Source organism: Streptomyces incarnatus (assembly GCF_001027185.1).
Lineage (GTDB): Bacteria > Actinomycetota > Actinomycetes > Streptomycetales > Streptomycetaceae > Streptomyces > Streptomyces puniciscabiei.
This window is the reverse complement of record NZ_CP011497.1, coordinates 4613396-4837356: the sequence shown is the minus strand read 5'-3', so window position 1 is coordinate 4837356 and position 223961 is coordinate 4613396. Positions and strand designations below refer to the sequence as shown.

The 223961-nt window shown below is 71.9% G+C and carries 209 protein-coding genes, 1 tRNA gene, 6 pseudogenes and 1 riboswitch (1 of these 217 cut by a window edge); of the genes and pseudogenes, 88 read left to right on the top strand and 128 right to left on the bottom strand.

Features of this window, described 5'->3' with window-relative positions; translation table 11 throughout:
* Positions 1 to 1040, bottom strand: a 1040-nt coding sequence (locus ABB07_RS40935) for a serine/threonine-protein kinase (protein WP_425264748.1), incomplete at its 3' end; no start/stop codon positions are given.
* 179 nt (positions 1041 to 1219) lie between these two features.
* Positions 1220 to 2005, bottom strand: coding sequence for an AfsK-binding protein KbpA (gene kbpA, locus ABB07_RS21815; RefSeq protein ID WP_208900279.1), 786 nt, complete (start codon positions 2003 to 2005; stop codon positions 1220 to 1222).
* Positions 2006 to 2127: 122 nt separating this feature from the next.
* On the opposite strand from kbpA, the gene ABB07_RS21810 reads away from it, so the two are divergent.
* Positions 2128 to 2775: a TetR/AcrR family transcriptional regulator gene (locus ABB07_RS21810; RefSeq protein ID WP_208900278.1), complete on the top strand. Its 648-nt coding sequence runs from the start codon at positions 2128 to 2130 to the stop codon at positions 2773 to 2775.
* Between the two features lie 97 nt (positions 2776 to 2872).
* On the opposite strand, the gene ABB07_RS21805 is transcribed toward ABB07_RS21810, so the two are convergent.
* Entirely contained in the window at positions 2873 to 3325 is a 453-nt protein-coding gene (locus tag ABB07_RS21805; protein ID WP_055710012.1) for an Lrp/AsnC family transcriptional regulator, read from the bottom strand.
* An 82-nt stretch (positions 3326 to 3407) separates the two neighbouring features.
* Between ABB07_RS21805 and ABB07_RS21800 the strand changes: the two genes are divergently transcribed.
* Positions 3408 to 4025, top strand: coding sequence for a LysE family translocator (locus ABB07_RS21800; RefSeq protein WP_208900277.1), 618 nt, complete (start codon positions 3408 to 3410; stop codon positions 4023 to 4025).
* An 87-nt stretch (positions 4026 to 4112) separates the two neighbouring features.
* Here ABB07_RS21800 and ABB07_RS21795 read toward each other — a convergent pair whose 3' ends face one another.
* On the bottom strand, positions 4113 to 4583 hold the full coding sequence (locus ABB07_RS21795; protein ID WP_208900276.1) for a nitroreductase family deazaflavin-dependent oxidoreductase: 471 nt from the start codon (positions 4581 to 4583) through the stop codon (positions 4113 to 4115).
* Positions 4580 to 5869, bottom strand: coding sequence for an acyl-CoA dehydrogenase family protein (locus ABB07_RS21790; RefSeq protein ID WP_208900275.1), 1290 nt, complete (start codon positions 5867 to 5869; stop codon positions 4580 to 4582). The genes ABB07_RS21795 and ABB07_RS21790 overlap by 4 nt, the downstream gene beginning before the upstream one ends.
* A 75-nt stretch (positions 5870 to 5944) precedes the next feature.
* Here ABB07_RS21790 and ABB07_RS21785 point away from each other — a divergent pair, with 75 nt between their 5' ends.
* Complete coding sequence (locus ABB07_RS21785; protein WP_208900274.1) at positions 5945 to 7114, top strand: thiolase C-terminal domain-containing protein; 1170 nt, start codon at positions 5945 to 5947, stop codon at positions 7112 to 7114.
* A 10-nt stretch (positions 7115 to 7124) separates the two neighbouring features.
* On the opposite strand, the gene ABB07_RS21780 is transcribed toward ABB07_RS21785, so the two are convergent.
* Complete coding sequence (locus ABB07_RS21780; protein WP_208900273.1) at positions 7125 to 8114, bottom strand: CorA family divalent cation transporter; 990 nt, start codon at positions 8112 to 8114, stop codon at positions 7125 to 7127.
* Positions 8115 to 8250: 136 nt separating this feature from the next.
* On the opposite strand from ABB07_RS21780, the gene ABB07_RS21775 reads away from it, so the two are divergent.
* Entirely contained in the window at positions 8251 to 8916 is a 666-nt protein-coding gene (locus ABB07_RS21775; protein ID WP_208900272.1) for a pyridoxine/pyridoxamine 5'-phosphate oxidase, read from the top strand.
* A 348-nt stretch (positions 8917 to 9264) separates the two neighbouring features.
* Here ABB07_RS21775 and ABB07_RS21770 read toward each other — a convergent pair whose 3' ends face one another.
* The 4 genes from ABB07_RS21770 to ABB07_RS21755 form a co-directional block, all read right to left on the bottom strand.
* Entirely contained in the window at positions 9265 to 9744 is a 480-nt protein-coding gene (locus ABB07_RS21770; protein WP_244189462.1) for a hypothetical protein, read from the bottom strand.
* Between the two features lie 147 nt (positions 9745 to 9891).
* A complete protein-coding gene (locus ABB07_RS21765) occupies positions 9892 to 10761 on the bottom strand; it encodes a GNAT family N-acetyltransferase (protein WP_208900270.1) in 870 nt (289 codons plus the stop codon).
* A 115-nt stretch (positions 10762 to 10876) separates the two neighbouring features.
* Positions 10877 to 11275 carry a Zn-ribbon domain-containing OB-fold protein gene (locus tag ABB07_RS21760; protein WP_208900269.1) on the bottom strand — a complete coding sequence of 133 codons (399 nt, stop codon included), beginning with the start codon at positions 11273 to 11275 and terminating at the stop codon, positions 10877 to 10879.
* Entirely contained in the window at positions 11272 to 11724 is a 453-nt protein-coding gene (locus ABB07_RS21755) for a DoxX family membrane protein (protein WP_208900268.1), read from the bottom strand. Before ABB07_RS21755 ends, ABB07_RS21760 begins: the two co-directional genes overlap by 4 nt.
* 246 nt (positions 11725 to 11970) lie before the next feature.
* Here ABB07_RS21755 and ABB07_RS21750 point away from each other — a divergent pair, with 246 nt between their 5' ends.
* The 4 genes from ABB07_RS21750 (at position 11971) to ABB07_RS21735 (ending at position 17199) form a co-directional block, all read left to right on the top strand.
* Positions 11971 to 13158: a flavin-containing monooxygenase gene (locus tag ABB07_RS21750; RefSeq protein WP_208900267.1), complete on the top strand. Its 1188-nt coding sequence runs from the start codon at positions 11971 to 11973 to the stop codon at positions 13156 to 13158.
* Positions 13159 to 13253: 95 nt separating this feature from the next.
* On the top strand, positions 13254 to 15476 hold the full coding sequence (locus ABB07_RS21745; protein ID WP_208900266.1) for an acetate--CoA ligase family protein: 2223 nt from the start codon (positions 13254 to 13256) through the stop codon (positions 15474 to 15476).
* Positions 15473 to 16471 carry an enoyl-CoA hydratase/isomerase family protein gene (locus ABB07_RS21740; RefSeq protein WP_244189461.1) on the top strand — a complete coding sequence of 333 codons (999 nt, stop codon included), beginning with the start codon at positions 15473 to 15475 and terminating at the stop codon, positions 16469 to 16471. The genes ABB07_RS21745 and ABB07_RS21740 overlap by 4 nt, the downstream gene beginning before the upstream one ends.
* Positions 16472 to 16695: 224 nt before the next feature.
* Entirely contained in the window at positions 16696 to 17199 is a 504-nt protein-coding gene (locus ABB07_RS21735; protein ID WP_208900264.1) for a nucleoside deaminase, read from the top strand.
* Positions 17200 to 17299: 100 nt separating this feature from the next.
* Here the strand turns inward: ABB07_RS21735 and ABB07_RS21730 are convergent, their stop codons facing one another.
* Positions 17300 to 17842 (bottom strand): hypothetical protein, encoded by a 543-nt coding sequence (locus ABB07_RS21730; protein ID WP_208900263.1) that lies wholly within the window; start codon positions 17840 to 17842, stop codon positions 17300 to 17302.
* Between the two features lie 82 nt (positions 17843 to 17924).
* Between ABB07_RS21730 and ABB07_RS21725 the strand changes: the two genes are divergently transcribed.
* Complete coding sequence (locus tag ABB07_RS21725; RefSeq protein ID WP_208900262.1) at positions 17925 to 18518, top strand: flavin reductase family protein; 594 nt, start codon at positions 17925 to 17927, stop codon at positions 18516 to 18518.
* A gap of 35 nt (positions 18519 to 18553) precedes the next feature.
* Here ABB07_RS21725 and ABB07_RS21720 read toward each other — a convergent pair whose 3' ends face one another.
* On the bottom strand, positions 18554 to 19861 hold the full coding sequence (locus ABB07_RS21720) for an MFS transporter (RefSeq protein WP_208900261.1): 1308 nt from the start codon (positions 19859 to 19861) through the stop codon (positions 18554 to 18556).
* Between the two features lie 71 nt (positions 19862 to 19932).
* On the opposite strand from ABB07_RS21720, the gene ABB07_RS21715 reads away from it, so the two are divergent.
* The gene (locus ABB07_RS21715; RefSeq protein ID WP_208900260.1) at positions 19933 to 20931 is read left to right on the top strand and encodes a GlxA family transcriptional regulator; all 999 of its coding nucleotides are present in this window, start codon (positions 19933 to 19935) and stop codon (positions 20929 to 20931) included.
* Here the strand turns inward: ABB07_RS21715 and ABB07_RS21710 are convergent.
* From ABB07_RS21710 to ABB07_RS21700, 3 genes are all read right to left on the bottom strand, one after another.
* On the bottom strand, positions 20921 to 21970 hold the full coding sequence (locus ABB07_RS21710) for an alcohol dehydrogenase catalytic domain-containing protein (RefSeq protein ID WP_208900259.1): 1050 nt from the start codon (positions 21968 to 21970) through the stop codon (positions 20921 to 20923). The genes ABB07_RS21715 and ABB07_RS21710 overlap by 11 nt on opposite strands.
* Positions 21970 to 23115 carry an acyl-CoA dehydrogenase family protein gene (locus tag ABB07_RS21705; protein WP_208900258.1) on the bottom strand — a complete coding sequence of 382 codons (1146 nt, stop codon included), beginning with the start codon at positions 23113 to 23115 and terminating at the stop codon, positions 21970 to 21972. The genes ABB07_RS21710 and ABB07_RS21705 overlap by 1 nt, the downstream gene beginning before the upstream one ends.
* 97 nt (positions 23116 to 23212) lie before the next feature.
* Positions 23213 to 24127: an SDR family NAD(P)-dependent oxidoreductase gene (locus ABB07_RS21700; RefSeq protein WP_208900257.1), complete on the bottom strand. Its 915-nt coding sequence runs from the start codon at positions 24125 to 24127 to the stop codon at positions 23213 to 23215.
* Between the two features lie 86 nt (positions 24128 to 24213).
* Between ABB07_RS21700 and ABB07_RS21695 the strand changes: the two genes are divergently transcribed.
* The gene (locus tag ABB07_RS21695; RefSeq protein ID WP_208900256.1) at positions 24214 to 25140 is read left to right on the top strand and encodes a cyclase family protein; all 927 of its coding nucleotides are present in this window, start codon (positions 24214 to 24216) and stop codon (positions 25138 to 25140) included.
* Between the two features lie 253 nt (positions 25141 to 25393).
* On the opposite strand, the gene ABB07_RS21690 is transcribed toward ABB07_RS21695, so the two are convergent.
* The 4 genes from ABB07_RS21690 to ABB07_RS21675 all read right to left on the bottom strand — a co-directional run bounded on the left by ABB07_RS21690 (position 25394) and on the right by ABB07_RS21675 (position 29778).
* Entirely contained in the window at positions 25394 to 25987 is a 594-nt protein-coding gene (locus ABB07_RS21690) for an ATP-binding protein (protein ID WP_208900255.1), read from the bottom strand.
* A gap of 553 nt (positions 25988 to 26540) precedes the next feature.
* Positions 26541 to 27440, bottom strand: a complete 900-nt coding sequence (locus tag ABB07_RS21685; RefSeq protein ID WP_208903561.1) for an acyl-CoA dehydrogenase family protein — start codon at positions 27438 to 27440, stop codon at positions 26541 to 26543.
* A 2-nt stretch (positions 27441 to 27442) separates the two neighbouring features.
* Positions 27443 to 28576 carry an acyl-CoA dehydrogenase family protein gene (locus ABB07_RS21680; RefSeq protein WP_208900254.1) on the bottom strand — a complete coding sequence of 378 codons (1134 nt, stop codon included), beginning with the start codon at positions 28574 to 28576 and terminating at the stop codon, positions 27443 to 27445.
* Entirely contained in the window at positions 28576 to 29778 is a 1203-nt protein-coding gene (locus ABB07_RS21675; RefSeq protein WP_208900253.1) for an amidohydrolase family protein, read from the bottom strand. Before ABB07_RS21675 ends, ABB07_RS21680 begins: the two co-directional genes overlap by 1 nt.
* A 118-nt stretch (positions 29779 to 29896) precedes the next feature.
* On the opposite strand from ABB07_RS21675, the gene ABB07_RS21670 reads away from it, so the two are divergent.
* The 3 genes from ABB07_RS21670 (at position 29897) to ABB07_RS21660 (ending at position 32210) form a co-directional block, all read left to right on the top strand.
* Entirely contained in the window at positions 29897 to 31417 is a 1521-nt protein-coding gene (locus tag ABB07_RS21670) for a class I adenylate-forming enzyme family protein (RefSeq protein WP_208900252.1), read from the top strand.
* Between the two features lie 80 nt (positions 31418 to 31497).
* Positions 31498 to 31989, top strand: a complete 492-nt coding sequence (locus tag ABB07_RS21665; protein WP_208900251.1) for a DUF2975 domain-containing protein — start codon at positions 31498 to 31500, stop codon at positions 31987 to 31989.
* Positions 31989 to 32210 (top strand): helix-turn-helix domain-containing protein, encoded by a 222-nt coding sequence (locus ABB07_RS21660; RefSeq protein WP_208900250.1) that lies wholly within the window; start codon positions 31989 to 31991, stop codon positions 32208 to 32210. Before ABB07_RS21665 ends, ABB07_RS21660 begins: the two co-directional genes overlap by 1 nt.
* Before the next feature lie 125 nt (positions 32211 to 32335).
* On the opposite strand, the gene ABB07_RS21655 is transcribed toward ABB07_RS21660, so the two are convergent.
* The 3 genes from ABB07_RS21655 to ABB07_RS21645 all read right to left on the bottom strand — a co-directional run bounded on the left by ABB07_RS21655 (position 32336) and on the right by ABB07_RS21645 (position 34385).
* The gene (locus ABB07_RS21655) at positions 32336 to 33100 is read right to left on the bottom strand and encodes an alpha/beta hydrolase family protein (RefSeq protein ID WP_208900249.1); all 765 of its coding nucleotides are present in this window, start codon (positions 33098 to 33100) and stop codon (positions 32336 to 32338) included.
* Positions 33101 to 33302: 202 nt separating this feature from the next.
* The gene (locus ABB07_RS21650; RefSeq protein ID WP_208900248.1) at positions 33303 to 33815 is read right to left on the bottom strand and encodes an EF-hand domain-containing protein; all 513 of its coding nucleotides are present in this window, start codon (positions 33813 to 33815) and stop codon (positions 33303 to 33305) included.
* A 195-nt stretch (positions 33816 to 34010) separates the two neighbouring features.
* Positions 34011 to 34385 (bottom strand): STAS domain-containing protein, encoded by a 375-nt coding sequence (locus ABB07_RS21645; protein ID WP_208900247.1) that lies wholly within the window; start codon positions 34383 to 34385, stop codon positions 34011 to 34013.
* Between the two features lie 341 nt (positions 34386 to 34726).
* Here ABB07_RS21645 and ABB07_RS21640 point away from each other — a divergent pair, with 341 nt between their 5' ends.
* Positions 34727 to 35296, top strand: a complete 570-nt coding sequence (locus ABB07_RS21640; RefSeq protein ID WP_208900246.1) for a sigma-70 family RNA polymerase sigma factor — start codon at positions 34727 to 34729, stop codon at positions 35294 to 35296.
* 428 nt (positions 35297 to 35724) lie between these two features.
* On the top strand, positions 35725 to 36933 hold the full coding sequence (locus tag ABB07_RS21635; RefSeq protein ID WP_208903560.1) for a zf-HC2 domain-containing protein: 1209 nt from the start codon (positions 35725 to 35727) through the stop codon (positions 36931 to 36933).
* 189 nt (positions 36934 to 37122) lie between these two features.
* On the opposite strand, the gene purU is transcribed toward ABB07_RS21635, so the two are convergent.
* Both purU and ABB07_RS21625 read right to left on the bottom strand, forming a co-directional pair.
* Complete coding sequence (purU, locus tag ABB07_RS21630) at positions 37123 to 38004, bottom strand: formyltetrahydrofolate deformylase (RefSeq protein ID WP_208900245.1); 882 nt, start codon at positions 38002 to 38004, stop codon at positions 37123 to 37125.
* Positions 38005 to 38088: 84 nt separating this feature from the next.
* Complete coding sequence (locus ABB07_RS21625) at positions 38089 to 38589, bottom strand: SCO4402 family protein (RefSeq protein WP_208900244.1); 501 nt, start codon at positions 38587 to 38589, stop codon at positions 38089 to 38091.
* 117 nt (positions 38590 to 38706) lie between these two features.
* On the opposite strand from ABB07_RS21625, the gene ABB07_RS21620 reads away from it, so the two are divergent.
* Positions 38707 to 40032 carry an ABC transporter substrate-binding protein gene (locus tag ABB07_RS21620; protein ID WP_208903559.1) on the top strand — a complete coding sequence of 442 codons (1326 nt, stop codon included), beginning with the start codon at positions 38707 to 38709 and terminating at the stop codon, positions 40030 to 40032.
* Positions 40033 to 40094: 62 nt separating this feature from the next.
* On the opposite strand, the gene ABB07_RS21615 is transcribed toward ABB07_RS21620, so the two are convergent.
* A complete protein-coding gene (locus tag ABB07_RS21615; RefSeq protein WP_208900243.1) occupies positions 40095 to 41750 on the bottom strand; it encodes a chromosomal replication initiator protein DnaA in 1656 nt (551 codons plus the stop codon).
* Positions 41751 to 41972: 222 nt separating this feature from the next.
* Positions 41973 to 43358, bottom strand: a complete 1386-nt coding sequence (locus tag ABB07_RS21610; protein WP_208900242.1) for an NsdA family TPR-like regulatory protein — start codon at positions 43356 to 43358, stop codon at positions 41973 to 41975.
* A 262-nt stretch (positions 43359 to 43620) separates the two neighbouring features.
* Between ABB07_RS21610 and ABB07_RS21605 the strand changes: the two genes are divergently transcribed.
* The 3 genes from ABB07_RS21605 to ABB07_RS21595 all read left to right on the top strand — a co-directional run bounded on the left by ABB07_RS21605 (position 43621) and on the right by ABB07_RS21595 (position 46788).
* Positions 43621 to 44286 (top strand): bifunctional DNA primase/polymerase, encoded by a 666-nt coding sequence (locus ABB07_RS21605; protein WP_208900241.1) that lies wholly within the window; start codon positions 43621 to 43623, stop codon positions 44284 to 44286.
* 142 nt (positions 44287 to 44428) lie between these two features.
* Positions 44429 to 45205: an ABC transporter ATP-binding protein gene (locus tag ABB07_RS21600; protein WP_208900240.1), complete on the top strand. Its 777-nt coding sequence runs from the start codon at positions 44429 to 44431 to the stop codon at positions 45203 to 45205.
* Positions 45202 to 46788 (top strand): transporter, encoded by a 1587-nt coding sequence (locus ABB07_RS21595; RefSeq protein ID WP_208900239.1) that lies wholly within the window; start codon positions 45202 to 45204, stop codon positions 46786 to 46788. Before ABB07_RS21600 ends, ABB07_RS21595 begins: the two co-directional genes overlap by 4 nt.
* A gap of 117 nt (positions 46789 to 46905) precedes the next feature.
* Here ABB07_RS21595 and ABB07_RS21590 read toward each other — a convergent pair whose 3' ends face one another.
* Complete coding sequence (locus tag ABB07_RS21590) at positions 46906 to 47805, bottom strand: alpha/beta fold hydrolase (protein ID WP_208900238.1); 900 nt, start codon at positions 47803 to 47805, stop codon at positions 46906 to 46908.
* A 333-nt stretch (positions 47806 to 48138) separates the two neighbouring features.
* Positions 48139 to 48831 (bottom strand): iron-dependent transcriptional repressor DtxR, encoded by a 693-nt coding sequence (locus tag ABB07_RS21585; protein ID WP_069780244.1) that lies wholly within the window; start codon positions 48829 to 48831, stop codon positions 48139 to 48141.
* Between the two features lie 274 nt (positions 48832 to 49105).
* Here ABB07_RS21585 and ABB07_RS21580 point away from each other — a divergent pair, with 274 nt between their 5' ends.
* Positions 49106 to 50521 carry a PAS domain-containing protein gene (locus ABB07_RS21580; RefSeq protein WP_208900237.1) on the top strand — a complete coding sequence of 472 codons (1416 nt, stop codon included), beginning with the start codon at positions 49106 to 49108 and terminating at the stop codon, positions 50519 to 50521.
* A gap of 15 nt (positions 50522 to 50536) precedes the next feature.
* Here ABB07_RS21580 and ABB07_RS21575 read toward each other — a convergent pair whose 3' ends face one another.
* Entirely contained in the window at positions 50537 to 51292 is a 756-nt protein-coding gene (locus ABB07_RS21575; RefSeq protein WP_208900236.1) for an SIS domain-containing protein, read from the bottom strand.
* On the opposite strand from ABB07_RS21575, the pseudogene ABB07_RS42025 reads away from it, so the two are divergent.
* Positions 51291 to 52031, top strand: a pseudogene (locus ABB07_RS42025) (RRXRR domain-containing protein); the annotation flags it as partial. The gene ABB07_RS21575 and the pseudogene ABB07_RS42025 sit on opposite strands and share 2 nt — an antisense overlap.
* An 82-nt stretch (positions 52032 to 52113) precedes the next feature.
* Complete coding sequence (iscB, locus tag ABB07_RS21565) at positions 52114 to 52875, top strand: RNA-guided endonuclease IscB (RefSeq protein WP_208900235.1); 762 nt, start codon at positions 52114 to 52116, stop codon at positions 52873 to 52875.
* Between the two features lie 256 nt (positions 52876 to 53131).
* Here the strand turns inward: iscB and pdxH are convergent, their stop codons facing one another.
* Complete coding sequence (gene pdxH / locus ABB07_RS21560; protein WP_208900234.1) at positions 53132 to 53818, bottom strand: pyridoxamine 5'-phosphate oxidase; 687 nt, start codon at positions 53816 to 53818, stop codon at positions 53132 to 53134.
* Positions 53819 to 53984: 166 nt separating this feature from the next.
* Between pdxH and ABB07_RS21555 the strand changes: the two genes are divergently transcribed.
* Positions 53985 to 55085, top strand: coding sequence for a citrate synthase 2 (locus tag ABB07_RS21555; RefSeq protein ID WP_208900233.1), 1101 nt, complete (start codon positions 53985 to 53987; stop codon positions 55083 to 55085).
* Between the two features lie 121 nt (positions 55086 to 55206).
* Here ABB07_RS21555 and ABB07_RS21550 read toward each other — a convergent pair whose 3' ends face one another.
* The 14 genes and pseudogenes from ABB07_RS21550 to ABB07_RS21490 all read right to left on the bottom strand — a co-directional run bounded on the left by ABB07_RS21550 (position 55207) and on the right by ABB07_RS21490 (position 73075).
* A complete protein-coding gene (locus tag ABB07_RS21550) occupies positions 55207 to 56253 on the bottom strand; it encodes an isopenicillin N synthase family dioxygenase (RefSeq protein WP_208900232.1) in 1047 nt (348 codons plus the stop codon).
* 300 nt (positions 56254 to 56553) lie between these two features.
* A complete protein-coding gene (locus ABB07_RS21545) occupies positions 56554 to 57174 on the bottom strand; it encodes a TetR/AcrR family transcriptional regulator (protein ID WP_208900231.1) in 621 nt (206 codons plus the stop codon).
* A 4-nt stretch (positions 57175 to 57178) separates the two neighbouring features.
* A complete protein-coding gene (locus ABB07_RS21540) occupies positions 57179 to 57913 on the bottom strand; it encodes an enoyl-CoA hydratase family protein (protein ID WP_208900230.1) in 735 nt (244 codons plus the stop codon).
* Between the two features lie 31 nt (positions 57914 to 57944).
* A pseudogene (locus ABB07_RS21535) lies at positions 57945 to 58392 on the bottom strand (AMP-binding protein); the annotation flags it as partial.
* 23 nt (positions 58393 to 58415) lie between these two features.
* Positions 58416 to 59576, bottom strand: a complete 1161-nt coding sequence (locus ABB07_RS21530; RefSeq protein WP_208900229.1) for an acyl-CoA dehydrogenase family protein — start codon at positions 59574 to 59576, stop codon at positions 58416 to 58418.
* A gap of 7 nt (positions 59577 to 59583) precedes the next feature.
* Positions 59584 to 61437, bottom strand: a complete 1854-nt coding sequence (locus ABB07_RS21525; RefSeq protein WP_244189460.1) for an acetyl/propionyl/methylcrotonyl-CoA carboxylase subunit alpha — start codon at positions 61435 to 61437, stop codon at positions 59584 to 59586.
* A gap of 26 nt (positions 61438 to 61463) precedes the next feature.
* The gene (locus ABB07_RS21520; protein ID WP_208900227.1) at positions 61464 to 63062 is read right to left on the bottom strand and encodes an acyl-CoA carboxylase subunit beta; all 1599 of its coding nucleotides are present in this window, start codon (positions 63060 to 63062) and stop codon (positions 61464 to 61466) included.
* On the bottom strand, positions 63059 to 64735 hold the full coding sequence (locus tag ABB07_RS21515) for an acyclic terpene utilization AtuA family protein (protein WP_208900226.1): 1677 nt from the start codon (positions 64733 to 64735) through the stop codon (positions 63059 to 63061). Before ABB07_RS21515 ends, ABB07_RS21520 begins: the two co-directional genes overlap by 4 nt.
* Entirely contained in the window at positions 64732 to 65526 is a 795-nt protein-coding gene (locus ABB07_RS21510) for a TIGR03084 family metal-binding protein (RefSeq protein ID WP_208900225.1), read from the bottom strand. The genes ABB07_RS21515 and ABB07_RS21510 overlap by 4 nt, the downstream gene beginning before the upstream one ends.
* 86 nt (positions 65527 to 65612) lie before the next feature.
* On the bottom strand, positions 65613 to 65963 hold the full coding sequence (locus ABB07_RS21505) for a hypothetical protein (RefSeq protein WP_208900224.1): 351 nt from the start codon (positions 65961 to 65963) through the stop codon (positions 65613 to 65615).
* 162 nt (positions 65964 to 66125) lie between these two features.
* Entirely contained in the window at positions 66126 to 67058 is a 933-nt protein-coding gene (locus tag ABB07_RS21500; protein ID WP_208900223.1) for an EamA family transporter, read from the bottom strand.
* Between the two features lie 112 nt (positions 67059 to 67170).
* The gene (locus tag ABB07_RS21495; RefSeq protein WP_208900222.1) at positions 67171 to 69231 is read right to left on the bottom strand and encodes an ABC transporter ATP-binding protein; all 2061 of its coding nucleotides are present in this window, start codon (positions 69229 to 69231) and stop codon (positions 67171 to 67173) included.
* A 98-nt stretch (positions 69232 to 69329) separates the two neighbouring features.
* Positions 69330 to 69461 carry a hypothetical protein gene (locus ABB07_RS41565; protein WP_279617396.1) on the bottom strand — a complete coding sequence of 44 codons (132 nt, stop codon included), beginning with the start codon at positions 69459 to 69461 and terminating at the stop codon, positions 69330 to 69332.
* A 500-nt stretch (positions 69462 to 69961) separates the two neighbouring features.
* The gene (locus ABB07_RS21490; RefSeq protein ID WP_208900221.1) at positions 69962 to 73075 is read right to left on the bottom strand and encodes an FAD-binding and (Fe-S)-binding domain-containing protein; all 3114 of its coding nucleotides are present in this window, start codon (positions 73073 to 73075) and stop codon (positions 69962 to 69964) included.
* Between the two features lie 157 nt (positions 73076 to 73232).
* Between ABB07_RS21490 and serC the strand changes: the two genes are divergently transcribed.
* The gene (serC, locus tag ABB07_RS21485; RefSeq protein WP_208900220.1) at positions 73233 to 74351 is read left to right on the top strand and encodes a phosphoserine transaminase; all 1119 of its coding nucleotides are present in this window, start codon (positions 73233 to 73235) and stop codon (positions 74349 to 74351) included.
* Positions 74352 to 74451: 100 nt separating this feature from the next.
* Here the strand turns inward: serC and ABB07_RS21480 are convergent, their stop codons facing one another.
* A complete protein-coding gene (locus ABB07_RS21480) occupies positions 74452 to 75003 on the bottom strand; it encodes a DinB family protein (RefSeq protein WP_208900219.1) in 552 nt (183 codons plus the stop codon).
* Positions 75004 to 75261: 258 nt separating this feature from the next.
* Between ABB07_RS21480 and ABB07_RS21475 the strand changes: the two genes are divergently transcribed.
* Positions 75262 to 76455, top strand: a complete 1194-nt coding sequence (locus ABB07_RS21475) for an acyltransferase family protein (protein WP_244189459.1) — start codon at positions 75262 to 75264, stop codon at positions 76453 to 76455.
* Between the two features lie 64 nt (positions 76456 to 76519).
* On the opposite strand, the gene ABB07_RS21470 is transcribed toward ABB07_RS21475, so the two are convergent.
* Entirely contained in the window at positions 76520 to 77512 is a 993-nt protein-coding gene (locus ABB07_RS21470; RefSeq protein WP_208900218.1) for a TolB-like translocation protein, read from the bottom strand.
* Positions 77513 to 77626: 114 nt separating this feature from the next.
* Between ABB07_RS21470 and ABB07_RS21465 the strand changes: the two genes are divergently transcribed.
* The 3 genes from ABB07_RS21465 to ABB07_RS21455 all read left to right on the top strand — a co-directional run bounded on the left by ABB07_RS21465 (position 77627) and on the right by ABB07_RS21455 (position 80042).
* Entirely contained in the window at positions 77627 to 78310 is a 684-nt protein-coding gene (locus ABB07_RS21465; RefSeq protein ID WP_208900217.1) for an SGNH/GDSL hydrolase family protein, read from the top strand.
* Between the two features lie 88 nt (positions 78311 to 78398).
* Positions 78399 to 78986, top strand: a complete 588-nt coding sequence (locus ABB07_RS21460) for a Uma2 family endonuclease (protein WP_244189458.1) — start codon at positions 78399 to 78401, stop codon at positions 78984 to 78986.
* Positions 78987 to 79046: 60 nt separating this feature from the next.
* Entirely contained in the window at positions 79047 to 80042 is a 996-nt protein-coding gene (locus tag ABB07_RS21455) for an aldo/keto reductase (protein WP_208900216.1), read from the top strand.
* Positions 80043 to 80247: 205 nt separating this feature from the next.
* On the opposite strand, the gene thpR is transcribed toward ABB07_RS21455, so the two are convergent.
* Positions 80248 to 80820 carry an RNA 2',3'-cyclic phosphodiesterase gene (thpR, locus tag ABB07_RS21450; protein ID WP_208900215.1) on the bottom strand — a complete coding sequence of 191 codons (573 nt, stop codon included), beginning with the start codon at positions 80818 to 80820 and terminating at the stop codon, positions 80248 to 80250.
* 39 nt (positions 80821 to 80859) lie between these two features.
* Between thpR and ABB07_RS21445 the strand changes: the two genes are divergently transcribed.
* Entirely contained in the window at positions 80860 to 81387 is a 528-nt protein-coding gene (locus tag ABB07_RS21445) for a GNAT family N-acetyltransferase (RefSeq protein ID WP_208900214.1), read from the top strand.
* Positions 81388 to 81502: 115 nt separating this feature from the next.
* Here the strand turns inward: ABB07_RS21445 and ABB07_RS21440 are convergent, their stop codons facing one another.
* Both ABB07_RS21440 and ABB07_RS21435 read right to left on the bottom strand, forming a co-directional pair.
* Entirely contained in the window at positions 81503 to 82849 is a 1347-nt protein-coding gene (locus ABB07_RS21440) for an MFS transporter (RefSeq protein WP_425264747.1), read from the bottom strand.
* Positions 82850 to 82876: 27 nt separating this feature from the next.
* Entirely contained in the window at positions 82877 to 83314 is a 438-nt protein-coding gene (locus tag ABB07_RS21435; RefSeq protein WP_208900213.1) for a MarR family winged helix-turn-helix transcriptional regulator, read from the bottom strand.
* A 154-nt stretch (positions 83315 to 83468) separates the two neighbouring features.
* Here ABB07_RS21435 and ABB07_RS21430 point away from each other — a divergent pair, with 154 nt between their 5' ends.
* The gene (locus tag ABB07_RS21430) at positions 83469 to 83651 is read left to right on the top strand and encodes a ribbon-helix-helix protein, CopG family (protein ID WP_153543330.1); all 183 of its coding nucleotides are present in this window, start codon (positions 83469 to 83471) and stop codon (positions 83649 to 83651) included.
* A 19-nt stretch (positions 83652 to 83670) separates the two neighbouring features.
* Here the strand turns inward: ABB07_RS21430 and ABB07_RS21425 are convergent, their stop codons facing one another.
* Complete coding sequence (locus ABB07_RS21425) at positions 83671 to 85122, bottom strand: NCS2 family permease (RefSeq protein ID WP_208900212.1); 1452 nt, start codon at positions 85120 to 85122, stop codon at positions 83671 to 83673.
* A 171-nt stretch (positions 85123 to 85293) separates the two neighbouring features.
* Here ABB07_RS21425 and ABB07_RS21420 point away from each other — a divergent pair, with 171 nt between their 5' ends.
* Positions 85294 to 85560 (top strand): DUF2530 domain-containing protein, encoded by a 267-nt coding sequence (locus ABB07_RS21420; RefSeq protein ID WP_208900211.1) that lies wholly within the window; start codon positions 85294 to 85296, stop codon positions 85558 to 85560.
* A gap of 92 nt (positions 85561 to 85652) precedes the next feature.
* The gene (locus tag ABB07_RS21415) at positions 85653 to 88049 is read left to right on the top strand and encodes an HAD-IC family P-type ATPase (RefSeq protein ID WP_208900210.1); all 2397 of its coding nucleotides are present in this window, start codon (positions 85653 to 85655) and stop codon (positions 88047 to 88049) included.
* Positions 88050 to 88056: 7 nt separating this feature from the next.
* Here the strand turns inward: ABB07_RS21415 and ABB07_RS21410 are convergent, their stop codons facing one another.
* The 4 genes and pseudogenes from ABB07_RS21410 to ABB07_RS21395 form a co-directional block, all read right to left on the bottom strand.
* Positions 88057 to 88923 carry a hypothetical protein gene (locus ABB07_RS21410; protein WP_208900209.1) on the bottom strand — a complete coding sequence of 289 codons (867 nt, stop codon included), beginning with the start codon at positions 88921 to 88923 and terminating at the stop codon, positions 88057 to 88059.
* 145 nt (positions 88924 to 89068) lie between these two features.
* On the bottom strand, positions 89069 to 92200 hold the full coding sequence (locus tag ABB07_RS21405) for a sacsin N-terminal ATP-binding-like domain-containing protein (protein WP_208900208.1): 3132 nt from the start codon (positions 92198 to 92200) through the stop codon (positions 89069 to 89071).
* Between the two features lie 67 nt (positions 92201 to 92267).
* Positions 92268 to 92456, bottom strand: coding sequence for a DUF397 domain-containing protein (locus ABB07_RS21400; protein WP_244189457.1), 189 nt, complete (start codon positions 92454 to 92456; stop codon positions 92268 to 92270).
* Positions 92453 to 93183, bottom strand: a pseudogene (locus ABB07_RS21395) (helix-turn-helix domain-containing protein). The gene ABB07_RS21400 and the pseudogene ABB07_RS21395 overlap by 4 nt, the downstream one beginning before the upstream one ends.
* 203 nt (positions 93184 to 93386) lie before the next feature.
* On the opposite strand from ABB07_RS21395, the gene ABB07_RS21390 reads away from it, so the two are divergent.
* Positions 93387 to 93836, top strand: a complete 450-nt coding sequence (locus ABB07_RS21390; RefSeq protein WP_208900207.1) for an ATP-binding protein — start codon at positions 93387 to 93389, stop codon at positions 93834 to 93836.
* A gap of 118 nt (positions 93837 to 93954) precedes the next feature.
* On the opposite strand, the gene ABB07_RS21385 is transcribed toward ABB07_RS21390, so the two are convergent.
* Both ABB07_RS21385 and ABB07_RS21380 read right to left on the bottom strand, forming a co-directional pair.
* Positions 93955 to 94956, bottom strand: coding sequence for an esterase/lipase family protein (locus tag ABB07_RS21385; protein WP_208900206.1), 1002 nt, complete (start codon positions 94954 to 94956; stop codon positions 93955 to 93957).
* Between the two features lie 218 nt (positions 94957 to 95174).
* A complete protein-coding gene (locus tag ABB07_RS21380) occupies positions 95175 to 96101 on the bottom strand; it encodes a DUF3027 domain-containing protein (protein WP_208900205.1) in 927 nt (308 codons plus the stop codon).
* Between the two features lie 322 nt (positions 96102 to 96423).
* On the opposite strand from ABB07_RS21380, the gene ABB07_RS21375 reads away from it, so the two are divergent.
* The 4 genes from ABB07_RS21375 to ABB07_RS21360 all read left to right on the top strand — a co-directional run bounded on the left by ABB07_RS21375 (position 96424) and on the right by ABB07_RS21360 (position 100153).
* Entirely contained in the window at positions 96424 to 97830 is a 1407-nt protein-coding gene (locus tag ABB07_RS21375) for an MFS transporter (RefSeq protein ID WP_208900204.1), read from the top strand.
* 265 nt (positions 97831 to 98095) lie between these two features.
* Positions 98096 to 98596, top strand: coding sequence for a DUF2771 domain-containing protein (locus ABB07_RS21370; protein WP_208900203.1), 501 nt, complete (start codon positions 98096 to 98098; stop codon positions 98594 to 98596).
* A complete protein-coding gene (locus ABB07_RS21365) occupies positions 98566 to 99315 on the top strand; it encodes a futalosine hydrolase (RefSeq protein ID WP_425264746.1) in 750 nt (249 codons plus the stop codon). Before ABB07_RS21370 ends, ABB07_RS21365 begins: the two co-directional genes overlap by 31 nt.
* Entirely contained in the window at positions 99305 to 100153 is an 849-nt protein-coding gene (locus ABB07_RS21360) for a 1,4-dihydroxy-6-naphtoate synthase (protein ID WP_208900202.1), read from the top strand. The genes ABB07_RS21365 and ABB07_RS21360 overlap by 11 nt, the downstream gene beginning before the upstream one ends.
* Positions 100154 to 100221: 68 nt before the next feature.
* On the opposite strand, the gene ABB07_RS41560 is transcribed toward ABB07_RS21360, so the two are convergent.
* Positions 100222 to 100605 carry a cold-shock protein gene (locus ABB07_RS41560; protein WP_208900201.1) on the bottom strand — a complete coding sequence of 128 codons (384 nt, stop codon included), beginning with the start codon at positions 100603 to 100605 and terminating at the stop codon, positions 100222 to 100224.
* Positions 100606 to 100791: 186 nt separating this feature from the next.
* Here ABB07_RS41560 and ABB07_RS21350 point away from each other — a divergent pair, with 186 nt between their 5' ends.
* Positions 100792 to 101043, top strand: a complete 252-nt coding sequence (locus ABB07_RS21350; RefSeq protein ID WP_208900200.1) for a hypothetical protein — start codon at positions 100792 to 100794, stop codon at positions 101041 to 101043.
* Here ABB07_RS21350 and ABB07_RS21345 read toward each other — a convergent pair.
* Together ABB07_RS21345 and ABB07_RS21340 are read right to left on the bottom strand one after the other, a co-directional pair.
* The gene (locus ABB07_RS21345; protein WP_425264745.1) at positions 101019 to 101645 is read right to left on the bottom strand and encodes an HAD family hydrolase; all 627 of its coding nucleotides are present in this window, start codon (positions 101643 to 101645) and stop codon (positions 101019 to 101021) included. The genes ABB07_RS21350 and ABB07_RS21345 overlap by 25 nt on opposite strands.
* A 31-nt stretch (positions 101646 to 101676) precedes the next feature.
* On the bottom strand, positions 101677 to 102741 hold the full coding sequence (locus ABB07_RS21340) for a hypothetical protein (RefSeq protein WP_208900198.1): 1065 nt from the start codon (positions 102739 to 102741) through the stop codon (positions 101677 to 101679).
* Between the two features lie 147 nt (positions 102742 to 102888).
* Between ABB07_RS21340 and ABB07_RS21335 the strand changes: the two genes are divergently transcribed.
* Positions 102889 to 105459: a helicase C-terminal domain-containing protein gene (locus ABB07_RS21335; protein WP_208900197.1), complete on the top strand. Its 2571-nt coding sequence runs from the start codon at positions 102889 to 102891 to the stop codon at positions 105457 to 105459.
* 168 nt (positions 105460 to 105627) lie between these two features.
* Here ABB07_RS21335 and arsM read toward each other — a convergent pair whose 3' ends face one another.
* Positions 105628 to 106518 (bottom strand): arsenite methyltransferase, encoded by an 891-nt coding sequence (gene arsM / locus ABB07_RS21330; RefSeq protein WP_208900196.1) that lies wholly within the window; start codon positions 106516 to 106518, stop codon positions 105628 to 105630.
* A gap of 105 nt (positions 106519 to 106623) precedes the next feature.
* On the opposite strand from arsM, the gene ABB07_RS21325 reads away from it, so the two are divergent.
* Genes ABB07_RS21325 through ABB07_RS21315 form a run of 3 tightly spaced genes read left to right on the top strand, consistent with a single transcriptional unit; the run spans position 106624 to position 108179 of the window.
* The gene (locus tag ABB07_RS21325; RefSeq protein ID WP_208900195.1) at positions 106624 to 106995 is read left to right on the top strand and encodes an ArsR/SmtB family transcription factor; all 372 of its coding nucleotides are present in this window, start codon (positions 106624 to 106626) and stop codon (positions 106993 to 106995) included.
* A complete protein-coding gene (locus ABB07_RS21320; RefSeq protein ID WP_208900194.1) occupies positions 106992 to 107726 on the top strand; it encodes an aquaporin in 735 nt (244 codons plus the stop codon). Before ABB07_RS21325 ends, ABB07_RS21320 begins: the two co-directional genes overlap by 4 nt.
* 30 nt (positions 107727 to 107756) lie before the next feature.
* Positions 107757 to 108179: an arsenate reductase ArsC gene (locus tag ABB07_RS21315; RefSeq protein WP_208900193.1), complete on the top strand. Its 423-nt coding sequence runs from the start codon at positions 107757 to 107759 to the stop codon at positions 108177 to 108179.
* Between the two features lie 137 nt (positions 108180 to 108316).
* Here ABB07_RS21315 and ABB07_RS21310 read toward each other — a convergent pair.
* From ABB07_RS21310 to ABB07_RS21300, 3 genes and pseudogenes are all read right to left on the bottom strand, one after another.
* Positions 108317 to 108787, bottom strand: a pseudogene (locus ABB07_RS21310) (NUDIX domain-containing protein).
* A 2-nt stretch (positions 108788 to 108789) separates the two neighbouring features.
* A pseudogene (locus ABB07_RS21305) lies at positions 108790 to 109179 on the bottom strand (XRE family transcriptional regulator); the annotation flags it as partial.
* 673 nt (positions 109180 to 109852) lie between these two features.
* Positions 109853 to 111550, bottom strand: a complete 1698-nt coding sequence (locus ABB07_RS21300) for a recombinase family protein (protein WP_208900192.1) — start codon at positions 111548 to 111550, stop codon at positions 109853 to 109855.
* On the opposite strand from ABB07_RS21300, the gene ABB07_RS21295 reads away from it, so the two are divergent.
* Positions 111522 to 113162 carry a DNA repair helicase XPB gene (locus ABB07_RS21295; protein WP_208900191.1) on the top strand — a complete coding sequence of 547 codons (1641 nt, stop codon included), beginning with the start codon at positions 111522 to 111524 and terminating at the stop codon, positions 113160 to 113162. The genes ABB07_RS21300 and ABB07_RS21295 overlap by 29 nt on opposite strands.
* Positions 113163 to 113174: 12 nt before the next feature.
* Here the strand turns inward: ABB07_RS21295 and ABB07_RS21290 are convergent, their stop codons facing one another.
* Positions 113175 to 113357 carry a hypothetical protein gene (locus ABB07_RS21290; protein WP_208900190.1) on the bottom strand — a complete coding sequence of 61 codons (183 nt, stop codon included), beginning with the start codon at positions 113355 to 113357 and terminating at the stop codon, positions 113175 to 113177.
* 369 nt (positions 113358 to 113726) lie between these two features.
* Between ABB07_RS21290 and ABB07_RS21285 the strand changes: the two genes are divergently transcribed.
* Positions 113727 to 115706, top strand: coding sequence for a HelD family protein (locus tag ABB07_RS21285; RefSeq protein ID WP_244189782.1), 1980 nt, complete (start codon positions 113727 to 113729; stop codon positions 115704 to 115706).
* A gap of 42 nt (positions 115707 to 115748) precedes the next feature.
* Positions 115749 to 116489 carry a hypothetical protein gene (locus tag ABB07_RS21280; RefSeq protein ID WP_208900188.1) on the top strand — a complete coding sequence of 247 codons (741 nt, stop codon included), beginning with the start codon at positions 115749 to 115751 and terminating at the stop codon, positions 116487 to 116489.
* Between the two features lie 50 nt (positions 116490 to 116539).
* Here the strand turns inward: ABB07_RS21280 and ABB07_RS21275 are convergent, their stop codons facing one another.
* Positions 116540 to 117232, bottom strand: a complete 693-nt coding sequence (locus tag ABB07_RS21275; RefSeq protein WP_208900187.1) for a copper homeostasis protein CutC — start codon at positions 117230 to 117232, stop codon at positions 116540 to 116542.
* Positions 117233 to 117524: 292 nt separating this feature from the next.
* Between ABB07_RS21275 and ABB07_RS21270 the strand changes: the two genes are divergently transcribed.
* Both ABB07_RS21270 and ABB07_RS21265 read left to right on the top strand, forming a co-directional pair.
* Positions 117525 to 118169 carry an HD domain-containing protein gene (locus ABB07_RS21270; RefSeq protein ID WP_208900186.1) on the top strand — a complete coding sequence of 215 codons (645 nt, stop codon included), beginning with the start codon at positions 117525 to 117527 and terminating at the stop codon, positions 118167 to 118169.
* Positions 118170 to 118196: 27 nt separating this feature from the next.
* Entirely contained in the window at positions 118197 to 119300 is a 1104-nt protein-coding gene (locus tag ABB07_RS21265) for a GNAT family N-acetyltransferase (protein ID WP_208900185.1), read from the top strand.
* On the opposite strand, the gene ABB07_RS21260 is transcribed toward ABB07_RS21265, so the two are convergent.
* The gene (locus tag ABB07_RS21260) at positions 119282 to 119563 is read right to left on the bottom strand and encodes a DUF4031 domain-containing protein (RefSeq protein ID WP_208900184.1); all 282 of its coding nucleotides are present in this window, start codon (positions 119561 to 119563) and stop codon (positions 119282 to 119284) included. The two genes, ABB07_RS21265 and ABB07_RS21260, sit on opposite strands and share 19 nt — an antisense overlap.
* Positions 119560 to 119943 carry a hypothetical protein gene (locus ABB07_RS21255; RefSeq protein ID WP_208900183.1) on the bottom strand — a complete coding sequence of 128 codons (384 nt, stop codon included), beginning with the start codon at positions 119941 to 119943 and terminating at the stop codon, positions 119560 to 119562. The genes ABB07_RS21260 and ABB07_RS21255 overlap by 4 nt, the downstream gene beginning before the upstream one ends.
* A gap of 56 nt (positions 119944 to 119999) precedes the next feature.
* Here ABB07_RS21255 and ABB07_RS21250 point away from each other — a divergent pair, with 56 nt between their 5' ends.
* The 4 genes from ABB07_RS21250 to ABB07_RS21235 are packed head-to-tail and all read left to right on the top strand — an operon-like array spanning position 120000 to position 123551.
* Positions 120000 to 120905, top strand: a complete 906-nt coding sequence (locus ABB07_RS21250; RefSeq protein WP_208900182.1) for a MurR/RpiR family transcriptional regulator — start codon at positions 120000 to 120002, stop codon at positions 120903 to 120905.
* Positions 120906 to 120951: 46 nt separating this feature from the next.
* Entirely contained in the window at positions 120952 to 121875 is a 924-nt protein-coding gene (gene murQ / locus ABB07_RS21245) for an N-acetylmuramic acid 6-phosphate etherase (protein WP_208900181.1), read from the top strand.
* 16 nt (positions 121876 to 121891) lie between these two features.
* The gene (locus ABB07_RS21240) at positions 121892 to 123289 is read left to right on the top strand and encodes a PTS transporter subunit EIIC (RefSeq protein WP_208900180.1); all 1398 of its coding nucleotides are present in this window, start codon (positions 121892 to 121894) and stop codon (positions 123287 to 123289) included.
* 31 nt (positions 123290 to 123320) lie between these two features.
* Positions 123321 to 123551, top strand: a complete 231-nt coding sequence (locus ABB07_RS21235) for a hypothetical protein (protein WP_208900179.1) — start codon at positions 123321 to 123323, stop codon at positions 123549 to 123551.
* Positions 123552 to 123568: 17 nt separating this feature from the next.
* On the opposite strand, the gene ABB07_RS21230 is transcribed toward ABB07_RS21235, so the two are convergent.
* Positions 123569 to 124237 (bottom strand): class I SAM-dependent methyltransferase, encoded by a 669-nt coding sequence (locus ABB07_RS21230; RefSeq protein ID WP_208903553.1) that lies wholly within the window; start codon positions 124235 to 124237, stop codon positions 123569 to 123571.
* A 93-nt stretch (positions 124238 to 124330) separates the two neighbouring features.
* On the opposite strand from ABB07_RS21230, the gene ABB07_RS21225 reads away from it, so the two are divergent.
* Positions 124331 to 124903 (top strand): hypothetical protein, encoded by a 573-nt coding sequence (locus ABB07_RS21225; RefSeq protein ID WP_208900178.1) that lies wholly within the window; start codon positions 124331 to 124333, stop codon positions 124901 to 124903.
* Between the two features lie 3 nt (positions 124904 to 124906).
* Here the strand turns inward: ABB07_RS21225 and ABB07_RS21220 are convergent, their stop codons facing one another.
* Both ABB07_RS21220 and ABB07_RS21215 read right to left on the bottom strand, forming a co-directional pair.
* Entirely contained in the window at positions 124907 to 126436 is a 1530-nt protein-coding gene (locus tag ABB07_RS21220; protein WP_208900177.1) for a carboxylesterase/lipase family protein, read from the bottom strand.
* 94 nt (positions 126437 to 126530) lie between these two features.
* On the bottom strand, positions 126531 to 127655 hold the full coding sequence (locus ABB07_RS21215; protein WP_208900176.1) for an NADH:flavin oxidoreductase: 1125 nt from the start codon (positions 127653 to 127655) through the stop codon (positions 126531 to 126533).
* Between the two features lie 117 nt (positions 127656 to 127772).
* Between ABB07_RS21215 and ABB07_RS21210 the strand changes: the two genes are divergently transcribed.
* The 3 genes and pseudogenes from ABB07_RS21210 to ABB07_RS21205 all read left to right on the top strand — a co-directional run bounded on the left by ABB07_RS21210 (position 127773) and on the right by ABB07_RS21205 (position 129583).
* The gene (locus ABB07_RS21210) at positions 127773 to 128039 is read left to right on the top strand and encodes a hypothetical protein (protein WP_208900175.1); all 267 of its coding nucleotides are present in this window, start codon (positions 127773 to 127775) and stop codon (positions 128037 to 128039) included.
* 246 nt (positions 128040 to 128285) lie between these two features.
* Positions 128286 to 128728: pseudogene (locus ABB07_RS40920) on the top strand (hypothetical protein); the annotation flags it as partial.
* Between the two features lie 177 nt (positions 128729 to 128905).
* The gene (locus tag ABB07_RS21205) at positions 128906 to 129583 is read left to right on the top strand and encodes a Uma2 family endonuclease (protein ID WP_208900174.1); all 678 of its coding nucleotides are present in this window, start codon (positions 128906 to 128908) and stop codon (positions 129581 to 129583) included.
* Between the two features lie 95 nt (positions 129584 to 129678).
* Here the strand turns inward: ABB07_RS21205 and groL are convergent, their stop codons facing one another.
* From groL to thrC, 4 genes are all read right to left on the bottom strand, one after another.
* Entirely contained in the window at positions 129679 to 131301 is a 1623-nt protein-coding gene (gene groL, locus ABB07_RS21200; RefSeq protein WP_014673417.1) for a chaperonin GroEL, read from the bottom strand.
* Positions 131302 to 131587: 286 nt separating this feature from the next.
* A complete protein-coding gene (locus tag ABB07_RS21195; protein ID WP_004986573.1) occupies positions 131588 to 131791 on the bottom strand; it encodes a cold-shock protein in 204 nt (67 codons plus the stop codon).
* A 432-nt stretch (positions 131792 to 132223) separates the two neighbouring features.
* Entirely contained in the window at positions 132224 to 132499 is a 276-nt protein-coding gene (locus ABB07_RS21190) for a MoaD/ThiS family protein (protein ID WP_208900173.1), read from the bottom strand.
* The gene (thrC, locus tag ABB07_RS21185; protein ID WP_208900172.1) at positions 132496 to 133779 is read right to left on the bottom strand and encodes a threonine synthase; all 1284 of its coding nucleotides are present in this window, start codon (positions 133777 to 133779) and stop codon (positions 132496 to 132498) included. Before thrC ends, ABB07_RS21190 begins: the two co-directional genes overlap by 4 nt.
* 17 nt (positions 133780 to 133796) lie before the next feature.
* Positions 133797 to 133937: riboswitch (SAM riboswitch) on the bottom strand.
* 129 nt (positions 133938 to 134066) lie between these two features.
* Between thrC and ABB07_RS21180 the strand changes: the two genes are divergently transcribed.
* Positions 134067 to 135038, top strand: coding sequence for a glucosyl-3-phosphoglycerate synthase (locus tag ABB07_RS21180; protein WP_208900171.1), 972 nt, complete (start codon positions 134067 to 134069; stop codon positions 135036 to 135038).
* Positions 135039 to 135110: 72 nt separating this feature from the next.
* Positions 135111 to 136550, top strand: coding sequence for an alpha,alpha-trehalose-phosphate synthase (UDP-forming) (locus tag ABB07_RS21175; RefSeq protein WP_208900170.1), 1440 nt, complete (start codon positions 135111 to 135113; stop codon positions 136548 to 136550).
* Positions 136551 to 136626: 76 nt separating this feature from the next.
* On the opposite strand, the gene ABB07_RS21165 is transcribed toward ABB07_RS21175, so the two are convergent.
* From ABB07_RS21165 to ABB07_RS21150, 4 genes are all read right to left on the bottom strand, one after another.
* Positions 136627 to 139362, bottom strand: coding sequence for a KGGVGR-motif variant AAA ATPase (locus ABB07_RS21165; protein ID WP_244189455.1), 2736 nt, complete (start codon positions 139360 to 139362; stop codon positions 136627 to 136629).
* Positions 139363 to 139866: 504 nt separating this feature from the next.
* Positions 139867 to 140703 (bottom strand): trehalose-phosphatase, encoded by an 837-nt coding sequence (gene otsB, locus ABB07_RS21160; RefSeq protein ID WP_208900169.1) that lies wholly within the window; start codon positions 140701 to 140703, stop codon positions 139867 to 139869.
* A 323-nt stretch (positions 140704 to 141026) separates the two neighbouring features.
* The gene (locus tag ABB07_RS21155; RefSeq protein ID WP_208900168.1) at positions 141027 to 141251 is read right to left on the bottom strand and encodes a DUF3263 domain-containing protein; all 225 of its coding nucleotides are present in this window, start codon (positions 141249 to 141251) and stop codon (positions 141027 to 141029) included.
* Positions 141252 to 141287: 36 nt separating this feature from the next.
* The gene (locus ABB07_RS21150) at positions 141288 to 142583 is read right to left on the bottom strand and encodes an ABC transporter substrate-binding protein (RefSeq protein WP_482269305.1); all 1296 of its coding nucleotides are present in this window, start codon (positions 142581 to 142583) and stop codon (positions 141288 to 141290) included.
* 111 nt (positions 142584 to 142694) lie between these two features.
* Here ABB07_RS21150 and ABB07_RS21145 point away from each other — a divergent pair, with 111 nt between their 5' ends.
* The 3 genes from ABB07_RS21145 (at position 142695) to ABB07_RS21135 (ending at position 145920) form a co-directional block, all read left to right on the top strand.
* Positions 142695 to 143639, top strand: coding sequence for an ROK family protein (locus tag ABB07_RS21145; RefSeq protein ID WP_208903551.1), 945 nt, complete (start codon positions 142695 to 142697; stop codon positions 143637 to 143639).
* Entirely contained in the window at positions 143639 to 144784 is a 1146-nt protein-coding gene (nagA, locus tag ABB07_RS21140; protein ID WP_208900166.1) for an N-acetylglucosamine-6-phosphate deacetylase, read from the top strand. Before ABB07_RS21145 ends, nagA begins: the two co-directional genes overlap by 1 nt.
* A gap of 134 nt (positions 144785 to 144918) precedes the next feature.
* Positions 144919 to 145920: a 1-phosphofructokinase family hexose kinase gene (locus ABB07_RS21135; protein ID WP_208900165.1), complete on the top strand. Its 1002-nt coding sequence runs from the start codon at positions 144919 to 144921 to the stop codon at positions 145918 to 145920.
* Positions 145921 to 146592: 672 nt separating this feature from the next.
* Here ABB07_RS21135 and ABB07_RS21130 read toward each other — a convergent pair.
* Both ABB07_RS21130 and cdgB read right to left on the bottom strand, forming a co-directional pair.
* Entirely contained in the window at positions 146593 to 147525 is a 933-nt protein-coding gene (locus tag ABB07_RS21130; protein WP_208900164.1) for a CBM35 domain-containing protein, read from the bottom strand.
* A gap of 117 nt (positions 147526 to 147642) precedes the next feature.
* Positions 147643 to 149298: a diguanylate cyclase CdgB gene (gene cdgB, locus ABB07_RS21125; protein WP_208900163.1), complete on the bottom strand. Its 1656-nt coding sequence runs from the start codon at positions 149296 to 149298 to the stop codon at positions 147643 to 147645.
* Between the two features lie 416 nt (positions 149299 to 149714).
* Here cdgB and ABB07_RS21120 point away from each other — a divergent pair, with 416 nt between their 5' ends.
* Positions 149715 to 150206 carry a flavin reductase family protein gene (locus ABB07_RS21120; RefSeq protein ID WP_425264818.1) on the top strand — a complete coding sequence of 164 codons (492 nt, stop codon included), beginning with the start codon at positions 149715 to 149717 and terminating at the stop codon, positions 150204 to 150206.
* 43 nt (positions 150207 to 150249) lie between these two features.
* On the opposite strand, the gene ABB07_RS21115 is transcribed toward ABB07_RS21120, so the two are convergent.
* Positions 150250 to 151110, bottom strand: a complete 861-nt coding sequence (locus ABB07_RS21115) for a sigma-70 family RNA polymerase sigma factor (protein WP_208900161.1) — start codon at positions 151108 to 151110, stop codon at positions 150250 to 150252.
* 201 nt (positions 151111 to 151311) lie between these two features.
* Positions 151312 to 151749 carry an alternative ribosome rescue aminoacyl-tRNA hydrolase ArfB gene (gene arfB, locus ABB07_RS21110; RefSeq protein ID WP_208900160.1) on the bottom strand — a complete coding sequence of 146 codons (438 nt, stop codon included), beginning with the start codon at positions 151747 to 151749 and terminating at the stop codon, positions 151312 to 151314.
* Positions 151750 to 151902: 153 nt separating this feature from the next.
* Here arfB and ABB07_RS21105 point away from each other — a divergent pair, with 153 nt between their 5' ends.
* Positions 151903 to 152478: a TerD family protein gene (locus ABB07_RS21105; RefSeq protein WP_208900159.1), complete on the top strand. Its 576-nt coding sequence runs from the start codon at positions 151903 to 151905 to the stop codon at positions 152476 to 152478.
* A 101-nt stretch (positions 152479 to 152579) separates the two neighbouring features.
* The gene (locus tag ABB07_RS21100; RefSeq protein WP_208900158.1) at positions 152580 to 153098 is read left to right on the top strand and encodes a GNAT family N-acetyltransferase; all 519 of its coding nucleotides are present in this window, start codon (positions 152580 to 152582) and stop codon (positions 153096 to 153098) included.
* Positions 153099 to 153123: 25 nt separating this feature from the next.
* Here ABB07_RS21100 and ABB07_RS21095 read toward each other — a convergent pair whose 3' ends face one another.
* Positions 153124 to 154515 (bottom strand): M1 family metallopeptidase, encoded by a 1392-nt coding sequence (locus ABB07_RS21095; RefSeq protein WP_208900157.1) that lies wholly within the window; start codon positions 154513 to 154515, stop codon positions 153124 to 153126.
* Positions 154516 to 154593: 78 nt separating this feature from the next.
* On the opposite strand from ABB07_RS21095, the gene ABB07_RS21090 reads away from it, so the two are divergent.
* The gene (locus ABB07_RS21090) at positions 154594 to 155094 is read left to right on the top strand and encodes a hypothetical protein (RefSeq protein ID WP_208900156.1); all 501 of its coding nucleotides are present in this window, start codon (positions 154594 to 154596) and stop codon (positions 155092 to 155094) included.
* Positions 155095 to 155118: 24 nt separating this feature from the next.
* Here ABB07_RS21090 and ABB07_RS21085 read toward each other — a convergent pair whose 3' ends face one another.
* Complete coding sequence (locus tag ABB07_RS21085) at positions 155119 to 155808, bottom strand: pentapeptide repeat-containing protein (RefSeq protein ID WP_208900155.1); 690 nt, start codon at positions 155806 to 155808, stop codon at positions 155119 to 155121.
* A gap of 147 nt (positions 155809 to 155955) precedes the next feature.
* Here ABB07_RS21085 and ABB07_RS21080 point away from each other — a divergent pair, with 147 nt between their 5' ends.
* The 3 genes from ABB07_RS21080 (at position 155956) to ABB07_RS21070 (ending at position 159764) form a co-directional block, all read left to right on the top strand.
* Positions 155956 to 157140 carry an NAD(P)-binding protein gene (locus ABB07_RS21080; RefSeq protein WP_208900154.1) on the top strand — a complete coding sequence of 395 codons (1185 nt, stop codon included), beginning with the start codon at positions 155956 to 155958 and terminating at the stop codon, positions 157138 to 157140.
* 48 nt (positions 157141 to 157188) lie between these two features.
* The gene (locus tag ABB07_RS21075) at positions 157189 to 158160 is read left to right on the top strand and encodes a zinc-binding dehydrogenase (protein WP_208903550.1); all 972 of its coding nucleotides are present in this window, start codon (positions 157189 to 157191) and stop codon (positions 158158 to 158160) included.
* 89 nt (positions 158161 to 158249) lie between these two features.
* Entirely contained in the window at positions 158250 to 159764 is a 1515-nt protein-coding gene (locus ABB07_RS21070) for an MFS transporter (RefSeq protein WP_208900153.1), read from the top strand.
* On the opposite strand, the gene ABB07_RS21065 is transcribed toward ABB07_RS21070, so the two are convergent.
* The 3 genes from ABB07_RS21065 to ABB07_RS21055 all read right to left on the bottom strand — a co-directional run bounded on the left by ABB07_RS21065 (position 159753) and on the right by ABB07_RS21055 (position 162378).
* Entirely contained in the window at positions 159753 to 160232 is a 480-nt protein-coding gene (locus ABB07_RS21065) for a GNAT family N-acetyltransferase (RefSeq protein WP_208900152.1), read from the bottom strand. The two genes, ABB07_RS21070 and ABB07_RS21065, sit on opposite strands and share 12 nt — an antisense overlap.
* A 75-nt stretch (positions 160233 to 160307) precedes the next feature.
* Positions 160308 to 161714: an NAD(P)/FAD-dependent oxidoreductase gene (locus ABB07_RS21060; RefSeq protein ID WP_208900151.1), complete on the bottom strand. Its 1407-nt coding sequence runs from the start codon at positions 161712 to 161714 to the stop codon at positions 160308 to 160310.
* A gap of 10 nt (positions 161715 to 161724) precedes the next feature.
* Complete coding sequence (locus ABB07_RS21055) at positions 161725 to 162378, bottom strand: rhomboid-like protein (RefSeq protein ID WP_208900150.1); 654 nt, start codon at positions 162376 to 162378, stop codon at positions 161725 to 161727.
* A 407-nt stretch (positions 162379 to 162785) separates the two neighbouring features.
* Here ABB07_RS21055 and ABB07_RS40915 point away from each other — a divergent pair, with 407 nt between their 5' ends.
* From ABB07_RS40915 to ABB07_RS21040, 3 genes are all read left to right on the top strand, one after another.
* Positions 162786 to 164684, top strand: a complete 1899-nt coding sequence (locus ABB07_RS40915) for a hypothetical protein (RefSeq protein WP_244189453.1) — start codon at positions 162786 to 162788, stop codon at positions 164682 to 164684.
* A gap of 218 nt (positions 164685 to 164902) precedes the next feature.
* On the top strand, positions 164903 to 167407 hold the full coding sequence (locus tag ABB07_RS21045; protein WP_244189452.1) for an N-acetylmuramoyl-L-alanine amidase: 2505 nt from the start codon (positions 164903 to 164905) through the stop codon (positions 167405 to 167407).
* A 190-nt stretch (positions 167408 to 167597) separates the two neighbouring features.
* Positions 167598 to 168233 carry a hypothetical protein gene (locus tag ABB07_RS21040; RefSeq protein WP_208900149.1) on the top strand — a complete coding sequence of 212 codons (636 nt, stop codon included), beginning with the start codon at positions 167598 to 167600 and terminating at the stop codon, positions 168231 to 168233.
* Positions 168234 to 168326: 93 nt separating this feature from the next.
* On the opposite strand, the gene ABB07_RS21035 is transcribed toward ABB07_RS21040, so the two are convergent.
* A tRNA-Thr gene (locus ABB07_RS21035) sits at positions 168327 to 168403 on the bottom strand.
* 216 nt (positions 168404 to 168619) lie between these two features.
* Between ABB07_RS21035 and msiK the strand changes: the two genes are divergently transcribed.
* From msiK to ABB07_RS21020, 3 genes are all read left to right on the top strand, one after another.
* Positions 168620 to 169756: a diacetylchitobiose ABC transporter ATP-binding protein MsiK gene (msiK, locus tag ABB07_RS21030; protein ID WP_208900148.1), complete on the top strand. Its 1137-nt coding sequence runs from the start codon at positions 168620 to 168622 to the stop codon at positions 169754 to 169756.
* Between the two features lie 208 nt (positions 169757 to 169964).
* A complete protein-coding gene (locus ABB07_RS21025) occupies positions 169965 to 170429 on the top strand; it encodes a hypothetical protein (RefSeq protein ID WP_208900147.1) in 465 nt (154 codons plus the stop codon).
* Between the two features lie 190 nt (positions 170430 to 170619).
* A complete protein-coding gene (locus tag ABB07_RS21020) occupies positions 170620 to 171351 on the top strand; it encodes a nucleotidyltransferase family protein (RefSeq protein WP_208900146.1) in 732 nt (243 codons plus the stop codon).
* Positions 171352 to 171422: 71 nt separating this feature from the next.
* Here the strand turns inward: ABB07_RS21020 and ABB07_RS21015 are convergent, their stop codons facing one another.
* The 7 genes from ABB07_RS21015 to ABB07_RS20985 all read right to left on the bottom strand — a co-directional run bounded on the left by ABB07_RS21015 (position 171423) and on the right by ABB07_RS20985 (position 178576).
* Positions 171423 to 173111: a DoxX family membrane protein gene (locus ABB07_RS21015; RefSeq protein ID WP_208900145.1), complete on the bottom strand. Its 1689-nt coding sequence runs from the start codon at positions 173109 to 173111 to the stop codon at positions 171423 to 171425.
* A 346-nt stretch (positions 173112 to 173457) separates the two neighbouring features.
* On the bottom strand, positions 173458 to 174399 hold the full coding sequence (gene rlmB, locus ABB07_RS21010; RefSeq protein ID WP_208900144.1) for a 23S rRNA (guanosine(2251)-2'-O)-methyltransferase RlmB: 942 nt from the start codon (positions 174397 to 174399) through the stop codon (positions 173458 to 173460).
* Positions 174400 to 174511: 112 nt separating this feature from the next.
* Positions 174512 to 175912, bottom strand: a complete 1401-nt coding sequence (gene cysS / locus ABB07_RS21005) for a cysteine--tRNA ligase (protein ID WP_208900143.1) — start codon at positions 175910 to 175912, stop codon at positions 174512 to 174514.
* Between the two features lie 111 nt (positions 175913 to 176023).
* Positions 176024 to 176428: a PPOX class F420-dependent oxidoreductase gene (locus ABB07_RS21000; RefSeq protein WP_208900142.1), complete on the bottom strand. Its 405-nt coding sequence runs from the start codon at positions 176426 to 176428 to the stop codon at positions 176024 to 176026.
* A gap of 86 nt (positions 176429 to 176514) precedes the next feature.
* Complete coding sequence (ispF, locus tag ABB07_RS20995) at positions 176515 to 177009, bottom strand: 2-C-methyl-D-erythritol 2,4-cyclodiphosphate synthase (protein WP_208900141.1); 495 nt, start codon at positions 177007 to 177009, stop codon at positions 176515 to 176517.
* Entirely contained in the window at positions 176999 to 177763 is a 765-nt protein-coding gene (gene ispD, locus ABB07_RS20990) for a 2-C-methyl-D-erythritol 4-phosphate cytidylyltransferase (RefSeq protein ID WP_055706925.1), read from the bottom strand. The genes ispF and ispD overlap by 11 nt, the downstream gene beginning before the upstream one ends.
* A gap of 330 nt (positions 177764 to 178093) precedes the next feature.
* Positions 178094 to 178576, bottom strand: a complete 483-nt coding sequence (locus tag ABB07_RS20985; RefSeq protein WP_003953493.1) for a CarD family transcriptional regulator — start codon at positions 178574 to 178576, stop codon at positions 178094 to 178096.
* A gap of 604 nt (positions 178577 to 179180) precedes the next feature.
* Between ABB07_RS20985 and ABB07_RS20980 the strand changes: the two genes are divergently transcribed.
* Positions 179181 to 179876, top strand: a complete 696-nt coding sequence (locus tag ABB07_RS20980) for a copper chaperone PCu(A)C domain-containing protein (protein ID WP_208900140.1) — start codon at positions 179181 to 179183, stop codon at positions 179874 to 179876.
* Positions 179877 to 180021: 145 nt separating this feature from the next.
* Here the strand turns inward: ABB07_RS20980 and phoP are convergent, their stop codons facing one another.
* Together phoP and phoR are read right to left on the bottom strand one after the other, a co-directional pair.
* A complete protein-coding gene (phoP, locus tag ABB07_RS20975; protein WP_018568744.1) occupies positions 180022 to 180693 on the bottom strand; it encodes a two-component system response regulator PhoP in 672 nt (223 codons plus the stop codon).
* Between the two features lie 5 nt (positions 180694 to 180698).
* Positions 180699 to 181958: a two-component system sensor histidine kinase PhoR gene (gene phoR / locus ABB07_RS20970; protein ID WP_208900139.1), complete on the bottom strand. Its 1260-nt coding sequence runs from the start codon at positions 181956 to 181958 to the stop codon at positions 180699 to 180701.
* A 180-nt stretch (positions 181959 to 182138) separates the two neighbouring features.
* On the opposite strand from phoR, the gene phoU reads away from it, so the two are divergent.
* Together phoU and ABB07_RS20960 are read left to right on the top strand one after the other, a co-directional pair.
* Positions 182139 to 182828 carry a phosphate signaling complex protein PhoU gene (gene phoU / locus ABB07_RS20965; protein ID WP_071380802.1) on the top strand — a complete coding sequence of 230 codons (690 nt, stop codon included), beginning with the start codon at positions 182139 to 182141 and terminating at the stop codon, positions 182826 to 182828.
* Between the two features lie 166 nt (positions 182829 to 182994).
* Positions 182995 to 183150: a hypothetical protein gene (locus ABB07_RS20960; protein ID WP_208900138.1), complete on the top strand. Its 156-nt coding sequence runs from the start codon at positions 182995 to 182997 to the stop codon at positions 183148 to 183150.
* Between the two features lie 78 nt (positions 183151 to 183228).
* On the opposite strand, the gene ABB07_RS20955 is transcribed toward ABB07_RS20960, so the two are convergent.
* Positions 183229 to 184071, bottom strand: a complete 843-nt coding sequence (locus ABB07_RS20955) for a GAF and ANTAR domain-containing protein (RefSeq protein WP_208900137.1) — start codon at positions 184069 to 184071, stop codon at positions 183229 to 183231.
* A gap of 303 nt (positions 184072 to 184374) precedes the next feature.
* Between ABB07_RS20955 and ABB07_RS20950 the strand changes: the two genes are divergently transcribed.
* Together ABB07_RS20950 and ABB07_RS20945 are read left to right on the top strand one after the other, a co-directional pair.
* Complete coding sequence (locus ABB07_RS20950; RefSeq protein WP_208900136.1) at positions 184375 to 184986, top strand: response regulator transcription factor; 612 nt, start codon at positions 184375 to 184377, stop codon at positions 184984 to 184986.
* A gap of 100 nt (positions 184987 to 185086) precedes the next feature.
* The gene (locus tag ABB07_RS20945) at positions 185087 to 185800 is read left to right on the top strand and encodes a hypothetical protein (protein WP_208900135.1); all 714 of its coding nucleotides are present in this window, start codon (positions 185087 to 185089) and stop codon (positions 185798 to 185800) included.
* A 170-nt stretch (positions 185801 to 185970) separates the two neighbouring features.
* On the opposite strand, the gene ABB07_RS20940 is transcribed toward ABB07_RS20945, so the two are convergent.
* The gene (locus tag ABB07_RS20940) at positions 185971 to 186237 is read right to left on the bottom strand and encodes a hypothetical protein (RefSeq protein ID WP_208900134.1); all 267 of its coding nucleotides are present in this window, start codon (positions 186235 to 186237) and stop codon (positions 185971 to 185973) included.
* A gap of 375 nt (positions 186238 to 186612) precedes the next feature.
* Positions 186613 to 187374, bottom strand: coding sequence for a phosphoglyceromutase (locus ABB07_RS20935; RefSeq protein ID WP_208900133.1), 762 nt, complete (start codon positions 187372 to 187374; stop codon positions 186613 to 186615).
* A gap of 161 nt (positions 187375 to 187535) precedes the next feature.
* Between ABB07_RS20935 and ABB07_RS20930 the strand changes: the two genes are divergently transcribed.
* On the top strand, positions 187536 to 188789 hold the full coding sequence (locus ABB07_RS20930; RefSeq protein WP_208900132.1) for an MDR family MFS transporter: 1254 nt from the start codon (positions 187536 to 187538) through the stop codon (positions 188787 to 188789).
* Between the two features lie 540 nt (positions 188790 to 189329).
* Here ABB07_RS20930 and ABB07_RS20925 read toward each other — a convergent pair.
* Together ABB07_RS20925 and ABB07_RS20920 are read right to left on the bottom strand one after the other, a co-directional pair.
* Positions 189330 to 189581: a hypothetical protein gene (locus ABB07_RS20925; RefSeq protein ID WP_208900131.1), complete on the bottom strand. Its 252-nt coding sequence runs from the start codon at positions 189579 to 189581 to the stop codon at positions 189330 to 189332.
* Between the two features lie 182 nt (positions 189582 to 189763).
* The gene (locus tag ABB07_RS20920; RefSeq protein ID WP_208900130.1) at positions 189764 to 189973 is read right to left on the bottom strand and encodes a hypothetical protein; all 210 of its coding nucleotides are present in this window, start codon (positions 189971 to 189973) and stop codon (positions 189764 to 189766) included.
* Positions 189974 to 190459: 486 nt separating this feature from the next.
* Between ABB07_RS20920 and ABB07_RS20915 the strand changes: the two genes are divergently transcribed.
* Positions 190460 to 190933 carry a carboxymuconolactone decarboxylase family protein gene (locus tag ABB07_RS20915; RefSeq protein ID WP_208900129.1) on the top strand — a complete coding sequence of 158 codons (474 nt, stop codon included), beginning with the start codon at positions 190460 to 190462 and terminating at the stop codon, positions 190931 to 190933.
* A 55-nt stretch (positions 190934 to 190988) separates the two neighbouring features.
* Here ABB07_RS20915 and ABB07_RS20910 read toward each other — a convergent pair whose 3' ends face one another.
* Positions 190989 to 191414 (bottom strand): DUF2000 domain-containing protein, encoded by a 426-nt coding sequence (locus ABB07_RS20910; protein ID WP_208900128.1) that lies wholly within the window; start codon positions 191412 to 191414, stop codon positions 190989 to 190991.
* Positions 191415 to 191463: 49 nt separating this feature from the next.
* On the opposite strand from ABB07_RS20910, the gene ABB07_RS20905 reads away from it, so the two are divergent.
* Positions 191464 to 192264 (top strand): AraC family transcriptional regulator, encoded by an 801-nt coding sequence (locus ABB07_RS20905; RefSeq protein ID WP_244189451.1) that lies wholly within the window; start codon positions 191464 to 191466, stop codon positions 192262 to 192264.
* On the opposite strand, the gene ABB07_RS20900 is transcribed toward ABB07_RS20905, so the two are convergent.
* The 3 genes from ABB07_RS20900 to mshA form a co-directional block, all read right to left on the bottom strand.
* Positions 192243 to 193889: a glycosyl hydrolase family 28-related protein gene (locus ABB07_RS20900; RefSeq protein WP_244189450.1), complete on the bottom strand. Its 1647-nt coding sequence runs from the start codon at positions 193887 to 193889 to the stop codon at positions 192243 to 192245. The two genes, ABB07_RS20905 and ABB07_RS20900, sit on opposite strands and share 22 nt — an antisense overlap.
* A gap of 103 nt (positions 193890 to 193992) precedes the next feature.
* On the bottom strand, positions 193993 to 194496 hold the full coding sequence (locus tag ABB07_RS20895; RefSeq protein WP_208900125.1) for a type III secretion system chaperone family protein: 504 nt from the start codon (positions 194494 to 194496) through the stop codon (positions 193993 to 193995).
* Positions 194489 to 195826, bottom strand: a complete 1338-nt coding sequence (gene mshA / locus ABB07_RS20890) for a D-inositol-3-phosphate glycosyltransferase (protein WP_208900124.1) — start codon at positions 195824 to 195826, stop codon at positions 194489 to 194491. Before mshA ends, ABB07_RS20895 begins: the two co-directional genes overlap by 8 nt.
* Positions 195827 to 195974: 148 nt before the next feature.
* Here mshA and ABB07_RS20885 point away from each other — a divergent pair, with 148 nt between their 5' ends.
* The 3 genes from ABB07_RS20885 to ABB07_RS20875 all read left to right on the top strand — a co-directional run bounded on the left by ABB07_RS20885 (position 195975) and on the right by ABB07_RS20875 (position 199675).
* A complete protein-coding gene (locus tag ABB07_RS20885) occupies positions 195975 to 196787 on the top strand; it encodes a class I SAM-dependent methyltransferase (protein ID WP_208900123.1) in 813 nt (270 codons plus the stop codon).
* A gap of 199 nt (positions 196788 to 196986) precedes the next feature.
* Entirely contained in the window at positions 196987 to 198078 is a 1092-nt protein-coding gene (locus ABB07_RS20880) for a C40 family peptidase (protein ID WP_208903548.1), read from the top strand.
* Between the two features lie 295 nt (positions 198079 to 198373).
* Positions 198374 to 199675: a PP2C family protein-serine/threonine phosphatase gene (locus ABB07_RS20875; protein ID WP_208900122.1), complete on the top strand. Its 1302-nt coding sequence runs from the start codon at positions 198374 to 198376 to the stop codon at positions 199673 to 199675.
* A gap of 190 nt (positions 199676 to 199865) precedes the next feature.
* Here ABB07_RS20875 and ABB07_RS20870 read toward each other — a convergent pair whose 3' ends face one another.
* The 5 genes from ABB07_RS20870 to ABB07_RS20850 all read right to left on the bottom strand — a co-directional run bounded on the left by ABB07_RS20870 (position 199866) and on the right by ABB07_RS20850 (position 202988).
* On the bottom strand, positions 199866 to 200201 hold the full coding sequence (locus ABB07_RS20870) for a DUF2516 family protein (RefSeq protein ID WP_425264744.1): 336 nt from the start codon (positions 200199 to 200201) through the stop codon (positions 199866 to 199868).
* A gap of 120 nt (positions 200202 to 200321) precedes the next feature.
* The gene (locus ABB07_RS20865) at positions 200322 to 200912 is read right to left on the bottom strand and encodes a hypothetical protein (RefSeq protein WP_208900121.1); all 591 of its coding nucleotides are present in this window, start codon (positions 200910 to 200912) and stop codon (positions 200322 to 200324) included.
* A gap of 77 nt (positions 200913 to 200989) precedes the next feature.
* Positions 200990 to 201466 (bottom strand): helix-turn-helix domain-containing protein, encoded by a 477-nt coding sequence (locus ABB07_RS20860; protein ID WP_208900120.1) that lies wholly within the window; start codon positions 201464 to 201466, stop codon positions 200990 to 200992.
* A 92-nt stretch (positions 201467 to 201558) separates the two neighbouring features.
* Positions 201559 to 202425, bottom strand: a complete 867-nt coding sequence (locus ABB07_RS20855) for an RNA polymerase sigma-70 factor (RefSeq protein WP_208900119.1) — start codon at positions 202423 to 202425, stop codon at positions 201559 to 201561.
* The gene (locus ABB07_RS20850) at positions 202422 to 202988 is read right to left on the bottom strand and encodes a carboxymuconolactone decarboxylase family protein (protein WP_208900118.1); all 567 of its coding nucleotides are present in this window, start codon (positions 202986 to 202988) and stop codon (positions 202422 to 202424) included. Before ABB07_RS20850 ends, ABB07_RS20855 begins: the two co-directional genes overlap by 4 nt.
* A gap of 140 nt (positions 202989 to 203128) precedes the next feature.
* Between ABB07_RS20850 and ABB07_RS20845 the strand changes: the two genes are divergently transcribed.
* On the top strand, positions 203129 to 205498 hold the full coding sequence (locus tag ABB07_RS20845) for an ATP-binding cassette domain-containing protein (protein ID WP_208900117.1): 2370 nt from the start codon (positions 203129 to 203131) through the stop codon (positions 205496 to 205498).
* Between the two features lie 27 nt (positions 205499 to 205525).
* On the opposite strand, the gene ABB07_RS20840 is transcribed toward ABB07_RS20845, so the two are convergent.
* The 8 genes from ABB07_RS20840 to ABB07_RS20805 all read right to left on the bottom strand — a co-directional run bounded on the left by ABB07_RS20840 (position 205526) and on the right by ABB07_RS20805 (position 215336).
* Entirely contained in the window at positions 205526 to 206071 is a 546-nt protein-coding gene (locus tag ABB07_RS20840) for a DUF6817 domain-containing protein (protein WP_208900116.1), read from the bottom strand.
* Positions 206072 to 206236: 165 nt separating this feature from the next.
* On the bottom strand, positions 206237 to 208267 hold the full coding sequence (locus ABB07_RS20835) for a HelD family protein (RefSeq protein WP_208900115.1): 2031 nt from the start codon (positions 208265 to 208267) through the stop codon (positions 206237 to 206239).
* Between the two features lie 51 nt (positions 208268 to 208318).
* The gene (locus tag ABB07_RS20830) at positions 208319 to 208936 is read right to left on the bottom strand and encodes a TetR family transcriptional regulator (protein ID WP_208900114.1); all 618 of its coding nucleotides are present in this window, start codon (positions 208934 to 208936) and stop codon (positions 208319 to 208321) included.
* Positions 208937 to 209010: 74 nt separating this feature from the next.
* The gene (locus tag ABB07_RS20825) at positions 209011 to 209898 is read right to left on the bottom strand and encodes a hypothetical protein (protein ID WP_208900113.1); all 888 of its coding nucleotides are present in this window, start codon (positions 209896 to 209898) and stop codon (positions 209011 to 209013) included.
* 95 nt (positions 209899 to 209993) lie between these two features.
* Positions 209994 to 212099: a phosphotransferase family protein gene (locus ABB07_RS20820; protein ID WP_425264817.1), complete on the bottom strand. Its 2106-nt coding sequence runs from the start codon at positions 212097 to 212099 to the stop codon at positions 209994 to 209996.
* A gap of 351 nt (positions 212100 to 212450) precedes the next feature.
* On the bottom strand, positions 212451 to 213350 hold the full coding sequence (locus ABB07_RS20815; protein ID WP_244189448.1) for a GntR family transcriptional regulator: 900 nt from the start codon (positions 213348 to 213350) through the stop codon (positions 212451 to 212453).
* A 340-nt stretch (positions 213351 to 213690) separates the two neighbouring features.
* A complete protein-coding gene (locus ABB07_RS20810; protein WP_425264743.1) occupies positions 213691 to 214455 on the bottom strand; it encodes an HAD family hydrolase in 765 nt (254 codons plus the stop codon).
* On the bottom strand, positions 214455 to 215336 hold the full coding sequence (locus tag ABB07_RS20805) for a winged helix-turn-helix domain-containing protein (RefSeq protein ID WP_208900109.1): 882 nt from the start codon (positions 215334 to 215336) through the stop codon (positions 214455 to 214457). The genes ABB07_RS20810 and ABB07_RS20805 overlap by 1 nt, the downstream gene beginning before the upstream one ends.
* A gap of 143 nt (positions 215337 to 215479) precedes the next feature.
* Between ABB07_RS20805 and ABB07_RS20800 the strand changes: the two genes are divergently transcribed.
* On the top strand, positions 215480 to 215647 hold the full coding sequence (locus ABB07_RS20800; RefSeq protein ID WP_208900108.1) for a hypothetical protein: 168 nt from the start codon (positions 215480 to 215482) through the stop codon (positions 215645 to 215647).
* A 51-nt stretch (positions 215648 to 215698) separates the two neighbouring features.
* Here ABB07_RS20800 and ABB07_RS20795 read toward each other — a convergent pair whose 3' ends face one another.
* The 3 genes from ABB07_RS20795 to ABB07_RS20785 form a co-directional block, all read right to left on the bottom strand.
* Positions 215699 to 216613: a winged helix-turn-helix domain-containing protein gene (locus tag ABB07_RS20795; RefSeq protein ID WP_208900107.1), complete on the bottom strand. Its 915-nt coding sequence runs from the start codon at positions 216611 to 216613 to the stop codon at positions 215699 to 215701.
* Between the two features lie 304 nt (positions 216614 to 216917).
* A complete protein-coding gene (locus ABB07_RS20790) occupies positions 216918 to 218153 on the bottom strand; it encodes a GNAT family N-acetyltransferase (RefSeq protein WP_208900106.1) in 1236 nt (411 codons plus the stop codon).
* A gap of 58 nt (positions 218154 to 218211) precedes the next feature.
* Positions 218212 to 218832: an RsiG family protein gene (locus tag ABB07_RS20785; RefSeq protein WP_208900105.1), complete on the bottom strand. Its 621-nt coding sequence runs from the start codon at positions 218830 to 218832 to the stop codon at positions 218212 to 218214.
* 171 nt (positions 218833 to 219003) lie between these two features.
* Between ABB07_RS20785 and dtd the strand changes: the two genes are divergently transcribed.
* Entirely contained in the window at positions 219004 to 219429 is a 426-nt protein-coding gene (dtd, locus tag ABB07_RS20780; protein WP_208900104.1) for a D-aminoacyl-tRNA deacylase, read from the top strand.
* Positions 219430 to 219491: 62 nt separating this feature from the next.
* Here dtd and ygfZ read toward each other — a convergent pair whose 3' ends face one another.
* From ygfZ to ABB07_RS20750, 6 genes are all read right to left on the bottom strand, one after another.
* On the bottom strand, positions 219492 to 220457 hold the full coding sequence (gene ygfZ, locus ABB07_RS20775) for a CAF17-like 4Fe-4S cluster assembly/insertion protein YgfZ (protein ID WP_208900103.1): 966 nt from the start codon (positions 220455 to 220457) through the stop codon (positions 219492 to 219494).
* Between the two features lie 9 nt (positions 220458 to 220466).
* Entirely contained in the window at positions 220467 to 220904 is a 438-nt protein-coding gene (locus ABB07_RS20770) for a Fur family transcriptional regulator (protein WP_208900102.1), read from the bottom strand.
* 33 nt (positions 220905 to 220937) lie between these two features.
* On the bottom strand, positions 220938 to 221513 hold the full coding sequence (locus ABB07_RS20765; RefSeq protein WP_208900101.1) for a heme-binding beta-barrel domain-containing protein: 576 nt from the start codon (positions 221511 to 221513) through the stop codon (positions 220938 to 220940).
* A 235-nt stretch (positions 221514 to 221748) separates the two neighbouring features.
* Positions 221749 to 222750, bottom strand: a complete 1002-nt coding sequence (locus tag ABB07_RS20760) for a hypothetical protein (protein ID WP_244189447.1) — start codon at positions 222748 to 222750, stop codon at positions 221749 to 221751.
* Complete coding sequence (locus tag ABB07_RS20755) at positions 222747 to 223613, bottom strand: hypothetical protein (RefSeq protein ID WP_244189446.1); 867 nt, start codon at positions 223611 to 223613, stop codon at positions 222747 to 222749. The genes ABB07_RS20760 and ABB07_RS20755 overlap by 4 nt, the downstream gene beginning before the upstream one ends.
* Positions 223610 to 223961, bottom strand: the final stretch of a protein-coding gene (locus ABB07_RS20750; protein ID WP_244189445.1) for a hypothetical protein. It continues 362 nt past the right edge of the window; 352 of the gene's 714 nt are visible here — the last part of the coding sequence; its start codon lies beyond the right edge, outside the window — the gene reads right to left on this strand; its stop codon occupies positions 223610 to 223612. Before ABB07_RS20750 ends, ABB07_RS20755 begins: the two co-directional genes overlap by 4 nt.

Sequence of the window (223961 nt, the reverse complement as noted above, 5' to 3'; positions counted from 1 at the left end):
GTCGGGGGCGGCGGAGGGGGCGCCGACGGGGACGGGGCCGGAGCCGGGGCCGGCGGGTCGTACGGGGGCGGCGGGGGTACGGCCGCGCGGCCGCCGCTCCTCGGGCCGCCGGTCGGTGCCGGGGCGGCCTTGGCGGCGGGGCGGCTACCGCGGCTGCGGGCCTCGATGAGGGCGACCGCCTTCTCGGGCAGCCAGGCGGAGGCGGTGCCGCTGTCGTCGGAGCCGGAGCCGAAGAGGTGCGGGGCCAGCTGGGCCTGGAGGTCGGCCGGGGTGGGCCGGGCGGCGGCCTCCATCTGCATGCACGCCTCGATCAGCGGGCGCAGCTCGTCGGGCAGGCCGGTGAGGTCCGGGCCCTCGCGCAGCAGCATGAAGACGGTCTCGACCGGGTTGGCGCCGTGGAAGGGCGGGTGGCCGGTGGCCGCGAAGACCAGGGTGGAGCCGAGCGAGAAGACATCGCTGGCGCCGGTGACGCTGCGGGAGTCCTTGGCCTGCTCGGGGGACATGTAGGCGGGGGTGCCGACGGCGACGTTCGTCATGGTCAGGCGAGTGTTGGAGACGCCCGAGGCGATGCCGAAGTCGATCACCCGGGGGCCGTCCTCGACCACGAGCACGTTGGACGGCTTCAGGTCGCGGTGCACCAGCCCCGCGCCGTGGATGGACTGCAGGGCCTCCGCGACACCCGCGGCGAGCCAGCGCACGGCCTGGGCCGGGAGCGGCCCGGAGTCGTTCACTATCTCCTCGAGCGAGGGCGCCGGGACGTAGGCGGTCGCCAGCCACGGCACCGCGGCGCGCGGGTCGGCGTCGACCACGGCCGCCGTGTAGAAGCCGGAGACCGCGCGGGCCGCCTCGACCTCGCGGGTGAACCGGACCCGGAAGAGCTGGTCCTCGGCCAGCTCGGTGCGCACCGTCTTGATCGCCACGCGCCGGCCGGACGCCGAGCGCGCGAGATAGACCAGCCCCATGCCGCCGGCACCCAGCCGGCCCAGCACCTCGAACGGCCCGATCCGCCGCGGATCGTGCTGCGTCAGCTGATCCACCACTTGCCTGCCACCTCCCCGTACGAGCCGCGCCATCCACATATGTACGCGACCGAAGTGCAGCGTCTCACCACCGCACCGCCGTGGCGGCACGCACCCCAGATTCTTCCTGGCCGGGCGGCTGGTTGCGAACCCGGTGACATTAGGGGTGTCTCACACTTAATCCACCCAAAAGGTACGGATCACCGCTGCAGCAGTGCGAACGACGCCCCCTGATTGTCGGTGACGACGGCCACTCGTCCGTACGACGTCTCGAAGGGTGGCGCCTGCACCCGCCCGCCGAGCCGCTGTACGGCACCGAGCGCGTCGTCGAGGTCGACGACCCGGAAATGGGTGAGGAAGTGCGGGGGATACTCGGCCGGGAAGACCTCGGTGACCTCGGCCCGGCCGAAGTCGGGCCGCGCGCCCGCGCCGAACAGGGCGTCGTGGAAGAGGCCGCCGTAGAAGGCGTTCGCGGCGCCGGTGTCCCGGGTGTAGAGCTGGGCCCAGACGAAGGTGCCGGGCTCGTGCCGCCGGCCGAAGCCGCGGTGCCGGCCCGGCTGCCACAGCCCGAACACCGCGCCCTCGGGATCGGCGGCGAGGGCGGCGACGCCGAGGTCGCCCACCGGGAACGGGGCCATGACCACCTGCCCGCCGGCCGCGGTGATCCGCCGGCCGAGGGCCTCGACGTCCGGGGTGGCGAAGGAGACGGTCCAGACGGTGGGCATACGGCCGTCGGTCTTGGGCGCCAGCGAGGCGACGAGCTCCCCCCGCAGCCGCGCCCACACCGAGGAGCCGTAGGCGTCCTCGAAGGTCCACCCGAAGAGCTCACCGTAGAACCGCTTGCCCGCCTCGAGGTCGGAGAGCCGGGCGTCCACCCAGCAGGGCACACCTTCCCCGTAGGCCTCTTCGGCCTCCACCACCTCCGCGTCCACCACCTCTTCCGCCTCTTCCGCCCCTTCGTACTCGGATGCCCTGTTTTCGGCCATGCCGTCAAAGTAACCGGGCCGCGCGCACCGCGCAGACCAGGCACACCACCCTCAGAGCACCCGTGCACCCCATTTGCAGTCGGCCGAATCGCGCTCCGATCACCCCTCGGTAAGCTGACGGCATGACAGGACAAGTGCGTACCGTCGACGGCCGCGTGGCCGGCCGGCGTGGGCAGGCGACCCGGCAGAAGCTGCTCGACTGCCTCAGCGAGATGCTCAGCTCCTCCCCCTACCGGGACGTCAAGGTCATCGATGTCGCCCGGAAGGCGGGAACTTCACCCGCGACCTTCTACCAGTACTTCCCCGACGTCGAAGGCGCCGTCCTGGAGATCGCCGACCAAATGGCGGCCGAGGGCGCGGGATTGACCGAGCTGGTCCAGGGGCGCTCCTGGGCCGGCAAGTCGGGATGGCAGACCGCCCAGGAACTCGTGGACGGCTTCCTGGAGTTCTGGCGCAAGAACGACGCGATCCTGCGGGTCGTCGACCTCGGCGCGGCCGAGGGGGACAAACGGTTCTACAAGATCCGCATGAAGATCCTGAACTCGGTGAACAACTCCCTGGCGGACTCCATCACCGAGTTGCAGTCCAAGGGCAGGGTCGACAAGGACGTGAACCCGGCGGCGGTGGCCGGCTCGCTGGTCGCGATGCTCGCGGCGGTGGCGGCGCACCAGAAGGGCTTCTCGTCCTGGGGCGTGAAGCAGGCCGAACTCAAGCCGAACCTCGCCTTGTTGGTCCACCTGGGCGTGACCGGGAAGAAGCCGAGCAAGTAACCCACGGCCCCCGGCACCCCCTTTTTTCCACACCCAAGTCCTGTCTGGCAGGCGGTGGTTCACGCGTCGCACTCGCGGTGAGCCACCGCCTGCACTGCTATGCCGGCAGCGGACGGTCCCGTACGACGTGCTTCATCACCAGCGTCGAGGTCAGCCGCTGCACTCCCGGCAGGGTCGCCAGCCGCTCGTCGTAGAGCCGCTGGAAGGCCGCGAGGTCGGCGGTCGCCACCCGGAGCAGGTAGTCGGGCTCGCCGAACAGCCGCTGGGCGTCCAGCACGTGCTCCAGCTCGCCGACCGCCCGCTCGAACTCGGCGACCGTGTCCCGGTCCTCCTGCCGCATCGACACGAAGACCAGCGCCTCGAAGTTCAGCCCGAGCGCCGCCGCGTCCACCACCGCCCGGTAGCCCTGGATGGCACCGGAGCGCTCCAGCTCGCGCAGCCGGCGGTGGCAGGGCGAGACGCTCAGGCGCACCCGGGCGGCCAGCTCGGTCACGGTCAGCCGCCCGTCCTGCTGCAGCTCGGCAAGGATTTTCCGGTCCACGTCGTCCATGGAGGAGATCTTCCCCCAGAACCGCCGCCAGCGAGCAAACTTCGGGAACACTTTCGGGCCATTCACGCCTAATGTCCCCAGCATGGACTCGGGACTGCTCTTCTCCTTCCTCGCCGTGGACCTGCTGCTGGTGTGCGTGCCGGGCGCCGACTGGGCGTACGTGATCGCCACCGCCCTGCGCCGCGCCTCGGTGCCGCGCGCGGTGGCCGGCCTGGTCTGCGGCTACGCCCTGCACACCGCCCTGGCGACGGCGGGCCTCGCGGTCCTGGTGGCGGGCTCGCCGAAACTGCTGACGGTCCTGACGGTGGCGGGCGCGGGTTACCTGCTGTGGCTGGGCTGGGGGGTGCTGCGCCGGCCGGCGGTGCCGGGAGCGGGCGACACGGCGGCCGGCGAGGAGCGCCTCTTCCTGCGGGGTGCCACGATCAGCGGCCTCAACCCGAAGGGCCTGCTGCTCTACCTCTCCGTCCTCCCCCAGTTCCTCACCCTGCGCGGCACCCACCTGCCCGTCCCCGCCCAGACGGCGGCCCTCGGCCTGCTCCACATGGCCTGCTGCGCGGCGGTCTACCTCACCGTCGGCACGGTGTCGCGTGCGCTGCTTTCGGCGAGGCCGGCCGCGGCCCGGGCGGTGACGCGGACTTCGGGGGCGGCGATGCTGGGGATCGGCGCGGTGCTCCTCGCGGAGCGGCTGGCCGCGGTGTAGCGCAGTAGGGGGTGCCGCTGGATGCCGTCGGGCGTCTGCCGGTTCGTTGTGGTTGCTCGCGCAGTTCCCCGCGCCCCTTGCGGGGCGCTATCGGACTGTAAGCCGGAAAAGGCGGATCTGCCTCGTCACCCGGGCCTGATAGGTGGCGTACGGTGGCCAGAACTCCAGGAGTGCGGTCCATGCGGCTGCCCGCTCCTCCCCCGTGAGCAGCTGGGCCGTGACCGGGATGTCGCGGCCCTTCCAGCTGATCGAAGCCTCCGGATGGGCCAGCAGGTTGTGGCTCCATGCGGGATGCCCGGGCCGCCCGAAGTTGGAGCCCACCAGCAGCCAGGTCCTGTCGTGCTCCTCCGGCATGCAGGCCAGCGGGGTGCGGCGGGGCAGGCCGGTGCGGGCGCCGGTGGAGGTGAGGATCAGGCCGGGCAGCATCTGGGTGCTGAGCAGGCGGCGTCCCCGGGTGAGCCGGTGGACCGCCCGGTCGAGTGCCGGGATCACATGGGGCGCGACCTTCGCGAACCCGCGCGTCGAGGACACCTTCTGCACCATCCGGACGCCGATCACACCGCCACCGCCCCACCCGTGAAGAGACCGGCGACCTCGGCCGCCCGGTCCCGCAGCCGGTGCACCGGCCCGAACAGCAGCTCGTCCCCGGCGGCCCGCTTGAAGTACAGCTGGGCGTCGTGCTCCCAGGTGAACCCGATCCCCCCGTGCAACTGGATCCCCTCACCGGCGGCCCCCCGCAAGGCCTCCAGCGCCTGAGCGAGCGCAAGCCCACCGGAGCACAGGCCGCCAGCCGCCGACGGCGAGGACACTCCACAGGGGCCACCCGCACCCGACGACGATGGTTGTACGGGTGGTGCGGGTGGGAACGAGATCCCCGCCGAAGGCGAAGCCGAGGCGACCGCCCACGCGCTCCAGTACGCGGCGGACCGAGCCGCCTGCACCCCCACATACACGTCGGCCAGCCGGTGCTTCACCGCCTGGAAGGACCCCACCGGCCGCCCGAACTGCTCGCGCTGCCCGACGTACTCCACGGTCCGCTCCAGCACCCGTTCCGCCGCCCCGACGGCCTCGCAGGCGAGCACGGCGGCGGCCCGGTCCCCCACGGCGGCGAGGGCGGGCAGTACCTCCACGCCCTCCTCCCCGAGCAACTCGGCGCGCACGTCGCGCAGTTGGACGCGCCCCTGCGCCCGCGTGGCGTCGAGGGCGGTCTGCCGGGCCCGTACGACACCGGGCGCGTCCCCCGTCACCAGGAACAGCAGGGTCCGGGACCGCGCGAAGCCCCCGGTGTGCGCGGCGACGAGCAGCAGTCCCGCGCTGTGCCCGTCGAGCACCTGGTCGACCTGCCCGTACAGCCGCCAGTCGCCGTCCGTGCACCGCGCCTGGACGCCCCCGGCCCGGCCACCGCCGGCGGCGAAGGTGCCGTTGTCGCAGGTCAGGGCGAGGGCCTTGGTCAGCGCCGGGCCGGGGACGGCGAGGGTGGCGGTGAGCGTGCCGGCGGCCAGGCGGGGCAGCAGCTCGGCGCGCTGGGCGTCCGTGCCGAGGGCGAGGATCAGCGGGGCGGTGAGGACGGAGGTGGCGAGCAGTGGGGAGGGGGCCAGCGCCCGGCCGGTCTCCTCGCAGGCGAGGGCCAGTTCGGTGACCGAGCAGCCGACACCGCCGTACCGCTCGGGCAGGGCGAGTCCCGGCAGGCCGAGCTGGTCGGCGAGGGCCGACCACAGGAGGGGGTCGTGTCCGGCCGGGCTGTCGACGGCCGTCCGCAGCTCGGGCGAGCCGCACCTCTTGTGCAGCAGCTCGCGCAGGGTGCGGCGGATCTCGTCCTGCTCGGCGGTGAGGCGGGTGTCCATGGCCTTCCCTCCCTATCTGACGGGGCGTCATATTAGGGGGGCCGGAATGAGATGCACAGAGGCAGGAGTCCTCGCATGAGTCGTGGCACCCGGAAAGTCGCCGTGGTCGGCGTGGCCCTCTCCGACTGCGGGCGCGTGGCCGACGCCACCGCGTACACCCTGCACGCGCAGGCGGCCCGCCGCGCCCTGGCGGACGCGGGTCTCGGCCGTGCGGTGGTGGACGGATTCGCCTCCGCCGGGCTCGGCACCCTCGCGCCCGTCGAGGTCGCCGAGTACCTGGGCCTGCGCCCCACCTGGGTGGACTCCACCTCGGTCGGCGGCTCGACCTGGGAGGTCATGGCGGCACACGCGGCGGACGCGATAGCGGCGGGCCACGCGAACGCGGTCCTCCTCGTCTACGGCTCCACGGCACGCGCGGACATCAGGGCGGGCCGCAGGACCGGCGACCTGTCCTTCGGCGCCCGCGGACCCCTGCAGTTCGAAGTCCCCTACGGCCACACCCTGATCGCCAAGTACGCGATGGCCGCCCGCCGCCACATGATCGAACACGGCACGACGATCGAGCAGCTGGCCGAGGTGGCGGTCCAGGCCCGGGCCAACGCGGCGCTGAACCCGGAGGCGATGTTCCGCGACCCGGTCACGGTCGACGACGTCCTGGCGGGGCCGATGATCGCCGACCCCTTCACCAGGCTGCAGTGCTGCCTGCGCTCGGACGGCGGCGCGGCGGTCCTGCTGGCGGCCGAGGAGTACGTACAAGACAGCCGCTCGGCTCCCGTCTGGGTCCTCGGCACCGGTGAGCACGTCTCGCACGCGGCGATGTCCGAGTGGCCGGACTTCACGGTGTCCTCGGCGGCGGTGAGCGGACGGCTGGCCTTCGAGCGGGCCGGGGTGGGACCGGAGGAGATGGACTTCGCGGAGATCTACGACGCCTTCACCTACATGACCCTGGTGACCCTGGAGGACCTGGGCTTCTGCGGGAAGGGGGAGGGCGGGGCGTTCGTGGAGAAGGGGCGGCTGCTGGTGCGGGGCGGGGAGTTGCCGGTGAACACGGACGGGGGCGGCCTCTCGGCCCAGCACCCCGGGATGCGGGGGCTGTTCCTGCTGGTGGAAGCGGTGCGGCAACTGCGCGGGGAGGCCGGGGAGCGGCAGGTGCGCACGCGGGACGGACGGCTGCCGAGGCTGGGGGTGGCGTCCGGGACGGGCGGCTGGTTCTGCTCCTCGGGGACGGTGGTGCTGGGCCGGTGAGGGCTCCGGTTCAGTCCTCGTCCAGCAGCCGGCGCCAGACGCGGGTGCGGTGCAGGACGTAGAGGGAGCCGAGCAGGACGGCCACCTGCAGCCCCACGGCCAGCAGCCAGAACTCGTCCCTGGTCTCCAGCCTGTTCGTCAGGAACGTGAAGTTCATGCCGAAGAACCCGGTGATGAACGTCAGCGGCAGGAAGATCACCGACACGATGGCCAGCCGGTTGATCACGCCGTTCTGCTCACCCGCGACGAGCGAGGAGTAACTGGCGAAGGCCCGGCGGGTGGCGTCCTGCAGGGACTCGACGTCGGCGAGCACCAGCCTCCCGGCGGTCTGGAACCCCTGGGCACGCCGTTGCCGGTCCTCGGGGAAGGTGGGGCTCATCATCCGGCGGGTGAGGATCTCGTCGATCGCCTGGAGGTAGGGCCGCAGGGAGTGGTGCAGCAGCGCGGAGCGCCGCCGCAGCCGCGCCAGCCGGTAGACCTGCTCGAGGCGCCGGTTCTCGAACATGTCGTCCTCGAGCTCCTCGCACTCCAGCAGGGCCTGTACGGCCGCCCGGCGGAAGGTGTCCAGGGCCTCCTGGAGCAGGAGGAACAGCACGGCCACGGTGTCGTCGGGCCGCTCATGCCGCAGCGCCGCGGTGAGGCTCCGCGCCAGCCCGGCCTGCCCCCGGTGCACGGTGGCCAGGAACCGCTCGGTCACCACCACGTGGAGGTGGGCGATCGCGTCGCCGTGCACCACCGGCACGACGAAGGCGGCCCGGTCCCCCAGGAACTCCGCCCGCGCGGCCTCACCCTGCCTGCCGAACCAGTCCAGTTCCTCGTCGTGCAGGCCCAGCTGATCGGCGATCGGCGTCTCCGGCGCCGGCGCGTCCTCCGGCAGCTCGACGTCGACGAGCAGGAAGGTCTCGGCGGCCGGCGTCCCGGCGGCCAGCCGCTCACGCGCCGCCGGGACATCCGTACGGGTGATGGTCACACCGGGCATCGACACCACCGTTACGATCATCGCCCCTCACCGTCATCTCCCGAAGCCCGTGGCTCCGAGCGTCCCCGCCTTCCGGTGGTCCCGCACGCGGAGGCACTCGGGTGCGTCGCGGGACGGCTGCCGAACGGATGACGGGGCCGGTGGCGATACTCGGGGCATGGAAACGGATCTCCACGCACTGCTGAGGTCGCTGCGGGTATGGGACCCGGACGTCACGGACCTGCGCCCCTTCGCCCCGGACACCGCCCCGCCCACCCCGCTGCCCCTGTTCACCAGCTGGCTGGCGGAGGCGGCGGCGGCCGGGCAGCCGGAGCCGCACACGATGTCGCTGGCCACGGTGGACGCGGAGGGCAGGCCGGACGTACGGATCGTGATGCTGCACGGCGCCGACGTGGACGGCTGGTCCTTCGCCACGCACGCCACGAGCCGCAAGGGCCGCGCCCTGAGCGCACACCCCCACGCCGCCCTGGCCTTCTACTGGCCCGTGCTGGGCCGCCAGGTGCGGGTGCGCGGGACGGTGACCGCGGCGCCGTCCCGGGAGAGCCAGGCCGATCTGCACGCCCGCTCGACGGGGGCGCTGGCCGCGGCGCTCACCGGGCGGCAGAGCGAGGAGCTGTCCTCCCTGGACGAGCTGCGGCGGGCGTCCCAGGCCGCGTGGGAGCGGGCCCGGGACAACCCGACCGAGCCGTCGCCCACCTGGACCCTGTACCGGATCCGTCCCGAGACGGTGGAGTTCTTCCAGGGGGACGCGGACCGGCGGCACGTGCGGCTGGAGTACCGGAGCACGGAGTTCGGCTGGAGCAAGACGTTGCTCTGGCCTTAGCCGGGCGCCTACCCGCCGTGGGGTGTGGGCCGTTTGCGACTGCGGGTGCGTGGTGGGCCGGCCGCGCCCACGCGGCGGAGCCGCACATCGACACAGCCCCGCGCCCCTTGGGGAACTGCAGTGCCGTCGGCCTTCATGGCGCCGCCGCCGCTGCGGGCAGTCGTGCCGCTGGGGCGGCACGGGTGGGCGCGGCGGCACCCCGCACGCGCGGGCAAGCGCTCTTCCCGGCGGCACCCGGGTCAGGCCTCCGCCACCAGTCGCCGGGCCAGCCGGACGAGATCCGGAATCGCCGGGTGCGTGGGGGTTCCCCGCTGCCAGGCGAGGAGCACCGGCGGCGCATCAGAGCGGTCATTCGATCCCGAGGGGTCCGATGCCCAGGTCCTCGCGCATGAGGCGACGCATCTCCGCCATGGCCGTGCGGCGCTCTTGGATCAAGGTCCGGTCCTCGGTGGAGCCGACTGCCACGCCGCGGGCATAGGCGTCACGTATCCGGCGCAGGCTGTGGAACGCCTCGTTCCCGGCCGCGACGACGAGCGGCGGACCCATGAGCCAGAGCCGCTCGCTCGCCGTGTGCAGTCCGGTCCGGCGGAAGGCTTCGCGCACCGCCGCATCGCGCGCCGACTCGGACATGTGGTCGCCCAGAGCGACGGCCCGTATCTCTTCACCCGCGTCCTTGAGGGCGGCGGCGTACTCGGTGTACACGGCGCGCCGCAGTTCCAGGGCATGCCGTGCCTCCTCGCGCCGCCACCTGTTGCGATCGGCGATCAGGGTGGCGGCGATGCCGATGACAGCACCCGTCAGCGTGGAGAGCAGAGGCATCCAGTCCATGCGCCGCATACTGTCTGAACCAGTGCTGCGACTCCAGCGGCTCTCACCTTCCCATGTGCCGACGGCCTTTGACCGAGTGCCGGACCGACGGGCCGCACTGCCCCTCGGCGGAGCCCCCGCTCCCGGGCGCCCGGCTCCCCCGCCCCCTCAGCCCCCGAACCTCCACACCGCGAAGTCGGCCACCGCCCGGTACCCGATCCGCTGGTACAGCCCGTTGCTCGTCGGGTTGGCGAGGTCGGTGAAGAGGAGGATCTCCGTGGCCCCGGCGTCGCGCGCGGCACGGCTGACCTCGGCCGTGACCGCGCCCGCGTAGCCGCGTCCGCGCAGGCCGGCGGGGGTGTAGACGGGGGCGACGCGGACCTGGCCGGCCGTCTCGGGGGTCGCGCCGGCCATGGCGAGCGGGGTGCCGTCAGGGGATTCCCAGAGGGTGACGCCGCCGTAGGAGATGCGGGCGTCGGCCCAGTGGCCCGGCTCCTGGCCGACGCTGCCGGTGCTCTCCTTGAACTCCTCGAACCAGCGGACCAGCAGCTCCCGGTCGGCCGGCCCGGCGATCCGCGCCCGCCCCTGCGGCCGGGGCGCGGGTACGGTCAACTCGGCCAGCCGGTAGAGCCGTTGCCGCTTGTCGATGCCGACCGTCGTGCCGGTGTGCCGCTGCCAGGCCGCCGCGAAGGTCTCCGCCGTCTCCCGCGGCCCGGAGACCCCGGGGAGCGGGCGGCCCAGCTCGGCCCACCGGGCCACCAGGGCGCCGGCCGCCTGCGGGGTGAGCGCGGTGACGTGGAGGTGGAAGGGCGGGGTGTGGAGCAGGGCGGCCCGCACCGCCCGCACCGGGCCGGCGTCCGCTTCCAGCAGGCCGAAGAGGGGGGCCTGTTCGCCGTAGAGGTGCAGCCCGCGGCGGCGCAGCGCGTCCGTCACCGTCAGCGGGACCGTGTGCAGGGCGGGGCGGGAGCGCAGAAAGCCGCCGGCGCGGGAGAGGAACTCGTCCAGGTCTTCGGTGAGGTACCAGGTGTCGGGGCGCATACGGCCCATGATCGGCGCGAACTCCCGGAAAAGGCATCGGCTTTCCCTGCGCTCAGCCCTCCGGCGGCGTCACCCTCTGGGAATCCCCTGACGGCCCCCGGCCCCCCTCGCGCGCTCAGCCCTCCGGGCGGAACAGCGGCTTGCCCTCCTCGAACGTCACCCGCAGCGGCAGCCCGGCCCGCAGGTCCTCCCCCGCGCAGCCCACCACCTGCGTCATCATCCGCGGGCCCTCCGCCAGATCGACCACCGCGGCCACGTACGGCGTGCGCTCGCCGAAGGGCGGCAGGTCGTTGCGGTGGACGGTGGACCAGGTGTACAGCACGGCCCGGCCGCTCGCCTCCTCCCAGGTCACCTCCTCGCTCCAGCAGTGCGGGCAGAACTCGCGCGGGTAGTGGTGGGCCCGGCCGCAGGCCCCGCAGCGGCGGATCAGCAGCACGCCCCGCCGGGCCGCCTCCCAGTAGGGGCGGGTGAAGGCGTCGGGCTCGGGGAGGTCGTAACGCGCCGCCGTGGTCATCGGAACCACCCCAGCCACGCGTCGACCGACCAGCTCTGCCAGGCCATCGCGAAGAACCCGACGAGCGAGATCAGCGCCATCATCGAGTTCTGGCCCTGTTCCGCCCAGTCGTGGATCATCAGGACGAAGTAGATCGCGTTCAGCAGCAGGCCGCCGAGCAGCGCGACCGGGGTCAGGAAGCCGAGGATCAGGCCGAGGCCCAGGGCGAGTTCGGCGTAGGCGACGACGTACGCCATGGCCTTCGGACGTGGTTTGACGACCGTCTCGAAGCCGGCCCGCACCGGCGCCCAGCGATGCTTCTCGGCGATCTCCGCCGCCCACGCGATCCCGCTGCCCCGCTCGAACCAGGCCTTCTTGTCCTTGTGCCGCCAGCTCTCCAGCCACCACAGCCCGAGCCCGATCCGCAGCACCGCCAGCCACTGGGCGCCGTCCAGCCATATGGAGTCCATGTATCTGACGGTACGTCAGATAGCGGTCGAAGCCCACCTGCGAGCCGGCCCTGAATCACCCCAGAACCACGACGGGACACAGGGCCCGGAGGCAGGCATGCGGGGCGGGGACGATCGCCGTACCGCCACAACCAGGTGTCCTGCGTCACCGGCCCCACCCACTCCTCCTACACCCGTGATCAATCCGCAACCAATTCCGGTCTTGACCGAGACCCATCAACCGGGTGCGTGGTTACGCTCCCGAGCATGACCGCCTCCCGTTCCGCTTCCGTGCAGCTCTCCGCCACGCCCGCCGACCGCCCGGTCTACGTCATCGGCGCCGGTCCGGGCGGCCTGGCCGCCGCGTACGCGCTGCGGGCGCGGGGCATACGGGCCGTGGTGCTGGAGAAGGCCGACCACGTGGGCGCCTCCTGGCGCGGCCACTACGACCGGCTCCGGCTGCACACCACCCGGCGGCTGTCCGCGCTGCCGGGCCTGAAGATCCCCCGGAAGTTCGGGCGCTGGGTGTCCCGCGACGACGTGGTGCGCTACCTGGAGAAGTACGCCGAGCACCACGAGCTGGAGATCGTCACCGGCGTGGAGGTCTTCCGCGTCGAGCGGACCGGGGACGGCACCGGCTGGCTGCTGCACGCCTCCGGCGGGCGCGAGCTGACCGGCGGCGCGGTGGTCGTCGCCACCGGCTACAACCACACCCCGCGCGTCCCCGACTGGCCGGGCCTCGCGGAGTACGGCGGGGAGTTCCTGCACGCAGACGCCTACCGCAACGCCGGGCCGTACGCCGGCCGGGACGTGCTGGTCGTCGGCGTCGGCAACACCGGCGCCGAGATCGCCGTGGACCTGGTGGAGGGCGGGGCGGCCCGGGTGCGGCTGGCCGTGCGCACCGTGCCGCACCTCGTGCGCCGTACGACGCTCGGCTGGCCCGCGCAGTACTCGGGCGTGCTGGTACGGCGGCTGCCGGTACGGCTGGTGGACCGGCTCGCCAGGTCGGCCGCCCGGCTCGGCGTGCCGGACCTGTCGGCCCACGGGCTGCCGCGCCCGGACACCGGGATGTACAGCAGGGTGAAGGAGGGCGCCATCCCGGTCCAGGACGTCGGCCTGATCGACGCGGTGCGCGCGGGCAAGGTGGAGGTCGTGGCCGCCGTCGAGTCCTTCGAGGACGGGAAGGTGATCCTCACCGACGGCAGCCGGATCGAGCCGGACGCGGTGATCGCGGCGACCGGGTACACGCGGGCGCTGGAGGGCCTGGTCGGGCACCTCGGGGTGCTGGACGGGCGCGGGAGGCCGGTGGTGCACGGGGGCCTTACGCCCGCGCAGGCACCCGGCCTGTTCTTCACCGGTTACACCAACCCGATCAGTGGAATGTTCCGGGAAATGGCCCTCGACGCCGGGAAGATCGCGAAGGCGGTGGCCCGGCACCTGCGCACCGGCCGGTAACTTCTCCGTTCCGACCCGTTCCTGACACTACGTCAGTTCAGTAATCTGACAGAGCGTCAGTTTACTTGTGCTGTCTCACAGGAGCGGGCGGACCGATGCTTGGATCAACCCACGGCACCCTCACCACCGACTCCCGCCGGGCCCGGGTCATCGCGTGCGGCGAGCGGCGGCCCGGCCCCGTCGTCCACGACCGGGTCGACGACCTGGACGTCAGCGGGCGGCCGCTGTACGCGGACGTCCCCGACCTGACCCGCTTCTTCCGGCCCGAGTCGGTCGCCGTGATCGGCGCCTCGGACACGGAGGGACGCCCGAACACCGGGATCACCCGGCAGCTGCTGTCCTGGGCCGAGCGGGTGGGGGCGCGGGTGTATCCGGTGCATCCGGCCCGCCCCTCGGTGTTCGGCATCCCCTGCGTCGCCTCCGTCGCCGACCTGCCGCCCGGGCAGGTCGACCTGGCCGTGCTGCTGGTGGCCGACCCGCTGCCGGTGGTCGAGGAACTGGCCGACGCCAAGGTGAGGTTCGCGGTCGCCTTCGCCTCCGGGTTCGCCGAGACGGGCGAGGCGGGCGCCGAGGCGCAGGCGCGGCTCGCGGACGCCGTACGCCGCTCCGGTCTGCGCCTGCTGGGCCCGAACACCAACCTCAACGCCTTCGAGCACTTCCGGGAGGATCTGACCGGCCCGGCGATCGCCCTGATCACCCAGTCCGGCCATCAGGGCCGCCCGGTCTTCGCCCTCCAGGAGCTCGGCATCCGGCTCTCCCACTGGGCGCCCACCGGCAACGAGGCCGACCTGGAGACGGCCGACTTCCTCTCCTGGTTCGCCGAGCAGCCCGAGGTCGGCGCCGTCGCCTGCTACGTGGAGGGCCTGAAGGACGGCCGCGCCTTCCTGCTGGCCGCCGACCGCGCCGCCCGCCGCGGGGTGCCGGTGGTCGCGGTGAAGGTCGGCCGCACCGAGGCCGGCGCGCGTACGGCGGCCTCGCACACCGGCAAGCTCACCGGCGCCGACGACGTGGTGGACGCGGCGATGCGGCAGTTCGGGGTGGTACGGGTCGACGGGCTCGACGAACTCCAGGACACCGCGGCCCTGCTGGCGCGGGCGCGGGCGCCGCTGGCGGACGGGGTCGCGGTGTACTCGATCTCCGGCGGCACCGGCGCGCACGCGGCCGACCTCGCCACGGCGGCCGGGCTCCGCCTGCCCCGCCTGGCGGAGGCCAGGCAGGCCGAGCTGCACCAGTGGATACCGGAGTACCTGAGCGTGGCCAACCCGGTGGACAGCGGCGGGCATCCGGTGGGCGACGCGCGCGGCCGGAAGATCATCGACGCGATCCTCGCCGACCCGTCGGTCGGCGTCCTGGTCTGCCCGGTCACCGGCCCGTTCCCGCCGCTGAGCGACAAGCTGGTGGCGGACCTGGTCGCGGCGGCGGAGCGGACGGACAAGCTGGTGTGCGTGGTGTGGGGTTCGCCGGTGGGCACGGAGGCGGCGTACCGCGAGGTCCTGCTCGGCTCCTCGCGCGTGGCCACCTTCCGCACGCTGGGCAACTGCCTGCGGGCCGTCCGCGCCTGGCTGGACCACCATCGCTTCGTGAGCGACTACCGCTCCCCCTTCGACGAGGCCCCGCGCACGCCCTCGCCGTCGTACCGCAAGGCGGAGGCGCTGATGCGCCCGGGTCAGCAGCTGAGCGAGCACGCGGCCAAGCAGCTGCTGCGCGCCTACGGCATCCGGGTGCCGCGCGAGCAGCTGGTGACCAGCGCGGCGGCGGCCGTACGGGCGGCGGCCCAGGTCGGCTACCCGGTAGTGATGAAGGCCTCCGGCGCCGAGATCGCCCACAAGACCGAACTGGGCCTGGTGAAGATCGGTCTGACGTCGGCCAGCCAGGTCAGGGACGCCTACCGCGAGCTCACCGACATCGCCCGCTACGAGGGGGTCGCGCTGGACGGGATCCTGGTGTGCCAGATGGTCGAGCAGGGCGTGGAGATGGTCGTCGGGATGAGCCACGACGACCTGTTCGGGCCGACGGTGACGGTGGGGCTCGGCGGGGTGCTGGTGGAGGTCCTGCACGACGCGGCGGTCCGGGTGCCGCCGTTCGGCGAGGACCAGGCCCGCGCCATGCTCACCGAGCTGCGCGGCCGGGCCCTGCTGGACGGCGTCCGGGGCCGCCCGCCGGCCGACCGGGACGCGCTGGTGGAGGTGGTCCTGCGGGTTCAGCGCATGGCGCTCGAACTGGGCGGGTTCGTTGCGGAGCTGGACATCAACCCGCTGATGGTGCTGCCCCAGGGGCAGGGCGCGGTGGCGCTGGACGCGCTGGTGGTGTGCCGGTGAGCGAGCTGGAGACCGAGCGGAGCGGCCAGGTCGCCTACGTCACCCTGAACCGCCCCGAGTCCCTCAACGCGCTCACTCCGGCACTGCGGGACCGGCTGATCGACCTGCTCGCCCAGGCGTCGGCCGACCCGGCCGTCCGGGCGGTGGTACTGACCGGCCGGGGGCGGGGCTTCTGCGCGGGCGCGGACCTGCGGGGCGGGACGGGCACGGACGCGGGCGCGGGCTCCGGTGCGGGTTCAGGCTCGGTCTCGGGCGTCGGCTCCGGCGCGGGCGCGGGCCCCAGCTCCGGTGCTGGCTCCGGCTCCGGCGCGGGCGCGGGCGCGGGCGCGGGTTCCGATGCGGGCTCCGGCTCCGATACGGGCTCCGATGCGGGCTCCGATGCGGGCTCCGGTGCTGGCTCCGGCTCCCGGCACCCCGGCGATGTGGCCCGGCTCCCCGGCGATGTGTCCCGGATGCTGCGCCAGGGCGCCCAGCGTCTGATCGCGGCGGTTCTGGACTGCGAGAAGCCGGTGATCGCCGCCGTGAACGGCACGGCGGCGGGGCTCGGCGCGCACCTGGCGTTCGCCTGCGACCTGGTGCTGGCCGCCGAGTCGGCCCGTTTCGTGGAGGTGTTCGTACGGCGGGGTCTGGTGCCGGACGGCGGCGGCGCGTACCTGCTCCCCCGTCTGCTGGGACCGCACCGGGCGAAGGAGCTGATGTTCTTCGGTGACGCGGTGCCGGCGGCGGACGCGGCCCGCCTGGGCCTGATCAACCGGGCCGTCCCGGACGGCGAGCTGGAGAAGACGGCCCGCGAGTGGGCCACCCGTCTGGCCGCCGCCCCGACCCGCGCCCTGGCCCTGACCAAGCACCTGGTGAACACCTCGCTGGAGTCGGACCGGGCCACCGCCTTCGCCGCGGAGGCCTGGGCCCAGGAGCTCAACATGGCGACCGAGGACGCCCAGGAAGGCCTGCGGGCGTTCGCGGAGCGCCGGGGGGCGGAATTCCGGGGGCGCTGAGACCCCGGGCCCAGGAGTTCACCACCGCCGTCGGGCGGACCGGCTCTTGTAGCAATCCACAAAGAGCCGGTCCCGGCCGGCGGCGGCTTTCATGTCTTCCTTTCCTGGCCGATTCCACTCGGCCGGCTGTGTACTCATCGTGCAAGTTGCACCTGGTCAAGGCGAGTTTCACAGCCCCCTCCGGCCCTCCCGGGCCGCTCAATACCCTATGGAGTGACCCACTCATGACCCTGCACACCCAGGAGACGAGCGCCCAGGAGGCCGAGCGCGTCTGGATGGCGAAGGCGATCAGCCTGGCCACCGACAGCGTGACGAACGGCGGCGGCCCCTTCGGCGCGCTCATCGCCAAGGACGGCGAGGTCGTCGCGCTCGGGAACAACCAGGTCACCGCGACCCTGGACCCCTCGGCGCACGCCGAGGTGAGTGCGATACGCGCCGCCTGCAGGGCACTGGACACCTTCTCCCTGGAGGGCTGTGTCCTGATCACGTCGTGCGAGCCGTGCCCGATGTGCCTCGCCACCGCGCTGTGGGCGCGCGTCGACCGGCTCGTCTACTCCGCCGACCGGCACGACGCCGCGGTGGCCGGTTTCGACGACCGCAAGTTCTACGACCTGCTCGAGAAGAAGCCCGAGTCGATGTGGCCGATGTCCGTCGAGCACCTGGACCTGCCGAACCGCACGGCACCGTTCGACGCGTGGCTGGCCAAGTCCGACCGCATCGACTACTGACGGCGCGCTTCACGGAGAGGCGCGGGTCCCGCCCGGCCTTCCGGGTGCCGGACCCGGGCGAACTGGGCGCGGGTCGGCCGGGGCGGCTCGTACCGCGGGATCAGGCGGTCGCCGAGGCCGCGAGTCCGCCGCCGAGGGCCAGCGCGAACAGGGCGGCACAGGCGAGTGCCGAGCGCCACCACAGGCCCCACCGCGACCAGGGACGCGTGCGGACGTAGGCGATGCCGAGCGCGGGCAGCAGGCCGAGGAGGGTGAGGACCGACGCCGTGGTGACGAACGGCCACGGCGCGAGGGCCCTGGCCGGCGCGGCCCAGCCGACGCCCGTGGCCGCCGCCCCCAGCACGCGCCAGGACCACTCCGGGCCGCCGAACCGGCGCAGCGCCGGGCGGGTGAGCAGCGTCGCCGGCAGCGTCAGCAGGGCGGTGACGAGCAGGCCCAGGGGCGGCAGCAGCAGCGGCGCGAAGAGGAGCAGGCAGAAGATCCCGAAGGCGCCGCCGTGGCCGGTGCCGTACTGGTCCCGGCTCGCGGTCCAGATCCACCACAGCAACCCGGCCGCCGGCAGCTGTGCCGCGTTCACCGGGATCGCGGCCGCCAGGTCGCCCAGGATGTCCCGGACCCGCTCGCGCGCTTTGTCCCACCCCATGGCCGCAGCCTATGAAGTGCCTGTACGGGGCGCTCCGCCGGGCTTCCCATCTGACGTGCCGTCAGCTTCAATGGATGGCGTGATGGGACACGCAGGGGCGGCGGCCGCCGCCGTCCGGTATCTGGGGCGCGGGCCCGTGGAGCCGTTGCCACGGCCGGAGTTGCGGTGCGTGCGGGAGGACGAGCGGGCTCCGGTGGACCCGGCCGAGTTCCGGCGGGTGCTGGGAAGCTTCGCGAGCGGCGTGACGGTGATCACGGCACCGGCCGCCGACGGGGAGCGGGACCCCGCCGGTTTCGCCTGCCAGTCCTTCGCCTCCCTCTCCCTCGAACCACCCCTCGTCTGCTTCATGGTGGGCCGTACGTCGGCCACCTGGCCCCGGATCGCCCGCGCGGGCGTCTTCTGCGTCAACGTGCTCGGCGCCGGCCAGGACGAACTGTGCCGGGCCTTCGCGGTGAGCGGCGCGGACAAGTTCGCCGGGGTGGCGTACGACCCGGCACCCGCCTCCGGCTCCCCGCGCCTGACCGGCGCCGCCGCCTGGATCGACTGCACCGTCCACGCCGTGCACCCCGGGGGCGACCACCTGATCGTCGTGGGCCGCGTGGACGCCCTCGGCACGGAGGGGCGGGACGAACCGCTGCTGTTCCACCGGGGTCGGTTCGCCCGGATCGGCCCCTAGGGGTTCAGGACCGCGCGCACGGGCACGGGGCGGGTTCAGGACACGGCGGGCAGTGCCGCCGTCGGGGTCCGGCGGATCACCAGGGCCATCAGGGCCGCCGCCGCGCACAGCGTGCCGGAGGCGTACCAGACGAGGTCGTAGGAGCCGAAGACGTCACGGGCGAGGCCGCCGAGGTAGGCGACGAGGGCCGCGCCGACCTGGTGGGAGGCGAGCACCCAGCCGAAGACGATGGCGCTGTCCTCGCCGTAGTTCTCGCGGCACAGGGCGAGGGTCGGCGGCACGGTGGCCACCCAGTCCAGGCCGTAGAAGACGATGAAGAACAGCATCGGGGGGTGGACCGCGGGGCCCAGCAGCATCGGGAGGAAGACCAGGGAGATGCCGCGCAGGGCGTAGTACACCGCGAGCAGGCGGCGCGGTTCGAAGCGGTCGGTGAACCAGCCGGAGGCGATCGTGCCGGCCACGTCGAACACGCCGATGACCGCGAGCAGCGAGGCCGCCGTGGTGACCGGCATGCCGTGGTCGTGCTCGGCGGGCACGAAGTGGGTCTGGATCAGGCCGTTGGTGGAGGCACCGCAGATCGCGAAGGTGCCGGCGAGCAGCCAGAAGGTGCCGGTGCGGACGGAGGTCGAGAGCACCTTCAGCGTGCGGCGGGCGGCACCGGTCACCGGCGGCGGCTTGGGCACGAACTCCGTGGCTCCGTACGGCTTCTGGCCGACGTCGGCCGGGTGGTCGCGCAGCAGGATCCAGACGAAGGGGACGACGGCGAGCGCCGCCAGGGCGACCGTGACGGCGGCCGGGCGCCAGCCGTGGTGTTCGGTCAGCCAGGACAGCACCGGCAGGAAGATCAGCTGGCCGGAGGCGGACGCGGCGGTGAGGATGCCGCTGACCAGTCCGCGCCGCTCGGTGAACCACCGGTTGGTGACCGTCGCGGCGAAGGCCAGGGCCATCGATCCGGAGCCCAGGCCGACCAGCAGGCCCCAGCACAGCCACAGCTGCCAGGCCGCCGTCATCCACACGGTCAGGCCCGAGCCGGCCGCGATCACGGTCAGCGCGCCGGCGACCACCCGGCGGATGCCGAAGCGGTCCATCAGCGCGGCGGCGAAGGGGGCGGTGAGGCCGTACAGGGCGAGGTTGATGGAGACGGCCGCGCCGATCGTGCCGCGCGACCAGCCGAACTCCTGGTGCAGCGGGTCGATGAGCAGGCCGGGCAGGGAGCGGAAGGCGGCCGCGCCGATGATCGTGACGAAGGTGACGGCGGCGACGAACCACGCCCGGTGCACACGGCGGCGCCGGGCGGGCGGGGCGGCCTGGACGGGGGCTGCGGCTGGGCTTGTCTGAGTCACGTCGTCCAGCGTGCTGTTTCCATGAGCGCACATCGAGTGGCCCGAGGGCCAGCATTCGCTAGGATCAGGCCATGGCCGCTGTCACTGACGGATTCCGTCCGCACCGGGTCGTCGTGCTCGCCCTCGACGGGCTGCTCCCCTTCGAGCTGGGCATCCCGCACCGCATCTTCGGCCGCCCCAGGGACGAGCACGGACGTCACCTGTACGAGGTGGTGACCTGCTCGGTACGGCCGCCCGGCCCGGTGCAGACCGACGCCGACTTCGCCGTCCACGTCGCCCACGGCCCGGAGGCCCTCGCCGACGCGGACACGGTGATCGTCCCGGCGTCGTACGAACTCGGCCCGGTCTTCGAGGAGGGCCGGCTCACCGACGAGCTGTCGGCCGCCCTCGCCCGGATCCGCCCCGGCACCCGGCTCGCCTCCATCTGCACCGGCGTCTACGTCCTCGCCGCCGCCGGACATCTCGACGGCCGCCCGGCGACCACGCACTGGCGGGACGCCGAGCGCTTCCAGCGGATGTTCCCGAGGATCAGGGTGGACGCGGACGTGCTGTTCATCGACGACGGCGACGTGCTCACCTCGGCGGGGGTGGCCGCCGGGATCGACCTGTGCCTGCACATGGTGCGCCGCGACTTCGGCACGGCGGTCGCCAACGAGGTCGCCCGGCTCACGGTCGTACCGCCGCACCGGGACGGCGGCCAGGCCCAGTACATCCACCGCCCGGTCCCGGACCCCCAGCTGGCCACGACGAGAGCCGCCCGCGCCTGGGCGCTCGGCCGCCTCCACGAGCCGATCCAGCTGCGGGACATGGCCGAGCGGGAGGCCATGTCGGTGCGCACCTTCACCCGCCGCTTCCGCGAGGAGGTCGGGATCAGCCCCGGCCAGTGGCTCACCCAGCAGCGCGTCGAACGCGCCCGCCACCTGCTGGAGACCACCGACCTGTCCATCGACCAGGTGGCCCACGAGGCGGGCTTCGGCACCGCCCAGTCGATGCGCCAGCACCTCCAGCAGGCGCTCGGGGTGACGCCGACCGCCTACCGCCGCACCTTCCGGGCGGGCGTCAGAACGTGAGCACCGCCCGGGCCACCCGCCCCGCCTCCGCGTCCGCGCGGGCCTTGGCGAAGTCCTCCACCGGGTAGACCGCCGTCACCAACTCGTCGAGCAGCAGGCGGCCCTGGCGGTACAGGTCGGCGTACAGGGCGATGTCCCGCTGGGGGCGGGAGGAGCCGTAGCGGCAGCCCAGGACGGACTTGTCCAGGTAGAGGGAGGAGACCAGGAAGGAGGCCTCGGCGGTGGCGGGCGGCACGCCGAGGAGGACGGCCTGGCCGTGCCGGTCGAGCAGGTCGATCGCCTGCCGGATCAGCTCCACCCGGCCGACGCACTCGAAGGCGTGGTCGGCGCCCGTGGGCAGGATGTCCCGCACGCCGTCGGTGGAGGTCAGGAAGTCGGTCGCGCCGAACTGCCGGGCCACCTCCTCCTTGTCCGGGTTGGCGTCCACGGCGACGATCCTCAGCGCCCCCGCGAGCCGCGCGCCCTGCAGCACGTTCAGCCCGATCCCGCCGGTGCCGATGACGACGACGCTGTCCCCCCGGTCCACCCGGGCCCGGTTCAGCACGGCGCCGACCCCCGTGAGCACCCCGCATCCGATCAGCGCGGCGGACTCCAGCGGGATGTCCTCGGGGATCCGCACCGCCTGTACGGCCTTGACGACGGTGCGCTCGGCGAAGGCCGAGTTGGCGGCGAACTGGTGCACCGGCCCCGCCCCCCGTGTGAACGGCTTCCCCGGGCGCCCGATGGCCTGCCGGCACATCGTCGGCCGGCCCCGGTCGCACTCCGCGCACGTACCGCAATTGGGGAGCGTGGACAGCGCCACATGGTCGCCGGGGACCACATGGGTGACGCCCACACCGACCGCCTCCACCACCCCGGCCCCCTCATGGCCCAGTACCACCGGCACGGGGAAGGGAATGGTGCCGTCCACCACGGACAGATCGCTGTGGCACAGCCCGGCCGCCGCGATCGCCACCAGCACCTCCCCGGCCCCCGGCTCCCGCACCGCGAGGTCGTCGACCACCTGCACCTGTGTGCCGTCGAACACCACTCCACGCATCACACGGCCCCCTTGGGCTCTCTGGGCAGACCGAGCACGCGCTCGGCGATGATCGTGCGCTGGACCTGGTCCGAGCCGCCGTAGATGGTGTCGGCCCGGGAGAAGAGGAACAGGTGCTGATCGGCGCCGAGTTCGTACGGCGCCGTGGCCGACCAGTCCACCGGTCCGACGCCGGCCGCCACCCCCCTGACCTGCATCGCCAGCTCGCCGAGCCGCTGGTGCCAGCCGGCCCACAGCAGCTTGGCCACGCTGGGCGCGCCGGGGCCGGCCGAGCCGCCGAGGGTGCGCAGGGCGTGCCGGCGCATGGTCCGCAGCTCGGCCCACTGCCGCACGAGCCGCGCCCGTACGACGGGGTCAGCCGCCGCTCCCGTCTCCACGGCGGTCCGTACGACCTGCGCCAACTCCTCGGCGAAACCGATCTGTTGGGCAAGGGTGGACACCCCGCGCTCGAACCCGAGCAGGCTCATCGCCACGGCCCAGCCCCGCCCCTCCCCGCCCACGACGTGCTCCACGCGCGCGTGCGCCCCGTCGAAGAAGACCTCGTTGAACTCGCTGGTCCCGGTCATCTGCCGGATGGGGCGGACCTCGACGCCGGGCTGGTCCATGGGGACGAGCAGAAAGCTGAGCCCGTGGTGGCGCCTGGACTCCGGGTCGGTACGGGCCAGCACGAAGCACCAGTCGGCCTCATGGGCGAGCGAGGTCCAGATCTTCTGCCCGCTGATCCGGTAACGGTCCCCCTCCCGCACCGCCGCCGTCCGCACTCCGGCCAGGTCCGACCCCGCGCCGGGCTCGCTGTACCCCTGGCACCACAGCTCCTCACCGGCCGCGATCGGCGGCAGGAAGCGAGACTTCTGCTCCTCGCTGCCGTGGGCGAGGATCGTGGGCGCGAGCAGGTTCTCCCCGATGTGCCCGGAGCGCGGGGGCGCGGCCGACCGGGCGTACTCCTCGGCCCAGGCGACCTGCTGTGTGAGCGTGGCCGTACGGTTCCCGTAACCCGCCTCCGGCCACCCGAGCCCGATCCAGCCGGCGGCACCGAGGGTGCGTTCCCAGGTGCGGCGGTCTGTCGAGGGGGTGGCGTTGGCAGTCAGCCAAGCACGGGCCTCGGCGCGAAACTCTTCGTCCTCGTGACTGAACCCGAAATCCATGAAGCTCCCTCAGCTTGAGCGCCCCGTAAGGGGCGCGGGGAACTGCGCGACCAGCCACACACAACCCGCAGCCGCCAGAAACACAACGCGCCCCGAGCTACTGGGCGTTCGGCCGAGAACCACTCCGCGCCGCCTCTTCCATCGCCGCCAACTGCACAAGCATCGGCATCGGATCCACCCCCACCGTCCCCGGCAGAACCTCAGCAATCCGCTCCGGCGTCCACGCCCCCTCCCCATAAACCGACCGGAGTTCACGCGGCTGGGCCCACACCGCGATCTTCGGCCCCGCCACGGTGTACACCTGCCCGGTGACGCCCAGCGCAGCGGCCCCGTCGGACAGCAGGTACACCACCAGCGCGGCCACGTCCTCCGGCTCGCCGATCTCCGTCAGCTCCATGGGAACGTTCGCCGACATCCGGGTACGGGCCACCGGCGCCACCGCGTTCGCGGTCACCCCGTACTTGTGCAGGCCGAGCGCCGCGCTGCGCACCAGCGAGATGATCCCGCCCTTCGCCGCGCTGTAGTTGGCCTGGGACACGGAGCCCTGGTGGTTGCCGCTGGTGAAGCCGATCAGCGTGCCGGAGCGCTGCTTCCGCATCACCGCGGACGCCGCGCGGAACACGGTGAACGTGCCCTTGAGGTGGGTGGCGAGCACGGGGTCCCACTCCTCCTCGGTCATGTTGAACAGCATCCGCTCGCGCAGGATCCCGGCCACGCACACGACCCCGTCGAGACGGCCGTACGAGGCCAGCGCCGCGTCGACCACCCGCTGCCCGCCCGCCATCGTGGAGATGTCGTCGGCGACCGCGACCGCCTCGCCGCCCGCCGCCTCGATCTCCTTGACGACGGCCTCGGCGACCTCGCTCGTCGGCGCGGTGCCGTCCATGGAGACGCCGTAGTCGTTGACGACGACCTTCGCCCCCTCGGCGGCAGCCGCCCGCGCGACCGCCCGGCCGATGCCCCGCCCGGCGCCCGTCACGGCGACGACCTTTCCTGCCAAGAAGTTCCCCACGCCCGGCCCCTTCCCGCGGTTTCTGACGGTCCGTTAGATTCTATGGCGCGCCGGACGCACGGACACAAGCCCCGGGGAGGCACCGGATGGCACTGCCGGAGGAGTTCCACGAGATCGCCAAGCGGGTGAACAACTGGGGGCGCTGGGGCGCGGACGACGAGATCGGCACCCTCAACCTGATCACCGACGAGGTCGTCCGCGAGGCCGCCGGCTGCGTCCGCACCGGCCGCCGTGTCCCCCTCGCGCTGCCCCTTCAGCAGGACGGGGTGCAGACGGGCGTGATCCCGGGGCGGGTCAACCCGCTGCACGTCATGGTCCAGATCAACCAGGAGCTCTTCGGGCCGGGCACGGTGGCGTGCAGCGACGACGCGGTGACCATGGGCCTGCAGGCGGGCACCCACTGGGACGCGCTGACCCATGTCTCGCACTCCGGGAAGCTCTACAACGGCCGCCCGGCGCACACGGTCACCGCGCACGGCGGTGCCGGGTTCGCGGGGATCGACAAGGCGCGGCACATCGTCTCGCGCGGGGTGCTGCTGGACGTGGCACGCGCGCGTGGCGTGGACCGGTTGGCGGGGGACCACGCGGTGACGCCGGAGGACCTGGAACGGGCCGAGGAGTTCGGCGGCGTCCGGGTCCGGGCCGGTGACATCGTGCTGGTCCGCACCGGGCAGGTGCGGGTGTACCTGGCCGGGGACAGGCACGGGTACGGCTATCCGTCGCCGGGGCTGTCCCTGCGTACGCCGGAGTGGTTCCACGCGCGCGATGTGGCGGCGGTCGCGAACGACACGCTCACTTTTGAGATATTTCCGCCCGAGTCGGAGAATCTGTGGCTGCCCGTACACGCCCTGGATCTCGTGGAGATGGGCATGCTCCAGGGCCAGAACTGGAATCTCGAAGAGTTGTCCACAGCCTGTGGAGAAGAGGGGCGGTACGCGTTCCTGCTGTCGGCGATGCCCGAGCCGTTCGTCGGCGCGACGGGGACACCCGTGGCACCCGTGGCCGTTCTCTAGGGCCCGGCCGTGGACCGGCCGGGCGGCGCGTCTCCCCCACCGTCTGCGCGCACGCGCCGCCCACCGGATGCGACCCACACTCGACGAGGGCCGCCGTCATCCATGCCCTCGTCGTCCCCTCGCGGCGAATCGTCGCCCACAAGCGTGTTCAGACGGTCACGGGTCGTCAACGCCAGTACGGGGATTTGTTACGTACGCCCCGTTCGCGGCACCCGCGCACGGATGCACCCCCGGCGCACCGCCGCGCCGGGCGCTACACCGCCTCGAAGGCGAGGCCCTCGTACGCGGACAGCCCGCCCCCGTACGCCATCCCTGCGCTCTCCCTGGGCTGTGAACAGCGGTCCAGTTCGCACCAGATGCTCTTGCCGGCGCCTTCCGGGCGCCAGCCCCAGCGATCGGCCAGGCAGTCCACCAGGGCCAGACCACGGCCGCCGGTGGCGTCACCCCCGGCGCAACGCGGCACGGGGGCGCGGGAGCTGCTGTCGGCCACCTCGACGCGCACGGTGGCGGCCGCGGATGCCGGTGGCTCCTCGGCGGTCCCGGCCGGCTCGGCCGCCGCGCACGGCGTGTCCGGCAGCTCGGCCGCCGCACCCGGGAGGTCCGCCGCCGCACCCGGCAGGTCGGCCTCCGTACCCGGCAGGTCGGCCGCCGCGCCCGGCAGGGAGAGCCGGAGCACCGCCGCGTGGCCGGTGTGCACGACCGCGTTGGTCACCAGCTCGGAGACGAGCAGGATCAGGGTCTCGGCCAGCGGCTCGTCGGCCGCTATCCCGAGCCCGGCGAGCCGCGAGCGGGCCCACCTCCTCGCCCGGCCCACCTCCGTGGGGTCGGGCCGGATCTCCAGCTGCACTTGAAGCACCTGCACCGCTCACACCATCCGAACCGGCGGACACATGACCCCACGCCACCCGGGCGTCACGGCCACCACGGCCGCGACGACGATCACGAGGGCCACGATCGTAGCCATTTTCTGCATGGCCAGAACAACGGCCCGAGCAAGGGTCACGGAACGTGACTCCCTTGAGAACCAGCATGGTTGACGTACAGTCACCCCAACAAGCGCTTCGGGCATATTCCAGCGGGAAGGAGTACGCGTACGGCATACTGTGCGACGCTCGTGCCGGGGAGTCGAACAGGCGTAGGCCGAGGCCGTTGTCGCCACGCGAGCAGCGCCGCGCACCGCGCGACCCGGTGCCGCCCCAGGGGCACCGCAGGACCGGCTCGTGCTCGCAGCCACTCGCATCCCACACAAGGTACCGGAGGGGACGGCCGACTCCGGGCCGTGACGAGCCCCTTGAAGGACACAACCAGGTATCGACGCTCAGTGATACCGGCGTGCCACAATCCGCGACATCCTGGGCCAACGCTTTCCCGCTCGCGCTGCCCAGGCCGCGTGCGCCTTCTCAGACCGCCAGCCGGGCCGCGAGCAGTTCCTCACTCTCCGTGCCTCCGCCGGCACGCTGGGCCCGCACCCAGGCCCGCTTCAGATACAGGTGCACCTCCGCCTCCCAGGTGAACCCCATGCCGCCGTGCACCTGCAGGCAGTCCCTGGCCCCGCGTACGGCGGCCTCGTCGGCGAGCAGCCGGGCGGCGGCGATGTCGGCCCGGTCACCGGTGACGGCGGCGGCGTAGACGGCGACGCGCGCGGTCTCGGTGCGCACCAGCAGATCCGCGCACAGGTGCTTGACCGCCTGGAAGGCACCGATCGGCTGCCCGAACTGCTCCCGGGTCCGGGCGTGTTGCACCGCCATCTCCCGCACGCGCCCTGCCGTGCCGAGCTGCTCGGCGGCGGTGAGGAGGACAGCCGTGGGGTCGGCCGTGGAGTCGGCCGTGGAGTCGGCCGTGCGCGCGCCCGCGACCGGGGAGACCCGGTGCAGCGGGGTCAGTGGATCGACCGACCGCAGGGGCTCGGCCGCCGGCACCTCACCCCGCACCACGTCCGCCGCCTCCAGCCACTCCACCAGTTCCCCGTCGACCGCCGTCACGACCGTCTCCCCGGTGGCCGCCCCCGGCACGGTTCCCGCCGCGAGGTGGGTCGCCACGAGCGGTCCGGGCAGCAGGGCGCGCCCCGCCTCCTCGAAGGCGAGCACCGCCTCCGGCAGCCCCAGCCCGACCCCGCCGTCCGCCTCCGGCAGGCGCAGGGCGAAGAACCCGGCGTCACCGAGCGCCCGCCACAGCTCCCGGTCGAGCCGCCCCGGCGCGCCGACGGCCGCCCGCAACGCCTCCGGCCCGAACCGCCGGTCCAGCAGCTCCCGTACGCCCGCCTGCAACGCGCGCTGATCGTCGGTGAGTTGGAAACGCACCCTCATCTCCCCTTCGGCAGGCCCAGGATCCGCTCGGCCACGATGGTGCGCTGGATCTGCGAGGTGCCGGCCGCGATGGTGTACGACAGGGAGGACAGGCGGTCGAGGACCCAGGGGTGGGTCAGGTCGAGGGCGCCCGGGCCCAGTACGTCGGCCGCCGTGTCGTACAGCTCCTGGCGGGCGTGCGAGTAGCGGAGCTTGAAGACCGAGCCGCCGACGCCGGGCACCCCGCCGCTCGCCTCCGCCTCGCTCACGTTCCACTGGGTCAGCCGCCACAGCGCCCGGAACTCGGCGTCCAGGCGGCCGAGCCGGCGCCGCAGGACGGGATCGTCCCAGCGGCCGCCGCGGCGGGCCTCGGCCGCCAGCTCGGCCAGGACGCGGCGGCAGGCCACCACCTCGCCGACGAACGCCGTGCCGCGCTCGAAGGACAGGGTCACCATGGTCACCCGCCAGCCGTCGTTCTCCGCCCCGATCCGGTTGGCCACCGGCACCCGTACCTCGTCGAGGAAGACCTCGGCGAACTCGGCCGAACCGGCGAGCGTGCGCAGGGGCCGTACGGTGATGCCGGCGGCGGACATGGGCATGGCGAGCCAGGTGATGCCCCGGTGCTTCGGCGCGTCGGGGTCGGTGCGGACCAGCAGTTCGCACCAGTCGGCGACCTCGGCGTGGGAGGTCCAGATCTTGGACCCGGTGACCACGTAGTCGTCGCCGTCGCGCCACGCGCGCGTGCGCAGTGACGCCAGGTCCGAGCCCGCGCCCGGTTCGCTGAACCCCTGGCACCACACCTCCTCGCCGCGCAGGATCGGCGGCAGCCAGCGCGCCCGCTGCCGGGGACTGCCCTCGGCGGCGATGGTCGGTCCGGCGTGCAGCAGCCCGACGAAACCCGCTCCCACATAGGGCGCGCCCGCCTTCTCCGTCTCCTCCAGGAAGATCAGCCGGGTGGTCGGCGGGGCGTCCCAGTGGACGTCGGCGTACCCGGCGTCGTACAGCATCCGCTGCCAGCCCAGGTCGTAGGCCCGGCGAGCGGGCCAGTCGTCCGGGGACGGCTTCGGTGGGAGGGTGGGCAGCACCTTGCCGAGCCACTCCCGCAGCCGCGCCCGGTACTCCTCCTCTTCGGGCGTGTACGAGAGGTCCATCACGAGGTCTGCCGGTCGAGGTCCAGGCCGAGCATGCGGATGGCGTTGCCGCGCATCAGCTTGTAGACCGTCTCGTCGTCCAGGCCCTTGACATGGTCGAGGGCGACCTCCTTGGTGTGCGGGAAGGTCGAGTCGACGTGCGGGTAGTCGGTCTCGAAGGTGGCGTTGTCCCGGCCGACCACGTCCAGCGAGGCGACGCCGTGCCTGTCGCGGAAGAAGCAGCAGAAGATCTGCCGGTAGTAGTACGTCGACGGCGGCTCGGGGATCAGGTCCCTGACCCCGCCCCAGGCGCGGTGCTCCTCCCACACGTCGTCGGCGCGCTCCAGGGCGTACGGGATCCAGCCCATCTGCCCCTCCGAATAGGCGAGTTTGAGCTGCGGGAACTTCACCAGGACCCCGCTGAAGAGGTAGTCCATCATCGAGGCCATCGCGTTGTTGAAGCTCAGCGAGGCCTGGACGGCGGGCGGGGCGTCGGGCGAGGCGGCCGGCATCTGCGAGCTGCTGCCGATGTGCATGTTGACGACCGTGCCGGTCTCCTGGCAGACGGCGAAGAACGGGTCCCAGTAGCCGGAGTGGATGGACGGCAGCCCGAGGTGGGTGGGGATCTCGGAGAAGGTCACCGCGCGGACCCCGCGCGCCGCGTTCCGGCGGATCTCCGCGACCGCCAGTCCGACGTCCCACAGCGGGATCAGGCACAGCGGGATCAGCCGGCCGCCGCTGTCCCCGCACCACTCCTCCACCATCCAGTCGTTGTAGGCGCGCACACAGGCGAGGGCGACCTCCTTGTCGTGCGCCTCGGCGAAGGTCTGCCCGCAGAAGCGGGGGAAGGTCGGGAAGCAGAGGCTGGCCTCGACGTGGTTGAGGTCCATGTCCTTCAGGCGCTCCGCGGGGTCCCAGCACCCCGGGCGCATCTGCTCTCTCGTGATCCCCTCCAGCGTCATCTCGTCCCGGTCGAAGCCGACGGCGGCGATGTTGCGCTTGTACGGGAACTTCAGGTCCTCGTAGATCCACCAGTCGGTCTGCTGGCCGGCCGGGTCCATGGTGATCCGGTACTTGCCGCCGACGTAGGCCAGTTCCCCGATCCCGGCGGTCAGCGGCTTGGGGCCGCGGTCCCGGTACCGGGCCGGCAGCCAGGTCTCGAAGAGGTGGGCGGGCTCGATCACATGGTCGTCGACGCTGATGATGCGGGGCAGTTCGGTCATGGTTTCCCCTCCGCGTTCCGCTCCACCGGGACGGTTCGTCCGGACGGTACTTATCTGATGGTCCGTCAGATAGCATGACAGCTGACGGTTCGTCAGCCAAGTCGGTCAGGGGGCACACGTGAACGAGACACCGCACGCCCTGAGCTCCGCCCGCACGCTGTGGGAGCTGGTGACGCTCCGCGCCGACCTCACCCCCGACCGCCCGGTGCTGCTCCAGCGGGACCGCACCCTCACCTTCGGCGAGCTGCGCGGGCGTGCCGAGCGGGTGGCGGCCGGCCTGTACGGCATGGGAGTGCGCCCCGGCACGGTGGTCGCCTGGCAGCTGCCCACCCGGATCGAGACCGCCCTGCTGTCCTTCGCCCTGGCCCGCCTGGGCGCCGTACAGTCCCCGGTGATCCCCTTCTACCGGGACCGGGAGGTCGGCTTCGCGCTCCGCGAGTCGAGGGCGGAGTTCTTCGCCGTCCCGGGCGTGTGGCGGGGTCACGACCACACGGAGATGGCGCGGCGGCTCGGCGCCAAGGGGATCTTCGAGGCGTACGACGACCTTCCCGACGGCGACCCGTCGACGCTGCCCGCCCCGCCCGCCGAGGGCACCTCGGTCCGCTGGATCTACTGGACCTCCGGCACCACCTCCGACCCCAAGGGCGTGCTGCACACCGACCGCTCGCTGATCGCCGGCGGCTCCTGCCTCGCCCACGCCCTGCGCCTCACCCCGGACGACGTCGGCTCGATCGCCTTCCCGTACGCCCACATAGGCGGCCCGGACTACCTGGTGATGCTCCTGCTCTACGGCTTCCCGGCGGTGATGTTCGAGCACTTCGCGCTGCCGGACGCGCTGACCGAGTACCGGCGGCACCGGGTGACGGTGGCCGGCGGCTCCACGGCCTTCTACTCCCTGTTCCTCGCCGAGCAGCGCAAGCGGCCGCACGAGAAGCTGATCCCGAGCCTGCGCCTGCTCGCGGGCGGCGGCGCGCCCAGGCCTCCCGAGCTCCACCACAGCGTGGTCCGCGAGATGGGCGTCCAGCTCGCCCACGGCTACGGCATGACCGAGGTCCCGATGATCACCATGGGCGACCCCCGGGACACCCCCGAGAACCTGGCCACGACCGAGGGCCGCCCACCGGCCGGCATGGAGATCCGGGTCGTGGACGGCGAGATACGACTCCGTGGCGAGGCCGTCTGCCAGGGCTATCTGGACCCCGCCCAGACGGCCGCCGCCTTCGACCCCGACGGCTTCCTGCGCACCGGGGACCTGGGCCATGTGACGGACTCCGGCCACCTGGTGCTCACCGGCCGCCTGAAGGACGTGATCATCCGCAAGGGCGAGAACATCTCCGCCCGCGAGATCGAGGACCTCCTCGCCGCCCACCCGTCGGTCGGCGACGTCGCGGTGATCGGCCTGCCGGACGCGGAACGGGGGGAGCTGGTCTGCGCGGTCGTCGAACAGCCGCCCGGAACGGCCGGGTTGACCCTCCCGGAGCTCGTCTCCTACCTGCGCTCCTCGGGCCTGTCCGTCCACAAGCTGCCGGAGCGGCTGGAGGTGGTACAGGCGCTGCCGCGGAACGACACCCTGCGCAAGGTACTGAAGTACAAGCTGCGGGAGCGGTTTTCGAGGCCTTCCGGCGAACACGGCCGTTGACCGCTGCGCCGCGGCCTGACACTTGCTGAGCCTATCGATATTCGATAGATTCCCATCGTAAGTCGATGGGAAGGTGGGCCATGGGAAAGCTGACGGTGGGTGCGCTGCGCGCCGTGCTCGTGGTGGTGCTCGCTGGCACCGTGTTCGTACAGGCCGGGATGGTGTGGGCCTTGGTCACCGGGGGCGATCCGGAGGACGGCTCGCTCCCGCTGACCGCGCTGCGCGTGATCACGGTCCTGGGCATGGTGTCGGTCCAGGTCGCCGTGGTCTGCGTAGGGCGGCTGGTGTCGATGGTGCGACGCGGAACCGTGTTCTCCCACGCCGCCTTCCGGTACGTGGACATCGTGATCGGCGCGATCGTCGCGGCCGCCCTGCTGTGGTTCGCGGTCACGGCCGTCAATGCGCCGGGCCAGCGGGACGACCCGGGCGTCACCCTCATCATGGGCGGGGTCGGCGTGGCCATCCTGGGGGTCGCGCTCATCGTGCTCGTGCTGCGGATGCTGCTCGCCCAGGCCGTCGCCCGCGACGTCGAAGCGGCCCAGCTGCGGGCCGAGTTGGACGAGGTGATCTGATGCCGATCGCCGTCGACATCGACGTGATGCTGGCCAGGCGGAAGATGTCCGTGGGTGAGCTGGCGGAGCGCGTGGGGATCACGCCCGCCAACCTGGCGGTACTCAAGAACGGCCGCGCCAAGGCGGTGCGCTTCGCGACCCTCGCCGCCCTGTGCGAGGTGCTCGAGTGCCAGCCGGGCGACCTGCTCCGCTGGGAGGCCGAGGGCACCGCGGGCGAGTGAACCGTCCCTGCCGACGCGTCATCGCCGCTCTGGCCCGCCTTTGACCAGCTCCGCGAGATGCCGGCGGACCGTGCGCGGCCTCGGCGCCCGGCCCGTACGCCGGGTGCCGGGCGCCGTCGCTCGTGTCAGGCGGTCGGGGTGAGAGCCGGGACGAGGTGCCGGGCGAAGAAGCGGACCGCGCTGTCGGCCTCGAACCGGGGCAGTTCCTTGTGGTTGCCCGCGTTCACGTGCAGGGACTTCTCCTTCGAAGCGAAGGCGTCGAAGAGTGCGAGACCCTCCTCGCGCGAGATGTGCTCGTCGTCCCACTGCAGGTCGAACTCGATCGGGACGGTGATCCGCCTCGCCTGCTCGGCCAGGACGTGGGGCCAGTGCTGGCCGAAGACCGCGGCGGTGATCCTGGGTTCGGCCGCCACGAACGGCACGCCGATCGCCGTACCCATGTTGATGCCCCAGTAGCCGACCGGCCCGTCGGTGCCGATCTCGGGGAGCTCCTGGAGGGCGTCCAGGTTCGCGTGGTACTCGGGCACGGCGAGCTGGGCCAGGTGGGCGTTGTAGCGGACGACGATCGGGCCCTCCGGCTCGCCCGCCGCCCTCGCCGCGAACAGGGCGGCGATCTCCTGCTCGTCGTGCGCCGTGCGCGGCCGGTCGCCATGACCGGGGGCGTCGACGACCGCGACGTGGAAGCCGCACCGGGTCACAAGGAGCCTGGCACGGCCGGCCATCGCCGGATGCTTCTTGTGGTTGCCGCCGCCGTGCCCCATCAGGACCAGGGGAGCGCGGCCGGCGCCGGAGGCCGGCGACCACAGGACGCCGGGGACCTCGCCCACGGTGAAGTCGCGCTCCACCATGCCGTTCGACGAGGACTGTGCGGTGAACCGAAGTGAGTGCATGGGTGGTGCCTTTCGGGAGTGCCTGGTGGTCGAGGCGCTCCCGGCGACACCTGCGTCAGTCGCCGGCCGTGACGGGAAGGGGGAGCACCCACGTCGATACAGCGTTCATGGGTCTCACCTCCTCGGCCGGTGTCACGGTGAACAGGAACCTACCGGCTTGATCGTCTTCCCCTCAACCCCATTTCCCGGTCCGCTCCGGTGCCTATTCCGGGACGGTGAAGTAGCGCGCGATCGCCGGGACGATGTCCGGCTCGCCCACCTTGCCGTCGCCGTCGGTGTCCAGCGCGGCGGCCGTCGCCCCGGCGAGCTCCTCGGGCACGTGGAACACCCGCAGCACGCGTACGGTGTCGGCGACCGTGGCCAGGCCGTCCCCGTCGCCGTCCGCGACGGCCAGCGCCGCGTGCAGGAAGGGCCGGGCGATCTCGGCGAAGCGTTCGGGGTTGTCGCGCAGGCGCTTGACCGCGCCGGTGACGAACTCCTCGCGGGTGATGCGCTGGTCGCCGTCCCGGTCGGCGATGCCGGCCATGCCCTGCCAGAAGGCCTCCGCGCCGGCGTACAGGGCCTGCCCCTTGTCGGAGCGTGCGGTGACGGCGAACTCGGCGAGGAGTGCCTTGGCCGCCGCGTTGAAGTCCTCGCGGTCGATCCAGCCGTTGCCGTCCTGGTCGAAGGTGGCGAACCGGGCTGCGATCCTGCGCTCGTAGTCGGTGCTGACCATGTCTGTTCGGACCGCCTCACGTGTGCGTCGTTCGTCGTTCGGGTCGTTCCACGGGCGCGTGGGTGACCTGGCAGGGAGCGTATGACGCGGATGGCCGTCGGACGGCGGTAATCCGGCGGTTGTGCCAAGACCGGGGGAATTCTGCGACAACAGTGTGGCCGTGTCGCGGAGGGGGAGCGCCGCGCGGGCGGCGCGTCAGGCGGAGAGCGGGTCCGCCTCGTCCGTCGTCGCGGCCTCGACGTCGGGCCGTACGTCGAAGAGCCGGCGGACGCCGAGCGCGCCGAGGACGCGGTTGACGTGCGACCCGTCGTCGGCCCCCCGGTCGGGCAGGATCAGCCGGAGCCGGCCCTGACAGGAGCGGATCAGCCGGCGCGCGGCGACGAGGACGCCGACCCCGCTGGAGTCGCAGAAGAACACGTCGGAGAGGTCCACGACGAGGCTGTGATGCCCCTCGGCGACGACGTCGTGCACACGTTGGCGCAAAACCGGCGAGGTCATCAGGTCCAGTTCCCCGGACACCCGGAGCACGGCCCACTCGCCCTGTTCGGCGCTGGTCACCTTGAATGCCACGTCCCTGCCCCTCCGCTCGCCGGAACCTCCGGAACCGCCCGGAAACGGAAGCAGTTCCTACGCTTGCTTCCGCGCGGCTGCCCAGCGGCCGTTCCCTGAAACGTCGAGGCACAAACTAGACGTGATCGACAAGGGGCTTGTTTCGGTCACTACCGATCCTGTTCGATCAGACATGCACACATCTTGTGTGAAGTTTATGTGAAGGGGGCACTATCACCTGCAGCCCTTCCGGGGGCGCGCATTGACACAAAGGGGCGTGCACTGTCGGACGTGCCGACTACATTCGGGAAGACGCCGCAGACAGGCTGGACCGACCGGACACGGGTGAGGGGAGGGACCGCATGGCCACGAAGGACGTACCGCCCCGCTGGGACCGCAAGATGCAGCAGCGGCTCGCCCGTGGTGAGGCGGCCGCCCTGGGCGAGCTGTACGACCGCTTCGCCTCGCTCGTGCACGGCCTCGCCCACCGTGTCCTCGGCGACGAGAAGGCCGCCGACACCCTCACCCGCGAGGTCTTCGCCCATCTCTGGGAGCACCCCGAGACCTACGACCCCAAGAAGGGCCCGCTGCGCACCTGGGTCGCCGACGTGACCAACCGGTTCGCCGTGCAGCGGCTGCGCGACAGCGAGACCGCCGCGCTGCCGCGGGGCGGCGGCTCCCTGGCGGAACTGGAGCGCAAGGTGCGCCGCGCCTCGGTCGCCGCCCGCGCCGACTACATCGTCCACTCCATGCCGGCCCCGCTGCGCGCCGCCCTCGACCTGGCCTACTTCCAGCGCCGCGACTACCGCCAGACCGCCGTCGACCTCGGCGTCACCGAGGACGAGGCCCGCCGCCGGCTCCGCCTCGGCCTCCAACTGCTCTCCACCGCCCATGACGCCGGGACACCGCCGGGACCCGGGGGTGCGGTGTGAGCGGAGCGAGCGGTTTCGGCGCACCCGGCGAGCAGGAGGGCCCGGGAGACGAGAAGCGACACGAGGACGGGCCGTACGGGGGTGACGGGGGCCGGGGCAGCGGCGGCCGGGGTGACAGCGGTCAGGGTGCAGGCGGCCGGGGTAAGGACAGCCGAGGCGACGACGGCCGAGGTGACGGCGGCCGGAGTGAAGGCGGCCGAGACGACGACGGCCGGGGCAAGGGCAGCCGAGGCGACGGCGGCCGAAGTGACAGCGGCCAGAGTGAAGGCGGCCAGGGTAAGGGCAGCCGAGGTGAAGGCGGCCGGGGTAAGGGCAGCCGGGGTAAGGGCAGCCGGGATGGCGGCGGCCGCGTCGGCGAGGGCGACGGTGGCGGCTCGGGGTGGGAGCCGCGCCCGGGCGGCGGGACCGAGCCGGACCAGCCGGCGCGCATAGCGACGCCCCGCGCCTCCGTCGAGGACGGCGGGCGGCCGCTGTCCGGCCCCGGCGATCCGGGGAACGTCCCGGCCGTGCCGCTGGACCTGCCGCACGACGTCCTGAAAGCGCTCCTCGGCGCCTGGGCGCTGGCCGCCTGCTCGGCGGCGGAGACGGCCGCCGTCGAGGACCACCTCGGCTCCTGCGGAAGCTGCGCCGACGAGGCCCGCCGGCTGCGCGAGGCGGTCGGCCTGCTGCACCAGCCGGAGAGCCTCGACCTGGACCCCGACCTGCGCACCCGCGTCCTGGAGAGCTGCCTGGAACGCCGGCCGCCGCGCATCCCGGTCCCCGAGTGGGCGGCGCCGTACGACGCCGAGACCGCGCGCCTGGACGCGCTGCTGCAGGACTTCGGGGACGCGGAGTGGCATGCGCCGGTGCGGCTGCGGTGGTACGAGGCCGACGCGGCGAAGAGCCGCCGTACGACCGTGGCGGGGGTGATCGCGCACCTGCTGTCCGTGGACGGGCTGGTCGCGCTGGCGCTCGGCCTGGAGGATCCGCTGGCGCAAGTCACCGGGGCGGCCGCGCCGGAGGCGGTGGGACCTCAGGCCCGCACCGAGGCGTTCTGGCGCAACTCCCACTTCCCGCCGACCCGTTCGGTGCGGGGGCCCTGGCGGGAGCAGAGCCACGGCCTGGTGCGGACGGTGTCCTTCACCGGCGGGCACGAGGGCGGACTGGCGGTGTCGTACGGCGACTTCGAGCTGCCGCTGCACGACGCGATGCTGGACCGGGCCTTCGAGTGCTGGGTGCACGCCGAGGACATCGCGGAGGCGGTGGACTACCCGTACCAGCCGCCCGCGCCGCGCCACCTGAACAAGATGATCGACCTCGCGGCCCGGATGCTGCCCACCGCGCTGGCCAGACGCCGGCAGACCGGGCTGGCGTCACCGGCCCGCGGCCGCCACCTCGGCCTCGCCGGCCAGCCCGGCCGCAGCCTGCGGCTGGAGATCGAGGGCGCGGCGGGCGGCGAGTGGCTGATCCCCCTGGACTCACCGGCGGCGCTCGCCTCCGCGGACCTGGAAGTGGCCCATGTGGCGCTGGACGGTGTGGAGTTCTGCCGACTGGCCGCCGGCCGGGTGGCGCCGGAGGAGGCTGCGGTGGGGCAGGTGGGTGACCGGGAGGCGATCAGGGATGTCCTGTTCGCTACGGCGGGGTTGAGCCGACTGTAGGGATGGGTGGGGTTTCGCGGGCGGCTGCGGGTGCGTGGGGGCCGTTCGCGCAGTTCCCCGCGCCCCTTGAGCAAGCTGCAGCTCGCCTACCTCAGGGGCGCGGGGCCGCATCGACATGCGGCTCCGCCGCGCGGGCGCGACAAGCCACAACGCGCCCGCAGCCGCCCGACGGCCGAACGCCCCGAGCTCTCAGGCGAACACCACCGTACGGCGCCCGTTCAGCAGAATGCGCCGCTCCGCATGCCACTTCACCGCCCGCGCCAGCGCCTGGCACTCCACATCGCGGCCGATGGCCACCAGCTGATCCGGCGTCACATCGTGGCCGACCCGCTCGACCTCCTGCTCGATGATCGGCCCCTCGTCCAGGTCGGCGGTCACGTAGTGCGCGGTCGCCCCGATGAGCTTGACCCCCCGGGCGTGCGCCTGGTGATACGGCTTGGCGCCCTTGAAGCTCGGCAGGAAGGAGTGGTGGATGTTGATGATCCGGCCGCTGAGCTGCTTGCACAGGTCGTCCGAGAGGACCTGCATGTAGCGGGCGAGGACGACCAGTTCGACGCCCTCCTCGCGGACGATCTCCAGCAGCTTCGCCTCGGCCTGCGCCTTGGTGTCCTTCGTCACCGGGATGTGGTGGAAGGGGATGTTGTAGGAGCCCACCAGCTCCTCGAAGTCGGTGTGGTTCGAGACCACGCCCACGATCTCCACCGGCAGCGCACCGATCCGGGCCCGGAACAGCAGGTCGTTCAGGCAGTGCCCGAACTTGCTGACCATGAGCACGATCCGCATCTTCTCGTCGGCCCGGTTGATCTGCCAGTCCATGTGGAAGGAGTCACCGATCGCCGCGAAGCTCGCCCGCAGCTTCTCCACCGACACCGGCGCCTCGGCCGAGAAGTGGACGCGCATGAAGAACAGACCCGTGTCGTGGTCGCCGAACTGCTGGCTGTCCTCGATGTTGCAGCCGGTCATGAACAGGTAGCTCGACACGGCGTGCACGATGCCCTGCTTGTCCGGGCAGGAGAGGGTGAGGACGTACTGGTCGGCCGCGGCGGCGGCGGGCGCGGACTGCTGGTTCATGCACTACAGGTTCTCATGTCGGCCGCCTGCCGTGGTCCGACGTCCCGCAGGGCGGGACGACGGGCGCGCCGGCCGTCGGAGCGCCTACGCCGTCCTCGTCATGATCCGCAGCACTTCCAGGCTCCGCGGCGGCGCATCGGGGTCGTCGCCGTCGCTCGCCGCCATCCGGACGTGCGCGTCCCGCGCCGCCCGCACCGCCTCCGGCCACCCCTGGTGGTCGAGGTACGCGGCGACCGGCGCGTCCGGGCCGACCTGGTGCATGATGCGCAGCACCCGCAGCACGGCGGTGTCCACGAGGGCCGCCTCCTGCGAGTCGCGGAATATCGTGCCGACGTACTTCTCGGCGGACCAGTTGTCCAGCCAGGTGTCCTCGACCAGCCGGTAGACGGCGTCCGTGACGTCGCCGTACCCGTCCACGCCGGCCAGCCAGACGTCCCGCTGGAACACCGGGTCGGAGAGCATGTGCAGCGCCGAGCGCACATTGCTGCGCCAGCGCCACCACGGCATGTCGCTTAGGGGCATGCCGCCCATGGTGGAGGAGCGACGGCCACGACGGGAAGAGTTCTCCGAACCTTGCACGGTCATCGATCGTACGTTCCCCGTCACACTGGCCTCACAGGCCCCTGTAATTCACCTCGGTGTCACCTTTCGTTGACCCTGGGTCACTCGCCGGTTAGTCGTGTGAGGGAATCGTGCTTGTACATGACCGGCAGGCGACGCACCTTTCGTACATTCCTCCACCCCTCCTCCCGCCCCGGCAGAGCCACCGCCCTGACCGCGGGCGCCGTGGCCCTCTGTGCGTCGCTCACCGCCGGGTGCGGGGTCATCCCCGGTGCCACGGGGGGCTCCGGGGGTGACCCGGTCAAGGTCATGACCTGGGCGCCGCAGGACACCGACGCCACCAACAAGCCCGGCATGCCCGCGATGGCCCTCGCCTACGCCAAGTGGATCAACACGCACGGCGGCATCAACGGCCGCAAACTGCAGGTCCTGACCTGCAACGACCACAACGACAGCGTGGGCGCCGCCAAGTGCGCCCGGTACGCGGCCGACGAGAACGTGGTCGCGGTCGTCGGCTCCTACAGCCAGTTCACCGACTCCTACTCCGCCCCGCTGGAGGGCGCCGGCATCCCCTACATAGGCGGCTACGGCGTCACCAACGACGAGTTCACCGGCCAGATGTCCTACCCGGTCAACGGCGGCCAGCCCGCCCTGCTCGCCGGTCTCGGCAAGGCCCTCGCGGGTGCCTGCGGCAACATCGCCCTGGTCCGGCCCGACAGCATCGCCGGCGACGAGCTGCCGGTGCTGCTGGACTCCGGGCTGAAGGCGGGCGGGCACGTCAAGGCGGGCGACCAGCTCGCCGAGGAGGACGCCACCGAGTACGGCGACCGGGCCGACCAGGCGCTGCGGTACGCCACCAAGGACGTCACGAGGAAGGGCTGCGTGGTTCCCGCCCTCGGGGACCGCACCGACACCTTCATGGACTCCTTCCGCCGGGAACGCGAGAGCTTCCCCTCGGTACGGCTCGCGACCGTGCTCGGCAGCGTCGACCAGACCGTGATCAACGCCACCGGCGGGGCGTCCGGGCCGTACGAAGGGGCGTACATCACCGGCTGGTATCCGCCGGCGTCGGACTCCCGGTGGGACCCGATGAAGAAGGTGATCAACGAGGAGGCCTTCGGCGACACCCGCATCGACCCCGCGGACGCCGGAGTGCAGACCACCTGGATCGCCTACACCGTGCTGAAGGCCGTCCTGGACAGGATCGGCGCCGGTGAGGTGACCGCCGACTCCGTGCGGCGCACCCTCGACGACGGGCTGCGGGTCTCCACCGGCGGTCTCACCCCGACGCTGCACTGGACCTACTCCAGCACACTGGCCTCGGTCGGCTTCCCGCGGATGGTCAACGCCGACGTCACCCTGCAGGTGGTCCAGGACGGCAGGCTGGTCGCCGCCCGCAGGGGCGTCGGCGGGCTCGACGGCACCACCGACATGACACGGACGCTGGAGAACGCCGACGTGCAGTGACGCCCGCCGGCGCGTCCCCGGCCCGTCTGCGGCGGGTCCCCGGCGCGTCCCCAGCCCGTCGCTCAGAGCTGGGTGGGCTGGCGCTGGGTGAGGCCGTACTTCTGCGCGATCGCGTTCCACAGCGCCGCCGCCTTCACCTTCTGCGCGCTGGCGGTGCCGCTCTCCCGGTTGCCGGCCTGGGTCTCGCCCGTGACGCGGGCGTGGCCCTTGCGGCAGACCTTGCGGTTCTTGGCCTGTCCGGCCCAGGCCGCGTAGTGGTTGTCGGCGGCGGCGGACGCCTGCCAGGCCTTGGTCAGCGCGGCGGTGAGGGCGCCGTTGTCCGGCAGCTTGTCGACGGACAGCTGGCCGAGCCGGGTGACCAGCTGGTTGCGCTGGCCCGCCGCGTTGCGCAGGTCGGTGGCGGCCCCGTCGAGGTTGTCGCAGTTCTTGACGTCGGCCACCGCCTTGATCACCGAGGCGCGGCTGCTGCCGCTGTCGGCGAGCAGCTTGTCCAGCGCGACCGCCTGCTGCCGGGCCGGGTCGGCGGCCGTCGAGCCGGAGCTCTGGCCGGGGGCGGCGGACGTCGCCGCGACCGTCTTGCCGTCATTGCCCGGGTTCGAACCGCCGCCGCCGCTGAGCAGCGCACCGGCACCCACACCGATCACGACGATGCCGACACCGATCGCGGCGATCAGCGGCACCCGCGACCGGCCGCGCGGCTGGTCGTCGTCATCGTGCGCGGGGTCGTACGAGGGCCGCTGCCCGCCGTAGGAGGGCTGACCCCCGCCGTACGGCGCCGGGCCGGGGCGGGTCTCCGCGTGGTGCACGCGCGGCATCTGCTGGGTGGCCCCGGAGGGCCCGTCGCCGCCCGCCGGGCCGCCGCGGAAGAGGCTGTCGAACTCGGCCGGCGGCTGCCGCTGCCCGTCCTGCGCCTGCGCGGCGTACGGCGGTATGTACTGGGTGGCCTCCGCGTCGGAGGAGGCCGGCCCGGGCTGCTGCTGCGGGACCCGGCCGAGGTAGCGCGTCTCCTCGCCGCCCGCCTCGGGCGGCAGGGCGCCGGCCGTCACCGGCGGTATGTACTGGGTCGCGCCCTCGTCGGCGGGGGCGGCCGCCTGCACCGGCGGCAGGTACTGCGTGGCGCCCTCGGCGGCGGCGCCGGCCTGCACCGGCGGGATGTACTGCGTCGCGCCCTCGTCCGCCGGGGGCAGCGGGGCGGCGGCGGCCGGGTAGGCGTCCGCCGGCGGAAGCGGCGCGGCACCGGCCGGCGGCTGCGGGTACGGCTGCTGGGGGGACTGCTGGTGCGCCTGCTGAGGGGGCTGCGGCAGGGACTGCTGCGGCTGCTGGTACGGCTCGGGTGCCGCGCCGTACCCGGGCTGCTGACCGGCGCCGTAGCCACCGCCCGGCGCGCCGGAGTGGTCGTACGACGCCGTCGGGCCGTACGACGGTGCCGGGGCGCCCTCCGGGGGCAGCGGGCCGGGGTTCCCGGCGGGCGGCTGCGCGGCCGGGGCCTCGGGGGTGTGCCACTGCTGGGCCGCCGCCGGGGGCCAGCCCTGGCCCGGCTGGGGCGGCTGCTGCTCGGGCCCCCAGGAGCCGCCCCAGGCCTGCCCGCCGGCCGGGGCCGCGGGGACGGGCGCGCCGGTCATGCCCGGCAGCAAGGGCTCGCCTCCGTCGGAGGGCAGCACGATGCCTTCGCGCGCGGGTCGCGCCGAGGGCTCCTCGCCCTGTCCACTCTGCGTCACCGGGACTCCTACTAATGGGGGACCTTGTGAATCGGGCTCACGCTACCGGGTCCCCCGAGCCGGGTGCCATGCAGCTCAGGGCGTAACCTCCTTCCCTGTGACGGCGGTAACAAATCCGCCCCGCGGGGCGCTGGTATAGGGCGCCCTCCCGCTCCCGGGTGCCGTTCGCCGTGCGTTCACGCGACCGCGGGGCCGGTGTTCACGCGACGACGGAACCGGTGTTCACGCGGCCTGCTGGAGATCGAGGCGCGCCCCGAACTCCCGTACCACCGCCTCCTCCCGGAAGGGCTCCAGGCGCTGCTGGAGATCCTCCAGATACTCCGCGCCCCGGTTGGAGCGGAGCGTCTCCAGCAGCTCCACCGCCTTCAGACCGGTGCTGCAGGCCTGTTCGACCTCCCGCTGCTGCACCTGGGCCGTGGCGAGCAGCACATAGCCGATGGCGCGCCGGCGGGCCCGGGACTCCGGGTGCCCGGCCAGCGACTGCTCGGCGTACCGGGCCGCCTGCTCGGGCTGGCCGAGGTCACGGTGGCAGTGCGCCAACTCGTCGGCGAGATAGGCCTCGTCGAAGTGCCGGATCCACACCGGGTCGTCACCGGAGGAGCCGTCCGCCTGCTCCATCGCCGTCACCGCCCGCCCGATGGACGCCTGCGCCGCGCGCCCGTCACCGAGCAGGGCGTGCCCGCGCGCCTCGGCGGCGTGGAACATCGCCTCCACGCGCGGGGTCACCTGCCCGCGCGCCCCCTCCTGCGCCGCCCGCGCCAACTGGGCGATCTCACGGGGGTTTCCGAGCTGGGCGGCGAGGTGGCTCATGGACGCGGCGAGGACGTAACCGCCGTACCCCCGGTCACCGGCGGCCTGCGCGAGCCGCAGCGACTGGATGTAGTACCGCTGGGCCAGCCCCGGTTGACCGGTGTCCACCGCCATGTACCCGGCGAGCTCGGTCAACCGCGCGACCGTGGCGAACAGTTCCCGCCCGACCGTCTCCCGGTACGAGCCGGCGAGCAGCCCGGAGACGACGCTGTTGAGGTAGTGCACGACGACCGGGCGCACATGCCCGCTGCCGAACTGGTGGTCCAGGTCGGTCAGCGCCTGCGTCATGGACCGTACGGCCGCCACGTCGGCCTGTCCCACGCGCGGACCCGCCTGCCGGGCCACCTGGGCGTCCGGCGCCGAGATCAGCCAGTCCCGGCTGGGCTCGACCAGCGCGGAGGCGGCGACGGAGGAGCCGGACAGGAAGTCCCGCCGGCCCACGTCGCTGCGCCACAGCTCGCAGACCTGCTCGATGGCCCCCAGTACCGTCGGCGAGAACTGGAGACCGACCCCCGAGGCGAGGTTCTTGCCGTTGGCCATGCCGATCTCGTCGATCGTGACCGTACGGCCGAGCTTGCGCCCGAGCGCCTCCGCGATGATCGCCGGAGCGCGGCCCCGGGGCTGCTGTCCGCGCAGCCAGCGGGCCACGGACGTCTTGTCGTAGCGCAGGTCGAGGCCGTGCTCGGCGCCGCACATGTTGACCCGCCGGGCCAGCCCGGCGTTCGAGCACCCCGCTTCCTGGATGAGTGCCTGCAGCCGTTCGTTCGGCTGCCTCGCCACGAGAGGCCTTGCGGCCATGTGCTACCCCCTGCGTTGCGTCCCCTGGGCGTAACCGTTCCGGGAAGATCACTGCCCAGCTGACATACCGTCAATGCGCGACATGCGCGGTTTGCCGGGGTAACGACGGATGCCAACCCCACCCCTGGCTACCCAGCTCACGCCCTGCTTCCTCCCGCGCGCCCCCGCCTGTGCACCCATGCGCCCCGACTGCCGGACCGATGCCCCACCCCCGCGCGCGCCACGGCCGTAACTCCAGGTGGATGCGGGAGTTGAGAGGGGCGTGGAAGAGACGATCGCGGGCGCCGAAAACACTCAGATTGCCGGTCAGATTCCGCAGCAGCGCGGGGAATCGCTGCTGGAGACCGCCGTACGCTACGCCGAGGAACGGCACTGGGACGTGTTCCCGGGCACCTGGCTGGAAGCGGTCGACGGAAGGCAGCGCTGCTCGTGCGGCGACGCCTCCTGCCCTGCGCCGGGTGCGCACCCCGCGCGCCCCGACTGGGCGACCCTGGCGACCGGCAGCGCGACCGTCGCACGCCGGATGTGGCAGAAGCAGCCGACGGCCTCGATCCTGCTGCCGACGGGGCGGACCTTCGACGCGTTGTCCGTCCCGGAGAGTGCGGGGTTCCTGGCGCTCGCCCGGATGGAGCGGATGGAGCTGACCCTGGGTCCGGTCACCCTGGCTCCCGACCGGCGCATGCAGTTCTTCGTGCTGCCGGGGGCCGCCGCGAAGGTGCCGGACCTGGTGCGCAAGCTCGGGTGGGCGCTGTCGTCCCTCGATCTCGTGGCGCTGGGCGAGGGGGCGTATGTGGCCGCTCCCCCTACCCGGTTCGGGTCCCGGGGTGCCGTGCAGTGGGCCTGCCGGCCGACTCCTGCGAATCGGTGGCTGCCGGATGCGGAGGAGTTGATCTCGGCGCTGGCTTATGCGTGCGGGCGGGACCGGTAGCGGTTCGCCGTCTCCTCTGCTCGGTTTCGGCGCGTCGGCGGGTGCGGCAGCGTCGTGGCTTGTCGCGCCCACGCGGCGGAGCCGCACATCAGGCACAGTCCCCCGCCCCTTCGGGGCGCCGGCCCCGCCGTAACCTTCATGCATGACGGAAGCTGCGGTACGCGTGCGAGGGCTCTGGAAGCAGTTCGGGCAGCAGGTCGCTGTCGGGGGGATCGATCTCGAACTGCCCGCCGGGAAGTTCATCGGGCTGGTCGGGCCCAACGGGGCCGGGAAGACGACGACGCTCTCCATGGTGACCGGGTTGCTGCGGCCGGACGGCGGGACCGTCGAGGTCGTCGGTCATGACGTGTGGCGGGATCCCGTGGCCGTCAAGGCGCGGATCGGCGTCCTTCCCGAAGGGCTGCGGCTGTTCGAGCGGCTGTCGGGGCGGGAGCTGCTCGGGTACTCCGGGCGGCTGCGCGGGCTGCCGGGGGCCGAGGTCGACAAGCGGGCCACACAGCTGCTGGACGTCCTCGACCTGGCCGGCGCCCAGCACAAGCTCGTCGTCGACTACTCCACCGGCATGCGCAAGAAGATCGGACTCGCCGCCGCGCTCCTGCACAATCCCGAGGTCCTCTTCCTGGACGAGCCGTTCGAGGGCGTCGACCCGGTGTCCGCGCAGATCATCCGGGGCGTCCTGGAGCGGTACACCGCCTCCGGCGCCACCGTCGTCTTCTCCTCCCACGTCATGGAACTGGTCGAGTCGCTGTGCGACTGGGTCGCGGTGATGGCGGCCGGGCGGATCCGCGCGACCGGCCCGCTCGCCGAGGTGCGCGGCGCGCATCCCACGCTCCAGGGGGCGTTCCTGGAACTGGTCGGGGCGAGCGGCCGGGACACCGGGTCCGATCTGGACTGGCTGGGCGGCGGGGCGGCCCGATGACGAACCTCACCTCCACCGTCGTACGGCTGAAACTGTCCCTGCTGCGCAACGGGCTGCGGCAGTCCGGGGGCCGGCGCGCCGCGTTCGTCGTCTCGGCGGTCATCGCGGTCCTGTTCGCCCTGCTGCAACTGCTGGGACTGCTCGCGCTGCACGGGCACGCGCACGCCGACGCCGTCGCCGTACCGGGTACGGCCGTGCTGGCGCTGGGCTGGACGGTCCTGCCGCTGTTCTTCCCGACCGGCGACGAGACACTGGACCCCACCCGGCTGGTGATGCTCCCGCTGCGCCCCCGCCCGCTGGTCCGCGCGCTGCTCGCGGCCTCCCTGGTCGGCATCGGCCCGCTGTTCACCCTGCTGGTGCTGGCGGGCTGCACGCTGTCGCTGGCCCGGGATGCCGCCGGGTACGCCGTCTCCGTCGTCGCCGTCGCCCTCGCCCTGCTGGTCTGCGTGGCACTGGCACGCGCCGTCGCCACGGCCAACGTACGGCTGCTGACCAGCAGGAAAGGCCGCGATCTCGCCGTGCTGAGCGGACTGGTGATCGCGATCGGGGCACAGCTGGTCAACTTCGGGGCACGACAGCTCGGTTCGGCCGGGCTGGGGCAGCTGCAGCCGGTCGCCGACGTGCTGTCCTGGGTGCCGCCGGCGTCGGCGGTGGCGGCGGTACACGCGGCGAGCCAGGGGTCGTACGGCATCGCCGCCGCCCAACTCGCCGTAACAGTTGCCGGTTTGGCGGCGCTGATCGCGATCTGGGCGCGGAGCCTGACCCGGCTGATGACCGCGCCCGACGCCTCCACGCTGCAACCGGCCGACGCCACGGTCCGCAGCCGCTCGGCCACCGGACTCGGCCGGCTGCTGCCACGGGGCCGCACGGGCACCGTCATGGAACGCAGCCTGCGCTACATCTGGCGGGATCCCAAGACCAAGGCCGCCTGGGTGACCTCGCTGGCGATCGGACTGATCGTGCCGGTGTTCAACGCGGTCCAGGGCACCGGGTCGATCTACTTCGCGTGCTTCGCCGCCGGGATGCTCGGCATCCAGATGTACAACCAGTTCGGGCAGGACACCTCCGCGTTCTGGATGGTGGCCATGACCATCTCCTCACCCCGGGACGCCTACGCCGAACTGCGCGGCCGCGCCCTGGCGCTGCTGCTCATCACCCTGCCGTACGCGGCGCTCGTGACGGTGGTGACGACCGCCCTGCTCGGCGCCTGGTCCCGGCTGCCGGAGGTGCTGGGCCTGTCCTTCGCCCTGCTCGGCGCGATGCTCGCGACCGGCGCCTGGACCTCGGCCCGCTTCCCCTACTCCATCCCCCAGGAGGGCCACAAGAACGTCGTCCCCGGCCAGGCGGGCCTCGCCTGGATCTCCATCTTCGGCGGCATGATCTCGGCGGCCCTGCTCTGCTCCCCCGTCATCGCCTTCACCATCTGGCTCCACGTGAGCGCGGACGGCGAGGCGTGGAGGTGGCTCCTGCTGCCGGTGGGCGCGGCATACGGCGCGGTGCTGACCCTGGGGGGCCTACGCCTGGCAGCACCGAGGACAGCAGCACGGCTCCCGGAGATACTTGCCGCTGTCAGCAAGGGCTAGGGGAATTCCCCAGGGGCGCGGGGCTGTGTCTGATATGCGGCTCCGCCGCGTGGGCGCGAGAACCCACCACGCACCCGCACTCGCCAACGCACCGGACCGGGCAGACGAAACCGCCCCTCAAACCCCGACCACCCGATCAAGAAACGGCTGAACAGCCCCCCGCCAAGCCAACGGCAGTTCATAGTGCGCAAGGTGCCCCGCATCGGAAACCTCCGCGTACTCCCCCGCCGGCAGCACCCGCACCATCTCCTGCGCCTCCGCCCGCCCCAGCTCCCCGTCCACCCCCCGCACCACCAGTGCCGGGCAGCGCACCTGGGCCAGCTCCTCCCAGTGCGCGTCGTACACCCAGGTCTCCCGGGACCTGAGCATCTGCTCCGGCTCGAACACGGGCCGCCAGCCGTCGGGGCCCTCGTGCATCACCTCGGCGTAGAACTCCCCGCGCGCCTGATTCGGCCGCTCCACCCAGGGGTCGTCCTCACCGAACCACTTGCGTACGTCGGCCAGCGTGGCGAAGGGAACGGGCCAGGCCCTGAACCAGTCGGCCCACTCCCGCTGCGAGGCGGCCCCCAGGGCGGAGGCCCGCATGTCGCAGATGATCAGGCCCCGGACCAGGTCGGGGCGCTTCGCGGCGAGCTGCCACGCGGTCAGCGCGCCCATGGCGTGGCCGATCAGGAGCGCGGGGGCGAGGCCGAGCTGTTCCAGGGCGGCCTCGGCGTCCTCGACATAGGCCTCACGGGTGTAGGCGGCCCGCGGGGGCTTCTCGCTCTGGCCGTGACCGCGCTGGTCCAGGGCCACGGCACGGTGGCGCGCGGCGAGCCAGCGGGCGGTCGAGGCCCAGTGGGAGGCACGGCCCATCAGGCCGTGGAGTAACAGCACGCCCGGAGCGCCGGGCGCCGCGTCCCCCCGGCCGTCCGCCTGATCGCCCGCCGGGTCGAGTCCCGTCTTGGGCGGGTCGGCGAACTCCCAGGCGGCCAGGCGCACCCCACCCGCTCCCGTCACGTCGATACGCCGTGCCATGGGTCTGGCACCCCCCAGCTCCGCCTGCCTCGTACCGGTGTACTGCCGTACTCGCTCGTACTCGCTGCTGTCGCTGTCGTCCGCGTTCTGCCGCCGCAGCGTATCGAATCTATCGAATAGCTATTCGAAAAATCCGTCTCTGCGGACAACACCCCTCATTCGAGTGACACCCCGCAAGGAATGATCGCCGCCATCGAGGGGATCTCTTCTGGCGGGAGGCGGACCGCTCGGGGAAAAACGGTCCGAGGGGGATGACCCTGAGAGCTCGGGGCTCCGGGTCAGCACAGGGGAGGACAGGCCCCGGCGCCACACGGCGCCGGGGCCCTCCCCGGCTCAGCGCTTGGCGACGAACACGTGCGAGGCCACGTCCGCCTCCAGCTCGGCCGCCTCGCCGCCGCTGCCCACCAGCACACCGCCGGCCGACTCCGTCACGCTCACCACGGACCCCGGCTGCACCCCCGCACGCCGCAGCGTGTACATCAGCTGCGCGTCCGTCTGGATCGGCTCACCGATACGGCGGACGACGACCGTCTTGCCGTCCGCGCCCGCGTCCAGGTCGGCCAGCGAGACCATGCCCTCGTCCAGGAACGGGTCCGCGCCGTCCTTCTCGCCCAGCTCCTCCAGACCCGGGATCGGATTGCCGTACGGCGACTCGGTCGGGTGCCGCAGCAGCTCCAGCACGCGCCGCTCGACGGCCTCGCTCATCACGTGCTCCCAGCGGCAGGCCTCCGCGTGCACCTGCTCCCACTCCAGGCCGATCACATCGACCAGGAGACACTCGGCCAGCCGGTGCTTGCGCATCACGCGCGTGGCCAGCCGCCGGCCCTCGTCCGTCAGCTCCAGATGGCGGTCACTGGCCACGGACACCAGCCCGTCCCGCTCCATCCGCGCCACCGTCTGGCTCACCGTCGGCCCACTCTGGTCCAGCCGCTCCGCGATGCGGGCGCGCATGGGCACGACGCCTTCCTCTTCGAGCTCGAGGATGGTGCGGAGATACATCTCCGTGGTGTCGATCAGTCCGGACATACGTGCCCCTCGATTACCTCTGCCGGCACCCCGGCGCGTGCGCTGGCCCTGCCACCAATTCTGCCGGATCCCACTGACAAGCGGGGGCCCCGCCGAAAACGGGAGGCCGCCGCACGGTGGTGGTGGAGCCCCGCACCCCACTTCAGGACGCTCAATCTTGTCGCATCAATCTTGCGGGAACAGGATGTGGGCTGGGTCACGTTCCAGTTGAATGAAGGCCACTGAGCGAACCGTGCGCCGTTACGTGCGCCGACGCAGCCTGCAGGGGGTCCAGGTGAGTGCTTCCCGGCGGAGTGGGACCACCGACGAACTGGGGCCGGACGAGCCCGGTGAGTCAGGTGGATCCGACCTGCTCGCCGCACTGCTCGACGGCATGGACGCGGCCCTGTGCGCCTTCGACGCCGACGGGACCGTCACGCACTGGAACCGGGAGGCCGAGCGGATCCTCGGCTGGACGGCCGCCGAGGCGGTCGGGCGGCACGGGTTCGCCGGCTGGGCGGTGCGCAGCGCCGACGCCGAGGAGGTGCAGGCCCGGCTGATGTCGGCGATGCACGCCCCCGGGCGGCAGGTGCACGAGTTCGCGCTGGTCACCAAGGACGGCGGGCGGGTGCTCGTACGGACCCAGTCCGCCGCCGTGCGCGGACCCGACGGAAAGCCCGCCGGGGTCTACTGCGCGTTCAGCGAGGTCCACGCGCAGATCGACCTGGAGCGGTCGATCGCGCTGAGCGAGGCGCTGTTCGAGGACGCTGCCTGGGGAGTCGTACTCATCGACGCCGATCTGCGGCCCGCCGTCGTCAACGCGCACGCGGCCCGCGCCCTCGGCATCGGACGCACGTCCGCGCTGGGCAGGCCGCTCGGCGAACTGCTCGCACGGGGCGTGGAGGAGCTGGAGGCCGCGCTCACCCATGTGCTGGCCGAGGGCGCGCCGCCCGCGCCCGCCGAGATGTGGGTGACCGTGCGCACCCCGGAGGGCGAGCAGCGGCGCTGCTGGCGGAGCGGCTTCGTACGCCTGGCCTCGCCGCTCGCCGAGGAACCGGTGCCGCTCGGCGTCGGCTGGCTGTTCCAGGACGTCACCGAGGCCAAGCAGGGCGAGCAGGAAGCGGCCCTGCTGCGCTTCCGCACCAACCAGCTGCACCGCGCCGCGCGTGCCGCCGCCGAGTGCGAGGACCCGGTCGAGGCGGCCACCGTCCACCTGGACTTCGCCCTCGCCGGCTTCGCCGACCACGCGTTGATCGACCGCGTGACGCCCTCCCCGCGCTCGGCCGGCCCGGAAGCCGGCGAAGATCCAGGGGGACAGGAGACGCCCGTACGGCTGGTACGGCTCGCCGCCACGCCCGCCGGAGCGCCGGGACCGAGCCTGCTCACCGGCGCGGCCGGACTGCCCGTGCGCTACGAGCCCGGCCACCCGGCGCTGCAGTGCGTGGAGCGGGCCGGACTGGTGCGCGCGGACGCCGGGTCGGTCCCGGCCCAGCGGGCGCGGGAATGGGCGCTCGCCCGGCAGTGGCCCGAGGACGCCGTGCACGCCCTGTGCGCGGTGCTGCGCAGCCGGGGCAGGACGCTGGGCGTGGTCACCTTCCTGCGCGGCTCCGGGCGCAGCCGCTTCGAGCGGCTCGACACGGCCTACGCGGAGGACGTGGCGGTCCGCATCGCGGCGGCACTGGACCTGGCGGACGTACTCCGGGGCGGATGAGCGGGCTACGGCGGCTCAGTGCCGGTAGAAGATCCGGTCGCCGTACTCCCGCATCACCCGGCCGTTCCACTCATGCCCGCCGTCGACGTTGCCCGAGCGCAGGAGTGGGGGTTCGATGCCCCGGTCGGCGAGGGCGGCGGCGGCGGTCGCCATGACGGCCTGCATCAGGGCGGTGGTGACGACCGTGGAGGCGGGGGCGAAGGGCGCCGGAATGGTGTCCAGGGTGAGTTCCGCGTCCCCGACGGCGATCTTCGAGTCCAGGACGATGTCGCAGTGGTCCTTCAGGAAGGTGCCGGAGGCGTGCCGGGACGTGGTCTGGGAGGCGTACGCCACCGAGGTGACGCCGATGACCTTCACACCGAGGGCGCGGGCGTTCAGGGCCATCTCCACGGGGAGGGCGTTGCGCCCCGAGAGGGAGATGATCACCAGCGCGTCGCCGGAGCGGATCGGTGAGGTGCCGAGGACGGCGCTCGCGAGGCCGTCGACGCGTTCGAGGGCGGAGCCGAGGGTGGCCGGGGTGACGTCGACACCGACCACGCCGGGGACGGCGAGCAGGTTCATCAGGGCGAGACCGCCGGCACGGTAGACGACGTCCTGGGCGGCCAGGGAGGAGTGCCCGGCGCCGAAGGCGAACAGCCGGCCGCCGGAGGCGACGGTGTCGGCGAGCAGGGCACCGGCGGCCCTGATCGGCTCGGCCTCCTCCTCACGGACCCGTTGCAGCAGGCCGATCGCGGCGTCGAAGAACAGGTCGGCAGGCGTGCCGTCGCTCATGCGGTGCCCCTTCGCAGCGTCTGTGTCGCGGATCACCGTGCGGTCTGGACCAGTGCGGTGTCAATACGGCGCCTACCATCGGCGCCGCTCGCTCGTTCGAGGAGTTCGGGAGATTCGCACGTCTGGGCGACTTGCGGCTGATCACAGCAGCGCCCGGGACTCAGTTCACCAGCTTCGCCTCACACGCAGAGAAGGGAGGTCACTCGCTCCCCGGGCACAACGCTGCCTGTCGGGTGACCAGCCCAAGTCATCGCGATCAGAAGATCAGGGAGGTGACCCCGATGACTACGTTCCCCGTAGGCGAGCAGACCCACCAGGCTGTGCTTCCTCAGCAGCCTGCTCTGGAATCCGTGAGAGCAGACACCCCCGGGAGCAGGGACGAAACGGCCGGAGCGGTGACGCTCCGACAGGCGCAAGAAGGATCTTCGTCCTTTCCAAGGATGGCCACCCACTCATGCCCTGCCACCCCGCCCGCGCCCGCGAGTTGCTTCGCAAGGGCAGGGCCGTGGTCGCACGGCAGGTGCCCTTCACCATCCGGCTGAAAGACCGCGCGCTGGCCGACTCCGAAGTCGACGGCGTGCAGCTGCGGATCGACCCCGGCTCACAGGGAACCGGACTCGTCCTCTGCGACGAAAAAAAGGAAACCACCGAGGACGGCAGCACCGTCGCGGTCCGACGGGGACTGGTCTCCATCGAACTCCAGCACCGAGGTGCACAGATCCAGGCCTGCATGCGACAACGCGCGGGCTACCGAAAAAGACGGCGTTCAGCCAACTGCCGCTACCGATCACCACGCTCGACAACCGGGTCCACCCCGAACGATGGCTCCCACCTCCCTGCGCCACCGCGTCAACACCACCTTCTCCCTCGCGCGCCGCCTCTGCCGCTACGCACCCGTCACCGAGATCCACCTGGAACGCACGTCCTTCGACACCCACGCCATGAGCGCCGGCAGACCTCTGTACGGCGCGGAGTACACACAAGGCCCCTTGCCGGGAACCACGGCGCGCGCCTACCTGCACGGCAAGTGGAACAGCGCCTGCGTCTACTGCGGAGCCACCGGAGTACCTCTGAACATCGAACACGTACGCCCCCGCAGCCGAGGAGGATCCGACCGCATCACCAACCTGGTCCTCTCCCGTGTCCCCTGCAACAAGGCCAAAGGGAGCCGATCCGTCGAATCCTTTCTGGCACAGCGCCCGGAGCTTTTGGCCAGGATCCTCGAGCAGACCAAGGCGTCGCTCCGGGACGCCGCTGCCATGAACAGGGTCCAGGGGCATCTCACCGAAGCCCTGGAAAGGCTCGGCAGGCCCGTGCATGCCTGGCCCGGCTACCTGACCAAGGCGAACCGCGATGCCATGGGCCTCACCAAGACGCACACACTGGACGCCCTGTGTGTCGGTCACCTTGATCGCGACAACGGCGAGACGATCGTCCGCGTCCCCGACCAGGTACTGGTCGTCAAGGCCACCGGGGTACGGCTACGACGTCCGTCCGGAAGCCCCTTCGCCAGCAACTCCGAAAAACATTTGAGTCTCCACCGATCGCCTCGTAGGGTGCCAAGCAAGCGAGAGAGGAGGTGATCGGGTAAATGAGTGAAACCCGGACGCGCGAGGTGGCTGCGGGCTAGCGGCTCGCCACCACACCCAGTGCGGTGCCGGACCAGCGTGTGCGAAACACGCAGCCGGCTCAATCCAACGCAGTCACCCGACCCGCGGGCTGCCGGTACGTCCGGCCGGCTCCTCCTTGAGGAACCCAGCCCGCGGGTCGTCTGCGTTTTTCGGCGTCTCCCGACGTCTCCCGGGGTTTTCCGGCGGTTTCTTGCTTTTTCCGGCGCTTTCAGGGCGCGAGGCGCTCCACCCGCCAGCGTCCGGTCGGCTGGGCGATGTAGCGCAGGCGGTCGTGGAGGCGGTTTTCGCGGCCCTGCCAGAACTCGATGGTCGCCGGGGTGATGCGGAAGCCGCCCCAGTGCGGGGGGACGGGGACCTGTTCGTCCTCGGGGTAGCGGGACTGGAGGTCGGCGTAGGCGGTGTCCAGTTCGGTGCGGGAGGCGATCACGGAGGACTGGGCGCTGGCCCAGGCGCCGAGCTGGGAGCCGTGGGGGCGGGTGCGGAAGTAGGCGGCGGTCTCGTCGCGGCCGGTGCGGTGGGCGGTGCCGGTGACGATGACCTGGCGGGCCAGTGGGTGCCAGGGGAAGAGCAGGGCGATGTGCGGGTTCTCCGCGAGGTCGCGGGCCTTGCGGGAGTCGTAGTTGGTGTAGAAGACGAAGCCCTCGGTGTCGAACTGCTTCATCAGGACGGTGCGTGAGCTGGGGCGGCCTGCCGCGTCCGCGGTGGAGACGACCATCGCGTTGGGTTCGTAGATGGTGCCGTGCAGTGCCGCGCGGGCGGCGTCCTCGAACCAGCGGGCGAACTGGTCCATGGGGTGCGCGGCGAGATCCTGTTCGGCGAGGCCTTCGGCCCGGTACTGCTTGCGCATGGCGGCGGGGTCGATGGCGGGGTCCAGGAGCGGGTCGCGGTCGGTCACGCGGTCATCTTGCCGTATCGAACGCTGGTGGCACTCAGTGTCGTGCGGACTCCCCAAGTCTGGCACCGGGAGTTATCGTGCTGGTCCCGTTGCGGTTTGGGTGACCACCGGTCGAACGGGGCATCACCGGGGTGACCGCCGCCGAAGCATCTCAAGGAGCCGCCTGATGTCCGATTTCGTACCCGGACTCGAGGGAGTCGTCGCGTTCGAGACGGAGATCGCCGAGCCGGACAAGGAGGGCGGCGCCCTGCGTTACCGGGGCGTCGACATCGAGGACCTGGTCGGTCATGTCTCGTTCGGGAATGTGTGGGGGCTGCTGGTCGACGGGGCCTTCGATCCCGGGCTGCCGCCCGCCGAGCCGTTCCCGATCCCGGTGCACTCCGGTGACATCCGGGTGGATGTGCAGTCGGCGCTCGCCATGCTGGCGCCGGTGTGGGGGCTGAAGCCGTTGCTCGACATCGATGAGCGGCAGGCGCGGGAGGATCTGGCGCGGGCCGCGGTGATGGCGCTGTCGTACGTCGCGCAGTCCGCGCGGGGGCAGACGCTGCCGATGGTGCCGCAGCGGGAGATCGACAAGGCGAAGTCGGTGGTGGAGCGGTTCATGATCCGGTGGCGGGGTGAGCCGGATCCCAAGCATGTGGCGGCTGTGGACGCGTACTGGACGTCTGCCGCCGAGCATGGCATGAATGCGTCGACTTTCACGGCGCGGGTGATCGCGTCGACGGGTGCGGATGTCGCTGCCGCGCTGTCGGGGGCGGTGGGGGCGATGTCCGGGCCGCTGCACGGGGGTGCGCCCTCGCGTGTGCTGGGGATGATCGAGGAGATCGAGCGGACGGGGGACGCGGAGGCGTACGTCAGGCAGGCCCTGGACCGGGGTGAGCGGCTGATGGGGTTCGGGCACCGGGTGTACCGGGCGGAGGATCCGCGGGCGCGCGTGCTGCGGCGTACGGCGCGGGAGCTGGGTGCGCCGCGGTTCGAGGTGGCCGAGGCGTTGGAGAAGGCGGCTCTGGAGGAGTTGCACAATCGTCGGCCGGATCGGGTGCTGGCCACGAACGTGGAGTTCTGGGCGGCGATCGTGCTGGACTTCGCCGAGGTGCCGGCGCATATGTTCACGTCGATGTTCACGTGTGCGCGGACTGCCGGGTGGTCGGCGCACATTCTTGAGCAGAAGCGGACGGGGCGGCTTGTGCGCCCTTCTGCTCGGTATGTGGGGCCTGGGCCGCGGCGGCCGGAGGACATCGCCGGGTACGCGGATATCGCCCACTGAGAGGGGAGCCACGGAGCGCGGGCGACTGCGGGCCGGTCGTGGCTTGTCGCGCCCACGCGGCGGAGCCGCATGTCGATACGGCCCCGCGCCCCTGAGAATCGGGCCCTTCGGGCCCTGATTCTCACGCTGCAGTCAGCAAACCCGCATGGTGCCGCTCCGCCACCAGCGGATGTGCCCTGAGCTTGCCCTTCAGTTCGTTGTAGCCGTACTCGGCGTGCAGGGGGTTCGCCGGGTCGGTCGTGATGCCGGGGGCCTCGGAGGCGTGCGGGAAGGGCAGGGGCTCGACCCTGGCGTCCAGGCGGGGGTTGTAGAAGAACGGGACGGAGAAGCGTTCGGTGGCTCCGGGCGGGCTGACCACGCGGTGGTTGGTGGCGAGGAGGTAGCCGTTGGTGGCGACCTCGAGGAGTTCACCGAGGTTGACGACGAAGGCGCCCTCGATGGGCGGGACGTCGTGGAAGAGGCCGTCCTCGCGCTGGACCTGGAGTCCGCCGACGGTGTCCTGGAGGAGCAGGGTCAGGAAGCCGTAGTCCTTGTGGGCGCCGACGCCCTGGTCGGTGCCGTCGCCCGCGCTGCCGGGGTAGCGGACGAGTTTGAGGTGCGGGTGGGCGTGGCTGCCGAAGATCGGGTCGTAGAAGTCGGCGGGGGCGCCGATGGCGGCGAGGAGCTCGTGCAGGAGGCGGTCGGCCACCGCGCTGAGCTTGTCGATCCAGGCCAGGGCGGCCGTGCGCAGTCCGGGGAGGGCGGTGGGCCACTGGTTGGGGCCCTGGAGCCACCAGTACGGGGGTTCGCCGGGGGCGGGGGCGCGGGCGGGGCGTTCGGCGCCTATGTCGAGCTGGTCGCGCCAGTCGCGGGCGCCGGCGGTGCGTTCGTCGCCGGTGCGGGTGTAGCCGCGGAAGTGCGGCGAGTTGATGTTGTCCAGGGCGAGGCGGTCGGCTTCGGGGAGGGCGAAGAAGGCGCGCATGGCGGTGAGCAGCGCGTCGGTCTCGGCCTGGGTCACGCCGTGGCCGACGAGCTGGAAGAAGCCGACGTCGTGGGCGGCGCTGTGCAGCTGGGCGTGGAGGAGGGCGCGGGCCTGGGGGCCGTGGTCGGCGGCCGAGAGGTCGATGATGGGGAGCTGGTCGTACGACGGAGTCGTCGTGGGGTGCGTCGATGCGGTGTGCGTCGTCATGGTGCGTCCACGGGGTGTGTGGGCCATGGGCAGGCCGCCGCGGGTGTGGGCGGCGTCGCCCCGGATGCCGTAAGAAGATGCCGTAAGAAGGCGGGAGAAAAGAGGCTGAATCAGGCCGAAGGCCGACAGCCCATGCTCGTGACGCGCACGTAGTCCACGTGGCGGCGGCGGACGAGCATCGGAGGCATGGGCGCAAGGGTACTGCCCCGTGCCGGATCCGGGTGTGGTCCGGTTCACTGGTCAGGGCTTGCCGCACACGCGAGTGCGGAGGTCCTCGGTGCCGCCGGCACTGACAGCGGCTCAGTCCAGGGCCTTGTCCAGCAGGTCGGCCCACTGGGTGACGACGCGGGTGCGGCGGGCGGTGTCGTCGGTGAGGAGGTTGGCGAGGCCGAGGCCGCGGGCCATGTCGAGGAGGCCCTGGACGGTTTCGCGGACGCCGGGGCGGGCCTCGTCGGCGCCGAGGAGGTCGACGGCGATCCGGTGGGTCTCGCGGCCGACGCGGGCTTCCAGCTCGGTCACGCGGGTGCGCAGCTGGTCCTCGTTGGAGGCGGCGACCCACAGGTGCAGGGCGGCGCGGAAGAGGGGGCCGGTGTAGAGGTCGACGAGGGCGGCGACGACGGCGTGGCGGTCGGCGGGGCCGGCCGGGAAGAGTGCGCGCAGGGCGGTGGAGCGTTCTTCGGCGACGTATTCGACGGCGGCGGTGAAGAGGTCCTCGCGGGTCGGGAAGTGGTGCTGGGCGGCGCCGCGGGAGACTCCGGCGCGTTCGGCGACGACGGCGACGGTGGAGCCTGCCCAGCCGTGTTCGGCCAGGCAGGCCACGGCGGCCTCCAGGAGCCGCTGCCGGGTGGCGCGGCTGCGGTCCTGTTTGGGCGCCCGGTCACGTTCCCTGGTCGCGCGGTCGCTTTCCGCCGTCGTGCTCATCCGGTCACACCACCCATGCCGCGTCCCGTCTTTCCAGGAAGGCCGTCATCCCCTCCTGGGCCTGGGCGGAGGAGAACAGCCGGGCCGAGAGCGCGGTCAGGTCCGCCGCGTCCCGGTCGAATGTTTCCAGCACCCTAGCCGTGAGCAGCTGTTTCGTCTCGGCCAGGCCCTGGGGTGAGGAGCGGCGCAGGCCGTCGAGGATCGGGGCGAGGGCGTGGTCCACGTCGTCGCCGGTGACGGTGAGGAGCCCGACGCGTACGGCTTCTCGGGCGTCGAAGCGTTCGCCGGTGAGGAAGTAGCGGGCGAGGGCGCGGGGGTCGGCGCGGGGGATCACGGGGAGGGAGATCACGGCGGGGGCGACGCCGATGCGGACCTCGGTGAAGGCGAAGGTTGCCTCGGTGGAGGCGGCGGTGATGTCGCAGGCGGCGAGGAGGCCGAGGCCGCCGGCGCGGACGTGGCCGGTGACGCGGGCGACGACGGGTTTGCGCAGTTCGAGGATCTGGCGGAGCAGGCCGGTGAGCGCGTCGGGGTGCGGCGGGTCGCGCAGGTCGGCGCCGGCGCAGAAGGTGGAGCCGGTGTGGGTGAGGACGACGGCGCGTACGTCGGGGTCCTTGCCGCAGTCGGTGAGGGCGCCGGCGAGTTCGGAGACGAGGGCCGCGGAGAGGGCGTTGCGGGTGGCGGCGGCGTCGAGGCTGAGGGTTTCGACGGCACGGGCTCGTGTACGGCTGATCAGTGTCACGGCAGCTCCCTCAGTTCGCGGCGCAGGATCTTTGCCGGTGGGTGAGCATCACGCCCTTGGGGATGCCGGTGATGCCGGAGGAGTACGGCAGCGCGGCGGGGCGTCTGCAGCAGGGGTGAGACGGCGACGGTCCAGCGCGCGCCGCTGTCGGTGAGCTGTTTCGCGAACTCCTCGGGCGTGGCGGGCGGGTGTGCGGTGGTGACGGTGGCGCCCGCGGGCGTGGCGGCGTAGAAGGCGGTGGGGAAGGCGATGGTGTGGGGGCTGTGCAGGGCGAGGACGTCGCCCTTGCCGACGGCGGCGTCGGCGAGTCCGGCGGCGACGCGCCGGTGGAACCGGTCCACCTGCTCGTACGTGCGCGTGGTGCCGTCCGTGCCGTCGATCAGGGCGGGGCGCTCGCCGTGTGCGGTGGCGTGGCCCAGGACGGCCTCGTGGATGGGGAGGCTCACGGGCGGGACGTCTGCGTACTCGCTGCGGAACACGGTTCCTCCTCGCACACGTGCGGTCAGTACGACTTGGGCAGACCGAGGGTCTGGTGGGAGACGTAGTTGAGGATCATCTCCCGGCTCACCGGGGCGATACGGGACACGCGTGCGGCCGTTATCAGTGAGGCGAGGCCGAACTCGCGGGTGAGGCCGTTGCCGCCGAGGGTGTGCACGGCCTGGTCGACGGCCTTCACGCAGGCTTCGCCGGCCGCGTACTTGGCCATGTTGGCGGCCTCGCCCGCGCCGGTGTCGTCGCCGGTGTCGTAGAGGTGGGCCGCCTTCTGCATCATCAGCCGGGCCAGTTCCAGGTCGATGTGCGCCTGCGCCAGGGGGTGGGCGATGGCCTGGTGGGCGCCGATCGGGGACTTCCAGACGGTGCGGTCGCGGGCGTACTCGACGGCCTTGGCGAGGGCGTGGCGGCCCATCCCGATGGCGAACGCGGCGGTCATGATCCGCTCGGGGTTCAGTCCGGCGAACAGTTGCAGCAGACCGGCGTCCTCGTCGCCGACGAGGGCTTCGGCGGGCAGTCGTACGTCATCCAGGACCAGCTCGAACTGCTTCTCCGCGGCGCTCAGTTCCATGTCGATGGGGCGCCGGGAGAAGCCTTCGGCGTCGCGCGGGACGATGAAGAGGCAGGGTTTGAGGGAGCCGGTGCGGGCGTCGTGGGTGCGGCCGACGATGAGGGTGGCGTCGGCCTGGTCCACGCCGGACACGAACACCTTGCGCCCGGTCAGGAGCCAGTCGGTGCCGTCCCGGCGGGCGGTGGTGGTGATGCGGTGGGAGTTGGAGCCGGCGTCGGGTTCGGTGATGCCGAAGGCCATGAGGCGGGTGCCGTCGGCGATGCCGGGGAGCCAGGCGCGTTTCTGGTCCTCGGTGCCGAAGCGGGAGATCACGGTGCCGCAGATGGCCGGGGAGACGACAAGCATCAGCAGGGGGCACCCCGCCGCTCCCAGTTCCTCCAGCACGATGGAGAGTTCGGTGACGCCGCCGCCTCCGCCTCCGTACTCCTCGGGGAGGTTGACGCCGAGGTATCCGAGTTTGCCGGCCTCGGACCAGAGTTCGGTGGGGTGGCGGCCCTCGGCGATGGTGCGGGTGAGGTAGTCGCGGCCGTAGCGGTTGCCGAGGGCGGACACTGCGGAGCGGAGGGCTTTGTGCTCTTCGGTTTCGATGACGGGAGACATACGGCTCCTAAGAAGAGGTTTCCTGCACTACGGCGAGCAACGTTCCTGGTTCCACCTGCTGACCGGTCTCCGCGTGCAGAGCGCTCAGCACGCCGGTGACCGGTGACGAGATCTGGTGCTGCATCTTCATCGCCTCCACCCATATGAGGCCCTGGCCGGCCTGAACCGTTGCCCCTTCCGTCAGGCCGTCGGCGATGCGGACGACCGTGCCCGGCATCGGCGCGAGCAGGGAGCCGGGGGCGAGCTGGGCGGTGGGGTCGGGGAAGCGGGGCAGGGCGGTGAGGCGGGTGGAGTTGACGTGGACCTCGTCGCCGTACGCCGCCACCGTGAACCGGCGCTCCACGCCGTCCACTTCGAGGACGACCAGGTGCGGCCCGGCCCGCACGACCCGCACCCCGTCGGCCGCGAGGCCCTCCCGGGTGTGCCGGTAGCGGACCTCGTGCTCCTCCCCCGCCATCGCGTACCGCTTGACCTGTGCTTGCGAGGGCAGGTTGCGCCAGCCGCCGAAGCGGGAGCGGCCGTGGGCGTCGGCGAGAGCGGCGGCCAGGGGGGCGTACGGGTCGGGCGTGGGCTCGGTCAGGGCGGCGAGGTGGCGGTCGTAGAAGCCCGTGTCCATGCGGGCCGCCGCGAACTCCTCGTGGCGCAGGGAGCGGACCAGCAGGTCGCGGTTGGTGACCGGGCCGTGGATCTCCGCGCGGTCCAGTGCGCCCGCGAGCCGGCGGATCGCCTCCGTGCGGGTGGGTGCGTGGGCGACGACCTTGGCGAGCATCGGGTCGTAGTGGACGCCGATGGTGTCGCCGTCGGTGTAGCCGGTGTCCAGGCGTACGCCGGACGGTACGGCGAGGTGGTGCAGGGTGCCGGTCTGCGGGGCCCAGTCGTGGGCGGGGTCCTCGGCGTACAGGCGGGCCTCGATCGCGTGGCCACGCGCGCGTGGCGGGTCCGCTGCGAGGGCGTGGCCCTCGGCGATCCGGATCTGTTCCGCCACGAGGTCGACGCCGAAGGCCTCCTCGGTCACCGGGTGTTCGACCTGGAGGCGGGTGTTCATCTCCAGGAAGTGGGCGCGGCCGTCGGCGACCAGGAACTCGACGGTTCCGGCGCCGACGTAGGCGACGGCGCTCGCGGCCTGTACGGCCAGGGCGTACAGGTCCTCGGTGAGCTGCTCGGAGAGGCCGGGTGCCGGGGCTTCCTCGATGACCTTCTGGTGGCGGCGCTGGAGGGAGCAGTCGCGGGTGCCGAGGGGCCGGACGGTGCCGTGGGTGTCGGCGAGGATCTGCACCTCGACGTGGCGGCCGTGTTCCAGGTAGGGCTCGACGAAGACCTCGCCGTCGCCGAAGGCGCTCGCGGCCTCGGCGCGCGCGCCCTCCAGTGCGGCGCTCAGCTCCTCCAGGCGGCGTACGATCCGCATGCCGCGCCCTCCGCCGCCGGCGGCCGCCTTCACCAGCACCGGCAGGTCGGCCTCGGTGACGTCGGCCGCGTCGAGGGGCGCGATGCCCATCAGGTCCTTCGCGCGGGTCTTGGACGCCATCGCCTCGATGGCCTCCGGGGGCGGCCCGATCCACACCAGTCCGGCGTCGAGGACGGCACGCGCGAAGTCGGCGTTCTCGGAGAGGAAGCCGTAGCCGGGGTGCACGGCGTCCGCGCCGGCGGCGAGCGCCGCCTTCACGACCAGGTCGCCGCGCAGATACGTCTCGGCGGGGGCCGCGCCCGGCAGCCGTACCGCCGTGTCGGCCACGCGCGCGTGGAGCGCGTTCTCGTCCGCGTCCGAGTGCACGGCGACCGTCCGGATTCCCAACTCACGGCAGGTGCGGAAGATCCGGCAGGCGATCTCGCCCCGGTTGGCCACGAGCAGTGTCGAAATCACGGAACCCCTCATATCCGTCATCACCGTCACATCCGGAAGACGCCGAAGCCGCCGCGCGCGCCCTCGAAGGGGGCGGTGTGGAGGGCGGACAGGCACAGGCCGAGGACGGTACGGGTGTCGCGCGGGTCGATGACCCCGTCGTCGTACAGCCGCCCGGACAGGAACATCGGCAGCGACTCGGCCTCGATCTGCTGCTCCACCATGGCGCGCAGGGCGGCGTCCGCGTCCTCGTCGTACGGCTGCCCCTTCGCCGCCGCCGACTGCCGGGCGACGATCGACAGCACCCCGGCGAGCTGCTGCGGGCCCATCACGGCGGACTTGGCGCTGGGCCAGGCGAACAGGAAGCGCGGGTCGTACGCCCGCCCGCACATGCCGTAGTGCCCGGCGCCGTACGACGCCCCCATGAGCACGGACAGGTGCGGGACCCGGCTGTTGCTGACCGCGTTGATCATCATCGAGCCGTGCTTGATGATCCCGCCCTGCTCGTACTCCCTGCCGACCATGTAGCCGGTGGTGTTGTGCAGGAAGAGCAGCGGGATGTCGCGCTGGTTGGCGAGCTGGATGAACTGGGCGGCCTTCTGCGATTCGGCGCTGAAGAGCACGCCCTGGGCGTTGGCCAGGATGCCCACCGGGTAGCCGTGCAGGGCGGCCCAGCCGGTCACCAGGCTGGTCCCGTACAGCGGCTTGAACTCGTCGAAGTCGGAGGCGTCGACGATCCGGGCGATGACCTCGCGCGGGTCGAAGGGGGTCTTCAGGTCGCCGGGGACGATGCCCAGCAGCTCCTCCGGGTCGTACTTCGGCGGCTCGGCGGGGCCGGGATCCGGGTACGCCTTGCGGTGGTTGAGGCGGGCTACCACGCGGCGGGCCTGCCGCAGCGCGTCGGGTTCGTCGACGGCGAAGTGGTCGGCGAGGCCCGACACGCGCGCGTGCATGTCGGCGCCGCCCAGGGACTCGTCGTCGCTCTCCTCGCCGGTCGCCATCTTCACCAGCGGCGGGCCGCCGAGGAACACCTTGGCCCGCTCCTTGACCATGATCACGTGGTCGGACATGCCGGGGATGTAGGCGCCGCCGGCGGTGGAGTTGCCGAAGACGACCGCGATGGTCGGGATGCCGGCGGCGGAGAGCCGGGTGAGGTCACGGAAGATGGCGCCGCCCGGGATGAAGATCTCCTTCTGGGACGGCAGGTCGGCGCCGCCGGACTCCACCAGGGAGATGCACGGCAGCCGGTTGGCGAGCGCGATGTCGTTCGCCCGCAGGGCCTTCTTCAGGCTCCACGGGTTGCTCGCGCCGCCGCGCACGGTCGGGTCGTTGGCGGTGATCAGGCACTCCACGCCCTCGACCACGCCGATGCCGGTGACCAGCGAGGCGCCGACGGTGTAGTCGCTGCCCCAGGCGGCGAGCGGGGACAGCTCCAGGAAGGGCGTGTCCGGGTCGAGGAGCAGCTCGATCCGCTCCCGTGCGAGCAGCTTGCCGCGCTCGCGGTGCCGTTGCACGTACTTCTCACCGCCGCCCGCGAGCGCCTTGGCGTGCTCGGCGTCGAGTTCGGCGAGCCTGGCGAGCATGGCCTCCCGGTTGGCCCGGTGGTCGGGGCTCGCGGTGTCGAGGGAGGTGTGCAGAACCGTCACAGCAGAACCTCCGGGATGTCCAGGTGGCGGGAGCGCAGCCATTCGCCGAGGGCCTTGGCCTGCGGGTCGAAGCGGGCCTGCGCAGCGCCGCCCGCGCCGAGGATGCCCTCGACGACGAAGTTGACCGCGCGGAGGTTCGGCAGCAGGTGCCGGGTGACGGGCAGGTCCCGGCTCTCGGGGATCAGCTGCCGAAACCTTTCGGCGGTCAGCGCGTGCGCGAGCCACCGCCAGGCCTCCTCGGTACGGGCCCACACGCCGACGTTGGCGTTCCCGCCCTTGTCCCCGCTGCGGGCCCCGGCGACCAGGCCGAGGGGTGCGCGGCGCGTCGGACCGGGCGGGAGCGGGTCGGGGAGGGCCGGCTCCGATACGGCCTCCAGCGGCCGGGTTTCCTGGGGTGGCGGCACAGCGACTCGCCGTCCGTCATGGAGGACCGCCATATGGTTCACGGCACCATGGGGCACGGCCACATCCTCGAAGACCCCATAGGGCGAGCCCTTCCCCGGTGGGGACAGCACATGGAACCCCGGGTAGCTGGCCAGCGCCAGCTCCACGGCGGCCCCGCTCAGCGCCCGCCCGACGACCCGCTCGTCCGCGTCCCGTACGACCAGCCGCAGCAGGGCGCTCGCGGTCTCCTCGGTGTCGGCGTCGGCCCGGTCGGTGCGGACCAGCTCCCAGCGGACCTCGGCGGGCGGCGACTTGGCGAGCGCGCCGGAGAGCTGCTCCCGCACGAGGGCGGCCTTGGCCTCGATGTCGAGTCCGGTGAGGACGAAGACGACCTCGTTGCGGAAGCCGCCGAGCCGGTTCAGCCCGGCTTTCAGGGTCGGCGGCGGCGCCTCGCCCCGCACCCCCTCGATCCGCACCCGGTCCGGCCCGTCCTGGCTCAGCCGTACGGTGTCCAGCCGGGCGGTGACATCGGGCCCGGCGTACCGGCCGCCGCCGGTCTCGTACAGCAGTTGCGCGGTGACCGTGCCGACGTCGACCAGGCCGCCGGTGCCGGGGTGCTTGGTGATGACGCTGCTGCCGTCGGGGTGGATCTCGGCGAGCGGAAAACCGGGCCGGCGTACGTCCCCCTCCTGGAAGAACGCGTAGTTCCCGCCGGTGGCCTGTGTCCCGCACTCCAGCACATGCCCGGCGACGACGGCGCCCGCCAGCCGGTCGTGGTCCGTGCGTCCCCACCCGAAGTGGGCGGCGGCGGGCCCGGTGACGAGGGCCGCGTCGGTCACCCGCCCGGTGACGACGACGTCCGCACCGGCCCGCAGGCACTCGGCGATTCCGAAGCCGCCGAGGTAGGCGTGGGCGGCGAGGGTGCCCGGGTGGGAGGCGGTGAGGTCGTCGCCCTCGACGTGGGCGACGCGCACCGGGATGCCGAGCCGGTCGGCCAACTCCCGCACGGCGGTGGCCAGTCCGGCGGGATTGAGCCCCCCGGCGTTGGTGACGATCTTCACCCCGCGCTCATGGGCGAGGCCGAGGCAGTCCTCCAGCTGGCGCGGGAAGGTGCGGGCGTAACCGGCGCGGGGATCTTTCAGCCGGTCGCGGGCGAGGATCAGCATGGTGAGTTCGGCGAGGTAGTCGCCGGTGAGGACGTCGATCTCGCCGCCGGTGAGCATTTCGCGCAGGGCGTCGGAACGGTCGCCGTAGAAGCCGGAGAAGTTGCCGATGCGCAGCACGGTCATGCCGGGGCCCCCTTCGGCGGGCGGCCGCCGCCGGGCGGGCCCGCGAAGGCCTGTGCGATGTCCAGCCAGCGGTCGGCGTCCGGGCCGACGGCGGTCAGGGCGAGGTCGGACCGGTGGGCGCGCTGGGTGACGAGGAGGCAGAAGTCGAGGGCGGGGCCGGTGACGCGCTGGGGGGCGCCTTCGGGGCCGTACGCCCACACCTCGCCGTCCGCCGCGGTCAGTTCCACGCGGAACTCCTCCACCGGAGGGGTGAGCCCGTGGACGGTGTGGGCGAAGTCCCGGGTACGGACCCCGAGCCGCGCCACATGCCTGAGCCGGTCGGTGGGTGGGCGCACCACACCCAGGGCGTCGGCGATGTCCAGCCCGTGGGCCCAGGTCTCCATAAGACGGGCCGTGGCCATTGAGGCCGCGGACATGGGCGGGCCGTACCAGGGGAAACGGGCGCCGGGTGGTGCGGTGCGCAGGGCCCGGTCGAGGGCGTCCCGCCCGGTGCGCCAGGTCCGCAGCAGCTCGCCGGGCGGGAGCCGGGCGCCGTCCTCCGCGCCCTCGTCCACGAAGGAGTCCGGGGCGGCGAGCGCCTTCTCGACCAGCGCGTGGAAGGCGTCGGCATCGGTGACGGCCAGCAGGGCCGAGCGGTCGGTCCAGGCGAGGTGGGCGATCTGGTGGGCGAGCGTCCAGCCGGGCGCGGGAGTGGCGAGCCTCCACTGCTGAGGCGACAACTCGGCCACGAGTCGGTCCAGTTCGTCGCTCTCGGCACGCAGGTCGTCGATGACGGGCGTCGGGTCGGCCATGGGGGGAGCATGGCAGCGGCACCGAAAACAATCAAGCGTGCTTGCATGAATTGGTCAGACCCGGGTCCCGGACGGCCTTCTTCCGGTCACTGACTGATCAGCCGGATGGGGTGGTGCGGGTCGGCCGGGCATACGGCGATGACCAGGCGGCCCCGCCCCGGCGAAACCTCCGTGGGGCCCCAGGCCCGCCCGGCATCCGCGGTCGGCCGGTCCTCGTAGGGGATCCAGCTCGTCGTGCCGGCGTCCCACTCGCTGGACGCGGCGGTGAGGAGCGGGGAGAGTTCCGTGCCGCAGCTGGGGCAGTTCAGGGCCGTCGGGCCGGTGAGGTTCCAGGCGATGTGGCCGCCGACCTTCCAGCCGGGGGCGGTGGACAGATCGGAGACGTACCCGTCACCCTCGTCGTCCGGTCCCGCCCACTCGGCGATCCGGTCCTGCAAGGAGAGGTCAAGGTCCTCGAACCAGGGCAGCTCGGTGATCTCCTCGGGGTGCAGGGCACAGGGGGCCGGGACGAGTTCGGTGCGGCCGACGACCTCGGGTACGGGCTGCTCGGCCAGGACCGCGCCGACGTCCTGGGAGGCCTTGGCGCACAGACCGGCCGCTCAAGCCTCCGGCGCCGGATCCGGCCTTGGCGTACCCCGCCCCACCTGGGTGCGCACCGCGCCGATGCTCGCCGCGATGACCAACGCGATGGCGGCGGCCTCCGCGGCGGACAGGGACTGGCCGAGGATCAGGAAGCCGGCCGTGGCCGCGATCGCCGGTTCCAGGCTCATCAGGATCGCGAAGGTGGAGGCGGGCAGGCGGCGCAGGGCCAGGAGTTCGAGGGTGTAGGGGAGGACCGAGGAGAGCAGGGCGACCGCCGAGCCGAGGGCGATGGTGAGGGGGTCCAGGAGGCGGGGGCCCGCCGAGGCGATGCCGATCGGGAGGAAGAGGACGGCCGCTATGGCCATGGCCAGGGCCAGGCCGTCCGCCTGGGGGAAGCGGCGGCCCGTACGGGCGCTGAAGAGGATGTAGACCGCCCACATGGCTCCGGCGCCCAGGGCGAATCCGACACCTGTGGGGTCGAGGCTGCCGAAGCCTCCGCCGCTCAGCAGGAAGACGCCGAGCAGGGCCAGGGCCGCCCACAGCGCGTTGATCGCGCGGCGGGAGGCCAGGACCGACAGGGCCAGGGGGCCCAGGACCTCCAGGGTGACCGCCGGGCCCAGCGGGATGCGGGCGACGGCCTCGTAGAAGAGGCCGTTCATCGCGCCCATGGCGATGCCGAAGGCGATCACCGTGCCCCAGTCGGCGCGGGAGTGGCCGCGCAGCCGGGGGCGGCAGACCAGGAGGAGGACGATCGCCGCGGCGAGGAGGCGGAGGGTGACCACGCCCGGCGCGCCGGCGCGCGGCATCAGGGTCACCGCCAGGGCCCCGCCGAACTGGACCGAGATACCGCCGGCCAGCACCAGGCCCACGGGGCCGAGCGAACCGAGGCGGCGCTGCCGTCCGAGGGGGGTGACCGAGGTCGGCGCTGCGGTGCTGGAGGTGGCGGTCACGGGCGGTCCTGTGCTTGATCGGGTTCGTTCAGCTCGGTGTACTACTGAGTCCAGGGTAATGGACTTCGACAGGTGCGTGAACCCTTTAAGGAACTGTCCCGGATGCCGGAAGTCAGATCTCCGGCCAGGCCTCCTCGTCACGGAAGAGGGGGCGGCCGTCGGGGAGGGTGGTGGGGACGGGGGCGGCGTAGGCGTCAGAGGCGTGTGGGCCAGGGACGTATGGGTCATGGGCGTACGGGTCAGGGACGTGCAGGTCAGGGACGTGCGGGCCAGGCACGTACGGGCCATGCGCGTGGGAGCCATGCGCGTAGGGGCCCTGTCCGTACGGCTGCTGGTACGCCGGTGCGGGGTCGTGCACCGGCACCGGGGCCTGCTCCTCCTCCCACAGCGGCATGCGCAGCTCGCCGGTGTCCATCGCCGCGTTGTTCTGCGAGCGGTGCAGCCGCCAGTAGGGGCCGCCCCGGGCGAGGAGTTCGTCGTGGCGGCCCGTCTCCACGATCCGGCCGCGGTCGACCACGAGGATGCGGTCGGCGTCGGGGGCGAGGTTGAGGTCGTGGGTGATCATGATCGTCGTACGGCCGGTCATCAGGCGGCGCAGGGGTTTGACGACGCGGCGGGCGGCCAGCGCGTCCAGGCCCGTCGTCGGCTCGTCCAGGACCAGGACGGGGGCGTCGCGCAGGATGGCGCGGGCGATGGCCAGGCGCTGCAGCTGGCCGCCGGACAGCCGGGCCGAGTTGGGGTCGACCCGGGTGTCGTAGCCCTCGGGGAGACGGACGATGAAGTCGTGGGCGTCGGCCGCCTTCGCCGCCTCCTCGATGGCCTGGTCGCTGGCGCCGGGCCGGCCGCAGGCGATGTTGGCGCGGACCGTGTCGTGCAGCACGAGGGTCTCCTGGGGCAGCAGCGTCACATACGCACGGAGACGGGCCAGGGGGAGGTCCCGCAGGGGGACGCCGTCCAGGAGGACGTCTCCGGAGTCCGGGTCGTAGAAGCGCAGCAGAAGCTTGGAGACGGTGGACTTGCCGGCGCCGCTCGGGCCGGTGACGATCACCAGCTCGCCGGGGCTGACCGCGAAGGAGAGGTCTTCGAGGGCGCTCTTCTCGGCGCCCGGGTAGCGGAAGGAAACGTTCCGGAGCTCCACGGTGCCGTCCGGGCGGCCGGTCTCGGCGGGCCGTCCCGGGTCGCCGACCGACGGTCCGACGTCCAGGATCTCGATGAGCCGCTCGGCACCCGCTGTGGCGGCGGTGACGGTGAGGCCCAGCTGGGCGAGGCCGCGCACCGGCGGGTAGAGGTAGCCGAGGAAGGCGGCGAAGGCGAGGAGCTGACCGAGGGTCATGCGGCCGGTGGAGATCTCCCAGGCGCCGATGCCGATCACCGCGAGCACGCACACCGTCTCGATGACCTGGACGAGCTGTTCGTAGGCCTCGTTCAGCCGGGTGGAGCGGACCGAGGCGCGGAACCAGGCGTTCGCCTCCTCGCGCAGCCGGCGGCACTCGGCGTCCCGGCGGTCGTAGGCCTGGGTGAGCACGATGTTGCCGAGGGACTCCTCCACCACGGAGGTGATCGCGCCGTCGGCGACCCGGCCCGCGCGGGAGACGTCCTTGAGGGAACCGGAGAAGCGGCGTGCGGCCAGCCAGAACAGGGGCGCGAGGACGAAGGTCGCGGCGGCCAGGTCCCAGCGCAGCCAGAACGCGGCGGCCGCGTAGAAGAGGGCGGAGAAGGCGGCCGAGGCGGCGCCGACCAGGCCGGACACGACCATCGTCTCGATCGCCTCGACGTCGCTGGTCAGCCGGGAGAGCAGATCGCCCTGGCGGTGGCGCTGGAAGAAGTGCGGCGGCAGCTGCTGGACGTGGTCGAAGACGTGCTCACGCAGCCGCATCACGAACCGTTCGGTCACCCAGGCGGCGACGGAGTTGCCCGCATAGGCGACGACGGCGCCGGCCACCGCGACCGCCAGCCACTGGGCCGCCGGGCTCCAGAACGCGGCCAGTGAACCCTTCTCCAGGGCGTGGTCGGTGAGGTCGCTGAACAGCAGGATGGCCTCGGTCTCGGCGAGCGCGGCGAGGACCGTGCACAGCCAGACCAGCAGCAGCCACTTTCTCAGCCCCTTGGTCAGCGGCCAGAAACGGCGGAACGCCGTCCGGGCGGGAATGGCGGGGGTTTCTTCCTCATCCATTGGATTCCCCTTTCCGGTAACTTGCCGATCAGCTTCCCGAAGGGAAAACAAAAAGGGGCCGACGGTGCACCATCGGCCCCTTCCGGTTCAGCCTTGGATTACTGGTCCCGGCCGGGCAGCGGCTTGGGCAGCGGCTTCGGCGCGTGCTTCTTCTTGGGCTTCGGCGGGGGCGGCGGCGGGAGCTGCTTCTTCGGCTTCGGGGGCAGCGGGGCGAGCTTCTTGAGGCTCATTCCGACTCCTAGTGTTTCGCAGTTCTGTGGTTCGAGAATTCCGCGTCCGGCGTTCCCGACACCGAAGAAACTACACGCCGCCCCGGCGCCCGACGGGCAAAAATGGCAAAGGGACGCTGTGAATAGCTTGGTGAATCCTGAGGGACGGCCCCCGAAGCTGAGAGTTCTCTTGTGAGCCTGGGAAGCGCCTTATAACGGCGGCGCTCAGCGCCGGGCCAGGTTCGTGGGCGTCGCGAAGGCGAGATGCTCGGCACGGGAGATGGTCCGCAGGGTGAGGGACATGCGCGTTCCTTCGCAGCTCACAAGATCAACCGGTCACCTCACCCTACGAACCGCCCCGCCCGGCTCGCGGCGGGCGCACGGCACTCAGCTCCCGGCGGGTGTACGCGGTCAGCTCGCCGCGGGCGTACGGCCCTCAGCTCGCCGCGGGCGTACGGCCCTCGGCTCGCCGCGGGCGTGCGGGCGGACAGCCGCAGGACCCACGCCCTGCAGGCACCGGTTCACTGATCATCCGGCCTCCTCGTTCCCCCGTACCTCCTTGCCCGTCTCTTGCCCCCTGACTCCTTGCCCCCTGACTCCTGGTCCCGTGTCTCCTCGCCCCGTTCCTCCTTCCTCTCCTTCTCCAGCGCCTCCGCCAGTACCTCCGCCAGGTGCCGCGCCCGCACCCCGGCCAGCTGGTGCAGCTGGGTGCGGCAGGAGAAGCCGTCGGCCAGGATCACCGTCTGCTCGGGCGCTGCGCGGACCGCGGGCAGGAGCTGTTCCTCCGCGCAGGCTCTGGACACCTCGAAGTGGCCTTTCTCGAAGCCGAAGTTGCCCGCGAGGCCGCAGCAGCCGCCGGTCAGCTCGCCGGTGAGGCCGGCGGACTCGCGCAGCCGGCGGTCGGGGGTGTCGCCGAGCACCGCGTGCTGATGGCAGTGGGTCTGGCCGGCGACCGGACGGTCCACGGGGGGCGGGGTCCAGTGCGGGGCGTGCCGCTGCAGGGCCTCGGCGAAGGTGACGACGGCGGAGGCGAGCCGGGCCGCGCGCGGGTCCTCGTGCAGCAGCTCGGGCAGGTCGGTGCGGAGGGCCGCGGCGCAGCTGGGTTCCAGGACGACGACCGGGACCCCTGCTCCCAGCACCGGCTCCATCAGGTCCAGCGTGCGCCGCAGGACCGTACGGGCGCGGTCGAGCTGGCCGGTGGAGATGTAGGTGAGGCCGCAGCAGACCCGGGCCCGGCGGGCGGTGAGCAGCGCGGCGGCCGACCTGGTCCGGCCGTCGCGGGGCCGGCGCCCGAGCACGCGCCCGAACCCAAACCCCAGCCCCAACCCGCGCCCGCGCCCCAACCCGAACCCGCGCCCCAACCCGCGCCCGCCGATCCTCCCCCCGCGCGGCAGCAGCGTCGGGGGCAGGGCCACCCGCAGCCCGGCGGCCTCCAGTACGCGTACGGCGGCCCGGCCGACGGAGGGCGACAGGTGCTCGGTGAAGGTGTCCGGCCAGAGCACGACCAGGTCCCCCGGACCCGAGCCGCCCGGCACCGGCTCCCCGGCACCGTCGCGGACCGGCTTCCTGCCGCGCCACCAGCCGGTGAACGTCCGTGCCGCCAGCCGGGGAATCTCCCGCTCGGCCGCGATCCCGCCCAGCCGCTTGCCGGCCCGGGCCAGCGGCCGTACCGAGGCGAGGGCGTTGAGCAGCGGGGCCGTGCGGGTGGTGGCGACCCAGCGCAGCCACTGCGGCAGCCGGCCCATGGTGAGGTGGGCGGCGGGACGGCGCCGGCCGGCGTAGTGGTGGTGCAGGAACTCGGCCTTGTAGGTGGCCATGTCGACGCCGACCGGGCAGTCCGAGCGGCAGCCCTTGCAGGACAGGCACAGGTCGAGGGCGTCGCGGACCTCCGTCGAGTACCAGCCGTCGGTGACCAGTTCACCGGCCAGCATCTCGTGCAGCAGGCGGGCCCGGCCGCGCGTGGAGTGCTCCTCCTCGCCGGTCGCCCGGAAGGACGGGCACATCACGGCGGGGCCGGACACGGATGTCGTACGGCACTTGGCGACGCCGACGCAGCGGCGGACGGCGGCGCGGAAGTCGCCTTCGTCGGCCGGGTAGCCGAAGGCCACGTCGACGGGCTTCGCCGGCAGGACGGAGAAGCGGAGGTTCGCGTCCAGCGGGGCCGGGCGGACCAGCACGCCGGGGTTGAGCAGGTCGTCGGGGTCCCAGACCGCCTTGGCCCGCTCGAAGAGCCGGACCGTCTCCGCGCCGTACATGCGCGGCAGCAGCTCGGCGCGGGCCTGCCCGTCGCCGTGCTCCCCGGACAGGGAGCCGCCGTGGGCCACCACCAGGTCGGCCAGTTCCTCGGAGAAGCGGCGGAAGCGGCCGATGCCGGGCTCGGTGAGCAGGTCGAAGTCGATGCGGACGTGGATGCAGCCGTCGCCGAAGTGGCCGTACGGCGTGCCGCGCAGGTTGTGCGCCGACAGCAGGGCGCGGAAGTCCCGCAGATAGGCGCCGAGCCGGGCGGGCGGCACCGCGCAGTCCTCCCAGCCGGGCCAGGCCTCGCTGCCGTCGGGCATCCGGGTCGCCGTGCCGCTCGCGTCCTCGCGGATGCGCCACAGGGTCCGCTGGGCGGCCGGGTCGGTCACCACCAGAGAGTCGATGACGTCGGCCGCGCGGACGATCGCCCCGGCACGCGCGCGTGCCTCGGCCGCCGACTCCCCGCCGGTCTCCACGAACAGCCAGGCACCGCCCTTGGGCAGCCCGGCCGGTGTGCGCACCAGGTCGGCCGCCATGCCCTCCACCGTCAGCGGGCCGAGCGGAAGGAGGCCGGCGGCGGCCTCGGCGGCGGCGCTCTCGTCGCCGTACGCCAGCACGGCCAGGGCACGCGCGCGTGGGGCCCGCACCAGCTGGACGACGGCCTCGGTGAGGATGCCGAGGGTGCCCTCGCAGCCGCAGAAGGAGCGGGCGACGTCGGCGCCCTTCTCGGGCAGCAGCGCGTCCAGCGCATACCCGGAGATACGGCGGGGCAGCTCCGGGAAACCGGTGCGCAGCCGCGCCAGTTCGCCCTCCGCGAGCTCGCGCAGCCCGTCCGGTGCCCCGGCCCAGTCCCGGCCGAGCCGCAGCCGGCGCCCGCGCGCGGTGACGACGGACAGCTCCCGCACACTGTCGGCGGTCGTGCCCCAGGCGACCGAGTGGGAGCCGCAGGAGTTGTTGCCGATCATGCCGCCGAGCGTGCACCGGCTGTGCGTGGAGGGGTCGGGGCCGAAGCGCAGGCCGTGCGGTGCGGCGGCCTCCTGGAGCCGGTCGAGGACGAGCCCCGGTTGGACGACGGCCGTACGGGTGCCGGGGTCCAGCTCCAGCAGGCCGTTCATGTGCCGGGTGAAGTCCAGCACCACGCCGGTGCCGGTCGCCTGCCCGGCGATCGACGTGCCCCCGCCGCGCGCCACCACCGGAACCCCGCGTGCCCGGCAGACCTCCAGCGCGGCGGCCACGTCGTCGGCGTCTCTCGGGGCCACGACGCCCGCCGGGACACGCCGGTAGTTGGACGCGTCCATGGTGACCAGCGCCCGGGAGGTGGTGCCGAAACCGACCTCGCCCCGGACGGCGCCGCGCAGCTCCGCTTCGAGACCTTCGAGACCCGAGTGATCCGTCATGCGTCCAGGATGCATCCGCTCACGGACAGTCACCGAAAGTTTTCCACAGGCCCACGCATATCGTCGTACTAGTTCACAAGTCCACGCCTCGACGCTCTTGTCTCATCGGACGGACAAGGCTCTGCCCGGTTTCGCCCACCGCGATACCCTCCGACTCGTGGCCGACATCCAGATTCCCGCTGACATCAAGCCCGCCGACGGACGTTTCGGCGCGGGCCCCTCCAAGGTGCGCACAGAGGCGCTCGACGCCCTCGCCGCGACCGGCAGTTCCCTGCTCGGCACCTCCCACCGCCAGGCCCCCGTCAAGAACCTGGTCGGCAAGGTCCGCGAGGGGATCTCCGAGCTGTTCTCCCTGCCCGAGGGCTACGAGGTGATCCTCGGCAACGGCGGCTCGACCGCCTTCTGGGACATCGCCACCCACGGCCTGATCGAGTCCAAGTCCCAGCACCTGAGCTTCGGCGAGTTCTCCTCCAAGTTCGCCAAGGCCGCCAAGCTGGCCCCGTGGCTGGCCGAGCCCACCGTCATCTCCGCCGACCCCGGCACCCACCCCGAGGCGCGGGCCGAGGCGGGCGTCGACGTGTACGCCTTCACCCACAACGAGACCTCGACGGGCGTCGCGATGCCCATCGAGCGGGTCGCGGGCGCGGACTCCGGCTCCCTCGTGCTCGTGGACGCGACGAGCGGCGCCGGCGGCCTCCCGGTCGACGTCGCCGAGACCGACGTCTACTACTTCGCCCCGCAGAAGTCCTTCGCCTCCGACGGCGGCCTGTGGATCGGCGTCTTCTCCCCGGCCGCGATCGAGCGCGCCGAGCGCGTCCACGCCTCCGGCCGCCACGTCCCGGAGTTCTTCAGCCTCCCCACGGCGATCGACAACTCCCGCAAGAACCAGACGTACAACACCCCGGCCCTCGCCACCCTGTTCCTGCTGAACCAGCAGCTGGAGTGGCTCAACGGCCAGGGCGGCCTGGCCTGGTCCACGGCCCGCACCAAGGACTCCTCGACCCGCCTGTACGCCTGGGCGGAGGAGTCCAAGTACGCCACCCCGTTCGTCACCGACCCGGCCAAGCGCTCGCAGGTCATCGGCACGATCGACTTCTCCGAGGAGATCGACGCGGCCGCCGTCGCCAAGGTGCTGCGCGCCAACGGCATCGTGGACACCGAGCCGTACCGCAAGCTCGGCCGCAACCAGCTGCGCATCGCGATGTTCCCGGCGATCGACCCGGCGGACGTCGAGGCGCTGACGAAGTGCGTGGACTACGTGATCGAGAGGCTCTGACCTCCCGGTACGACGGGTACGACGCTGAAGGGCGCCCTGCGGAGTGTTCCGCGGGGCGCCCTTCACGCATCCGGGGCCCGTGCGGGCAGCGCGCGCCCGGTCACACCCCGACCGCGCCGTCGATGCGTTCGCGGATCAGGTCGGCGTGCCCGTTGTGCCGCGCGTACTCCTCGATCATGTGGACCAGCACCCAGCGCAGGGAGACGGTGCCCCGCCAGGCGTCGTGGCCCTCGACGTCGAGGTGCGCGGCCTCGGCGACGAAGGCGTCCGCGAAGGCGACCTCGGCGTGCCAGGCGGCCCAGGACTCCGCGACGACCCCGGGATCAGGACCGGCGCCGTCGAAGTCGCCCTCGGGGGCGTCGGCGGAGGAGAAGCGCAGCTCGACCTCGTGTCCGGCGAGCACGGCCCGGAACCAGCGGCGTTCCACGTCGGCGAGGTGCCGGACGAGGCCGAGCAGGGAGAGCGAGGACGGGGACACCGACCGCCGGGCCAACTCCGGCCCGAGACCGGAGCACTTCAGCTTCAGGGTGGCACGCTGGGCGTCCAGCATGGCCACGAGCATGCTCCGCTCGTCCCCGGTCGCTGGGCCGCTGAACCGCTGCTCGCTGCCGGGGGCGGTGAACAGTTCGATCCGGCGGTCGGGAATCTTCATGCCCACATCATGCTCTGCGCCCGGCCGCCTCCGGAACCGACGGCGGAATTCCGGGACTTGACGCTCTTCCGGCCCGTCTGTTGAACCCCCGAGCCGGACGCCACGTACCAGTCGCGGTGGGTGGCGCCGTGCCGCCCGCCGTACCGCCGGGAAATCGGGCCCGCGGGCGCCCGCATGGCGCGGGTCGCACGTGCCGTGCGTGCCGAGGCGGCGGCGTACGGCGAACGCGGTGCCTGGAGAAGGGGTTGAACGATTTCCGTGGAGTCGAGTCTTCCGGCCGGCAGTTCCCTCGACCTGGCCGCGCCGATGGAGCAGGAGGCGAGGGCGAGCGGTGCACAGGGCCGCCGGCAGCTGGTGGGCCTGGACGGTCTCCGCGGCCTGGCGGCCTTGTACGTGGTCCTGTTCCACTGCTGGCTGTACACGTTCCCGGGATACCCCCACAGCTCGGCACCGCCGTGGCTGGGGGGCCTGATGTTCGGGCGTCTGGCCGTCGTCTTCTTCCTGGTGCTGTCCGGCTTCTCGCTGGCGATCTCACCGGCCCGTCACGGCTGGCGGCCGGGCGGCGTCGGCCGCTTTCTGCGCCGTCGTGCCTGGCGCATCCTGCCTCCGTATTGGGCAGCGCTGGCCATGAGTCTGATCATTTCCTGGTCGATCGTGCCCGCTTCGCACTCAGGGCCGCCCACTGGCACGTCGATTCTGGTGTACGGCCTCGTCGCCCAGGACATGTTCACCGCCCCCACCCCGAACGGCGCGTTCTGGTCGATCGGAGTGGAGGCCGAGCTCTATCTCCTCTTCCCCCTTCTCCTTCTCGTCCGGCGGCGCCTGGGCGCGGCTGTCCTGGTCGCCTGCGTGACCGTTCCGGTGATCGCCCGTGGCCTGGCGGCGGCGAACGCCTCTCCTGTGGAAGGCGACAACTGGCTCGCTCCCCATCTCGCTCCCGTGTTCGCCGCGGGCCTGGTCGGCGCGGCAGTCGTCGGCGCTTCGGACCGAGTCCAACGCCTGCCCTGGGGCTGGTTCGCCGTCCTGGCCGCCCTGCCCGTCCTGGCGCTCGGCGTCGTACGAGGTTCCGTCTGGACGGTGAACCACTATTTCTGGATCGACCTCGCCATCGCTCCGGCCATGGCGATGCTGCTCGCCGCGGTCGCCACCGGCAGACCCGCCGTCCTTGTGCGGCTCCTGACCACGCGCCCCGTTCGACGTCTCGGCGGCTTCTCCTACAGCCTCTACCTGATCCATCTGCCCATCGTCATGACCGTGGTCCGCCGCGTGGCACCCCTCTTCTGCTCGCCGGGCCTGCCCGTGTTCTGGTGCACGCTGATCGTGGCCCTGCCGGTCTCGGTGCTCGGGGCATGGCTCTTTTCCAAGATCTTCGAGATGCCCTTCAAGCGGCACAGGTCATGGAGGTCCCTGATCGAAGCCCTGCCGCGCGGTCACCGGCTTCCGCGGTTGTGAAGTGCGGCCCGCGGTGCCTCCATGGAGATATGGCAACCCGCTTCACCCAGGACGGATGACCTCCTCAGCCCCGCCGCCGCAGCCGCCGCAGCCCGAACAGGGCCGCCAGCCCGACGGCGACGACGGCCGCCCCGACCTTCAGGCCACTGCCACCGCCGACACCACCGCTGCCACCCCCGGCCGTGACCGAACCACCGTGCGGCGACGGCGACTTGGACGCCGGCCGGCCCGGCGCGTCCTTCGCCACGACCTCGCTGTCCGCCCCCTCGCTGCTGTACAGCAGCTTGGTGCCGTCGACGGAGTACGAGACGCCCTCCCCCTGCCCCTGAAGCGGCACGTCGAGCTGGCCCTCGCGCTTGATCCGGCCGCCGTTCCAGTCGTAGTAGATCCCGCCCAGGTACCCGCGTACGGCGAGCTGCCGCCCGTCCGGCGAGAAGGCCGCGTCCGTGGCCCAGAGGTCGACGGGGGCGATCGGCCGGAAGACGTTCGTACCGGAGGTGGACAGGGTGGCCGGGCCCTCGTACAGGTGCCCGCCGTCCTCCTTCTTGTCGATGATGTAGACCCGCCCGGTCTTCGGGTGGACGATCAGCGACTCGGCGTCGCGCGGCCCGTTCGCGTACTTCACGACGTACTGCGTGGCGGCGACCGTCTGGTCCCTCAGCTCCTTCGGCTCGGGCAGCCGGTAGATCCACACGAAGGGCCACGTGCCGCCGAGGTTGTCGCCGATGTCGCCCAGGTAGATCTCGTTGTGCGGCCCGATGGAGATGGCCTCGACGTCGCGCGGGGCGCCGATGCCGCGCAGGGTGATCCGGGCGACGGTCCTGCCGGTGCGGCTGTCCACGGCGTAGACGTACGGCCCGTCGCCGCTGTCGTTGTGCGTCCAGTAGATGCCGGGGTGCAGGCGGGAGGCGGCGAGCCCGCTGGACTCGGCGATCCTCGGGTCCTTGATGGTGAAGCCGTTGTCGCCGTCCCCGCCCGCGTTCCCGGCGGCGGAGGCGGGCAGCGCGCAGGCGCCGGCGAGCAGCAACCCGGCGAGGACGGCGGACGATCGACGCATGCCCCCAAGACTGCCACTCCCGCCGGGGGTTCACCGGGCGGGCGCCCGCCGGGGCTCTCCGGACGTGGTGGGCCTCACATCCCACCGGCGGCCGTGATCGTCCATCATGAGCGGATGCTCAGGTTCATGCCCGTAGGTGACTCCATGACGATCGGGAGCGCCGGCGAGCACACATGGCGTTACCGGCTGTGGCGGCATCTGCGCGACACGTACGACGGCCCCTTCACCTTCGTCGGCCCGCGCGAGGAGCTCTACGACAAGACGACCGACGCGCCCACGTCCCACGCCTACGCCGACCCCGGCTTCCCCCGCCGCCACCTGGCCGGCTGGGGAGAGGGCTGGCTGCACATGGCTCCGCTGGTCGGCGACGCGGTGCGGGAGCACCGGGCGGACGTGCTGCTGGTCTCCCTCGGCCTGATCGACCTGGGCTTCTACACGAACCCCGAGCAGACGGCGGAGAACGTACGGGCCTTCGTCGCGGGAGCCCGCCAGGCCCGGCCGCGCATCCGCATGGTGCTGCTGCCGGTGATCCCGAACATACGGGCCGAGGTCGACGCGCCCTTCGCCGCGCAGGTGGACCTCTTCAACGTCCTGCTCGCCAAGACGGTCGCCGACCTGGACGAACCCCGCTCACCGGTCCTGCTGGCCTCGCGGCCGGAGGGGTACGACATCCACACCGACACCTACGACGGCACGCATCCCAACGCCAGTGGCGAGCACCGGATCGCGGGGGCCTTCGCGGGGGCCATGTGGGAGGCGTGGGGGGTAGGACGGGCGTACGCGGCTGGAACAGGTTGACCGAATTCCGGCGTCTCCTGGTCACGGTGCGTATCGTTGGAGTGCGCGGCTGCACTGATCGACAGGGCAGCCGGGGAGGAGCGCGACCGTGACCATCCTTGAAGACAGGATCGAGATGGCCGACGCCAACACCAAGCGTTTGGACGAGTGGTTCGAGCGGCTTGAGCGCATGCCCGTCCCCGAGGGATACAAGGTCGAGATCGTCGGGGGCAACGTCCATATGACGCCGCAGCGGGACACCCACTGGGTCATCATCCGCCGAATCGTGCGGGCGCTGGAGGACAGGTTCGGGATGAAGGTCAAAGCGTTCTCGGACGTCCGCATCGACTTCCCGGGCCACGAGAACGGCTTCTGCCCGGACGTCGCCCTGCTCAAGGACTCGGCGAAGAAGGACGAAACGGGCCACTGGCGCTACCAGGACGTCGTGTTCGTCGCCGAGGTCATCTCCAAGGGGACGGCCGCCAACGACTACGGCTCGAAGAGGTTCGCCTACGCGGAGGCCGAAGTCCCGCTGTACGTCATCGCCGATCCCTACCAGGGGCGGTGCCACGTCTACACCGATCCCAAGCGCGGCGACTACGACGAGCCGACGAAGGTCGACTTCGGCAAGGACATCGACCTGACCGGCACCGTGGTCGACCTCGTACTCAAGACCGACGACTTCCCCCGCGACTGACACCCGATCCTCCCGAAAACCCTTGCTTCGAGCGCACTTCAAGCCGTTGGCTTGAGGACCATGAAGTACACGCAGCTTGGACGCACGGGACTCAAGGTCAGCCGACTCGTCCTCGGGACGATGAACTTCGGGCCGCACACCGAAGAGGCCGACAGCCACGCCATCATGGACGCGGCGCTGGACGCGGGCATCAACTTCTTCGACACCGCCAACGTGTACGGCTGGGGCGAGAACAAGGGCCGCACCGAGACCATCATCGGCAACTGGTTCGCGGGGGGCGGCGAGCGCCGGGACAAGGTCGTCCTGGCCACCAAGGTCTACGCCAACATGGCCCCCGACGGCGAGGGAGCCTGGCCCAACCACGACAAGCTCTCCGCGCTGAACATCCGCCGCGCCGTGGACGCCAGCCTGAAGCGGCTGCAGACCGACTACATCGACCTCTACCAGTTCCACCACATCGACCGGAGCACCCCGTTCGAGGAGATCTGGCAGGCCATCGACACCCTGGTCCGGCAGGGCAAGATCCTCTACGTGGGCTCCTCCAACTTCCCCGGCTACAAGATCGCCCAGGCCAACGAGATCGCCGCCCGCCGCGGCGGCACCATCGGCCTGGTCAGCGAGCAGTGCCTGTACAACCTCGCGGAGCGGCGTGCCGAGATGGAGGTCATCCCGGCCGCGCAGGACTACGGCCTCGGGGTCATCCCGTGGTCGCCGCTGCACGGCGGTCTGCTCGGCGGGATCATCAAGAAGGAGGTCCAGGGCGGGCGCCGCGCCACCGGCCGGGCCGCCGACACCCTCAAGGACCCGGCCGCCCGCGCCCGGATCCAGACGTACGAGGACCTGGTCGACAAGCACGGCCTGGAGCCCGGCGAGGTGGCCCTGGCCTGGCTGCTCACCCGGCCGGGTGTGACCGGGCCCATCGTCGGTCCGCGTACGGCCGAGCAGCTCGAGTCCGCGATCAGGGCTTCGGAGCTGGAGCTGAGCGAGGAGCTGCTGGCGGGCCTGGACGAGGTCTTCCCGGGCCCGGGCCCGTCCCCGGAGGCCTTCGCCTGGTAGGGGGCCTGTAGGGGCGCGGGGCGCTGTCGACGTGCGGCTCCGCCGCGTGGGCGCGACCAGCCGCACACGGCCCGCAGCCGAAAAGCCGGCCGCAGTGCCCCCGCCCTCCTACCTCATGGCCGCCGAGACAGCGACCACCACGAACATCAGCACAAGCACACCGGCCATGATCCGGTTCCGCGTCTTCGGGTCCACGTCATCGAGCCTAACCGGCCCCGTCCAGGGACCAGCGGGCGACCACCTCGTACCGAGGCTGCTCGCCCGCCACCCCCGAGCGGGGCAGATTGCTCCGCACCAGCGCCAGCTCGTTCACCGTCCAGGTTCCGCTGGTGAACTCGCGGAGCAGCTCGACGTACGGCCGTACGTCCACCGAGTCCCGGCTCCGCGCCACCGTCAGGTGGGCCTTGTACCGGCGGTGCTCCCCCATCGGCACGCCCGCCTTCCGCGCCGCCGACTCCGCCCGGTCGGCCAGCAGCCGCAGCGCCTCCACCTCGCCGTGGGCGCCGGTCCACAGGGCCTTGCCGTGCCCGAACTGGCCGCCGCCGGAGAGGGAGAGGTCGAAGGGCGCCGTACGGTGGGCCGCCCGGGCCAGGCGGTCCGACAGGTCCGGTACGAGGTCGTCGGCGACCTCGCCGTAGAAGGCGAGGGTGAAGTGCCAGCCCGGCCGGTCGGTCCAGCGCAGCCGCTCCGCGCCGGGCAGCGTCTTCAACTTGGCGACTTCAAGGGCGAGTTCGTGGACGACGGGCTCCGGGGGGAGCACCGCGGCGAAGAGTCTCATGCCTTCACCATCGCAGACGGCGGCGGGCATGATGAGTCAATGACGATCACCATCCGCGAAGGCGGCCCCGACGACATCCCCGTGATACTCGCCATGCTCGACAGCAGTGTGGAGTGGCTGGTCTCACAGGGCCGCACCGGCCAGTGGGGAAGCAAGCCGCTGTCGGAGAACCCGAGGGTGGCGGAATCGGTCGCCGGATACATGGACAAGGGCAGCACGTACATCGCCGAAGTCGACGGCGTACCGGCCGCGACGCTCACCCTCAGCGACGCGCCCGGTGCCTATCTGTCCCACCTCCCGCCGCCCGGCGAGCCCGAGCGGTACATCCACTGGCTCGCCTCCGACCGCCGCTTCAAGGGCCACGGCGCCGGGGCCGCCCTGCTGGCCCACGCGGCCGAGGTGACCCGGCGGGCCGGAATCTCCCTGCTGCGCGTGGACTGCTACGCCGGCGACGACCGCAAGCTGGTCGCCTTCTACGAGGCCAACGGCTTCACCCCGACGGAGACGTACACCTCCGGCGAGCAGAACGACTGGCCGGGCCAGGTACTGGCCCGGCGGGTGCTGTAGGGGCCGCTTGCCGTGCCCCGAAGGGGCGCGGGGAACTGCGCGAGCAACCCACCACTGCCCGCACCCGGGCACACAACCTGGTACCCCCACGGCGCCCCCGCCCCCCGCCGGAGGCCTACGCCGCTGTCGCCAGTTCCTCCCGCTCCCGCGCGACGAAGCGCACCCGCGGATGCCCGTGGTGCCAGCCCACCGCCAGCCGCAGGCCCCCGATGCGGGCCAGGACCATGCCGATGCCCGCGGCGGCCGCGGCCGAGATGACACCGCCGAGGGCGAAGCCGACCCGGGCGCCGTACGTGTCGGTGATCCAGCCGACGACCGGCGCGCCGAGCGGGGTGCCGCCCATGAACACCATCATGAACAGGGACATCACCCGGCCGCGCATGGCCGGGTCGGTCGCCATCTGCACGGCGGTGTTCGCGGTGACGTTGACCGTCAGGCCGCAGACCCCTATCGGGACCATGAGCAGCGCGAACAGCCCGTACGACGGGGCCAGCGCGGCCACCACCTCCAGCGTGCCGAAGGCCAGCGCGGCGGCGATCAGGACGCGCAGCCGGGCCGTGCCGCGCCGGGCGGCGAGCAGGGCACCGCACAGGGAGCCGACGGCCATCAGGGTGTTGAAGAGGCTGTAGGACCCGGCGCCGGAGTGGAAGACGCCGTTCGCGTAGGCCGACAGCCACACCGGGAAGTTGAAGCCGAAGGTGCCGATGAAGCCGACGAGGACGATCGGCCAGATCAGCTCCGGGCGGCCGGCCACATACCGCAGGCCTTCGCGCAGCTGGCCCTTCCCGCGCGGCGCACGCCGGACCACGTGCAGTTCGCGGGCGCGCATCAGCAGCAGGCCGGTGATGGGCGCGACGAAGGACAGGCCGTTGGCGAGGAACGCCCAGCCGGTGCCCACGCCGGTGATCATCAGACCGGCGACGGCGGGGCCGACCAGGCGGGCGGACTGGAAGTTCGCCGAGTTCAGGCTGACCGCGTTCTGCAGCTGCTCGGGGCCGACCATTTCGGAGACGAAGGACTGGCGGGCCGGGTTGTCGAGCACCGTGGCGAGGCCGACGGCGAAGGCGGCGACGTAGACGTGCCAGACCTGGACGTGGCCGGTGAGCGTGAGGAAGGCGAGCGCCAGGCCCGTCACGGCCATGGCGGTCTGGGTGGCCAGCAGCGTCGGGCGCTTGGGCAGGCGGTCGACCAGGACTCCGCCGTAGAGGCCGAAGAGGAGCATCGGCAGGAACTGCAGGGCGGTCGTGATGCCGACGGCCGCGGAGGAGCCGGTGAGGCTGAGGACGAGCCAGTCCTGGGCGATGCGCTGCATCCAGGTGCCGGTGTTGGAGACGACCTGGCCGACGAAGAAGAGGCGGTAGTTCCGGATCTTCAGCGAGCTGAACATCGAGCCCTTGCGGGCGGTGGGGGTAGTGGGGGTGGTCGGTGCGGGGGCGGAATCTTTTCCGGGTCCCGTACTCAAAAGGGTTCGCCTCCTCTGTGAAACGGCTTACAGGTGTGCGAGCTTCTCCAGCACGGGGGCGGCGGCGCGCAGCTTGGCCCACTCGTCCTCGTCGAGGCCCTCGACCAGGCCGGCCAGGAACGCGTTGCGCTTGCGGCGGCTCTGCTCGAGCATCGCCTCGGCCTGCTCGGTCTGGGTGACGACCTTCTGGCGCCGGTCCTCGGGGTGCGGCTCCAGCCGGACCAGCCCCTTGGCCTCGAGCAGCGCGACGATGCGGGTCATCGACGGCGGCTGGACGTGCTCCTTGCGGGCGAGCTCGCCCGGGGTGGCCGAGCCGCAGCGGGAGAGGGTGCCCAGCACCGACATCTCGGTGGGGCTCAGCGACTCGTCGACCCGCTGGTGCTTGAGCCGACGGGACAACCGCATCACGGCGGAGCGGAGGGCGTTCACGGCGGCAGCGTCGTCGCCATGGGTGAGGTCCGGCATGTTCTTTAGAGTAACTCATTACTCTCGCTAAGGACCACCGCCGACACGCGGGGATGCCCGTGATACCCGCCACTGAGGCTTCGATCACTCATATGAGTGAGTCCGCGCCGGAAAGTGACGCACGGGGTGGCCGGATGTGGCGACCCTCGTAGGCATGGGGACCACCGTGCTCAGCCTGCGGATAGACGGAGAGCTGCTCGAAAGACTCCGGCACCATGCGGCGAAAAGAGGAATGAGCGTGCAGGACTACGTGGTCCGCACGCTCATCCGGGACGACTTCGACGAGCGGTTCCAGGCCGCCGTCGAGGAAACGGAGAGGTTCTACGGCGTCACCTGACGCCGTGGGGAGCACCCGATCAGGTCAGGCCCAGGGCCGGCATCAGGTAGTAGAAGGCGAAGACCGCCGAGACGACGTACATGGGAACCGGGATCTCGCGGCCCCGTCCGGCGGCCAGGCGCAGCACCGTGAAGGTGATGAAGCCCATGCCGATGCCGTTGGTGATCGAGTAGGTGAACGGCATCATCAGCATCGTCACGAACGCCGGGATCGCGATGGTGTAGTCCGCCCAGTCGATCTCCTTGATCGAGTTCGACAGGATCAGGAAGCCGACCGCGATCAGCGCCGGGGTCGCCGCCTGGGACGGGACCATCGTGGCGACCGGGGTGAGGAACAGCGCCACGGCGAAGAGGCCGCCCGTGACGACGTTCGCGAGGCCCGTGCGGGCGCCCTCGCCGACACCGGCCGTGGACTCCACGAACGCGGTGGTGGCCGAGGAGGAGCTGGCGCCGCCCGCCGCGACCGCGAGGCCGTCGATGAACAGGACCTTGTTGATGCCCGGCATGTAGCCCTCGGCGTCGGTCAGCTTGGCCTCGTCGCTGACGCCCATGATCGTGCCCATCGCGTCGAAGAAGCACGACAGCAGGACCGTGAAGACGAACAGGACGCCGGTCAGCACGCCGACCTTGGAGAAACCGCCGAACAGGCTGACGTGGCCGACCAGGCCGAAGTCGGGGGTGGCGACCGGGTTGCCGGGCCACTTCGGGACGGTCAGGCCCCAGGACGGGATCGTGGTGACCGCGTTGAGGATCACCGCGAGGACGGTCATGCCGACGATCGAGATCAGGATCGCGCCCGGCGTCTTGCGGACGATCAGCACGAAGGTGAGCAGCACGCCGAGGATGAAGACCAGCACCGGCCAGCCGTGCAGGTGGCCGCCGACGCCGAGCTGGACCGGCACGGTGGTCTGGGCGGCGTCCGGCATCCGCGTGATGAAACCGGAGTCGACCAGGCCGATCAGCATGATGAACAGGCCGATGCCGATCGAGATCGCCTTGCGCAGCCCGAACGGCACGGCGTTCATCACGCGCTCGCGCAGCCCCGTGGCGACCAGCAGCATGACCACGAACCCGGCCAGGACGACCATGCCCATCGCGTCCGGCCAGGACATCCGGGGCGCCAGCTGGAGGGCGACGACCGAGTTCACGCCGAGGCCGGCGGCGAGCGCGATCGGGACGTTGCCGATGACGCCCATCAGCAGCGTGGTGAACGCGGCGGTCAGCGCGGTCGCCGTCACCAGCTGGCCGTTGTCCAGGTGGTGCCCGTACCTGTCCTTCGCGCTACCGAGGATGATCGGGTTCAGCACGATGATGTACGCCATCGCGAAGAAGGTGGCGAAACCGCCGCGGATCTCCCGGGCGACGGAGCTGCCGCGCTCCGAGATCCTGAAGTAGCGGTCGAAGGCGCCCCGAGCGGGCGCTCCGCCCGGAATTTCGGGGGTGGGGACCTTGGCGGGTGCCGAGGTGGACATGCTGGACCTCATCACCGACGGGGTTCCCCCGAGCCCCGTTGGAGTTTCATACGAGCAGAAGTGGACACAGACAAACGGTTTCAGTATGAACGTATGAGTCCGAGATCGCTATCTCCGCGCGTAGAACGATCGGAAAGCGGCAGGCAATCGGTCGCCTCGTAAGCTGTGCCCATGGCCAAGTGGACCCCCAAGCACGAGGCGCCCGAGCCCCTGGAGGGCCCCGTGGTCGCCACCATCACCGGCGGCACGATCGTCTGGTTCGTCCTCTTCCTCGTCCAGCTGCCCTTCTACGGCTGGTTCGCGGACCACGGGCATCTGTGGTGGCTGTGGACCTGCCTGGCCGGAGGCGGTCTGGGCCTGATCGGCATCTGGTACGTCCGCAGGCGGGACGCGGCGATCAAGCGGGCGGCCGAGGTGGAGGCGACGCCGGCCCGTTAGCAGCGGCCCGGCCGGAGACGGCGTCGGCCCGCCGGCCACCGCCGCCCACCGCCGGAAAGCGGGCGGGCGCATCCGCACGTACCGTCGATGACATGACCCACATGGACGCGGGCGCGGAGCTCGACCCCGTGCATCCCGTCGCCCTACCGATGACCGGGTCGGCAGGGCTGACCGGTGCCGAGGTCGCGGAACGCGTCACCCGCGGCCAGGTCAACGACGTACCGGTGCGCAGCAGCCGCTCGCTGGGCGAGATCGTCCGGGCGAACGTCTTCACCCGGTTCAACGCGATCATCGGCGTGCTCTGGCTGATCATGCTGTTCGTGGCGCCGATCCAGGACAGCCTGTTCGGCTTCGTGATCCTCGCCAACACCGGCATCGGCATCGTCCAGGAGTGGCGGGCCAAGCAGACCCTCGACTCGCTCGCGGTCATCGGAGAGGCCCGGCCGACCGTACGCAGGGACGGGACGGCCGTCGAGGTCGCCACCCATGAGATCGTCCTCGACGACCTGCTGGAGATCGGGCCCGGGGACAAGGTCGTGGTCGACGGGGTCTGCGTCGAGGCCGACGGGCTGGAGATCGACGAGTCGCTGCTCACCGGCGAGGCCGACCCCGTCGTCAAACGCCCCGGCGACGCCGTCATGTCCGGCAGCTTCGTCGTCGCGGGCGGCGGCGCCTTCCAGGCGACCAAGGTCGGCCGCCAGGCCTACGCCGCCCAGCTCGCCGAGGAGGCCTCCCGCTTCACCCTGGTCCACTCCGAGCTGCGCACCGGCATCTCCACGATCCTGAAGTACGTCACCTGGATGATGGTCCCGGCGGCCGTCGGACTCGTCGTCACCCAGCTCGTCGTCAAGAGCAACGACGTCAAGGACTCCATCGCCCGCACGGTCGGCGGCATCGTCCCGATGGTCCCCGAGGGGCTGGTCCTGCTCACCTCGGTCGCGTTCGCCATCGGGGTCATCCGGCTCGGCCGGCAGCAGTGCCTGGTGCAGGAGCTGCCGGCGATCGAGGGGCTGGCCCGCGTCGACACCGTCTGCCTGGACAAGACCGGCACGCTCACCAAGGGCGGCATGGACGTCACCGAGCTGCGGCCGCTCGGCGGGGCCGACGAGGATCACGTGCGCAAGGTGCTCGGCGCCCTCGGCGAGTCCGACCCGCGCCCCAACGCCTCCCTGAAGGCGATCATCGACGCCTACCCGGACAGCGAGGACTGGCGCTGCGTGGAGTCGCTGCCCTTCTCCTCGGCCCGCAAGTACAGCGGGGCCGCGTTCAGCGAGGCGGACGGCGAGATCAGCACGTGGCTGCTGGGCGCTCCCGATGTCCTCCTCTCCGACGGCGACCCGGCCCTGGCCGAAACCGAGCGCCTCAACGAGCAGGGTCTGCGGGTGCTGCTGCTGACCCGGGCGAGCCGCGATCTGGACGACGCCGAACCGGCCCACGGGGCCCGCCCGACCGCCCTCGTCGTCCTGGAACAGCGGCTGCGCCCGGACGCCGCCGACACCCTGCGCTACTTCGCGGACCAGAACGTGCGCGCCAAGGTCATCTCCGGCGACAACGCGGTGTCGGTCGGCGCGGTCGCCGCCAAGCTGGGCCTGGAGGGGCGGACGCTGGACGCGCGGCACCTGCCCGGCGACCGGGCGGGGATGGCGAAGGCGCTGGACGGGGGGACGGTCTTCGGGCGGGTCACCCCGCGGCAGAAGCGGGACATGGTCGGGGCGCTGCAGTCGCACGGTCACACGGTCGCGATGACCGGCGACGGCGTGAACGACGTGCTCGCGCTGAAGGACGCCGACATCGGGGTCGCCATGGGCTCCGGCTCGGAGGCGACGCGGGCGGTGGCGCAGATCGTGCTGCTGGACAACAGCTTCGCCGGCCTGCCGTCGGTGGTCGGCGAGGGCCGCCGGGTGATCGGCAACATCACGCGGGTCGCGACGCTGTTCCTGGTGAAGACCGTCTACTCGGTGCTGCTGGCCGTCCTGGTGGTGTGCGGGCAGGTGGAGTATCCGTTCCTGCCCCGGCATCTGACCCTGCTGTCCACCCTGACCATCGGCGTCCCGGCGTTCTTCCTGGCCCTGGCGCCCAACAAGGAACGGGCGAAGCCGCACTTCGTGCGCAGGGTCATGCGGTACGCGGTCCCGGGCGGCGTGGTGGCGGGGGTGGCGACCTTCGTGACGTACCTGATCGCCCGCGGCCACTACACCGGGCCCGGCGAGCTGGACGCGGAGACCAGCGCGGCCACCCTGACCCTGTTCCTGGTCTCCATGTGGATCCTGGCGATCATCGCCCGCCCCTACACCTGGTGGCGCCTGACCCTGGTGGCCGCGATGGGCGTGGCGTTCCTGCTGGTCCTGGCCGTCCCGGCGCTGCAGGCGTTCTTCGCGTTGAAGCTGGTGGGGGTCACGATGCCGTGGACCGCCGTCGGCATCGCGGTGGTGGCGGCGGCCGCCCTGGAATGGATCTGGAAGTGGGTCGACCGCCGCTTCCCCGACTAGGCGGGGCCTACTTCACGTCGACGAAGTCACCCGTGGCGCTGACCGCCGGGGTGGTCGTGGTGCCCGCGAAGGAGAAGCGCCAGTAGCCGTCGTAGCCGGCGGTGGCGGTGGTCTTCAGGTTGCCGTACGAGTCCGTGTACACCGTCTTGACGGTGCTGTACGTGCTGGTGCCGTACTTGCGGAACTGCAGCTTGACCGGCTGCTTGGTGTAGCCGTGGTACTGGTGGTCCTCCCAGTTGGCCCGGGAGAGCTTGCCGGTGACCGTGAGGGTCTTGCCCTTGGCGACCGGCTCGGGGCCCGCGTTGACCGTCAGCCTGGAGTAGCGCTGGACCTTGGTGGTGCCCAGGCCGCCCTGCACGGAGCTGTCCTTCGTGCTGTACTGCAGCGCCAGCGCGCCGGCGTTCCAGGTGCCCGCGTCGGAGTTGAGCAGCTCGTCGTCGGCGGGGTAGATGTCGATCAGGCCCGTGCAGTTGGCGGTCGTCGACGAGGTGGGGGTGCACTTGGCCGGGGCGTCGCCGAACAGGACGTTGCTCGCGGTGTCGGGCGAGGAACCCTTGTAGAGGAAGGGGCCGGTGGCGAAGTCGTCCGACGAGACGTCGTAGTTCGCGCCGTGGGTCAGCTTGTAGGAGACCGCGGCGGAGACGTGGTTGGTCGTACCGACCTTGATCGCCGAGCCGATCTTGAGGTTCGAGAAGGTCACACCGAGGTCCGCGCCCTCGGCCGTGCTGAACGCGGACTTGCCGGAGGCGTGGAGCGCCTTCGCGGCCTCCGTCGGGTACGACGGGGCCGAGCCGGCGGCCTGGGCGGCCGGCACGACGAAGGCGGAGAGGGCCAGGGCGCCGGAGACGGCGGCCACAGTGGCACGAATACGCATGTGTTCCCCTGCGTGCAGAGTGATCGGTGAGTCTGGTGACTCGCTGGTCAGACCTGGCACACAGGGGAACGGTTGTACGGAAGTTGAATCTTTGGCGAAAGGGTTGCGGAGGTCCGGGAACCGCCCGGCCGAGGGGATCGCGGGGTCAGTCGAACCAGCGGTCCCTGGCCAGCTCCTCCGTCCGCGAGGGGTCCTCCAGCAGGGCCGCCACCTCGAAGCGCCGCGGCCACTGACCGGCCGCCCAGGCCAGCCCCGCCGCGACGCCCTCCAGCGTGGCCGCGTGCAGCACCCCGTCGTCGGTGAGCCGCCAGTCGATCTCCACGCCGTCCACGACCAGTTCCTCGTGCTCGACATAGGTCTCGGGCGTCCGCGGTCCGAGCAGCACCCGCACCGGGTCCGGCACCTCGTGCTCGGTGCCCTCGGAGTGCACCTCGCCGGTGACGGACTCGCTCAGCCGCCGCACCTGGAACAGCTCCGCCAGCTCGGCGGCCCGGGCGGGCCGGACGGGCAGCAGCGGCACCCCGGAGGTGAACGGGAGCAGGTCGGGCGAGTCGACCACGACCGCCTCGGCCGCGTCCACCACCTCCACCCGGCCGTCGACCACGGCCCGCAGCTCGTCCGGCAGGGTCACCTGCTCCGGGTCCAGCTCCGCCAACGCCCCGTACAGCCCGTGCAGTTGGGCCGAGGTGACCGGACGCTCCGGGTCGGCGAGCCGGTCCAGCAGCTCGGCGGCGCCGCCCGGCTCGTCCAGCAGGGCCGCGACGGAGGTCCGTACGCCCAGGGCCCGCAGCACCTGCTCGTCCTCGAACCCGGTCGCGTCGGCCTCGTCGTACAGGCCGCGCAGCAGCGGGTCCCCGCCGGCGGCGAGGAGTCCGGCGGGCCGGCGCCCGTCGAGCACGGGGTGCCCGCGCAGCCACCACGCGGTGTACGGCCGTACGACCTCGTGCGTGCCGTCGGGCAGCAGGATGCGGACGGGCTGGGTGAGGGCGTCCCGCAGCGGGGGCTGCGCGAGCAGCGCGAGCGCCTGGGGCCAGTGGTCGTCGTCCACCAGGTCCAGGTCGCGCACGGCGACCAGCTCGGTGGCGACCGGGGGCACCGGGCTGTCCGGGAAGCGGTCGAGGATGTCCTCGCACCACACGTCGACCGCGTCGAGCAGCCCGGCGTCATCAGGCTCGGCGAAGTCGCTCTCCCGGGGGTCCAGTTCGTCCGGGTCGAGGACCACGTCAGTGGCGCGGACCAGCGCGAAGTTCGCGAGCACCCCACAGGCGGTCAGCGGCTGCTCGCCCCACTTCTCGGCCAGGTCGTGGTCCACGGCGGCCAGTTCGCCCTCGCGGATCACGCGCGCGAACGGGCTGCCGGGCAGGACGAGTTCGCCGGCGGGGGCCGGCTCCCCGTCCTCGTCGGGCAGGGCGAGGGCGCCCAGCCAGGGCTCGTCACCGGGCTCCAGGCCCGCGTCCCGGACCAGGGCGAGGACGGTGTCGGCCAGTTCCTCGGCGTCCGGCGCGTCCTCCTCCCAGCCGATCCCCTCGTCCTCCAGCGAGGCGGCGACGGCGGCCCGCACCTGCGGGGTGGTGAGCACCGCGCGCGGGGTGGCGGGCAGCGCGCCCAGCTTCTCCAGCAGCGGGTGCGCGGCGTCCTCGTGGGCCACCTTCAGCCCGAGCCGGCCGAGCACGTCCGCGTCGATCCGGGCCGCGTCCGGGGTGGGCAGGAGGACCTGCCGGGGGCCGATGGTGGTGCGCCCGTCGGCGAGTGGCACCGGAAGCCCGGACAGCCGGTCCGGGTCGACCCCGGCGAGGCTGTCGTAGAGCCGCCACCACCAGTCGGGGTCCTTCTCCAGACCGGCGAGCCGGTCGACGGCGTCGGCGAGCCGCAGCCGGGCGACGCCGAGGGTGCGCAGCTCGACGCGCCGCTCCAGACCGGCGGGCAGCAGCGTCGGCAGCACCTCGGCCAGCACCCGCACGGTGTCCGCCCCGGCGCCCTCCACGACCTCGGCGTCCCGGGGCCGCAGGGCCTCGGGGAGGTCGGTGTCGTGGTCCACGGGCTGCACGGCGGGCGGCAGGAAGGCGGTGCGCGGCAGCCGGTCCAGCACGGCCTGCCGCAGCGCGCCGTCCAGCTCGCCCTTGCCGAGCGGTCCCGGGACGAGGTCGATGACGCCGTCCGTGACCGGCCGCCAGTCGGCGAGCAGTTCGGCGTAGAGGTCGGCGGCGCGCTGCACCAGGAAGTCGGTGAGCGGGCCGGGGGCCGTGTGCCGGCGGGTGGTGTCGAGCGGGAAGGAGGCGATGAGCAGGGCCGGGACGCCGAGGGGTTCGTCGCTCGGGGTGGGGGCGTGCACGACGGGCGTGGTCCGGGGCCGGACGGGCCGCCCCTGGTCGTCCTCGGGTACGGCCCAGGTCACCGACCAGTGCGGCCGCAGCCGCTCCTCCACCGGCCGGTCGGCCAGCAGGTCGGGGGTGAGCGGCCCGTGCGCGGAGGCGGTACGCCACCGCGTGGTCCCCTCCCGCGAGTCCTCCACGACGACGGCGGCGCCCTCGGTACGACGGCGCAGCGTGCGCGGTTGTTCGCCGTTGACCTCGATCACCACCTCCGCCAGACCCGGCAGGGCGAGGAGCAGCGCGTCGTCGACCGCGTTCAGCAGCCGCTCGGCGAGATCGGCGGCGGCCGCGTCCCTGAGGGGCAGGATGACGGCGGTGTCGTACGGCTCCGGGGCGGTGCCCTCGGCGGCGAAGGGCAGCCGGAGCAGCGGCACGTGCCCGTCCCGGCGCCGGACCTCGTCCCCGAGGCCCGGGCTGTGCCGGGCGATCTCCCCGGCCAGCTCCCGCGCCTCACCGAGCGACCACCGCACGCCACCGTGCCGGCCCACGATCGCGGGTTCGTCGGTCACCGCGAGGACGGCGGCGAACCCGACCCCGAACCGTCCGACGGCCCCCTGGGTGGTCTCGGCGTCCCGCTTGGCGGAGGCGCGCAGCGTGGACAGCGACTCGACTCCGGCCGCGTCCAGCGGGGCGCCGGTGTTGGCGGCGACGAGGACCCCGCCGTGGAGGGTGAGCCGCAGCCGGCCGGGGGCCTTGGCCCGCGCGGCGGCGTCGGCGGCGTTCTGGGCCAGCTCCACCACGAGCCGGTCCCGGTAGCCGCCGAGGACCAGGTCCTCCTCGGCGTTGGCGTCCTCCCGGAACCGGGCGGGGCTGGTGGCCCAGGCATCGAGGACACCACGGCGCAGCCGGGCCGTCCCGAAGGGATCGGCACCCTCGGCCGCCGGCCGCACGTACTTGCTGCTCACGTTCACACTCCTCGTCGGCGTCGGGACGAAGGTACCGCCCGTCCGCCGCGTGAGCCGCAGCGCCCGTTCAGCGTCGGGCGGCGTAGGTCACGAACTCCGTCCAGGTGGCGGGGGCGACGGCGAGCTGGGGGCCGTCGGTCTGCTTGGAGTCGCGGATGTGGATGGCGGTGGGGGTCATGTTCCAGTCCAGGGCCACTTCGACGCAGGAGTCGCCTTCGCTGCTGCTGCTGTAGCTGCTCTTGAACCAGCGGATCACGTTGCCCCCAGCAGTTGCTTGATGAAGGATGCCGACTCGCGTGGAGTAAGCGCCTGAGCCCGGATGATGCCATAGCGCAGCTCAAGGATACGGAGGTGTTTCGGCTCTTCGACCGCACGTCCGTTGGCCACTGCGGGCGAACGCCCCACCGCCGTTCCGTCGGCGAACTTCAGCACCTCGATCCCACCGGCCAGTCCCGCGTGCTCTTCGCGCTCCATGGGCATCACCTGAAGCTCCACATTGCGCAACTGCGCCACGTCCAGCAGGTGTTCGAGCTGAGGGTGAAGCAGCGCCCGCCCTCCCAGCGGGCGCCGTAGCGTCCACTCCTCCAGAACGAAGCCGACTTCGGGCGCCGGGTCCCGTTCAAAGACCGACTTGCGGGCCATCCGAGCGGCGAAGAACCGCTCCACCTCGGCCTCTGTGCAGGACGCCGCATGACGAGAAGCGCACGCGCGTACTCCGGCGTCTGGAGCAATCCGTGGATGTTCAGCGGGTCGTACAACTGAATCTCCACCGCCTTCGCCTCAACCTCCGCCAGTGCCCGAACCTTCTTCGGATACCGGACCTTCTCCACGTCCTCCTTCATCGCGGCGATCAGCCCACCCGCGTTCAGCACCTTGTCCGCCTTGTCGAGGTACTCAGGCCGAGGGATCCGCTTGCCCGACTCGAGCTTGTAGACCATGTCCTCGCTGTAGCCCATGGCCCTGCCGAAGTCGGCGGCCCGCATACCGACGGCCTCGCGCCTCAGCTTCAACTGCCGTCCCACCATGGCGATGACGGCCACGCCCCACTCGTCGTCCGGGTCGAGCTCCCACCCCGGCTCCTCTTCCTCGCTCACCGCGCCCCCTTCTCGACAGCCCGGACACCACCGGACAACGCCAGGACAGTGACCGTACGCAATCACTTCGTCACTATTCATAGGTAGCAGGCATGGCCACTCTGAGTGACGTGAACGAGAGAATCTCCACCCCCATCCCGAACTTCACCGCCCAGTTGTCCTCCACACCTCGCGGCGCCCGCCTCGCCCGCCTGCTGGCCACGGAGCAACTCCGGGCTTGGGGAATCCCGTTGGACCCGGCGGAGTTGATCGTCGCCGAACTCGCCGCCAACGCGGCCATCCACGGCCGGGTCTCGGGCCGTGACTTCCGGCTGACGCTGTACGCCGTCGGTGACACCCTCCGCATCGAGGTGACGGACACGCGCGGTGACCGCCTTCCGGAGGCCGCACGCTCCGCCCCCGACGCCGACTCCGGCCGAGGCCTGCTCCTCGTCGAGGCACTGGCCGACAAATGGGGTGTCGCGCCGGGCTTGCCGCCGCGCAAGACGGTGTGGGCGGAAATCCGCCTGCCACCGGAACCCGGGGAGCCGTGCTTCGACTGAACCTCAGCACCCCCCCCCGCCCTCCCGCGGCGCAAACTCACTCAGGAGGGTGAACATCGCTGACTCGGCCGGCGTGGCGACCGGTTGCGCGCTCTACGCTCGCCCGGGCACAGCCCGGTCAGCCGCCGAGGGCGGGCAGGGAGATGCCGCAGCGGACGGCGTCCGCGTGGGTGGGGTCGAGGGCGTTGCGGACGAGTTGGGCGGCGTTGGAGTCGTACGCGATCGAGAGGTGTTCGGAGGCGTCCTCGCGGCAGACGTCCTGGATCGTGATGTTCTTGACGGTCGCGTCCGGTCCCGCGGTCAGGAACTGGTGGGTGTAGGGGGTGACGACCTCGTCCAGTCTGGTGGCGATGACGGTGTAGGAGACCCCTGGCTGGGTGTCGCCGTCCCGGTCCAGCGTGGTGTTCACCTCGGAGCCGACCAGCTGGTCCGCGTACGCCTGTCCGGCGAGGAGGGACACGGTCGGGTCGAGGCCCAGCTTCGTGGTGAGCGTGCCGAGGCCCGAGCCCGTCGTGCCGTGGTTGGACGGTGCCAGGCCGATGAGGCTGTGCACCTTGTTCCGTGCCGGGTGCGCGGGGTCCGTGCCGCCGTCGAACCGCAGGTACCAGCGGGGCGTCAGACCGCCGCCCTGGGAGTGCCCGACGAGGTCAACCTGGTGGGCGCCGGTGGCCTTCAGTACGCGGTCGACGTAGTCCGCGATCTGCCGGGCCGAGTCCGGGACGTGCGCGGTGGCCTTGACCGGGTTGCCGGGCGCCCCGCCGTACTCGGCGGCGAAGACGCAGTAGCCCAGCTGCTTGAGGTAGGGGGACATCAGGCCCCAGTCGTCGTAGGCGTTCGCCCAGGTCCCGTGCAGCAGGACGACCGGGCGCGGATGCTCGCGCGTGGGCCTGCAGCTCCAGTCGTCGGCGCCGGGCGGCGGCGCGTCCGGGTGCACGAGTCCGCCGAGCGCCGCCAGGGGGAGGGCGAGGATCTTGCCCTTCGGTGCCGGGGGCGCGGGATCGGCCGCCGCGGCCGCCGCGCCCTGTCCCACGCCGAGTGCCAGGGCGAGCCCCGCGCAGAAGGCGGCCCACCTGCCGGGCCGCCGGTTCGACCGCCTTCCGGAAACCCACCGATCCGCCATCGGGCCGCTCCTCGCCTCGAGGCCGGCCGAACGCCGACCCGGCGATGATCAAGGAGCGGGGTCCCCGCGGGGCTTCACGACGGGCGTGGCACCCCTGATGGAGCAGCGGGTTTCATCCGGTCAGCGGCGGGGCCGCAGCGGCCTCCGGCTCGCCCGGTTGCACACCGGAGGACAACTTCGCTGCCGCGGGCTCCCGTTGGACCGGGGCCGCAGGACCCTCAGGAGTGGCCCAGTTCCGCCGTCTCCTCGTCGCCGGTCTCCGGGACCGAGCCCGAGTCGCGGGCGGGGCGGAGCGGGAAGGGGTCCACCCGGGTCTCGTCGATGACCGGCGGGGCCGGCTGCGGGGGCTTGGGCATGACCGCCGCCTCCGAGTGGCCGCCGCAGCCGTAGGAGAGGGAGACCACACGGCCGTCGGCCGGGGAGAACTCGTTGGCGCAGACACCGAAGGCCTGGCCGAGGGAGCCGCCGATGGGGGTCAGGAAGCCGCAGGTCATACAGGTGGCCGGGGCCGCCTGGGCCATCGCGGTCTTCGGGCCGTACGACTCCTCCCAGCGGTCCGCGGCGACGTGCAGGCCGTAGCGGGACAGGACCCGGGCGCGGCGCATGCCCAGTTCCTCGGCGACGGCGGCGATCGAGCCCCGGGAGGGCGCCGTGGGCTGGACGGCGGGGGCGCCCGGGGTGACGTCGGCGTCCTCCGCCTCCGCCAGCTCCGCCATCTCGTGCGAGACCACCGAGTTCGGCGGCGGCTCCTCCTCGCCGGAGTAGCCGGGCTCCAGGCGCAGGTCGTCCTGGTCGGTGGGGAGCAGGTCGCCGGGGCCGAGGTCGCCGGGGCGCAGCCGCTCGCTCCAGGGGACCCACTCGGGGGCGAGCAGGGCGTCGGGGCCGGGGAGGAGGACCACCTCGTCGAGCGTGACGATCTTGGCGCGGGAGGCACGGGCCACGGTCGCCGCCCACCGCCAGCCGCGGTAGCCCAGCTCCTTGCACTCGAAGAAGTGCGTGACAACGCGGTCGCCCTCGGAGACGAGGCCGACGTGTTCTCCGACCACACCGGGGGCCGCGGCCTCCTCGGCGGCGGAGCGGGCGAGGTCGACGGCCTCGGCGCACAGGCGGTCGGGGGTGCGGCTTCGCGTTGTCGCTGCGCTCACAGGTATCGCTTCTCTCCTACGCCGTCTCGTCGAGTGCGGCTGCCTGACGGCGGGGCTGCCGACGGAGCGGACCGGAGGACCGCATCGACGTCTGCATCCGCGCGCTGGGCGCACCTCTGCCATCCATTCTGCGTTATGGCTGAGACACGCACGCTACACCGAACGAGATTCTTCGCCGCCACGCGGCTTTCTTTCGCGGCCGCACACCCGTCCCTTCCCGCCCGCACACCCGTCCCTCCCCGCCCGGCCACCCGTCCCTTCCCGCCCGGCCACCCGTCTCTTCCGTGCCGTACCGCACTATCCGCCCGCTTCTCGGGGCACTATGAAGCACGTGGCGACCGCGGACAGGCGTGGGGTTCGGGGTGGCGGTGCGAGCCGGGTCGGTGGCGCCGTCCGTTCCGTCGGGCGTGCCCTGAACGTTCCGGTCACCGGTGCCGCACGCGGGATCCGCAAGGCCACGCACGCGCACGGGGCGGGCGAGTCGGGGCTCGGCAAGCTGATCGAGCTGCACGCCGTCAACGGCGCCGGTGACGTGATGATCACCGTGGCGCTCGCCTCCACGGTGTTCTTCTCCGTGCCGACCGACGAGGCCCGCGGGCGGGTCGCGCTCTACCTCGCCATCACGATGGCGCCCTTCACCGTCCTCGCCCCGGTCATCGGCCCGCTCCTCGACCGGCTGCCGCACGGCCGGCGCGCCGCGATGGCTGGGGCCATGCTGGCCCGCGCCCTGCTCGCGCTGGTCATCTCGGGCGCCGTGGCGAGCGGCAGCCTGGAGCTGTATCCCGCCGCGCTGGGGGTGCTGGTCGCGTCCAAGGCGTACGGGGTGGTGCGCAGTGCGGTCGTACCGCGGCTGCTGCCGCCCCGGTTCTCGCTGGTGAAGGCCAACTCGCGGGTCACCCTGGCGGGGCTGCTGGCCACCGGTGTCGCCGCGCCGGTCGCGGCGGGGCTGCACCGGTTCGGCGATCCCTGGCCGCTGTACGGCGCCTTCGTGATCTTCGTCGCGGGAATGTTCCTGTCGTTCTCCCTGCCGCCCAAGGTGGACTCGGCAGGGGGTGAGGACGTGGCGCTGCTCGCGGCCGACGAGCAGCATCTGCACGGGCCGCAGCGCCGCAGGGAGCAGGTGAAGCGGCCGGGGCTGCGGACCGTGGGCCCCGCCGTCACGCACGCGCTCGGCGCCAACGCCGCCCTGCGCTGCCTGTCCGGCTTCCTGATCTTCTTCCTCGCCTTCCTGCTGCGCGAGCACCCGCTGACCGGCGAGAGCGCGGCGGTCTCGCTCGGGATAGTCGGGGTCGCCGCCGGTGCGGGCAACGCGCTGGGTACGGCGGTCGGGGCCTGGCTGCGCTCCCGCGCCCCGGAGATCATCATCGTGACCGTCGTCGCGGTGGTGCTGGGCACGACGATCGTGGCCGCCGTGTTCTTCGGGGCGTTCCTGGTGGCCTGTCTCGCGGCCGTCGCCGGGTTCGGCCAGGCGCTGGCCAAGCTGGCCCTGGACGCGCTGATCCAGCGGGACGTGCCGGAGCTGGTGCGCACCTCGGCATTCGCCCGCTCGGAGACGCTGCTGCAGATGGCGTGGGTGTTCGGCGGCGCGGTCGGCATCGTGCTGCCGCTCAACGGCACCGTCGGCCTGCTGATCGGCGCGGTGTTCGTGGCGGTCGGCTGGCTGGCCACCCTCAAGGGCCTGCTCGCCTCGGCCCGCCACGGCGGCCGCCCGGGGCCCCGGGTGGCCTGACCCGCCCACCTCCCACGCCCGGACGACCCGACCCCGCCCACCCTCACGCCCCGGACGGCCCGACGCGTCCACCCCGCCCCAGCCCTGACGTGCCCGCCTCGACCCCGACGGCCCGGTCGGCCCACGTGGACCAACCGGGCCTGACCTGCTCCGGCATAACGAAGCGGACACGGTTTGCCGGCACGGGGGCACGGCTGGCGTAACGAAGCGGGCACGCCGCACCCCACGTGGGCGGACGCCTCGGAGCGCCCGATAGCCTTCGGCCATGACCACGCTGCCCCGCGGCGAAGCCGCTGATGTACACCGGGCTGTGCGACGCCGCCGCGCCGTCGCCGCCGCCGGCGCCGTTTCCGCCGGACTGCTCCTGCTCTCGGCCTGTGAGAAGCCGACGCCCGTCGCGACGGTCACCGTCGGCGACAGCTCGGTCAACTCCGAGGCCATGTGCTACAACGACGGCAACGCGCTGGACGCCAAGTCGCTGGCGACGTGCGTGAAGAACGTCGGCAACGCCAAGTCGATCAAGGTCGACCAGGACGAGACGGTCCGCTTCGGCGTCGACCCGAAGATCGCCGACGCCGGCTGGGTCCTCCTGGTGAACGGCCAGCAGTTCACCGACGTCAGCAAGAAGACCTACCGCACCATCCCGGGCAGCGCCTTCTTCAACCAGCAGTACGGCACCCAGGGCGACACCAACACGGTCACCATCCGGATGGGCGAGAAGGCCAACCAGGGCATGTGGTCGTTCAAGCTGAAGAAGGCCGCCTGATCACGGCTGCCGTACGCGTCCTCGTGGCCACCGCGGTCCCCGTCGAGCGGGACGCGGTGGCACGGGCGTTTCCCCCGGCCGTGACCGAGGTACGGCTCCCCGGCGCGCTCCTGTGCCGTACCGCGACCGGCTGTGACCTGCTCGCCGCCGGGGTCGGCCCCGCCCTGGCCGCCGCCTCCACCGCCGGTGCGCTGACCGCCGCCGCCCTCGAAGGCACCCCGTACGACCTGGTGGTCTGCGCCGGGATCGGCGGTGGTTTCCAGCCCGGGGCACCCGTCGGCTCGCTCGTCGTCGCCGACGCGATCACCGTCGCCGACCTGGGCGCCGAGACCGCCGACGGCTTCCTGCCGGTCACCGAGCTGGGCTTCGGGACCGTCACCCACCGGCCGCCCGAGCCGGTCGTACGCGCCGCCGCCGAGGCGACCGGCGCCCGCACCGGCACGATCCTCACCGTCTCCACCGTCACCGGCACCGCCGCCCGCGCCGCCGCCCTGCGCGCCCGGCACCCGAGTGCCCTAGCCGAGGGCATGGAGGGCTTCGGGGTGGCGGAGGCCGCCGCCGCGCACGGGGTGCCGGTGCTGGAGATCCGCGCGGTCTCCAACCCGGTCGGCCCGCGCGACCGGGCCGCCTGGCGCATCGGCGACGCCCTCGGCGCCCTCACCGAGGCGTTCGGGAAGCTCGCCCCCGTACTGGAGAGTTGGAACCCACATGACGAGTGAGTCCTTGCAGATCGCGTACTCCCCCTGCCCCAACGACACCTTCGTCTTCGACGCCCTCGCCCACGGCCGCGTCCCGGACGCGCCCGCGCTGGACGTGACCTTCGCCGACATCGACCTCACCAACGGCATGGCCGAGCGCGGCGAGTTCGACGTGCTGAAGGTGTCGTACGCCGTGCTGCCGTACGTCCTCGGCGCGTACGCGCTGCTGCCGTGCGGCGGCGCGCTGGGCCGGGGCTGCGGGCCGCTGGTGCTCACGCGGGAGCCCGGTACCGACCTGACGGGGCGTACGGTCGCCGTGCCGAGCGAGAAGTCGACGGCGTACCTGCTGTTCCGGCTGTGGGCGGCGGACACCCTGCCGGGCGGGGTCGGCGAGATCGTCGTCATGCCGTTCCACGAGATCATGCCGGCCGTGCGGGACGGCAAGGTGGACGCCGGGCTGGTCATCCACGAGGCCCGGTTCACCTACCGGAACTACGGGCTGCACAAGCTCGCCGACATGGGCGAGCACTGGGAGCGGACCACCGGGCTGCCGATCCCGCTCGGCGCGATCATCGCCAAGCGCTCCCTGGGCACGCGGACCCTGACCCGGCTCGCCGACGCCGTCCGCGCCTCCGTACGGGCCGCCTGGGACGACCCCGAGGCGTCCCGGCCGTACGTCATGGCACACGCCCAGGAGATGGACCCGGCCGTGGCGGACCAGCACATCGGCCTGTACGTCAACGAGTTCACCGCCGACCTCGGCGAGGACGGCTACGCCGCGATCCGCGGCCTGCTCACGCGTGCGGCGGCCGAGGGGCTGGTGCCGCCCCTCGGCCCGGATGCGCTCGCTTTCCCCTGACGGGGTCTGTTCTCGTGCCCTCTGACGGGGCTCGTTCTCGTTCCCCCCTGACGGGATTTTTCGGGTCGCTACACGTCCAGCTGGTCGGCGACCGCTCGCAGCAGGCCGGCGATCTTCTTGCCGGAGGCCTTCTCCGGGTACCGGCCCTTCTCGAGCATCGGCGTGATGTTCTCGAGAAGGGTCGTCAGGTCCTGCACGATGGAGGCCAGCTCGTCCGGCTTCTTGCGCTGGGCCGCGGCCACCGACGGCGTCGGCTCCAGCACGGTCACCGACAGCGCCTGGTCACCGCGCTGACCGGCGACGACGCCGAACTCCACGCGCTGTCCCGGCTTGAGTGCGTCGACTCCGGCGGGGAGAACCGAGGAATGGACGAAGACGTCACCGCCGTCGTCGCGGGAGAGAAAGCCGAAGCCCTTCTCGCTGTTGAACCATTTGACTCGCCCGGTCGGCACCGTCTGTCCTCGTCCTCGTGCTAGTTGGGGAAACTGCCACTGCTAGTGCTTCTACTGCGTCGAAAGTGCTCTTGATAGCACTAGAGCGGGTCGACCGTGACCCGCCGCTACCAAGCGTAATGGTCTCGGGGCGGGTGACAAGACGTCCCCCGGTTGTTCTCTCGCGCTGGGAACTACCCTGGTCCGGTGCGTGACAAAACCCAAACGAATTCCGCCGGGCCCGGTGACCGGCTGATCCGCGCCGGTGCGATCGTCTTCTTCATCGGGGCCGTGGCCACCGCCGTCACGATGGCTCCGCTCTTCCTCGGCGCAAAGCCTTTTCCGACGTACATGTTCGGGCTGAGCATGCTCATGGCCGTCGGTTTCCTGGTGGCCGGCGCGGGCGTCCTGCGGTCGATCGCCGCCGGCCGCCGTCAGACGCGGGGCGCCTCACGGTAGGCGGCCAGCCACGCCGGGAAGGCGGACAGGTCCGCCAGGACGACGTCCGCCCCGGCGGCGTGCAGTTCGTCCGCGGGGCAGGGCCCGGTCGCCACGGCGACCGACAGCGCTCCCGCCGTACGGGCCCCGCGCACGTCCCCGACGTGATCGCCGACGTACACACCGGCCCGGTACTCGCGCAGCGCCTGAGCCTTCTGCTCGGCCCACAGGTCGCCCACGAGCACGTCCGGCTCGATGCCGAGGTGGTTCAGGTGCAGCTTGGCGTTGGGCTCGTACTTCGCCGTGACCACCATCGTCCGTCCACCGGCCGCCCGCACCGCGGCCATCGCCTCCCGGGCGCCCTCCATGGCGGGCGTCGCGGCGATGGCGATCGTCGGGTACATCTCCCGGTACAGGTCGGCCATCGCGGGCACCTGTTCCTCGGGGAACCAGTTGACCAGCTCCTCGGCGAGGGGTGGGCCCAGCCGGGTCACCGCCAGGTCGGCATCGATGAACGTCCCGGTCCGCTCGGCCAGCGCCAGGTAGCAGGCGTGGATACCCGGCCGGGAGTCGATCAGGGTCATGTCGAGGTCGAATCCGACGGTGAATGTCATATGGGTCATTGTGTCAGTGGCGTGCGGGCGGCCGGTGGGCTCACCTTCTCCGCTGTGACCGCCACACCAGGAACAACGCCGAAGACACCGCCGCCGCCCTGACCACCCACGGCCACGTCGCGGCGACCGCGTCGTTCATGTGCCCCTCGGCGATCGGGGCGCCCCAACGGCCGTTGACCCTCCCCCACAGCCACACCAGCCCGCCGGCGACCGCCGTACCCGGCAGCACCATGACCGCCCACTTGGTCTCCGCGGGGGTCAGCCGCCGCGAGCCGTAGGCGATCACCCAGCCGAGGATCAGGGCGAACCAGTTCCCGAGCACCGCACCGGCGACCAGCGCGGCGGCCGCCAGCAGCAGCAGCGGGTTGGTCCAGCCGGCGGCGGGGCGGGGGACGAGGCGGCGGCGCGGCGCGGGCCCGGCCTCGGCCCCGGCGTCGGCGGCCTCCGGTTCCGGTACGGCGGCGGGGTCGGCGGCCTGCTTCGCCTTCTGCTCCGTCGGCTTCGGCGGCCGCCTCAGCAGCTCCGGGATCTCCACTCCGCCGACGAACCCCGGCACCGAGTCCGTCTCGGCGGCGGCACCGAGGGAACCGCCGCCCACCCGCCACCAGTCGGGCTGCACGGCGCTGTCCCCGAGTTCGTGCGCGGCGGCGAGGTGCGGCGGGGAGGGGCCGTCGGCACGCGCGGGGCCGGCGTCGGTCGCCGTGGTGCGGGGGCGGGGGACGGCCCGGCGCAGGCCCTTGCGCCGTCCCCCGTTCGCGCTGCCGTTCCCGTTCCCGTTCCTGTCCCGGTCCCCGTCCGCCGGCAGGGGCTGCACGGGCACGGCGGCGGCCGGCGGCTGCGCGACCCTGCCGGTGCCGGACGTACTGGTAGTGCCCGACGTGCCGCCTGCGGCCGAGACGACCTCGTCCGGGGTGCCCAGCCGGTCCAGGATGCGGCGGACCGCGGCGGGACTGTCGACCGTCGCCCTGGCCCGGTGCCGGTCGATCTCGTTGCGCAACTCCGACACGAGCCGCATCCGCGTGGCCGACGGCAGCTGCCGTTGCTGCGCGATGTCCCCGACACGGCTCAGGTACTCGTAGACGACCTGGTCGCTCTCGATCCCCAACGGACAACCCCTCCGGGGTGACGGCGATGAAACCCCGTGAGGACGGTAGCGCAGAGCCGCCCCGCCCAACCGCCCCCAGGGCCGGGGCTCGTACCGGGGCTCGTGCGGGCACCCCTCTCGGGGACGGCACCCGCTACCGTGGGTCAGATGAGCCAAGCGGCCCACCCAGCCCCCCGTTCCCTCGCGGAAGCGCTCCGCGCGCGGGACGACGTCTCCCTGGCCGCGCTGCTGCGCAGCCGCCCCGACCTCATCACGCCCGTCCCGACCGACCTGACCCAGCTGGCGACCCGCGCCGGCACCCGCGCCTCGGTGCTGCGCGCGCTGGAGCGGCTGGACCGGTTCGCGCTGCAGACGGCGGAGGCGCTGGCCGTGGCCCCGGACCCGGCGTCGTACGACACCCTGCTCGGGCTGATGGCCGGGGACGCCGGGGACGAGACGGTCGCCGCCGCGCTGCCGCACGCGCTCGGGACGCTGCGCGAGCAGGCGCTGGTGTGGGGCGACGACGAGCGGCTGCGGCTGGTGCGGACCGCCCGTGAGCTGCTCGCGCCCTCCCCGCAGCATCCCTCCCCGACCGGTCTCGGGCCCTCGGTGCAGGAGGCCACCTCGGGCATGTCGCCGGGCCGGATCCAGGAGATCGTGACGGCGGCCGGGCTGCCCTCGACGCACGACTCGGTGTCCGCCGTGACCGCGCTCACCGCGCTGTTCAACGACCGGAAGAAGATGGGCAGGCTGCTGGCCGGGGCCCCGGAGCCCGCCCGCGAGGTGCTGGCGCGGCTGGTGTGGGGGCCGCCGTACGGGCAGGTCACCCCGGACCCGGCGGCGCATCTGCGCTGGCTGCTCGACCGCGGCCTGCTGCTGCCGACCGCGCCGGGCACGGTCGTGCTGCCGCGTGAGGTCGCCCTGCATCTGCGCGAGGGCCGCGCGCACCGCGCGCCCGAGCCGCTGCCGCCCGCCGTGGAACCGGCCGCGGCGCACGGTCCGCAGATGGTGGACGCGACGGCGGCCGGGCAGGCGTACACCGCGCTCGCCACGGTCGAGGAGCTGCTGAAGGACTGGGACGAGGGCGGCCCGGCCGTGCTGCGGGCCGGCGGCCTGAGCGTGCGTGACCTGAAGCGGACCGCCGTCGCGCTGGACGTGTCCGAGCCGGTCGCCGCGTTCTGGGTGGAACTGGCGTACGCGGCCGGCCTGATCGCCTCCGACGGTGAGGCCGACGAGCGGTACGCGGCCACGCCCGCCTACGACGAGTGGCTGGAGCTGCCCGCCGCCGAGCGCTGGTCCCGGCTCGCGGAGGCCTGGCTGGCGGCCACCCGGACGCCGGGGCTGGTCGGCGGGCGGGACGCCAAGGACCGTACGCTCGCCGCGCTCGGCCCGGGCCTGGACCGCTCGGCCGCGCCGGAGGTACGGCACCGGGTGCTGACGCTGCTGGCCGGGCTCCCGGCGGGCACGGCCCCCGACTCCGAGTCGGTGCTGGCCCGGCTGCGCTGGGAGCGGCCGCTGCGCGGGGCCCAGCAGCGGGACGGCGACGAGGACCTGCGCTCCCGGCTCGCCCGCTGGACCCTGTCCGAGGCGGAACTGCTGGGTATCACGGGGCGCGGCGCGCTGTCGGCGCACGGGCGGGCCCTGCTGGGCGCCCCGGACACCTCGGCCACCGCGTCCAGCTCGCCGGAGTCCACCGGCCCCGCCGAACCGGTCGGCCCCGGCGACAAGCTCCCCGTCCACCATCACCACCGGCCGCCCGCCGCCCCGGCCCCGCTCTCCGCCGCCGAGCAGGCCGTGGCGACGGCCGCCGCCGCCCGGCTCCTCGCACCGCTCCTGCCCGAGCCGCTGGACCACGTCCTGCTCCAGGCCGACCTGACGGCGGTGGCGCCGGGGCCGCTCAGGCGCCCCCTCGCCGATCTGCTGGACGTGCTCGCGGACGTCGAGTCCAAGGGCGGCGCGACCGTGTACCGCTTCACCCCGGCCTCGGTACGGCGGGCCCTGGACGCCGGCCGTGCCGCCGCCGACCTGCACGCCTTCCTCGCCGAGCACTCCCGCACCCCGGTGCCGCAGCCGCTCGCCTATCTGATCGACGACGTGGCCCGCAAGCACGGCCACCTCCGGGTCGGCGCGGCCTCGGCGTACGTACGGTGCGACGACGACGCCCTGCTGAACGAGATCCTGGCCGACAAGCGCGCCGCCGCCCTGCGCCTGCGCCGGCTCGCCCCGACCGTGCTGGCCGCCCAGTGCGACCCGGCCACGCTGCTGGAGGGCCTGCGCGCCATGGGGTACGCGCCCGCCGCCGAGTCCGCCGAGGGCGATGTGCTGATCGCCCGCGCCCACGCCCACCGCACCCCGCCCCGCACCGCCCCCGAGCCGGTCCCGGACGGCCCGCCGCCGCCCGACGCCACGCTGCTCGCGGCGGCGATCCGGGCGATCCGGGCGGGCGACCTGGCCGCCACCGCCCCCCGGAAGCCCACGGGTGCGGCGGCCCCGCTCGCGACCGGTGAACTGCCCCGCACCTCCTCCGCCGAGACCCTGGCCACCATGCAGGCCGCCGTCCTGACCGGCGAGTCCCTCTGGATCGGCTACGTCAACGCCGAGGGCACCGCCAGCCAGCGCGTCATCGCCCCTGTCAAGGTGGAGGGCGGCTTCGTCACGGCGTACGACCACACCGCGGACGAGGTGCGCACCTACCCGCTGCACCGGATCACCGGAGTGGCGGAGCTGGCGGAGGACTGACGGTGATCGCCGGTGTTTAGGGCACACTGGACGTTTGGCCGTTGTGGAAAGGGTGTGTGCCGCACGTGAACGGACCGCTGATCGTCCAGACGATCAGACGCGATGCGCACACTAGCGGATAGATCCGAGCAGAGTGACTACGGTCGGCTGCGCGTGCCGTCGTTGCCGTCAGTTCTGGCAGCCACAGCCGCTCGCGGCCTTGGCCTCGGCGACCGTTGTCGACGGATCGGCGGCCTGCTCATCGGGGGTGCAACAGGCACTGACGCCGCAGCAGGCCGCGGTTGCGGAAGAGTCGTCCGTGTCGGCCGTGCCGGCAGGCTTGACCGCGCGGACGATGGCGGAGTGCATGCCGTCGGCAACCGGGTGGGTGGGAGTGATCTCGACGTCCGTGAAGCCTGCGGCCTCCAGCCCCTGGCGGTATTCGGAGAAGGACAGTGCGCCAGCGATGCAGCCGACGTAGTCGCCGCGCTCGGCTCGCTGTCCGGGCGTGAGAGTGTCGTCGGCGACGACGTCGGAGACGCCGAGCCGGCCGCCGGGCTTGAGGACGCGGAAGGTCTCGGCGAACACGGCGGGCTTGTCGACGGACAGGTTGATCACACAGTTCGAGATCACCACGTCGATGGTGTTCGCGGGCAGCGGGATCGCCTCGATGGTGCCCTTCAGGAACTCGACGTTCGTCGCGCCGGCCTTCTCGGCGTTGGCAAGGGCCAGGGCCAGCATCTCGTCGGTCATGTCCACCCCGTACGCCTTGCCGGTGGGGCCTACGCGTCGGGCCGAGAGCAGGACGTCGATGCCGCCGCCGGAGCCGAGGTCGAGGACGCGCTCGCCCTCATGCAGTTCTGCGACGGCGGTCGGGTTGCCACAGCCGAGGGAGGCGGCGACGGCCTCATCAGGGAGGGCATCGCGCTCGTCGGCGGCGTACAGGGTCGAGCCGAAGTTCTCGTCGACCTCGACCGGCTGCGGCCCGCAACAGACGGCACCACCCTCGGTCACCTTCGCGGCCGCCGCGGCATAGCGCTGGCGGACGGTTTCACGCAGGTCGGTGGACTGCTCGCTCATGACTCACTCCCAGGTGACGGGGCATGGCGGTGCCCCGGGACGGCCTGTATTGACGTTCGTTGATGCAACCTTGCGCCTTGAATCGAAAAACGTCAACATAGAGGCATGTCGAAACAAGAGCTTGAGGTGATCGGGCAGGACGCCGCGTGTTGCGCGGGGCTGTCCTCGCCGTTGGATGAGGACCAGGCGGCCGAGCTGGCGAAGGTGTTCAAGGCCCTGGGTGACCCGGTCCGGCTCCGGCTGATGTCGATGATCGCCTCCCGGGGTGAGGGCGGCGAGGTCTGCGTGTGCGAGCTGACGCCGGCCTTCGAGCTGTCCCAGCCGACGATCTCCCACCACCTCAAGCTGCTCCGGCAGGCCGGGCTCATCGACTGCGAGCGGCGCGGGACCTGGGTGTACTACTGGGTGCTGCCCGGAGTCCTGGACCGGCTCGCCGCATTCCTGACCGCGCCGCAGACCGCCGGAGCCACCGCGTGACCGCGCCCCTGAGCCGCCGTGTCGCCGCCGAAGCCATCGGGACCGGGCTGCTCGTTGCGGTCGTCGTCGGCTCCGGCATCCAGGCCACCGAGCTGTCGCACGACGTGGGCGTGCAGCTGCTCGCCAACTCCCTCGCCACCGTCTTCGGTCTGGGCGTGCTGATCGCCCTGCTCGGGCCGGTCTCCGGCGCGCACTTCAACCCGGCCGTCACCCTCGCTGCCTGGTTCACCGGCCGCCGCAAGGCCGACGGCCTCTCCCTGCGGGACGTGGCCGCGTATGTGCCCGCACAGATCGCCGGTGCTGTTGGTGGGGCAATCCTGGCCGACGCGATGTTCGGCAAGCCGCTGGTCCATTGGTCCACGCACGACCGGTCCGCCTCTCACCTGTGGCTGGGTGAGGTGGTCGCCACGGCCGGGCTGATCCTGCTGATCTTCGGACTCGAACGCATCGGCAATGCCTCCCTCGCACCGGTGGCCGTGGCCTCGTACATCGGGGCCGCCTACTGGTTCACCTCCTCGACCTCCTTCGCGAACCCGGCGGTGACCATCGGCCGGGCCTTCACCGACACCTTCGCCGGAATCGCCCCCGCCTCCGTCGCCCCGTTCATCGCTGCCCAACTGGCTGGAGCCTTGCTCGGGCTGAGTGCCGTCACCGCTGTGTACGGACGTCCCGCCCCCGCCGGGGACAAGGTCGTCGTCCCACACGGCGAACCCGAACTCGCCTCCTCCTGACCACTCCGCTCTCCCGGAAAGACGCCTGCCATGAGCACCCCCGCCCCACGCCCCTCGGTCCTGTTCGTCTGCGTTCACAACGCCGGCCGCTCCCAGATGGGCGCCGCCTTCCTGAACCACCTGGGCGGTGACCAGATCGAGGTCCGCTCGGCCGGCTCCGCCCCCGCCGATGCGGTCAACCCCGCCGTGGTCAACGCCATGGCTGAGGTCGGCATCGACATTTCCGCTGCAACACCCAAGGTCCTCACCACCGAGGCGGTGCAGTCCTCGGACGTGGTGATCACGATGGGCTGCGGGGACGCCTGCCCGGTCTTTCCCGGCAAGCGGTACCTGGACTGGCAGCTGGACGATCCCGCCGGGCAAGGTGTCGACGCCGTCCGGCCCATCCGGGACGAGATCGAGCAGCGCGTGCGCGGTCTGCTCGCCGAACTCGGTATTCCAACGGCGGCATGACGGACAGGCTGCGGTCGCGGGGGCTCACTCGGCAAGGCGCGACTTCCGCCCTCTCCTGGTGTGATCGTCGGCGGGCAAGCCCAGGGCCGGCGAGCGCCGCCGCTGCCGTCAGCGCTGCTGACATCGGGGCGTACGCGTCAGCCGAGGTACGGCTGCTCACGGTGTTCTAGAAAGTGCTGAAGCCGTAGCCGCTGGGTGTGGTGCATAGGCAGCTCGCCCAGCTCCTCCGTCGGGACGAATCACAGTTCCGTGGATTCGTCGGAGATCGCGAGCTGCCCGCCGACTACTCGGGCGGTGAAACAGACATTGAACTGTCGGCGCACCTCACCGTCCGTATAGGCGATGACGTGGCGCGGGTCGGTGTACGTCCCGACGAGCCCGGTGATCTCCACGTCCAGGCCCGTTTCCTCCTTCACCTCCCGGATGGCAGTTCCCGGTAGCGAGTCGGTCATCTCCATGCCGCCGCCGGGCAGAGCCCAGAGATCGTTGTCTCGCCGGCGCTGTAGGAGAATGCGTCCTTCGTCGTCAGTGACCACCGCGGACGCCGCAACGACGAGACTGTTGGGCTTGGGAGCATCTGGATCGTCGTAGTACTCGGTTCGCGCCATGATCACCTTTCTTGGACTGGCGTCGCGGTCGCCCACACCGCAGTGAAGCTGTCAGCGTACGTATCGAACATGCCGCCTGACCCACTTCGGCGCAGGTGCCACACAGGGGCACCGTAGGCGTTCACGCCCCAGACATGGGCGTTGACCAGCGCCTGGTCATCCGCACGATAGATCGAGTTGTAGAGCGTGGTGGCGTGGGTGCGCACCTCGATGCCGGACACCCCGGCCAGGGGGCGGTAGTGCATGAGGGCGAGTCGGCAACGGGACTCGATCCCGTGGCCGAACCTCTCTTCGGCGCCGCGCTGTTGGACATTCGTGCTGTCCGGGTCGCCGATCGCGATACGGACCGCACAACCGTCGGCAGCTCGCTCGCGCAACAGGAGCTGAAGCCGAAGCGTCGGCAGTCTGCGAAGGCGCGACCCACTGCGACGACCAACGAACAGAGACCGGACCACCCCTCAGCCTGGACAGCGTGCCGGGTGGTCCGGTCGTGGAAGCCCTGATCAGGACCCCGGTACCCCCATGTGAAGTTCGAGAGGGTTCCTGTTGCAGATCGGTCGGCCGTATCCCAGTCCTGACCTGCACCACCGAAAGTCCGCCACGGCGGCGGGCTCGCCGTACGAGCACCCGTCACGTAGTGCTGCACGATCAACCTCCATGCGGGTCGTCATCTCCGGCCCCGAATCCGTCAAGGCCGGCCTGCTGACAGCCGCACCCCGCTATGAACCTCAACCGAGTACTCGACTCTCGTTCCGCCTCGCCGACGCACACACCCTTGGTGGCTTCCGCCTCAGTTCCCCCTTGTGGGACCGGCAGAGTCCGTCCCCACTCTCAGGAAGGCACTGTCCGAGACGGACGGGGACGCCCTCTGCGAACTCGCCGCAGAGACAGTCGAGTTCACAACCCGCGACGGTGCGGCGCTGTCGTATTGCCGCCCTTCTATCAAGGTCATCGGCCCTTGGCGCGACCCCAACCAGCACACCGCCTGACCTGAACGCAGACAGCGGCGCCCCCACCTGACGGACGAGGTGGGGGCGCCGCTGCGTGTGTCCTGTGACGTCGGCGTCAGCCCTGGCTGTCAGCCGCCTCGGTCTCCTGTCCGCTCTCCTTCGCCGCTGCCGCCCGCCGCATGTGCCCCTCCTCGCCGAAGTACACCGACAGACGCGACGTGTCCAGCTTCTTGCCACCACGCCGCGCGGGTGCCACCTCTACGTAGCCGCCCGCGTTCAACAGCAGATCTCGCTTACCGGCCACGTCCGAGCGCTTCCACTGCTCGGCGTGCGTCTCGCCGGTCGGCTCCTCCTTCACGCCGCCGGGCTTCGCCGTTCGCTGCTTCTCCTTCAGGGAGGCCAGGCGGTCCTCCAGCTTGGCGTACTGCTCCGCGTACCGGATCGCGCCGTCGTCTCCCTTGAACAGACCTCGGTCGTACCGGTCCTTCTGCAAGTCGGCCAAGGCTTCCTCGGCCTGCCTGATCTGGGGACGGAAGTCCTCGCCCACCTCCTGGACGATCCGCATCACGGGGAGGTGCCCGTACTTCGCGAGGAACTGCTCGGTGACATGCTCCTCGGTGGTCACCCCCGCCACGGTCGGCCCGTAGCACTTCTCGCCGGGCTTCTCCTCCCCCTTGGCCGCCCGCTGGCGGTACTTCAGGGGGCCGATGCACCGGTACCGAAGCTGGCCGTTTCGTCCACTGAAGGTGTACATACGCTCACCGCAGACTCCGCAGTGCATGATGCCGCGCAGCAGCGACGTCCCCTCCCGGCGCTTCTCGCCGGGATTGGCCCGGCGCGCCAACTCGTCTTGGAGCGTCTGCCAAGTGTCTGTGTCGAGGATTGGCGGCCGGTTGACCAGGGGCAGCCCGTCCGTTCTCAGGATCGGCTTTCCGTCCTCGATGACCTGGCCGAGCAACTGGGGGTTGCCCAGCAGGCTGCGCAGCGTCGTCGTGTACCACTGTTTGGAGTCGCTGCGTTTGCCCGTGGTCTGGCGTGAGGTGTGTCCCGGCGACGGGACGCCCTCCTTGTTGAGGTCGTTGATGATCTGCATGAGCGAGTCCTTGGCAAGGACCTGCTTCACGATCCTCCTGATCGTCTTGGCCTCGTCCTCGTTGACCGCGAGAACCTTGCCCGCCCCGTTCGGGTTGGGGACGACCATGTACCCGTACGGGACCCGACCGCCGGTGTAGCGGCCCTCGCGGCGCAGGTGCTCGTGCGCGCTGGACACCCGCATCCCGATGGTGTCGGACTCCAGCTCGGCGAAGACCGCGATCACCTTCGCCATGGCCCGGCCCATGGACGACGTGAGGTCGAGCGGCTCCGTCGCCGACGCGAGCGCAACGCCCTGGTGCTCGGCGAGTCGCATGATCTCCGCGAAGTCGACCGTCGAGCGTGCGAGCCGGTCGATCTTGAAGAACACGATCACGTCCAGCTCTGCGAGCCGGGTCAGGATGCGTTGCAGACCCGGCCGGTCGAGGCCCCGCGAGAAGCCGGAGACATCGATGTCTTCCTCGACGACTATGACGTCCCAGCCGCGTGCCTCACACAGCGCCTCGCAAGCCGCTCTCTGGCGCTCGGGAGAAGTCGTCTCGTCCGTTTCACGCGATAGGCGAACATAGATAGCGGCGCGCATCCCCGGCGCGCTGGCCGGAACGCCCTTTCGGCGCCGGGCACGGGGCATGGCCCGAGCCGTGGCAGGTGCGGTGTCTGTCACGCTGGAAGTCCTATCCGTGGAGGTATGCGTGTCCTGCCTAATCGTCCAGTCCGACAAGACCCTGCTCCTGGAAGTCGACCACGAGCGGGCCGACGACTGCCGGCGTGCCATCGCGCCGTTCGCCGAGCTGGAGCGGGCGCCGGAGCACATCCACACCTACCGGGTCACCCCGCTCGGGCTGTGGAACGCGCGCGCCGCCGGGCACGACGCCGAGCAGGTCGTGGACGCGCTGGTGCAGTACAGCCGGTATCCGGTGCCGCACGCGCTGCTGGTGGACATCGCCGAGACGATGGACCGCTACGGCCGCCTCAGCCTGTCCAAGCACCCCGCGCACGGACTGGTGCTGACCACCACCGACCGTCCGGTGCTGGAGGAGGTGCTGAAGTCCAAGCGGATCGCCCCGCTGGTCGGCGCCCGGATCGATCCGGACACCGTGGCCGTGCACCCCTCGGAGCGCGGGCAGATCAAGCAGGTGCTGCTGAAGCTGGGCTGGCCGGCCGAGGACCTCGCCGGGTACGTCGACGGTGAGGCGCACCCGATCGAGCTGCTGGAGGACGGCTGGGCGCTCAGGCCGTACCAGAAGCAGGCCGTGGAGAACTTCTGGCACGGCGGCAGCGGTGTGGTCGTGCTCCCCTGTGGTGCGGGCAAGACGCTGGTCGGCGCCGGGTCCATGGCGCAGGCCAAGTCCACGACCCTGATCCTGGTCACCAACACCGTCTCGGCCCGGCAGTGGAAGCACGAGCTGGTGAAGCGGACCTCGCTGACCGAGGACGAGATCGGCGAGTACAGCGGGACGAAGAAGGAGATCCGCCCGGTCACCATCGCCACCTACCAGGTGCTGACGACCAGGCGGAAGGGCGTCTACCCGCACCTGGAGCTCTTCGACTCCCGGGACTGGGGCCTGATCGTCTACGACGAGGTGCATCTGCTGCCCGCGCCCGTCTTCAAGTTCACGGCGGATCTCCAGGCCCGGCGCCGCCTCGGCCTCACGGCCACCCTGGTCCGCGAGGACGGCCGCGAGTCGGACGTGTTCTCGCTCATCGGGCCGAAGCGGTTCGACGCGCCCTGGAAGGAGATCGAGGCCCAGGGCTACATCGCCCCGGCGGACTGTGTCGAGGTCCGGGTGAACCTCACCGATTCCGAGCGGCTGGCGTACGCGACGGCCGAGACGGAGGAGAAGTACCGCTTCTGTGCGACGACGGACACCAAGCGGAAGGTGACGGAGGCGATCGTCCGCCGTTTCGCCGGCCAGCAGATCCTGGTGATCGGCCAGTACATCGACCAACTCGACGAACTGGGCGAGCACTTGAACGCCCCGGTCATCAAGGGCGAGACCTCCAACGCCCAGCGCGAGAAGCTCTTCGACGCCTTCCGGGAGGGCGAGATCAGCGTGCTGGTGGTGTCGAAGGTCGCGAACTTCTCCATCGACCTGCCGGAGGCGACGGTCGCCATCCAGGTGTCCGGCACCTTCGGCTCCCGCCAGGAGGAGGCCCAGCGCCTCGGCCGCGTCCTGCGCCCCAAGGCCGACGGCCACCAGGCGCACTTCTACTCGGTCGTCGCCCGCGACACCATCGACCAGGACTTCGCCGCCCACCGCCAGCGCTTCCTGGCCGAACAGGGCTACGCCTACCGGATCATGGACGCCGACGAGATCCTCTCCGAGAGGTGAGCGGCGGGGAGGTCACTTACGGCGTATGCCCGCTTCCTCGCCGTACTCGCCGAGGATGACGACGCCGAACGCCGCCTGAGCGAACACCTTGAGGGCGCGCAGGGCGTTGCCGAGCCAGTGGTGATGCGGGCCGTCCACGGCTGTGGCGCCGGTCGGTGGTCCGGCGGGGGCTGGATGGATGGTTGCTGCGCTCATGTCTCCATGGTTGCTCGCCGGGCACCGGGCCCGCATCGGTCCGCAGAGCCAATCCCGGCCGGCTCCCGGTAGGCCTCTGGGTGGACCACGGCCCCTACTTCGGGGGCTCCTGGTCCCCTAGGGGACGAGGAGCCGGCCGCCGCGGCCGGAAAATCCGTTGGCCCCCTTCCCGTGCCCTCCCCTAGAATCTCCGCTCTTGCCCGCCTCCCCTCCGCGGAGTGCCGTCGCCCGGTCGGAAACCGGGCGGCATCGTCGTAGCCACCCAGCAGGTCCACCGGAGGCATCCCCGTGTCCACGTCCGTGCCCGCCGACGATCCCCTCACCCGAGAGCGCTCCCACCTCGCCGCCTCCCGTGCCGCGCTGCGCGCCATGCGCGAGGACGTGGAGTCGCTGGACATCCGGGACGTCACCGCGAACTGGGTCAACGCCGAGGTGCTCTCCCGCCAGATCGACGAGCGGATCAAGGCGCTGGCCGACCTCAGCGACACCCCGCTGTTCTTCGGCCGGCTGGACTATCTGCACGCGCCCGGGGCCGACCAGGCCGAGGGGGCCGAGGGCGAGCGGTTCTACATCGGGCGGCGGCACGTCCACGACGCCGACGGCGACCCCATGGTCATCGACTGGCGCGCCCCGGTCTCGCAGCCGTTCTACCGCGCCTCCAAGAAGGACCCGATGGACGTCGGGCTGCGCCGCCGCTTCGGCTACACCGGCGGCGACCTGACCGCGTACGAGGACGAGCACCTCTCCGACCCCGCCGAGGCGGCCGCCACCAGCAAACTGCTCCAGCAGGAGATCGAGCGGCCGCGTGTCGGCCCCATGCGGGACATCGTCGCCACCATCCAGCCCGAGCAGGACGAGATCGTCCGCAGCGGGCTCGGTGGGACCGTGTGCGTGCAGGGAGGTCCGGGCACCGGGAAGACCGCCGTCGGCCTGCACCGGGTCGCCTACCTCCTCTACGCCCACCGGGAGCGCCTGGCCCGCACCGGGACGCTGGTCATCGGGCCGAACCGGTCCTTCCTGCACTACATCGAGCAGGTCCTCCCGGCGCTGGGCGAGTTGACCGTCCAGCAGGCCACCGTGGACGACCTGGTCGCCCACGTCGAGGTGCGCGGCACGGACGACGCCGCGGCGGCCGTGATCAAGGGCGACGCCCGGATGGCCGAGGTGCTGCGCCGGGCCCTGTACTCCCACGTGACCATGCCGACGGAGGCGGTCGTGGTGGTGCGCGGCTCACGGCGCTGGCGGGTGCCGTCGTACGAACTGGAGGAGATCGTCCGGCAGTTGCTGGAGCGGGACATCCGCTACGGCGCCGCCCGCGAGGCCCTGCCGCAGCGGATCGCGCACGCGGTGCTGGTGCAGATGGAGCGCTCGGGCGAGGCGCCGGACGACCGGGTGCAGGACGCGGTGGCCCGCAACAGCGCGGTGAAGGCGGCGGTGAAGGCGATCTGGCCGCAGGTGGACCCGGCGAAACTGGTCCTGCGTCTGCTGACGGACGCCGACTTCCTCGCCGAGCACGCCGCCGGGGTCCTGGACGAGGACGAGCAGAAGACGGTCCTGTGGGCCAGGCCGGTGCGCAGTGTGAAGTCGGCCCCGTGGTCGGTGGCGGACGCGGTGCTGGTCGACGAGGCGGCCGATCTGGTCCAGCGCACCCACTCGCTGGGCCACGTCGTCCTGGACGAGGCGCAGGACCTGTCCCCCATGCAGTACCGGGCCGTCGGCCGCCGCTGCACCACGGGCAGTGCGACGGTGCTGGGCGACCTCGCGCAGGGCACGACCCCCTGGGCGACCCGCAGCTGGGAGGAGGCGCTGGCCCACCTCGGCAAGCGGGAGGGGGTCGTCGAGGAGCTGACGGCCGGTTTCCGCGTTCCCACGGACGTCATCACCTACGCCTCCCGCCTCCTGGAACACATCGCCCCCGGCCTCACCCCGGTGGCCTCCGTCCGGGAGAACCCCGGCTTCTTCGAGGTCCGTACGATCACGGACCCCTCCGAAGTCGTCGCGGCCTGCGAGGAGTTGCTGGGCAACGAGGGCTCGACCGGCCTGATCGCCGCCGACGCCCGCGTACCGGCCCTGGCCGAGGCCCTGACGGCGGCGGGGATCTCCTGCCTCGCCCCCGGCGAGGAGACCACCCGCGAGACCCGCCTCACCCTGGTCCCGGCGTCCCTGGCCAAGGGCCTGGAGTACGACTACGTCGTCCTGGACGAGCCCCAGGCGGTGGTGGACGGCGAGCCGGACGAACGCACCGGCCTGCGGCGGCTGTACGTGGCGCTGACGCGTGCGGTGTCGGGCCTGATCGTGACGCACTCGGCCCCGGTGCCCGCGCAGCTCGCTGAGAGCAACGGTGAGTAGTGTGCTGCTCCGTTCCGCCACGTCCCCACGGAAAGGCCTCCGTTGAGCACACCGCCGCCCCCGCATCCCGGCTACCCGCAGACGCCCGGGCCGTACGCACCGCAGCCGGGTCCGTACCAGCAGGCACCCGCCGCTTACCAGCAGCCGGCGCCCGGGCCGTACGCACAGGCCCCCGGGGCATACCAGCAGCCGGCACCCGGGCCGTACCAGCAGGCGCCCGAGGCGTACCAGCAGCCGGCACCCGGGGCATACCAGCAGCCGGCGCCCGGGCCGTACCAGCAGCCGGCGCCCGAGGCTTACCAGCAGCCGGCGCCCGCCGGCCACGGCCAGGCCGCCCCGTACCAGCAGGCCCCCGGCGCCTACCCGGCGGCCGCCGTCCCCGCGCCCGCCGGCCCGGGGTGCGACGTGTGCGGAGCCGGGCCCGCCGCGCGGGTGACGATCCGCGGCCACCAGGGCATGCTGATCGTGATGCGGAACCTGTGGCGGAAGGGCACCTTCTGCCAGACCTGCGCGCTCGCCGTCTTCCGGAAGATGCAGTCGGACACGATGGTGCAGGGCTGGTGGGGTCCGATGTCGATGATCATCACGCCCATCACGCTGCTGATCAACCTCTTCACCCTGTCCAGGATCCGTAAGCTCCCGGCGCCGACGGCCGCCTTCGGCCCCGGCCTGGACCCCGGCCTCCCGGTCCTGCGGCGCCCGGCCGGAATGATCGGCCTGGTCCCGCTCACCGGCTTCTGCCTGTCGTTCCTCTTCGTGCTGGTCGTGCTCGCGACCGCGTGACCACGCTGAACGGGGCCCGTCCCGCGTGACGACGCTGGACGGGGCCCGTCCTACGCCCCGTCCAGCACCCTCCGCCACTCCCGCACGGCCCCTTCGGAAACCGGCCCCTGCCACCCGGAGGGCCGGGCCGCGCCGCCGATGTGGAAGGCGTCGATCCCGGCGTCGCGCAGCGGCCCCACGTGATCCAGCCGCAGCCCGCCACCGACGAGCACCGTCTGCTCGTACCCCGGCTCCCCGCGCCGCCCCGCCTCGGCGACCAGCGTCGGCACCCCCTCGTCCACCCCGCCGGCGGCGCCCGCGGTGAGGTAGGTGTCGAGGCCGGGCAGCTCGGCGAGCTGCTTGCGCAGGGCGTCGCGGTCGGCGGCACGGTCGATCGCCCGGTGGAACGTCCAGGCGCAGCCGTCCAGCATGCCGACCACCCGCTCGACGGCGGCCAGGTCCACCCCGCCGTCCCCGTCGAGGAAGCCGAGGACGAACTGGTCGGCGCCGGCCTCGCGCAGGTCCCCGGCCACCCGGACCAGACGGTCCACGTCGCCGGCCGCGAACCCGTCCGCGAGGCGGAGCATCACGCGCAGGTCGATGTCGACGGCGGCCCGGATCCCGGCGACGGTGGCGGGCGCCGGGCTGAGCCCGTCGGCCGCCATGTCGGTGACCAGCTCCAGGCGGTCCGCGCCTCCGGCCTGGGCGGCGACCGCGTCCTCGACGTCGAGGGCGATCACCTCCAGGACTGCACGCTTGCTCATGGCACCCCAATCGTCCGTCGGCCGCTACAGGTCTAGTCCAATTCCAAGACTACGCCTGTGCGGGGGTGCCCTTCACCCGAAGACGTCGAGTGCCATTGACCGTGCCGCCCGCCGTTGCGGGCAGTCGTGCCTCCCCCAGTGCCTTGAGGGCCTGGGGGGACCCCCAGGCGGCACGGGTGGGCGGTGGGGGTCCCCCCGCTCGAGCGAAGCCGAGAGTGGGGGAGGCACCCTGCCGGCGCCGGTAAGCGAGACCTACCCCGGACGACGGCGCGCGGCGCGGAACAATGGGCCCATGGCCGACCTCGATGCCCTGCGTCTCCGTTTCGCCCGTGCGCTGGAAGGCGCCCGTGCCCCCGGCGGCGGTCCGGATCCCGTGCCGTACGCCGACAACCTGCTCGCCCGCTGGCAGGAGCCGCAGCGCCGCTACCACACGCCGGCCCACCTCACCGCGGTCCTCGACCACGTCGACACACTCGAGGAGTACGCCGCCGACCCGGACGTCGTACGCCTGGCCGCCTGGTTCCACGACGCGGTCTACCTCCCGGAGCGGTCCGAGAACGAGGAGCGGTCGGCGCGGCTGGCCGAGCGCGCCCTGCCGGAGGCCGGTGTGCCGGACGCGAGGACGGCCGAGGTGGCCCGCCTGGTCCGGCTCACCGTCACCCACGACCCGGCCGACGACGACCGCGACGGCCAGGTGCTGTGCGACGCCGACCTCGCGATCCTGGCCGCGCCCCCGTCGGCGTACGCCGTCTACACCGCCGAGGTGCGCGAGGAGTACCACTTCGTGCCGAACGACGCCTTCAGGTCGGGCCGTTCGGCGATTCTGCGCCAACTCCTGGACCTGCCGAGGCTGTTCCACACCCCCTACGGCCAGCGGCACTGGGAGGCCACCGCCCGCTACAACCTCGCCTCCGAGCTGGAAATGCTTTCGCCCTGAGGGACACGGCCCCCTAGGGTTCGCCCCATGCGACCGATAAACGGGGACGACCTGACGAAAGCCGTGGCCGACGCCACGGCGGCACTGCGCGCGGCGGTGGACCGGGACTGGAAGGCCGTACGGGCCGGGCGGGTGGAGTGGGACTGCCACGCCACCGCCGTCCACGTCGCCGACGACCTCATCGCCTACGCCGCCAACCTGGCCGGACGCGCCCAGGACGACTATCTCCCCTTCGAGCTCACCCTCGACGAGGGCACCGGCAACGCGGGCCTGCTGCACGTCATCGAGACGACCGGCGCGCTGCTCGCCGCCGCCGTCCGCACCGCCCCGCCCGGCGTCCGCGCCTTCCACCCCTACCCCTTCCGCAGCGCCGACGCCGAGGGCTTCGCCGCGATGGGCATCGCCGAAGTGCTGCTGCACACACATGACATGGCCGAGGGACTGGGCATCCCCTACGAGCCCCCGGCCGAGCTCGTCGCCTCCCTCCTGGCCTGCCTCTTCCCGCACGTCCAGCCCGGCCCCGCCCCCTGGCCGACCCTGCTGTGGGCCACCGGCCGCGGCGAGCTGCCCGGCCGCGCCCCGGTCACCGAGTGGCGCTGGCACAACAACCTCGTCATCCCGGCCGATCGCGTCACCCTGACCGGCGTCCGCCCGGCCGCCGCCCACGATCTGCGCCTGGGCGGCGACGGCGGCTTCACCTGGCTCGACGGCGGCCCGTACGAGGGCACCCGGGTGGCTTCCGGCTTCATGCTCAAGGCGTACGAAGCGGGCCTGCACCGGCCGGAGTTCGGGGTCTTCGTGCTGGTCCGGCACGAGGACGGCCGCGCGGTCGGCGGCATCGGCTTCCACGGCGCCCCTGACGAGCACGGCTGGGTGGAGGTCGGCTACGACCTCGTCGAAGGCGCCCGGGGCCAGGGATACGCCACCGAGGCGCTGCGCACGCTGGCGGACCGGGCGCTGGCCCGCGACGACGTCCAGATGGTGTTCGCGACCATCGAGCACGCCAACGTCCCCTCCCAGCGCGTGGCGTCCCGGGCCGGGTTCACCCGGGCGACCGTGGAGGAGGAGCGCGTCGCCCACGACGAGCACGGCATGGACGACGGGCTGCAGCTCTACATCCGCCGGGCCTGAGCCCCGTCGCGCTTGCGCCGGCGCAGGCCCGAGGCGTGCAGCAGCCGCACCACCTCGCGGCTGCTGACCTCGACCGCGCCGGCCGCCACCGCGTCCGCGTACCGGTGCGACGGAAGGTCGTAGTGGTCGCGTTCGAAGGCGCGTCTCGGCACGCCCAGCTCCTCGGCGAACGCGTGGAGTTCGTCGTACGACACGTCGCTGACCACGTGCGACCACATGCGGCCGTGTCCGGGCCAGGCGGGCGGGTCGATGTACAGCGTCACGAGGAGGTCAGTCCGCCCGTGGCGGAGCCCAGTGCGCCCACGGCCGCGACCTTCACGCCGGCCTTGTGGCACACCCAGTGCGGGTCGGGGCCCAGTTCGGGCTCCACGTCCAGGGCGTGCGGGTCGCCGGAGCCGCACACCGGGCACAGCGGCCAGCGGCCGTACCGGTCCAGCAGCGCGTCCTGTACGTCCTGGGCGATCAGCCCGGCGACATAGGAGGCGCCGTCCGGCCACTGTTCGACCCACCAGCGGCGCTCGGCGACGGAGTCCTCGACCAGCGAGACCACGTCCGCCTCCGCGACCTCGCCCGCGACCAGATCGGCGAGCACGAGGGCTCGGGCGGCGTGCAGGGCCTGCTCAAGGGGACCGATGGGCTCCATGGAACCCATTGTGCGCACTCTTGACCCCGGCGCCGAACCGAAAATATCTTTCATATGTGACCCAGGACGTGAAGGAAATTTTCGGCAGCCCGGGCGGATCCCTCGCCGCCAAGGTGCGCACCCTCGCCCCCTCCATGACCCGCTCCATGCAGCGCGTCGCGGAGGCCGTCGCGAGCGACCCGGCCGGTTGCGCCGCCCTGACGGTCACCGGCCTCGCCGAGCTCACCGGCACCAGCGAGGCCACGGTCGTCCGCACCGCCCGCCTCCTCGGCTACCCCGGCTACCGCGACCTGCGGCTCGCTCTCGCCGGGCTCGCCGCGCAGCAGCAGTCCGGGCGCGCGCCCGCCATCACGACCGACATCGCGGTGGACGACCCCATCGCCGACGTCGTCACCAAGCTCGCCTACGAGGAGCAGCAGACCCTCGCCGACACCGCCGCCGGGCTCGACACCGCCCAGCTCGGCGCCGCCGTGAGCGCCCTGGCCACCGCCCGGCGCACCGATGTGTACGGCATCGGGGCCTCCGGGCTCGTCGCCCAGGACCTCACCCAGAAGCTCCTGCGCATAGGCCTGATAGCCCACGCCCACAGCGATCCGCACCTCGCCGTGACCAACGCGGTGCAGCTCCGTTCGGGTGACGTGGCGATCGCCATCACCCACTCCGGCTCGACGGGGGACGTCATCGAGCCGCTGCGGGTCGCCTTCGAGCACGGAGCCACGACCGTGGCCATCACCGGCCGGCCGGACTCGCCGGTCACCCAGTACGCCGACCACGTACTGACCACGTCCACCTCACGGGAGAGCGAGCTGCGACCCGCCGCGATGTCCTCGCGGACGAGTCAACTGCTCGTGGTGGACTGCCTGTTCGTGGGAGTGGCCCAGCGGACCTACGACACGGCGGCGCCCGCGCTGGCCGCGTCGTACGAGGCGCTGGCGCACCGGCACCGGAGTTCTTCGCGCTAGGCCGCAGGGAATCGCACACCCCCCGCACTGGAGAGAGCCACCCCCCATGACCTCGCACGACCTGCGTCAGCAGTTGGCTTCCCTGACCACGGAAGCCTTCCGCCCCGAACTCGCCGACATCGACCGCCTGCCCACCCTCGACATCGCCCGCCTGATGAACGGTGAGGACGCGGGCGTGCCCGCCGCCGTGGCGAAGCAGTTGCCCCGGATCGCCGCCGCCGTCGACGCCGTGGCCGAGCGCATGGCGCGCGGCGGACGGCTGATCTACGCCGGTGCCGGCACCGCGGGCCGGCTCGGCGTCCTGGACGCCTCCGAGTGCCCGCCCACCTTCAACACCGACCCGGCGCGGGTCGTCGGGCTGATCGCGGGCGGCCCGGCGGCGATGGTGGCCTCCGTCGAGGGCGCCGAGGACTCCGGGGAGCTGGCCCGCCGGGACCTGGACGCGCTGGGGCTGGTCCCCGACGACACCGTGGTCGGCGTCTCCGCCTCCGGCCGCACCCCCTACGCGATCGGCGCCGTCGAACACGCCCGCGCCCTGGGCGCGCTGACCGTCGGCCTGGCCTGCAACGAGCACAGCGCGCTCGCGGCCGCCGCCGAGCACGGCATCGAGGTGGTCGTGGGCCCCGAGCTGATCACCGGCTCCACCCGTCTGAAGGCGGGCACGGCCCAGAAGCTGGTCCTCAACATGCTCTCGACCATCACGATGATCCGGCTCGGCAAGACCTACGGGAACCTGATGGTCGACGTGCGGGCGTCCAACGACAAGCTCCGGGCCCGCTCCCGGCGGATCGTGGCCCTGGCCACCGGCGCCTCCGACGCAGAGATCGAGAAGGCCCTCACCGAGTCCGGCGGCGAGGTGAAGAACGCGATCCTCGCCCTGCTCGCCGGCGTCGACGGCCCGACGGCCGCCCGCCTTCTGGAGGAGTCCGGCGGCCATCTGCGTGCCGCGCTGGCGCACGCGGCCCGCTGACCCGCACGCTCGGGGCGTGCGCAACGACCCCGCCTCCACCGCGACCGCCATCCTCCACCTGGTCGGCGGCCCGGCCAACGTCACCGCCGCGGCCCACTGCATGACCCGCCTCCGGCTGACCCTCACCGACCCGGCGGCCGCCGACGAGGAAGGGCTGCGCGCCCTGCCCGGTGTGCTGGGGGTGGTCGCCGACGGGCCCACCTGGCAGATCGTGCTCGGGCCCGGGGTGGTCGACGAGGTCACGGCGGAGGTGGCGGCACGGGCCGAGGCCGGGCGGCCCGTGCCCTGCGACACCGGGCCGGCGGACCGGTCGGCGGATCAGGCGGATCAGGCGGCGGACCGTACGGCCCTCAGGACCTCCCTGCGCCGGGTGGCGAACGTCTTCGTCCCGCTCATCCCCGCCCTGATCGGCTGCGGCATCCTGTCCGGCGTCAACGGCCTGCTGCTGAACACCGGCCGGCTCCCGGCCCTCACCCCGGCCCTGACCGCCATCGCCTCCGCCTTCCTGGCGCTGATCGCGGTGTTCGTCGGCCACAACACGGCGAAGGAGTTCGGCGGGACGCCCGTACTGGGCGGTGCGGTCGCGGCCGTGGTCGTCCACCCGGGCGTCGCGAAGGTGACGGCGTTCGGGACCCACCTCGTCCCCGGCCAGGGCGGGGTGCTCGGCGCGCTCGTGGCGGCGCTGCTGGCGACCCGCGTGGAGAAGTGGGTGCGGGGCCGGGTGCCGGGCGCGCTCGACGTCCTCCTCACGCCCACGGTCACCGTCCTCGTCCCGGGCCTGGTGACGCTGTACGGCCTGATGTACGCGGCCGGTGCGGTGGCGACCGCGATCGGCACGGCGGCGAACTGGCTGCTGGCCACCGCCGGCGCGGTCGCCGGCCTGCTCCTCGGGGGCCTCTTCCTGCCCCTGGTCATGGTCGGCCTGCACCAGGCCCTCATCCCCGTCCACACCACCCTCATCGAGCAGCAGGGCTACACCGTCCTGCTCCCCCTGCTGGCCATGGCGGGCGCGGGCCAGGTGGGCGCGGCGCTGGCGGTGTACGTCCGCCTGCGGCACGACACGGCGTTGCGTACGACGATCCGCTCGGCGCTCCCGGCGGGCCTGCTGGGCGTGGGTGAGCCGCTGATCTACGGGGTGTCCCTGCCGCTGGGCCGCCCCTTCCTGACCGCCTGCGCGGGCGGGGCGGCGGGCGGGGCGTTCGTCGGCTTCTTCGCGATGCTCGGCACCAAGGTGGGCGCGACCGCGATCGGCCCCTCCGGCTGGGCCCTGTTCCCGCTGCTGACGGGGAACAGGGGGGTGGGGACGGCGGCGGCGATCTACGCGGGCGGTCTGCTCACCGGTTACGCGGTCGGCTTCACGGCGACGTACCTCTTCGGCTTCCCCCGCGGCCCCCGAGTGGCGGCACCGGCGTGACGCCGGGACGGGGCACGTCGTTCCCCCGGGCATGATGAAGAAGCTCCTGGTCACCGCCGCCCTCACGGCCTCCGCCGCGGCCCTGGCCGCCCCCGCCCACGCCGACAACCGCGTCACCGACACCGATGCCGCCAGGTGTGTCGAGAACCTCGCCCTGCTGCCCGCGTTCAGTCCGGTCTCACCGCTGGCGCTGGCGGCCGGCGCCCTCGCCGCCGCCCCCGCCTGCGGGGCGCAGAGCGCCCTCGACCGCATCGCCGGCTGACCACCGGACGCGGGCCCTCAGCGGCCCGCCGGACCGCCGGGGGCGCGCCAGACAAGGGTGTACCGCCAGAAAAGCCGCCGCCGGAGCCGGGCTCCGGGGAGCAGCCGGCGCGCCTCCCGGGCGATCTCGTCGAAGGTCATCTCGGGCTCACGGACCGGCGCGGTCATCGAAACGGGCCGCCGCGAGGCCGGCCGCCCACGGTTCTTCACCCATCCCGTGAGCGCGTTCAGCGGTACGGCGACGAGCCCGAGCGTGTGATCGAGCGGGCCGGCGGCCCGCGCACAGCCGACGACGACCAGGGTGCCCCCGGGAGCCAGCTCCCTTCTGAGCCGGTCGAGAGTCCCGGCGAAGGGCAGATGGTGCAGCACGGCGACGCAGGTGATCACGTCGTACGGTCCACCGGGGATCCCCTCCGGGGCTTCCGCGAGGAGGTACCCGACCCGGGCAGCGGCCCCGGTCAGTTCCCGGGCCCGCCGGAGAATCCCCGGATCCGAGTCGATCCCCTGGACCCGCTCCCCCCGCCCGGCCAGCAGCCGCACCAGATCCCCGCTCCCGCACCCCACGTCCAGCGCCCTGCCGAACCGCCGGGGCAACTGCCGTAGCAGCCAGGGGTGGTAGTGCGCGTTGTGATCCCAGGGATGAGCGGCGTTGAACCGCTGGAGAACATCGACCACTCGGCTCGGCAACACGCGCCCACCCTACGGCGCTCCCGGTTCGCCCTGCCCGCCCTCCTGCCTGCCCGTCCTCCTGCCTGCCCCGCCCTCGTACCCTTGGGGAGCATGAACCACGCTCAGCTCGCCGCCCTCGGAAGGGCCCTGAGGGTGCTCGGGGATCACGGGGAGGCCCTGACCGCCGAGACCCCGGACGCCCGGCTGCACGAGATCAAGGCCGATCTGCGCCGGGCCCTCGACCTCGTGGAGGAGAGCACCGGGAGCAGCGCGCCCAGCACCCGCTGCCCCGAGCATCCCCAGGGCCCCGTGGACAAGAGCGCACCCGATCTGTGTCTGCTCTGTGAGACCCGGCGCCGGGCCGCCCGGCGGTCGGAGTTCCAGGGCAGCAGGCCGAACGCCGCGCAGCCGGTGGCGGCCGTGCCCTCGCGTTACGGGGTCCGCGCCGACCGGCCGCAGCCGCAGCAGCGCTGGCTGCCGGAGGCGTGGAACGGGCAGGAGTGGCAGCTGTGCGGGACGCCCCGGCGGGACCGGCGGGACGCGGAGGCGTATCTCGCCGCCCAGCGGCGCGGATCACGGCCCGCGATGGCCTACCGGCTCGTGCACGAGTTCACCGACTACGAGGTGCTGCGGGTGTGGGGCACCCCCGTGCACGTCGACATCGAGCCGATGGGCAACCTGTAGGCGTCAGGTCAGCAACGGCAGGGCCGGGAAGTCGTACCCCTCCCATATGCGCCTGCTCCGCTCCTCCGGGTACGGCGCCACCGTCGGCTCCGTGTCCAGGACCTGTACCGGCCGGGACCGGGGGTCGTAGCCCGGCCAGCCGGGGTCGCCGGTCCGGGCGAACGACGTCCAGGCGCCCCTCATGAACGCGGACAGCCGCTCCGCCTCCGGTGTGGGTCGGCCGCCGGGGAAGAGCAGAGCGCCCAGGTCCGCGCCGTAGGTGCCGAAGAGCAGCGGGAGGTCGAGGGCGTGGCAGGCGCCCAGGAGGCCGCCGCTGCCGGGGGCCGGCCAGGTCAGTTCGTAGACGTGGGCGCGGCCGCCGCCGGTGTGCTGGGCCTCCGCGAGGCGCAGGCTCGGTAGCGCGAACAGCCAGTCGGTCTGGACGCGTTCGAAGAGCTGCTCGGCGGAGGCGTCGGGGTAGGCCGCGCGGTAGGCCGCCGCGCCGCTCTCGCCACCCGGTGCGTACAGCCGCAGGGTCGCCGCCGCCAGGTCGTCCGTGACCCTGCCGGACAGGCCCGCCGTGACCAGGAACAGGCGGTACTCGTCGCGGTTGTGGCCGACCAGCAGGTCCACCTCTCTCGCCGCCCCCGATGCCAGGGCCTGCCAGGGGGTCGTCGGCAGCACGTCGCCGTCGACCACCGGGGCGAAGGGGACCGTCGTCGGGGCCGCCTGGCCCCAGCGGTCGGTGTGCTGGGGCATCTTGGTGCCCAGTGCCGCGCCGGCCTCGGTGAGGCGGTGCGGGTCGGTCGCGGCCAGATCGGCGGCCGTGGGTTCGCGTCCCGCCTCGGCGGCCAGTGCCCCCGCCAGGTCCCGGGCCAGGTCGGCGGAGAAGAACGTGCCGGGCACGCTCTGGGCCACCGCGCGGCGGAACAGGCCCCGTGCTCGGGGCATCGCCAGCAGGGAGGCGATCGAACCGGCGCCGGCCGACTCGCCGAAGACGGTGACCCGGGCCGGGTCACCGCCGAACGCGGCGATGTTCTCCTGGACCCAGGTCAGGGCCGCCACCTGGTCCAGCAGGCCCCGGTTGGCCGGTGCGCCGTCCCAGAGGGCGAAACCCTCCATGCCCAGCCGGTAGTTGAAGGTCACGAGCACCGCGTCGCCCGCGCGGGCCAGGTGCTGGGGATCGTAGCCCGGCTGGCCGCCGTGCCCCAGTTTGAAGGCGCCGCCGTGGATCCACACCAGCACCGGGCGGGCGGCGGACGGATCCGGGTCCGGTGTCCAGACGTTGACCGTGAGCCAGTCGGTGTCCTGCGGGGCGGGGAGCGGGGCCGTGCCGCCCAGGAAGCCGGCGTCCTGCGGGGGCGGCGGGCCGAACGCGTACGCCTCGCGGATGCCGTCCCAGGGGCGGGGCGGGCGCGGGGCCTGGAAGCGGGCCGCGCCGACGGGGGGTTCGGCGAAGGGGATGCCCCGGAACACCGACAGGTCCCGCTCGCGCAGGCCGCGCACCGCACCGTGGGCGGTGCGCACCACCGGCCCGGACTCGCTCTTCGTCATCGCTCGCTCCCCTGATCCCAGCCTGACTGCTCATCAGGGGAACGGGCGACGACGATCACGAGTGCCCGCAGAACGGCACCGGAAAGAGGGAGTTTCAGCTGAGCGTCTTCAGTGAAGCCGCGTCGTACGGCTTCAGCTCGTCGAAGCGGTCGGAGAGCACCTTGGCCGCCCACTCCGGGTCCTGGAGCAGCGCACGGCCGACGGCGACCATGTCGAACTCCTCGGCCTCCAGGCGGTCGAGGAGGTTGTCGATGCCCTTGACGCCGGAGCCCTCCCCCTTGAAGGCGCCCAGGAACTCGCCGTCGAGGCCGACCGAGCCGACGCTGATGACCTGCTTGCCGGTGAGCTTCTTGGTCCAGCCGGCCAGGTTCAGGTCCGAGCCGTCGAACTCCGGCAGCCAGTAGCGGCGGGTGGAGGCATGGAAGACGTCGACGCCGGCCGCCGCCAGCGGGGTGAGGATCGCCTCCAGCTCCTCGGGGGTCTCGGCGAGGCGGGCGGTGTAGTCCTGCTGCTTCCACTGCGAGTAGCGGAAGATGACGGGGAACTCGGGGCTGACCTTCTCGCGGACCGCGGCGACGATCTCCGCGGAGAACCTGGTGCGGGCCACCGGGTCGCCGCCGTAGGCGTCGGTGCGGCGGTTGGTGCCCTCCCACAGGAATTGGTCGAGGAGGTAGCCGTGGGCGCCGTGCAGCTCCACGCCGTCGAAGCCGATGCGCTCGGCGTCGGCGGCCGCCTGGGCGAACGCGGCGACGACGTCGTCCAGGTCCGCCTGCGTCATCGCCTTGCCGGTCGGCTCGGCACCCGCGGTGACCAGGCCGGAGGGGCCCATCGCGGGGGCCTCCGGGTAGGGGGCGTCGCCGTCCTTGCGGACCATGCCGATGTGCCACAGCTGCGGGACGATGGTGCCGCCCGCCGCGTGCACGTCCTCGGCGACCTTCGCCCAGCCCGCGAGCTGCTCCTCCCCGTGGAACCTCGGCACCCGGTCGCTCTGCCCCGCCGACTCGTGGCCCACGTACGTGCCCTCGGTGACGATGAGGCCGACGCCGGCGGCGGCGCGGCGGGCGTAGTACGAGCGCACGTCCTCGCCGGGGACGCCGCCCGGGGAGAACATGCGGGTCATCGGCGCCATCACGATCCGGTTGGGAACGGTGAGACCGTTGAGCGCGATCGGGCGGGACAGGATCTGGGCCGCGCGGGAGGCGGGCGTCGTGACGGTCACGGGGGCTCCTGGTGAATGACTCTGCTGACCGGGCGGTATGTGTGCACGCATTGTTGCAGCTTCTGAACTAACGAGCTGTGCGCCGGCCCACATTCCCGCCCCCACCGAAGCCTTCACGTGACGCCACTCACACTGGCCCGGTTCAACTGCCGCACCCGCTCCCGCAGCACCGCGTCCGGCGGCGCCGGCTCGACCGACTCCGGCGGACAGTCCCACTCCCGCCCGCCACCGAGGGGACGCAGCCGCACCCGGCCTCCCACGCGCCCCATCACCTCACCGACCCGCCCACTGCGCACGTCGACGGCGTACTCGCACCCCGACCCGGCACAGGGCCGCGCGCAGCGCGAGGCCTGGTCGGCGTTCGCCTCGGGGCTCAAGCCCTGAGATTCGAGACCTCTTTCCAAGGAACGGGTGGAGGGCCCAACCCGCCCACCCACCCCGCGAGTTGACGCACCGCGCTCGACTTGCCACGCACGGTCACAAGGCTCTAGCGTGCCCGCATAACGAACAGCCCCCGTCAGGTGCTGGAACACCTGCGGGGGCTTGACCGACGAGATCGAAGAAGGCGATCCCGTGGCTGACACCCACTTTAGCCCTGCCTCCCTGCCCGCGCACGCGACCCCGCACCCGATGGCCAATCCGGGCTACGGCAAGCGCTCCGCGCCGGACCAACGCCCGCGCACCCACCACGACTTCTCGCACCTCACGCCCCGTGAGGCGGCCGTCGCCGGGTACCTCGACCGCCTCCCCGAAGGCGCCGACATCTCGGTGAAAACGCTGGCCAAGCAGCTCCCCTACGGCCAGTGCGCACTGCGGACCATCCTCAACCGCCTTCAGGCGGCGGGGCACTTGCGGCGCGGCCGGGAGCGGCTGGAGACGGACTCCGGCGGCACCCGGTGGATCACCCGATCGTGGTGGTCCCGTACCGCGCGCGACGACGCCTGGTGGGGGCGTTCACGCGCGGCGACGTACCGGAGGAGCCGGCCGGACCGCCGCCGGGCCCCACCCGGTCCCGCGCCCACATCCTGCTCGCCGCCCTGGGCCGTACGGCGCCCGTGCTGTCGCTGTCCGCCAGACGGGCGCGCACCTACACGCTCCAACGCGCCCCTACCTCCTTCGGCGGTCCAGGGCCGCGCGGCCGGGATTCGCGCTGCTATGGCGTCCACCCGACGAGAAAGGACACCCGTATGACCGCTCCTACGGTCCGACGACACCGGTCCGGGGCACGATGGAGGGGAGGAGGCAATGCCATGACCCCCAGCACCGCCCAGCGCCCGCAGATGTCCGCCGAGGACTTCGAGGAACTTGCCCGCAGGGCACCGGAGAACGTGCGGTTGGAGTTCATCAACGGCCGCGTGTACGTGAAGGGCGACCGCATCTCGGTCGAGGACTTCGAGGAGCTGGCCCACGAGGCTCCAGAGGGCGTGAAGCTCGAACTCATTGACGGAAAGCTAGAGGTCAAGCCGTTGCCGGACCAGCGTCACCGGGGCATCATCGTGTGGCTCATGCGGCTGTTCATGCAGGTGCGCCCCGAACTGGCCCTCTACCCCGAGCAGCAGCTCAAGATCGGCGCCTACCGCAAGGGCCACGCCTGTGCGGACGGTGCGCTGGCGCCGTTCAACCACTTCATCGCCCAGGAAGGCGACTGGGCAGACCCCGACGGCGTCCTCATGGTCGTGGAAGTCACCTCTCGCGATCGTGACACCGACCGGCGGGACCGCGTCGACAAGGTCCGCGGTTACGCCGAGGCTGGTATCCCCGTCTACCTGCTGATCGACCGGGACGACGACACGATCGTCGTGCACAGCGACCCCAAGGACGGCCGTTACCAGCAGTCGCCCTCCTACTCCTGGGGCGCGACGGTCCAGCTCCCGCCTCCGGTCGGCATCACCCTGAACACGGAGGACCTCAAGGACTACGCCGACTGAGCCCGGAACCCGGAAACGCCCGAGGGCGGCACCCCAGCCGGAAGCTGGAAGCACCGCCCTCGGTCCGAAGGACAGGCGATCAACCGTCAGGTCGATCAGAAGTCCATGTCACCGCCCGGCATGCCGCCGCCGGCCGGCGCGGCGGCCTTCTCCGGCTTGTCGGCGATGACGGCCTCGGTGGTGAGGAACAGCGCGGCGATGGAGGCGGCGTTCTGCAGCGCGGAACGGGTCACCTTCGCCGGGTCGATGATGCCCTCGGCGACCAGGTCGACGTACTCGCCGGTCGCGGCGTTCAGGCCGTGGCCCGGGGTCAGGTTGCGCACCTTCTCCACCACGACACCGCCCTCGAGGCCGGCGTTGACGGCGATCTGCTTCAGCGGGGCCTCGAGCGCGATGCGCACGGCGTTGGCGCCGGTCGCCTCGTCACCCTCGAGCTCCAGCTTCTCGAAGACCTGGGAGGCCTGCAGCAGGGCCACGCCACCACCGGCGACGATGCCCTCCTCGACGGCCGCCTTGGCGTTGCGGACGGCGTCCTCGATGCGGTGCTTGCGCTCCTTGAGCTCCACCTCGGTGGCGGCACCGGCCTTGATGACCGCGACACCGCCGGCGAGCTTCGCCAGGCGCTCCTGCAGCTTCTCGCGGTCGTAGTCGGAGTCGCTGTTCTCGATCTCGGCGCGGATCTGGTTCACGCGGCCGTTGACCTGCTCGGAGGAGCCGGCACCGTCGACGATGGTGGTCTCGTCCTTGGTGATGACGACCTTGCGGGCGCGGCCCAGGAGGTCCAGGGTCGCGTTCTCCAGCTTGAGGCCGACCTCCTCGGAGATGACCTCGCCGCCCGTGAGGATGGCGATGTCGCCGAGCATGGCCTTGCGGCGGTCACCGAAGCCCGGGGCCTTGACGGCGACGGACTTGAAGGTGCCGCGGATCTTGTTGACGACCAGGGTCGACAGGGCCTCGCCCTCGACGTCCTCGGCGATGATCAGCAGCGGCTTGCCCGACTGCATGACCTTCTCCAGCAGCGGGAGCAGGTCCTTGACCGAGGAGATCTTGGAGTTGGCGATGAGGATGTACGGGTCCTCCAGCACCGCCTCCATGCGCTCCATGTCGGTCGCGAAGTAGGCGGAGATGTAGCCCTTGTCGAAGCGCATGCCCTCGGTGAGCTCGAGCTCCAGGCCGAAGGTGTTGCTCTCCTCGACGGTGATGACGCCTTCCTTGCCGACCTTGTCCATGGCCTCGGCGATCAGCTCGCCGATCTGGGTGTCGGCGGCGGAGATGGACGCGGTGGAGGCGATCTGCTCCTTGGTCTCGACGTCCTTCGCCTGCTCCAGCAGGGCGGCGGAGACGGCCTCGACGGCCTTCTCGATACCGCGCTTCAGGGCCATCGGGTTGGCGCCGGCGGCGACGTTGCGCAGGCCCTCCTTGACCAGGGCCTGGGCGAGCACGGTCGCGGTGGTCGTACCGTCACCGGCGACGTCGTCCGTCTTCTTGGCGACTTCCTTGACCAGCTCGGCGCCGATCTTCTCGTACGGGTCCTCGAGCTCGATCTCCTTGGCGATGGAGACACCATCGTTGGTGATCGTGGGGGCGCCCCACTTCTTCTCGAGGACGACGTTGCGACCCTTGGGGCCGAGCGTCACCTTCACGGCGTCCGCGAGCTGGTTCATGCCGCGCTCGAGGCCGCGCCGCGCCTCCTCGTCGAACGCGATGATCTTGGCCATGTGAAGTGGTCCCTCCAGGACTGGGGGTGATTCCTTCGGACCGCGCCCGCGCCCGCGACGGACGGCTCGCCGGCCCGTGGTTCCTTGCCCCACTTGGCCTGCGGGCCTCACCGACCCGGTCCTTCTTTGTCACTCTCACCTTCAGAGTGCTAACGCCAATGATTAGCACTCGGCCTGGTCGAGTGCAAGCGGCTCAGCCGGATCAGCCTGGGGCGAACGGGGCAGCCCGGACACGGCGAAGGGCCCGCACCCTGTGCGAGGTGCGGGCCCTTCGTGCAAGAAACGTTCAGGCGGTGACGCGAACCATGTCGGCCTGCGGACCCTTCTGGCCCTGCGAGATCTCGAACTCGACCCGCTGGCCCTCTTCCAGGGTGCGGTAGCCGTCCATCTGAATCGCGCTGTAGTGGACGAAGACGTCCGCACCACCGTCGACCGCGATGAAGCCGTACCCCTTCTCCGCGTTGAACCACTTGACGGTGCCCTGAGCCATGCCTAACTCCCCTATTACTGGCCCTTGCACAGATCCGCACTTCGCGGATCCGGGTCAGACCTCACCCCCCATCGGACGGGGGCGTGCGCCGGAACGCGTCGACCGCGGCTGAATGTATCTGTCCAACTGCCGTCTGCAACAGGTCAATCGGACGAGAATTCTGGACGGGAACGGTCCGGAATGTGGTGAGAATTCAGCAGACTTCGGGGCAAGTCGGGCTACACAAACCACCACAAAAGCCGCATAAGGCCCGCGTATTTTGGCTGCTTCTCATCGGGTGTGCGGCATGAATTCAGGGCCCCCGACCGGTCCGGCCGAGAGCGCGTTCCCCAACTCTACCGCGCTCAATCACACAGAATTGCCCCCTCCGCTTCTCTCACGGAGGAGGCAATTCGATGAACAATGCGTAACTGAAGTTACCTAAGGTAACGATCAGCCGCCCGCGACGGCCGGAATGATGGACACGCCGGCGCCGTCCGGGGTGGCGGTGTCCAGGCCCTGCTCGAAGCGCACGTCGTCGTCGTTGACGTAGACGTTGACGAACCGGCGCAGCTTGCCCTGGTCGTCCAGCACCCGCGCGGCGATCCCGGTGTGGTTCTTCTCCAGATCGGCGATGACCTCGGCGAGGGTCGCGCCCTCGGCGCTGACCTCCGCCTGGCCACCGGTGTAGGTGCGCAGGATGGTGGGGATGCGAACGGTCACGCTCATGCGAGGCCAGCCTCTCGGAAGGAGTCCAGGGTCGGTCGGATGGTGGCGGTGAGGCCGGTCCCGGCCACCGCGTCCAGGGTCTTCAGGCCGTCGCCGGTGTTGAGGACCACCGTGGTCCTCGCCGGGTCCAGGACGCCGTCCTTGAGCAGCTTGCGGGTGACGCCGACGGTCACGCCGCCCGCCGTCTCCGCGAAGATGCCCTCGGTGCGGGCCAGCAGCTTGATGGCGTCGACGACCTCCTCGTCCGTCACGTCCTCCACGGCACCGCCGGTGCGGCGGGCGATGTCCAGGACGTACGGCCCGTCGGCCGGGTTGCCGATGGCCAGGGACTTGGCGATGGTGTTCGGCTTCTGCGGCCGTACGACGTCGTGACCGGCCTTGAAGGCGGTCGACACCGGCGAGCAGCCCTCGGCCTGGGCGCCGAAGATCTTGTACGGCTTGTCCTCGACGAGCCCCAGCTTGATCAGCTCCTGCAGACCCTTGTCGATCTTCGTGAGCTGGGAGCCGGAGGCGATCGGGACCACGATCTGGTCGGGCAGCCGCCAGCCGAGCTGCTCGCAGATCTCGTACGCCAGCGTCTTGGAGCCCTCCGCGTAGTACGGCCGCAGGTTGACGTTGACGAAGCCCCAGCCCTCGCCGGCCGGGTCGCCGATCAGCTCCGAGCAGAAGCGGTTCACGTCGTCGTAGTTGCCCTCGATCCCGACGAGCTCGCCGCCGTAGACCGCGGCCATGACGACCTTGCCCTGCTCCAGGTCGTGCGGGATGAACACGCACGAGCGGAAGCCGGCCCGGGCGGCGGCGGCGCCGACGGCACCGGCGAGGTTGCCGGTGGAGGAGCAGGACAGGGTGGTGAAGCCGAAGGCGCGGGCGGCCTCCAGGGCCTGGGCGACCACGCGGTCCTTGAAGGAGTGGGTCGGGTTGCCGGAGTCGTCCTTGACGAACAGCCCGCCGGTGACGCCGAGTTCGGCGGCGAGGTTGTCGGCCTTGACGAGCTTGGTCCAGCCCGGGTTCAGGTTCGGCTTGTCGGTCACGTCGGCCGGGACCGGGAGCAGCGGCGCGTACCGCCAGATGTTGGCGGGGCCGGCCTCGATGCGGCGGCGCAGCTCCTCGGTGTCGTAGGCGGAGAAGTCGTAGGCGATCTCCAGCGGGCCGAAACACTCCTCGCAGGCGAACACCGGGCCGAGCGGAACACGGTGACCGCACTCGCGACAGCTCAGGGCCGCGGCGGGACCGAGGTCGACGGTGGAATCGGTGGAGCTTGCAACTGTCTGCACAGCCATGGAGGCGAGGCCCTTTCTCCTCATCTTCCTCACGACGCACCTCGCCGTGAGACGGATTTGGCACCTTCCCTGGCCTGGAGCCTCGCGGAGACGAGTTCGGCTCAGGGGGGTTGCCGGGGCTTCATCGGGCCGTGTCCCTCTGCCCCTCTGGATGAGCGGTATGCAGTTGTGGGCGCGCGGTCGACCCCGACATGCGATGGTCACCGGCGTTGTTCAAGACTGTAACCGAAGGCCAGGACAGTTGAGATAGTCGTCCGAACCGCGAGACACGTGAGGAGCCGCTGACTGTGCTGGAAGAAGTCGAGCGCTGGCTGGCCACCCGCTCCTGGTCGGTGACCGATCGCCCGCTGCACAAGATCCTCGCGGCCAAGCAGCGCACGGGCCAGTCGGTCTCCGTCGTGCTGCCCGCGCTCAACGAGGAGGAGACGGTCGGCGACATCGTCGCGGTCATCCGCCACGACCTCGTGGAGCAGGTGCCGCTCGTCGACGAGATCGTGGTGGTCGACTCCGGCTCCACCGACCGTACCTCCGCGGTCGCCGCCGCCGCGGGCGCGCGGGTCGTGCACCGGGACGAGATCCTGCCCCGCATCCCCGCCGTCCCCGGAAAGGGTGAGGTGCTGTGGCGCTCGCTCCTGGTCACCACCGGGGACATCGTCTGTTTCGTCGACGCCGACCTGCGCGACTTCTCCTCCGACTTCGTCTCCGGGATCGTCGGCCCGCTGCTCACCGAGCCGGGCGTGGACCTGGTCAAGGCGATGTACGACCGCCCGCTCGCCGCGGAGTTCGATGCGCTCGCCCCCGGCAGGACGGCCGGCCAGGGCGGCCGGGTCACCGAGCTGATGGCCCGCCCGCTGCTGAACATGCACTGGCCGCAGCTGGCCGGATTCGTGCAGCCGCTGGGCGGCGAGTACGCGGCCCGGCGCAGCCTGCTGGAACAGCTCCCCTTCCCGGTCGGGTACGGCGTGGAGCTGGGCATGCTGGTGGACGCCCTGCACCTGGTGGGCCTCGACGCGCTGGGGCAGGTCGACGTGGGCGTGCGCAAGCACCGCCACCAGGACGGGCAGGCGCTCGGCCGGATGGCCGCGGCGATCTACCGCACCGCCCAGCTGAGGCTGGCCCGCGGCCATCTGATCCGGCCCGCCCTCACCCAGTTCGAGCGCGGCGAGGACGGCTTCGAGCCGCGCACCTACTCGGTCGACACCGAGGAACGACCACCCATGGTGGAGATCGCCGAGTACGCCGAGCGCCGGGTGGCCTGAGTTCGTATACGGCGGTGACACGAGGCGTGGCCGTACGTTTGAGCGTTTCCGGGCCGGGCTAGGTTGAGGACCATGGCTTCCACGCAGGGTGCTGCCGAGAGGGCTCGGGTGCTGGTCGCGTCCAACCGCGGGCCGGTGTCGTACACGGTGGACGAGGACGGCTCGCCGCGCGCCAAGCGGGGCGGCGGCGGGCTGGTCTCGGGACTGTCGGCCATCGGGCCGGACGCGGACTCGCTGTGGGTGTGCGCGGCGCTCGGCGACGGGGACCGGGAGGCGGTACGGCGCGCGGGCGGCGGGCCGCTGCCGGACGAGGACACCGGCGGGCAGCGGGTGCGGATGCTGGACATCGACGCGCAGGTGCACGCCGACGCCTACAACGGGATCGCCAACTCGGTGCTGTGGTTCGTGCACCACATGCTGTACCAGACCCCGCTGGAACCGGTCTTCGACGCGGAGTTCCGGCGGCAGTGGGCGTCGTACGAGGCCTACAACCGGGCGTTCGCCGAGGCGCTGGCCGGGGCGGCGGCCGAGGGGGCGGCGGTGCTGGTGCAGGACTACCACCTGTGCCTGGTGCCCGGCATGCTCCGCGAGCTCCGGCCCGACCTGCGGATCGGGCACTTCTCCCACACCCCGTGGGCGCCCCCCGAGTACTTCGGGCTGCTCCCGGGGGACATCCGCGAGCAGCTGCTGGCGGGCATGCTCGGGGCGGACCGGGTGGCGTTCCTGACCAGGCGGTGGGCGAACGCGTTCACGGAGTGCTGTCAGGCGGTACTGGGCCCCGGGGCTCCGGCCGTGCGGGTCGGAGTGCACGGGCTTGGCGCCGACGCCGACTTCCTGCGCAAGCGGGCCCACGAGCCCGATGTGGACGAGCGGCTGGCGGCGCTGCGCGCGGAGATCGGCGAAGGCCGCAGGAGCATCGTGCGCGTCGACCGCACCGAGCTGTCGAAGAACATCGTGCGCGGCCTGCTGGCGTACCGGCAGCTGCTGGACGACCACCCCGAGTGGCGTGAACGGGTGGTGCATCTCGCGTTCGCGTACCCCTCCCGCCAGGACCTCGCCGTGTACCGCGACTACACCGCCGAGGTGCAGCGGGTGGCGCAGGAGATCAACTCGGTCTACGGCACGCCCGGCTGGACCCCGGTCGTGCTGCACGTCAAGGACGACTTCGCGCGCTCCCTGGCCGCGTACCGGCTCGCCGACGTGGCGCTGGTCAACCCCATCCGGGACGGCATGAACCTGGTCGCCAAGGAGGTGCCGGTGGTCTCCGACCAGGGCTGTGCGCTGGTGCTGTCCCGGGAGGCCGGGGCGTACGAGGAGCTGGGCGCCCACGCGTTCCCGGTGAACCCCTACGACGTGCTGGAGACCGCGCGGGCCCTGCACGCGGCGCTGTCCCTGCCGCCGGAGGAGCGGGCGGACCGCACCAAGCGGCTGGCGGCGGCGGCCACCGCGCTTCCCCCGGCCCAGTGGTTCCTGGACCAGCTGCGGGCGCTCGAGGACCTTCAGCCCAGCTGATCCGCGAGGGCCCCCAGCAGGCGTACGACACCGGCGGGGCCGTCGACCACCACGTCCGCGCGGTCCAGCGATTCCGTCATCTACGGACGACCCGAGCGCGCCCCTGTGTTCTGAAGCCCAGGGCGTGCCGGTAGATCTCCGGCAGGCGGTACCGGCCATCCGTGTCCCGGGCCAGCGCGCCGGCTTCTTGTAGTACCGCGATGCCGGTGGCATCCAGTCCGACGTCCTCCGCGCTGAAGGGCATCAGTACGTCACTGGCGTACTGGCCCAGTCCCCGCAGCAGGTCGCCGAGCCGCTTGTTCTCCTGACCGATCTCCCTGACCTTCTCCGAGCTGCACTGGGCAAGTGCGTTGCGCATGGCAGTCGGGACAAGGAGTCGGTCCTTCTGCTCATCGCCGGCAGACAGGCCTGCGGCTTCTCTGAGGAACCGCACCACATCGCGGGCCTGGACCTGATCATTGAAGTCGGCGAGGGCTGCCGGGACCCAGCGTTCGGACCATGCCTCGTGTGAACTGTCCGAACCGAGTTTCGCTCCCCAGACCGGCCGCAGGGCCTGGGCGATTTCCTCATAGGACAGTTCCATCGGGTCACGATCCGGTTCCCGGACGGCATGGGCGGTCACCGACACCCAGAGGGCGAGCCGGAGGGCCTCTTGGGCGTCCCAGCGCAGCGCGTATGCCTCGTACCGGTCCAGGAACTGACCGAGGTTCTGTGTGATCGCCCAGGACGCCAGGTCGCGGCGAACGAACACCACCACGCCGAGCGGACGCCCACGCAGGGAACGCAGCCACTCGGGAACTTCGACCAGGAGGGTGCGGAGTGCGACCCGCTTGGACTCGCCTTCCAACTCCTGAAGGAAGTCCTCAAGGCCGTCGAAGACGAAGAGCAGCTTCCCCGTCTTGCCGAGTGTCAGCAGTTCACGCTCGGCGTCGAAGCTTTCCCCCCGTGCCGGCGCGCTGCCGCCGGCGATGGCCATGCAGCGCAACCATACGTCGAGCCAAACGTACGGGTCGGTGCCGCTCTCCTGGGAGTGAAGGGCGTCGTTCAGCACCTTGAGGATCTGGCGACGTGTGGCTCCCTCACCGCCTGCCGCCCGGTCTCGAAGATCCTGGGGCCCGGTGCGACCATCGCCCGTGGGCTGCTGATCCAGGTTGGCTGGATCGAGGACCGGCACCACCAGCGCGTCATCCTGTACCTGCATGCCGGCCTTCCGGGCGAATCCGGACCAGCTACCGGCAGCGCACATCCGGGCGAAGGTGAAAGTCTTGCCGGCGCCTTTCGCTCCCACCACAACCGTGACCGGCAGCGCGGCGCGATGATCACCGATGAGCCGGCGCAACGGTTCCGTGGACAGAAAGCCCAGAGCGCCGTCGAGACCCGTCCGTTCCGCGAAGACGAGCGCGGCGGCCCGCTCCCTCAGCGCGTTTCTCCGTTCCTCCACACCCTTGGGGCCATCTGCCCCGGTGTCGCCCCCTCCCGGCTGGGGCTGAGGTGCCAGCTCGGCAACCCGGTCTCCCAGACCGCAGCGGCGCACGACCTCGACGACCTCGTCCCAACTGCGCGGTAGTGCCAGCAGCTCGTCCCTGAAGGGGCTGACCAGCGTGACCGTCACTGCCTTGGCGTCGACGGGGAGTTCCGACTCATGCGGGTCACCTTCCGGCACAAGCAGGATGTCGTCCAACGCCTGGGTCAGTGCCTCGCGAGCAGCCTCCGCCTCAGTGTCGTGGACGTCCAGACGATACTGCGTCACCACTGCGGCAGGGGCTGGATCACGGCCCAGCAGAGCCGGAGCCTTCACACCCAGCTGGCGGATCATTCGAGCCGTGCCGTCCAAGGACTGGCTGCTCAGCGTGGTGACGAATACCCGTTGCACACGAGGGTCGAGAAGGATCGGTGCCGACAACTCGGACGCACCCGCCCGCAGGTCGATGATCACAATGTCGAAACCACTGACGGACGCCACCTCGGCAAGCGACTCCGTGAGGAAGTAAGCCGACCGGTCAGAGGTGAGGAGGTCGACAGGCTCGATACGGGGAGGCCCGAGCCGAGACCGGCGCATGGCAGGCAGAATCGCGAGCTTCCCCGAACCGGTAGCGCTCACCACGAACTGACCTGCCAGGTATCCGCGCACGATGTCGGCAACGGACTGGACGTCTCCTCCGCTGGTTCCGTGCAGGAGCGCCAGCACGTCCTCGTAACCGATGTCGCACGTACCGCCTTGTGCTTGGTGCATCCAGGTGACGCCGGGCGCCTCCAGGTCGCCGTCGACAAGGAGTACACGATGTCCTAGCCGGGCCAGATGATCGGCAAGAGCCACCGCATGCACTGTTCGGCCCACTCCGCCCTTGAAGGAGTGAAACGCAATCATCTGAACGTCGCCGGCGAAGCCGTCGAGGCGAGGACGGGAGAGCGTGCGAGCAAGATCAGCCGTCGTCCTGCGCTCCACGAGGCGCGGCACCCGCCGCTTCGTCGCGTGCTCAGCGACCCTTTCCAGTACGACGGGAATGCCCTCGGCGCCGAGTCCGGTCGGACGGTCCAAGGCGAGCACCAGCTCCCCCGGGGGACCGCTGACCGAGCCGCGACCGAAGGCATGGTCCAACCATTCTCGGACGTTGTCCTCCGTAGTGTCGGGCCGGATCGTCAGTACGAGTTGGTCCCACCAGGCGTCGGCTTCCAGCAACCACCCTGGCCAGGAGCCGCCCGCGGCCAAGTACGCGAGATGTTCATCGACGTCGACCCAGGTGAAAAGACGCCCGGGTACCACACCGCTGTAGTCGCCGAGACCCAGGTGGGATGCCACTTCGCTGTTCACGCTGCCCTTCACTTCCGGGACTCCGAGATCAAGGTTCGCAGGGCCCCCAACGCATGCTTCTCATCGTCCGCCTCCAGGTCCGCACCGTATCGCCATGCCTCGTGCAGTGCCTGCGGCTCCACCTTCTGCAGAGCGCGGCCGTTGATCCGAGGCCGAGCACACCCCCTCAGCGCCTCCTGAGTCTCCCGTGACAGTCGGAGTTCTCGCGCCAAGGCACGAAGGTCATGAGTGCGCAGGTCCTCGGGCAGCTGCGCCGTGTCCCGCAAGCCTCTCCGCCGCATCAACTCTGCTTTCAGGCCGCACTCGGCACTGTAGAACAGCAGCAGCCCGCCAGTAGCGAGATCAGTCTGGCCCACCAACTCTTCCCCGCCCCGCGCCAGTCGGTCCCTACTGCGCTCCAACTGCCGCACGCCAACGTCGACCATGCGGGTGATGTTACGGGGACGTACCGACAGCCTGCGTGACTCTCGGGTGCACAGGGGGCATGGCAGGCGAAGCGGTAGGTCAGCCCTCGATCGCCGCCGCCAGTGAAACCAGCAGGCGTACGACACCGGCGGGGCCGTCGACCACCACGTCTGCGCGTTCCGCCAGTTCGGTGACCTCGGTGCTGCCGCTGCAGACCAGGAGGCCGGGGACGCCGTCGGAGCGGAGTTTGCCGACGGCGGCGAAGGCGGGGAGGTCGCCGAGGTCGTCGCCGGCGTAGAGGACGGACTCGGCGCCGGTCCTGCGGACGTGGTCGGCGAGCGCCACGCCCTTGTCCATGCCCGGCGGGCGCAGTTCCAGGACCATGCGGCCGGGTTCGACGATCAGGCCGTGGCGGGTGGCGAGGTCGGTGAGGGGGCCGCGCAGGGCCTCGAACGCGGCCTGCGGGTCGTCGGCGCGGCGGGTGTGCACCGCGACGGCCCGGCCCTTCTCCTCGATCCAGGTGCCGTGCCAGGCGCCGGCGCGGTCCAGGACGCCCGGCAGCTCGGCGCGCACCGCCGCGACGCCGGGGTGCGGGGGCGGGGCGGTGACGGTGCCGGTGACCGCGTCCCAGCGTTCGGCGCCGTAGTGGCCGAGGACGGTCAGGTGCTCCAGGCCCGGGACGCCGGCGAAGCCGCCGTGGCGCACCGCGACCCCGGCGGGGCGGCCGGTGACCACGGCGACGGAGGCGACCTTCGGGGCGAGGGCGGCGAGGGCCGGTACGGCGCCGGGGTGGGCGCGGGCCTGTTCGGGGTCGGCGACGATGGGGGCCAGGGTGCCGTCGAAGTCCAGGCCGACGAGCGCCGCGCTGGGCTTGGCCAGGAGCGCGGCCAGTCCGTCCCGGCCGAGCTGAGTGGCTGGGGTCGGCAGAGAGTCCATACCGCGACACTATCCAGGCTCGCCCGGACTCACTCCTGGGGCACTCCCGGGGCTCCGCCCCAGACCCCGCCAGGGGCTCCGCCCCTGGACCCCGCCTCGCCCACCCACCACCCGACTCGGTCGGCCGGAAAGGCACCCCCGCAGCTGCGGGCAGTCGTGCCTCCCCCAGTGCCTTAAGGGCCTGGGGGACCCCCAGGCGGCACGGGTGGGCGGTGGGGGTCCCCCCGCTCGAGCGAAGCCGAGAGCGGGGGAGGCACCACGCAAGCGCGGGCAAGCGCCCCAACCCCCGGCCGGCACCAGCACCGAGCACCCACGTTCCCGGTTCAGCGCTCCGTCCGTCTGGCCTCTCTCACTCGGCGCAGGCGGTTCACCGTCACCGGGTCGGCCGCCAGGGCCCGCTCGTCGTCCAGCAACGCGTTCAGCAGTTGGTAGTAGCGGACCGGGGACAGGCCCAGTTCCTCGCGTATCGCCCGCTCCTTGGCGCCGGGGCCGGGGAAGCCGCGGCGCTCCAGGGCGAGGATCGCTTGTTCGCGGGGGGCGAGTTCCATGCGGTCACCGTAGCGGTGGGGACTGACAGAGCCCGCTCAGTTCCTGGCGCTGCTGTCCGCCGCCGACGCGGTCGCCTGGAGGCGGCTGAGGACGCCGGCGGGGTCGCCGCCGGGGGTGACGGCCTGGCCGATGTTCTGCTTCACGGCCGCGCTGACCGAGGCCCAGGAGGTCTTGCCGACGGGGTACAGCTCGGAGGTGGGCAGCTCTTCGAGGAAGGGGTGCAGGGCCTTGTCGGGGGCGGAGTCCGACGCGCTCATGGTGTTGGAGGCGGAGCCGGTGACCGGCAGCAGGCCGTACTCGCGGGAGAAGTCCAGGACGTTCTTCTCGGTGTAGACGAAGTTGAGGAAGTCGCCTATCTGGTCGCGGTGCCCGTTCTGCTTGAAGGCCATCATCCAGTCGGCGACGCCCATCGAGGCCCTGGCTTTCCCGGTGCGCCCCGGCATCGGCACCATGCCGAATTTCACGCCCTTCGTCTGGGCCTGCTGGATGAGGGTGGGGTGGCCGTTGAGCATGCCCACCTGGCCGTCGGCGAAGGCGGCGAAGGCCGTCGCCCGGTTGAGCCTGCCGGGCGCGACCGGCCCGGTCAGGCCCTTGTCGACCAGGTCGTCCTTGAGCCAGGTGAAGGTCTGGACGTTCTGCGCCGAGTCGATGGTGTAGGTGCCGATCTCGTCGGTGTAGCCGTTGCCGCCGTTGCCGGGGTCGCTGCCGCTGAGCAGCCACTGCATGGTCTCCGCCTGGGCCTCCTCGGGGCCGAGCGGCAGCGCGAAGGGGTACTTCACGCCCTTGTCCTTGAGCGCCTGGGCGTCGGCGGCCAGCTGGTCCCAGGTGGTGGGCGCGGTGGTGATGCCGGCCTTGGCGAACAGGGTCTTGTTGTAGAAGAGCACCCGCGTGGACGCCGCGAAGGGGATGCCGTACTGCGTGTGGTTCCACTGCCCGGCCTCGGAGAGCTGGGAGAGGAAGTCGGCCTGGGTGGGTATGGAGAGCAGGTCGGAGACCGGGTAGAGCTTGCCCGCGGCCGCGTAGTCGGCATAGGCGCCGATCTGGGCCAGGTCGGGGGCGTGGCCGGCCGCGACCATGTCCTTGACCTTGGCGTCGACGTCGTTCCAGGAGTACACGCTGACGTCGATCTTCACCCCGGGGTGCTTCGACTCGTACTCCTTGACCAGGGTGTCCCAGTACTTCTTCGAGCTGTTGGCGGGGGAGTCGCCGTAGTCGGCGGCGACGAGTCTCAGCGTCACATCGGAGGAGCCCGTGCTCCCGCAGCCGCCGAGGACCGCCGTCATGCCCAGTGCGGACACCACCGCGATCGTTCCTGCCGTACGCCGACGCACCCTCAAAGCCCCAACCCTGCTGTCTGACCGTTCAATATATGGACACATAAGGTCTACACCACGTGAGTGGACTAGACCTCTCGCGGGTAGGAGGCCACACTAGGGCCCGTGGTGAGACATGTCATCGCCCTGGACGTGGGCGGTACCGGGATGAAGGCCGCCCTCGTCGGCGACGACGGCGAACTGCTCCACCGCGCCCGCCGCGCCACCGGCCGCGAGCGCGGACCGGACGCGGTGGTCGGGGCGATCCTCGACTTCGCCGCCGAGCTGCACGCGTACGGCGTGCGGCACTACGGCGAGGCCGCCGCCGCGGCCGGCCTCGCGGTCCCCGGCATCGTCGACGAGGAGCAGGGCATCGCCGCCTACGCGGCCAACCTCGGCTGGCGGGACGTACCGCTGCGCGCGCTGCTCGCACGGCGGCTCGGCATCCCCGTCGCCCTCGGCCACGACGTGCGCACCGGCGGCCTCGCCGAGGGCCGGATCGGCGCGGGCAGGGGCGCCGACCGGTTCCTGTTCGTGCCGCTCGGCACCGGCATCGCGGGCGCGATCGGCATCGACGGCCGGGTGGAGGCGGGCGCGCACGGCTTCGCGGGCGAGATCGGCCATGTCGTCGTACGGCCCGGCGGGATCCCGTGTCCCTGCGGGCAGCACGGCTGCCTGGAGCGGTACGCCTCCGCGTCCGCCGTCAGCGAGGCGTGGGCGGCGGCCTGCGGGGACCCGGACGCGGACGCCGCCGACTGCGCCAAGGCCGTCGCGTCCGGCGATCCGAACGCCGTTCGGGTCTGGCGGGAGGCGGTCGACGCCCTCGCCGACGGCCTGGTCACCGCGCTCACCCTGCTGGACCCGCGCACCCTGATCATCGGTGGCGGTCTCGCCGAGGCGGGGGAAGTGTTGTTCCAGCCGCTGCGGGAGGCCGTCCGGCGGCGGGTCACCTTCCAGAAACTGCCCGCGATCGTCCCGGCGGCCCTGGGCGACACGGCCGGCTGCCTGGGCGCCGGGCTGCTCGCACAGGACCTACTGACCACCACTTCTACGACTCCGGAGGTAAGCGCCTGATGGCTCCCAGCTTGGTTCTCACAGGTGCTCGGGTGGTGCTGCCCACCGGGGTGGTGGACGACGGGCGCGTGGCCGTCGAGGACACGAGGATCGCGGCTGCCGCTACCGAGCACGCCGAGGTGCTCGACGTGAGCGGCCACTGGCTGGTACCGGGGTTCGTCGACATCCACAACCACGGCGGCGGCGGAGCCTCCTTCTCCGGCACCCCGGACCAGATCATGAAGGCCATCGCCACGCACCGCGCGCACGGCACCACCACCCTGGTGGCCTCCACCGTCACCGACGAGATGGACCTGCTGGTCCGCCAGGCCGGGCTGCTGAGCGAGCTGGCCGAGCAGGGCGAGATCGCCGGCATCCACTTCGAGGGGCCGTTCATCTCGCCGTGCCGCAAGGGCGCGCACTCCGAGGGGCTGCTGCGCGCCCCGGACCCGGCCGAGGTCCGCAAGCTGATCGACGCGGCGCGCGGCAGGGCGAGGATGGTCACGCTCGCGGCCGAGCTGCCGGGCGGCATCGACTCCGTACGGCTGCTCGCCGAGCACGGCGTCATCGCGGCGATCGGGCACACGGACGCCACGTACGAGCAGACGGTCGAGGCCATCGACGCGGGCGCCACGGTCGCCACCCACCTGTTCAACGCGATGCCGGCCCTGAACCACCGGGCGCCCGGCCCCATCGCCGCCCTGCTGGAGGACGAGCGGGTCACGGTCGAGCTGATCAACGACGGCGTACACCTCCACCCCGCCGCCCTGGAGCTGGCCTTCCACCGCGCGGGCGCCTCCCGCGTCGCCTTCATCACGGATGCGATGGACGCGGCCGGCATCGGCGACGGCCGCTACATGCTGGGCCCGCTGGAGGTCGAGGTCAGCGAGGGCGTGGCCCGGCTGGTGGAGGGCGGCTCGATCGCGGGCTCCACGCTGACCCTGGACCGCGCCTTCAAACGGGCGGTGACGGTCGACAGGCTGCCGGTGCAGGACGCGGTGACGGCGCTGTCGGTGAACCCCGCCCGGCTCCTCGGCCTGTCCGACCGCATCGGCTCGCTGGAGCCGGGCAAGGACGCCGACCTGGTCCTGCTGGACGCGGACTTCGACCTCAAGGGCGTGATGCGGCGGGGTGAGTGGGTGGTGATCCCGCCCCAACTGGCCTGATCTGCCCGTCTTTTCCCTGGACGGCGGCCGACTCGTGACTGGGCGGACCGCCGTCTCTTTGGCATGATCGTGCCCCCGGAAACCGATGTCGGGCGCGATGACGTGCCACAGGACTTCGAGGGAGGTCGGCCCGGGTGATCCTCACGGTCACGCTGAACACCGCTCTCGACCTGACCTACCGGGTACGGTCGCTGCGCCCGCACGCCTCGCACCGGGTCTCGGAGGTCATCGAGCGGCCCGGCGGCAAGGGCGTGAACGTGGCCCGGGTGCTGGCCGCGCTCGGACACGAGGTGACGGTCACGGGGTTCGCGGGCGGCGGGACCGGGCGCGCGATACGCGACCTGCTCGCCGACGTGCCCCGGCTGACGGACGCGCTGGTGCCGGTCGCCGGGGCCACCCGGCGCACGATCGCCGTGGTCGACGAACTCTCCGGCGACACGACACAGTTGAACGAGCCGGGCCCGCAGATCGCGCCGGCCGAGTGGGGCGCGTTCCTGGACCGCTACGAGGAACTGCTGCCGTCCGTCTCGGCGGTGGCCCTGTGCGGCAGCCTGCCGCCCGGCGTGCCGGTGGGGGCGTACGCGAACCTGGTCCGCGCGGCCCGCGCCGCCGGAGTCCCCGTCCTGCTGGACACCAGCGGCGAACCCCTGCGCCGAGGCGTCGCCGCCCGCCCCGACCTCATCAAACCGAACGCCGAGGAACTGGCCGAACTCACCGGCTCCCACGAGCCGTTGCGGGCCACCCAGGACGCGCGCAGAAGGGGCGCACACGCAGTCGTGGCATCCCTGGGCCCCGAAGGCCTGCTGGCCGCCACCCCCGAGGGCCGCTGGCGCGCCACCCCGCCCGCCCGCATCCACGGCAACCCGACCGGCGCGGGCGACTCGGCGGTGGCGGGCCTGCTGTCGGGCCTCGTGGAGCAGCTTCCCTGGCCGGAACGGCTGGCCCGCGCGGTCGCGCTCTCGGTAGCGACGGTACAGGCCCCGGCCGCCGGGGAGTTCGATCCGGCGGTGTACGAGGAGTTGCTGGGACGAGGAGTGCGTCGAAGCGATGCCGCTGCGCGACGCGAGGACACGAGCAGCAAAGTCGTAGGCGCCCATGGGTCGGGGTGCAACAGCGAGGGCGCCTCGGCCACGTGATCACGCGTGACCGAAAACCCCCCCAGGCCCCAGTATCGAACGTATGATCCCCAACGACCAAGTTCCCATTTCTCACTGGGGGAAACCTATGCACAAGCCAAAAGCCATCAGGCAGATCGCCGCTCTCGGCGTAGCCTCGATGGGACTCCTCATTTCCGTTAGCTCTCCTGCATCGGCAGACGTGGGCGGCGTCTGGATGAAGGGTAGTCACCCTTTCACCATCCGCGCCGAGGCCAGCACCTCGTCCGCCAAAATCGCCACGATCACCGATCGTAATGTTCAGGTTCCTTGCTTTACGGACAGCACTGGCGATTGCATCCGACGGGATCCCGGAGGCTCATACACGTGCTGGTCTGGCGGCCCTTCCAGTAAGGCCTGGCTGAAGGTGCGGTGGGCCGGCAAGAACGGTTGGGTGGCTGACGCGTGCGTTGACGTCGGGCGCATCGGCTAGTCAGGTGGGGTGACGAATCGTCACCCCACCGCGTTCCGTCCGACGGCCGCGTTCGCCAGGTTTGTAGCGGGCCAGGGCGGCGACGGGTAAGCGGCGGAGCGGCCGCGCACACGCTCGACAGGCGTGGGCAACTCGGCGGTGCGGTCGGGCGCGGTGTGACTCCCGGCTGGTCAAGAAGCTGAAAGGGGCCCGGCCGTCCTGGGGGATGGTCCGGGCCCCTTTCAGCTGTTGTCGGGATCGGCCGTCAGCCACAACTGGTCGAGGTTCGCATTGCACTGGTTGCCGTCTTGGCAGGCGATCTGGATCGTGTTCGTGCCCTTGTCCAGGTTCACGATTCCCCAGGTGGTCTTCCAGCCCTTCTCCCAGTCGCCTACGGGCGTGCCGCCACCGAAGTTACTCATGCGCAGCTCCCGCGACTGCGCCTTGTTATTGACCACCAGTGTCGCGTTGGCGTCCACACCCGGGATGCCGTAGCGCACGTACAGCCGGTAGGTACCGGCCTTCTCAACGTTGTTGACCGTCCAGGTGACCGTTGCTCCGACGTGGTTGAAGCCTGTCACGTAGGTTCCGCCCTTGGCCTGCGAACCCTTGATGGCTGACGCCGTCGTCACACCAGGCCCAAGTTGGAGCGCGCTCGCGTCCGTCTTCGGCAGCTCTCCCGGCGCCGCCGAGCTGCTCCCCGACGGGCTCGGCTCGCTGCTCTGGGACTGGGTCGGGGTGTTGCCCGCCTGGTTGTTGGTCTTGTCGTCCGAGTTGTCGTTGAGCATCGACACGCCGATGCCGATGACGACCGCGGCGACCACCGCGATCGCGCCGATCAGCAGGCCCTTGGTGTTGGGGCCGCGGCGGCCCGGCGCGGGGTGCGCGGGCTGACGGGTGGTCGGGGCGCCGCCGGGGAGGGTCTCGGGGGCCTGGTAGTGGGCGTTCGGCTGGCCGTAGGCGCCCGGTTGCTGCGGGACGCCGGGCTGCTGGCCGTAGGGGGCCTGCTGCTGGCCGTACTGGCGCTCGCCGACCGCCCGCACCCTGCTGACCGAGTTGGGGTAGCCGTAACCGCCGGACGGCGGCTGGGCCCCTCTGGCCTGGCCGTCGGCGTACAGGTAGCCGAACGGGTCGTCGTCCTCGGGCGTGCTCGGGCCGTTTTCGCCGGGCGTCATCCCTTGGTCTCCTCAGCGGGTGCGGGTGGATGCGATACAGGTCTGGAAGGGGGAGCCTACCCGGTCCGGCTGGGCCAAACGGGTGACTCGAATCGCATCAAGTCCCTGACCTGCGGATCATCCGGCGCGTCGGTGCTGTTTGGGACGAGATCGTTTCTCTACGTACATACGCTCGTCGGCTGACTTCAACACTTCGTCCGCCGTCATGCCGCAGTGTGCCCACCCGATGCCGAAGCTCGCGCCCACCCGGACGGCCCGGCCCTCGGCCCGGATCGGCTGGATGATCTCGTTGCGCAGCCGTACGGCGAGGTCCTGGGCGTCGGCCCGGCCGAGGCCGTCGGCGAGGATCACGAACTCGTCGCCGCCGAGGCGGGCGACCGTGTCGCCGTCGCGGACGCCGCGCGAGAGGCGGCGGGCGACCTCGATCAGCACCGCGTCGCCCGCGTTGTGCCCGAAGCGGTCGTTGATCGACTTGAAGCCGTCGAGGTCGCAGAAGAGGACCGCGAGGCCCTTGGTGCCGTCGTCCCGGCCGTCCTCGGGGGCGACGGTGTGGACGTGGTGGTCGAAGCTGTCGTACGCCTCCGCGCCCGGCCGGAAGTCGAAGCCGTGGGCCACGGGGGCGTCGAAGGCGGGGTGCCCGTAGGCCGCGTCCAGGGACTCCAGTTCGCCGGCGTGGGCCGGGCGCCGGCACAGCCGGGCCGCGAGACGGGCGCGCAGCTCGGCGGAGTTGGGCAGACCGGTGAGCGAGTCGTGGGAGGCGCGGTGGGCGAGCTGCAGCTCGCGGCGCTTGCGTTCCTCTATGTCCTCGACGTGGGTGAGGAGGAAGCGGGGGCCGTCGGCGGCGTCGGCGACCACGGAGTTGCGCAGGGACACCCAGACGTAGGTGCCGTCGCGGCGCCCCAGGCGCAGTTCCGCACGGCCGCCCTCCGCCGAGGTCCGCAGCAGCGTGCCGATGTCCTCGGGGTGCACCAGGTCGGAGAAGGAGTAGCGGCGCATCGCGGAGGCCGGGCGGCCGAGCAGGCGGCACAGGGCGTCGTTGGTGCGCAGGATGCGGCCGTGCTGATCGCCGCCCATCTCGGCGATGGCCATGCCCGAGGGGGCGTACTCGAAGGCCTGCCTGAAGCTTTCCTCGCTCGCCCGCAGGGCCTGCTGCTCGCGCTCCAGGCGGACCAGGGCGCGCTGCATGTTCGCACGCAGACGCGCGTTGCTGATCGCGATGGCGGCCTGGAAGGCGTACATCTGCAGGGCCTCGCGGCCCCAGGCGCCGGGGTGGCGGCCGTTGCGCGGCCGGTCGACGGAGATGACCCCGAGCAGCTCGCCGCAGGTGGCGCCCTGCGCGCCCGGGGTGTACATGGGGGCGAAGAGGCGGTCGGAGGGGTGCCACTCGTCCTCGAAGCGAGGTGCCGGGCCGTCCGTGTACCACTGGGGGACGTCGTCGTCGTCGAGGACCCAGCCCTCGGTGTGCGGTATGAAGACCAGGTCGCCCCAGCGCTCGCCCATGTTCAGCCGCCGCTCCCAGGACTCGCGGGAGCCGACCCGGCCGGTGATCAGGGCCTCGGCGGCGGAGTTCCCGGAGAACGCGGCGACGACGAGATCGCCGTCGGGGCGCACGAGGTTCACGCACGCCATCTCGTACCCGAGGGCGTTGACCGCGCCGTCGGCGACGGTCTGCAGTGTGTCCGCCAGGCTGCGTGCCGTGTTCATGTCGGCCATGACCTGGTGCAGCTGCCGCAGGGACGCAAGACGGACATACGGCTCCGACTCGGTCTCCATGCTCGCCCTCCCCCCGAGACCTCGCAGCGAATCAAGGGTTGTCTTCGGCGCTTCTTAAGGGTGCCTCTTACGGTGCGTCTCAGTTTCCCAGCCACTGAATCACAGCGCGCTGCCCACTCGGTACACAGGGTCAACAATTCCTGCTTCTTGTGACTCAAGTCACAGATGAACGTGAACAATTGAGTGGAGTTTCTGCGTTTTCCCCGTGCGTTTACTGAACGCAAGCTTTTGGGCTCGGTTCACATGCTGCACACGTGGTCCTCCGCTGGTCCTAGGACCCGGCTCGGGCTGAGGCCCGATGCGGCCCCCGCGGGGCGGAGACTAGCGTTTCCGGCGTGCTGAAGAGTCCCTCACCCACCGCCACCGCCGCTTCCGGGCATGCTGAGGGGGTGAGCAACGACGAGTTCCGGGCCGCTATGTCCCGACTGGCCGCCGGAGTGGTCCTGGTGACCGCGCAGGAGCCGCCGCTGGACCCGGACGACCCGGAAGCGCCGGGCATGGAGGACGTCGGCATGACCGCCACCGCCTTCCTGTCCGTCTCCCTCGACCCGCCGCTGGTCCTGGTGAGCCTGCGCGAGGGCTCCCGGATGGACGACCTGCTCGACGAACAGCCCCTGTGGGCGGTGTCGGTCCTCGCCGAGAGCCAGCGGCACATCGCGGGCCGTTTCGCCATGAAGGGCCGGATCAGCGACCGTCTGCTCTTCGAGGACATCCCCTACGTCCGGGGCGAGGCCACCGGCGCCCCGCTGGTGGGCGGCGCGCTGGCCACGCTGGAGTGCCGCACCGAGCAGCGGGTTACGGCCGGCGACCACACCCTCGTCATCGGCCGCGTCCTGACCGCACACGTCCCGAGCGCGGAGGGCGGCCCGCTGCTGTACTTCCGGGGCCGCTACCGCCAGTTGGGCTGAGCCGGGACCGGGGGCGGCGGCGGCTCCAGGCCCGGCGCTTCGACTATGCGAGCTCGATGGTCAGGAGCGACAGGCCGGCCGGGTCGGTCACGATGTCGATGGTCGCGATGCGGTCGGCGACGAAGGTGAACGTCAGGACCCGCTCGACGCGGCCGCCGGCGTACACCACCAGGCCCGTCGCCCCGTCGACCAGCGCGGGACGCGCCGCCCGGGCCAGGTGGGCGAAGCTCTTCGCGCCGGAGGCGACGCCGGCCGCACCGATGGTCGTACCGGCCTCGCCGCGTGCCAGCACGTCCGGGTCGAGCACCTCCAGCAAGCCGTCGAAGTCGCCCTCCCGCGCGGCCGCCAGGAACGCGTCGACCACCTCCCGCTGCCGCACCAGGTCGGTCTCCGGCGCGTCCGCGCCCCGCACCCGGCGCCGCGCCCGGCTGGCCAGCTGCCGTGCCGCGGCCGGGCTGCGGCCGAGGATCCCGCCGACCTCGTCGAAGGGCACCCCGAACAGGTCGTGCAGCACGAACGCCAGCCGCTCGGCCGGGGAGAGCGTGTCGAGGACGACCAGCAGGGCCAGCCCGACCGAGTCCGCGAGCACCGCGTCCTGCGCGGGATCCGGCTCGGCGGAGGCTCCGGGACGCCAGGTGTCCAGGGGTTCCTCGCCCCGCGAGCGGCGGGAGCGGAGCATGTCCAGGCAGACCCGGCCGACGACGGTCGTCAGCCAGCCCCCGAGGTTGCCCACCTCACGCGTGTCGGACCGGCTCAGCCGGAACCACGCCTCCTGCACCGCGTCCTCGGCCTCGGCGGCCGAGCCCAGCATCCGGTAGGCGACGGCCCGCAGATGCCCCCGGTACCCCTCGAACCGCTCGGCGAGAAACTCGTCGTCACGGTACTGCCGCTCGTGCTCGCTCATCGGGATGCCCGGCCTTTCCGTCGCCTCGGTGGTCCGCCACCTCACTGACGAACCGCAGGCCCCGGATGTGACGGCTCCCCGGCTCAGGACAGGCCCGTGCGGGTGACGCCTCACCGGATCAAGGCAGGCCGTGCGGGTGACGGCTCACCGGCGCAGGGCAGGCCGCGTGGGTGGCGGGCGGTGTTCTGCGTCCTGCCGGGCTCACGCCCAGTCGCGGCCCGAGCGGCCCCGCTTCGTCTCCGCGCGCTGCTTCTTCTCCCGCAGCCGGCGCTCATTGATGCCGCGCGGGATGCGGGTCGGCCTGCGCGGCTTGGGCGGGGGCGCGCTGGCCTCCGCGAGGAGGGCGGCGAGGCGTACGGCGGCGGCCTCGCGGTTGCGCCACTGGGAGCGGTGCTCGGAGGCCCGTACGGTCACCACGCCGTCCACGAGCCGGCCCGCGAGCCGCTGCAGCGCCCGCTCCTTCCAGACCGCGGGCAGCGCCTCGGTGCGGGCGAGGTCGAAGCGCAGCTCCACCTGGGAGTCACTGGTGTTGACGTGCTGCCCGCCGGGACCGGACGACCTGGAGAAACGCCACATCAGCTCGGCCTCGGGGAGCGAGACGGAGCCACGAATGACGTAAGGACCGGACATGGGGTCCATGTTCCCGGTCCTGCCAGCCGTCGTCACCTGGATTTCCGCTCGGTAAAAAAGGTAAAGGCATCCGGAACCACCGGGACCCCCCGCGACGTTCTTCCCGGTGACGGTAGCTTCAACGGCACTGCACCACACATGTCCAAGGAAGGGACTCCCAACATGGCTGTAAGCCTGTCCAAGGGTGGCAACGTCTCGCTCACCAAGGAGGCTCCGGGCCTGACCGCCGTCACCGTGGGCCTCGGCTGGGACGTCCGCACCACCACCGGCACGGACTTCGACCTGGACGCCTCCGCCATCGCGGTCAACGGCCAGGGCAAGGTCTACTCGGACGCGCACTTCGTCTTCTTCAACAACAAGCAGACCCCCGACAACTCCATCGTCCACACCGGCGACAACCGCACGGGCGAGGGCGCCGGCGACGACGAGGCGATCAACGTCAACCTGGCCGCGCTCCCGGCCGACATCGACAAGGTCGTCTTCCCGGTCTCCATCTACGACGCCGAGAACCGCGGACAGAACTTCGGCCAGGTCCGCAACGCCTACATCCGCATCGTCAACCAGGCCGGCGGCGCCGAGATCGCCCGCTACGACCTCTCCGAGGACGCCGCCACCGAGACGGCCATGGTCTTCGGCGAGCTGTACCGCAACGGCGCGGAGTGGAAGTTCCGTGCCGTGGGCCAGGGTTACGCCTCGGGCCTGGTCGGCATCGCCCAGGACTTCGGCGTCAACGTCTGACAGCCGGTCACGGCGAGCGGAAGCCCCGGGTGCGGACGCGGCCCAGGGCTTCCGCCGCCGGGGAAATTCCGTGGACGGCGCCGGCGGGATAGCGTGCCCGCGTGATTCTCGAGCCCCTCTCGCCCGGCCAGGACATCCCGGCCCCGCTGCTGAGCGACATCACCGCGCTCTACGCGTCCAACAGCGCGTTCCACCGGCTCAGCGGCGACTTCCCCGACCCGGACGACATACGTCCCGGGCAGGTCGCGGCCACGCTGGCCAAGGACCTGGCCGTGCCCGGCACCGAGGTGCTGCTCGCCCGCACGGAGGAGGGACGCCTCGTCGGACTCGCCGGCACCCGTGCCCACCACCCCGACCCCGCCGACCCGGACCCGTGGATCGGGCTGCTGCTGGTGCACGCGGCCGAGCACGGCAGGGGGTACGGCCGTGCCCTCGCGGAACTCGTCGAGGACCGCTTCCGCGCACAGGGCCGCAGCGCCGTACGGCTCGCCGTCCTCGCCAACAATCCCAAGGCGCTGGCCTTCTGGACCGCCCTCGGCTACGAGGTGATCGACCACCGCCCCGACCGCGCCCTCGGCCGCCCCTGCGCCGTACTGCGCAAGGCGCTGGGCGAGGCGTAGCGCACCCCGAGGACCGGTACGCCCGTCACGGGTGGGCCGGCTTGCCGTTTCCGTACAGCCAGTCCTTCCAGATCTCGGTGAAGTCCTTGTGCGGGGCCTTCTTCTCCACGTACGCGGTGAAGTCGGCGGTGCTCGCGCTGCCGTGGCGGTGGGTGGCGGCCCAGCCCTGGATGATGTCGTAGAAGGTGTCGTCGCCGACCTTCTGCCGGATCTTCTGCAGGACCATCGCGCCGCGCTGGTAGACGGGGCTGTCGGAGATGTGGGCGGCGCTCGACGGCTTCGCGGGCGGGTAGGCCCAGATGGCCTCGTCGTCGCCGTTGTAGTAGTCCATGAAGGTCTGCTGGGCGCTCTTGCCGCCGTGGTCCTCCTGCCACAGCCACTCCGCGTAGGTGGCGAACCCCTCGTTGAGCCACATGTCCTGCCAGGACCGGGGGGTGACCGAGTCGCCGTACCACTGGTGGGCGAGTTCGTGCACGAGGGTGCCGGTGTCCGGGGCGCCGGGGAAGAAGGGCCGGTTCTGGGTCTCCAGGGCGTAGCCGGCGTCGTCGGGGCGGTCGATGATCGCGCCGGTGGAGGAGAAGGGGAACGGACCGAAGTTGATCTCCTCCCACTTGATGACGTCGGGGAGCTGCGCGAGCGCCTGCTCGCTCGCCTTCGCCTGGGTGGGGTCGACGGCGGTGAGGACCGGCAGCCCGTGCGGGCCGGTGCCGCGGGCGATGTCGAAGTGGCCGACGGCGACGGTGGCGAGGTAGCTCGCCATGGGCTGGGCGGTGTGCCAGTGCCAGGCCGTCCGGCCGCCCTTGGTGGACTGGTCCGCCAACTCGCCGTTGGAGACGGCCTGGAGGCCCTGCGGGACGGTGACGGTGATGTCGTAGGTGGCCTTGTCGGAGGGGTGGTGGTTGCCCGGGAACCAGGCCATGGAGCCGACGGGTTCGCCGAGTCCGAGGGCGCCGTCGGCGGTGGGCAGCCAGCCCTCCTTCGAGCCGTCGGGGTCGGTGAGGGTCTGCGGGGTGCCCGAGTAGCGGACCGTGGTGCGGAAGGTCTCGCCCTTGCTGAGGTCGTCGTGCGGACGGACGGTGAGTTCCTGGCCGGCCCGGTTGAAGCGGGCCTGCTTGCCCTCGACGTCGACCGAGTCGACGTGCAGCCCGGCCAGGTCCAGGTCGAAGGCGGACAGGTCCTTCGTGGCGCGGGCGGTGATGACCGCCGTGCCGGTGAGACGGCGGGTGGCGGGGGTGTAGTCCAGGGTGAGGTCGTAGTGCCCGACGTCGTAGCCGCCGTTGCCGGCCTTCGGGAAGTAGGGGTCGCGTACGCCGGAGCCGCCCGGGGTGCCGTGGACCCCGGCGTCGCACGCGGTGCCGGTCAGGGCGAGGGCGAGCAGGGCAGCGGTGGCCGGCACCAGGCGTACGGATCTGGACATGTCAGCGATCTTAAGTGCCGGTGTTCGAGTGGTCCGAGTGTCGCCGGGCTCCTGCCGGGGCGTGACACCATCTCTGACGTGCTCGACATCGGCTACGCCCTCTCCAACCGGTTCCCGGACCCCCCGCAGACCGACTACCGCCGCGCGGACGTCCACGCGCTGCGGCACGACCTGTTCTGCGGTGATGTGTATCTCGCGGACACGAAGACGGACCGGGAGCTGTCCACAGCCTGGGGATGGGTGCCGGTGCTGGACTTCGCGTGGGCGCTGTGCGACATCGTGGAACGGCTGGACCGGGATCCGATGGGCTCCCGCGCCGCCCGGCCGCAGCGCGCGGAGCTGGACTTCACCGAGTCCACCGACCGGATGCTGTTCGAGCGCCGCTTCGGCTGGGTGGACATCACCGCCGACTGGGTGCCGGCCGAGGAGTCCCCGCTGTCCTTCTCCCACGCCGAACTGCGCCGCGAGGCCCGCGACTTCCTGCACGACCTGATCGCCGACCTGACCGACCTCCATGAGGACCTGGCGGAGAACCCGGCGATCTGGACCCTTCAGGCCCGCTTTCCGCGGGTGTCGTAGGGCGCCGCAGGACTGCCGCAGGCCCTACTCCACCCGGATCCCCAGCTCCGCCGCCAGCAGCGGTGCCAGATCCAGCAGTTGCCCGGTGCTGATCACCGCCCCCGACAGCCGGTCCAGCCCCCGCACGATCTCCAGCGGAGCCGCCCCGCGCAGGTCCACGTCCGTCAGGGTCGCGCTGCCGAAGTCGGCCTCTCTCAGGGCGCAGTCGACGAACTCCACGCGCTCCAGTCTCGCGCCGGCGAAGTCCGGCTCGACCAGGACGCAGGACTCGAAGACGACGTCCGTCAGGCGGGCCTCCCGCAGATTGAGGTAGTCGATCTTGCCGCCGCGGACCACGACCCGCTCCAGGACGGCGCCGTGCAGCTGCGTGCCGCCCAGCCGGGCGTCGATCAGCTCCACGTCCCGGAACGTGGACTCGGCGAGATGCGTGCCCACCCCGCGCGGCCCGGTCAGGACGGAGTCGAGCACTCTGGCCCGGCCCAGCGCCGTGTCGTCCAGCACACAGCCGGTCAGCGCGCAGTCCATGAACCGGGCGCCCACGCCGTCCTGTCCGGTCAGGTCGGCGTCCTGGAAGTCCAGCCCGTCGTAGTCCCCGTCGGGCTCCAACTCGCCCTGCCGCCACGGCCGTAGGGGCGGCAGCCGCAGCTCCGGCCGTCGCGCGCCCCGCACTCCTGTCCGGCCCGCCGCACGGCCGCCCGTCGCTCTCCTCGCCATGCCCCCATGCTGCACCCCGCCACTGACAATCCCGCTGAGCTGGGCAAACCCGGTCGATGTCACATTCCGGCGCGCCGATCGGTCCTCTTGTCGGACCGACAGTCGTACGCACGGACCAGGTGTCCGGATCCGAGGGAGGGCCCACCCATGCACCGCCCCCTGCACCGCCCCAAGCCCCGCGTCACCGTCATCGGCGGCGGGTTCGCCGGACTCACCGCCGCGATCACCGCCGCCGAGGCGGGCGCCACGGTCACCCTGTACGAGGCCCACCACACCCTGGGCGGCCGGGCGCGCACCGCCGACGGACCGTACCGCACCAACGAGGGCCCGCACGCCCTGTACAACGGCGGCCCGCACTGGACCTGGCTCAGGCAGCGGGACCTGATCGGCCCGCTCGCCCCGATCCCGGCGCTGGAGGCGGCCCGGCTGCGGCTGCGGCACCACGGCGCGCTGCGCCGCACCCCGCCCTTCGGGATGCTGAAGCTGCTGCGCCCCGGCGTCCGCCGGGCGCCGGTCGACGCCGACTTCCTGAGCTGGGCTACCGGTGTCGCCGGGGAGGAGGGCGCCCGGGCCGCCGCCCACTACGCGGCCGTCGCCCTGTTCCACCACGACCCCGGCGCCCTGTCCGCCGCGTTCGTGCAGGAGCGGCTGCGCCGGGCCACCAAGCTGCCGCCGGAGGCGCACTACCCGGTCGGCGGCTGGGCCTCCCTGATCGACCGGATGGCCGCGCGGGCCTGGCACCTGGGCGTACGGGTCGAGACGCTGTCCCGCGTCGACGAACTGCCCACCGGCACCCCCGTGGTCGTCGCCACCTCGCTGGCCGCCGCCCGGCGGCTGCTCGGCGACGACTCGCTGACCTGGCCGAGCGGCCGTACCGTCCTGCTCGACCTCGCCGTGCGCACCCGTCGCGGGGACGCCTTCGTCGTCTCCGACCTGGACACGCCCGGCTGGATCGAGCGGTTCACGGCTCAGGACCCGTCCCTCGCCCCGGCCGGGGAGCAGCTGATCCAGGGGCAGGTCCCGATCGGGCCGGGCGAGTCCCGCGCCGACGGTCTCGCCCGCGCCGAGGAACTCCTCGACCTGGGCTTCCCGGGCTGGCGGGAGCGGCTGACCTGGCGGCGGGAGGCCGTGGCGGACGGCCGTACCGGAGCACTGGACCTGCCGGGGAGCAGCTGGCGGGACCGGCCCGCCGTGGACCGCGGCGACGGGGTCTATCTCGTCGGCGACCAGGTGGCCGCGCCGGGTGTGCTGTCGGAGGTGTCCTTCAACAGCGCGGTCACCGCGGTGTCCCTGATCCTCGGCCGGCCCGCCCTTGACCTCAAGCGCGCTTGAGGCCGGAGCGTGAGTACGACGAGTCAGCCGTCCTCCTGGGGGGTCACCATGCACGCCGTCCGCCTGCACGCCTTCGGTCCCGCCGAGCACCTCACCCACGAGGAGGTGCCCGACCCCGTGCCCGGCCCGGGGCAGGTGCGGATCGCGGTCGCCGCGGCCGGGGTGCACCTGCTCGACGCCGCCCTGCGCGCCGGGCACAAGGGCCCGCTGCCCGAGCGGCCCGCCCTGCCGACCGTGCCCGGCCGCGAGGTCGCCGGGGTCGTGGACGCCCTCGGCGACGGCGTCGACGGGCCGTGGCTCGGCAGGCGGGTCGTGGCCCACCTCGGCTTCGCGCCCGGGGGGTACGCCGAACTCGCCGTCACCGGCGTCGACCGCGTGCACGAGATCCCGGAGAACCTGGACTTCGCCGCCGCCGTCGCCATGATCGGCACAGGGCGTACGGCGCTCGGGATCGTGCAGTTCGCCGAGCCGGGAGAGGACGACGTGGTCGTCGTACCCGCCGCCGCCGGAGGCATCGGCACCCTGCTCGTGCAGTACGCCAGGAACGCCGGCGCCACCGTGGTCGGACTCGCGGGCGGCGCCGGGAAGACCGCCCGCGTCCGGGCGAACGGCGCCGATCTCGCCGTCGACTACACCGACAGCGCCTGGCCCGCGAAGGTGCGGGCCGGCCTCGGGACCCGGCGGGCCTCGATCGTCTACGACGGCGTCGGCGGCGAGGCGGCCCGGCAGGCCGTCGGCCTCCTCGGTCCCGGCGGGCGGCACCTGGTCTTCGGCTGGTCGGCGGAAGGCATCGGGGCGGGCGCGGGGCACTTCGTCGAGGGCGTCTCCCGGTCCGTGCTGGGCCCCGGGATGCTCCGCCGGGCGGGCGGCCTGCGCGCGCTGGAACTGCGCGCCCTCGCCGAAGCCGCCCACGGCCGGCTGCGCCCCGCCGTCACCCGCTTCCCCCTCGCGCGGGCGGCCGCCGCGCACCGCGCACTCGAGAACCGCGACACGATCGGAAAGGTGGTACTGGAACCATGAAGCACTCGCCGAAAGCCTCGGCCGAGGCACCGGACGGCCGGACCGCGCAGACGGATGCGATACGCCCCGATCCGTGGTCTTCTGGCCAGATGAGTACCGGCCGAACGGGTGAAGCCGAGCCCCCTCGGAAGGCTCCCGAGGGCACCGATCCGCACCGCTGGTGGGGCCTCGTCGTCATCGCCCTCGCCCAGCTGATGGTCGTCCTGGACGCGACGATCGTGAACATCGCGCTCCCCTCCGCCCAGGACGCCCTGCACATGTCCGACGGCAACCGCCAGTGGGTGATCACCGCCTACACCCTCGCCTTCGGCGGGCTGCTGCTGCTCGGCGGGCGCGTCGCCGACCTCGTCGGACGCAAGCGCACCTTCGTCATCGGGCTCATCGGCTTCGCCGTCGCCTCCGCGCTCGGCGGGGCCGCCACCAGCTCCGGGATGCTGTTCGGCGCCCGCGCGCTCCAGGGCGCCTTCGCCGCCGTCCTCGCGCCCTCCGCGCTCTCTCTGCTGACCACGACCTTCACCGACCCCCGCGAACGCGGCAAGGCCTTCGGCATCTACGGCGCGCTCGCCGGCAGCGGCTCGGCGATCGGCTTCATCGTCGGCGGCCTGCTCACCGAGTACCTGAACTGGCGCTGGTGCCTGTACGTCAACGTGCCCATCGCCGTCCTCGCCGTCGTCGGCGCCTTCACCCTCCTGCACGACCGCCCCGGCCACCGCGAGGCCCGCCTCGACGTGCCCGGCGTCCTGCTGGGCTGCGGCGGGCTCGTCGCCCTCGTCTACGGCTTCAGCGAGGCGCAGCCGCGCGGCTGGAGCGACCCTCTGGTGCTCGCCCTGTTCGCGAGCGGGATCGTCCTGCTCACCGCGTTCGTCTGGTGGCAGAACCGCGCCCCGAGCCCCCTGCTCCCGCTGCACATCATCAAGGACCGCAACCGGGCCGGCTGCTTCCTGACCATGATGCTCGCGACGATCGGCATGTTCGGCCTGTTCCTGTTCATGACCTACTACCTGCAGACCGTGCTCGGCTACTCGCCGGTCCGGACGGGCCTCGCCTACCTGCCCCTCACCGCGGCGATCATCACCGGCTCCACGCAGATCTCCGCCCGGCTGCTGCAGCACGTGGCCCCGCGCATGCTCATGACCCCCGGCATGGTCCTCGCCGCGGGCGGCATGACGCTCCTCACCCGCATGACGGTCCACTCCTCCTACACGACCGAGATCCTGCCCGCCCTGATCCTCATGGGCCTCGGCATGGGCCTGACCTTCATGCCCGTGTTCGCCACCGCCACCTCGGGTGTCGCCCCCCGCGACGCCGGGGTCACCTCCGCGACCGTCAACACCTCACAACAGGTGGGCGGTTCGATCGGTACGGCCCTGCTCAACACCATCGCCACCACCAGCAGCACCGCCTACATCACCGCCCACCTGCGGACCGGCACCCCCAAGGCCCTCGTCATCCCGGCGGGCGTGGTGCACGGCTACACCATCGCCATCTGGTGGGCGGCCGGCGTGATGCTCCTGGCGGCCCTGATCGCCGGCCTGATGGTCACGGCCAGGGCCCCGAAACACGAGGTGCCGGCCGACGCCCCGGTGCCCGAGTCAGTGACCTGACCCCAGGGCCGCGAGCGCCCCGTCCGTCAGCCGGTACACCGTCCACCCGTCCTGCGGACGGGCGCCCAGCGCCTCGTAGAAGCCGATCGCGGGCCGGTTCCAGTCCAGCACCGACCACTCCAGCCGCCCGTACCCGCGCTCGACGCAGATCCGCGCCAGCTCCGTCAGCAGCGCCCGCCCGTGCCCGCCGCCCCGGGCGCTCGGCCGGACGTAGAGGTCCTCCAGATGGATGCCGTGCACCCCACGCCAGGTGGAGAAGTTCAGGAACCACAGCGCGAAACCGACGGCCTGACCGGTGGCGTCGTCCACCGCCAGGTGCGCGAACGCCGCCGGCCGCTCCCCGAACAGCGCCTCCCTGAGCTGCTCCTGAGTCGCCCGCGCCTCCTGCGGTGCCTTCTCGTACTCGGCCAGCTCACGGATCAGGGCGTGGATGACGGGGATGTCGGCGGGTATCGCGGTACGAATCATGCGGCGAGGCTAACCGGGCGTGCCGCCACCCGGTCACTACCGCCCGGTCACTACCGCCGGCCACCTACCGCCCGGTCAGTGCCGCCCCGCCACCCGGTCCGCCAGCTTCGCCAGCCGGGAGGACTCCGTGCCCGGGCGCAGGCGTTCGCGCTGGTCGGCGGTGCGGTAGGTGGCGTACATGCCGTGAACGCCGAGCCAGCGGAAGGGTTCGGGCTCCCACTTGCGGACCCTGTGGTTGACCCAGGGCAGGTCCGTCAGCTCGGTGCGGCCGCCCTGGCCGGAGTCCTGCTGGACCAGGTCGCGCAGGGTGCGGGCGGCCAGGTTGGCGGTGGCGACGCCGGAGCCGACGTACCCGCCGGCCCAGCCGAGGCCCGTCGAGCGGTCGAGGGTCACCGTGGCGCACCAGTCGCGGGGCACACCCAGGACGCCCGACCAGGCGTGCTCCACCCGCACCCCGGCCAGCGCCGGGAAGAAGCGGGTCAGGATCTCGTGCAGGGCCTCGACCGTCGCCGCCTGGGTGCGGCCGTCGTTGTCCGTGCGCGACCCGAAGCGGTAGGGGATCCCGCGGCCGCCGAGCGCGATGCGGCCGTCGGCGGTGCGCTGGGCGTACATGTAGGCGTGGGCCATGTCGCCGAGGGTCTCGCGGCCGTCCCAGCCGATGGCCGCCCACTGCTCCTCGGTCAGCGGCTCGGTGGCGATCATGGAGGAGTTCATGGGGAGCCAGGTGCGCCGCTGGCCCTTCAGGGCCGCGGTGAAGCCCTCGGTGCAGCGCAGGATGTAGGGCGCGCGGACCGTGCCGTAGGGGGTGACGGCGTGCTTGGGGCGGATCTCGGTCACCGGGGTCGACTCGTGGATCGTGACGCCCAGGGCCTCCACCGCCGCCGCGAGACCCTTGACCAGCTTCACGGGGTGCAGCCGGGCACCGTGCGGGGTCCAGGTGGAGCCGACCGCGTCGGCGATCCGGATGCGTTCGGCGGTCTCGCGGGCGCCGTAGCTCTCCCGGTCCTTCTCGCCGTACGACAGCTCGTGCTCGTGGAAGGCCTTCAGGCGGGCCAGCTGGGCGGGGGTGGTGGCCACTTCGAGCACGCCGCCCTGGTGGATGTCGGCGTCGATGCCCTCGGCCCCGGCCGCCGCGATCACCTCGGCGACGGTGTCGTTCATCGCCCGCTGCAGGCGTACGGCGGCTTCGCGGCCGTGCAGCTTCGCGTACCGGTCGCGGCCGGCGATGCCGTTGTAGAGCCAGCCGCCGTTGCGGCCGGAGGCGCCGTAGCCGCAGAACTTCTGCTCCAGCACGGTGATGCGGAGGAAGGGGGCGGCCTTCTTCAGGTAGTACGCGGTCCACAAACCGGTGTAGCCGCCACCCACGATCGCGACGTCGGCGGTCGCGTCCCCGGACAGTGGCTCGCGTACCGCGGGGAGGCCGTCGTCCGCGTACCAGAAGGAGATCCCGCCGTTGACGACCCTGCTTGCCGAGCTGCTCATGGCCGGGACGTTAACCCCTCGGAGCGGCCAGTGTCTCCTTCGGATTCCATGCTTTTCCGCGGCCTCTGGTCAGGGGGTAGCAGGCCAGTCCGATCAGTGCCGAGACGAAGTGGCCGAGGTCGGTGAAGGTCGATCCCTCGGTCAGCGGCAGCGCGAAGACCACGAGCACCGCCAGCAGATACGCGTACCGCCAGGGCGCCGCGATCCGGTAGGTGAGCACGGCGATGACCCCGGCCAGGGCGTAACTCACGCCCACGTCCAGGGTGTTGACCGCCGAGTGCGGTGCCATGCCGTCACGGATCGCCTTCAGCAGGGCGCCCTCGCTGATCAGCGTGGCGAGCACGTGCGCCAGCGCGCACACGGCGAGCCAGCGGGCGGTGCCGAGCCAGCGCTCCACCGGCGCGTGGAACACCGTGTACAGCAGGATGTACGGCAGCCAGCGGCCGCTGTCGATCCACAGCGCGCTGGCCACGAGGACCCGCACGGGGTTGCGCGACAGCTCGTGGATGTTGGTCGACCGCTGCCGCAGGAAGTGCTGCTCGAACTCCGGCGACATCTGGTGCAGCGCGACGGTCGTGACGAACAGGACACCCAGCCACACATACGTGCCGGGAGCGCTGCGGATGTACGCCCATACGCCGCCGAGGCCCCGGATGATTCGCATGAGCCGATTCACGCACGCCGGCCTCGCCCGGCCCGTGATTGACATCCCCGGAGCACATGAACGGCATCAGCGCCCTGGTCCTGCCGGCCGCTCCTGCGAGCGCCCCGAAGGGGCGCGGGGAACTGCGCGAGCAGCCCCCGGCGGGCCGCACCCGGAGACGGTCTGTGGCCCTACGGCGGCGATCCGGGTTTCAGCAGAGCCCGGCTCCGCACCTGATTCTGATCAACCTTTTACTTGTTTCTCGTTGCCCTTGGCCGAAATGCATCGCCAGCATTCGACTGTCACGGGCAGACCACTCGGTCTGCCCGACATCACCACACCAGAAGGGCACTTCCTTGCTCTCAGGGAGACACCGGGCGGCATCCACCGCCGCTCTGCTGTCCACCACGGCACTCATATCCGCCGGAATGTCCACCGGATGGCTCACGGCGACCGCCTTCGCCGCACCGCCGTCCCACGCGGCGGCCCACATCAAGCACCTGTGTGCCCACACCACCACGCCGGGCCATGTCGCGTGCCTCGCCGAGGCCCGTACCGACATCGTCCAGCACCTGACCGTCAGCCCGGACGCCACACCATCCGGCTACGGCCCCTCGGACCTCCAGAGCGCCTACAACCTCCCGTCGGCGACGGCCGGTTCGGGCCGGACCGTCGCCATCGTCGACGCCATGGACGACCCGAACGCCGAGTCCGACCTGGCCGCCTACCGGTCCCAGTACGGCCTCCCCGCCTGCACCACCGCCAACGGCTGCTTCCACAAGGTCAACCAGACCGGCGGCACCACCTACCCGAGCCCCGACTCGGGCTGGGCCGGCGAGATCTCCCTCGACCTCGACATGGTCAGCGCCGTCTGCCCGCAGTGCCACATCACGCTCGTCGAGGCCTCCTCCTCGAGCATGACCGACATCGGCACCGCCGAGAACGAGGCCGTCGCCCTCGGCGCCAAGTACGTCTCGAACTCCTTCGGCGGCACCGAGGACCCGACCGAGACCACCGCCGACGTCCAGTACTTCAACCACCCCGGCGTCGCCGTCACCGTCAGCGCGGGCGACAGCGGCTACGGCGTCGAGTACCCGGCGTCCTCCCCCTACGTCACCGCGGTCGGCGGCACCTCGCTCAGCCGCGCGAGCAACACCCGCGGCTGGAGCGAGTCGGTGTGGTCCAACGACGCCACCGACGGCACCGGCTCCGGCTGCTCCGCCGACGAGGCCAAGCCCACCTGGCAGACCGACACCGGCTGCACCCGCCGTACCGTCGCGGACGTCTCCGCGGTCGCCGACCCGAACACCGGCGTCGCCGTCTACGACACCTACGGCGCCTCCGGCTGGGACGTCTACGGCGGCACCAGCGCCTCCTCGCCGATCATCGCGGCCACCTACGCCCTCGCCGGCACCCCGGCCGCGAACAGCTACCCGTCCGCCTACCCCTACGGCCACACGTCCGCGCTGAACGACGTCACCACGGGCAGCGACGGCACCTGCTCCCCGGCCTACCTGTGCACCGCGGGCACCGGCTACGACGGCCCGACCGGCCTCGGCACCCCGAACGGCACCGCCGCCTTCGCCCCCGGCACCGGCACCGTCAACTCCCTCCAGCCCGGCCAGAAGCTGACCTCCGGCCACAAGCTGAGCAGCGGGAACATCACGCTGACCATGGGCAGCGACGGCAACCTGGTCGCCTACCTCAAGACGAACGGCACCAGCGGCAGCGGCCCGGCGATCTGGTCCACCGGCACCTCCGGCCACTCCGGCGCCTACGCGTACATGCAGACCGACGGCAACCTGGTGGTGTACTCCAGCACCGGCACCGCCCTGTGGTCCACGCACACGAGCGGCCACAGCGGCGCCTACTTCCTGGTGCAGGACGACGGCAACCTGGTGGTCTACGGCTCCGGCGGCGGCCCGAGCACCGGCGGCTCCCTGTGGTCGGACGGCACCTACGTGCACTCGGCGACCATCGGCTCCGGCCAGAAGCTCAAGGGCGGCTGGTGGGCCCAGGCCAAGTACACCCGCCTCGTCATGCAGCCCGACGGCAACCTCGTGCTGTACCGCAAGCGCGACGGCAAGGCCATCTGGTCCACCGGCACCTCCGGCCACTCCGGCGCCTACGCGTCCATGCAGACCGACGGCAACCTGGTGGTGTACTCCAGCACCGGCACCGCCCTGTGGTCCACCCACACCAACGGCCACTCCGGCGCGTACGCGGTGATGCAGAACGACGGCAACTTTGTCGTGTACACATCCACCGGCGGAACGGGCAAGGGCGGCGCCCTGTGGGCGAGCAACACCCCGTCCTACGTGCCCTGACGCACACCCCCTGAAAGTCCCGCCGGCCTGGGGAAACCCAGGCCGGCGGCATTTCCGGACGCCTCTTCCTACGCCGTCTCCGGACGCCGTCCCCGACGCCGACTCCGGGGTATGTGACGCTTCAACGTCCCGCAGCGCTGGTACTTCCGGGCACTCCTGTGACAGGAGTGCCTCGCAATGCCTGTGACGACAACGACAACGGGGCTTCAGGGTGGGGCATGAGAACTGAACAGAGGGTGCCGCGCGGCCGTCGCCGAGCCGGCCTGAAGAAGCGCACCTGGGTGGCGCTGAGCGCGGTCGTCGCCGGTGGCGGCGTGATCGTGGCGACCGTCGCCATGGCCGGCTCCGCACACCACGGCGGAGCGTCCGCCGCGACGGGACCGGTCAAGACGCACGTCCACTCACTGTCCCTCACCGGGAGCAGTGCATCGCTCAAGGCACTGGGAGCCCGGTCCACGACCCCCTTCAGCATGGTGGGCCTCACCTGGAACGGCGCCCACGCCAAGCTGCGCGGCACGGTGGAGGTACGGACCCGATCCGCCGTCAGCGGCCACTGGACTCCCTGGCTGAAGATGCAGCAGCCGGACGACATCCCCGACGCCGCCGAACTGAACCGCCCCGGGGTGCGCGGCGGCATGTCCCCCATGTGGTCGGGACCCTCGAACGGAATCCAGGTCCGCGCGACCGGCGCCGGCCGCAAGACCGCACTGCCCGCCGGACTGCGGGTGGACCTGGTCGACCCCGGCAAGCCCGCCACCGGCACCACGCAGGACTCCGGCATGGCCCCGGCGGCGTACGCCATGGACGCGACGGCCACCGACACCGCGACCCCGACGGACACCGCCACCCCGACGGACAGCGTGACCCCGACCGACACCGCGACGGACGCCTCCGGCACCCCGACCGCGACGGACTCCGCCGCACCCACGGACACCCCCACGGCCACGGACCCGGCATCGGCGACCCCGTCCACCGGGACCTCGGCCTCGATGTCCACCTCCGCCTCCGCGTCCGCCACGGACTCCGCCTCGCCGAGCGCGTCGGCGAGCTCCTGGCCGAGCCAGCTGCCGACCACGGACCAGGCGTACCCCTCCTGTCCCGCCTCCTCGGCCGGCCCCTCCCCCTCGTCCTCGCCGACCCCACCCGACCCGATGCCGGCCGCGACCACCTCCACAGTGGCACCGCCCACCGTCGTCACCCGGGCCGGCTGGGGCGCCGACGAGTGCGCCCGGGACACCGGTTACCCCCTGTACGGCTCGGCGGTGAAGGTGATGTTCGTCCACCACACGGACACCACCAACAACTACTCCTGCGCCGACTCCCCGGCGATCGTGCGCGGCATCTACGCCGAGCACCTCAACCAGGGCTGGCGCGACCTCGGCTACAACTTCCTCGTCGACAAGTGCGGCACCATCTTCGAAGGCCGCTTCGGCGGAATGGCACTGCCGGTCGTGGGCGCCCAGACCTACGGGTTCAACACCAACAGCATGGGCGTCGCCGCCATCGGCACCTACACCGACCTCAGCGGCGGCGACTCCACCGCCAGCACCTTCCCCGGCGCCACACCGAGCCAGGCCATGCTCGCGTCCATCGCCCGCATCGCGGCCTGGAAGTTCGGCATGACCGGCGTGAACCCGGGCACCGGCACCGCCTCCCTGCCCGAGGGCGCCTCCGACAGCTCCGGCTTCACCCTGGGCAACAACTACCCCTTCGACGTCATCTCCGGGCACCGCAACGGCTACGCCACCGACTGCCCCGGCAACCAGCTCTACAACGCCCTGAGCACCATCCGCTCCTACGCGGCCGGCCCGGTCGGCGCCGTCACCGTCACCGGCATGTCCGGCGGGGCGACCAAGTCCGGGACGAGCTACTACACCAAGGGCTCGGCCACCGTGAGCTGGAGCACCGCCACACCGTCCGCGGTGATCTCCGGCTTCGACGTCCTGGTCGACGGCAAGGCCGCGGCACACACCTCCGGCTCCGCCCGCTCCGCCTCGATCCCGGTCACCGCCGGCAACCACACCGTCCAGGTCCGCGCCACCCACGTCCGCGGCTCCACCACCCTCTCCGGCCCGGCCACCCTGGTCGGCGACACCACCGCGCCCACCTTCCCGACCACCCCGGCCGTGAACACCCGCACCGGCACGGTCAGTTCGACGGCGGTCCCCGTCACCGTGACCTGGAAGGCCGCCGACAACGCGGCCCTCTCCCAGGTCCTGGCGACCTCACCGTCCTCGGCCACCTTCGGCCCGACCGTGACCTCCTGGAACACCACCGCCAAGCCCGGCACCTCGGACCTGTTCGCCCTCAAGGCGTACGACACGGCCGGCAACACCGCGAGCGCCTCCGTCAACCGGACGCCGTCGATCATCCAGGAGACCTCCACCACCCGCACCGGCACCTGGACCCACCGCAGCAGCACCAGCTACCTGGGCGGCTACTCCTACAGCTCCGCCTCCGCCGGCGCCTCGATCAGCTGGACCTTCACCGGACGCTCGGTGGCCTGGATCGTCTCCCGCGCCTCCACCTCCGGCCAGGCGTACATCTACGTCGACGGCACCAAGGTCACCACGGTGGACCTGAAGTCCTCCACCACCCTCTACCGCCAGGCCGTCTGGACCAAGACCTGGTCCAGCTCCGCCAAACACACCCTGAAGATCGTCGTAGCCGGCACCTCGGGCCGCCCGACCATCACCACGGACGGCATCACCACCATCGGCTGACCGCCCCGTCACACCTCACACCAAAGCCGCTGGCCTGGGGGATCCCCAGGCCGGCCAAGTCCCTCGCGACAGTGGCTTGTTCACTGCCTGTTCGGGCTGGGTGGCGGAGTACTACCGTGAACCGGGAGGTGTACACGCAGTGCATTACGCCGGCTCGTCCTCGTGGCGGTTCTCCGAGGGCACCTCCCAGATGCTCCACGCCGCACTGTTCATCCGCGACGGCGCCGCCCTGCCGGTTCCGGAAGGCGCTCCAGTGCCGCCACCCCTCACCGACCAGCCCGGGCCCATGGAAATCCCGGATTCCACGGATCGGGAAGTCCTGGCTGCCCAGTGGCTGGAGTGGTGGGGAAGGCTGGTCGACTGCGAGATGAGCGAGGACCGCCGCAGCCAGGGCGAGGGCAGCGACGACACCGACGACACCGCACTGCGCGTAGACCGCATCCTGCGACGACGCCAGGCCGTCTACGACCCTCCCGACTTCGACTCGCTCCGCGCCACCCCACAGCTCCAGGCCCTGATTCAGCGGTATTTCCGCGAGTCGCTGCTGTGGGCGGCGGACATGAAGCGTCAGCATCCACCAGGGCGGCCGCCCGGCGATCCGGCGTTCCCATGGAGTCTCGTCAAGGGCGTCGCCGAGCAAGTAGCCACGGCGCACGGCGTCCCGATCGCGGCCGTCACGGGCACAGTCCGGATCCTGCGCGTCAAAGGAACCTGGTCACAGCCGACAGGCCCCGGCTGCACCCTCTGCTCCACCGCGGCAGCAGCCGACCCCGCCTTCGCAGCGACCCTTCTGCGCGACACCTTCACCTCCGGGCTCGGGCCGTGACGGAGCGGCCCTGATTCCCCGGCGGGGTCGGCCGGCGCTCGGCGTGCCGAGCACGACAACGGCCTCGGACGCGGAGTCCGAGGCCGTTGCCTGTGGAGCCCCCTGTCGGATTCGAACCGACGACCTTCGCTTTACAAGAGCGGCGCTCTGACCAGCTGAGCTAAGGAGGCGTGCGCATGGGCGCCCGTGCAGTGTACCCAGGTCTCGGCCGGCTCCCGTCGAAAATTTCCGCGAAGTTCACAGTCGTCCAGGTACTGACAGACCACATGGACGCCAGGTAGCGTCCTGAGCCAGTTCGCGCGGTTCACCTGTGTGGACTACACCCACCACCTTCCTACAACGGATCGTCCGGCACGTTCCTGCCGGTAGAAGGGGGCCCATTCACCATGGCCACTGTCACGTTCGACAAGGCGACCCGGATCTACCCGGGTTCCACCAAGCCCGCCGTCGACTCGCTCGACATCGCGATCGAGGACGGCGAGTTCCTCGTCCTGGTCGGCCCGTCGGGTTGCGGAAAGTCCACCTCGCTGCGGATGCTCGCGGGCCTGGAGGACGTCAACGGCGGAGCCATCCGCATCGGTGACCGCGACGTCACGCACCTGCCGCCCAAGGACCGGGACATCGCCATGGTGTTCCAGAACTACGCGCTGTACCCGCACATGACGGTCGCCGACAACATGGGCTTCGCGCTCAAGATCGCGGGCGTCAACAAGGCGGAGATCCGGCAGAAGGTCGAGGAGGCCGCGAAGATCCTCGACCTCACGGAGTACCTGGACCGCAAGCCGAAGGCGCTCTCCGGTGGTCAGCGCCAGCGTGTGGCCATGGGCCGCGCGATCGTGCGTGAGCCGCAGGTCTTCCTCATGGACGAGCCGCTGTCGAACCTCGACGCCAAGCTCCGGGTGAGCACCCGTACGCAGATCGCGTCGCTGCAGCGCCGCCTCGGCATCACCACCGTCTACGTCACGCACGACCAGGTCGAGGCCATGACGATGGGCGACCGGGTGGCCGTGCTCAAGGACGGCCTCCTGCAGCAGGTGGACTCGCCGCGGAACATGTACGACAAGCCCGCGAACCTCTTCGTCGCCGGCTTCATCGGCTCCCCGGCGATGAACCTGGTCGAGGTCCCGATCACCGACGGCGGCGTGAAGTTCGGCAACAGCGTGGTCCCGGTCAACCGGGAGGCGCTGAAGGCGGCCTCCGACAAGGGTGACCGCACGGTGACCGTGGGCGTCCGGCCCGAGCACTTCGACGTGGTCGAGCTGGGCGGCGGTGCGGCCACCACCCTGACGAAGGACAGCGCGGACGCGCCGGCCGGTCTGGCCGTCTCCGTGAACGTGGTCGAGGAGCTGGGCGCCGACGGCTACGTGTACGGCACGGCCGAGGTCGGCGGCGAGGTCAAGGACCTGGTCGTCCGTGTGAACGGCCGCCAGGTCCCGGAGAAGGGCTCGACGCTGCACGTGGTGCCGCGGCCGGGCGAGACCCACGTGTTCTCGACGTCCACGGGTGAGCGTCTCTCCGACTGAGCAGCGCGTTTGTACCGAGGTTGACGAAAGGGGCCCCGCGGAGTGCCGCGGGGCCCCTTTCGTGTGGTGTGGGCGCCGGGAGATACCCGGCACAGCGATCATTCCGGGCGGGAGACGTCAACCCCTTACCCAGAAAGTGGCGCTCTCTCATCCCCCGAAGGGGTGACTAAATGTCGCCAAATCATTACCCCGCGCTACCCTCACACGCGTGAAGCACTCCACCACCCCACAGACGCGACGCGGCCACCGGGGCGGCCCTGCCCGCCGGATCGGCCGCACTCTCGCCCTCGTCCTGCCCGTCTTCCTGGTGCTCTCCGGAACCCTCGCGGTGACCCGGGTGAACTGGACGGGGAGCCCCTCCAGCTCGGCGCTGACCGCCTCGGACGTCTCCGGGGCGGAGGTCTCCAGCACGTCGGTCTCCCGCGCCCCGCAGGACGTGCTCCGCGACCAGCTGATCGCCGAGCTGCAGAACAAGAACCCCGGGGTCGTCCTCACCCACCTCCAGCAGGCGGTGAACGGACGCCCCTCGCTCGCCCGGCACTGCACCTCCATCGCCCGTGCGGTGGGCCAGGCCGCGGAGCGGATGTACGGCGCCACGCGCGCCCAGTCCTACGCCCGCCCGGTGTGCGACACGTCGTACGCCTCGGGCGTGCTCGCCGCCGCGCACAGCTGAACACCGCGCACAGCTGAACACCGCGCACAGCTGAACGCCGGGTGCGCCGGGACGCCGGGTGCGCCGGGACGTCGGTGACCGCTCCTTGGGGTTCCGGTTCCTCATCCCGGAGGATCCGCGAAGGCAACGGCTCCCCAAGGGGCGCGTCGCTGCCGGCCGACCCGGGCGGGGCGCCCCGTACAGTGCGGTCATGACCCATCCCAACGCCGCGTCGCGCCCCACTCAAGCCGTGGTCCTGGCCGGTGGCCAGGGCTCCCGGCTGCGTCCCTACACCGACGACCGGCCCAAGCCGATGGTCGAGATCCCGGGCACGGGCACTCCGATCATCGGCCATCAGCTGACCTGGCTCGCCGAGGAAGGCGTGACCGACGTGGTGGTCTCCTGCGGCCATCTCGCCGAGGTCCTGCAGAAGTGGCTGGACTCCGCCGACCTGCCCGTCTCCGTCACCACCGTCGTGGAGACCGAGCCCCTCGGCCGTGGCGGCGGCCTCAAGTACGCCGCCGCGCGCCTTCCCCGCCCCGACCGGCCCTGGTACGCCACCAACGGCGACATCTGGACCCGCTTCTCCCTGCGGGACATGGCCGACTTCCACACCGAGCGGGATGCCGTCGCGACCCTGGCCCTGGCCCGGCCGCGGATCCCCTGGGGCGCGGTGAAGACCGACGGGTTCGGGCACATCACCGACTTCATCGAGGCCCCGCCATCGACGTTCGAGATCAACGCGGGTGTGTACGTCTTCTCGCCCGGGTTCGCGGAGCTGCTGCCCGAGCGGGGGGATCACGAGCGGACCACGTTTCCCGGGCTGGCCCGGGAGCGGCGGCTGTTCGGGTATCCGATCCCGCAGGGGGCGTACTGGCGGGCCATCGACACGGCGAAGGATCTGACGGAGGCGGCCAAGGAGCTGGCGGCGCTGGGGCGGTGAGCCCAGCCGTACCGCATGGTGAAAGGGCCCCGTACCTCCCGGTACGGGGCCCTCTGCCGGTCGTACGGCGGTTATCCGAGCAGGCCGCCCACCAGGCCCTGGCCCGAGGACGAGGAGCCGCCGGAGCTGCTGGTGCCGCCCGAGGAGGAGCCGCCGGTGGAGGTGCCGCCGGTGCTGGTCGGGCCCGCCGTCGTGCTCGGGGCGCCGCCGGTCGGGGAGGACTGGCGGGGCGGGGTCTGGCCCAGGGTGCCCTGGGTCTGGCTGGGGGTCGTGGTCGTACCGCCGACGGTACGGGTCGGGGCCGCCGCGGAGGGGCTCACGCCGGCCGTGGCGCCGCCCGTGGGCGAGCTGGACGCCGCCGGGGTCTTCTGGTGCCGCTTGCCGGGTCCCTGCGGGAGCGGGGAGCCGGGGAGGTTGTTGCGGGGGGCCTCGCCCGGGCCGGGGACGACGACGCGGCTGGAGTCGCGTACGGCGCCGCCGAGCAGGGAGCCGACGAGCAGGGTGACGCCGGCGGTGACGGCCGTGATCAGGGCGCCGCGGCGCAGGACGTAGCGGCGCAGGTCCCAGAGGTCGGCGCGGGGGCCGAGGCGGCGCCAGGCGCCCGCGGCGAGGCGGCCGTCCACCGAGTAGACGGGGGCGCCGGCGATGATCAGCGGGGACCAGGCGGCCAGGTAGATGATGTCGGGGGCGTCGTAGGCGGGGACCGTCTTCCAGCTGACAGTGACGATCAGGGCGGCGGACAGCAGGGCGCCCAGGACCGCGGCGACGCGCTGCCAGCAGCCGAGGACGGTCAGGACGCCGACGACCACCTGGAGGAAGGCGATGACCAGTCCGGAGCCGACGGGGTGGTGCAGGGCGAACTGGCGCAGCGGCTCGGCGACTTCCCAGGGGTGCAGGGTGTTGAGCCACTTGACCATGGAGCCGCGCTTGCCGCCGTCGAAGTAGAGCGGGTCGCACAGCTTGCCCATGCCGGCGTAGATGGAGATGAAGCCGAGGAAGATGCGCAGCGGGAGGAGGACGACGCCGAGGTTCATCCGGCGGCCGGGGTAGTAGGCGTGCCGGGCCGGGTCGTCGCCGCCCCGCCGGGCGGAACGCGGGGCGTCGGGGTCGGAGGGGTCGGCGTAGTCGGCGTAGTCGTCGTAAGGCCCGTCGTGGCTCTCGTGGCCGTCGTACGGCTCGAAGCCGGGGGCGGGGTAGGGGGGTTCGTCGTAGGCGCCGCCGACCGTGCGCATGTGCGGCAGCAGGCGGGTGCCGTCGGCGGCGTCGGGGGCCGTGCGCTGGTGGCCCACGACCGGGGTCTCGACCGTCTGGTCCAGCTCGTCGTAGGCGTCGGCGTAGTCGGTCCCGACGCGTGGGATGACCTGGGTGGCGCCGGGCTCGGGCTCGTCGGCGTGGCGGACGCTGCTGCCCCGCACGGCCTGGAGGAGCCGGTGGGCGCCGGTGTCGTCGGGGGCGGACTTGCCGCTCCACACGACGGGGCGGCGGCGGCCGGCGGCGGCGCCCGGCCGGCCGGCGGTGCCCATGGCGGGCATCCGGGCGGTGTCCTGGGCGGCGCTCAGATGCCGGGCGATCCGCGGCGATTGGGTGCGCTTCGCCGATGCGCCCAGCTGCACGCGGAAGCTGGCGTGATTGACGATGACCTGCGCCGGATCGCTCGGCACCTTCACCATGCTCAGCGCGGGAGCGTCGTCGGGCCCGGGCTGGAATCCCGACGAGCGTCCCCCCGTGGGTGTGCGGGGTGTTCTGGTGTCCACACTCATCTAACCGAGCGACGTGGTGTTAGGACACTGCTTTGAGCGGGCGGATGTGTCCGGACCCCGTCAAAGCGGCGTCGAACGCCATATGGGCGCCAGAAATACCTCGCAAGGGTGAAATTCCGGACGGGTGTTCAATCCCGTCGGCGCGCCGTCACGTCGATCCCGTCGCCGCGCCGTACGTCGGTCGATCCCGTCGCCGCGCCGTACGTCGGTCGGTCCCGTCGGCGCGCCGTACGTCGGTCGGTCCCATCTGCGCGCCGTACGTCGGTCGGTTCCGTCTGCGCGCCGTACGTCGGTCGGTCCGGTCGGCGCGCCGTACGTCGGTCGGTCCGGTCGGCGCGCCATCACGTCAGCCGCGCCGGCGCGCCGCCTCGTACAGGACGATGCCCGCCGCCACACCGGCGTTGAGGGACTCCGCGCCGCCGGGCATGGGGATGCGGACGCGGAAGTCGCAGGTCTCGCCGACCAGGCGGGACAGGCCCTTGCCCTCGCTGCCGACGACGATGACGACCGGCCCGTCCAGGGCCTCGAGCTCACCCAGTTCGACCTCGCCGTCCGCCGCCAGGCCCACGACCGTGATGCCGGCCTTCTTGTAGGCCTCGAGGGTGCGGGTGAGGTTGGTGGCGCGGGCGACCGGGGTGCGGGCGGCCGTGCCGGCGGAGGTCTTCCAGGCGCCGGCGGTCATGCCGGCCGAGCGGCGCTCGGGCACGACGACGCCGTGGCCGCCGAAGGCGGAGACGGAGCGGACGACGGCACCGAGGTTGCGCGGGTCGGTGACGCCGTCGAGGGCGACGATCAGCGGGTCCTCGGACTCGTCGTAGGCGGCTTCGGCGAGGTCCTCGGGGTGCGCGTACTCGTACGGCGGGACCTGCAGGACGAGGCCCTGGTGGTTGAGGCCGTTCGTCATCCGGTCCAGCTCGGGGCGCGGGGCCTCCATCAGGTTGATGCCGCCGCGCTCGGCGGCGAGCTGGAGGGCCTCGCGGACGCGCTCGTCGTTGTCGATGAACTGCTGGACGTAGAGGGTGGAGGCGGGGACGCCCTCGCGGAGCGCCTCGACCACCGGGTTGCGGCCCACGACCAGCTCGGAGGAGGACCTGCCGCCGCCCCGGCGCTGCTGCGGGCGGCCCTGGGCGCGGCGGGCCTTGGCCGCGGCGGCGCGCTGCTTGGCGTGGCCCTTGCGCATCTCGGCGGGCGGGGTCGGGCCCTTGCCCTCCAGGCCCCGGCGCCGCTGCCCGCCGCTGCCGACCTGCGCGCCCTTCTTGCCGGACATGCGGCGGTTGTTCGCGGCCATGACCTACCTGTTCTCTGCGTTCCCTGCGGGGTTCTCTGCGGGAAAAGTGTGCGTACGTCTATGCAGTGTGCCGCCCGGGGGGCCGGGCGGCACAATCGATCAAGGGTCGGGGCTACCGGGACCCGAGGGTCCAGCGGGGGCCCTGCGGGCTGTCCTCGATGACCAGGCCCGACTGGTTCAGCTGGTCGCGGATGGCGTCGGCGGTGGCCCAGTCCTTGCGGGCGCGGGCGGACTCGCGCTGGTCCAGGACGAGCCGGACCAGGCTGTCGACCACGCCGTGCAGGTCCTCGCCCTTGTCGGACTCCCCCGCCCACTGCTCGTCGAGCGGGTCCAGGCCCAGCACGCCGAGCATGGCCCGCACCTCGGCGAGCCGGGCCACGGCGGCATCCTTGTCGTCGGCGGCCAGCGCGCTGTTGCCCTGCCGGACGGTGGTGTGCACCACGGCCAGGGCCTGCGGAACGCCCAGGTCGTCGTCCATCGCCTCGGCGAAGGCGGGCGGGACCTCGGCGGCCGGCTCCACACTCTTCCCGGCCAGCTCGGTCACCCGCTGCACGAAGCCCTCGATCCGCGCGAACGCCGACTCGGCCTCGCGCAGCGACTCCTCGCTGTACTCGATCATCGACCGGTAGTGCGGGGTGCCCAGGTAGTAGCGCAGCACGATGGGCCGCCACTGCCTGACCATCTCGGACACGAGCACGCTGTTGCCCAGCGACTTGGACATCTTGTCGCCGGCCATGGTCACCCAGGCGTTGTGCACCCAGTACCGGGCGAAGTCGTCGCCGTAGGCCTTGGCCTGGGCGATCTCGTTCTCGTGGTGCGGGAAGATCAGGTCCAGGCCGCCGCCGTGGATGTCGAAGGCGCTGCCCAGGTACTTGTGCGCCATCGCCGAGCACTCCAGGTGCCAGCCGGGACGGCCCTCGCCCCACGGCGTCGGCCAGGTCGGCTCACCCGGCTTCGCCGCCTTCCACATCGCGAAGTCCCGCGCGTCCCGCTTGCCGGTCTCGCCCTCGCCGGACGGCTGCAGCAGGTTGTCCAGCTCCTGCCTCGACAGCTGCAGGTACTGCGGGAAGGACCGCACGTCGAAGTAGACGTTGCCGTCGGCCGCGTAGGCGTGCCCGCGGTCGATGAGGCGCTGCATCATCTCGACCATCTCGGTGATGTGGCCGGTGGCGCGGGGCTCGTAGGTCGGCGGCAGGCAGCCCAGGGCGGTGTAACCCTCGTTGAAGGCGCGCTCGTTCTCGTACCCGATCGACCACCACGGCCGGCCCTGCTCATGGGCCTTGGCGATGATCTTGTCGTCGATGTCCGTGACGTTCCTGACGAACGTCACCTCATACCCGCGGTAGGTGAACCAGCGGCGCATGATGTCGAAGTTGAGCCCCGACCGGATGTGCCCGATGTGCGGTGCCGCCTGCACGGTGGCGCCACACAGGTAGATCGAGACGCAGCCCGGCTTGAGCGGGGTGAAGTCACGGATCTGCCGGGCACTGGTGTCGTACAGGCGAATAGTCACCACTCCAGAGTAGTGGGCGCGGGGTGGTGCCCAGTGCCGCATGGCTCAGAACATGCCCACCACCTTCTCCGGGGTGATCCACCACCGCCCCACCAACACACCGCACACGCCCTAGAACATCCCCACCACCTTCTCCGGCGTGATCCTCACGATCACACGGTCGGCGTCCTTGGCCGAGGCCGGGTTGAACTCGGCGTACTTCTTGCCGGTGTACTTCAGGGAGAGTTCGTCGATGAGTTCCTTGGCGCCCTGGGTGTCGAGTTGCGCGGTGCCGCGGATCTCGGCGTAGGTGTACGGCATCTCGGGGTCCTGGACGACGACGCTCACCCGGGGGTCGCGGTCGAGGTTCTTCTTCTTGCGGCGGTCGACGGTCGTGGAGAACAGGATCTGGTCACCGTCCCGCTTGACCCACACCGGGGACAGCTGCGGGCGGCCGTCCGGCTGGACCGTGCCGACCACGATGAAGACGGGACCGTCGAGCAGGGACTTGAGCCGGTCGGGCAGGGTGGCGGGCATGGGTACCTCCTCAAGTCGGCAGTGACTCTCCGGGTACCCTCGCACGCTCTCCGCTCACCCGCACCACGAGCGCGAGGGCGGCGGCCTCAGCCCGTACGGACTACCAGTGCCGTCGCCACCGCCATCAGGCCCTCCTCGCGGCCCGGGAAGCCGAGGCCGTCGGTCGTGGCGCCGGAGACGGAGACGGGTGCGCCGGCCGCCTCGGAGAGGACCTTCTGGGCCTCGTCCCGGCGCTTGCCGATCTTCGGGCGGGGGCCGACCACCTGGACGGCGATGTTGCCGATGGTGAAGCCGGCCTCGCGGACGATCCGGGCGGCCTCGGTGAGGAGGGCCACGCCGGAGGCGCCGGACCACTCGGGGCGGCCGGTGCCGAAGTGCTGTCCCAGGTCACCGAGGCAGGCCGCGGAGAAGAGGGCGTTGCAGGCGGCATGGGCGACCACGTCCGCGTCGGAGTGCCCGGCCAGGCCGGGCCCCTCGCCCTCCCACTTCAGGCCCGCGCACCACAGCTCGCGGCCCTCCTCGAAGGCGTGGATGTCGGTGCCGATGCCGACCTGCGGGAGCAGGGGGGCCTCAGAAGCCATCGTTGAGCCTCCTGCGGGCCAGGACCGCCTCGGCGAGGACCAGGTCGAGGGGGCGGGTGACCTTGAAGGCCTCCTCGTGCCCGGGGACGGTCACGACGGGCAGACCGAGCTGTTCGACCATGCTCGCGTCGTCCGTGACGTTGTCGGTGACGCTCTCGTGGGCGCGGATCAGGGTGGCCCGGTCGAAGCCCTGGGGTGTCTGGACGGCGCGGAGGCGGGCGCGTTCCGGGGTGGCGACGACCGGCTCCGGGTCGCCGGGCGCAGCCGCGGGCTCGACCTCCTTGACGGTGTCGGCGAGCGGGAGCGCGGGGACGACGGCGGGTGCGCCCGCGCGTACGGCCTCGATGACGGCGTCGACCGTGTCGACGGGGACGAGCGGGCGGGCCGCGTCGTGGACCAGGACGATGCCGTACTCGGGGGGAAGCGCGGCGAGGCCGAGCCTGACCGATTCCTGTCGGCTGTCACCGCCGGGGACGACCAGGAAGTCGGTGCGGTCGGGCAGGGCGTGCGCGTCGAGCAGGGACTTGACCTCGGCGGCGCCGTCCGGCGGGGCCACGACGATCACCAGGGAGACATGGCGGGACGCGGCGAGCGCGCGGAGCGCGTGGATGAGCATGGGCGTGCCGTTGAGCGCGCGGAGCGCCTTGGGGGCGCCCGGACCGAGGCGCACGCCCCGGCCGGCGGCCGGAATCACGGCGGCAACGCGGGGCTCGGTGGGGGTCTGCGCGGGCGAAGGGCGCGATTCGTCAGACATCGGTTCCTGTCAGGTTTGTGTGCTCGACCTAGGTGGGTATGGCCTGGAGGAGTGCCGGGCGCGACGCCTTGACCGGACCCTTTCCGTGACCCTGGTCGAGCCATCCGCCCGGGCCCGGCACGTCAAGTATCGGGGGGCCGGGCCACCGGCTTCCCCGCCGAACGCCGAACACCCGCCCGCGGGACGTACCGCAGCAGGAAGAGCGTGCCGCAGCGGGAATGAACATGCCGCAGCGCCCGGCGACGTGGTCTGCGTCATCGGGCACCGCGGCATTTCACTGTGCTGAACGTGCTGAGCGTGTCGGAAGCGAGGGTTCGCCACCGTGGCGCGTCAGGAGGCGAGCACCTCGTCGAGCAGGGCCTCGGCCTTGTCCTCGTTCGTGTTCTCCGCGAGAGCCAGCTCGCTCACCAGGATCTGGCGGGCCTTGGCGAGCATGCGCTTCTCACCGGCGGAGAGCCCTCGCTCGCGCTCGCGACGCCACAGGTCACGCACGACTTCCGCGACCTTGATGACATCGCCGGAGGCGAGCTTCTCCAGGTTTGCCTTGTAACGACGGGACCAGTTCGTGGGCTCCTCGGCATACGGCGCGCGCAGCACCTCGAAGACCCGGTCCAGCCCGTCCTGACCGACCACATCACGCACGCCCACGAACTCAGCATTGTCCGCTGGCACACGTACCGTCAGGTCACCCTGGGCGACCTTCAGCACCAAGTAGGTCTTGTCCACGCCTTTGATCTGGCGAGTTTCGATGGCCTCGATCAGCGCGGCCCCGTGATGGGGATAGACCACGGTGTCGCCAACCTTGAACGTCATGTGACAGGTACCCCTTCCGTGGCTATCCAGGGTAACACGGATACGGCGTCTTCTGAATGGCGTTTTCGCAGGTCAGGGCATATCTCGGGGCTTGACAACTGCGACGGGAACGTGCTGCGAGGGGCCTGCGGAAGCGGGAATTCGCAGGTCGGAGGGGTTCTTCGGGCGGGGTGAAACGCGTACGTTACACACTCCGGGAGCCCTCTCCAAGTGGACGAACGTCCCGTTTTGTCCGCTTCCAAGCGTACGACTTCCGCTACTCCGTTCGGTGACCCGAGACCGGTCCGGGCCGAATCCGGAATTGATCAACGGCCGTCGGGAGGGGCTGCGCGTGATCAATATCGAGGGGGTGCGCATTCCTTCACGGAAATTTTGCGAGCGGTTATGTGAATGGCGGACGAGCGCCCGGCAAAGTGACCGGAGAGTCACCTGTGACTGGAGTGACGAAGGGGTTCGCGGTACCCCCAGCCGGTGGGAAGCCGGACGCTTGGGGAGGGTCGGGTGCGGTGGCCCAGGAACGGCTCGGTAACCTAAGCCCGCTGACAGACACTTAGGGTGGCTTTATAAGGGGAGCCGCCCGCGCGTTCAAGGAGTTGCCGCCGCCGTGAGCAGCAGCCTTCGACGCGGCGCCCTCGCCGCCTCCGCCATCGTCTTCTCGATCGCCTCGCTCGCCGCATGCGGTGCCGGCAACGGTTCGCAGACCCTGGAGGTCAAGCCGGACAACGCCGCGACCACGGTCGGCAACATCAAGGTCCAGAACGCCACGGTCATCACCCAGCCCGACGTGAAGTCGACGGGCCCGGCCGTGATCTCCGCGACCCTGTTCAACGCGGGCATCACGGACGAGACCCTGCAGTCGATCACCATTCCGGGCAGCACCGAGAGCGTGAAGCTGACCCCGGCCAAGGGCGGCAGCCTCACCGTCCCGGCGCACGGCTCGCTGATCCTCGGCGGCCAGGGCAACGCCTCCGCCGAGATCCCGAGCGGCCGTCAGTCCGTCCAGGACGGCAACGCCCAGAAGATCACCTTCACCTTCAGCAAGACCGGTGACGTGAGCCTGCGCGCCTTCGTGGTGCCGGCCACCAGCTACTTCGACAAGTGGGGCCCGTCCCAGATCCCGTCCGGCCCGGCGACGGCCTCCCCGGCCCCGGGCACCACCGCCTCCGGCAGCGCCAAGCCGGGCAAGCACGGCAAGGGCAAGGCCACCCCGTCGGCGACCGTGAGCACCACCGCGACCACGGGCACGGGCACGGGCGCGACCCCCAGCGACTCCGCCTCCCAGTCGGTCGCCGGCCAGTGAGCCGCCACTGAGCAGCCGTACGACGGAGGGCGGCACCCCAGCGCGGGGTGCCGCCCTCCGTCGTACGGCCGGTGCGGCGTCGTACAGCCGATGCGGCCGGTACCGCCGGCGAGTACGGCCACGGCTACGGCTTACGGCTTACGGCTTACGGCTCGAACTTGTAGCCCAGCCCCCGCACCGTCACCAGGTACCGCGGCGCGCCCGGGTCCGGTTCGATCTTGGCGCGGAGGCGCTTGACGTGGACGTCGAGGGTCTTGGTGTCGCCCACGTAGTCGGCGCCCCAGACGCGGTCGATGAGCTGCATGCGGGTCAGGACGCGGCCGGCGTTGCGCAGGAGCATCTCCAGCAGGTCGAACTCCTTCAGGGGGAGGTCGACCTTGGAGCCGGAGACGGTGACCACGTGGCGGTCGACGTCCATGCGGACCGGGCCCGCCTCCAGCGCGGCCGGGGTGACCTCCTCCGGCTCGCCGCGGCGGCGGAGCACCGCGCGGATGCGGGCGACCAGCTCACGGGAGGAGAAGGGCTTGGTGACGTAGTCGTCGGCTCCTATCTCCAGGCCGACGACCTTGTCGATCTCACTGTCCTTGGCCGTCACCATGATCACGGGGACGTTGGAGCGGCCGCGCAGCTGGCGGCACACCTCCGTGCCGGGCAGCCCCGGCAGCATCAGGTCGAGGAGGACGAGGTCGGCGCCGTTGCGCTCGAACTCGTCGAGTCCGTCGGGGCCGGTGGCCGCCACGGCCACCTCGAAGCCCTCCTTGCGGAGCATGTACGACAGGGCGTCGGAGAAGGACTCCTCGTCCTCGACGACGAGCACTCGGGTCACGGAAGGACCTCCGGGGCGGGAAGCGGTGCGTACGGGGATGAGTCGGGGGCGCCGCCGTCCTCGTCGTCTTCGTCGAGGTCGGGGTGCTGTTGCGCGCGGTCGCGGGCCGCGCCCGCCTCCGGCAGCCTGAGGGTGAACGTGGAGCCCTGGCCTTCGGCGCTCCAGACCGTGACCTCCCCGCCGTGCGAGGCGACCACGTGCTTGACGATCGCGAGCCCCAGACCGGTGCCTCCGGTGGCCCGGGAGCGGGCCGGGTCGACGCGGTAGAAGCGCTCGAAGATGCGCTCCTTGTCCTTGTCGGAGATGCCGATGCCCTGGTCCGTCACGGCGAGCTCGATCATGTCGCCGCCGGGTGCGCTCACCCGGCGTGCGGCTACGCCGACGCGGGTGCGGGCCGGGGAGTAGTTCACGGCGTTCTCGACCAGGTTGCCGAGGGCGGCGGCCAGCTGGCCCCGGTTGCCCCAGACGTGCAGGTCGGCCGTGCCACCGGCGGCGATGGTGATCTGCTTGCTGCCGGCCTGGTGGCGGCAGCGGTCCATGGCCTCGGCGACCAGCTCGTCCACGCGGACGGGCTCGGCGTCCTCCAGCGGGTCGTCGTTCTGCACCCGGGAGAGGTCGATCAGCTCCTGGACCAGGTTGGTCAGCCGGGTCGCCTCGATCTGCATCCGGCCCGCGAAGCGCTGCACGGCCTCGGGGTCGTCGGAGGCGTCCATGACCGCCTCGGAGAGGAGGGAGAGCGCGCCGACGGGCGTCTTCAGCTCATGGCTGACGTTCGCCACGAAGTCGCGCCGTACGGCCTCGATCCTCCTGGCCTCGGTCAGGTCCTCGACCAGCAGCAGGACGAGGCGGGAGCCGAGCGGGGCCACGCGCGCGGAGACGGCGAGGGCCTCGCCGCGTCCGGTGCCGCGCCGGGGCAGGTCCAGCTCGACCTGGCGTATCTCGCCGTCGCGTCTGGTGTCCCTGGCCATCTGCAGCATGGGTTCCACGGCGAGCTTGCCGCCGCGGACCAGCCCGAGGGCGTAGGCGGCGGAGCTGGCCTTGACCACGGTGTCGCCCTCGTCGAGGACGACGGCCGAGGAGCGGAGCACGGACAGTACGGTGTCCACGCCGGGCGGGAGTACGGGATCGGTGTGCAAAGAAGTCCTGGTCGGTCGCTTCTGGTCGCGTTCGCTCCAACGGAACGCCAGCATGGCGATGACGCCGGTGAGCACTCCGGCGATCGCTGCCGCTGCGGCGACCGCCGCGTTCACGTCCATGCCTCCAGGTTAAGCAGGCCCAACGACATGACCACAGCCGTCCTCGTGGGACCTCGGACACTCGTCGCCCAGAGTTCACCTTGGGGCCAGGATTGGTTCATTTGGGGTGGCGGAAACGGACGCGTGCGGAGCAGAACGTGGGAGCGTGGGGACCAAGCACACCTATGAGAGGGAACCCTGATGCGGGACGCGTACCACGAGGAACTTGACTCGATCGGCGACGGTCTGGTGGAGATGGCCCGGCTGGTCGGGTCGGCGATCGGGCGCGCCACGACCGCCATGCTGGACGCCGACCTGAAGCTGGCCGAGAGCGTGATCGAGGCCGACCAGAAGGTCGACGAGCTCCAGCACGACCTGGAGGCGCGGGCCATAGCCCTGCTCGCCCGGCAGCAGCCGGTGGCGACGGACCTGCGGATCGTCGTCACCTCGCTGCGCATGTCCGCCGACCTGGAGCGGTCCGGCGACCTCGCCCAGCACGTGGCGAAGCTGGCCCGGCTGCGCTTCCCCGAGCGCGCGGTGCCGCGCGACCTGCACGCCACAATCCTGGAGATGGGCCAGCTCGCGCAGCGCCTGATGGCGAAGGCGGCCGAGGTGATCATCACCAAGGACGTCGACCTCGCGCTGCAGCTGGAGCAGGACGACGACGAGATGGACCTGCTGCACCGCACCCTGTTCCAGCACCTGATCGACGAGCGCTGGAAGCACGGCATCGAGACGGCGGTGGACGTCACCCTCCTCGGCCGCTACTACGAGCGGTACGCCGACCACGCCGTGGCCGTCGCCAAGCGCGTCGTGTACCTGGTCACGGGCGAGCACGCGGACGAACTCCAGCAGGACATCCAGCCGGTGACCGGGGTCGAGGGCGCGTGACCGCGCCGGGGCGGAGGCGGGACCGGGACCCGGAGCGGGACCGGGCGCGGGGCCGGGCGGCAGGCGCGCGGCGGCGCGTGGGCGCCTCCGTGCGCCGTTGATGCGCCCAGGGAAGCGGGCATGAAATAGCCGAGGGCACCCCTGCCCCAGCGTCTAGGAGGGACCCATGGCCGAATCCCCCAGCACCACCTCCGACCCCACGCAGCAGCGTGAGACCGACCAGCCCGCCGAGACCAGGAGCCTCCCTCTGATCGGTGCGTGCGGCTGCGGCTCGGGCTGCGGCTGCGGGTGCCAGTCGGGCGCCCCCTGCCAGTGCGGCTGAGCCAGTGCGGCTGAAAGGCGGACGACGTCGAGCGCCACTGTCGTAGTGCCGGTGTCGTAGGGCCGGTGTGAACCCGCTTCACGCCGGCCCTTCCCATGGACGTAAGCCCATCGTTCCGCGCCGTCGTCCGCCCTCCGGCTCCGTGTGGAAGTGGAGCCTGCGGGCCAGGACCTCGCGGGCCACCTGGCTGATCGTGCGGCCATGGGCGTACGCATGGGCCCGCAGCCGGGCCAGGGCCTGCCCGGAGTCCGCGTCCAGCTGCACCATCACCATGCCGACCGCCCGGTGGACCTCGGTGTGGTCGGCCTCGGAGGCCCCCACCCAGGACGGCGGCTCGCCCTCCGTGTCCGCCTCGGCGGTGTCGCGGCCCACCGCCGCCTGGAGGCTCATCAGCGCGTGGGTGACCGCGTCCCGCACCCACAGCGCGGTCCGCATGTCCTGCTGGGTCAGTCCGCCGGCACGTTCGCTGTACAGGTCGAGGGTGCCGATCGCGGCATCGCTGACGCCGAGCGGCAGCGAGAAGACCGCGCGCACGCCTAGGGCCACGGCCTCGTGCGCGAAGATCGGCCAGCGGCGGGCGTCGCGTCCCGCGGCGAGGTCGGCCGCGACGACGGGGGCGCCCTCGTCGAGAGCGGTCTGGCAGGGCCCGTCCCCCACGGTGTACTGCAGCTCGGCGAGCCGGGCGGCGACCCGGTCGCTGGCGCACCACAGGACGCGTACGTCCCTCCCGCCGGAGATCGACACCGACGAACCGCTGACCGGCAGCAGCCGTGCGCACGCCCCGCACAGGGCGCCCGGTACGGCCTTCGGGTCGTCGGCCTGCCACGCGGCGGCGGCCAGCGTCTCACTCACCCGCAGCCGTGCCGTCACCTCCGGCGGCACACCGCCGTCGGCGGGCTTCTGCGACCGCTCGGGCGCCATGATCAGCACCCCCGACGCGGCGCGCCGTCTGCATACATGATCCACCGGTATCCGTCCGGCCCCCGGATCGATTGCTCCACCCTCCGGGTTCCCACACCCAGGGGAACTCACATGGTTCTCTCCTCCGGAGGCCCCTGGTTGGGTACCTCCGGAGGCCTCCGGTTGGGTCAGTCCGGCGGGCGGGGACGGGCCCGGCCCGGGATGCTGGGACGACCGTGGCCTGCCGCCGGGTCGCCCAGCCGGGGCCCGCCCGTGGCCGGCCCCCGACCAGGGGGAAGCCGGATGAGCCGAGAACCGACGAATGTGGCGGTCGTCTCCGACTGCCCGCTCCTTCTGCACGGCCTGATCCACGTCGTCGACAGTGCGCCGGAGCTGCGGCGGCTGCTCGGGGCGGGCGGCAACGCGGTGGTGCCGCACGAGGTCGGCGAGGGGGACGTGGTCCTGCTCAATCTGCGCGTCTCCGTCCGGGAGATCTGCGATCAGGTGGCCCGGCTGCACGAGAAGGGCCGCCGGGTGCTCGTGCTGTCGGCAGACGCGACACAGACCGACCTCGTGCTGCTCATCGAGGCCGGGGCCCGGGGCCATGTGAGTCAGTGGGCGGGCGAGAAGGAACTGCTGGCCGCGCTGCGTACCGTCGCCTCCGGCCGCAGCTATTTCTCCACCAACTTTTTCGGCGACCTCGATGTGCAGAAGAATTCACCCCGGATCACCGACCGGGAGCAGCAGATTCTGCGGCTTGTCGCGAACGGCGCCACGGACCGGGAAATCGCCGCTGAATTGAATATCAGCGAGCACACCGTGCATTCCCATCTGGACCGGCTGTACAGCAAGACGGGTTACCGCCGCCGCGCCGATCTCACGCGGCTCGCGCTGCAGCGGGGGGTGGCGGCCGCGGAGCCCGTCGAAGAGGGGTAGTTCTGCCCACACCGCCTGGGTTGTTCTGCCTCTGGAGCTCGCGCGGGCCGGCAGCGATCCTCGTGTACGTCCCGTGTGAAACGCAACCAGGGTTGGGAAAATGGACAACAACCTCAGGAAAATCTGTGTCGCGGTGACGGCCTCTTCCTGCCTGGCGGCAGGCGCCTGGGGCATTTCGACGACGGACGCCGGTGCGACGTCGAAGGCACCCTCACTCACGCCCACCGCCAAGGTCATCAAGTGCTACCGCACACACAAGAATCCGAAGAAAATCATCTGCTACCAGGTCAAGAAGCGGCACGAGCACCACAACGGCCGCGACGTCATCGTGATCATCCTGGTGCAGGTTCCCACCCCGAAGAATCCCCCACAGGTCATCGTCGTACCGTCGCTGCCGCAGCCGACCACGACGTCACCGGCACCGACCACGACCTCTCCGAAGCCGACGTCGGCGTCGCCCACGACGGGCACCACGTCGCCGTCGCCGAGCCCCACCACGGGCTCCCCCACGCCGACCACCGGCGCACCGACCACCGGCGCACCGACCACCGGCGCACCGACCGGCGGCACCACGGAAACCGGGGCGCCCACCGCGACGGAAACCGGTGGCGGCGGCACCGCAGCCCCCACCGCACCGGGGACCGGAGGCGCGAACACCGGCGGGGCTGAGACCGGCGGCGCCAACACCGCAGGCGCGGACACCGGTGGCGCGAACACCGGCGGCGCGGACACCGGTGGCACGGACACCGGTGGCGCCAACACCGGCGGCACGGACACTGGTGGCGCGGCCACCGAGGCACCGGCCGGCGGCTGAGCACTCCGGCGTCACAGCACCTCCCACATGACCACGCCCCCGACCCGCGCGGTAAGCGCAGGCCGGGGGCGTGATCGTGGCAGCTACTGCTGATCTGTGACGACGGTGAGCTCGCCGTCGGGTGCCAGGGTGAACCGGGGGAAGCCCCCCATCACGGCCGTGGCGGTGGCCTAGGTGCCGTAGGCCTTCAGTGTGAAGTCGTCCGCCTTGCCGTAGTACCCGACCGCTTCGGCGGCGTCGCTCCAGGAGTTGACCCGCACCCGCACCCACCAGTCGTGCACCTGCCTCTCTCGCCACGGCCCCCAGCTGTCCTGGGGCAGCAGCCCTGCGCCTCGGCCCGAGAACAGGTACCAGCCGACAAGTCCGAGCAGGACCACGACGGTCACGGCCATGAGCCGCGGCGCGGCCGGCCGCAGGGGAACGCGGATGACGGGCACGGGGGTTCCTTCCGTTCGGGCCGAACTCTGTCGCAGTCGAAGACGGTCCCCCACCACGCCACGCTCCGTCCCACCACCGCTTGCCGCTCACCGCGGCGGGTTCGTGCGCCCGGGGCGTGGCGGCGCCACACCGCCGTCAAGATCCGTCGCCCCGGATTCGCCGTGGCATCAACAGCCGCGCTCTCCGCCCGACTGAACACCGCCGCCCCTTACGCGCTGACCGCCGTCGTCAGATACGGCCCCGCCTGCTCCGCCGAACGATCACCTTGCCGTGGGGGAAGGTGGCGGACGGGCCTCCGGTGATCAAGCGGCAGCCCAGCACGTAGGCCCCTACCAGCGGCTGGAACGCGGGTAGGGGCCTTGTTCCGTGGGGTGTTACTTCTTCTTGCCCTGGTTCTTGACCGCCTCGATCGCCGCTGCGGCCGCCTCGGGGTCGAGGTACGTGCCGCCGGGGGTGACCGGCTTGAAGTCGGCGTCGAGTTCGTAGACGAGCGGGATGCCCGTCGGGATGTTCAGGCCCGCGATGTCGGCGTCGGAGATGCCGTCCAGGTGCTTGACCAGGGCGCGCAGCGAGTTGCCGTGGGCCGCGACCAGGACCGTGCGGCCGGTCAGGAGGTCGGGGACGATCGCGTCGAACCAGTACGGAAGCATCCGGTGGACGACGTCCTTCAGGCACTCCGTCTTCGGCCGCAGCTCCGGCGGGAGCGTGGCGTAGCGCGGGTCGTCGAACTGGGAGAACTCGGAGTCGTCCGCGAGCGGCGGCGGCGGGGTGTCGTAGGAGCGGCGCCAGAGCATGAACTGCTCCTCGCCGAACTCGGCCAGCGTGGCCGCCTTGTCCTTGCCCTGGAGGGCGCCGTAGTGGCGCTCGTTCAGGCGCCAGCTGCGGTGGACGGGGATCCAGTGGCGGTCCGCGGCCTCGAGGGCCAGCTGGGCCGTGCGGATCGCGCGCTTCTGGAGGGACGTGTGGACCACGTCGGGGAGAAGGTCGGCGTCCTTCAGGAGCTCGCCACCGCGGACTGCCTCCTTCTCGCCCTTCTCGTTGAGGTTGACGTCCACCCAGCCGGTGAACAGGTTCTTCGCGTTCCACTCGCTCTCGCCGTGGCGGAGGAGGATCAGCTTGTACGGTGCGTCGGCCATGCGTCAGAGCGTAATCCACGCGTTCGGGGCATCGCCCCGGCCGACCGGTGGGTGGACCGTTGACGGGATCTGTTAATCGAGTGGCTGCCGGCAGACCTCCTATGTAAGTTGTGCTTACCGCATGAGCCGCTTACCGCATGAGCCATTCTGGGGGTCTTGTCATGTCCGCCGCCCGTCTTCGACGTGCCGCCCGGGAGAGCGTCTCCGGGCTGCCCCGTGCGTTCTGGTGGCTGTGGACCAGCACCCTCGTCAACCGGCTCGGCGCGTTCGTGGCCACCTTCATGGCCCTCTACCTCACCCTCGACCGCGGCTACTCCGCCTCGTACGCCGGTCTCGTCGCCTCGCTGCACGGGCTGGGCGGGGTCGTCTCCTCGCTCGGGGGCGGGGTGATGGCCGACCGGCTCGGCAGGCGGCCGACCCTGCTCCTCGCCCAGTCCGCCACGGCCGCCTCCGTCGCCCTGCTCGGCTTCGTGACGGACCCCGTCGCCATCGCCGCCGTCGCCTTCCTCGTCGGCATGGCCTCCAACGCCTCCCGGCCGGCGGTCCAGGCGATGATGGCCGACATCGTCCGCCCCGAGGACCGCGTCCGCGCGTTCTCCCTCAACTACTGGGCCATCAACCTCGGCTTCGCCGTCTCCTCCACGGCCGCCGGGTTCATCGCCGAGTTCAGCTATCGCGCCGGCTTCCTCATCGAGGCCGGGATGACCCTGGCCTGCGCGCTCGTCGTCTTCCTCAAGCTGCCCGAGTCCCGGCCGACGGCACACGTGAAGGAGAAGGACGGCGCCGTCAGCCTCGGCACCGTGCTGCGGGACGGGCGGTACATGGCCGTCGTCGGGCTGTCCTTCCTGGTCGCCCTCGTCTTCCAGCAGGGGTCCGTGGGACTGCCGGTGGCCATGGGCCGGGCCGGGTTCTCGCCCGCCGACTACGGCGTCGCCATCGCCGTCAACGGCGTCCTGATCGTCGCCCTGCAGATCCCGGTCACCCGGTTCATCGAGCACCGCGACCCGCGCACCCTGCTGGTCGTCTCCTCCCTGCTCGCAGGCTACGGCTTCGGGCTCACCGCCTTCGCCGGCTCGGTCGGCGTCTTCATGGTCACCGTGTGCGTCTGGACCCTCGCCGAGATCGTCAACGCCCCGACCCAGACCGGACTCGTCGTCCGGCTCTCCCCGGTCCACGGACGCGGCCGCTACCAGGGCGTCTACACGCTGTCCTGGTCCGTCGCCGCGCTGGTCGCACCCCTGATGTCCGGCGCCGTCATCGACCGGCTGGGCGCACAGTGGCTGTGGGGCATGTGCGCCGCGGTGGGGACGGTCGCGGGGGTGGGGTACGGCGTGCTCATGCGAAGGCTGCCGGAGGAGAGCCCGGCGACCCCTGCGACGGAAGCACGGCCGCGCGCGTCCGAACAGGCCGCCTGAGGGGATCGGGCGGGCCTGGGGCGCCGAGCCTCCGGACGCCGCCGAGGATGCGGAGGAGCCTATGGAGGCCGAGGAGGCCCACGAGGCGAAGGAGGCATGAGGAAGCCGAGGAGGCGCAGGATCCCGCGAACGAGGCGGAGGAGGCCTAGGAGGCTCAGGAGGCCCAGGAGCCGAGGGATGTGCGAGGAGGCCGAGGAGGCGCAGCAGGCAAGAGGAGGCCTAGGAGGCGCGAAAAAGCCGAGCACGCCGAGCACCCGAGCACGCCGAGACACCCGAGCACGCCGAGGACAGAACACCGAAGACACCGAGGACACCGAGAACGCCGCCAAGCACGCCGAGCACGCCGGCACACCGAGGAAATCGCCCCCGCCGAGGCGATCGCGCCGCCCGCCACCCACGGGAAACCCCGCCACCCCGCTTCCCCCACGGGAAACCCCCGACACCCCCCTGCCCCCTGCCCCCCTGCCCCCACGCAAAATCCCCGCCCCGCACCGAGAACGTCCCGGTGCCGGGCAGGGATTGCCAGGCGCGGCCCAGCCGTCAGCCGGTGGTCCGGTCGAAGATGGACCCGACTTTGCCGAAACCGGACGCGCCCTGGCCCTGGCCGAGACCGGACGCGTCCTTGCCGGCATCGGGCTTGGCCAGAGAGGTGCTCCCGAAATCAGCTCCGGCGTTGCCCATGACGCTGCCCATGCCCATGTCGTCGTTGTCGTCGGCGAGGGCCTGGGCCGCACCACCCAGCAGAACGGTTCCGGCAAGGGCGATGGCAGCCAGCACGGCAGGTGCACGCATAAGCGTCTCCTTCGGTCGGTGTGTGGTCGCCACCAGGTATGCCGTCGGTCCGCGGGAGAGAAGCGTTGACGTGCACACAAGCACCCGAACAGGCGGCGCACATGGCCCTGTGCGCCGCATGACCGAGCCCCCCGCCCGGGAGTTCTCCACCGGCAGGGGGCTGGGTACGGCGATCGGGGTGATCAGATGGTGAGGTTGACGCCGATCTGGTGGGGCTGGGCCAGGGCGCCCAGCACCTCGCCCTGCACGGCGCCGAGCTGGGACAGCGCGTCGGCGCTGCTCAGGGTCGTGGAGTCGGCGGAGAGGCTGGCCTCGGGGGCCAGGCCACCGGCGACGGCGTCGAGCTCGGCGTCGGAGATCTCGAGGGTCTGGATCTGGTGAGCGGCGTTCATGGTGAAACTGCCCTTCGCATGGATGGTCCACAAGGTCCAAGGGGATGCGGCCCGCTGGGGACAGATGGTGGGCCGCGACCGCAGGCGTGCGCCATCCCTTTCAGGACACCTGGCGCGATCCCGGCGGTGCGAGCGATCAAACCACGGAGCGTGCCGGGCATCCAGTCAACCGGGGTCTGCACCCGGTCAGTTGATAGACCCGGATGACGCATCCGTGCGGGTACGGTCACGCGTTGGGGCCAGTTCCTCCACATGCCGCGCCGCACGGGCGGGTCACAGCTCTTGCCGGCGCCGCGCCGACCGGGACAACTCCACCCCAAGGGCACCCGCCGGGCCCCCGGTTGCGTACGCGGTGTGCAGATTCCGTTCACGGATGGATCCGCGGCCCGGACTCCCGTGACCCAGGTCACACTCAGCCGCGTCACATCTCTCCGGACGGATCCGTCAGAGAGGTGTAGCCGACGGAAAACCACACGGGAGCTCACCATGGACGCGCGTCTCGACCTCTTCGCCAACCCTGTGACCGGCAGGTTCTTCAAGCACATCAACGCGGCGGGGAAGGTGGTCACGGACTCCCCCCTGCCGGCCGCGACGCAGGAGCTGGTGAAGATCCGGGCCAGTCAGATCAACGGGTGCGCGATGTGCACCGACATGCACACCAAGGACGCGACCGCCGCCGGGGAGACGGCGCAGCGGCTCCACCTGGTCGCGACCTGGCGGGAGGCCAAGGTGTTCAGCGAGGCCGAGCGGGCCGCGCTGGAGCTGACCGAGCAGGGCACCCGGATCGCCGACGCGGCCGGCGGCGTACCGGACGAGGTCTGGGTGAACGCCGCCAAGCACTACGACGAGGACCAGCTCGCCGCGCTCGTGGCGCTGATCGCCCTGATCAACGCCTACAACCGCGTCAACGTCATCGTCCAGCAGCCCGCCGGCGACTACCAGCCCGGCATGTTCGGCTGACCCGCGGCACACCCCGCAGCGCACAGCGCGGCGCACACCTCAGGGGTGCACAACCTCAGGGGTGCATCCGTGCGCCCTTGAGGACCTTGTCCACGGCGTTGCGCGGGCCGTACACCGCCAGTCCCACCAGGTCCAGCTCGGCGGTCGGCACGGCCCGCACCGCCGCGCGGTTGTCGCGGTCGTTGCCCGTGGTGAACAGGTCCGAGGTGAAGACGGCACGGGGCAGGGCGCGGCTCAGTGCCCTGCCGTGGGCCGCCTTCAGGGTCTCCTTCGAGCCCTCGAAGACCAGCACCGGCTGGCGGAACATGGGCAGGTAGGGCACCTCGTCCGCGTCCTCGTACGGCTCGCCGATCACCTCGGGGACCGTCGCGCCCAGGCCGCTGACCAGGAACGCGGTGACGTTGAGCCGCTGCCAGGGCTCCAGGTCCTCGCGCAGCAGCACGGCGATCTTCGTGTCGAAACGGATGGGTTCAGCGCTCATGGAATGAGACTGCCGACCGCCGTACGGCGTCGTCTTGTACGTTCTTTGCGTGGCCGCCGACCCGCCCGAAGTCTCCGCCTGGCGCCCGCGCGTCCCGGGTGTCGTGGAGGTCTTCCACGCCCACTTCACCGAGTACGCCTACCCGATGCACGTCCACGACGCCTGGACGCTGCTCATCGTGGACGACGGGGCCGTACGGTACGACCTCGACCGGCACGAGCACGGCACCCCGCACGACACCGTCACCCTGCTCCCGCCGCACGTGCCGCACAACGGCGCCCCCGCCACCCCGGACGGCTTCCGCAAGCGGGTCGTCTACCTCGACAGCAGCCGGCTCGGCGAGGAGCTCATCGGGCGCGCCGTCGACACGCCCGACCTGCGGGATCCGCTGCTGCGGCGGCGCGTCGGGCAGGTGCACGCCGCCCTCGCCCGGCCCGGCGACGAACTGGAGGCGGAGAGCAGGCTGACCCTGGTCGGGGAGCGGCTGCGGGACCATCTGCGACGGCGGACCGACGCCCCGGCGCCCCGCCCGGATCCGGTCCTCGGCCGGCGGCTGCGGGAGCTGCTCGACGCCCGGGTGGCCGACGGCGTCTCGCTGGAGGAGGCCGGGCGCCTGCTGCACGCCCATCCCGCCCATCTGGTGCGGGCGTTCAGCGGGGCGTACGGCATCGCCCCGCACCAGTACCTGATGTCGCGGCGGGTCGGGCGGGCCCGGCGGCTGCTGCTGGACGGGCTGGCGCCGGGCGAGGTGGCCTCGGCCACCGGGTTCTACGACCAGGCCCATCTCACCCGGCACTTCAAGAGGCTGGTCGGGGTGACCCCGGGGCGCTATCGCAGCAGCTCGCGCTGAGCGTCGTACAGATTGCGCGGGCGTACGGCGCCGGCGGTGCCGTACAGCTCCAGTCGGGAGTGCAGGTCGCCGGTGAAGTCGGGGACGTCGGTCTGGTCGAACTCGGTCACCGTGTTGAGGCCGGCGGTCGCCGAGTACGGGGCCAGGCCGTCGATCTTCATCAGGCCCGCGCGGCCGTTGGTGACCCTGATGTTCCAGTGCGTGAAGCGGGCGCCGAACAGCGGGCCCGCGTTGGCGTCCCCGCCGTGGCGGCCGTTGTTGTTCACCGTGATGTCCGTGCGGACGTTCCCGAAGGGCAGGCCGCGGTGGCTGTCGAAGGTGCCCATCTCCATCCGGCCGCGCGACCAGACGTTGTGCGAGGAGAGTCCTTCGACGTTGATGCCGTGGAGCTGGGTGTTCGGCGGGGCCGGGACCGTGCGCTGTTCGATGGTGAAGTCCTCGATCAGGTTGTCGTGGGAGCCCTCGCGGCAGAAGTAGGGGTGGTGCGAGCCGCGCCCGGCCACCCGGGTGCGGCGCAGGGTGCAGACGGAGGCGGCGACCAGGCCGAAGCCGTTGTCGACGTTCGTCACCGTGACGTCGTCCACCCAGCAGTCGTAGGCGCATTGGAGGACCACGCCGTTGTAGCCCTTGTCGAGCAGGTGCGGGGACTGCGGGGTCTCGACCGCCTCCAGGGTCAGTCCCTCGACCCCCGATCCGGTCAATTCCTGTACGTGTGTGGTCAGTTGCGGGTTCCACTCGGGGCGGATGTCGAGCGGGAGGGGGCGTTCGAGGGTGATCCGGCGGCCCCGGATGCGGGTGCTGCGCACCGGCCACTCGTAGGGGACGTACGACAGCAGCTTGGTCTTGTCGTCCCAGGAGTACGCCGCCGGGCCCGGGCCGCCGCCGGCCATGTGCTGGAGGAGGGTGTGCGCGGGGTCGTCGGCGAGGCGGAGGAGGACGAGCCGGCCGGGACGCAGTCCTTCCGGATCGGCGACGGTGACCGTCCACGAGCCCTGCCGGGCCGGTTCCACCGCCGTCAGCGGCGCCCACTCGTCCCGCTTGTTGCCGGTCCAGCCCTCGAACGGCCAGGCACGGGACCGGATCGCGGCCACCAGGGAGTCCCAACGGGCGCTCGGCGCCAGCCAGATGAGACCGCCCGCCCAGGACCACGCCGACTTGTCGCCGCCGTAGCGGGAGCCGTACACGCCGATCAGCTCGGTGAGGTTCTTCGTCGCGTACAGCGTCGTACGGCCGCTGCCGGCGCCGCGCAGGACCACGCCCGAGTCGCCGATGCGGATCACGTCGTCGATGCGGAAGGTGCCGGGCGGGACGGTGACCGTGCCGCCGCCGGCCCGTCCGGCGGCGGCGAGGGCACGGTTGATCGCTGGGGCGCAGTCGGTGGTGCCGTCGGGTACGGCGCCGTAGTCGGTGACGTCGGCGACGACCCGCCCGTGGCCGCGAGTACGGCAGCCCGCCCGGCCGACGTACGGAATCTGCGGGTGGGTGAAGGGGGTGCGGGTGAACTCCCGCCAGAGAGAGGGGACTTCCGCCGGCTCGGCCGCTGCCGCCCGGCCCGCCGCCGCGCCGAGCGCCACAGCCGTGGCACCGGCCAGCAGGGTCCTTCTCGTCAGGTGCGTGCCGTTCATGTCCACCCGCCCTTCATATTCATCCATATGAACGCTGTTCAGAATCGCGTCGGCGGTGAGCATGCCACTCCCCAGACAGAGGGGGAAGGGGTCCTACAGCAAGTCAGTCGGCGGGGCGCTCGATCAGGTGCCTGAACGCGTCCAGATTGCGCGTGGATTCGCCGCGGGACACCCGCCAGGCGTACTCCTTGCGGATCGAGGAGGCGAAGCCCAGCTCCAGCAGGGTGTTGAAGGCGCCGTCGGCCGCTTCCAGGACCTGGCCGAGGAGGCGGTCGATCTCGTCAGGGGTCACGGAGGCGAGCGGCAGGCGGGCGGTGACGTAGATGTCGCCGAGGCGGTCGACGGCGTAACTCACGCCGTACAGCTTGAGGTTGCGCTCCAGGAGCCAGCGGTGCACGCCCGCCTCGTTCTCGTCGGGGTGGCGGATGACGAAGGCGTTCAGGGAGAGGGAGTGCCGGCCCACGAGGAAGGAGACCGTCGTGGAGAGCTTGCGGGTGCCGGGGAGCTTGACCACGTAGTTTCCGGGCTCGGGGCTCTCCCACTCCAGCTCGGCGTCCTTCAGGACACCTTCCAGGACCTGCCCGGCCGACTTCGCACCCTCACCCATGGTGGGAGCGTACGCGACGGCGGTGGGACTGGGTCGCGGCCGTGTAGACGTCCGCGGTCTCGGCGGCCGCCCGGTCCCAGCCGAAACACTGTGCGTGCCGGGCAGCGGCCTGCCCCATGCTCGCCGGGAGGGAGGGCTCGTCGGCGAACCGGCGCAGCACGCGCGCGTAGTCGGCGGGACGGTGGCCGTGAACCAGGAAGCCGGTCTCGCCGTCGCGCACGGCCACCGGCAGTCCGCCCACGGAGGCCGCGAGCACCGGCGTGCCGGCCGCCTGCGCCTCTATGGCGACCAGCCCGAAGGACTCGCTGTAGGACGGCATGACCAGCACGGACGCGGCCCGGAACCAGTCCGCGAGCTGCTCCTGGCCGACCGGCGGGCGGAACCGTACGACGTCCGCGATGCCCAGCCGCGCCGCCAGCTTCTGCAGCCCCTCCGGCTTGGCGAGCCCGCTGCCGCTCGGGCCGCCGACGACCGGCACGAGGATGCGGGAGCGGAGCTCCGGGCGCTCCTCCAGCAGCACCGCCACCGCGCGCAGCAGCACGTCCGGGGCCTTCAGGGGCTGGATGCGGCCCGCGAAGAGCGGGATCAGGGCGTCCTGCGGGAGGCCGAGGCGGGCGCGGGCGGCGGCGCGGCCGTCGGCGGGACGGAAGCGGCCGAGGTTGACGCCGGGGTGGACGACGGCGACCTTCGCGGGGTCGGCGGCGTAGTGCCGTACCAGCTCGTCGGCCTCCTCCGTCGTGTTGGCGATGAGCCGGTCGGCGGCGGCCACGATCTGGGTCTCGCCGATGACGCGGGCGGCGGGCTCGGGGGTGTCGCCGTCGGCCAGGTTGGCGTTCTTGACCTTGGCCATGGTGTGCATGGCGTGCACCAGGGGGACCCCCCAGCGCTGGGCGGCGAGCCAGCCGACGTGGCCGGACAGCCAGTAGTGGGAGTGGACGAGGTCGTAGTAGCCGGGGCGGTGACCGGCCCAGGCCTGCATCACGCCGTGCGTGAAGGCGCACAGCTGGGCCGGGAGGTCCTCCTTGGCGAGGCCCTCGTAGGGGCCGGCGTCGACGTGCCGGACGAGGACGCCGGGGGCCAGTTCGACCGTGGGCGGCAGGCCGCCCGCCGTGGCCCGGGTGAAGATCTCGACCTCGATGTTGATGGCGGCGAGCCGCTGGGCCAGCTCCACGATGTAGACGTTCATGCCGCCGGCGTCGCCGGTGCCGGGCTGGTGGAGCGGGGAGGTGTGCACGGAGAGCATGGCGACGCGGCGGGGCCTGCGGTGCAGTCGTAGCCGTGCGGCGGCCGACGGGGAGCGTCGCCCGAGCCTGCTGACGTACTGGCTCACCTGGCGGTCCTCTCCTTGCTGCGGGCATGCCGGACGGAGGACCGACCTCGCCCTCCGTGGAGGTCCAACAGCGGGAGGGGGCTGCGCCATTTCCCGATCATGGGGCTTTACTCAATCATTACCATCGGGTGCCCTTACCCTCGTAGGCATGAATGCCCGCGCAACGTCCAGACCCGTGGGAAACGTGACGCGCGGGACCACCAACCCCAACCGGCTGCGCCGTATGGACCGCTGGATCGCGGCGACGCACGGGGTCGAGCTGCGGCGCGCCGGGGACCCGCTGGCGATCGACCTCGGCTACGGCGCCGCCCCCTGGACCGCCGTCGAACTGCTCGGCCGGCTGCGGACGGTCGCGCCCCACGCGCGCGTGGTCGGCATCGAGATCGAACCGGAGCGGGTCGCGGCGGCGAGGGCCTACGCGCGCGAGGGGCTGGACTTCCGGCACGGCGGCTTCGAGGTGCCGGTGCCCGGGCGGCCGATGCTCATCCGGGCCGCCAATGTGCTGCGCCAGTACGGCGAGTCCGATGTCGCCGCCGTCTGGGAGCGGCTGTGCGCGCGGCTCGCCCCGGCCCGCGGCGGCTCGCGCGGCGGGCTGCTGGTCGAGGGCACGTGCGACGAGATCGGGCGGCGGCACGTGTGGGTGGCGCTCGGCCCGGAGGGGCCGCGGACCGTCACCTTCGCCACCCGGCTGGGCTCGCTGGAGCGGCCCTCCGACCTCGCCGAGCGGCTGCCGAAGGCGCTGATCCACCGGAACGTCCCCGGCGAGCCGGTGCACGCGTTCCTGCGCGACTTCGACCGCGCCTGGGCCGCCGCCGCGCCCTACGCCTCCTACGGCGCCCGGCAGCGCTGGCTGCGCGCGGTACGGGACCTGACGGCCGACTGGCCGGTGACGGACGGCCCGGCGCGCTGGCGGCAGGGTGAAGTGACCGTGTTGTGGGGAGCGTTGGCGCCCCGGAGCTGACAGCACCCGTTCGGGGCCGGTGAGACGGAACGATCCTCGTGCACCGTTCGTCACACCGGCGGGGAGATGGTCATGCGGGGGCGGGTACGGGGGAAGACCTCACCGAGTCACCTGCCTCTGTCGTTTTGTGGTGCAACGTGACACCATCCCCCAGGCACCGTAAGTTACTGACGGTAAATCAGCTTTGGGGGCACGTGTGATGGGCTGGGGCAAGCGCAGCATCCTCTCGGCCGCCGTGACCGTGGTCTGCGCGGTGACCGTGCTGGCAGCGCCCGGCACGGCCTTCGCCGCCCCGCCACCCACGCCGGGCACGACCCCGGCCCCCACGCCGAGCACGTCCCCGACTCCCCCGCCGAGCAAGGACCTCGAGAAGGTCCGCGAGCAGCTCGACCGGCTGTACCACGACGCGGCCGTCGCCACCGACGCCTACAACGCGGCCGAGGAGCAGACGAAGCAGCAGTCCGCCCAGATCGTCGCCCTGGCCAAGAAGATCGACGAGGGACAGCAGAAGCTCACGAGGCTCAAGGACCAGGCGGGCGCGGCCGCCCGCGCGCAGTACCGCACGGGCGGCATCCCGCCCACCGCCCAGTTCCTGCTCAGCGACGACCCCGGACAGGTGCTGGACGGGGCCGGACTGGTGCTCCAGGGCCAGCGCGCGACGACGACGCTGATGAGCGAAGTGACCAGCACCCAGAAGCAGTTGCAGGCGTACGCCGACGACGCCGCCGCGCAGTGGAAGAAACTGGACGCCGAGCGCCAGGCCAAGGCCAGGGCCAAGAAGAAGATCGAGCAGCAGATCGCCGCCGCCCAGAAGCTGGAGTCCGAGCTGGAGAAGCGGGACCGGGAGCGGCTCGCCAGGCTGGAGGACCAGGCCGCGCTGAAGGCGCAGACGGACTGGCTGGACACCGGCATCCTCCAGAGGATCCACGGCAAGGCCTCCGCGCAGGGCGAGAAGGCGGTCGCGTTCGCCACCGCCCAGCTCGGCAAGCCCTATGTGTGGGGCGCCGAGGGCCCGAAGTCCTACGACTGCTCCGGCCTGACCTCCCAGGCCTGGGCGGCGGCCGGCCACCCCATCCCGCGCACCTCGCAGGAGCAGTGGAAGCAGCTGAAGCACGTCGACATCAAGGACATGCGCCCCGGTGACCTCATCATCTACTTCGACGACGCCAGCCATGTCGCCATCTACGTCGGCGACGGCGCGATCATCCAGGCCCCGCGCCCGGGGCGGACGGTGACGGTCGCGGGCGCCGGCTCCATGCCGATCCTGGGGGTCGTACGACCGGACGCGTAGGCATCCGGCGGGGCCACGGGGGCGGTGCGGCGGACCCTCGTGACCCACGCCACGTGACCCACCCCACCACCAACCCCCGCCCAAACCCGGGCCGGACGTGAGCTTCGTCATTCCCGACGCGAGGGCGCCCTGTCCAACTGTCGTACGGAACGCGGCATATGACAGCGGCCTGCGCGGGGGCGACGCGGCTCACACCATTCCATCGGCACGGGAACACCCGCTATGGTCCCCGTCGGTGGCTTCGAGACCCTCGGCGCCGCCCATGCCCTCGGGGGGAGGGAAGGAACCCAGGACGATGCCCGTACCCGTACCGCGGCAGAGAGCGATCCCGGCCGTGGAGAGTGGTCAGGCGCAGGCCGCGTCGCAAGGCGGCCCCCTCATGGAAGAGGCGCACCGCAACGCCACGACCGCGGGCGGCGCGAACGCCGCCCCGCTCACCCTGCTGCTGATCGAGGACGATCCGGCCGGTTCGCCGATCGTGCCCGACCTGCTGGACCCGGCCGGCAAGCCGATCCGCGTCCGTACCGCCCGGAACCTCACCGAGGCCGAGCGGCTGCTCACCGACGACGTCCACTGCATCCTGCTGGACCTGGCGCTCCCGGCGCCGGGCGGCACCGGCGGCGACGACGAGCTGGCCGTGCTCAAGCACGTGCTCCGGCTCGCGCCCCGGCATGCCGTGCTCGCGCTGACCGCCTCCGGCGACGCCGAGCGCGGTGCCGAGGCCGTGCGCGTGGGCGCGCAGGACTATCTCTTCCGGGACGAGCTGGACGGCCGGCTGCTCAGCCGCGCCATCCGCTACGCGGTGGAGCGGAAACGTTCCGACACAGCCGAGCGGCGGCTGGCCGAGGGCCGGCTGCGCGCACAGGAGAACCGGCGCCTGGAGCGCGGGCTGCTGCCCACCCCGCTGCTGGACGGCTCCTCGCTGCGCTTCGCCGCCCGCTACCGCCCCGGCCGCTCCCGCGCGCTGCTCGGCGGTGACTTCTACGACGCCGTCCGCACCCCCGACGGCACCGTGCACGCCATGATCGGCGACGTCTGCGGCCACGGCCCGGACGAGGCCGCGCTCGGCGTGGAGCTGCGCATCGCCTGGCGGGCGCTGACGCTGGCGGGCCTGTGCGGCGACGAGCTGCTCGGCACGCTGCAGCAGGTGCTGGAGCACGAGCGGGCCGACGAGGAGATCTTCGCGACCCTGTGCACGGTGGACATCGCGCCGGACGGCCGCCGCGCGGGCCTGTGCCTGGCCGGTCACCCGGCCCCACTGCTCGCCCGCCCCGGCCGGCAGGCCCGGCTGCTGCCGTACGACAACAACGGCCCCGCCCTCGGCCTGCTGCCGGGCGCCCGCTGGCCGCGGATGCAGGTGGAGCTGGGTTCCGAATGGAGCCTGATGCTCTACACCGACGGCCTGATCGAGGGCCGGGTCGGCGAGGACGGGGAGCGGCTGGGGCAGGACGGGATGGTGTCGATGATCCGCCGCCAGCTCTCCGAGGGGTTGCGGGGGGAGGAGTTGCTGCGGGCGGCGGTCAGTGAGGTGCGGGAGCTCAATGGGGGAGAGCTGACGGACGACGTGGCCGTCGTGCTGCTGGACCGGACGGCGTGATGTTCGGAGTCTCGCCGTAGTTGGTTGCTCGCCGTCGCCCGGGTGCGGGTTCGCTGTGGCCGTTCGCGCAGTTCCCCGCGCCCCTTAGGCATGCTGCAGCGGACCCACCTCAGGGGCGCGGGGAACTGCGCGACAAGCCACGGACGGCCCGCAGTCGGCAGTCAAGAGGTGGCCCTACGGCGAGATGCCCTCAGCGGCCGCCGTTCCAAGGGCCGTACGGGCCGTCGCTGCTGCTTCCCCTGCGGCGGCGGAAACCCTTCCCGCCGGAAACCTGCTGCAGGGCGGGCCGTACGTCCACGAAGAAGACGATCGTGGCGACCAGGCCCGCGAGCTGCAGGAACAGCATGGGGACGAAGAGGTTCACGGCCACCGCGATGCCGAGGATGATCAGCCAGAAGCCCTTGTTCTGCTTGTCCGCGGCGCGGTACGCGTCCTCGCGGAAGATCGCCGCCATCACGAACGCCACGATGGCGAGCGCGAGCATGGCGGTGAAGATCAGCCACATCACTCCGCCGACTGCCGTCATCAGCACAATGCCCACCACCCGAGTCGAGTCGTCCGTACAGCCACCGTACCCGTACAACGGGCCGGACACCCCCAAGGTGCCCGGCCCGCTGTCATTCCGTCGTGATCCCGCCGCTGCCGGTCACTTGGCCGGCGGCGTCGTCTTCTTCGCGGTGGTGGCCTTGCGCGCGGCCGGCGCCTTCTTCGCCGCCGGCTTCTTCTCCTCGGCGGGCTCCGCCTTGGTCTCGGCCGGCGTCGGCTCCGCCGTGGCCGGCTCGGGCTTGCCCTCGACGGCGATCGCGAGGTCCTCGATCTCCTCGGCGGCCTCGCCGCGCCAGCTCTTCACGGCCTGCTCGCCGTGCTCGGCTACCTTCTCGTAGGTCTCGCGGGCCTTGACGGCGTACTCGGCGGCGACGCCGACCCCGCGCAGGGCGAGGTCCTGGGCCTGCTCGCCGAGCTTCTTCAGGTCGACGTCGAGGGTGCCGAGGATGTCGTTGACCTTGGTCTGGAGGGTCTCCTGCGCCTCCTTGGCCCGAGCGGCGGCCTTCTCCTGCACGGCCTTCGGGTCGGTGTTGCGCACCTTCTCGATCCGGGCCGGGGCCTCGGCGCGCAGCTGCTCGACCAGGGCGGGCACCTTCTTGGCCTGCTGGAGGGCGAGGTCGGCGGTGCCGGCGGCGAAGTAGAGCGGGGTCGGGTCGCTGAGGGTCTTGCGCAGGTCGTCGGTGATGGCCATGGTGATCTGGTCCTCCCGGATTCGCGTTCGGCTGAGGTTGGTGTGGTCCCGCGGTGGGAGCCGGCGCCCTGGTCCGGTTACCCGGCCGTCCGCCGCGGGCCTGCATCGGCATCGTGTCCGCCGGCCGTGCCGGTGCCGGGCACGGCGGTGCCGCCGGTGTCCGCTCCCGGTGCGCCGTCCTCGTCGCCCGCGGGCTCGCCGATCCCGAATCCGTTCTCTTTCCGGAACGACTCGTAGATCTGGAGCAGCACCTGCTTCTGCCGCTCGTTGAGCGAGGGATCGGCGAGGATGACCGCCCTGGTCTCCACTTCATCCCGGTCCCGCTCGGCGTCGAGGATCCCGGCGCGGACGTACAGCGTCTCGGCGGAGATGCGCAGGGCCTTGGCGACCTGCTGGAGCACCTCCGCGCTGGGCTTGCGCAGTCCGCGCTCGATCTGGCTCAGGTAGGGATTGGACACGCCGGCGGCGTCGGCGAGCTGCCGCAGCGACAGCTGTGCGTTCCGCCGCTGCTCGCGCAGGTACTCACCGAGATTGCCGACGTTCAGCGATGCCATGCCTCCACCTTGCCCCACCCTCGCTAACAATTGCAAGCACCCGCTTGCAAAAGTCTGCCGCCGTCCGCCACGAGGGAGGGGCAAACCGGAACCTACCGGACGAGTTCGGCCGGCTCGTTCAGGTGGGTCAGCTTGTGCGGGTTGCGCACCACGTGGATCCGGGTGATCCGGCCGTCCTCCACCGTCAGGCTCAGCGCGCTCGGTTCGCCGTCGATGTCGATGCGGCCGGCCGGGGCGCCGTTGAGCCACACCGCCGACACCTCCAGCGTGTCCACCAGCCGGTGCGCGCGCACCAGCACCTCCGCGACCGCGGCGGCCCCGTGGAACGGCGTCATGGCGGCGGCCACCACCCCGCCCCCGTCGGTGACCATGACCACGTCCGGGGCCATGAGCCGCAGCAGCTCCGCCAGCTGCCCGGTGCGCAGTGCGGCCAGGAAGCGTTCCACCACGGCCTGCTGCTCGGCGCGGCTCACCCGCACGCGCGGCCGCCGGGCCGCCACGTGCTCACGGGCGCGCCGCGCGATCTGCCGCACCGTCGCCGCCGTCTTCCCGACCGCCTCGCCGATCTCCCCGTACGGCAACTCGAAGACCTCGCGGAGCACGAACACCACGCGCTCGGTCGGTCCGAGGGTCTCCAGGACCGTCAGCATCGCCATCGACACGCTCTCCGCGAGTTCGACGTCCTCGGCGACATCGGGGCTGGTCAGCAGCGGTTCCGGCAGCCATTCCCCGACGTACTCCTCGCGGCGGCGGGACAGGGCGCGCAGCCGGTTGAGCGCCTGCCGGGTGACGATCCGCACCAGATACGCCCGGGCGTCGCGCACGGCGGCCCGCTCGACGCCGGCCCACCGCAGCCAGGACTCCTGCAGCACGTCCTCGGCGTCGGCCGCCGAGCCGAGCATCTCGTAGGCGACCGTGAAGAGCAGGCTGCGGTGGGCGACGAAGGGATCCTCGGTCATGAAGCCGGCTGCTCCGCAGGCGTGGCCAGGGGGATCTCGCAGGACGCGGAGTAGCCCTGCGAGGTGATCCCCTGGGCCGTGTTGCAGCGGCTCGCGAAGTTGGCGAAGCCGATGACCACGGTGAGTTCGACCAGCGCCGCCGGGCCGAGCCGGTCGAGCAACCGTGCCGACAGCTCGTCGGTGACGGTCGTCGGGGCATTCGTCATGGCCTCGGCGTACTCCAGCACGTCCCGCTCCAGCGGCGTGAACACCTCCGCCTCCCGCCAGCGCGGCACCTGGCTCGCCTTGGTCAGGTCCAGGTTCTGGTTCAGCGCGAGGAAGTAGTTGATGTCCAGGCACCAGCTGCAGCCGACCTGTGCCGCCACGGCCATGTGCGCGAAGGTCTTGAGGTCCTCGTCGACCGCGTCGCACGCGCCGACCTTCATGGCGAACTCCCGGCTGGCCATGGCGAGTTCCGGGTGGTTCCACAGCACCTCGTCGGGCTCGGGCACGGCACCGAGCTGCTTCAGCAGGGCCTCCCTCAGCTCGGCGGGCAGTTCTGCCTTCGGAACGCGCAGTGTCATGGTGTCCTCCTCGGGTACCGACCGGTTCCGGCCGGTTCGCCATGAAGACACCGCCGGGCCTGTGGGTGTGACACCCGGCTCGCCGAGGTCGTCAGGATCGGAGAAGCCGCGGGCGGCCCCGCCCCGCTACCGTGACCGCCATGGACGACGCCACCGCACCGCACGCAGCCGACAGCCACGACCTGATCCGTGTGCACGGCGCCCGGGAGAACAACCTCAAGGACGTCAGCGTGGAGCTCCCCAAGCGCCGGCTGACCGTGTTCACCGGCGTGTCCGGCTCCGGCAAGAGCTCGCTGGTGTTCGACACGATCGCCGCGGAGTCGCAGCGGCTGATCAACGAGACGTACAGCGCGTTCGTGCAGGGCTTCATGCCGACGCTCGCGCGCCCCGAGGTCGACGTCCTCGACGGGCTCACCACCGCGATCATCGTGGACCAGCAGCGGATGGGCGCCGACCCCCGCTCCACCGTCGGCACCGCCACCGACGCCAACGCGATGCTGCGCATCCTGTTCAGCCGGCTCGGCGAGCCGCACATCGGCTCGCCCAAGGCGTACTCCTTCAACGTCGCCTCCATCAGCGGGGCCGGCGCGGTCACCGTGGAGCGCGGCGGGCAGCAGGTGAAGGAGCGGCGCAGCTTCAGCATCACCGGCGGCATGTGCCCGCGCTGCGAGGGCCGGGGCACGGTCACCGACCTCGACCTCACCCAGCTCTTCGACGACTCCCTGTCCCTCAACGAGGGCGCGCTGACGGTCCCCGGCTACAAGACGGGCGGCTGGAACTACCGCCTCTACACCGAGTCCGGCCTGTACGACCCGGACAAGCCGATCCGCAGGTTCACCAAGCGGGAGCTGCAGGACTTCCTGTACAAGGCGCCGACCCGGATGAAGATCGCGGGCATCAACATGACCTACGAGGGTCTGGTCCCGCGGATCCAGAAGTCGATGCTCGCCAAGGACAAGGAGGGCATGCAGCCGCACATCCGGGCCTTCGTGGACCGTGCGGTCACCTTCACCGTCTGCCCCGAGTGCGAGGGCACCCGGCTCACCGCGGCGGCCCGGTCCTCGAAGATCGAGGGCGTCAGCATCGCCGACGCGTGCGCGATGCAGATCAGCGACCTGGCGGAGTGGGTACGGGGGCTGGACCGGCCGGCGGTGGCGCCGCTGCTGGCCTCCCTGCGGCACACCCTGGACTCGTTCGTGGAGATCGGCCTCGGCTACCTCTCGCTCGACCGGCCGGCCGGCACGCTGTCGGGCGGTGAGGCCCAGCGCGTGAAGATGATCCGCCACCTCGGCTCGTCGCTCACCGACGTGACGTACGTCTTCGACGAGCCGACCATCGGCCTGCACCCGCACGACATCCAGCGGATGAACGAACTGCTGCTGCGCCTGCGGGACAAGGGCAACACCGTGCTGGTCGTGGAGCACAAGCCGGAGGCGATCGCGATCGCCGACCATGTCGTCGACCTCGGTCCCGGCGCCGGTGCGGCCGGCGGCACCGTCTGTTTCGAGGGCACCGTGGCGGGGCTGCGGGCCAGCGGCACCCTCACCGGCCGGCATCTGGACGACCGGGCCCGCGTCAAGGACAGCGTGCGCAAGCCCACCGGATCCCTGGAGATCAGGGGCGCGACGACGCACAACCTGCAGAGCGTCGACGTGGACGTCCCGCTGGGCGTGCTCTGTGTGGTCACCGGTGTCGCGGGCTCGGGAAAGAGCTCGCTGGTGCACGGCTCGATGCCGGCGGGCGCGGACGTCGTGTCGATCGACCAGACCCCGATCCGCGGCTCGCGGCGCAGCAACCCGGCGACCTACACCGGGCTGCTGGAGCCGATCCGCAAGGCGTTCGCCAAGGCCAACGGTGTGAAGCCGGCGCTGTTCAGCGCCAACTCCGAGGGCGCCTGCCCCACCTGCAACGGCGCCGGTGTCGTCTACACCGACCTGGCGATGATGGCCGGTGTCGCCACGACCTGCGAGGAGTGCGAGGGCAAACGCTTCCAGGCCTCGGTGCTGGAGTACACGTTCGGCGGCCGGGACATCGCGGAGGTGCTGGCGATGTCGGTGACCGAGGCGGAGGAGTTCTTCGCCGCGGGCGAGGCGCGCACCCCGGCCGCCCACAGGATCCTCGAGCGGATGTCGGACGTCGGCCTCGGCTACCTCACCCTGGGCCAGCCGCTCACCACGCTCTCCGGCGGGGAACGCCAGCGCCTGAAGCTGGCCACGCACATGGCCGACAAGGGCGGGATCTACGTCCTGGACGAGCCGACGACCGGCCTCCACCTGGCCGACGTCGAACAGCTCCTCGCCCTCCTGGACCGCCTGGTCGACTCCGGCAAGTCGGTCATCGTCGTCGAACACCACCAGGCCGTCATGGCCCACGCCGACTGGATCATCGACCTGGGCCCCGGCGCCGGCCACGACGGCGGCCGCGTGGTCTTCGAGGGCACCCCGTCGGAGCTGGTCGCTGCGCGCTCGACCCTCACCGGCGAGCATCTGGCGGCCTATGTCGGCGCGTGACCCGCGCATCCGCACCGCCCCGCGCTTCTAGGGAGTGGCGGTGAGCACCGTCTCGCACGCCGACCAGGCCGGTGGGCTCAGCAGGGGGCGGACGCGGGTGAAGAGGCCGAGGAGGGCCGGACCCCACCGGCCGCGGAAGGCGGGGTCCAGGCGGGCCAGGTCGAGTTCGTTGGCGGCGGTCAGTTCGGCGAAGTCCCGGCGCGGGCCGGCCTCCGGGACGTGCGCGCGGCCGGTGAACCGGTCCTGGAAGACCCCGTCGGCCTCGGCGAGCGCCGGATAGGTGGCCTCGCGGTCGCATGAGCCGTACAGGTACACCAGCGCCTCGGCCTCGGTACCGATGACGGCCGCCAGTTCGGCGCGGCGATCGGGCGGCAGCAGGGCACCGGGAAAGCCGTCGGTGCCGTAGCAGGCGTGGCACAGGCCCGCGAGCCGGAGGGCCGGGCGCGCGCCCCACTCCGCCAACTGCCGTTCGACGCGCTGGAGGTGCGCGAGGAGGGTGCCGCCCGGATGCGCGAGACGGGCGGCACCCCGCTCGCGCAGGAACGCGACCGCGGCGGCCTGGGGATCCGGCACGGGTCTCCTCCGTTCGTCGGCCCGCGGGACATCGACCTGCCGATCATCCGGCGGCCGCCGCGGGCCGGTCAATCCTCGGTCTCCCTCCACCGGCCCAAGCCGACGCTTCCCCCTCCACGGTCCGGCGCCGCCGGGCTCGCGGCCCAGGAGGCCGGCGAGCCCCCGTCAGAACGGGAGCGGCCGGGCGTGGACCACGTCCAGGCGGGAGACGGCCCGGGTGAGGACCATGTACAGCCGGTGTGCGCCCCGCTCCTCCGCCTCGGCCACCGCCGCCGGTTCCACGGCGATCACATGGTCGTACTCCAGGCCCTTGGCCAGGGTCGCCGGGACGAGTGTCAGGCGGGCGCCGAGCGCGTCCGGGCCGGCCGGGTCGAGGCCGGCCGCGGTGAGGGCCTGCCGTACGGCGGCCACGTCCGCGTCGGCCGCCACGACGCCCACCGAGCCCTCGTGGGCCAGCGCCTCGCGCACCGCGGTCACGGTCGTGCCCGGCACGTCGTCGGTCGGGCGCATCCGCAACTCGCCGTCCGCGCGCAGGGAGCGGGCCGCGGGCACCGGGACGTCCAGGCGGGGCAGCAGGCGGTTGGCCAGCGTCACGACGGCCGCCGGGACCCGGAACCCGGTGGTCAGCGGGACCACGGCGGCGCCGGGGCGGCCCAGGTGGCGCAGCTGGACGGACCAGTCGCGGGCGGCCCACGGGGTGGTGCCCTGGGCGAGGTCGCCGAGGACGGTGAGCGAGCCGAAGGCCGCGCGGCGGGCGATGGCCCGGCACTCCATGGGAGACAGGTCCTGGGCCTCGTCGACCACGAGGTGGCCGTAGCCCTCGGGGTGTTCGATCAGGCCGGCCAGTTCGTCCAGCAGGACCAGGTCGGCGGCCGACCAGCGGGCCGACTTGTACGAGCGCGGCGGGCGGCGCCACAGCAGTGCCGCCTGCTCGTCCGGGTCCAGCAGGCCGTCCGCCGACCGGGACAACTCCCCAGGATCGGCGAGGAGTTCGGCCAGCACCTCCTCGGGGCGGACCCTGGGCCAGACCAGGTCGAGGTGCTCGGTGAGCGGGCGGGCCCGTTCCATGCGGCGCACCCAGGAGGCGGGCAGCACCCCGGCGCGCCGTTCGGCCCGCTCGCGCAGCCGCCGCACCACCCGGGTGCGCACCCGCTCGCGGCCGATGGCGTACGGCGGCTCCTCGGCGCGCACCGCCTCGACGATCCCGGCCAGTTCCCCGGCGGGCACCCGCCACCGGCTGGAGCCGTCCTTCACGGCGAGGTCGGTCACGCCGTCGGTGGTGACCCTGCCGTACAGCGCCCGGCGCAGCACCTCGGCCATGCGGGGGTCGTGCTTGAGCGCCGCCGTGTCCGCCGGGTCGGTGCCGGTGACCGGGTGCCGGGCGATCTCCTCCAGCAGGGTCGACTGCCGTACGCCGGTCTCGCCGAGCGAGGGCAGCACCTCGGCGATGTACGACAGGAAGGTGCGGTTGGGGCCGAGGATCAGCAGTCCGGCGCGCTGGAGCCGCCTGGGGTGGGTGTACAGGAGGTAGGCGGCGCGGTGCAGGCCCACCGCCGTCTTGCCGGTGCCGGGCGCGCCCTGGACGCACACCGAGTCGGTGAGGGCGGCGCGGACGAGGTCGTCCTGGTCGGGCTGGATGGTGGCGGCGATGTCCCGCATGGGTCCGACGCGGGGCCGCTCGATCTCGCGGGCGAGGATGTCGCTGGTCCGGGACTCGCCCCGGCCGAGGTGCTCGTCCTCCAGGCCGGTGAGGTCGGCGGAGTCGCCCCGGCTGCCGGGCGCCCAGCCGAACCGGCGCCGTACCTCGACGCCCCGGGGGTCGCGGGCGCTCGCCTGGTAGAAGGCGCGGGAGACCGGGGCCCGCCAGTCGACCACGAGGGGCGGGGCGGCCGGGTCCTCGGTGATGCGGAGCCGGCCCACGTGGTAGTGCTGCCCGCCGTGCTCGGGGTCGGTGGCAGCGAAGTCCAGACGGCCGAAGAACAGCGGGCCGGGCGGCAGTTCGCGCAGCGCCTTGGCCTGGCTGCGCAGCCGGTAGCCGAGGACTTCGGCGTCGGCTCCGGAGGCGGAGACGTCCTCGCCGATGACGACCTGTTCGGCGGCGCCCTCGACCATCGCGGCGAGGGCGGCACGGCAGGTGTCGTGGTGGGCGCGCTCGGTGTGCAGGGAGTCCGTGAGGGTGGGGTCGGGTGACGTCATGACAAGCAGCGTAGCGCCATAACGTTACCGAGTTACATTTTTAACCGAGTCTCATGCAATGCGCCTCAGCTCCGGCAGCCCCTCCCCCAGCCGCCGGAACGCCCGCTCGGCCGCCCGTACGGCGTCCGGTGCCACCTCCTCGATCCGCTCCCCCGCCGCGACCCGCCGCCAGTTCTCCTGGGCGAGGATGCGCTGCACGGCGATGATCTGCCCGGCGGCCAGCCGCGCGTCCAGCCCGCCGCCGAGCGCCTCGGCGAGCGCCGCCTCCGACCGCTCCAGATGGGAGTGCGCCCGCGCCACCAGGGCCGGGGTGCCGTAGAGCAGGGTGTGGAAGGCGAGCACCTGGGGGTGGTCGTTCAGCCCGGTGACCGGATCGCGCCGCTCCAGACCGGCGAGGAAGTGCCGGCGCAGCGCGTCCACCGGGTCGGCCGCCCCCGCCACCACCCGCGCCGCCTCCGTCTCGTGGTCCGCGATCCGGTGCAGGACCAGGTCCTCCTTCGCCGGGAAGTACCGGAAGAGCGTCGGCTTGGAGATCCCGGCCGCCGCCGCGACCTCGGCCACGGATACCGCGTCGAAGCCCCGCTCCAGGAACAGCCGTACGGCGATGTCCGACACCTCCTGGTACATCCGCCGCTTCTTGCGCTCCCGCAGGCCGATCTCCTCACCCATACCGCCGAGCCTACGCACCCCGCCGACGCCCGGCGGACGCCGGACCGCGTACGGCGGAATGCGCGCGCGTGGACTCAGGCTGCCGCTCCCCGGCGCCAGCTGGGCCGTCCGGCCAGCGCCCACAGGCAGTCGAAGTGCTTGATCCACGTCGAGACGGCCGCCTCGGCGGCGGCCGAGCCCTTCCGCGACCACACGTTCAGATCGGTCCGGTACCCCTTCGGGTCGTAGTACTCGTCGCCCATCTGGTGCAGCCGCATCCGCGCGGAGAGGTCGTACAGCCCGTGCAGCACCTGCTGCCGGTTGAAGATGCAGATCTTGTCCCGCGGGATGCCCGGATAGAACCGGTACTCGCACTCCACGACCACCCGGCCCTCGGCGGTGACCCGTTCCGCGAGCTCCGACAGGATGCCGTCGTACTCACGGCAGCGCTCCTCCATGCGCTTGCGGAAGTCGGGGTCGTCCACGGGCGCGTCGTCGTCCCCCACCTTGGAGGGCACCGTCATCTGCCGGCCGAAGTCCGGGACCAGCATGCGGATCGACACCCGGCGGATGGGCCCGGGGTTGTAGAGCAGGCCCTCCAGGCGGTGGTAGAGCTCGTTGAACAGCGTCTCGCCCGTGTAGCCGAGGAAGCTGATCTCCACCTTCCGGGCCTCGAAGGCCTCGCTGACGAAGCTTCCGAGCTGACTGGAGTTCACCAGCGCCCGGCTCGGCACCCGGACCGCCGCGCTCAGCTCCTTCACCTGGTCGTAGAGCACATAGCCGACCAGGCTGAGCAGGGCACCGCCCAGGAAGGCCTTGCCCTCCAGCGCGTCGCCGACCGGCTTCACGAACTGGGCGGTCAGACCGGTGGCGAAGATCCCGAGCAGCAGGACACGGGTGATCAGCGACTCGAACCGTTCCTGAAAGCGTCTCAGCCGGGGCCCCAGGCCGTCCTGCACCGCACCGTTCGACCGTTCGGACATGCACGCCCCCTCCGCGCCACCCGCCCGCGCCCGACCGGCGTCATATGCCTCTAGGCCCTGCCGTCGAACCGGATTCCGGTCCCGTCATGGTCCCCCTATGCCAGGGCACGGGCAAGATAGGGATTCGCCGTCGGGCGGGCCGGCAGGCCCAGTGAGCCCTTGGCCGCCACCAGGGTCATGGCGTAGGAGTCCACGGCGCGGCGGACGTTGGGCGCGTCCAGACTGGCGCCGGTGACCAGCCGGTCGAGGTCCACGTAGGCCGAGCGGACGATCTCGATCCACCGGTAGACCCGCCAGTCCTGCTGCCAGGCACGGGTGTGCTCCACGGGCATCAGGGACTCCCAGCGGCGGAACATCCGGTCCCGGATCTCCGGCCGGGTCGGCGTCAGGTGCATGTGTCTGACCAGGTCGTACAGGGGATCCCCGACGGCCGCCAGCTCCCAGTCGATGAGCGTCAGCGCCAGGTCGTCGTCGCGGCGTACGAGGTTCCACGGATTCAGGTCGCCGTGCAGCAGCGCCGGCCGGCGGTGGCTCACGTCGTGCCGGGCCAGTATCTGCCGGAGCCGGTCGGCCTCGGGCAGGCCGAGGAGCCGGGCCAGGTGCTGGGACTCCTTGGGCAGCCCCCTGACCAGGGCCACGAGCTGGTCCGCCAGCCAGCCGTAGAAACGGAAGTCCCGCTCGCCGGCCGCGGGGTCGAGCTTCGTGTAGTCCACGTCCTTCAGCGCGCACAGCTGGTCGACGAGCCGGTCCGCCTCGTGCGGGAGCAGCCCGTGCACCGGATGGTCGGGCGGCCGCTCGGTGTCGAGCGGACCCTCGTAGGTGTGGATGGCGAAGCTGTCCTTGCGGAACTTCCCGGGATAGCTCTCGCCCAGGGCGAGAATCCTCGGTGCCGCCACCCGAACCCCCGAATCCTCGATGGCCCGCAGCACCGCGTGCTCGCTGAGAAAGCTGCGTTCGCGCCGGCAGACCTTCGCCACTTTCCGCCGCACCACGACCGGGAATCCGATACCCGGGACCCGCACCACGGAATTCAGGTGGGCCGTTCCCTTGAACACCCGGTCGGCCGGTGCGGCACCTTCCGCGTGCAGCGCCGCGTGCACCGCTGAGTAGGGGAAATCCCGGTGTTCGGGCACCCTCCGGTCCGGGTTCCAGGAGGGGGAGACAAAGGTGGAGAAGAGGCCCTTGCGCGCCTTGCCGCGTGAAATGCGCCAGCGGAACAGCACCCGCTCGATCTCCGCCTCGCTGGGCAGACTGCGCAGGTTCAGCGGGGCCTGGGCCGCCTCCAGGGCGCGGCGCACCCTCCCGGTGGCGTGGTCCAGGCCCTTCTGGTCGAACGTCTCGTCCAGGGAGATCGCGGCGCGCATGACGTCCGGGTACACCGACTGCGCCTGCTCGAAGGCGATGTAGTGGCGCAGGTCCTTGGCCAGCCCGTTGACCGCCCCCGGGCGGATCCGCTGCATGGCCTCGGCCCAGGCGTCGATCACCTCCGACCACTGATGCCTCGGGTAGCGCATGCGCACCAGATGGGTCGCCAGGTCGTGCAGCGGGTCGCCGTACGTCGCCAGTTCCCAGTCGACGCAGATCAGCGGGGGTTCCCCGGCGTACGTCATGATCAGGTTGTCGCGGTGCAGGTCGGCGTGGAGCAGGCTGTACGGCCGGCGCGCCATCGGCGGCACCCGCTCGGCCAACCGGACGAGGGCGTCCTCCGGAATGCCCAGCGCCGCGAACAGACCGCCGAACGCCCGCCAGTTGGGCCGGCGGATCTGCTGGTCGGCCAGGCGCGCGAGCGTCTGCAGGAAGCCCTGGCTGTCCTGGTCGTTGCTGGGCCAGCCGGCCGGCAGCGGTGGCAGCGCGCCCCGGCGCACCTGGGCCATCTGGGCGAGCAGCCCGGCGAGGGCCTTGATCAGCAGCGCGTCGACGGGCTTGCCGTTGCCGCAGACGCTGGAGAGCGGCACGCCTTCCACATAGCTGTGGATGGCGAATCCGTCCCCCTCCACGAGGCACTCCGGCACACCCGGCAGGACGCTCCTGACCGCCCGGAGGATCTCCGCCTCGTTCTGCCAGGTCCTGATCACCACCGGCAACGCCTTCGCCCGCCGGATCCGCACGGTCACCGCGGTGCCGGCGTCGCGGGCCAGGAGCTGTGCCATCGGCACCGGGAGCGCGATCCGGTAGTTCTCGTTGTGGTGGCCGCTGCTCATCTCGCCCTGACGCGTGGCGAGGTCCACGAATCCTTCGTACAGCGCATGCACTGCGCCGGGCTCGGCGCGTTCCCCGCGCAAGAGGCGGGGAACAGGAGGTGCGCCCACTGGCCGCTCCGAAATACTCGCGCTGCTGGAAAGTATGGCAAACGGTAAACGCGGGTGTCTGTCCGCACGAGCGGAACCGTGGTCGAGTAGCCACAACGGGTGTGTTCGGCGCTCGGCCGCGTCGGATCCTTTTCGGGACGGCACGTTTCGCCGTCCCGTACGTACGAACGGGAGCGGTCGCTCACACGGTGCGCGCATGCTACAGCACCGCGCTCGACCGTCCCTCGAACGGCGGGGCCGCGCCTACCCGGCGGCGGACTCGTCCGTCAGCAGCTCCCACACGGCCTCGAACCACGCCGTCATACCGTCCACGAAGGTGGAGCCCGGCGAGTCGGTACGGCCGTCGCGGACGTGGTGGGTGAGGGTCGCGCCGAGGCCCAGGACGTCCACCGCCCGGACCTCTTCGTGGACGTCGAGCATCACCGGCCGGACGAGCGGTATGTAGGGGCCGTGCAGCACCTCGGAGCGGTTGATGACGTACAGCTTGAAGGTGGGGGCGAAGGGGGCATGGCGGAACTCGTACGACACCTGCGGGACGAGCTTCTCCCGGTGCAGTTCCCCGAGGACCTTGTCGAGGGAGGCGATGTGGGTCTCGGCGATGCCCCGCAGCCGCTCCCGCAGCCGCTCGTCGTCTCTCCTGTCCACTCCCCGCGGATACGGCAGGGCGTCGATCGCGGACGGGAGGATGAGCCGCAGGGCGATCCGCCGGGGCGCGATGATCCCGGCGCGGATGCGCTCGGCCTGCAGGTGGATGTGGGTGTCCAGGCTCTCCGAGGTCAACGTGTAGATGTCCATGGTGACTTCGGGCTGTTCGAAGGCCTCGGCGATCAGGGGGCCGAGGGTCAGCTGGCGCCGGCCCCGGCTCGCCCGGGGCGTCGAGGACTGGATGCGCTGGTTGCGCACCACCCGTGAGCCCTTGCCCTGCCGGGACTGGATCCAGCCCTCGCCGCGCAGCGCCCGCAGGGCCCGCTGCACGGTGTCCCGGGAGATCCCGAACTCCTTCGCCAGCGTGGTCTGGGACGGCAGGTAGGTGTCCACCGGGTAGAAGCCGTCGGCCATCCGGGCCCGCAGTTCCTCCGCGATCCGGAGGAACTCGTGGCCGCCGGCCCCGCCGGGCTCGTCCTTCCGCTCCACCGTCGTCACATGCGGTACGTACCGCCCGTGGACCGGCGGCAAACCCCTACCCGCCAGGCAACCAGTCAAGTCAACCGGCTTGTTACTGGATCTAGTTGACCGGGCATGCTGCCACAAGCAGTCAACTTGACCAGTCAACAGCGGCGACTTGAGGGGTTGACCGGTTGCCTGGGCGCGACGGGGGTGGAAGCCGTGACGATCCATGTGCTCGGGTTCGACGTGCAGATCGACGACCTCGGTCAGCTCGTGCTGTGGGGCGCGGGACTGCTGGTGTCGCTGACGGCCTGGATCCGCAAGCGGGTACGGCACCGGTCGCGGGCCGGGGTGCCGGACGCCGCGCGGCCCGCTGTCACCGGCGGCGGCGCAGCACGCGCAGCAGCGGCTCCAGCGACGCGACCACGGACCCGGCTCCGGCCTCCCGCAAAAGCTTCCCCTTCCGTTCGTTACGCGCGTAGCCGAGAAACGGCACGCCGGCGTCGTTCGCGGCGGCGAGGTCGGAGGGCGAGTCGCCGATCATCAGGGCCGCCGAGGGGGCGGAGCCGGTCGCGGCCAGCGCCCGGTTCAGGCAGTGCGGGTCGGGCTTGAGGAGGTGCAGGTCGGTGGTGCGGCCGTAGATGTGCGGGGCGAAGCAGCCGGTGAGGCCGCGGCCCTGCAGATAGGCGCGGACCACTCGGGGGGAGTTGTTGGTGGTGATGGCCAGGCGGGAGCCGACCGCGGTCCAGGTGCGTATCAGGGGGTCGGCGTAGGGGGTGGGCAGCGCGGAGCCGGCGGCCCGCAGTTCCTCCTGGGTGAGACGTTCCTCCAGCTCGGTGACGAGGTCGCTGCCGGGGTGCCGGCGGTCCACGGCGCGCAGCACCACATGCGGGTCCAGCGAGTCGCGCTCGGAGTCGCTGAGCAGGTTGTGCAGCCCGCGCCCGGCCAGCCAGTCCACCAGCTCGGCCGCCACGGCTTCCGCCCGGTGCCGCGCGAACAGACGGCAGATCGGTCCGTCGAAGTCCCACAGGACCACCTGGGCACTCTCGATCAGAACCTGTAGCTTCTCGATCTCGTTCGCCGTCTGTTCGGTCTGCGCCGTTTCGGTCTGCGTCTCAGTCTGCGTCGCATCAGAAGTCACTAGGAGAGTGTCAGGTCCGTGGTGATGGTTTCCCAGAGGGCGTCGAACCACTTCTGCGATTGCTCCACGAACGCCGCGTCCCGCTGCCCGGCCCGCTGCTCGAACGAGAACAGCAGGGACTCCGAGCCGAGGGTGTCGTACATCTCCAGCGTGCCGCTGTCGGTGGGCTCCTCGCGCCGCGTGATCATGTAGTGCGCGAAGAGCGCCTCCACCCCGTTGAGCAGGTACAGCTTCACCGGCGGGGTGAAGGGCAGCGCCCGGAAGGTGACCTGGACGTCGATGTCGTGGGTGCCGCGCAGCGCCTGGAGGTTGTACTGCAGCACCTGGCCCTGGGCGTTGCGCATGGCCAGCCAGCGCTGGTGGACGGCGTCGTCCTCCTCGCTGCCGGCGTCGACCGAGACCGGGAAGGCGAGGTTGATGTCGCGGGACGGCAGCAGGATGCGGGCGTCGATCCGCTCCGGGCGCAGCCGGCCCTCGTGGACCAGGCGCAGCGGCTCGCCGAGCGCGGGGATCAGGCTCTGCGCGGTCAGGCAGACGGCGTCGATGCGCACGTGCGGCGCCGCGAACGCCTCGGTCAGCCGGGGCGCGAGCGCCACCATGGTCGGCTGCGGCTCGCCCCGGGTGAGCCGCGGCTCGGCGACCCGCGGCGGGCTGCCCTTGGTGACGTCGGCGAGCAGGCCGTCCTGCTGGAGCACCCGCAGCGCCTGGCGTACGGCACCCCGCTCCACGCCGAACTCACCGGCCAGCTCGGCCTGGGTCGGCAGCCGCTCGCCGGGCTGCAGCTCGCCGCTGCGGATCCGCTCGCGCAGGGCGTCGGCGATCTCCTGGGGCGTGAGCCTCCTGCTGCCGTTCACTGCCACATGCTCCTGAGTCACGACCAAACGCTACAACTCTGATCCATCTTTGGGGAGTTGCCGAGAAGTTGTTTATGAACTCCTACCAAGTGGGGACAACTTAGTTGGAGTTGGTTGCCAACTTCCGGGAACTTTTCCAAGTTGGCGAATCTTCGGAAGGGGGAACCGCCATGCCCGCACTCGCTCTCCTCGTCGAGCAACTCGTCCAGTGGAAGTACGGTGTCGCAGGCGCAGTCGGCCTGCTGCTGGTCTCCGTCGGCATCGAGACCAGGTCCCACAAGGCCCTCTTCGCCGGTGCCGTCCTGCTCGCCGTGCTCCTCGCGGGCCCGGCGCTGTGAAGCCGCGGCGGTCCGGGAAGCAGCCGCAGCCTTCCAGGAAGCCGCACGCGTTCAGGAGCTGAGCAGGAGCTCCGAACTGATCGTCTCCCACAGCGCGTCGAACCATCGCCGCGACTGCTCCACGAACGCGGCGTCGCGCTCCCCGGCACGCCGCTCGAAGGCGAACAGCATCGAGCGGGTGCCGTCGGCGTCGTACAGCTCCAGATGCTCGTGCTCGATCTCCCGCTCCCGCCGCTTGAGCGTGTAGTACGCGAACAGCGCCTCCACCCCGTTGAGCAGGTACAGCTTCACCGGCGGGGTGAACGGCAGGGCGCGGAAGGAGACCTGGACGTCGATGTCGTGCGTGGTGCGCAGGGCCAGCAGGTTCTGCCGCAGCACCATGCCCTGGGCGTTGCGCTGGGCCAGCCAGCGCCGGTGCAGCAGACCGTGGTCGTCGCCGTCCACCGGGGCCGGGAAGGCGAGGTCGATGTCGCGGCTGGGCAGCAGCACCCGGACGTCGATCTTGGCCGGTTTCAGTCGTCCCGCGTGGATCTGCCGCAGCGGCTCGCCGACGGCCAGGGTGAGCGAGACCGAGGTCAGGCACAGCGCGTCTATCCGCACGTGGGGGGCGGCGAAGGCCTCCGCTATCCGGGGTGCGAGGCCGACCATGGTGGGCTGCGGCGGCGCGGCCGGTCCGGCCGGCAGCCGGACCGGTCCCGGCACCGCAGCCACGGTGGCCGGGCTGCCCTTGGACACGTTGGTGAGCAGGTGCTCCGACTGCAGGATGCGCAGCGCCTGGCGCACGGCCGCACGCTCCACGCCGAACTCGACGGCCAGCTCCGCCTGCGTGGGCATGCGCTGGCCCGGCCGCAGCACACCGGCCCTGATCCGGCTGCGCAGCGCGTCGGCGATGTCGCCGTGGGACGGGTGGGGCCGGTGTGACCTCGTCCGTTCACTGGCGGAGGCGTGCTCCAGGTCCACGGACAAACACTACAACTTCCCGCCAACTTACGGCAGTTCATCGGCAGCTGGTTATGAGTCGCTTCCCAACGGACATAAGTAAGGTGAAGTTGGCTGCCAACTTGCATGACATGGTCAAGCTTCCCAGTGGTTGGCCGATCGGGCTCCCTTCCGGAGGGGAGCCGGGAGCCCGGGCAGGGGACGGCCGGCGAAGCGCACAGTCACAACTGAACACGACATCGCACAGCCACAACTGAACACCGCCAGTACAGCCACAACTGAACAGCTCGCTACGGATGCACAGTCGAAGGCCACCGGGAGAGGGGAGCGATCAGAAGATGTCCGGGCACCAAGGACGCCCGGACGAGCGGAACAGGGCGTCGGCCTTCCGGGCGGCGCCCTCACGTTCTTCCCGGACCCGCCCGAGCGCCGCGAGCCGCAGCACGGACTCACCACCGAGCCAGACCGAGGCCAACTCGGCGATGTCCAGCGTGAGATCGGCGCTCTCCGCGGTGGGCGCGCAGGAAGCCCCCTCCGGCGAGGCCTGGAGCCGGAACCGCCCCCCGGCCAGACCGGCGCGGTCCACGACCTCCAGGACCAGCGTGCCCGTCCCGTCGTACGTCCGCGCCTGAAGGGCCCGTACGACGTCCAGGATCCGCACCCACAGCCAGTCCGCGTGCCCGGTGATCCGGGCGGCGCGCGGATCGGGGAGGTAGTGGGGCAGCAGGTCGTCGGGGCCGCGGTAGCCGCTCTTGACCTTGGTGATCCAGTCGATCGAACACAGGTAGTGCCACAGGGCGCGCTCCGCCGCCACGGTGGTGGCGGTGAGCCTGAGCACGCTGGCGGTCTGGTCCGGCTGCTTGCCGTTCCAGGTCTCGTCGGACTTGTACGCCACCAGGCCCTGGACCTCGCCGTCGGCCGCGCGGTGGACGGCGTAGAACGGCTCGGTCCAGTCGCTGTGGATCCGGGCGGCCCCGGTGTTGAACTGCCACCACAGCTCGTCCCGGCTGACCGCGCCGGGCTGGGTGCGCCGGAACCGCTCGTAGAACTCCGGGCCCAGCTTGCGGACCTCCGCCCCGTCCACGAGCTCGATACGGCTCCCGTCGTCCGGCCCCGACCAGCGCGGATCCAGGCCGGCCCGGGGCACCTCGACGGTCCACTGGGTCGACCAGGTGGCCGGGCCGAAGCCGTAGCGGCCGTAGATGGAGTACTCGGCGGCGATCAGCGTGGCGACCACGTCACCGCGCTCCTTCGCCGCCGCGAGGTCCTGGTTCATCATCCGCGTGAGCAGGCCGCGGCGGCGGTGGGTGGGGCTGACGGTGACGTTGCTGATCGCGTCCGCCGGGACCAGGCCGCCGCCCACCGCGGTGACTTCCTGCGCGAAGGAACGGAAGGTGGCGACGCACCGGCCGCCGTCGAACGCCCCGAGCAGCCGGCCCGGCACGAACTGCAGGCGGCGGGCTTCGAGTTCCTCGGGTGTCAGGACGGGTGGCTGCAGAAAGCCGGTGGCCAGCGCGCGCTGCCAGTCCTCGAAATCGGCCTCGGTGACGATCCGGACGTCGCTCATGGGCCCACCGTAGGCGGGCGCCCCGCCGGGTGTCCTCCCGTTTTTCGGTGTGCTGTCGTCAGAGCAGCAGGTCGTCCACCTGTGCCTCGCCCTCCCGGTACCGGCGGGCGATCTCCGCGCTGCAGTCGTCGGTCGTACGCTGCAGGCGCTGCCGGCGCCCGGAGACCTCCTGCTCGTACCGGACCAGGCGCCCCATGGCCGCGGTCAGTTCGAGGTCCGTCCGCGCCTGGAGGTCCGACAGCTCGACCTCGGCGAGCATCTCGGCGGCCAGCTGCCGGTACTCCTCGTTGTGCGGCGTGCCCAGCGTGACATGGCGGGCCGATGAGCGGTGCCGGGCCGGGGCGTCCTTGAGGATCTCCGGGAGCCGGTCGACCACGGAGGCGTCCGCCGGCGCCGGGAGGGAGGCGCGGCCGCGCCGGCACAGCTCCGCCCGCAGGATGTCGATCCGCCCCTGCAGCAGCCGCCGCACATAGCTGAGGTCCGCCTCGTCGCGCTGGGCGTCGCGGCGCAGCGTGCGCAGCTCGGGCAGGCTCAGCCGGGCCAGCTCGGGTTCGGGCGGCTCGGCGGGCAGCGTGGGACCCGCCGGGACCGCCGGGACCGCCGGAGCGTCGGCGCGCTGGGCGGGCGGCCGGTACGTCCCCTGTGTCCCCAGCCACCCGCTCGTACTCGGTGTGCTCATGTGCTTGTGACCGTCCCCTCGACCGGCGTGTGGAAGCATCGTGCCACCCCAACCGGCCGCTATGTGACCGAGTGCCCCCGAACGGCCCCAGATGGGGGGTTAGGGATCTATAAGGGATCTATGATTGGCTTCCTCTGCCCACGTGCCGGGGCACCCGGCATGATGGTCCGCATGCGTGCGGTGGTGCAGAGAGTGGACGGCGCGAGCGTCGTCGTGGACGGGGAGACGGTCGGCGCGATCGAGGGCGGGGGGCTGTGCGTCCTGGTCGGCGTGACCCATGAGGACACCAAGGAGAAGGCGGCGCAGCTGGCCCGCAAGCTCTGGTCGATCCGCATGCTCCAGGACGAGAAGTCGTGCAGCGACATCGACGCCCCGCTGCTCGTCATCAGCCAGTTCACGCTCTACGGCGACGCCCGCAAGGGCCGCCGCCCCACCTGGAACGCGGCCGCCCCGGGCGACGTCGCCGAGCCGCTGGTCGAGGAGGTCGTGGCCCAGCTGAGGGCACTGGGCGCGACGGTCGCCACCGGGCGGTTCGGCGCGAAGATGAGGGTGTCCTTGACGAACGACGGGCCTTTTACGGTGCTGCTGGAGATCTGAAGCGCCCCGAAGGGGCGCGGGGAACTGCGCGAGCAACCCACCACGCACCCGCAGCCGCACGACTACGGCTCGACCACGACCTCCTGCGCCGCCGCTGTCTCTCCGGCCAGGAGCCTCGCGTCGAGGGGGACGTTGCGCTTGACCAGGGCCAGGGCCACCGGGCCCAGCTCGTGGTGCCGGGCGGACGTCGTCACGAAACCGATCTTGCGGCCCTCCGGGCCCTCGTCGGCGAGGCGGATCTCCGTGCCCGGCACCGGGAGGTGGACGTCGCTGCCGTCGAGGTGGAGGAAGACCAGGCGGCGCGGCGGCTTGCCCAGGTTCTGGACGCGGGCGACCGTCTCCTGGCCCCGGTAGCAGCCCTTCTGCAGGTGCACGGCCGTACCGATCCAGCCCAGCTCGTGCGGGATCGTCCGGTGGTCGGTCTCGAAGCCGAGCCGGGGCCGGTGCTGCTCGACCCGCAGCGCCTCGTGGGCGAGGAGGCCGGCGGCGGGCCCGTGCGCGGCGGCGAAGGACTCCAGGTCCTCGCGGGGGAGGAAGAGGTCACGGCCGTACGGCGTCTCGCGTACGACGACGCCCTCCGGCACCTCGGCGATGGACCCGGCGGGCAGGTGGACGACCGCGAAGTCGGCCGTGCGGTCGGCGACCTCCACGCGGTAGAAGAACTTCATCGACTCCAGGTACGCGATCAGCGCGTCCTGGGTGCCGGGCTCCACGTGCGCCCAGACGGTGCTGCCGTCGTCCACCAGGTACAGCGCGTGCTCGATGTGCCCGTGCGCGGAGAGGATCAGCGCCTCGGTGGCCTCACCGGGCGGCAGCTCGCTGACGTGCTGGGTGAGCAGCAGGTGCAGCCAGCTCAGCCGGTCCGCACCGCTGACGGTGACGACACCGCGGTGGGACAGGTCGACGAAACCGGTGCCGTCGGCGAGGGCGCGCTGCTCGCGGAACAGGTCGCCGTAGTGGGCGGCGACGCCTTCGTCCACGCCCTCGGCGGGGACGGCGCCGGGCAGGGACAGCAGGGGGCTCTTCATATGGCAAGCCTACGACGTGGTAGTTGAACTCTTCAGCGAACAGTCCTTGCACCGGCCGAAGATCGCGAAGTGCTTCATGTCGGTGTCGAACCCGAACTGCTGCCGCAGCTTGGTGGTGAACTCGGCGGCCACGTCCACGTCGGCCTCGATCACGTTCTCGCAGTCGCGGCACACCAGGTGCAGATGGTGGTGGCGGTCGGCGAGGTGGTACGTCGGCGCACCGTGCCCCAGGTGGGCGTGGCTGACCAGGCCCAGCTCCTCCAGCAGCTCCAGGGTGCGGTAGACCGTGGAAATGTTGACCCCCGACGCCGTCTTCTTCACTTCCGTGAGGATGGCGTCGGGGGTCGCGTGCTCAAGGGTGTCCACGGCTTCGAGGACAAGCTGGCGCTGCGGCGTCAGCCGGTAGCCGCGCTGCCTGAGGTCGCTCTTCCAGTCGGTGCTCACCACACCGACGAGTCTAGAGCTACGGCCGGGGAAGGCTCACTTGAAGAAGGCGATGCCGTCGTCCGGCAGGTCGTCCGGGAGGGCCTTGGCCCAGCGCTCGACGTCCTCCGGGGTGACGACCTTCTTCAGATGGGCCGACATGTAGGGGCGCAGCTCGACCTCGGGGGTCTGCTTCTCGCCGACCCACATGAGGTCGCTCTTGACGTACCCGTAGAGCCGCTTGCCACCGCTGTACGGCTGCGCGGCGGCCGTCCGGGCGACGGCGTCCGTGACCAGGTCGATCTGCGGCTTCTTGTCGGCCATCTCGCCGTACCAGATCTCGATGACGCCGTCGTCGCGGGTCATCGTGACCTCGACCTTGCGGTCGGCGTCGATCCGCCAGAAGCCGTGCTCCGTCTCCAGCGGGCGGACCTTGTTGCCGTCGTTGTCCAGCACCCAGGTCTGGGAGTGGTACTCCAGGAAGTCCCGGCCGTCGTGGGTGAAGCTGACCTCCTGGCCGAAGTTGCACTTTTCCGAGCCGGGGAAGTCGTGCACGCCCGCGCCGGCCCAGTTGCCGAGCAGGAAGGCGAGCGGGACGAGGTCCTTGTGCAGGTCGGACGGGATCTCGATCATGAGGGGCGGTTCCTGGGTGGGAGTGGTCAGCGCTGGCCCTGGTACAGCTTCTTCACGGTCAGACCGGCGAAGGCGAGCACGCCGACGCAGACCAGGACCAGCAGGGTTTCGAAGAAGATCTCCACGGGTGCTCCTTGAGCGAGGGTGGGCATACGACAGAGCCGGGGCCCAGCTTACGCGGCCGGGCGCGGGCTCTCCTTGTGAGGTGGTCCGTAACGGCGTCACCCGGGTGGGCTCAGCCGAGCAGCTGCTGCTGCAGGACCACCGTCTGCTGGAACGGGATCTCCTTCGCGCCGCCCGGGCGGGACTGCACGACGAGCGCGATGACGTCCCCGGAGGAGATGTAGGCCTGGCGGACCTGCTCGGCGCCGTACGGCTGCTTCTCCGCGTACTCCTCCACCAGGGCGTTCCCGTCGGCGGTGGCGTCCGTGGGGTACGACTCGTCCATCGCGTTGGCGGCAGCCCCGCGCAGGGCGAGCCTCGGGTCGTTGTAGCCGGTGAACTCGTCCTGCTGGACCTCGCCGGCGATCAGGCCGGTCCCGAACTGGAGCAGGTAGATCCGGGTCCGGGTGCCGTCCGGCATGGTCCAGCCGCGGGCGGCGATGTGCCGCAGGCCGTGGTCGGTGAGCTCGCCCTGGAGGGCGTCCTGGTCGTCCTTGCTCGCGTACTCCGCGAGGAACACCGTCGGCTTCGCCCATCCGTGGTCACCGGCGAGCGCGGGGTCGGCCTTGGCGCCCTTCGGCGCGGGCAGCACCAGTTTGCGCAGGTCGGCGTAGTGGATGTTGGCCGCGTTGCGGTCGGCGAACGGGGCGGGGCGGCCGGCGGGCAGCGGCGGGTGGACGATCCGCGGGTAGACCCAGCGGCCGTCCGGGCGCGTGGCGAGGCCGGGCAGGTCGGTGCGCTCCATCCGGGTGATGCCGTACGCCGTCGAGGCGCCGGCCACCACGAAGACCGCGAGCGCCGCGGTCCAGCGCAGGACGGCCCGCAGGACCCGACGGTCCTTGACCGTGGGCACCGGGGGCTCCGTGGGCTCCGCAGGCATCGCGGACGCCGGGGGCTCCGCGGACGCCGGGGGCTCCGTGGGCGTCGCGGCCTCCGGCTCCGGCACGGGCTCCGCCAACAGCTCCGGCTCCGGCTGGGGCTCCGCCAACAGCTCCGGCTCCGGCTGGGGCTCCGCCAACGGCTCCGGCTCCGGCACGGGCAGCGCGGGGTCGACGGGAATCTGCTGCTCGCTCATACGGCCTTCCCCGGGTCCTTGTCCTTGATGCGGTCGAGCTGGCTGCCCACGAAGACGGCGATGGCGTCGGTGCCGAGTGGGCGGGGCCCGGCCGCGTTGACCGTGACGAGCACGTCGCCCACGGAGGCGGAGCAGACCATGCGGTCGATCTCCTCGCCGCCCAGCTTGGGCATCCGGAAGCAGGCCGCCTCCTTGTGACCCTTGATCTCCGGCCCCTTGGGGAAGATCCGCAGGGCCTTGAGGAACTCGTTCCGGCCGGCCGAGAGGTCGCGCACGGAGTCGCGGTTCGCCATCCGGACCATTTCGACGGTGAGCGTGAAGGGCTTCGTGAGGCCTTCGTACTTGTCGTAGGGGGCGTAGCTGCGCATCGCCATCCCCTGGATGTGCTCCTTGTCGATCACCCGGTTCAGCGCCGCCCGGGTCTCCGACGGCAGGTCGCGGATCTCCTGCTTGCGCAGGGCGGTGGCCTCGCGCCCGCTGAGCACGACATCGGGGCCGAACTCGCCGATGTCCGGTCCCGGGACATAGCCGCTGGCCCCGCTCTCCTGGTACGGCATCAGCATGCCGCGCAGCCCCGAGACGTCCTTGCCCTGCTGCTCCTCCTGGAAGTTCTGGCCGCCCCGGTTCACCGCGGCGACCTTGGGGAACGTGTAGACGGGCTTGCCGGCATCCCGGTCGGCACCGGCGACCGCCACCGCGGTGAACCCGACCCCGCCGACGACCGCGAGGGCCAGCAGCGCGACGGCGACGATCCGGCCCACGGGCCGCCGGGCGCGGGCCGGTGCCTCGGGCTCGGCGGCTTCCGGAACAGCGGGGTGTTCCTCGGGTGACTCGTTCACAGCCTCGTTCACGGCCTCGTTCACAGCTGAGCCACCTGCCGCTTCGCCAGGTCCATGACCTTGCTCTCGGGGATCGGCTTGGCGTCGCTGATCCAGATGTCCATGTAGATGTCACCGCGTGAGGCGACCGCCTCGGCCGTGTACTCCGGCAGGTAGCCGCTCTTCGTCTCCGGCGTGCGGTGCACGTACACCATGCCGTCGCCGGTCCCGGGGAGCGGCCGGCTGCCGGTGTTCGGCTCCCGCTCGGCCCAGTACCGCTGGTCCTCCACGCGCTTGGCAGCGGTCGGCTTCGCCACCTGGTGGTACTGGACGAGCCGGATGTCCACGAAGTACGTGCCGCTGTGCCAGCTGGTCTGGGCCGCGCGCCGGAAC

Coding starts and splice junctions, on each gene's coding strand:
- kbpA (WP_208900279.1), bottom strand. CDS start 2,005: ATGGCCGAAAACAGGGCATCCGAGTACGAAGGGGCGGAAGAGGCGGAA.
- ABB07_RS21810 (WP_208900278.1), top strand. CDS start 2,128: ATGACAGGACAAGTGCGTACCGTCGACGGCCGCGTGGCCGGCCGGCGT.
- ABB07_RS21805 (WP_055710012.1), bottom strand. CDS start 3,325: ATGGACGACGTGGACCGGAAAATCCTTGCCGAGCTGCAGCAGGACGGG.
- ABB07_RS21800 (WP_208900277.1), top strand. CDS start 3,408: ATGGACTCGGGACTGCTCTTCTCCTTCCTCGCCGTGGACCTGCTGCTG.
- ABB07_RS21790 (WP_208900275.1), bottom strand. CDS start 5,869: ATGGACACCCGCCTCACCGCCGAGCAGGACGAGATCCGCCGCACCCTG.
- ABB07_RS21785 (WP_208900274.1), top strand. CDS start 5,945: ATGAGTCGTGGCACCCGGAAAGTCGCCGTGGTCGGCGTGGCCCTCTCC.
- ABB07_RS21780 (WP_208900273.1), bottom strand. CDS start 8,114: ATGATCGTAACGGTGGTGTCGATGCCCGGTGTGACCATCACCCGTACG.
- ABB07_RS21775 (WP_208900272.1), top strand. CDS start 8,251: ATGGAAACGGATCTCCACGCACTGCTGAGGTCGCTGCGGGTATGGGAC.
- ABB07_RS21770 (WP_244189462.1), bottom strand. CDS start 9,744: ATGGACTGGATGCCTCTGCTCTCCACGCTGACGGGTGCTGTCATCGGC.
- ABB07_RS21765 (WP_208900270.1), bottom strand. CDS start 10,761: ATGCGCCCCGACACCTGGTACCTCACCGAAGACCTGGACGAGTTCCTC.
- ABB07_RS21760 (WP_208900269.1), bottom strand. CDS start 11,275: ATGACCACGGCGGCGCGTTACGACCTCCCCGAGCCCGACGCCTTCACC.
- ABB07_RS21755 (WP_208900268.1), bottom strand. CDS start 11,724: ATGGACTCCATATGGCTGGACGGCGCCCAGTGGCTGGCGGTGCTGCGG.
- ABB07_RS21750 (WP_208900267.1), top strand. CDS start 11,971: ATGACCGCCTCCCGTTCCGCTTCCGTGCAGCTCTCCGCCACGCCCGCC.
- ABB07_RS21745 (WP_208900266.1), top strand. CDS start 13,254: ATGCTTGGATCAACCCACGGCACCCTCACCACCGACTCCCGCCGGGCC.
- ABB07_RS21735 (WP_208900264.1), top strand. CDS start 16,696: ATGACCCTGCACACCCAGGAGACGAGCGCCCAGGAGGCCGAGCGCGTC.
- ABB07_RS21730 (WP_208900263.1), bottom strand. CDS start 17,842: ATGGGGTGGGACAAAGCGCGCGAGCGGGTCCGGGACATCCTGGGCGAC.
- ABB07_RS21725 (WP_208900262.1), top strand. CDS start 17,925: ATGGGACACGCAGGGGCGGCGGCCGCCGCCGTCCGGTATCTGGGGCGC.
- ABB07_RS21715 (WP_208900260.1), top strand. CDS start 19,933: ATGGCCGCTGTCACTGACGGATTCCGTCCGCACCGGGTCGTCGTGCTC.
- ABB07_RS21710 (WP_208900259.1), bottom strand. CDS start 21,970: ATGCGTGGAGTGGTGTTCGACGGCACACAGGTGCAGGTGGTCGACGAC.
- ABB07_RS21705 (WP_208900258.1), bottom strand. CDS start 23,115: ATGGATTTCGGGTTCAGTCACGAGGACGAAGAGTTTCGCGCCGAGGCC.
- ABB07_RS21695 (WP_208900256.1), top strand. CDS start 24,214: ATGGCACTGCCGGAGGAGTTCCACGAGATCGCCAAGCGGGTGAACAAC.
- ABB07_RS21680 (WP_208900254.1), bottom strand. CDS start 28,576: ATGGACCTCTCGTACACGCCCGAAGAGGAGGAGTACCGGGCGCGGCTG.
- ABB07_RS21675 (WP_208900253.1), bottom strand. CDS start 29,778: ATGACCGAACTGCCCCGCATCATCAGCGTCGACGACCATGTGATCGAG.
- ABB07_RS21665 (WP_208900251.1), top strand. CDS start 31,498: ATGGGAAAGCTGACGGTGGGTGCGCTGCGCGCCGTGCTCGTGGTGGTG.
- ABB07_RS21660 (WP_208900250.1), top strand. CDS start 31,989: ATGCCGATCGCCGTCGACATCGACGTGATGCTGGCCAGGCGGAAGATG.
- ABB07_RS21655 (WP_208900249.1), bottom strand. CDS start 33,100: ATGCACTCACTTCGGTTCACCGCACAGTCCTCGTCGAACGGCATGGTG.
- ABB07_RS21650 (WP_208900248.1), bottom strand. CDS start 33,815: ATGGTCAGCACCGACTACGAGCGCAGGATCGCAGCCCGGTTCGCCACC.
- ABB07_RS21640 (WP_208900246.1), top strand. CDS start 34,727: ATGGCCACGAAGGACGTACCGCCCCGCTGGGACCGCAAGATGCAGCAG.
- purU (WP_208900245.1), bottom strand. CDS start 38,004: ATGAACCAGCAGTCCGCGCCCGCCGCCGCCGCGGCCGACCAGTACGTC.
- ABB07_RS21625 (WP_208900244.1), bottom strand. CDS start 38,589: ATGACCGTGCAAGGTTCGGAGAACTCTTCCCGTCGTGGCCGTCGCTCC.
- ABB07_RS21620 (WP_208903559.1), top strand. CDS start 38,707: ATGACCGGCAGGCGACGCACCTTTCGTACATTCCTCCACCCCTCCTCC.
- ABB07_RS21610 (WP_208900242.1), bottom strand. CDS start 43,358: ATGGCCGCAAGGCCTCTCGTGGCGAGGCAGCCGAACGAACGGCTGCAG.
- ABB07_RS21600 (WP_208900240.1), top strand. CDS start 44,429: ATGACGGAAGCTGCGGTACGCGTGCGAGGGCTCTGGAAGCAGTTCGGG.
- ABB07_RS21595 (WP_208900239.1), top strand. CDS start 45,202: ATGACGAACCTCACCTCCACCGTCGTACGGCTGAAACTGTCCCTGCTG.
- ABB07_RS21590 (WP_208900238.1), bottom strand. CDS start 47,805: ATGGCACGGCGTATCGACGTGACGGGAGCGGGTGGGGTGCGCCTGGCC.
- ABB07_RS21585 (WP_069780244.1), bottom strand. CDS start 48,831: ATGTCCGGACTGATCGACACCACGGAGATGTATCTCCGCACCATCCTC.
- ABB07_RS21575 (WP_208900236.1), bottom strand. CDS start 51,292: ATGAGCGACGGCACGCCTGCCGACCTGTTCTTCGACGCCGCGATCGGC.
- iscB (WP_208900235.1), top strand. CDS start 52,114: ATGGCTCCCACCTCCCTGCGCCACCGCGTCAACACCACCTTCTCCCTC.
- ABB07_RS21555 (WP_208900233.1), top strand. CDS start 53,985: ATGTCCGATTTCGTACCCGGACTCGAGGGAGTCGTCGCGTTCGAGACG.
- ABB07_RS21550 (WP_208900232.1), bottom strand. CDS start 56,253: ATGACGACGCACACCGCATCGACGCACCCCACGACGACTCCGTCGTAC.
- ABB07_RS21545 (WP_208900231.1), bottom strand. CDS start 57,174: ATGAGCACGACGGCGGAAAGCGACCGCGCGACCAGGGAACGTGACCGG.
- ABB07_RS21530 (WP_208900229.1), bottom strand. CDS start 59,576: ATGTCTCCCGTCATCGAAACCGAAGAGCACAAAGCCCTCCGCTCCGCA.
- ABB07_RS21515 (WP_208900226.1), bottom strand. CDS start 64,735: ATGACCGTGCTGCGCATCGGCAACTTCTCCGGCTTCTACGGCGACCGT.
- ABB07_RS21510 (WP_208900225.1), bottom strand. CDS start 65,526: ATGGCCGACCCGACGCCCGTCATCGACGACCTGCGTGCCGAGAGCGAC.
- ABB07_RS21495 (WP_208900222.1), bottom strand. CDS start 69,231: ATGGATGAGGAAGAAACCCCCGCCATTCCCGCCCGGACGGCGTTCCGC.
- ABB07_RS41565 (WP_279617396.1), bottom strand. CDS start 69,461: ATGAGCCTCAAGAAGCTCGCCCCGCTGCCCCCGAAGCCGAAGAAGCAG.
- ABB07_RS21490 (WP_208900221.1), bottom strand. CDS start 73,075: ATGACGGATCACTCGGGTCTCGAAGGTCTCGAAGCGGAGCTGCGCGGC.
- ABB07_RS21480 (WP_208900219.1), bottom strand. CDS start 75,003: ATGAAGATTCCCGACCGCCGGATCGAACTGTTCACCGCCCCCGGCAGC.
- ABB07_RS21470 (WP_208900218.1), bottom strand. CDS start 77,512: ATGCGTCGATCGTCCGCCGTCCTCGCCGGGTTGCTGCTCGCCGGCGCC.
- ABB07_RS21465 (WP_208900217.1), top strand. CDS start 77,627: ATGCTCAGGTTCATGCCCGTAGGTGACTCCATGACGATCGGGAGCGCC.
- ABB07_RS21455 (WP_208900216.1), top strand. CDS start 79,047: ATGAAGTACACGCAGCTTGGACGCACGGGACTCAAGGTCAGCCGACTC.
- thpR (WP_208900215.1), bottom strand. CDS start 80,820: ATGAGACTCTTCGCCGCGGTGCTCCCCCCGGAGCCCGTCGTCCACGAA.
- ABB07_RS21445 (WP_208900214.1), top strand. CDS start 80,860: ATGACGATCACCATCCGCGAAGGCGGCCCCGACGACATCCCCGTGATA.
- ABB07_RS21435 (WP_208900213.1), bottom strand. CDS start 83,314: ATGCCGGACCTCACCCATGGCGACGACGCTGCCGCCGTGAACGCCCTC.
- ABB07_RS21430 (WP_153543330.1), top strand. CDS start 83,469: ATGGGGACCACCGTGCTCAGCCTGCGGATAGACGGAGAGCTGCTCGAA.
- ABB07_RS21425 (WP_208900212.1), bottom strand. CDS start 85,122: ATGTCCACCTCGGCACCCGCCAAGGTCCCCACCCCCGAAATTCCGGGC.
- ABB07_RS21420 (WP_208900211.1), top strand. CDS start 85,294: ATGGCCAAGTGGACCCCCAAGCACGAGGCGCCCGAGCCCCTGGAGGGC.
- ABB07_RS21415 (WP_208900210.1), top strand. CDS start 85,653: ATGACCCACATGGACGCGGGCGCGGAGCTCGACCCCGTGCATCCCGTC.
- ABB07_RS21410 (WP_208900209.1), bottom strand. CDS start 88,923: ATGCGTATTCGTGCCACTGTGGCCGCCGTCTCCGGCGCCCTGGCCCTC.
- ABB07_RS21390 (WP_208900207.1), top strand. CDS start 93,387: ATGGCCACTCTGAGTGACGTGAACGAGAGAATCTCCACCCCCATCCCG.
- ABB07_RS21385 (WP_208900206.1), bottom strand. CDS start 94,956: ATGGCGGATCGGTGGGTTTCCGGAAGGCGGTCGAACCGGCGGCCCGGC.
- ABB07_RS21375 (WP_208900204.1), top strand. CDS start 96,424: ATGAAGCACGTGGCGACCGCGGACAGGCGTGGGGTTCGGGGTGGCGGT.
- ABB07_RS21370 (WP_208900203.1), top strand. CDS start 98,096: ATGACCACGCTGCCCCGCGGCGAAGCCGCTGATGTACACCGGGCTGTG.
- ABB07_RS21360 (WP_208900202.1), top strand. CDS start 99,305: ATGACGAGTGAGTCCTTGCAGATCGCGTACTCCCCCTGCCCCAACGAC.
- ABB07_RS21345 (WP_425264745.1), bottom strand. CDS start 101,645: ATGACCCATATGACATTCACCGTCGGATTCGACCTCGACATGACCCTG.
- ABB07_RS21335 (WP_208900197.1), top strand. CDS start 102,889: ATGAGCCAAGCGGCCCACCCAGCCCCCCGTTCCCTCGCGGAAGCGCTC.
- arsM (WP_208900196.1), bottom strand. CDS start 106,518: ATGAGCGAGCAGTCCACCGACCTGCGTGAAACCGTCCGCCAGCGCTAT.
- ABB07_RS21325 (WP_208900195.1), top strand. CDS start 106,624: ATGTCGAAACAAGAGCTTGAGGTGATCGGGCAGGACGCCGCGTGTTGC.
- ABB07_RS21315 (WP_208900193.1), top strand. CDS start 107,757: ATGAGCACCCCCGCCCCACGCCCCTCGGTCCTGTTCGTCTGCGTTCAC.
- ABB07_RS21290 (WP_208900190.1), bottom strand. CDS start 113,357: ATGAGCGCAGCAACCATCCATCCAGCCCCCGCCGGACCACCGACCGGC.
- ABB07_RS21285 (WP_244189782.1), top strand. CDS start 113,727: ATGCGCGAGGACGTGGAGTCGCTGGACATCCGGGACGTCACCGCGAAC.
- ABB07_RS21275 (WP_208900187.1), bottom strand. CDS start 117,232: ATGAGCAAGCGTGCAGTCCTGGAGGTGATCGCCCTCGACGTCGAGGAC.
- ABB07_RS21270 (WP_208900186.1), top strand. CDS start 117,525: ATGGCCGACCTCGATGCCCTGCGTCTCCGTTTCGCCCGTGCGCTGGAA.
- ABB07_RS21265 (WP_208900185.1), top strand. CDS start 118,197: ATGCGACCGATAAACGGGGACGACCTGACGAAAGCCGTGGCCGACGCC.
- ABB07_RS21255 (WP_208900183.1), bottom strand. CDS start 119,943: ATGGAGCCCATCGGTCCCCTTGAGCAGGCCCTGCACGCCGCCCGAGCC.
- murQ (WP_208900181.1), top strand. CDS start 120,952: ATGACCTCGCACGACCTGCGTCAGCAGTTGGCTTCCCTGACCACGGAA.
- ABB07_RS21235 (WP_208900179.1), top strand. CDS start 123,321: ATGATGAAGAAGCTCCTGGTCACCGCCGCCCTCACGGCCTCCGCCGCG.
- ABB07_RS21225 (WP_208900178.1), top strand. CDS start 124,331: ATGAACCACGCTCAGCTCGCCGCCCTCGGAAGGGCCCTGAGGGTGCTC.
- ABB07_RS21220 (WP_208900177.1), bottom strand. CDS start 126,436: ATGACGAAGAGCGAGTCCGGGCCGGTGGTGCGCACCGCCCACGGTGCG.
- ABB07_RS21205 (WP_208900174.1), top strand. CDS start 128,906: ATGACCCCCAGCACCGCCCAGCGCCCGCAGATGTCCGCCGAGGACTTC.
- groL (WP_014673417.1), bottom strand. CDS start 131,301: ATGGCCAAGATCATCGCGTTCGACGAGGAGGCGCGGCGCGGCCTCGAG.
- ABB07_RS21195 (WP_004986573.1), bottom strand. CDS start 131,791: ATGGCTCAGGGCACCGTCAAGTGGTTCAACGCGGAGAAGGGGTACGGC.
- ABB07_RS21190 (WP_208900173.1), bottom strand. CDS start 132,499: ATGAGCGTGACCGTTCGCATCCCCACCATCCTGCGCACCTACACCGGT.
- thrC (WP_208900172.1), bottom strand. CDS start 133,779: ATGGCTGTGCAGACAGTTGCAAGCTCCACCGATTCCACCGTCGACCTC.
- ABB07_RS21175 (WP_208900170.1), top strand. CDS start 135,111: ATGGCTTCCACGCAGGGTGCTGCCGAGAGGGCTCGGGTGCTGGTCGCG.
- otsB (WP_208900169.1), bottom strand. CDS start 140,703: ATGGACTCTCTGCCGACCCCAGCCACTCAGCTCGGCCGGGACGGACTG.
- ABB07_RS21155 (WP_208900168.1), bottom strand. CDS start 141,251: ATGGAACTCGCCCCCCGCGAACAAGCGATCCTCGCCCTGGAGCGCCGC.
- nagA (WP_208900166.1), top strand. CDS start 143,639: ATGGCTCCCAGCTTGGTTCTCACAGGTGCTCGGGTGGTGCTGCCCACC.
- ABB07_RS21130 (WP_208900164.1), bottom strand. CDS start 147,525: ATGACGCCCGGCGAAAACGGCCCGAGCACGCCCGAGGACGACGACCCG.
- cdgB (WP_208900163.1), bottom strand. CDS start 149,298: ATGGAGACCGAGTCGGAGCCGTATGTCCGTCTTGCGTCCCTGCGGCAG.
- ABB07_RS21120 (WP_425264818.1), top strand. CDS start 149,715: ATGTCCCGACTGGCCGCCGGAGTGGTCCTGGTGACCGCGCAGGAGCCG.
- ABB07_RS21115 (WP_208900161.1), bottom strand. CDS start 151,110: ATGAGCGAGCACGAGCGGCAGTACCGTGACGACGAGTTTCTCGCCGAG.
- arfB (WP_208900160.1), bottom strand. CDS start 151,749: ATGGACCCCATGTCCGGTCCTTACGTCATTCGTGGCTCCGTCTCGCTC.
- ABB07_RS21105 (WP_208900159.1), top strand. CDS start 151,903: ATGGCTGTAAGCCTGTCCAAGGGTGGCAACGTCTCGCTCACCAAGGAG.
- ABB07_RS21095 (WP_208900157.1), bottom strand. CDS start 154,515: ATGTCCAGATCCGTACGCCTGGTGCCGGCCACCGCTGCCCTGCTCGCC.
- ABB07_RS21085 (WP_208900155.1), bottom strand. CDS start 155,808: ATGGCGAGGAGAGCGACGGGCGGCCGTGCGGCGGGCCGGACAGGAGTG.
- ABB07_RS21080 (WP_208900154.1), top strand. CDS start 155,956: ATGCACCGCCCCCTGCACCGCCCCAAGCCCCGCGTCACCGTCATCGGC.
- ABB07_RS21075 (WP_208903550.1), top strand. CDS start 157,189: ATGCACGCCGTCCGCCTGCACGCCTTCGGTCCCGCCGAGCACCTCACC.
- ABB07_RS21070 (WP_208900153.1), top strand. CDS start 158,250: ATGAGTACCGGCCGAACGGGTGAAGCCGAGCCCCCTCGGAAGGCTCCC.
- ABB07_RS21065 (WP_208900152.1), bottom strand. CDS start 160,232: ATGATTCGTACCGCGATACCCGCCGACATCCCCGTCATCCACGCCCTG.
- ABB07_RS21060 (WP_208900151.1), bottom strand. CDS start 161,714: ATGAGCAGCTCGGCAAGCAGGGTCGTCAACGGCGGGATCTCCTTCTGG.
- ABB07_RS21055 (WP_208900150.1), bottom strand. CDS start 162,378: ATGCGAATCATCCGGGGCCTCGGCGGCGTATGGGCGTACATCCGCAGC.
- ABB07_RS40915 (WP_244189453.1), top strand. CDS start 162,786: ATGTCCACCGGATGGCTCACGGCGACCGCCTTCGCCGCACCGCCGTCC.
- ABB07_RS21045 (WP_244189452.1), top strand. CDS start 164,903: ATGAGAACTGAACAGAGGGTGCCGCGCGGCCGTCGCCGAGCCGGCCTG.
- ABB07_RS21040 (WP_208900149.1), top strand. CDS start 167,598: ATGCTCCACGCCGCACTGTTCATCCGCGACGGCGCCGCCCTGCCGGTT.
- msiK (WP_208900148.1), top strand. CDS start 168,620: ATGGCCACTGTCACGTTCGACAAGGCGACCCGGATCTACCCGGGTTCC.
- ABB07_RS21020 (WP_208900146.1), top strand. CDS start 170,620: ATGACCCATCCCAACGCCGCGTCGCGCCCCACTCAAGCCGTGGTCCTG.
- ABB07_RS21015 (WP_208900145.1), bottom strand. CDS start 173,111: ATGAGTGTGGACACCAGAACACCCCGCACACCCACGGGGGGACGCTCG.
- rlmB (WP_208900144.1), bottom strand. CDS start 174,399: ATGGCCGCGAACAACCGCCGCATGTCCGGCAAGAAGGGCGCGCAGGTC.
- ABB07_RS21000 (WP_208900142.1), bottom strand. CDS start 176,428: ATGCCCGCCACCCTGCCCGACCGGCTCAAGTCCCTGCTCGACGGTCCC.
- ispF (WP_208900141.1), bottom strand. CDS start 177,009: ATGGCTTCTGAGGCCCCCCTGCTCCCGCAGGTCGGCATCGGCACCGAC.
- ispD (WP_055706925.1), bottom strand. CDS start 177,763: ATGTCTGACGAATCGCGCCCTTCGCCCGCGCAGACCCCCACCGAGCCC.
- ABB07_RS20985 (WP_003953493.1), bottom strand. CDS start 178,576: ATGACGTTCAAGGTTGGCGACACCGTGGTCTATCCCCATCACGGGGCC.
- phoR (WP_208900139.1), bottom strand. CDS start 181,958: ATGGACGTGAACGCGGCGGTCGCCGCAGCGGCAGCGATCGCCGGAGTG.
- phoU (WP_071380802.1), top strand. CDS start 182,139: ATGCGGGACGCGTACCACGAGGAACTTGACTCGATCGGCGACGGTCTG.
- ABB07_RS20960 (WP_208900138.1), top strand. CDS start 182,995: ATGGCCGAATCCCCCAGCACCACCTCCGACCCCACGCAGCAGCGTGAG.
- ABB07_RS20955 (WP_208900137.1), bottom strand. CDS start 184,071: ATGGCGCCCGAGCGGTCGCAGAAGCCCGCCGACGGCGGTGTGCCGCCG.
- ABB07_RS20945 (WP_208900135.1), top strand. CDS start 185,087: ATGGACAACAACCTCAGGAAAATCTGTGTCGCGGTGACGGCCTCTTCC.
- ABB07_RS20935 (WP_208900133.1), bottom strand. CDS start 187,374: ATGGCCGACGCACCGTACAAGCTGATCCTCCTCCGCCACGGCGAGAGC.
- ABB07_RS20930 (WP_208900132.1), top strand. CDS start 187,536: ATGTCCGCCGCCCGTCTTCGACGTGCCGCCCGGGAGAGCGTCTCCGGG.
- ABB07_RS20925 (WP_208900131.1), bottom strand. CDS start 189,581: ATGCGTGCACCTGCCGTGCTGGCTGCCATCGCCCTTGCCGGAACCGTT.
- ABB07_RS20920 (WP_208900130.1), bottom strand. CDS start 189,973: ATGAACGCCGCTCACCAGATCCAGACCCTCGAGATCTCCGACGCCGAG.
- ABB07_RS20915 (WP_208900129.1), top strand. CDS start 190,460: ATGGACGCGCGTCTCGACCTCTTCGCCAACCCTGTGACCGGCAGGTTC.
- ABB07_RS20910 (WP_208900128.1), bottom strand. CDS start 191,414: ATGAGCGCTGAACCCATCCGTTTCGACACGAAGATCGCCGTGCTGCTG.
- ABB07_RS20900 (WP_244189450.1), bottom strand. CDS start 193,889: ATGAACGGCACGCACCTGACGAGAAGGACCCTGCTGGCCGGTGCCACG.
- ABB07_RS20895 (WP_208900125.1), bottom strand. CDS start 194,496: ATGGGTGAGGGTGCGAAGTCGGCCGGGCAGGTCCTGGAAGGTGTCCTG.
- ABB07_RS20885 (WP_208900123.1), top strand. CDS start 195,975: ATGAATGCCCGCGCAACGTCCAGACCCGTGGGAAACGTGACGCGCGGG.
- ABB07_RS20880 (WP_208903548.1), top strand. CDS start 196,987: ATGGGCTGGGGCAAGCGCAGCATCCTCTCGGCCGCCGTGACCGTGGTC.
- ABB07_RS20875 (WP_208900122.1), top strand. CDS start 198,374: ATGCCCGTACCCGTACCGCGGCAGAGAGCGATCCCGGCCGTGGAGAGT.
- ABB07_RS20870 (WP_425264744.1), bottom strand. CDS start 200,201: ATGACGGCAGTCGGCGGAGTGATGTGGCTGATCTTCACCGCCATGCTC.
- ABB07_RS20865 (WP_208900121.1), bottom strand. CDS start 200,912: ATGGCCATCACCGACGACCTGCGCAAGACCCTCAGCGACCCGACCCCG.
- ABB07_RS20860 (WP_208900120.1), bottom strand. CDS start 201,466: ATGGCATCGCTGAACGTCGGCAATCTCGGTGAGTACCTGCGCGAGCAG.
- ABB07_RS20855 (WP_208900119.1), bottom strand. CDS start 202,425: ATGACCGAGGATCCCTTCGTCGCCCACCGCAGCCTGCTCTTCACGGTC.
- ABB07_RS20850 (WP_208900118.1), bottom strand. CDS start 202,988: ATGACACTGCGCGTTCCGAAGGCAGAACTGCCCGCCGAGCTGAGGGAG.
- ABB07_RS20845 (WP_208900117.1), top strand. CDS start 203,129: ATGGACGACGCCACCGCACCGCACGCAGCCGACAGCCACGACCTGATC.
- ABB07_RS20835 (WP_208900115.1), bottom strand. CDS start 208,267: ATGACGTCACCCGACCCCACCCTCACGGACTCCCTGCACACCGAGCGC.
- ABB07_RS20830 (WP_208900114.1), bottom strand. CDS start 208,936: ATGGGTGAGGAGATCGGCCTGCGGGAGCGCAAGAAGCGGCGGATGTAC.
- ABB07_RS20825 (WP_208900113.1), bottom strand. CDS start 209,898: ATGTCCGAACGGTCGAACGGTGCGGTGCAGGACGGCCTGGGGCCCCGG.
- ABB07_RS20820 (WP_425264817.1), bottom strand. CDS start 212,099: ATGAGCAGCGGCCACCACAACGAGAACTACCGGATCGCGCTCCCGGTG.
- ABB07_RS20800 (WP_208900108.1), top strand. CDS start 215,480: ATGCCCGCACTCGCTCTCCTCGTCGAGCAACTCGTCCAGTGGAAGTAC.
- ABB07_RS20790 (WP_208900106.1), bottom strand. CDS start 218,153: ATGAGCGACGTCCGGATCGTCACCGAGGCCGATTTCGAGGACTGGCAG.
- ABB07_RS20785 (WP_208900105.1), bottom strand. CDS start 218,832: ATGAGCACACCGAGTACGAGCGGGTGGCTGGGGACACAGGGGACGTAC.
- dtd (WP_208900104.1), top strand. CDS start 219,004: ATGCGTGCGGTGGTGCAGAGAGTGGACGGCGCGAGCGTCGTCGTGGAC.
- ygfZ (WP_208900103.1), bottom strand. CDS start 220,457: ATGAAGAGCCCCCTGCTGTCCCTGCCCGGCGCCGTCCCCGCCGAGGGC.
- ABB07_RS20765 (WP_208900101.1), bottom strand. CDS start 221,513: ATGATCGAGATCCCGTCCGACCTGCACAAGGACCTCGTCCCGCTCGCC.
- ABB07_RS20760 (WP_244189447.1), bottom strand. CDS start 222,750: ATGAGCGAGCAGCAGATTCCCGTCGACCCCGCGCTGCCCGTGCCGGAG.